Origin of the sequence: Ureibacillus sinduriensis BLB-1 = JCM 15800 (assembly GCF_000772955.1) — a bacterium.
Taxonomy (GTDB): domain Bacteria; phylum Bacillota; class Bacilli; order Bacillales_A; family Planococcaceae; genus Ureibacillus; species Ureibacillus sinduriensis.
On the sequence record NZ_JPVO01000049.1, the window covers coordinates 1 to 170,712 of the forward strand.

Sequence of the window (170,712 nt, forward strand, 5' to 3'; positions counted from 1 at the left end):
GTCACGCAGGAGATCGCCGGTTCGATCCCGGTCGGGACCGCCATTTTAATATAAAATATATGGGTCAGTAGCTCAGTTGGTAGAGCATTAGATTGAAGCTCTAAGTGTCGGCGGTTCGATTCCGTCCTGACCCACCATATAGATAAATGCCGGTGTAGCTCAGTTGGTAGAGCAACTGACTTGTAATCAGTAGGTCGAGGGTTCGACTCCTTTCGCCGGCACCATTTATCTGGAGGGGTAGCGAAGTGGCTAAACGCGGCGGACTGTAAATCCGCTCCTTAGGGTTCGGCGGTTCGAATCCGTCCCCCTCCACCATTCCTTTTATAGGGGCATAGTTTAAAGGTAGAACTACGGTCTCCAAAACCGTCAGTGTGGGTTCGATTCCTACTGCCCCTGCCAATTTATTTAAAATTAAACATAATAGTTATAATGGCGGTTGTGGCGAAGTGGTTAACGCACCTGATTGTGGTTCAGGCATTCGTGGGTTCGATTCCCATCAGTCGCCCCATTTATCTTGAAAATAAAATATTATAATGGCGGTTGTGGCGAAGTGGTTAACGCACCTGATTGTGGTTCAGGCATTCGTGGGTTCGATTCCCATCAGTCGCCCCATTTATTTTATTACATTACTTACTTCATTATTTTTGGGGTATAGCCAAGCGGTAAGGCAACGGATTTTGATTCCGTCATGCCCTGGTTCGAATCCAGGTACCCCAGCCATTTTTTAAAGTACAGTAATTAATGGCGGCATAGCCAAGTGGTAAGGCACAGGTCTGCAACACCTTTATCACCGGTTCAAATCCGGTTGCCGCCTCCATTATCTTATCGGTAAGGCCGATTTTTTTTATATGAATATGCCGGTGTGGCGGAATTGGCAGACGCGCACGACTCAAAATCGTGTTCCTTCTGGAGTGTCGGTTCGACCCCGACCACCGGTATCATTAGGTTAATCTACGTACGATTAATAAGTTAAGAAAGCTCACAAACCTTAATATAATAGGGTTTGTGAGCTTTTTGCATTTTCAGGTTTGCGATAGAAAACGATAAGAATTGATTTTGTTAAATGAGGGATAACCGCCTTATTTAATTTAGCTTCCATTTCAGCTGCTGCAATTGTTGCTTCCTTTTTTGCATAAATAAAAAAGGAATCGACATAACCTGCCAATTCCTTTTCACAAATGATAGAGAGCATTTTGTACTTTTTGTTTCAATGTAGGTTTTAGAAAACTTATATATCATAAAAAGATAATAAATAATCAAAATTGCAAAAATATCATAATTATGATTAGACAATATCATATAGTGTTTTTACTTTGTCGCAAAAAGTTAGACATTTATTTTTTTTTGTATCCATTCCTAAAAAATCAAACATTTCAGCGATTCTCAATACATCCTCCTCCTGACATTTGCGACTTATTAGATCTAAGATGGCAGTAAAATACTTTATCATTGCTTGTAGATACATGTTATCTATCACATCTATTTTAATTTTATTCAATTCAGCTAAATAATATCTTGCACTACCTACGTTTTTAGAAACTATTTTAATTTCTAATATGTTAAATATCATTAATGCAACTTCATTTCGATATCGTTTAATATTTTTTAAGATAAGGAGTGTATTCATTGCTCGGTAATATACTGAGTCAATCAGCTCATTAGAATAAAAACTTAACGTATTAGTGAACAACGTAATTTCATAGTATCCCCAACTATTACAATTTATTAAATAACTCTGAATAAAATTTAATTCCTCATGAATAATTATGCCCTATCTTTTATCTTATTTACCCTTTGAATAAATTGAACACTTTTTAATGCAGTTTGAGTGAAACTTTTGCCAGAAATGGAAGTCTAAGTAAATGTAAAAAATTGCAGGGAGGATTTCGAGAATGAAAGTAAAAAAACTAATGATCTCTGCATTAGCAATCGCATTATTAACTGGACCAGCGATGAATCCGGATATAGCTCATGCAAAGGAAGAAAAGATTACTCAAGGTGTGAAAACCAAAGAACTCAGCAAAAAAGGGGCGGTTCAATTAGCTTCCAAATTAGCCCATGTAACCAGTGCTGTTCAGTCTGGGGGCCTTTATCAAGAAGGAGAATATAAAACATTTATTTATCAACGCAAAACATATCGTTACCTGGCAAAAGATATAGATACAAAAAAGGAATTATTGTCATTTTTAAAGACTGCACTAACACATACTGCTGCAGAACAATTTATAAAGAAACAAGGAATTATTGAACATAAAGGGAAAATGGCTCAACTTGAGGCGGATGGAGGTTCATTGTTACAATGGGGTGAGGCAACTGCGGAATTTTTAAAAGACAACGGCAAAACAAAGTACTACCGATTAAGTGTACCGGTGGGGGATACTGGAACAAGTGAGGCTTATATTGTAGAGTTTCAACACGTTAAAAAGGTTGGATGGAGAATTAGCAAAAAGCCATACTTGGATCTAGACATACCATTTAATGTGAATCCTGCACTCATCTTCTTTAATAACTTGGTAAAGAATCTGGATTTAGCAAAAAGCCAATTAATCGATTCCAAGACTTTTTCGTATGATCTTTTGAAAAAGGGAGTTAAGAAAGTTGAATTAGTGGAACTAAAGGAATTAAAAAGAAATCAAACACAAGTAGAATATGTTGCAAAAGTTGATGTTGAACTGGAAAATAGCTATCAAGGAAGCTTGAAGGAAGGAATTAACCAATTCTACATCTTAATTCAGCCGGTTGATGACATGGAGTTCAAGATTGTAAGTCTTGGTAATACCCCACAATTAAATAAGTAATTCTTAAAATCCTCCTACAGTATAGGGAGGATTTCTTGTTTTCCGATAATCTTGCACATGAAGGATTTCTTACGTGAATCTTCTTAAACATGCCCTATTTTCTTGCTCATAAGTTGACCATTTCTGCTTTTTCAATTTTAGATACAAGAAAAAGTATTTACGCTTTACATACCTCACTAGGGTATGGTAATATAAAAATATGTTAGGAGGTTGAACTAATGGAAGAGTTAGATTTCCCTGTAGACGATGTGTCGTGTACACGTAAAAGTCATCATTCCGAACGAGTCAAAAAGGATTTGACTACTCGGCTTAATCGAATCGAGGGTCAAATCAGGGGCATAAAAGGGATGATTGAGAAAGACGTTTACTGTGATGATGTTATTACACAACTTTCTGCCACACAATCTGCGTTAAATAGTGTAGCCAAGATACTTTTAGAGGGTCATTTAAAAGGCTGTGTTGTAGATCGTCTGTCAGAAGGTGATGAGGCGGTGCTTGATGAATTAGTCGTAACCATCCAAAAACTGATGAAAAAATAACTTGTTTTAGCTAGCTAAATATTGCTCATATATGTATGAGCTTCTGACAAAACTTTTTAAAAGGGAGAGAACAATATGCAAAATGTAACATTGAATGTTCAAGGTATGTCTTGTGGACATTGTGTAAAAGCTGTAGAAGGAAGCGTTGGTGAATTGGAAGGGGTAAACCAAGTAACCGTTAAATTAGCAGAAGCTTTAGTTGATATCTCTTACAATGATTCACAAATTTCACTAGATAAAATTAAAGAAACAATTGAAGATCAAGGATATGAAGTAGTCTAGGAGTGCTAGTATAGCACTCTCTTATTTTCATAAAAATATACCCCATATAGGTATTAAAGTAAGGTGGTTAGAATGATGAGTGCAGAAACAGGCAAAGTGAAAGAAGCCAGCCTTCAAATAACAGGAATGACTTGTGCAGCGTGTGCGACACGTATTGAAAAGGGTCTTGAAAAAATGGAAGGTGTCGATGAGGCATCTGTCAATTTGGCACTTGAGAGGTCAACCATTAAATATGATCCGTCCATGCTAAATGAGAAAGATTTGGAGAAGAAAATCGAAGCACTTGGTTATGGAGTTGTCAAACAGAAAACAGAATTTGATATAACAGGGATGACTTGTGCGGCATGTGCAACGCGTATAGAAAAAGTGTTAGGAAAATTGGATGGTATTGCAAACGCAAACGTCAATTTAGCTCTTGAGAAAGCGATGGTTGAGTTTAATCCTTCCGAGGTAACGATTCCGGACATTATTGCCAAGATAGAAAAGCTTGGATACGGGGCGCATCAAAAACAAGATGGCAAAGAGCAGGCGGACCATCGAGAAATGCATATTAAAGATCAACAACGTAAATTTATATTCTCTGTAATTTTTTCTTTGCCATTACTATGGACGATGGTTGGACATTTTACATTCACATCGTTTTTATATGTACCCGAGTTCTTGATGAATCCTTGGATACAATTGATCTTGGCAACCCCGGTTCAATTTATTATAGGGAAGCAGTTTTATGTAGGTGCTTATAAAGCGCTGCGCAACGGCAGTGCCAATATGGACGTGTTGGTTGTACTGGGAACATCCGCAGCGTATTTTTATAGTCTTTATCAAGCAATTGTTACAGCAGGTACCCACCATGGGCCACACCTCTATTTTGAAACGAGTGCTGTACTGATTACACTTATACTCTTGGGAAAATTATTTGAAGCAAAAGCAAAAGGGCGTTCGTCTGAAGCAATTAAGAAATTAATGGGGCTTCAAGCGAAAACAGCAATCGTAGTACGTGATGGAGCCGAAAAGAGAGTACCGTTAGAAGAAGTTGTCATTGGTGACATGATACTCGTCAAACCAGGGGAAAAAATTCCTGTTGATGGTGAAGTGGCAGAAGGAACAACAGCTGTTGATGAATCAATGCTGACAGGTGAAAGTTTGCCGGTGGATAAAATGAACGGTGACGTACTTTACGGCTCAACTATAAATAAAAATGGTTTCATTAAAATGACAGCAACAAGGGTGGGGCGTGACACAGCATTAGCACAGATTATTAAAGTGGTAGAAGATGCGCAAGGTTCGAAAGCGCCCATTCAGCGTATGGCAGACCGAATATCAGGTATTTTTGTGCCGATTGTGGTGGGCATTGCGATCCTTACCTTCCTGGTATGGATCATATGGATACATCCTGGTGAATTTACCCCTGCACTAGAGGTGCTAATTGCGGTTCTTGTAATTGCCTGTCCGTGTGCACTTGGTTTAGCAACTCCAACTTCCATTATGGCAGGCTCCGGCCGTGCAGCAGAATTTGGCATCCTGTTCAAAGGTGGGGAGCATTTAGAACAAACACAAGAAATCGACACGGTCGTAGTCGATAAGACCGGTACAGTCACTCATGGTAAACCTGTATTAACAGATGTACTAATTGCAGAAAATCAAGATGAAAATAAAGTTTTATCTCTGATTGGTGCAGCTGAAAAGCAATCAGAGCATCCTTTAGCACAAGCAATCGTCCACGGTATTGAAGAAAAGGGCATTGAGCTTGGCAATATTCAATATTTTGAGGCGATTCCTGGTTTCGGTGTGCAAGCGACCATCTCGGGCCAAGGAGTAATCATAGGTACACGTAAACTCATGCAGCAATATGGGATTGATATTACTTCTGTACTTCCAATGATGGAAGAACTGGAGGGGAACGGAAAAACGGCAATGTTGGTTGGAATCAACGGAAAATATGCAGGTCTGGTTGCCGTAGCAGATACAATTAAAGAAACTTCTCCAGAAGCTGTTCGTCAATTACAAGATATGGGCATCAAAGTGATCATGATGACAGGAGATAACGAACGTACGGCCCAAGCAATTGGAAGAGAAGTAGGCGTTGATGAAGTTATTGCAGAGGTTCTTCCTGAAGGAAAAGCAGCCGTGGTGAAAAAACTCCAGCAACAGGGAAAAAAAGTAGCAATGGTCGGTGATGGGATCAATGACGCACCTGCACTCGCTACAGCTGATATCGGGATGGCCATTGGAACAGGAACGGATGTTGCAATGGAAGCAGCGGATATTACTCTAATTAGGGGCGATTTAAAAAGCATCGCGGATGCCATTATAATGAGTCGCAAAACGATGCGAAATATTAAGCAAAACTTATTCTGGGCATTCGCCTATAATATTGTCGGCATTCCGATCGCAGCAGCAGGTTTCCTCGCACCTTGGGTTGCCGGTGCGGCGATGGCATTCAGCTCCGTATCGGTCGTATTGAATGCTTTGCGTTTACAGCGGGTAAAATTAAATAAAGATGTGTTATAACCAAATTTCCTTCTAAGGCAAGTTATAACTTTGAAAAAAACTCACGAACTTTGTTAACTCGAGGTTTGTGAGTTTTTCATCTTCATGGAATTTATTCGCCAATCTAAATCAGGTAGATTGATAGTTGTTCAGGTAACTGATAGCCAAAATGGATAATAGCCAAACTAGGGGACTTGATAGTATGATAAAATAGTAAGGAATTTTTTGGAATAATCTGATAAGATAGATAATAATATATAAACGCTTTCATATTTTACATTCTTTCTACCTATCCAGAATGAAAGGAAAGTGAATAGAATATGAGAATATGTTTCTCTCTTTTTTGTTTCATTCTATTTGTAAGCGGTTGCAGTTCACAGGATCCGGATAATGAAAAGTTTGAAGTTGTTTATACAATTGAAGATATCGAGATGGAAGAGGCGGAGAAAAACGAAACACAACAATTGACGATTGCTATTGTCCCTAAACAGATCAATATCCCATATTTTAATGCCGTTAAGGAAGGTGCACTAGAAGCAGGGGAAGATTTAGGCGTTAATGTCATTTATACTGGACCGACCTTTACTGATGCCTCTCAACAAATATTAATAATAAAAGATTTAATAAAACAACATGTTGATGTAATTGCAATCTCTGCAAATGACCCCGAAAAGCTTGCCCCTATATTATTGGAAGCAAAAGATAAAGGGATTAAGGTCATTACGTGGGATGCAGATACAATCCCGGAAGCAAGAGATTTTTTTATTAACATGGTTGACCCTGAGACGCTAGGCAGGCATTTGATGGACATCCTTGCATGGAATACAGATGAAGAAGGGGAATTTGCGATTTTAACTGGCCCGTTATCTGCCGCCAATCTTAATGAATGGCTTCACTGGATTAAAGTTCAGCAAGAAGAATATTATCCTAATATGAAACTGGTCGATACCGTTGCACATGATGATGATCCACATCGAGCGTACGTTCTTGCGAAAGAATTATTAATTGCCCATCCGAATTTAAAAGGGATTATTGGGAATTCGTCGGAAGGTCCTCCTGCTGCAGCACAAGCGGTGAAGGAAGCGCAGAAGGAAGGGGAAGTGGCGGTTGTTGGATTATCCCCTCCAAATCAGATGAATGAATTTTTAAAAGATGGTTCAGCCCAAGTCGTGACATTATGGAGTCCGAAGAAATTAGGATATTTAACGGTTGCCCTTGCCAAAAATGCACTTAATCATATTGAACCGTATGACCACCAAGAAATTGCAGGAGTGGGGAAAATAAGGGTGAAAAGTGACATGGTGATTATGGGCGAGCCGATAGATTTTACGAAAGAAAATGTGGATCAATATGACTTTTAACTGGCTAAACTTTAGAAATTATCGTCTTCGAACTAAATTGATTGTAACCTATGTTTTACTAACTGTTATCCCAATGTCCTTATTGGGATATATCGCCTATAGTCAATATACAAAGTCGATCGAGGAACAAGTTGGAGAATATATCCCCAAGTTATTGGAACAAGCAAACGAGAACATCGCCAATCAAGTTAGCGAAATAAGCCATTTGCCAGATTTACTATATAATTCAAGCCAAGTAGTTGGCGTATTAAGAAAAGATGCCCATCAAAATCGTTCATCCCTATTGCAAGATGAGTTCACAATTAATAGCTATTTATCCAGAACATATATTAATGGGGGGAATCCCGACATCTTAGGGGTTTTTGTGGTATCGAAAAACCGGGTCTACGAAAGCGTGAAAGTTCCGTATAGGAATTTTGATCTTAGCAATTATTCGATACCTTATGGTCAAAATATCGAGTTGCAAGGGACAGAAGGAATGTACATTCTGCCAAAACAAACAACTCTTCAATTTGATGGAAATCCGCCATTTATCTTGCTTATGAAACAATTAACGGATCTTGAAAACCGTACGAACTTAGGAACTATTCTAATAGCTGTCGAAGTAACGTTTTTGAAGGATGTTATAACAAAGCTTACTGATAAGGGAGAAGCAAATTTATGGTTGATGGATCAACATGGACATATCATCTATCATACGGATAAAAACTTAATTGGAACAATAGATGACGATTTTATTAACTACCCAATTCAAAAAGGGAGCTTTCGAACGACGACCGAAAAAAGCAACAAATTAATCAGTATACACAGCATTGAAGAAACGGGATGGACATTAGTACATAGTATTGAAGCTAAAAACTTAACGGAACGAACGGATTTAGTTCGCAACGCAACAATTATCGCTTTTCTTGGTTTCGTTGTAGTAAGTACCGTCATCTCCATTTTATTGGCCTGGAATGTATCCAGTCCACTAAATCGACTAATTAAACTTATGAAGCGTGTTGAACAGGGGAATTTTAATGTAGACTTGTCAATTGAAACGAAAGACGAGGTAGGCATGCTTGCGAATAGTTTTAATTCAATGGTAATGGAAATTAAAGATTTAATTCGCGATAAATACCAGATTGAATTGAAACAAAAGGAAGCTGAATTATACGCACTTCAGTCACAAATAAATCCTCATTTTATGTACAACACACTTGAAACAATTGCAATGGCTGTTGAAGATGATGAGAAGGAAACAGTCGTGCAGATGGTTACTCTACTGGGGAGGATGCTGCGATTCTCCATTAGTAATAGGGAAACGCTAGTTTCTATTTCGGAAGAACTGATGCAGACGGTGGATTACTTGACTATCCAAAAGATTCGCTTTGAGGATAAGATAGACTTTGTCGTTCATGAAGAGATTGATGCACGAAAGTATTATACCCCAAAGTTTATTCTACAGCCTATTGTTGAAAATGCAGTTAAGTATGGTTATGTATATGGACGTATTACGACAATCGAAATTACGATAAGCATCATCGAAAATCCAGATACAAGGGTGGAAGAGGTAGTGTTTCTCATTAAGGATAATGGTCCAGGCATAAAAGAAGAGGTGCTGGACAACATTCAGGTATTGCTTGAATCCGATCCGATGGGCAAGCGTGATTCCAGTTTCGGACTAATCAATGTACATGCACGTATCACAATGAGTTTTGGCAATGGCTTTGGTCTTCGTGTTTCAAGTTTTCCTGGTCAAGGGACTGAAGTAGAAATTAGGATTCCTGCTCTAGACGCTGGAAATGAGGGAGAGAACAATGAGCTCGAAAAAAATTAGGGCAATTATTGTTGATGATGAGAATCGGATTCGTCGTGGGATTGAAAGGCTAGTTCTCTCATGTGGTGAAGAGTGGGATGTAGTAGCAACCTTTGGTGATGGCCAAGAGTTGCTGGATGCTTATCAGGAAGAGCCATTTGACTTTGATATTCTAATAACCGATATCAGGATGCCGATAATGGATGGACTTACCCTTATAAAGGAGATGAAGAAATTCACTTCGTTTAGTCCGATGGTTATTAGCGGCTTTGATGATTTTTCATATCTTCGAGCCGCACTTCGCGAAGGGGCGTATGATTACTTAATCAAGCCCATTGACAGGGAAGAATTTAAAGTCCAATTGGAGTCCATAAAAGAAAAAATCATGATTAATCGGCATAATCAAGAAGAACTAGAAACCATGAAGAAGCAATCATCGGAACTAACGTACATGAAGGAACTAAAAAAACTGAATGAGATTACAAGTGGTTTTGAAATAGACGTATCGATCATGGATTGGACAAATGATTTCCCGTCAGGAAATTATACATTAATGTATATTAGGATTGACCAGGTATTAAGCCACTCACGGGCAATGGAAAAGAACGAATGGAACACATGGATGCTTGCTCACGAAAATATTTTTGATGAAATGCTTAATGAATTCTCAGAGAAATATTGGAGGTGGAAAGGGGAAGGAGCTTCTTTTTGGATTCTGATCAATAATTCAAACGACAATAGTGAGAACTTCAAAAAAGAAGTCTATGAGTTTGCTGTAGCACTTAAAAATAATGTGAAAAGGTATACACTTTTTTCGAATACGATTGCAATAAGTCATGTATTTACGGACTTGGCATTTTTGCCAACCGTCACCAAGGATATCCTGGCACTTATGCAATACCGTCTTATCTATGGCGAAGACCAGATATTGCAGCAAGAGATGGAGGAACAATTAATACTGGGAAAAAGTGAAACGAAGCATGCAACCGAACTACAACAATCGATTCACAAAATTATCCAGTCGTTAGAGCGTATGAACGAGGAAGAATTAATAAAGAACGTAACCTTTTTCGCCAGTGAGCTTCAAACACTTCGTGTGCCGAGTGAAATCAAACTTTTTGTGCAGTCGCTAAGCATTCAGATGATTAATTATCTTATTAAATGCACACCAAGGTTGAGTCAGGATCTTTTGGATATTCAAGACACTTCTAGATTATTAAAAAATATAGGGAACTTTGCGGAACTGAATGAAGAAATTAAAGCGTGGGTTATGGGTGTTTTCCATAAACTTAAGATTGTTAGTGAAGATAAAGTACTTAACCAAGTCGAAGTTGCACGGGCATGGATTGTTGAAAATATGAAAGAAAGTATTACAATCGAAAGAATTGCAAGACAAGTCTATATGAATCCAACTTATTTTTGTGAATACTTCAAAAACCAAACCGGTGAAACAGTACATGAGTTCGTTACAAGTACTCGGATAAACAAAGCCAGAGAGCTATTACTTACGACGAATCTAAAAGTCTATGAAGTTTCTGAACAAGTCGGATACGCTGATACAAAGTACTTTAGTAAATTATTCAAAAAGTATTACGGACAACTTCCATCAAAGTATAAGGAAAGTGTTAAAGCTAAATAGTTTTAAATAAACCTCCATCCGGCGATGGGGGCTTTTTTATTATGAAACTCTAAACGGATTGCTTATCGATAACTCCGCATTCAGAAGAGGTATGGGTCTTAAATAGAAATGTTCAATTTCTCTGCTTAGTGTCGTGAATATCTACGAAAGTATTTGTATTTCCTTCGATAGTGATTCTGTATAACAGAAAAATCACCCCCTATAACCGAAAGTTCTCTCCTTTTTGAAAAAATATAAAAAACGTAAACTTAGTGTAAGCGTTACCAACATGGAACGGAAATTTGAAAAGATCCAAAACGTTAGGAGTGAGGATATGTCAGAATATGTTCTTGAGTTAAAGGGGATTACAAAGAGGTTCCCTGGGGTTACTGCACTGGACAATGTACATTTTAAGTTAAGGCCAGGAGAGATTCATGCTTTGATGGGGGAAAATGGTGCCGGAAAATCGACGTTTATAAAAGTTATTACAGGGGTTCATTCCCCGGATGAAGGAGAAATGGTTTTATACGGTCAAAAAGTAAAATTTTCAAACCCAAAAGAAGCACAAACAATGGGCATAGCGGCTATTTACCAGCATGTGACAAATTACCCGGACTTAACGGTTACGGAGAATATATTTATGGGTCATGAAAAGGTCCAAAAAATAACAGGGCGTCTACTTTGGAAGCAGATGCATGAAGAGGCAAGAGAAATCCTCCAATCACTAGGATCCTCACTCGACCCAAAAACTGAAATGGGATCCTTAAGTGTGGCACAGCAACAAATTGTCGAAATAGCAAAAGCAATCTCCACAAACGCCAAAATCATCATTATGGATGAACCGACGGCTGCATTAACAGCAAGAGAGAGTGAAGAACTTTATAAAATAGCTGAGAGTTTGCGAGACCAAGGGGCATCCATCATTTTCATCTCACACCGTTTTGAGGATATGTATCGATTAGCAAGTCAGGTGACGGTGCTAAGAGATTCCAAGTACATTGGATCTTGGGGCGTAAATGAAATATCAAATGATGCTCTAATCGTTGCGATGGTAGGAAGAGAAATTACACAAGTTTTTCCTAAAAAGGAGAGTGAAATCGGTGAAAAATTATTAGAGGTTGAAGGTCTTGGGAAAATCGGTTTTTTTGCTGATATCTCTTTTACTCTTCATAGAGGCGAAATATTGGGTCTAACTGGTCTTGTCGGTGCGGGTAGAACAGAAGTTTGTCAATCACTTTTTGGAATCATGCCCTATGACAAAGGGAAAATTAAAGTGAATGGTCGAGAAGTTAGTATTCAAAATCCAAAGGAAGCAATGAAACTTGGAATTGGATATTTACCTGAAGATAGGCAGTTACAGGGCCTTGTCCTGCAATGGGGGTTAGGAAGAAATATCACATTACCAACACTAAAAAATTTCAGTAAAAAAGGATGGCTAGATGAGAGGAAAGAAGCGGATCTAGCAAAAAAATTAGCAGAAAAAGTCCATGTGAAAGCAAATAGTATTTTTGACTTAGTTAGTTCTTTGTCCGGAGGCAATCAACAGAAAGTTGCAGTTGCAAAATTGCTAACAGCTGACCTTGATATCATTATCCTGGATGAACCAACAAAAGGGGTAGATGTTGGTGCTAAATCTGCTATCTATGAAATTATTAATGATTTAGCGTCTCAAGGCTATGGAATTATTATGATTTCTTCGGAAATGCCTGAGGTGATAGGAATGAGTGATCGGATTGCAGTGATGCGTTCGGGTAGGATCACAAAGTTCCTTCATAAGGAAGAAGTAACACAAGAGGCCATACTAGAAGCATCAATGTCCGATTTTTCAAGTAAAGATGAGGGGGAGGAATCTAGAAAGGGAATTGAGGTGAAACAATATGGCTGAAGGTACATTAGGAAATTCAAACAGCGTACAAGTGGCGAAAAAAACTTCGAAATTAGCAATAGTTTCAAAGTTTCGGGAATTGGGATTGTTAGCATTTATTATTCTTTTATGTGTGGCCGTGCAAGCTAGAAACCCGAGCTTCCTGACGATGGAAAATATTAATGACATGATAACGAATACGGCTATTCTAAGTATTCTTGCCCTCGGTATGATGCTTGTATTAATTACTCGGGGGATTGATTTATCGATAGGGGCTACGTTAGCGCTTTCGGGTATGATTGCAGCTCAAACTGTCAGTGCAAATCAAGGGCTACATCCGATCTTAGCTATCTTGCTAGGTACCATAATAGGGATTGTGTGTGGCATCGTGATCGGTTTCCTTGTTTCCAAGTTTGGGATTCTTCCTATTATCGCAACACTGGCCATGATGAATATTTTTAGGGGCTTAACTTTTACAGTAAGTGATGGACAGTGGATTAGTTCCTATCAAATGCCTGAAAGTTTTGTTTCGATTGCAACAAGCAAGATCCTTGGGATAAATACGCTCATAGTTATAGCGGTAGTCATCTATCTAATAGCATTCTATTTCATTAATCACACTAGAACAGGCAGACAAATTTATGCAGTTGGCAGTAATCCTGATTCTGCTAAGGTAAGTGGAATCAGTCAGACAAAAATCCTGATGCTAGTTTATACAATTATGGGTGGATTAGCTGGGCTATCAGGTGTTTTATGGGTTTCAAAATTCGCTTCTGCCCAAGGAGATACAGCTTCTGGCTATGAGTTAACGGTCATTGCAGCATGCATTCTAGGAGGGGTAAGTATTGCAGGGGGATCTGGGAAACTGTCTGGTGTTATTCTCGGGTCTTTGCTTCTTGGACTTTTGAACAATGCATTGCCTTTATTAAATGTATCGCCCTTTTGGCAAATGGCAATACAGGGTTCAATCATTTTAATTGCCGTCATTATTAACACACTTGTTAAGCGAGGTGTGGTTCGAAATAACCTGCTGAGGAGGAAAATTTAAACGATGGAACAGAGAGTGGTTAATCAAAATGAATATGTTCAAAGAACACTGACCAATAAACAAGAATTCTCTCTGAAGAAATTTTTCCTTCAGTGGGAATGGCTGTTAATCTTAGTATTTTTATTAGTGTTGGCCATTAATACGCATCTATCTCCCTACTTTTTAAATGGAGCGGGATTACGGGATGCAACAATGATATTTTTGGATAAAGCGTTCATCGTATTTCCAATGGTCATGATTATGATCCTCCGGGATATTGATATTTCTGTGGGTTCAACAGTTGCACTATCATCAGTTGTCATGGCAACGCTATATAACAACCTTGGTGTGCCAATGGAAGCAGCGATAATAATTTGTCTCTTAGTGGGCGCATTGTGTGGATTGATTAACGGTTTATTGATCATCAAGTTTAAGGAATTATCCGCTGTAATCGTGACACTTGGAACCATGATCCTATATCGCGGTTTGGCTTATGTCATTTTGGAGGACCAAGCATCCGGTAATTTTCCGGAGTGGTTTAGTTTCTTCGGTTGGGGACATGTAGCTGGAATTCCGTTCATCTTGCTTGTATTTGTTTTATTTGCAATAGGGTTTACATTGCTCCTTCATAAAACGACTTTTGGCAGGCAAATCTTTGCGATGGGGAACAATCCAACAGCGAGCCGCTTTTCGGGAGTTCAAGTCGATAAAATAAAAATCATTGTCTTCGTTCTTGCAGGTTTAATGGCAGCAATCACAGCAATTTTCCTTGCTTCGAGAATGGGTAGTACTAGACCAAACATTGCAACCAACTATGAACTGGATGTAATTGCAATGGTAGCACTTGGTGGAATTAGTACAGCTGGAGGGAAAGGGAGAATGCTTGGCGCAATTATTGCTATTTTCATCATCGGCTATCTTCAGTACGGCTTAGGTTTGATAAATATCGCATCCCAAACGATGCTTGTTATTATTGGGATTCTGTTGATTGTTTCAGTGGTTATTCCAAAATTAAATTTGAAGGGTATATTCAGTAGATTCGTTAAAAAGAGGAATACTAACTAGTTACTAGCAGGTGAAGCATAAAATGTTCAACCTACAATGTATATAAATTTTTTCATGAAAAGGGGAGAAAGAGGATGAGAAGGTTTTTATCAAAATGGGCTGTAGTTGGCCTTACAGTGGCAATGCTTGCTGCATGTGGTGATCAGAAAACAAACCAAGGTACAGAAACAGAGGGAGGCGAAGCAAGTTCTGATGGAGGCACTCCAAAATATGCAATGGTATTTAAGAACACTGGTAATCCATATGGTGAAAAAATGATGGACGGTTTCCAAGAAGCAATTGAAGAAGTTGGAGGGGAAGTCATTCTTCGCGCCCCAGACCAGCCAACTGCGGAAGGCCAAATTCAAATTATTGAACAGCTTATTACACAACAGGTTGATGCGATTGCAATTGCTGCAAATGATCAAGATGCATTAGAACCAGTTCTAAAAAAAGCAATGGATCAAGGAATCAAGATTCTTTCTGTTGACTCTGCTGTAAACGCTAACAGCCGTCTCGTTCATGTCAATCAAGCGGACCCTGAACGTATCGGTCGCAGTCAAATTGAGGCTGTTTCTGAGATGATTAATGGAGAAGGTCAAATCGCTGTACTAAGCGCAACTTCTCAAGCTACGAACCAAAATCTTTGGATTGAATGGATGAAGAAAGAACTTGAAGAGCCGGGCTATGAAAATATTGAGCTTGTAAAAGTAGCATATGGTGATGATTTAAGAGATAAAAGTGTATCTGAGACAGAAGCGTTATTAAAATCCTACCCTGATTTAAAGGCGATTGTTGCGCCGACAACAGTTGGGATTGCTGCAGCAGGTAAGGTTATCACTGATAAAGGGTTAAATGGAAAAGTTATTGTTACAGGTCTTGGACTTCCAAGTGAAATGGCCAGCTATATCGAAAGTGGTGTGTCTCCGGCAATGTTCTTATGGAACCCAATTGATGTTGGATACGGTGCTGGAATTGCTTCATATGCACTTGTTCAAGAAGAAATCACAGGTAAAGTTGGCGAATCCTTTGAGGCGGGTAGACTTGGTGAGAAAGAAGTAGTTGAAGATGGTGATGGGACACAAATTATGTTAGGCGATCCATTCCGCTTTGATGCAGAAAATATTGATGAGTGGAAAGATGTTTATTAATTAATAGAAGCATAGCAAGGGTCTGCCCTATCAAAAAGTATTAGATGGTGAGGAAGCATGTTCACATCATTGAACCTTGATACCAAGGTTGGGGGCAGGCCCTTTTTTAACTAAATTATAGGGAACTCTAATAAGTGGAGGTTTAGTATGGACAAAAGCAATAAGTTCGCCTGGACTTGGACGATAAAAAATGAATGCCTAGATGAGTATCTGAAGATGCACGAAGAGCCTTGGCAAGAAATTATGTTGGAGCATTCAAAAGCAGGGATAACAAATTACTCGATCTTTCAAAACGGAAATCAATTCTTTTATTGCTTTGAATGCGATGATGTTGATCAAGCCTTTTCCTATATCGCAAAAAGTGATGCTTGTAATAAGTGGAATGCTCTTACTTCGAAAATGGTAGAAGGGTCATTTGACTTTAATGAAGTAGAGCCGATTAAACCGTTACGAGAAGTGTTTTATTTAAAATAACCAACATTTGAATTGGGAATTATTCTCATATTCATATAAGTGAGGTGGAAAGAATGAATAAACTATTACCACTTAAAGATACTGTAAAACCTAGAATAGGCTTGTACTCAATTGGGTTACAAGCCTATTGGAATCAGTTCCCTGGACTAAGAGAAAGACTTATAGAATATGGGGAATTTATTGAAAAGAAAATGTCTACATGGGGTGAAATCTATAATTATGGATTAGTAGACACCGAAGGAGAAGGTCGTAATGTGGGTGAATGGCTAAATAGTAAAAATGTAGATTTAGTCTTCTGTCATGCAGCCACGTATAGTACTAGTTCAACAGTTCTGCCAATCCATCAGATTTGTAGAGCACCTGTGATTTTCTTGAATTTGCAGCCGTCAGCACGAATCAATTATGATCAAACCACAACTGGAGAATGGCTAGCCCAATGTGGAGCATGTCCAATTCCAGAATTTTCGAATGCGTTCAATCGTGCTGAAATTCCATTTCATGTGGTGAATGGCTTATTAGGGTTAAATTACACACCTGCTATTTCTTTAACGAATGAAATAACTCATGAAAGGAAAGAAGCGATTCGTGCTTGGAAGGAGATAAGCGAATGGATTCGAGCGGCAGCTGTTTCCCGTACGCTACAATCTAGCCGTTTTGGATTTCTTGGTAATACTTATAGTGGCATGCTCGATATGTATAGTGACTTTACTATGCTTCAAGCACAAACGGGTATTCATATTGAAGTTTTAGAAATGTGCGAATTGAATCAATTAGTAAGTGAAGTTACAGAGTCAGAAATTAGTAAGAAAATGAATGAAGTATATGAGATGTTTGAAATTAGTGGCGATTCACCTTCAGATCCGATTGCTAAAAAACCATCCCACGATCAAATGGAGTGGTCTTATAAAGTAGCCGCAGCCCAGGAGAAATTAGTCCGAGAGTGTAATTTAGATGCCCTTTCCTATTATTATCACGGGTCACCTGGTGGGGAATATGAAAAACTTCAAAGTGGTTTTATCGTGGGACATTCACTTTTGACAGCACGAGGTATACCATGCGCTGGAGAGGGTGATTTGAAAACGGCCTTAGCTATGAAAATTTGTGACATTTTGGGAGTAGGGGGAAGCTTTTCAGAAATTGTAGTCGTAGATTATGAGGATGAAACAATTCTTTTAGGTCATGATGGTCCGTTTCATATTGCAATCTCTGAAGGAAAACCAATTCTTAGAGGAATGGGATTATATCATGGCAAACAGGGGACGGGTGTTTCGGTAGAGGCTAAGGTGAAAACGGGTCCACTCACTACTTTAAACGTTACACAAACGGGGAATGGAAAACTAAAGCTCATCATTAGTGAAGCTGAGTCTACAAACGGCCCTACGATGAAAATCGGGAATACACAAACACCAGTGAAGTTCAAAAAGCACCCGGATGAATATATGACACGATGGTTTGCGGAAGCTCCTACACATCATTGTGCAATATCTATTGGTCATAATGCCTCACTGTTTGAAAAAGTAGGGAAATTATTGAACATACCTACAGTTACTTTATAAGATCTATAGCAAAAATTAAACAACGCTAATGTCTCACGAGTGATTTCTGAATCTTCAGTTTTATTTATCTTCCTTTTTAGTTGCGAAAAAGTCAGAGTTAAAATTTGTGTTGCATTATTTTAATGCGACACAAGCGAAATAATTGGATTTCATACTAGTAACAATGCCACTTTGATTTCGAAACGGAAAGATATTAAATGACATAAAACAAACAGAAATAAAACAAACAGAAATAAAACGAAAAAAATATAAAACAAAATATTTTATTGTATATACAAAAATAAACAAAGGTGATATTCTGAAAACAGAAGTAAATAAAAGTAAAATGGAGGTAAAAATGGTAATTAATCTATGGGATATCGAAAAAGCAAATACATTAACTGCAGGTCTAGATGAACTTGTTTATCGTTCTAATTTAATAGGGGCGGATCGTGCTGTTTGTAACTGGGGTGGCGGAAATACATCGATGAAAACAGTTGAAAAGGACTTTCGTGGCCGTGATATAGAAGTGATGTGGGTAAAAGGAAGCGGCTCGGATCTTGCGACAATGACGTCGGGAAATTTCACCGGTTTAAATCTTGAAGATATCCTTCCTCTTATGGAACGTGATGAAATGCCAGATGAAGAGATGGTAGAATACTTATCTCAATGCATGATTAATAGCAAACATCCACGTGCTTCCATCGAAACATTGCTTCATGCATTCTTGCCATTTAAACATGTTGATCACACTCACCCAGACGCAATTATCAGTATTTGTTGTGCAGACAACGGAAAGGAAATTGCAAGAGAAATTTTCGGGGATCGTTTTGTATGGGTACCTTACGTTCGCCCAGGGTTTACTCTATCCAAGATGATTGCTGAAGGTGTACGGAACAACCCTCAAGCTGATCTAGTTTTAATGGAAAAGCATGGCTTGGTTGTCTGGGGAGAAACAGCAAAAGAAAGTTACGATAAAACGATCTCTGTTATTAATGAAGCTGAAGAATATATCAATGCTCGTATTGATGAAAATGCGACTTTCGGTGGGAAGAAATATGACTCTTTAAATGAAGCAGATCAAAAAAGAATTTTAGCTAAAGTATTGCCTGTTATTCGTGGGGCAGTTAGTGATGAAAAGAAGATGCTGTTAGCCTATGACAATGCTGACGATGTACTAGAGTTTGTGAATAGCAATGACGCAGCTGAACTTTCTCAAGTCGGTGCTGCTTGCCCAGATCACTTGGTACACACGAAGATGAAGCCTTTATACATCGCTTGGGATCCTTCTACAAAAGATGTTGATCAGTTGGTCGAAGCCATCAAGAGAGACGTTGAGAGCTTTAAAGAAGATTATAGAGCTTACTTCCAAAGGAACAAAAATGAAGGGGATGTGATGTTCGAACCTGCTCCGCGCGTTATTTTGATTCCAGGAATCGGTATGGTCAACTCGGGTAAAAATACCGCCATGGCCAAAGTAAGTGGTGCTCTCTATCACCGTGCGATTGCAGTTATGAAGGGATCGACAGCTCTTGGGCGGTTTGTTTCATTAAATGAAAATGAATCCTACAATATTGAGTACTGGCCACTTGAGCTTTATAAACTATCATTGGCACCAGCTGAAGCGGAGTTTTCTAGAAAGGTGGCATTTGTGACAGGTGGAGCAGGTGGTATAGGAAGCGAGACTTGCCGTCAATTTGTTGCAGAAGGTGCACACGTCGTGCTAGCCGACCTGAACCTTGAAGGTGCTGAAAAAGTAGCTGCAGAAATCAACGAGCAGTACGGCGAAGGCCGGGCCATTGCCGTGAAAATGGATGTAACAAGCGAAGAACAAGTCCAAATAGCATTTGAACAGACCGCGCTCACTTATGGGGGGGTCGATATTGTCGTCAATAATGCTGGTTTGGCAACCTCAAGCCCATTCGACGAGACGACGTTAAAAGAATGGAACTTAAACATGAATGTACTTGGCACAGGCTATTTCCTTGTTGCCCGTGAAGCGTTTAAGCTGATGAAAAATCAAGCAATCGGTGGAAGTATGGTCTTCATTGGATCCAAGAATTCCCTGTATGCGGGGAAAAATGCATCCGCTTATAGCGCTGTGAAAGCGATGGAAACACACTTGGCTAGATGTATTGCTGTTGAAGGTGGGGAATATGGTATCCGGGTTAACTCGGTTCTGCCTGATGCGGTTCTTCAAGGTTCGGCGATTTGGGGATCTAGATGGCGTGAAGAACGTGCTGCGGCATATGGAATTGAACCAGATCAATTAGAAGAGCATTACCGCAAGAGAACGACGTTATTAGTAAATATCTATCCTAAGGATATTGCTGAGTCAATTTTATTCTTTTCTTCTTCGAAAGCCGAGAAGACGACGGGTTGCATGATTACAGTTGATGGAGGAGTTCCAGCAGCTTTCACGCGTTGAATTTTTTCAATAGTCAAACTTCTGGCCCTTATTCGCTCCATCATGATAATGGGTCAGATCATTTATTTATTAGTGAGAAATGCTAACGTAGCTTTGGGAGGTTCTGAATGGAAAAGAATTGTCTAGCTGTTGATATAGGGGCTTCAAGCGGCAGACTCATTCTGGGAAGCCTTAAAAATGGCAAGCTGAACTTGGAAGAGATACATCGCTTTGAAAATTGCATCGTTGAGAAAAACGGACACTTTTGCTGGGATATAGATGGCTTATTCAATGAAATTAAAGTGGGTATTAAGAAGTGTTACAGGAAGGGCATTAAGCCTGTCAGCATCGGGATTGATACGTGGGCGGTCGATTTTGTTTTACTCGATGACAACGATCAACTATTGACTGATGCTGTTGCCTATCGTGATCCTCGTACCGATGGAATAATGGAGGAAGTAACCGACCTCTTTTTGAAGGAACGTCTATATTTAGAAACAGGGATTCAATTTCAAAAATTTAATACAATTTACCAGCTATATGCATTAAAAAAGAAAAATCCGGAAGTGTTAAAAAAAGCAAAGACGTTTTTGATGATTCCCGATTATCTTCACTATTTACTAACAGGCAAGAAAGCAAACGAATATACAAATGCAACAACCACCCAATTGATTAACGCTTTCACCAGAAAGTGGGATAAAGAGATTATCTGCAAGTTAGGCCTGAACATGGATATGTTCCAAGAAATTAAGATGCCTAAACAAACATTGGGAACATTAAGGGAAGAGCTTGTAGAAGAATTTGGGTTCGATATGGAAGTCATTCTACCAGCAACACATGATACGGGCTCAGCTGTTATATCTGTACCTGAATTGGAAGATACAATTTATCTCAGTTCAGGAACGTGGTCTCTGATCGGTGTAGAAAATCACTTTCCGATTTGTGTGACAAAAGCTTTGGATTACAATTTCACAAATGAGGGTGGGATGGATTTCCAATTTCGTTTTCTAAAAAATATCATGGGTCTTTGGATGATCCAAGAGGTGAGAAGGAACTACAATAATGGGTATTCTTTTGTTGAACTAGCAGATTTGTCAAGGCAACATCCGGAGTTTGTTTCGACTGTAAATGTGGATGATCCACGTTTCTTGAAACCTGATAATATGATTGAAGAAATTCGAAAGTATTGCTCGGAAACAAACCAAAGAATACCTGAGCACCCTGGAGAGATTGCAAAATGTGTATTCGATAGTCTTGCAATTGGCTATAAGAAGGCAGTATCGGAAATAGAGGATATATTTGAAAAAGAGTTCAGCAAAATCAATGTTATCGGCGGTGGTTCCCAAAACGAATTACTGAACCGATTAATATCGGATGTAACAAAAAAAGAAGTGTATGCAGGACCGGTGGAAGCGACAGCTATTGGAAATCTGGTTGCACAGTTTATAGCACTGGGCGAAATCGAAGATATTAATAACGCAAGGAGGATTATCAAGCACTCCTTTGAAGTGAAAAAATATGTCTAATAGTGATGATATAGTGTCATGAATTGAGGGGAAACAGAAGTTTAACTTTGGGGTACTAAAAGTGAGCTTCTTTTAAATTTTCCGTAAAAGAATCGCAACTTAAATTAATGCGGCAAAGGGGTAAAGGTATGAGTTTGAAAAGTCAATTTGAGCTAGCGAAGAGTGAATATGAGCAATGGGGCATTCAGGTAGAGGAAGCCCTTGAAAAATTGCGGGATATCCCCATCTCAATCCATTGTTGGCAAGGGGATGATATTGATGGATTTGAGGTGAATAAAGCGGAACTATCGGGAGGAATAGATGTTACCGGGAACTATCCAGGCAAAGCCACGACACCGGAGGAGCTGCGCATGGATCTTGAGAAAGCGCTTTCTCTTATTCCTGGAAAACACCGGATAAATCTCCACGCCCTTTATGCAGAAACTGATGGTGAGATAGTGGACCGAGATAAGTTAGAGCCTAAACATTTTGAAAAATGGGTTGCCTGGGCAAAGAAACATGGTCTTGGCCTAGATTTCAATCCAACAATTTTCTCACACGAAAAAGCAGCAGATGGATTAACTTTAAGCCATCCAAATCCGGAAATACGCAGATTCTGGATTGATCACTGTATTGCTAGCAGGAGAATCGGCGAATACTTTGGAAAAGAACTTGGAACACCGTGTTTGACAAATATATGGATACCGGATGGTTATAAAGATATTCCTAGTGATAGACTAACACCCAGAAAACGCTTAAAAGAATCCTTGGATGAAATCTTTGCAGCAGAAGTAGATGATACATTCAATATTGATTCGGTAGAAAGCAAGCTTTTTGGAATCGGTTCTGAATCATATGTCGTTGGTTCCCATGAATTCTACTTGAGCTATGCACTAAAAAATAACAAGCTTTGCCTCCTTGACACAGGGCATTATCACCCGACCGAGATGGTTTCAAATAAAATTTCCTCCATGCTATTGTTTAATGAAAAATTAGCTCTGCATGTGTCGAGACCTGTTCGTTGGGACAGTGATCATGTTGTAACTTTTGACGAAGAATTAAAAGAGATTGCATTGGAAATAGTCCGGAATGATGCAATTGATAAAGTAATGATCGGTCTTGACTTCTTTGATGCGAGCATCAACCGTATTGCAGCATGGACCATTGGTACACGCAACATGGTGAAAGCAATGCTCTATGCTATGTTAATGCCCAATGAGCATTTGAAAGAGCTGCAGGAGAAAGGGGACTATACAAAGAGACTTGCCCTACTGGAAGAGTTTAAAACATATCCCTTTGGAGCTATCTGGAACTATTACTGCGAACAAATGGATGTACCTGTAAAGGAACATTGGTTAGCAGAGGTTCTGGAATATGAAGAAAGGGTATTATCACAGCGAAAATAAAGGGATCTCCAAATCTGGCTATAACTAAAGGAAGAACCGAACTAAATTTACTTCGTAATATTACATTTGGTGCTACATTTATTTGTTAGGTAATGTTAATATTTACAAAAAAACAAACATAAACAAAAATATATAAATATCCAATGAGATATAAGATTATCAGAGGTGGCAAAATGCTTGTAGCAGAGAGACATGAAAAAATTACGGCTCTAGTAAATGAAAAAGGGAGCATTCGGGTTTCAGAGTTAAGTCAGATTTTTAAGGTGACAGAGGAAACAATTCGCCGCGATCTGGAAAAATTGGAGAACGACGGGAAACTCCAAAGAAGCCATGGTGGTGCAGTAAGTATAAAGGATCACGATTTGGAGGCTCCCTATTTCGAGAGAGAAATAAGAAATGTTAAGGAAAAAATGGCAGTAGCCGAGGAGGCTATTAAATATGTAGCAGCAAACGATCGCATAATATTGGATGCTAGTACTACTGCCTGGTATATGGCAAAAAGATTGCCTGATATCCCTTTGACCGTGTTAACTAATTCGATGAAGGTGGCCATGGAGTTGGTGAATAGAGAGAAAATCTCTGTCATTACTGTGGGAGGCTCACTCCTTCAAAAATCATTATCTTTTGTCGGCCCTCAAACAAATAACGCTTTGGAGTATTACCATGTCAATAAAGCATTTATTTCTTGCCAAGGGATTCATGCACAACGCGGCATTAGTGACTCAAATGAAATGCAGGCTTTGGTCAAAAAGAAAATGATAGAAATATCGGATCAAGTTTACTTGCTGGCAGATTATACGAAATTCGGCGTACAGGCTTTTTCGCGTATATCAAATATGGATGCCATTCACTTCGTCATTACAGATTCAAAAACAAACCAGGATCAAATTCAAGAGTTGATGGATTTGCCAATCAAAGTTATACGCTCATAATGCAATTATTTGAATGGGGGATGTTATGAAAGTTTCTTTATTTATTACCTGCCTGGCTGATGTATTTTATCCAGGTGTCGGAAAAGACGTTGTTGAGATACTGGAACGGAATGGCTGCGAAGTGAGTTTTCCAGAGGCTCAGACTTGCTGTGGACAGCCAGCTTACAATAGCGGATATCACAAAGAAACAAAAAATGTTGCAAAACATATGATAAAAACATTCGAATCTGCCGATTACGTAGTTACCCCTTCCGGCTCATGCGGTGCAATGATTCATGAATATGTCCATTTATTCGAGAACGATGAGGAATGGCAGAAAAAAGCACAGGCTTTGGCAGATAAAACTTTCGAGTTTACACAGTTTCTGGTAGATGTTTTAAAAGTGGAAGATTTAGGGGCGACATTCCCAAAAAAAGTAACGTTCCACACATCTTGCCATATGACACGTTTATTAGGCGTGAAAGAAGCCCCTATAAAACTATTGGAAAATGTAAAAGATTTAGAGTTTGAAAGTCTTCCGGGCAAAGAAACTTGTTGTGGGTTTGGTGGAACTTTTTCGGTCAAGATGGTGCCGATTTCGGAACAAATGGTGAATGAAAAAATACAACATATTGAACAAACGCAGGCAGAAGTGTTAATTGGTGCAGACTGCGGGTGTCTAATGAATATCGGCGGACGAATTGAACGCCAGGGGAAACCAATCAAAGTAATGCATATTGCACAAGTTTTAAATAGTAGCGAGTCCAAGGGGGTGACGCAAAGTGGCAATGAAAATCAGTGACGATAAGTTTTTTGGAAGAGTGGAAAAAGGATTGAAAAATGATTTTATGAGAGAAGCGGTAAGTTCCGCCCAAGAAAGATTAAGGGACCGGAAGCTAATTGCGCAAGAAGAACTCGGCAATTGGGAAGAGTGGCGGAATCTAGCTGAAGAAATACGTCAGCATACTTTGGAAAACCTGGATTATTATCTTGAGCAATTTGCAGAAAATGTTTCCAAACAGGGGGGGCATGTTTTCTTTGCCAACACACCCGAAGAAGCCAATGAATACGTCGCAAAGATTGTTCAAAACAAAAAGGCCAGAAAGATCATTAAAGCAAAGTCCATGGTGACAGAGGAGATAAGCTTGAACGAAAATCTCGAGAAGCTCGGCTGCGAGGTAATCGAATCGGACTTGGGAGAGTATATCCTTCAACTCGATGATCACGATCCACCATCCCATATCGTCGCGCCTGCGCTGCACAAAAATAAAGAGCAAATCCGTGATACATTCCAGGAAAAGAGGGGCTATACTAAATCCTCCAAACCGGAAGAACTCGCATTATTTGCAAGAGAGCAATTGCGTGAGGAATTTCTGAATGCCGATATCGGCATAACTGGCTGCAACTTCGCAGTAGCTGAATCAGGAGCTATCACCCTAGTGACAAATGAAGGAAATGCAGGGCTTACGACGACTCTCCCGAAGACGGTCATAGCATTTATGGGGATGGAAAGAATTGTACCTACCTGGGAAGAGCTTGATATTTTGGTAGGAATGCTATGCAGAAGTGCAGTCGGCCAAAAATTGACTAGCTATATCACTGGATTGACAGGGCCAAAGGAAGAAGGGGAAGTAGATGGGCCCGAGGAATTTCACGTAGTAATAATTGATAATGGGCGCTCGAAAATTCTGGGGACGGAATTTCAGTCAGTACTCCAATGTATCCGCTGTGCTGCTTGTATCAATGTGTGTCCAATATACCGTCATGTTGGGGGCCATTCCTATGGCTCGATATATCCAGGGCCAATTGGCGCAGTTCTTTCCCCACTACTCGGTGGTTATGATGATTATAAGGAGCTGCCTTATGCGTCCAGCCTATGTGGTGCATGTACGGAAGCTTGTCCGGTCAAAATCCCTTTACATGATTTGCTCATTAAGCATCGCCGAAATATCGTTGAGGAACAAGGGAAAGCGGGATTTGGCGAAAAACTTGCAATGAAAGGTTTTTCTATTGCCGCTAGTTCACCGAAGCTCTACAGCATGGGATCAAAGGTTGCCCCGGCGGTGATGGGTCCGCTGGTCAAAGAAGGAAAGGTAACGAAGGGGCCAGGCCCAATCAAGCCTTGGACCGACATTCGTGATTTCCCGGAACCGAGCAAACAAAGCTTCAGGGAATGGTATAAACACCGCGAGAAGGGTGGAGATCAGTAATGGAGACAGGCAGCATTCAAAATAAGGATAGTTTCTTAAACCAACTGGCGAAAAATTTGGGAAGGGAGCGCCGAACTGAGAAAGTATCACGCCCTACCTGGAAGCATCAGCCTCAGTATGAAGTGTTTAAAGGGGCGACCCAAGATCAATTGGTGGATATTCTTAAAGAACAATGCAAGAAAATTCATACATCTGTAGAAGAAGTCACAATCAGCTCATTAAATGAAGCGCTGGATAAGGTAATCCGACAAATGGATGGGAAATCCGTAATAATCACTGATGATCCACGATTTGAAGAATACGGAATAAATTCCTACTTCCAACAAGCAATCAGTGAGGGGATGGATGTTCAATCATGGGATCCAAGAGGCGGAGTTGATAATATTCACAAAGCTGAGAAATCAGATATTGGCATCACATTTTCTGATATGACTTTGGCAGAATCAGGAACCGTTGTTTTGTTCAGCGACAAAGGGAAAGGTCGTTCTGTAAGCTTGCTTCCAACTAATTACATAGCCATCATACCCAAAAGTACAATTGTACCACGGATGACACAGGCGACCTCCTTTATCCACAGCATGCAAAAAAAACAAGGAAAAATACCCTCCTGCATAAATTTTGTATCGGGCCCAAGTAATAGTGCCGACATTGAAATGAATCTTGTGGTTGGTGTCCATGGCCCTGTAAAAGCCTATTATTTAATTGTAGAAGATAGATGATTTTTGCCATTGCATTTGTGAAAGGAATGGTGTATCTATGTTGAAGAAAACGTTCAAAATCACTTCCGGGTTAGGAGTCCAGGCTCGTCCTGCTGCCCAACTAGTCAATTTGGCAAGTCGGTTTTCAGCTGATATTTCATTAGAGTATAAAGGGAAAAGTGTGAATCTTAAATCCATCATGGGTGTCATGTCGTTGGCTGTTGGGGAAGGGTCCGAAATTACAATTTCTGCGGATGGAAAGGATGAACAGGAGGCAATAAGACAAATCGAAAATCTCATGGAGAAAGAAATTGGCGGGGCATTGCTGGAGAATTAATTACTGATAAGAAAGAAGACCAGTCTACCCATCAATTATTCATTTGAGTTTTGTATAGACTAACTTACAGCAGAATTCCTTTATTATATATTATCGCGAATAGGGTACAACCAGGGATAACGAGACTCCTGGTTTTTTTGTTAGAATATATTTTGAAATATATTTTGAAAGACTGGCAAATCGGTTATCGAAGAATAATTCCGTCCATTCAGGTTAATCTAAGGATGGCTACAATTGTGATGCTTGATGTCGCAACCCTATCAAGGATCAGGACATTGAGCATTACGCAGTGATTGAAGAGTAGTCAAAATAATACTTATACTGGAGGGGTAATTATGGTGAAAAATTCACGTCCGGATAGTAAGAGAAAGATTAAGGAGCAGCCCAAAGTTCCAGATGAACAAAGACGGAACAAGGGATCATCAACTGCGCGCCATAAAAATTAACACCTTCATATAAGTATGAGACAGGGGGCTGCCGCCTCCTGTTTTTCATTATCTTGTGCAAACTACCTCTTCATTATTATAAATCAACTTTTATTATCTCGGCAGTATCACCATTTTTTGCTGGAATGCTGAGTTCGGCAAATTGCGATTACATATAGAAAGATGCAGGTATAGAATACATAGAGCCAAGCAAAGCAAGACTTTGAAATGCCAGGGGTAATGTTAGGTGCCAGCCAAAAGAAGGTGCATTAAATAGACAGTTATTGATGAATGCGGTTTGAACGATTAATTACCGTAATTGTTACATTGCAAGCCATTCGAAAATATACTGCTAAAAAGGAGGATGTTCATGGATATCTTTGAAGCTATTAAATCTAGAAGAAGCATTGGATTCGTTTCAAGCGAGCCCGTTCCAAAGGATTTAATTGACAAAATATTGGAGGCGGGAACATGGGCTCCAAGTCATTATCGAACAGAACCGTGGAAATTTTTTGTCTTGACCGGTGGGAGCCGGAGTCGATTGGGGAAAACACTCGCAAAAATTGAAGAGCGGCAGATGGAAGACCCATTAAGTGAAGCGAACCAAAAGAAACTAACCAAAATAGAGGAAAAACCTTTTCGAGCGCCACTTATTATTGCAGTCGCAGTAAATCCAAGCGACAATCCCAGAGCATTACTTCAGGAGGAGCATGGAGCGGTATATGCAGCAATTCAAAATATGCTCTTGGCAGCTCATGCAGTAGGGTTGGCAGGATATTGGAGGACCGGTAAATCAGCTTATCATCCAGAGATGAGGCAATTATTTAAACTACCCCACAATGGGGACATTTTAGGTTTTCTATATTTAGGGCATCCAAAAAAATCTGCTCCCGAAGGGAAAAGGAAACATCCTGATGAAGTCACTACCTGGCTGGCAAGTGAAAGTGATTTTGATAATCTCTAGTGGTTGATTCTTATTCATATATTTAATTAGGGCACAAATGTTGATGATTCAACATCTGTGTTTTTTTTTTACCGTATCTGAAAAAACGAGTGGTTTATTGGTGTGTTTAATCGAATGCTCTGTCCTATACTTGCAAAAAATGTGATGGTCATCATATTGTCAATTTCTTCCATCTGCCCAATTCTCGAACCCATTCTCATTCCGTGATAAAATGTAACTAGAAGTTTTTAAATCGGAGAAAATCTGCTCGGGAAAGGAGCTGCCTTACATGGACATCAGGATCAATTTAAAAACAATAAAAGATTTGTGTGGGACCGTCTCCTTTAAAAGAGGGGATTCCTTTTATCGTGCCGGTAAAGTACTCCTCACCAACCATACTCCACAAACTTGTGAGGCGATTGTTAAAGGGACCGAAGAATTCCATGTCACAATTATGCGCTCAAATAATGGCGAATTTCAATCCTCATGCAGCTGTCCAACGTTACCGAATTTTAAACACAGTTGCCAACATACTGCTGCGGTGCTCATCGCCCTCTATGAATTAAAGAAACAAGGCATTCCCTCTGGCTCCATACATAATGAACAAATTGGGGAACGCGGAATAACGGATAACTTCATGACGTTATTTACTGAAAAAACAGGTCGGAAGAGTGGTCATCAGCTTCATTTCGAGAAAAGAGAAGTAGTGGAGGCACGTTTTAATGTTAAGCCAATCCCGATTCACGACAATGAATATTTGTTTGGCATTGAAGCGGAAATCTCGTCAAAAAAGGTGCCCAACATGCGGAAGTTTTTACAAGCCATCCGTGAAGGGAAGGCGAGTGCATTAACGTCGACAGTTAAATATGACCCTGCCATGCAATGTTTTTCAACCGATGTGGATGCTTTGATTCATCAGCTAGTACATGTGGCCCAAGATGAAAGAGTGTATTTTGAGGTGAAGTCCGAGGAGAACAAAGATAACGTTGGCGATGAATGGTTGCTTATACCGCCATCCGCGTGGCCAGCGCTCAAACCTTTACTTCTAAAAGTCCCCTTTGCAACACTCGAGCAGGAAGACTATTCATATACCCGTTTGTGTTTTCAAGAAGGGGTGCCTCCGATCCAATTTTATTTAGCCGAAAACAATGAACACTATCAACTTCACATGAAGGGATTTAACCACTTGACGATATTGGATGCCTATAATGTTGTAATCAGCGGTGGGGAAATCTTTCAGTTGGAAGGTCAGGATTGCGATCGGTTAATTCAATTGAAGCGGATGCTCGTGACGCCAGCGACAAATACGATTCCGATAAAAAAAGATCAAGTTGACTTTTTTATGAAAAAAGTGGTGCCCGGTCTAAAAAAAATCGGAAATGTACAGCTGTCCAAAGGGGTGACAGAACAGTTCATGAAAACCCCTTTAATCGTTAAAGTTTATTTGGATCGTTTAAAAACCCGTCTCCTTGCAGGGCTTGAATTCCACTATGAAAACGTGGTAATTCAACCACTGGAAAGCCGGGAAACGCCTATAGGTCCTATGATCATTAGAGATATAAATAAAGAAGAGGCAATCTTGCAGCTAATGGAGGACAGTGGATTTACGGTTACCGAAGGCGGTTATTATATGCAAAATGAGGAATTGGAATATGAGTTTCTTTATCATACCGTTCCAAAACTTCAAAGTCTTGCCCAAGTTTATGCAACTACTGCTGTCCGGGTACGCGTTGTAAGGGAAAATGTGTTTCCTAAAATCCGCGTGAAGGTTCCCAAAGACCGTACAGATTGGCTGGAGTTCAAATTTGAAATGGATGGCATTGCCGACAAGCACGTAAAAGAGATTCTGAAGGCATTGCAAATCAAACAAAAATATTATCGTCTTCCCAGCGGTTCATTGTTTTCATTGGAAACAAGAGAAATTGAGGAGATACGCCGCTTTCTAACGGCCATACCTGCCCAAGAAGACGACTTTGAAGCCAGTTTAAGCATGCCTATTCTTGAAGGACTGAGATTTCTCGATTTAATCGAAGAAAGCGAAGTATTTTCACCGGAAGAATCTTTCATCCAGTTTGTCGATCAATTAATGCATCCGTCCGGTTTACAATTTGATGTGCCAGAAAGCTTGGATCCAATCCTAAGAGATTATCAAAAACAGGGCTACAAATGGATGAAGGCCCTAGCTGCATTCGGATTTGGCGGTGTACTGGCAGATGATATGGGACTTGGGAAAACATTGCAAAGCATTGCATTTATTGTCTCCGAGCTAGCCAGTATCCGGGAACTAAAGCTTCCCGTTTTGATCGTTTGTCCGTCTTCTCTGACATATAACTGGCTGCATGAGATTACTGCATTCTCACCGGAAATAGAAGCAATCATCATAGATGGGAAAAAGGTAGAAAGAGAAAAACTATTAAAAGAATCCAATGGAATAGATGTCATCATTACGTCATATCCACTGCTTAGAATGGATATGAGGTGGTATGAGGATCAAACTTTCCATACCATTTTCTTTGACGAGGCGCAAAGTTTTAAAAATCCATATACACAAACAGCTCGTGCGGTTAAAAAGTTAAAGGCGCAAAACCGTTTTGGACTGACTGGTACACCGGTGGAAAATTCGCTGGAAGAGCTATGGTCCATCTATCATGTGGTATTCCCGCAACTTTTCCAAGGACTAGAGGAATACAGCCATTTACCGCGGAAATCAATTGCCCGCCGGGTACGGCCATTCTTGCTTCGCCGCATTAAATTGGATGTACTGCCGGAGTTGCCGCAAAAACATGAAACCTTGGAAATTACCGAGTTGCTTCCTGAACAGAAGAAACTTTATACAGCCTTTTTAGCAAAACTACGTCACGATACATTAAAGCATCTGGATCAGGCGACTTTCCAAAAAAATCGGATCCGCATTTTGGCTGGGTTGACAAGGCTCCGCCAAATTTGCTGCCATCCTGCTTTGTTTATAGAAGGTTATGGGGGCGGTTCAGCAAAATTTGAACAGCTTATGCAAATTCTCGAAGAATCCAAAGTATCTGGACGAAGGGTACTGATTTTCTCCCAGTTCACCAAAATGCTGCAGCTCATTGGGAGGGAATTAACGATGCGTGGACAAACCTTTTTCTATCTTGACGGGCAAACTCCTTCTGAAGAACGGGTAGATCTTTGCAACCGGTTTAATGATGGGGAACAAGAGCTATTTTTAATTTCCCTTAAAGCTGGAGGCACTGGATTAAACTTAACAGGGGCGGATACGGTTATTCTGTATGATCTCTGGTGGAATCCGGCAGTTGAGGATCAGGCAGCAGACCGAGCATACCGGATGGGGCAAAAAAATGATGTCCATGTCATTAGGATGGTAGCAAAGGGGACAATCGAAGAGAAGATGAATACTCTGCAAGCAAAAAAGAGAAACCTCATTACAGAAGTTGTTGATGCCGACCCGAAAATCGCTATGTCATTGTCAGTGGAAGATATAAGAGAAATTTTGATGATATAAAAATCTTAGGACTCTCTCAACATTAATAAGTGCTCTTTAATATAAAAAGGAGGTGTTTCCCCTATATGAACACCTCCTTAATCTGTTAACAAATGCTATCATAGTTCGTTTGTTGCCTTCAGCACCCCCTCTTGTTCATACAAATACCCCTGTCGACCATGTGTTTCATAATATTTGAATAATTTTAACTTATCAAATTACTTTCAACTAGTTCGAATAAATTACAAAAATTACAAGTGAAATATTAGTTTATTGCTTTATTTTTCTAGTAATAGGAAAAAGTCCAGGACTAATTACTTTTTGATATTAGATTGAAAGACATAATTGAGCAGAAAAGTTGATTGTATAGAATAATATTCCAGTATATGATAAGGAATGTATATTTAATTGACATATTAATAATCGGGGGAAAAAATATGAGTATTGCCAAAAAAATGCTAGCTTCATTTTCAGCCGTAATTATATTAATGATATTCATCGGCGGGACTAGTATTTATAGTTTAAACCACTTAAATGATGAGTATGAAAAGGTAATCGAGGAGAATATTACACAATTAGCTGTTATTAATAATGTCCGACGCTATGTACCTTTGCAGCAAGTGCAAATGCGGTCATACGTACTCGACGATTCACCAAAACAGTTGGAGTTATTGGAACAGCGTCTGGATGAGGTAGCGGGTTACTTGGATGAGTTAAGTAAAATTAATACTCATGAGGAATTTAATGATAAAATCCAATTTGCAATCCAGTATGAAAATCAATTGGCCGATTTGGCAAAGGGATTGATTGCTGCCGTCCAGAATGGGGATACTGCGGAAGCTGCAGAGATTGCTATGGTGGACGCAGATGATCCAAGTACATTTCTTGTCAAGACAATTGAAGAAATACAAGAAAGAGAATATGAGATTATTGATTCAGTAAAAGAAGAGGCAGCTAGTGAGGCGACAATGGGGATTGTGATAATAATTTCCGTTATTATTATCTCGGTTCTAGTAAGTATTGGGATTGTCTTACTATTGAACCGTATGATTACAAACCCGGTAAAACGTTTATCAGAGGCTGTAAAAGTTGTTTCGGAAGGGGATTTATCTCAAGCGGATTTAAAAATACACTCAAAAGATGAAATTAAAACATTAGTGGATTCATTTAATGAGATGAAGGTTTCATTGCGTTCCATCATTCAAAATACAAATGAAAATGCGAATTTAGTCGCATCATCAGCGGAGGAACTATTGGCAAGCACAGAGGAAGTAAATAACCTTTCGCAGTCTGTGTCGAGCAATATTGAGATTACGGCGAAAGCTATTGAAGAAAACGCCCTATCTTCCAATGAAAGTGCTTCCGCTATGACGGAAACAGCAAGTGGCGTACAGCGTATTGCAGAATCATCAACATCCCTGCAAGAAAAGGCAATCAGAACAAAAGCTGTTGCGACATCTGGTGGACAAACTGTGGGAGATGCACAAAATCAGATGCAAGTTATCTACCAATCTTCAGAAGGGGTTACAAAGTTAATCAACAAGCTGACAAATCAAATTACTGAAATTAGCAATATTTCAACAGTCATTACAAGCATCACGGAGCAAACAAATTTACTGGCGTTGAATGCAGCGATTGAAGCGGCACGTGCAGGAGAGCATGGAAAAGGCTTTGCTGTTGTCGCAGATGAGGTCCGAAAACTGGCTGAAGAATCGAAAGCATCAGCTACCCAAATTGTTAGCTTGACTCAGGAAATCGTCGGGGATGCAAAGACTGTTCAACAAGCTGTTGGTTATAGTTTAGCGAATGCTCAAGATGGGGTGGAGCTCATTAAAGAAGCGGGTGACGCATTTGAGCAAATCCATGTTGCCATTAACGAAATCACAGATCAAGTTACGGATATTTCTTCTGTTACAGAAGAAATTTCAGCAGCAGCTGAACAAGTTGCAGCTTCTGTAAGTCAAGTGTCGACCAATTCCCAAAGTACGGCTGCTCTTGCAGCGGAAGTGAGTGGAGCAGTTCAAGAGCAAGTGGCGACAATCCAAAAAATCAATGGTGTGTCTAAAGATTTAGGGGAAAAGGCGGAAGTACTGCAACAAAGCATTCAGCATTTTAAACTATAATTGTGAAAAGGCAGTCACTATACGGGCTGCTTCAGAGTGTAGACAAAGTCGATCTTCGACTTTGTCTACACGTTTTTTTAGGCTATTTCCTTCAATAAAAATTACCCAGACTGTCTCGAAAACGCTTTGCAGACAAGGTGGGCAGTCGCGTGAAGAGATGAATAGAACAAAACATTCATGAGGGGACGAACGAGACAACCAACACAGGATGAAAGCGTTTGTCAACAGTCTGAGGCAATCACTATACGTGGCTGCTTTTTTACCGTTTATGAATAATAGGCTTTCATGTTAAAAGTTTGGGTTAGTACTAATCATAAAAAATGATGCCGATTCAAAACCGCTATCTCCCTTACAGTAGAAATAAAAAAAACGGTTCTGATAGTCGGAACCGTTTTTTAATATTTGTTACTAGTCCTGTACCCATACTGTCGTTTGGTTTCTTCCATTTTCCTTTGATTGGTACAGGGCTCTGTCGGCAAATAAAAATAGATTTTCTATAGTGTTGGAGTGTAAAGGAAATTCTGATATCCCTAGTGAAATGGTGATGGGTTTGCCCACAGGACTAATTGTATTTGCTATTGTCGTACGCATGTTTTCCGCAATCAAGTAGGCTTCTTTGGACTTTGTATCCGGCAACAATAGAATAAATTCTTCTCCACCAAAACGATAAAATCCATCGCCCGCCCTCATGTTGGATTGAACGGTTCTTGCTAAAAATTTTAAAACCTTATCTCCCATTTGATGGCCATAATTATCATTAATCAATTTGAATCGATCAATATCGATGGCTATCAAAGAAAATAGTTGTCTATCCTCTGCTAAGCGGGACATCGATTTATTTAGCTTTTTTCGATTTGACAGGCCTGTCAGTGCATCTGTCATCGCTTCTTCTTTCAGTAAGTTGTTGTTATTTTCGACAGCCTCAATGGCAATAATCAAGCTTTTCGTTAAAAGATCCGCTTCCCGGTTCCAGTGTGAATTAAAAACAGGGGGTTTAATCCTCGCATCGGTACCAAATTGGTTCACCACATCAGCCAAGTCAATGAATGGTTTGGCAAGCTTTCTGGCGAAATTTAAAGAAACCATTAGTAAAATGATAAAAGGGAACAGGAAGATCAAGAGAAGATTTTGTATATGTTCTTTGAGCTGTCCATCCACATACGAAACAGGTGTCTGCTGTACAACCCCCCAACCCATCTCTGAAAGGTAATTATATGCTGCCAACATTTCAACGCCTTCTGAATTGAAGATCCGCTCCCTGCCGCTTTGTCCTTGTACAAGTTTGGGTATGATTGGATTGCCTTTTACTCCATCACCGATACGATTTGTTTTGGGATGAAATAATAAAACACCGTCTGGCCCGACTACATAGTAGTAGGAACCGTTCTGATCGATGATATCGTTACCTAAAATTTCATTAAGGACATTTTTTTCGTGTAAGTAGATGGAGCCGCCAATGATGCCCCTGTAATTTCCCTCACTATCGTAAAGAGGTTCACTCATCAATACAATCATGCGACCTGTCGATGCCATGTATGGCTTTGTAAGCATCGGTTTTTTTGCATCAACTACTTCTTTTGTAATTCCTGCTACAAAGTTCCCCTTAATGCCTACACTGATTGGTGCTATATCCCGAACCAAGCCGGTTTCATCTATCCATGTTAAAGAATTGAAATATCGACTATTATTCCGAAGTAGTTCCAGGTGCTCCTGAATCTCTTCATCTGTCAAATCGGGATTATTAGAAAGAAACTTTGTTGTTTCCTGCAAACTTATCCTCATGGATTTAAACAAGGAGTCTACCGTGCTGCTCAGCTTCTGTGATTTTGATGAATTTAAAGATAAGTATGTATCGGTTAGTGATTTCTTTTCATGGTGGTAGGATGCGAACAGTAAAATACAAGAGGTTGATAGCACGGAGGCTATAATAAGTGTCATTAACAAAGTAGTGAGTTTTAATTTTCGATTTTTCATATAAAATACCAATCCTACTAATCTAGATAAATTTAAGACAACTTAATGATTTTACCATAAAAGTGGTATGTGCATTTATATAAATCTTAAAAGGCAAAGAATCATTCATAAGAGTTGGTAAGTCAACTTCCCTGAGCGTAAGGTAGGAAAGTTTACAGCCACATACATTGTCTTAAGGGCGAGAATAAAAACTATTGGTAAATATTATATATAGTTTTTTTGTAGAATATAAACTATATTAAAAGAAATGATAAGAACGATAAATTTGTTCCTCATTTGAAAAAGGCAAATCTATTGAAAGATAGAGACGCAAAGTTACAGATCTAAGGGTTAACTATGATGGCTGGGCTACCAAATGAAGAAGACAGAATCTACCCTTATTAAGGAGTAGTTCTATTTTCTTCCAAGAAAATGGGAGGGACTTTAATGTCTATATTAAATGGAAAAATGAAAAATGTATTTGCTACAAGTGTAGTAGCCGCAACTTTGGCTATAGGTTCAACGCAAGTGTTTGCCGATGAGCCAACCCTAGAAGAGGGACAAGAAATAATTCAACAGGAAGTTACTAATGAAAATGAAACTGTTGTGAATGAGCAACAATCCATTAATGAAGAGCTAGAAACAGTTCCGGCAAATGAGGATAGTGAAGTCATCCTAGAGGAATCGACTATGGCAAATCCTTCCGATGAACAGGAAACTGAGGCAACAGGCAAAGAGCAGGTTGATGAGGAGACAGTTGAATACGAGCCGTCTTTATTACCAGGCGACTTTTTTTATTTCCTAAAACAGTTTTCTGAAAATATGAAGCTGGCACTAACTTTTGATGATCAAAAAGAGGCAACCTTGTTATTATCTTTAACTGAAGAACGACTAGCGGAAGCCCAAGCATTATATGCTGCAGGTGAAGAGGAGTTAGCAAAGGAAGCTTTGGAAAAGGCAATTGAACAACAGATTTTAGCACTTGATCAAGTGGAAGATGCCAAGTCTTCAGAAGAAGTTGAAGCGGAAGTTCCTACTGATGCAACAGAAACAGAAGGAACAGACCAAGAAGATACTCTAGATGAAGCTGAGGGAAATGAAGAAGGATCGAAGGAAGAAGACTCAGAACGTGCTGCACTGATTGCTAAATTTTCTGCCAATATCCTCGCTCTTCAAGCAGTACTTGAAAAGGTGAGCAACCCAACAGCAAAAGAAGCGATCTCCAAAAATATTGAGAAAGCACAAGAAAAGCTGGACAAAAAAGTTGCAAAAAAATTGGCACAATCAGAAAAGAAACGAAAAGAAATGCAAGTGGAAACGGTAGAAGTTCATGAAGCAATAAAAACAGTAGAGAATGAGGAACCAAGTATGGATTCCGCCACTACTAATGAAAATGTAGGTAATAAAACGATTGTTGAGGAAGAAGCGAAAAGTAAGACACCTTCTGAAATTCCGGATGTTGTGAACGCAAAACAAAAAACTTCAGCTGCTCCAGTTAAAAAAGCTGAAGCGGAACAATCTCAAAAGGCCGATGCTAAACAGGCTCAATCACCAACAACAAAACAAGCAGAACATGTGAAGAAGAATGAACAACCTAAGACTGAGCAGGCGGTCAAACAGCAGGAAAAAGCTGCAGAAAAGGCATTGAAGGCTGAACAAAAACAAGCTGAAGCTGAGCAAAACCGTGTCCAAAAACAACAACAGCCAGCTGAACAACAGGCGGTAAAGCAACAGCAGCAGGAGCATAAACAAGAGACAAAACAGCAACATGCCCAAAATAAATTGCAAGAAAAAGGAAACCAAGGAAACCAAGGAAACCAAGGAAACCAAGGAAATAAAGGGAACAAAGAGTAAAATTCAGTTAATTTCTACTACCTGTAATTATAGGATACACGACAAAATATACATTCTAAACTACTTCGACATTTTTTATAGTTGAAGTGGTTTTTTTTATGAGAAATAGGGAAATAGGATATGAGTAAGACATTTTAGTGTATGCCAACCTATCAGAAAGTACATAAAATAATAAAGAAATAAGAGTGTAATGCTAGATTAAAAAATTGGATTCTGTAAAACTATTATTAATAGATGAATTTATATTTAACTAATATAACTTGAATAGGGGAAAGAAAAGTGACAATTCTTCTAGTAGACGATAATAAAGTAAATTTGTTTGTTATAGAAAAAATATTAAATAGCGAAGGCTATAATGATTGCGTTTCCTTAACCTCGGCAAAGGAACTTTTTGATTACCTTCAGCTTGAGGCTTCAAATTCATTTTCAAAACATGTGGATTTAATATTGCTGGATATTATGATGCCTGAAATCGATGGGTTGGAGGCATGTAGAGTTATTAAAGCCAATGAACGCTACAAAGACATCCCGATCATTTTTGTGACAGCGTTGGATGATAAAAATAAATTAGCGGAAGCACTTGATATAGGTGGAATGGATTATATAACAAAGCCAATCGATAAAGTGGAGCTATTGGCGCGGATTCGCGTAGCATTACGCTTGAAGGCGGAATTGGACTGGCATACGCAACACGAAAAAAAGATCCAATATGAGCTGGACCTTGCAACAAATGTTCAAAGAAGTCTACTCAGTCCACCTATAAAAGAAAAGAATATCCAAGTGGAGGTATCCTATTTGCCTTCATTCAATTTGGCGGGGGATATGTATTATTGGCACAAAATAAACGATCATCGGTATGCAGTTATTCTATTGGATATGATGGGCCATGGTATATCAGCGTCGCTGTTATGTATGTTTATTTCCTCTGTATTAAGGGAAGCAATCAAACAAATTGTAGACCCGGTCGATGTTGTTAATGAACTCAATCGTTATATGGCGCAATTACATAATGAAAAAGAATCCATCCCATACTATTTTACGGCGATCTATTTAGTGATCGATACCGAAATGAAGACAATCGAATATGTAAATGCCGGGCATCCTCATGGATATGTAACTATCGATGAAGAACATATTGTGCCCTTAAATCAAGGTAGCTGCGCGATTGGGTTTTTTGAGGAAATCAAAGTAGAAAAACAAATCATACACTATCAAAAAGAAGCTCAAATTATTTTATTTACAGACGGTTTACTTGAAGCCATTACACCGGATGAGTTTGAGGCGGAGGAGCGCATCAGGACTCTATCAGAGCGAAAATGGAGCACTTCACAGTTGCTTTTGGATGAGCTATTGCCAAAGGAAAATCAAACAAATCAACCAGATGATATGTGTCTTGTACTTTTGAAAGTCCAAGCGAATGAAAAAACGGATACCCACTTTTAGGGGTATCCGTTTTTTTCTACTTTTTTTGATAAATACGTTCACTATCGTTTACTTCATTATAGCTTGACACTATATCGATAAAGCGGAGTGTTTCCTTATCGCCAAGACCAAGAAAGCCTCCGTTCATCAAGCTTTCATAGAATAAATGATGTACTTGGTTTTGCAGCCTTTGGGTAAAGTAAATTAAAACATTCCGGCAAATAATAATATGAAATTCATTAAATGACTGATCAGTGACTAAATTGTGTTGTGCAAAGATGATATTTTCAAGTAAGCTCTTATGAAAATAAGCATATTGCCGATCTGTTTTATAATATTGGGAAAAGGATTCCTTTCCTCCGGCAAGCTGATAATTTTTCGTATAGGCTTGCATTTTATGGATAGGGAAAACACCGTTTTTTGCTTTTTCAAGTACATCCTCATTCATATCGGTTGCATAAATCACGGTTTTATCCATTAAGCCTTCTTCTTCCATCAATATCGCCATAGAAAATACTTCTTCGCCGGTCGCACATCCTGCATGCCAAATACGTATTTCTGGAAAGTCCCGGAGTTTTGGAATTACTTCCTCTCTAAATGCTTTGAAGAAAGATGGATTCCGAAACATTTCAGTCACGTTAATCGAGAAATCATTCAAAATTTGATGTAGATAGTCTTTGTTGTGAATAATACTATTTGTTAACTCGGTGATGGTTGCAAGGTTACTTATGCGCATACGGTTTTCGATTCTTCGTGTAATGGAAGACCTGTTGTATAAACGGAAATCATAACCGGATAATCGAAAAACAGCTTTTAACAATAAATCAATTTCCAAATCAGTATACTCATTACTTAATTCAAGTTTAGAATCAAAATCAGACCGTTGCGTCATCGTTATTCATACTCCCCTGGGAAACTAACCAAACACGCAGAACAGAGAATAATTGTTCCAAGTTTATCGGCTTACTGATGTAATCCGACGCACCGGCCTCGATACACTTATCCCGGTCGGTTTTCATAGCCTTTGCAGTTATTGCGATAATCGGGATTTCAGTCATTCGCAAGTCCTCCCGAATGCGGGTCATGGTCTCATATCCATCCATAACAGGCATCATAATATCCATCAATACTAGGTCTATTTCGTTATTTGATTTCATTATCTCTATGCATTCCAGTCCGTGCTTGGCAACCAATATATTGATGCCATTGTGTTCGAGTGCGGTTTTAAGTGCGAATATATTTCGATTATCATCATCCACAATCAGCACATTTTTCCCTTCAAAGATATCACTTTCTGTATTCAAGGAAGGGAGGTTTGTAATGGAGTCAAGTTCTTCCAGTTCCTTTATTTCAGCGTGTGGTGGGATTTCCTCGATAATTTGGGTCGCCGCCACTTCTTCATGTCCAACTTCTGCTGGATCTTTGTTTATTTCTTGTAAACATTCTTCACTAATGCCGTTTGGCAAGCTAGGAAGGATTAAAGTAAATGTACTTCCTTTACCTTCTTCACTTTGAAGTTCAATCCAGCCGCCAAGCAGTTTCGAGAACTCTTTGCTGATGGACAATCCGAGCCCTGTACCCCCGTATTTACGAACAGTTGCACCATCTGCTTGTTGGAATGATTCGAAGATTAACTGATGCTTATCCTTCGATATGCCAATGCCGGTATCGGTAATGGCGATTTCCAGCCAATTTTGGCTTAATTGCTGCATGTCCACTGAAAGCTGATGTTCATTTAATTTATTTATAGCTAATGTAACAGAACCTTCTTCAGTAAATTTAAACGCATTGGATAGAAGATTTTTTAGAATTTGATTAAAGCGTTTTTCATCTGTATGGAAAATATCCTCCACATCAGAAGATTTAACAATTTTAAACTCCAAATCTTTTTGTTTCGCAATAGGAGTGAAGGTTTGCTCCAATAAATGTGGAAGCTCATCCATATTGACTTCCCCAAAAAGTATATCCAATTTTCCGGCTTCAACCTTGGATAAATCCAAAATATCATTTATCAATGCAAGTAAATCCTGACCTGAAGAATGGATGACTTTGGCAAATTCAGCCTGCTCTTCGGTTAAGTTGTTGTTGCCATTCTCACCAAGCATTTCGGATAAGATCAAGATGCTATTAAGAGGTGTACGCAATTCGTGCGACATATTGGCAAGAAATTCGGATTTGTAGTTTGAGCTTAAAATCAGTTGGCCTGCAGTTGCTTCGAGCTCTTTCTTTGCAATTTCCAATTCTCTTGTTTTTGCTTCGGCATCTTTCGTTCTTTCCTCCAGCTGTTCATTAATAATCGTTAACTCTTCTGTTTGCATTTGCAATTCTTCGGACTGAGATTGCAATTCCTCGGATTGGGACTGCAATTCTTCGGATTGGGCTTGCAGTTCTTCAGTCATTGCCCTTGATTCATTCAATAATCGAACGATCTCTATACGATCCAGGATACTATTTACGGTTAATCCGAACGATTCCACTACTTTTTCAACCAGTTCGATTTCCAACGTTTCGAACTCTTCAATAGAAGCAAGTTCGATTACTGCAATAATCTTATCTTCAAATTTGACTGGTACGATTAAAATACTTTTCGGTGGAGTTTCTCCGAGACCGGTTTGGATCAGCTTGTAATCTTTCGGTACGTTGCTGGAATGGAAAACTTCCTGTCTCACGGCTACTTGTCCAATTAACCCTTCACCAAGTTTGAACGAATCTCGACCTATTTCTTGACTGGAACTAGAAAATGAAGCTGTTTTCATGTACTCAGTTTCGTCAAGATTCTTATTTGCCACATAAAAAGCACCATATGTAGCCCTTGTACTTTTCGTTATTTCTGAAAGGAAAATTTCCGAAAGTTTATTTATTGAGGAAATTCCTTGGTATTTCGCCATAAGTTTGGCAAGGTTAGTTTGCAGCCATTCCCGATTTTCCATCGTATCCAATAATTCATTTGTCGCAATTGCCAACTCTTTAATTTCATCATTTGTGTTTACTTTGATACGTTCCCCATAATCTCCTTCGGAAGAATTAATTCTATGTATTGAATTAGTAACACTACGCACCGTCTTGATAATGGAGTTTGACACGGCTGTGGCGGATGTGATGGCAGTTAACGTTACAATTATGAGAAATACGGTAAGAGCAATAGTAATCTTGTTATTCCGTTCATCCAAGTGGGAAGTATTAGCCAGGATGGCTTCACTTTCTGCAATTCTGAATTCCTCAAACTGCTGTTCCATTATAGCGATGTCGGTACGGCCTTCGTCGGTAGTAAAGTGATCGTTGAGTTCCTCTGTTCTTCCTTCGCGTTTCATATCAATCACGGGGTCTCCTGAAGTAGCAATCCAATGATTGATGGTAGATTTAATGGTAGACAATCTTTCGAGCTGTTCAGAATTTCCTTTTAATAGAGTATATAATGTATCATAGTCTTGTTCCCATTCCTCTGTTGCCTTATAATACCTTTCCAAATATCGCTCATCACCTGTAATAATAAATGCCCGTTTACCGGCTTGCATTTCCAATAAACTTTTTTCAATATTATTCGAAAGTGTAAGAATTTGGGAGTCATACTTAATAATTTGGTTTCGATCTTCTTGCAATGATCGAATCTGGGTATTTAAATAAAGGGCCGAAACGATTAAAGCTAGAACAATAATTACATAGCCAAAGGTAATTTTCGAACGTATGCCCAGTTTAGTTTTACTTTTCATTCCGTTTCCTACCTTTTCCAATTAGTGTTTATTTATTTATATTAATACAAATATTGCATGTTTTAAAGAGAATAGAGTAAAAAACAAGCAATTTACTATATTTTCATATTGCAACTGCCAGCATTATTTTCTCTTACCCTCTTTTTAAAACTATAAACATCTTTTTTATAAATAATTTAAGCGAGTTTGTAGTAGGATAGTTCATAGCATGTTCTTCATATAAATCTTGTCAGGAGGAAGTTATTATGAAAATTAGACCAAAGCGATTAATGGAGGGAGATACAGTGGGGGTGGTCGCTTTAGGCGGACCATTTTCCATGGAATATTTGCCTGCAAAACTAGCCCTTCTGGAAGAGCTCGGACTAAAGGTGAAGTTTGGGGAAACAGTAGGGCTAACAGGGAAGTATTTGGCAGGGACAGATGATGAACGATTAAATGACCTACACAATATGATTCAAGACTCAAAGGTAAAAGCAATTTTTAACTTAAGGGGTGGTTATGGAGCAGCCCGCATCCTTGACCGTATTGATTATCAATTGCTGTCTGAAAATCCAAAAGTTTTTTGGGGCTTTTCCGATGTAACGTGCTTTCATACAGCCTTTGCCGAATATGCAGATATCGTTACATTCCATGGACCAATGCTATCTTCTGTAGGGGCGAACGAGCTTTCGGACCTTTCGAAAAGAATGTTCCAGCAGCTTTTTACACCTTTTGAAATCCAGTATGACGAGAGTTTGACGCCTCTGCAAACGTTAGTACCCGGTAATGTGCGTGGGGAAATAACAGGTGGAAATCTCACTCGTTTAGTGAATACGTTAGGAACGAAGTTTGAATTTGATGCAAACGGTAAAATTCTGTTGTTGGAGGATATTGGAGAGTCCCTGGAAAATATTGATAGCATGCTAAATCAGCTGCGGCTTTCAAGAAAATTGGAGGAGGCAGCCGGCTTTGTTATCGGACACTTCACCGATATCAATGGTGGGACATTGGAAGATGTATGGGCACTTTTTGAAGAGTATCTAAAACCATTGGGGAAACCAGCTGTTGCCGGATTCATGATCGGGCATTGCGAACCGAATGTTGCCATCCCGCTGGGGGTTGAAGCAATATTGGATGCTGATGGAAAAGTACTGCGAATTTTACCAGGGGTTGAATAAATATAGAGAATCCGTTCGGATTAGTAGAAAACCACGATTTACGCCAAAGCGAAAATCGTGGTTTCTAACGTAAATGCTGTCATATTCAAGATTACTGTAATTGAGTTTTGTAACTTTGACTATGGTTGGTTATTAGTTATTGGTCACAAGGTAACAGGTTACAGGTAATCGGTTTGCAGACTATGGTATTTAAAAAAAACGGATGACAACATTACGCCCCGGTTTGGAGTCTCACCGCCCCGAGTTTAAACATAAGCTGAATCATCAAATTCAATTTCAACCTGATAGTTTTTGGCATTGATTGAATTGGATAATCGGTGTGCCTCTTTTTCTAGTTCTATTGCACGCTTGCGGTATTCCGCTGGGTCGAACAGGGCCACATTATAGAATATGATGGAATCGCTTGCACTATGGTAGAGTGTTTCTTTTTCGGACTGCCCAAGATGTTTGCATAAACTGGCTTCAGCACGTAATTGGGAAGCGAGTTCAATGGCTTCGACAATCGCGAATTCCTCATCTTTGAAAGTTACCGAGTTATCGATATTTGCACGGTAAATCAGCTTGTCTAGTATGCGGGAATCTTTGCGTACTTGTGCTAATTCAGCCTCCACTTCAGCGATTGTTCTGCCAGATGATTTCGGTTCTTGCCCTTTTTCCACAACAGTATGTGAAACTTGATGGATTTCGTTGATAAGTTCCTGTATTTTTTTCGTTAAAATACTCTTTAACTTAACCCCTTCTGCCAATGGTATCTTTTTCATAACATTCACCCCTCTATCGAGATTGCTAGATTATTTTTGTTTAGTAAAAAGCTTTGGGAGTCGCCGCCGTTCACTTGGGTAAACATTTTTCCTGCACTTTGCAATAACTGATTGCATTCCGATTCATCCAAGGAAGGCCTTAAATAGAAAATCTGAATTGCTTCCGACGTTTCTTCCGTGACTGCTGTCCGAACTGAATCAACAAATGGGCTGCCAAATGCGCCCTCTTGATCTTTACTGTATAAGATTTTATTCAATGAGTTGAACCGGCCATTTAACCCTTCGTATCCAGTTTGTTCATCCCCTAACGATACTTCGATATCTCCTGAGAGTTTGGCGACATCATAGATGCCAATTGGAATCTCGTATTGAAGGGAGAAAAAATTATTGAGATCAACTGCCGAATGGAAAGGTGCTAGATAGTTTTGTTTCGCAATGCGGCGCATTAAGCTTTCCGCTGAGTGGCGATAGCGATTTGGATCTGCTCCAAATGACTTCCAAACAGTGCGCCATTCAGCGATCCCTTCTCTTTGCGTAACGGGATTTTCCGCCAGTTCCAAATACAGGTTTTCCTGATAAAGTTGTGTACGGCCTTTTATCATTTGAGGAGATTCTGATACGACTATTTTGGTATAATGGATAATGCCGATTTTTAATTGGTCGTTCGTTTGTAGAAGTTCTTTATTTAATGAGATGTTCAAGCAAATCACCTACATTTATAAATTTCGCAACATCAGCGTATATACTATACTTTACCAAAAAGAGGAGATGAATGCGAAGATGAAAATCGAACAATTGCAATCAGAGCTAATTGAATATGCAAAATCCATCGGTGTTGATAAGATCGGTTTTACGCATGCCTCTCCTTTTCATGAAATGAAAAATCGATTGAAACGGCAGCAACAGTTAGGCTATCAGTCGGGATTTGAAGAATCGGATATTGAGAAAAGAACAGAGCCCCTGCTCCTTTTGGATAGCGCCGAAAGTATTATCTCCATCGCCCTTGCATATCCTTCGAAAATGGAAGATGCGCCAACAGGGAAAAAGGGGGCACGTCGGGGTATTTTTGCCCGAGCTTCATGGGGAGTGGACTACCATGTTGCTGTGCGTGAACGTTTGAAATTGCTTGAGGAGTGGTTGAGAGAACGCGTTCAACATGTTCAAACGAAGTCGATGGTTGACACTGGAGAACTTGTGGATCGTGCTGTTGCAGAACGGGCCGGCATAGGGTGGAGCGGCAAAAACTGTTCCATCATTACCCCGGAATTTGGTTCGTATGTGTACCTTGGGGAAATGATTACGAATATCCCCTTCAAACCCGATACACCGATGGAAGATGAATGTGGGGAGTGCCGACTTTGTTTGGATGTTTGTCCAACTGGCGCTTTAATCGAAGGCGGCCAATTGAATTCACAACGTTGTGTAGCTTTCCTGACGCAAACGAAGGATTTTTTGCCGGATGAATTTCGAAAGGAGCTTGGGAACCGCATCTACGGTTGTGATACGTGCCAAACAGTATGCCCAAAAAATAAAGGGAAAAGCAATTGGATTCACGATGAATTCAAACCCGATCCCGAATTGGCGAAGCCTCTGTTGCAGCCATTGCTTCAAATGTCGAACAAAGAGTTCAAGTCCAAATTCGGCTATATGTCTGGTTCATGGAGAGGGAAGAAGCCGATCCAGCGGAATGCCATCATTGCCTTAGCCCATTTTAAAGAACAATCCGCAATACCGGATTTAATCGCAATCATGAATAAAGATGAACGTCCCGTTATGCGTGGAACAGCTGCATGGGCGATAGGAAAAATAGGTGGGCCGCATGCCGAGGAAGCTTTGCGAAAGGCAAAGGCTGTTGAAAAGGATGAGGAAGTCCTTCGAGAAATCGACAAAGGGCTTAAATTATTAATATCTTAATTTCTCGATCAACATGGTTGAGATAATGCATACAAAGCCGAACCAGGTAATGAAATATAGTAATAGAGGGAAGTGTTTAGATTTGCCATTGCATATTGTTTTATATCAACCAGAAATACCGGCCAATACGGGCAACATTGCGCGCACTTGTGCGGGTACGAATACATCATTGCATTTAATCCGGCCTCTGGGCTTTTCGACGGATGATAAAATGCTAAAACGTGCGGGTTTGGATTATTGGCATGCAGTCAATATTGTGTATCACGACAGTTTGGAAGACTTCATAGAGTATTCAAAAGATGGAGAGCTTTTCCTGATCGAGACTTATAGCGACGAACCGTATTCTAACCACGACTTTAGCGACAAAGAAAAAGATATCTATTTCATGTTCGGAAAAGAAACAACAGGATTACCCAAAGAATTTGCTTATGAATTACGGGATAAATGTTTGCGAATCCCGCAAAGTGAGCATATCCGTTCATTAAATTTGTCGAACACGGCTGCCATCATCATTTACGAAGCACTTCGCCAGCAAAGTTTTCCTGGTTTAAAATAAAATAAAGCTCCATTTGTGTAGTGCATTACACAGATGGAGCTTTATTTTATTTTTAAATCCCGTTAGTATTCATTAATACAATTCGCCAGCCATCGGGGTCTTCAATCGTCACCCCTTTTTCTTCCCAATAGGGATTTTCAGGTGCAGTTTCTGAATAGCCCATCTCCTTAAGTCTTTGTGCAATGTGTCCAATTGTTTGTCGATCCGGCATATAAAATACAAGTAAATTGTCCTTGGACGGTGCTGGACAAGGGCTGCCGTCGATATGTTGAGTAAATTCGAGATGATAGCTTGCATCGGGCAAGCCTATTAATAATCCGGAATACCCTCTATGTCCAGTAAAGGAGCCAATTTTCTCCAAACCGATTCCTTCACAGTAAAAGCGTTCCACTTCTTCAATTTGATCAGTAGGCCGTGCAACACGTACTTGAACTACTTGCAATTGATCTGGCCAATGCTTATCCATCATTCATCCCCCTTTTTTTCTATTGTACCGTGAAGACATTTGACAAAAAATTCGCCTTTTGACTGAAATTGAATATTGTAGTAATTGATAAAAACACCGGGGATAAAGAACATATAGTGAGCAAGGCGTGAATGGGGAAATCACGGTGAAGAAAACATGTTTCTAGGGCTGGTTACAAGGACACCTTCTAGTGAAAGTGAGGGACAGTTGTCCAATAGAGCTGGTCTAAAAGACAACTTTTGGAGAAGCGAGGGAAAGTTGTCCGATAGAGTTTGTTTAAAAAGACAACTTTTGGAGAAGCGCAGGAAAATTGTCCAATAGAGCGGTTTAAAGCTACAATTTTTGAAGAATTGAAGAAAAGTTGTCCAATAGAGTTGATCTAAAAGACAACTTTTGGAGAAGCGCAGGAAAATTGTCCAATAGAGCGGTTCAAAGAGACAACTTTTGGAGAATCGAAGAAAAGTTGTCCAATAGAGTTGGTCTAAAAGACAACTTTTGGAGAAGCGCAGGAAAATTGTCCAATAGAGCGGTTCAAAGAGACAACTTTTGGAGAATCGAAGAAAAGTTGTCCAATAGAGTTGGTCTAAAAGACAACTTTTGGAGAAGCGCAGGAAAATTGTCCAATAGAGCGGTTCAAAGAGACAACTTTTGGAGAATCGAAGAAAAGTTGTCCAATAGAGTTGGTCTAAAAGACAACTTTTGGAGAAGCGCAGGAAAATTGTCCAATAGAGCGGTTCAAAGAGACAACTTTTGGAGAATCGAAGAAAAGTTGTCCAATAGAGTTGGTCTAAAAGACAAATTTTGGAGAAGTGAAGGAAAGTTGTCCGATAGAGCTGTCTAAAAGACAAATTTTGGAGAAGTGAAGGAAAGTTGTCCTATAGAGTTTGACTAAAAGACAACTTTTGGAGAAAAAAAGGAAAGTTGTCCAATAGAGCTGTCTAAAAGACAAATTTTGGAGAAGTGAAGGAAAGTTGTCCAATAGAGTTTGACTAAAAGACAACTTTTGGAGAAGAGAAGGAAAGTTGACCAATAGAGTTTGTTTAAAAGACAACTTTTGGAGAAATGAAGAAAAGTTGTCCAATAGAGCATGCCAAAAAGACAACTTTTGGAGAAACGCAGAAAAGTTGTCCAATAGAGCTGGTCTAAAAGACAAATTTTGGAGAAAAAAAGGAAAGTTGTCCAATAGAGCGGTTCAAAGAGACAACTTTTGGTGAAACGAAGGAAAGTTGTCCAATAGAGCATGCCAAAAGACAACTTTTGGAAAAATGAAGAAAAGCCGTCCAATAGAGCAGCCACAAAGCGCGCTTTGCAGTTAAAGAGCTCACATATGCTTGAAAGGAAAGTGCATCTTCGAACTAGAACTATCCAGATAACATGTTCCTGCAAAAATAAAAAAAGCAACCAAGGAAAGACACAATAATATAGTGTCTTCCTAAGTTACCTAGTACTTATTCTCCGTCGAAAGTGAAAACGATGCGGATGCCGGATGGATCAACCGTAGAGAAGGCTTGCGCGCCACTAAACTTTGGAGCTCCGTCAAACGGCTCTAGTTTTGCGCCCATTGATGATAAGTTATCTTTGATTTTATTAGCTTGCGTTTCGTTATCCAACACAATGGTAAATGACTTTAGTCCAACACCATTTTCCGGTACGGGGGTACCGTCTAAACTCTCCCACGTATTTAAACCGATGTGATGATGGTATTTTCCAGTGGAGATGAATAATGCTTGATTTCCGTAACGAGTCACGATTTCATAGCCTAAAGCTTCCGTATAAAATTTCTCGCTTTCCGCTAAGTCGGCTACGGATAAATGGATATGTCCCATCACCGTTCCATTCGGTAAACCATTCCAAGTACCGTTTGCGTCACGAAGAATCGATTGGACATTAACTTGTTCCGTTGTCATGTAGACCATCCCATCCTCTTGCCACAACCATTCTTGTTCAGGACGATCCGTGTAAACTTCAATACCGTTTCCATCTGGGTCGTTTAAGTAAAATGCCTCACTTACATGATGATCACCTGCACCTACCCGCACATTTTGCTGTATCGTATGCTGAATAAAGTTGCCTAGGTCGCTTCGGGTTGGTAGCAGCAACGCGAAGTGATAAAGCCCTGTTTGACCACGGCGCAATGGTTGGGCATTCGGCACTTCTTCCAATGAGAGCAAGCTTGATGTGCCATCAAAAGTTAGAACTGCCGATGACTTTGTTCTCTCCAGCACATTAAATCCGATGATTGACTCATAATAATGAATAGATCGGTCGAGATTTGAAACTTTTAACTGAACGTGTGAAACATACATATTGGGTTTTTTATGAAAGTGTGTCGGCATTGACTATACCACCTTTTGTTATTTTTGATAATCAACTTACTTTATGTAACTAAGTATATTTTCGATAGTTAACAAAGTCAAGAGATTATGCTAAAAGTAACTTTTCCAATAAAAAAAGAAACTAGGACAACTTATGTTGACCCAGTTTCTAAAGGTTAGAGACTATTTGTTTGATGTGTAATCGCCTTCATAGCCAGCTGTAAAGATAGCTATTAAGAATGCTACTGTAACACCAAGAATTAATACTAAACCCATGGAAGTATCCTCCTTGTGTATATAGAATCTCTCTATTAAGTATAGCTCAAATAAAATAACTTTACTACATTAATTTCTTATATTGAAAAAAGGTTCAATTCTTTTAATTGGGGAACAATAAAGTAAGGAGGCGGATAAATATGGAAAGGGATAAACCAGTCTTAAATGGTACTATGGCTAATAATATGGAAGATTTAAATTTTCTTGGAAAACAGATGGAACGGATGCGTGATGGTGCACAATTGGAAGAAGATGAGCGTTTCCCGGATCCGATCCAATTCGATGAACTCGATAATAATAATGATGAAAAACAGAGCATTAAACGGAAAAATTGACATTACTAAAATTCCCTAAGGGTAGCTGGTACTTTTCCAACTGCTATCGTCTAAAGGGGTACCCCATATGGAGATACCCCTTTCCACTCAATTCAATAATCTTTTAACTCTTCTCTTAATTTTGCTTTCAAAAACTTGCCGACAGAAGTTTTCGGAATTTCATCAAGGAAAATGATATCATCCGGAAGCCACCATTTTGCAAATTGCCCCTCTAAATAGCTAATTAACTCATCTTTATCAGCAACTTTTCCTTCCTTTAAAACAACGCAGGCCAATGGACGTTCCAGCCACTTTTCATGAGGAATGGCGATAACGGCTGCTTCGAAAATCGCCTCATGTGTCATTAAAGCGTTTTCTAATTCGACGGAGGAAATCCATTCACCGCCGCTCTTGATTAAATCCTTCGTTCGGTCGGTGATTTTAATATAGCCTTCAGGAGTGACTACCGCTATATCGCCGGTATATAACCAACCATCCTTGAACGCATCATTTGAACGTTCATCTTTATAGTATTCGTGTGCAATCCATGGACCTCGCACACGAAGTTCACCCATTGTCCGGCCATCCCATGGAACAACACCCGCTTCATTCACTACTTCTGTATCAAGAAGTGGAACGGTCAACCCTTGTGTTGCACGGATATCCATTTTTTCCTCTGCCGTCCAATCGTCCATTTGTGACGTGTAATTGGATAAGGAGACGATTGGGGAAGTTTCCGTCATCCCGTAACCAACGATATATGGAACCTTGAATTTATCTTCGAACGTTTTGATCAACCCTTTTGGCGATGCGGATCCTCCACAAACGACTGCACGCAAGGAAGAGATGTTGCGGGGATTTTTCTCTTGTTCTTGTGCTACACCCAACCAGATGGTAGGCACCCCGGCTGTTAAAGTAACCTTTTCCTGTTCGACTAAATCCAATATCAAGGATGGGGTGAAAGCAGGACCTGGCAATACTTGCGTGGAGCCATATGCAACACATGCAAACGGTAAGCCCCATGCATTTACATGAAACATTGGAACAATGGGTAATACAACATCTTGTTCGCGTACCCCCATACTATCAGCCAGCCCGAGAGCAAGAGTGTGAAGAACTAACCCGCGGTGCGTATAAACTACCCCTTTTGGCATTCCCGTTGTAGCACTTGTATAGCACATTGCCGCAGGAGTGTTCTCATCTAGATTCTGTGGGAAATCGAAAGTATCGGTACTTTCTGCCAGCAGTTTTTCATATGAGTGGATATTAGGGAAGTTGGATTGCGGTATGTCCATACTATCCTGCATTACGACAATATGTTTAACTGTTTTTAAATAGGGAATTGCTTTTTCAAATAGTGGGAAAAGTTCACCATCAATCAGTAAAATTTCATCCTCGGCGTGGTTAATGACATAAATAATATGTTCGGGAGATAAACGAATATTAATCATATGCAATATGGCACCGGCACATGGTACTGCAAAGTAAGCCTCAAGGTGCCGATGATGATTCCATGCAAAAGAGCCGACCTTCGTCCCTTGCTTCATGCCCAGTTTTGTTAAAGCATCGGCCAGTTTTCGCGTACGTTTTACGTATTCTTTATAGGTAATGCGATGAATCGTATCCGTGCTAGTTCTCGAAACAATGAATTTCTCCGGATAATATCTTTCAACCCGCTCTAAAAAGCTAGTTAACAATAATGGTGTTTCCATCATAGTCTTCAACCTCCCCAAATTTGCATAGTTCAACGGATAAAGCATAAGGAAATAGTCCTTTATTATGTATATTTAATCAAACTATTAGTTAGAACGGGAAAACGAAGAAAATAATAGAAAATAGCGAGTTTGCATAACTTTCGGTAGAGACGTTCAGAGAGACGCAAATCCTAGGAGGAAATATATCAAAGTGATTGTTTTGGTATGTTTGCATTTCATCATATAATGAAGGTAGAGAAAATTAGGAGTGATTAAATTGACTATCGTAATTCCTTCAAAAATCATGGCTAATGGAGTGAAAATGCCCTATTTAGGCTTGGGTGTCTACAAAATGACAAATCGTGATCAAGCAATACTGGCCATGAGTGAAGCACTCAAAATCGGGTATCGTGCCATTGACACCGCTGCACTTTATTACAACGAAGAAGAGGTTGGGGAAGCAATCCGCAATTCAGGAGTTTCAAGGGAAGACCTTTTTATTACAACGAAAGTATGGAATGCCGATCAAGGCTATGATAACACTTTGCGTGCATTTGACACATCCCTGAAAAAACTGGGTCTAGAATATGTGGATTTGTATTTAACCCATTGGCCGGTCGAAGAGAAATTTGTGGATACTTATCGGGCGATTGAGCGTCTCTATGAAGAGAAGCTGATTCGCGTGCCGGGTGTATCAAATCACCATGCACATCATCTTGAAAAAGTATTTTTAAAAGCAAATGTAAAACCGGTGGTAAACCAAATCGAGTTACACCCTTACTTGACACAAGAACCATTGCGCACTTTCTGTAAGCAAAACGATATTGCAGTTACTGCATGGTCACCGCTTGGCCGTGGGGGAATCCTCCAAGATGAAACAATCGCAAGAATTGCTGGAGAAGTGGGGAAATCTCCTGCGCAAGTAATCCTTCGTTGGCATTATCAGCATGATATCATTTCGATTCCAAAATCGGTTACTCCAAGTCGAATTGAAGAAAATGTTCAAATTTTTGATTTTGAGTTGTCTTCCGAACAAATGACGAGCCTGAACCAATTAAATAAAAATCAGCGCTTTGGCCAAAATCCAGATAGTTTCAAATTTGATTTCTAATATAAACTGCCAGATAAGTCTGTTCATGGACTCATCTGGCAGTTTTTAAATGTAAAAAGTGAGTGGAAAGATAAAGATTGACGTATCATTTAACTAACACTACAATGAGTAATGTGAGGTGGGCATTGTTGAAAATTCGAAAATTTAATATACAAGAGAGCGGATTGAATCGTTTTTTTGGACCACTGGAATCCAAGATTATGGACATTCTGTGGTGCCAGGAAGATATGACGATCAAAGAGGTGCAGGCTATCCTGGAAAAAGAGAAACCTACTAACTTTAACACTGTTATGACTGTTATGAATCGTTTAGTTGAAAAAGAAATATTGCAAAAAAAGCTTATTGGCAGATCATCTTATTATAAACCTGTCCAGTCAAGAGAAGAGTTCATTAATACCCAATCAAAAGAGATGACGCATGAACTGATGGATGAGTTTGGAAGTGTGGTTGTAAGCCATATGCTGGATGCGCTTGAAGAAGTTGACGATGCGCTTGTAAAAAAGCTAGAAATGAAAATCAAAGAATTGAAAAAGGAAAAAAATGATGAATAAACGTCAGTCTAAATCTATGTTTTACTTATCTTTATTAGTTTCTGGGTCAATTTTTATCCAAATGGGCCTATACTTAACTTCTTTGATTTCGGGTTCAAATTTGCGATTCAATATTTTTGAGGTATGTCATAATACGCTAAAATTAATAGGATTAACATCATTAACTTATGCAGTCGATATTTTGGTAATAGGCACTTTTCTATTTGCACTTTGGAAAATTGCTACACAGATTATCCAAACCGTTAAAATGAGACGCCGCCTGCAACAGTATAATTGCGAAAGCCTGACGAACAGATTCAATAATGAATACAAAAATAACGATAAAAACTTCATGATTATTTCCTACCCTGTTCCAATTGCCATCACGATCGGTTTTTTATCACCAAAAATTATTCTATCAACGGGTCTATTAAACTTGTTAAGTGAAAAAGAGTTGGAAGCGGTAATCTATCATGAGATGTACCATCTGGACAATCATGATCCATTAAAGATCTTCCTAATGTCAATTAGTTCGATCACATTGCCTTATATACCAATTTTAAAATGGTTGAATGAGAAATACCGCGTAGTCCAAGAAGTGATGGCGGATGAGTTGGCGATAGAGAATCAGGAAACATCACTTCACATCGGCAGTGCACTATTAAAGATGCTAAAGGTAGGAAAGCTTGAGACTAAGTCGTTTGCGTATGCTTCTTTTGCGGAAACTTCTGTAAATTACAGAATCGAATATATGTTAAATCCATTAAAAAGTAATCAAATCAAGGTACCTGTAAAAGTCGCAATGTGGTCGGTTTTTGTATTCAGTTTGATCAGTATCTTTTTTATTTACGCATTAGCGTAAATTTTTTACCCATTAACACTACAGTGTGTAGTTTGGAAGGAGCTTTTAAATATGTCTAAGAAAATATTTTGGATTGTTGGGATCATCGCTGCTTGTATCATCGGAATAATAGTTCTGACGGATGCCAGTCAAGAAAAAGCAGAGATTGATTATGCAAATCAACCGTTTATGGGGGATGAAAATGCACCTGTGGAAATCATTGAATTTGGGGACTATAAATGCCCGCATTGCGGCGAGTTCAATAATTCAATGGTGCCGTTTATAAAAGAGGAATTTGTTGATACGGGTAAGGCAAAGTTCTATTTTATGAATTATGCTTTTATAGCTGTGGATTCTTCAATGGCCGCTCTTTTTGCAGAAACAGTATATGAAGAGCTTGGCAACGAAATGTTCTGGGAGTTTCATGACTTGCTGTTTGCGAACCAAGCAACTGCAGATGGACTAGAAAATTTCATGGATGAAGACTTTTTAACAACAATCCTATCGAAAATAGCGAGCGAGGAAGAGCTAAAACAAGTAGGTGAGGCATTCAGCAAGAATCAAGCTGATGCACTTTTGGATAAAGACATGGAAATGGCAAAAAATCTGGGAGTCAATTCAACACCGGCCATATTTATTGGTGGAAAGAAGTTTGAGGGAATGACAATGGATGATTTTGCGGACATGGTAGAGGAAGCTGCAAATGATCAATAAACCACTTTTTCTCGCTTGGATTACCGCTATTACTGCAATGGGAGGAAGTTTATTTTTCAGTGAACAAATGAAGTTTGTTCCTTGTACTCTTTGCTGGTATCAGCGAATTTTAATGTATCCCTTGGTTATTCTGCTAGGAATGGCTTTTTACCGTAATGATAGAAATATCTATCAATATATCTTGCCAATATCAGTTATTGGAGTCATTTTGTCCGGTTATCATTATGCTTTGCAGAAGATTCCCTCCTTGGGTGAATTTAGCGCGTGTACAAACGGTGTTCCTTGCTCAGGTCAATACATTAACTGGTTTGGTTTTATCACAATACCATTTTTATCATTTACTGCATTTATCATCATCACTATATCCATGGTCATGTTATGGAGACGTAAATAATTATATTTGATCATAATAGAAAGGATCCGCGCGAATGAACGATAAAAAGAAAAAAAGGTCGATCGTTAGGTCTTTAATTCTACTTGTGCTATTTGGGGCAATAGTTTTTACTGTTTTCTCCAGTTCTACTAAAGAGAAAGTAGAGATGCTGCAAGTCGGGGACGAAGCACCAGATTTTGAATTAGTAGACTTAAATGGTGAAAAACATAGGTTATCGGAATATGCAGGGCAAGGATTATTCTTGAATTTTTGGGGAACATGGTGTGAACCTTGTAAGAGGGAATTCCCGATTATTGATCGGAAATATCAAGAATATCGAAATCAAGGTGTACAAGTCTTGGCGGTAAATATCGCGGAATCTGACTTTGCGGTTCGAAATTATATTGAGAGCAAAGAATTAACTTTCCCTGTTGTGATCGATAAAGAAAAAAGCGTGATGAACGCCTATAATATCAAGCCATTGCCCACTACTTTTTTAATTAACCCTGATGGAGAAATAATAAAAATTATAACAGGAGAAATGAATGAGACAATGGTTCAACAATATATGGAACTGATCAAGCCAGAAAATATATAAAGATAAACGAGAAAGAGTCCCTTTTCGTGTGAGCACCTTGCCACCGAAAAGAGACTCTTTTTTGACTTCTTTATTTATCCACTACAGTAACCAGCTTATTTAGAAATGGATGCTCGAATTCCAATTGGATGGCATGTAATTCATAGTCCCCTGAAGCTGTTTGTCGCGCATTATACATTGTGTCACCCACAATTGGATGGCCAATGTGGGACATGTGCACACGGATTTGATGTGTGCGGCCGGTTTCTAGTATTAAATGAACCAAGCATGTACTCTTAAAACGTTTGACCACTTCAAAGTGGGTGATGGCATGCTGTCCGGATGAGGAAACGACACGGCGAGTAGCATGGTGGCGGTCTTTTCCTATGGAAGCATTGATTGTCCCATTTTCTTGGCGGATGTTTCCTTGCACTTCTGCTTCATAAGTTCGAATGATCGATTTTTCCTCAATCATGCGGTCGAAAATTGACTTCGCAATCGGATGCTTTGCAACTAGCAATAAACCCTTCGTCCCCAGGTCCAAGCGATGAACATGCTCCGCATAGTGACCACCATTCTCTTTAATATGAGCCATTACATGATTCATGCAAGTGTCCACATCATATTCGTCATTGGGATGGGTCGCCATTCCTTTTGGTTTTGAAACAATTAGACAATGCTCATCCTCGTATTGGATTGTCAATTCACAGTTGACGGTCGGTTTGTAATTTGAGGCTGGTACATGAAATTTGAAATTTAGTATCGTCTCGGCTTTCAATGGATCTTTCCATAATACAGGAGAACCGTCTGATAGCGTTATTGCTTTTGCCATACGTAGTTCATGTACAATTTTTTTTCCAAGACGCCATTTTTCCCGCAATAATTCTTCTACAGTTAGTCCTTCTTGCACGATTTCATATTGAAACATATTTTCCCTCCAAAATAAGAATAATCGTGTCCAAAAATGAACACGATTATTCATTACTTATTTATAATCTTCATTAGCTTATGATTTGACTTGCTCCAGAAAATCATAAATGACATCAGTATCTTTAGAATAATCCCCAACGATGCGATTTACTTCTTTGCCATCTTCAAAGTAGATTAAAGTAGGGGTTGCTTCTACATTATAATCATCCCAACCTTGCTCATATTCTAGAACATTATATTGATCGATTTGTACGCCTACTTCGCTAGCGATAGGCATAAGAGCAGGTGTCATTGCCTGGCAATGTACACATGTAGGGCTGAACATATAAGCAACTACAGGCTCACCAGAATCAATTTTTTCTTTCAGGGCTTCCGGCAAGATGATGTTTTGGTAATTTTCATCATCTAGTAAATCGATTGTGGATTGGTTCAGTTTATCTGTACCGTAAGGATTTCCTTCTAATTTATCTTCATTGGCTAAATTAGTAAGGATAATAATAGCAGCAAAAAGTACAACGACGATTGCGCCGATAATTCCCAATTTTTTCATAGTTTTTCTCCCTTCATAACTTTTATCATATAGAAACTAGTAATAGCGATTAATAGAAAGGCTACACCGGCTAAAAATGGTATGGTAATAAAGCCAAACATATTAATATATTCTCCCGTACATGGAACTCGTCCACAAGCAGGAGCCGATTCAGTTAAGAAGTCAAGCTTTTGAATACCATAATGATAAAGGGAGATTGCACCGCCTATGCATGAAAAAACGGCAGTCGTGACTGCGATACGTGCATTTTTTTGTATGTAGGCCACGGTTGTCATTAACAAAATCGGATACATAAGAATACGTTGATACCAGCATAATTCGCATGGTTCATAGCTGCGGATTTCGGAAAAATAGAGGGAACCGAGCGTTGCTATTAATGACACTAGCCATATAAAAAGCAAACTATTCTCAAGTTGTTTTTTCATTTAGCATCTCCTATAATCAAACTCTCTTGCAATTTTGATTATAATTTGTTCCCAATTAGAAGTAAATTATTTTGAATTTAAAATATTTTAATAATAGCACCGTCTAATATATGCTCTATTATCGACTTGACTATAAAAAGCTTGAATAACGAAGCATGTATTTCAGGTCCACTTCTAAATGTCTCCTCATTAATTCAGAAGCAAGCTCACCATTCCTTGCGGCAATTGCTCTATATATCTCTTCATGATCCTCATATAATAGCGGCCTCATATTTTTCACTAGAGAATGTCTATATAAACTTAAAATAGCATTCTTTTTTTGCAATTCTGCTATCATTACAGGGTTGCAGCACTCTGATACGATGAGGTCGTGGAATTTTTTGTTTGCGCTTACAATTTCATCGACAGTACCTTGTTTGGACTCTTTCATGGCTTGCTTTAACTGGCTCAATTTTTCCTTTGACATATTTTGAGCCGCATTTTTTGCAGCATAGCTTTCAATTAAAGTGATGAATTCTGATGCGTAAATTAAATCATCCTTTGTGGGCTTGTAAACTCGTCTGTTCTTGATTAAACCTTCTTGTTCAAGATGGCGAATAGCTTCTCTAATGGGTGTTCGACTTACTCCAATTTTTTCGGCTAATCGTTCTTCTACAAGCTTTACACCCCCAGTTAATTCACCGCTTACTATCAAATTCCTAATTGATTCATAGGCTAAGCGATAGGCATTGGAGGTGCCCGGACTTGCTACTTGCATTCATACTCCCCCTTGCAAATATATAATCGTTTCTATTATACACTTAAAGCAACCTAGTTTTATTAAATTTCCTTAAACTTTTTTAGGAAAAAATGACAGTATTTCATTCAAAAGTATGAGAAGCATCCGCATGCGATATTGTGCTATTCAATGATATGATAGTTTGTATAAAAACAGTTAAAGTTGTCCGTAAAACCTTGTTGGATTTACTAAATGAAACTAAGATTCAAGGGACTATTGCGAGGTGTAAAAAGCTTGTCCGTTAATGATCATTCAAATATAACAATTCTAAAAGAAATCGCGGAATTATTAAACGAAGAAACCGATTTGATCCCAATGTTAAAGGGTGCTTTAGGCAAGTTTATAAAGGGCACGAATTTTGAAACGGGTTGGATTTTTTTTATCAATGAAAAAGGGAAAATCGAGTTGGTGGCCCAAGAAAGCTTACCGGAAGCGCTTAGCTACAACAATTGCCAACATCTACAAAAAGGTGGCTGTTGGTGTGTATCCCGTTATAGGAATAATGAACTAAAAAAGGCATCCAATATTATTGAGTGCCAAAGAATCGAGACAGCAATTGAGTCGAACACAGGGGACAATGAAAATATCACACATCATGCAACTGTCCCACTTCAATCCGGTGATGAACGCTTTGGAATTTTAAATGTCGCTTCCCCCAACACAACCAAATTTACAGATGAAGAACTAGAATTACTGGAGTCGGTGGCGTTTCAAATGGGCTCGGCAATCAAGCGTATCAATCTTACAAAACAGGAACAAGAAGTCGCCCTCGTACGGGAAAGAAATCGTTTTGCAAGAGATTTGCATGATTCTGTTAATCAGTTGTTGTTCTCTGTAACGCTAACTGCCCGTGCAGGAATGGAGATGAGTGAAACTGCCGAGATCAAGGAGACATTTAAAGAAATCCAGCAGCTAACACAGTCCGCATTGACCGAAATGAGGGCGCTTATTTGGCAATTACGTCCGAAAGGGTTGGAGAGCGGGCTAATTGAGGCGATCAAAGCGTATTCAGAAATGTTGAATATTAAATTATCTGTCAATGTCTCGGGTGTCATCCAGTTTCCATCACGCGTTGAAGAAACACTGTTCCGCATAACCCAGGAAGCGTTAAATAATGTACGTAAGCATGCGGGGGTACAAGATGCCACCATCTATATTACCGTTACGCCGAAAGATATCATGCTGGTCATAAAGGACGAGGGAAGAGGGTTTGTTATAGAGCCCGAAAGAAGTCTTCCTTCAATCGGATTGCAATCTATCAAAGACCGTGCAGCCACACTTGGAGGATCAGCCGATTGGGTAAGTGAAATTGGGAAAGGGACGGAACTATTAATCCGTTTACCATATTAGGGGGGATAACATGATTCGAGTTTTAATTGCGGATGACCATCATGTCGTTCGGCGCGGGTTGCTTTTTTTCCTGAAAACGCAGAAGGATATCGAAGTAATAGGGGAAGCGAAAAATGGAATAGAAGCCGTCGAACTTGTTGATGCTTTGCAACCCGATATTGTACTAATGGATTTAGTCATGCCGGACATGGACGGAATTCAAGCAACCAAAAAAATAAAAGGGAAATGGCCACAAGTTCATATTTTAATGTTGACTAGCTTTTCGGATAAAGATCATGTGTTGCCTGCCATTGAGGCGGGAGCTGCAGGGTATCAATTAAAGGATATAGAACCGGATGAATTGGTCAATTCCATTCGGCAAATCATTAGTGGAGAAAATATTATACATCCGGCAGCAACCACTCAATTGGAAGAAACACTTCGCGAAGAAGAGAATTTACCCCACGTTAAAAATGCACTAACACCAAGGGAAAGAGACGTACTAGCGGAGCTGACGAAAGGGAAAAGTAACCGGGAAATTGCTTCGTCTTTGTTTGTTACGGAAAAGACTGTTAAAACACATATTTCCAATATTTTTACAAAGCTGGAGGTTCAAGACCGTACGCAAGCTGCTCTTTATGCAGTGAAGCATGGGCTAACAGAAGGAAGCGGTATGCAATGACTGCAAAGGCTGCGATAAACGGGGAGGCTGGGACATGAGGCAGATCTTTTTACTATTAACATTCTTACAGATTGTCGTTTGAATGAATGGGAGGAGATTTGTTAACAGTCCTAGCGAATGTAACTCGTGACCAATAAGAATGGATAGAACAGTTAATAGTCTGAGAAACGGATTGCCAAACATTGTAAGGCTCACATCAGCATTTTTCTAAATAAAAAAGCAGCCTCTTTGACAGGCTGCGTATCCTAAACTAGAAAAAACGATTCATGCTAAAAATGATAATCCTCGTCCACCGCTTTGGCAAGTTCATGCGGTTCTATATGGACAAGCACCATGCAATATGGATTGAATTTTTTGACGGTCGATTCAATTTTTTCCGTAATTTGATGGCTCTGCCTTACGTCCAAATAGGGATTTACTGTTACCGTGACATCTATGAAGCTTACATTGCCGTGGGATCTTCCTTTAAAATCGATTAGATCGATAACGCCGGTAACGTTATTTATAAGCACGGACAAAGTTTCGGCTTCTTCAATATCAAAACTATCCGTCAATGTTTGGACGGATTCCCAAAAGATTTCGATGGCGGTTTTAATAATAATAATGGCCACAACCAGAGCGGTTAACGTATCAATAATGGGGAAACCGATGATTGCCCCGAAGATCCCGATGGCTGTCCCGATACTTACCAATGCATCAGAGCGGTTATCGTAAGCCGCCGCTTTTACTGCGGAGCTATTGATTTTTTTTGAAAGGGCCAAATTATATCTGTATACCAAATACATTACAACTGCACTTCCTAATGCCACATAGGCGGTTAAGGTAGAGGGTGTCTCCCTGATGGGGTCCCATAAGTTCATTATTGAACTAAGAAGGACCTGAAGACCTACCATCATCATGATAAAAGAAGCCACTAAAGAAGCAATTGTTTCTGCACGCAGATGTCCGTAGGGGTGATTGGTATCCGGCGGCAGTTGGGAAATGCGTAAACCGATTAATACAGCAATGGATGCAATAATGTCTGTTGTATTATTTAATCCATCCGCTTTTAATGCTTCTGATTCACCAAAATATCCGATTGTTAGTTTGATCGAACTTAGAATTAAATAGGTGCCAATTGATAACCAAGCGCCTTTTTCCCCAGCTCGTAAATTTGTATATAGCTCCACAAAGTTTCCTCCTGGCAAAACTTTAGAACATGACAAAACGGAGCCGCCTCATTTAGGTCCTGAGGCGGCTCCGTTTTTTGCGAAAATCGCTTAAGCGATTATTGCAAAACATCACAGATCTATTAAAAGTAATAACCCAAAAGCTTATTGCCTAATCTTTTGGGACATATAAATTTCGTTCTTTAAATCACTGTTCTGGTTTTTCTTCCAAATCCGATTCTTCTAGTTCGGGCAGTTTGGAAACTTCGATGTAGAGGATATGGTGGCCGTCGGATTCCTTGATTTTGAATTCGTAACCGTCATAATCGAAGGTATCGCCTTCCACTGCATCAAATCGTTTGGTTAAGAACCAGCCGCCGATCGTATCTACATCCTCATCGTCTATGCTAATGCCAAGTATATCATTAACTTCATCCACCAGCAATTTAGCATCTATAATGTAATGATTATCACTAATTTCTTGTACTTCCGGGATTTCGTCATCATCAAATTCATCTTGAATATCACCGACGATTTCTTCGATAATGTCTTCAATCGTTACTAAACCTGATGTTCCGCCGTATTCGTCCATTAGGATAGCCATATGAATTCGTTCACCTTGTATTTTAAGTAATAAATCACTGATTGGAACTGTTTCAAATACACGAATAACGGGTTGCATATAATCCAGTACAGGCTTGTTGCCGTTTGCAGGATTTTTTATATAGGCGGTAAGCAAATGTTTCAAGTTTACCAGTCCGATTACGTGGTCTTTGTCTCCATCGATGATAGGGTATCTAGTATATTGCTCAACCCCCATTACTTCAAATACTTCTTTGACTGTTAAGTCTTTTTCGAGACTCACAATCTCTGTTCGAGGTACCATGATTTCCTTCGCAGTACGGTCGGAGAATTCAAAAATACTATTAACATACTCGTATTCAGAATGATTGATTTCTCCACCCTTATAACTATCTGTTAAAATAATACGAAGTTCTTCTTCGGAATGTGCTACTTCGGATTCTGATGCCATTTTATATCCAAATAAACCTGACAATGCACGCGCAGACCCATTTAAAGCATGGATAAATGGATACATTACCTTATAGAAAACAATTAATGGACCAGAAAGACGCAAAGTTAGTTCTTCCGATTTTACAATGGCAAACGTTTTTGGTGTTAATTCTCCTACGACAACATGTAAATAGGTAACAAACATAAACGCAATAATGAATGAAAGAAGTGAAGAGACAGTTGCATCTAAATTCATTAATTCGAATAAAGGATGTAAAATCATTTCAAACGTTGGCTCACCCAACCAACCTAAACCAAGGGCAGTAATGGTGATACCTAACTGACAGGCTGAAAGATATTCATCCAGATTCGATACAACCTTTTTAGCTTTCATTGCTTTTTTGTTGCCTTCAGCAACCAATTGATCAATACGAGTTGTTCTTACTTTTACGATTGCAAACTCAGTTGCAACGAAAAATGCCGTAGCAGCAATCAACAAGAAAAATGCCGCCAGCTTAATGGTTAGCTCTACTATGTCTACGTCCAAATACATTCTTTGTTCCTCGCCCGAATGAGGGGTACGAACAAAGAGTACACCTCCTATAATTAAAAATAATTGAATAATACAATGATAAAATATTTACAGGCAAATTACAAATAGTGGCTATGGATTATCGCAAAGATATTTTTTTGTATGATGACATTTTCATTTAAATGAAATCATAAAATAAACAGGTTGATTGTTAAGTTATCGTAAAAGTTTTTCTATTTTCTAAAAATTGTTGACTTTCAAAAAATGGATATGCTACGCTTTATAAGTAATTATAAATAAAGGAAAAGGAGGTTAGGATTATGAGAATTAAATACATTTTGCCGCCAGCAATTAAATATGATAATCCAAACCTACCTCGAGCTTTCTTTTATTTATAACGAAGGACGCGCATAATTTTAATCGGAGGATACAGGTATTGGTTACTTGTATCCTTTTACTATGAGCACCTATCTCACAGAAGGGATAGGTGCCTTTTTGTGCGCTTATAAGAAAGAATGGAAGAGGAGAGAGGATTATGAAAAAGCGCTACACAAGGAAGTTATTAAAAAGAGAGTGTACAGATAGTGGATAGTGTAGTGAACACAAATTAGAAGAAGGTGCTTAAATGTTTGAAGTATTATTCAAAATGAAATGGTTTTTTAAAGCTTATTGGAAGAGATATTTAATTGCCGTAGTGCTTTTAATGATTGCCAATGTGGCAGAAGTTATCCCCCCTTGGATAATAGGGGTTGCAATTGATGATATTGCCTTGGGGACAATGACAAAGGATTCTTTGTGGAATTATTTGTTATGGCTCGGGTTGCTCATAGTTTTCGGTTATGTGATCAACTTTATGTGGCAATATCAATTATTTGGTGGAGCTCTTACGTTGGAGAGGATTTTTCGTAAGAAGCTAATGCACCAATTCTTGAGAATGACACCGACCTTTTATGAAAAAAATCGTACAGGGGATTTGATGGCCCGTGCAACGAATGATCTAAATGCAGTCTCTTTAACTGCAGGTTTCGGGATCATGACGTTATTGGATTCCACAATCTATATGGGGGCCATTATCTTGGCGATGGGATTTTTAATTTCATGGAAGCTAACCATCTTTTCAATGCTTCCGATTCCCATAATGGCCGTCCTCATGCAATATTACGGGAAAATTGTACATGAACGTTATATGAAAGCGCAGGATGCCTTTGGCGAATTGAATGATAATGTCCTTGAATCTGTTGCAGGTGTCCGTGTGATTCGTGCCTATGTACAAGAAAAGAAAGATGAAAAGCGTTTCGCTGATATGAGTGAAGAAGTTTACGAGAAAAATATCCATGTAGCAAAAATCAATGCACTATTCGGCCCAATCACTAAAGTGGGTACCGGGATTAGTTATGTTGTAGCACTCGGCCTTGGTTCCTTCCTAGTATCCAGTGGGGAAATGACAGTTGGGCAGCTCGTTACTTTTAATGTGTATCTAGGTTTGGCAGTTTGGCCAATGATTGCAATCGGCGAACTAATCAATGTCATGCAACAAGGAAATGCTTCGCTGGACCGTGTACAAGAAACGTTGGATTATGAGCAGGATGTTCAAGATCCGAATGATCCAATCAAGGTTCATAGTCCAAACTCCCTTGGATTCAATGAATTCTCATTCCAATACCCGATGTCACAAATGATAAACTTGCAAAATATTTCCCTTCATGTCAAACGGGGCCAAACACTCGGCATTGTCGGGAAAACAGGTGCAGGTAAAACGACCTTCGTTAAGCAATTGCTGAAGGAATACCCGATGGCAGAAGGGCAATTTACGATCGGGGATGTTGATATTGCAAAGCTGACAAAGGAACAGCTGCTTGAATGGATTGGCTATGTTCCCCAGGATCATGTGCTGTTCTCAAGAACGATCCGAGAAAATATCTTGTTTGGTAAAGAAGATGCTACAAAAGAAGAAATTGATGAAGCTGTCCAACTTGCTTATTTTGAGAATGACCTAAAAAATCTTCCATTAGGTCTTGAAACTTTGGTCGGCGAAAAAGGCGTTTCATTATCCGGTGGGCAAAAGCAAAGGGTTTCGATTGCTCGTGCCATGATCAAAAATCCGGAAATCCTCATTTTAGATGATTCGCTATCTGCAGTAGATGCCAAAACAGAAGCGAAGATTATTGAAAACATCGGCCGTGTGCGAAATGGCAAAACAACCATTATTACAACCCACCGTCTATCCGCGATTCAGCATGCGGATCACATCATCGTTTTGGATGAAGGGAAAATAATCGAAGAGGGAACACATGCGGAACTTCTTCGAAATGAAGGCTGGTACAAGGAACAATATGATCGACAACAGCTAGAGGAGGTGCCTAGCGAATGAGTACTAGTAAACGTTTATTCAAATATGCCATGTTTTTTAAAAAGCCAATTTTTATTGGATTAATATTGTTAACACTAGCTGTTTTTACGGATTTGGCAGGACCATTTATTGCAAAGCATATTATTGATCATTATATGACGCCAGGTTCAATTGAGCTCGAACCCATTATCAATTTGCTTATCGTCTTTTTGGTTTTGGCTATTGCAACGGCGGTTCTTCGTTATTTTATGTTCATATATTTGCAAATTGGCGCAAATCGTATCATCCAAAAGTTGCGCAAGGATGTCTTTGGACATATTCAGACGATGTCCATTGACTATTTCGATAACTTGCCGGCAGGGAAAATTGTTGCTCGTGTAACGAATGATACAGAAGCCATCCATAATTTATATGTCCAAGTGCTATCGCAATTTGTAACGAGCTTCATATCGATTTTGGGAGTTTATGTGGCTCTTTTCATCTTGAATGTGAAAATGGCGCTCGTCGCATTAATAGTAGTTCCAATCATCTATATATGGATGATTGCATATCGGAAGTACGCGTCTTCATATAATCATGTTGTCCGTACGAAAATTGCCGATATTAACGCCATGATCAATGAATCCATTCAAGGCATGACAATTATTCAAGCGTTCAAGCGTGAAAAGCAGATGAAAGATGAATTTGCCGAGATGAATAATGAACATTATGAATACCAAAGAAAACTATTATTTTTGGATTCCGCAACATCATTTAATTTAGTAAATATTTTGCGGTTATTGTTTTTTGTCATTTTTATTTATTATTTCGGTACGCAATCGATGACGACGGTTGAGGTGATTACAGCTGGAACGTTATATGCATTCGTGGATTATATAACGCGCTTGTTCGGTCCGATTGTAAATATCGTCAACCAATTTTCCCAATTGGAACGCTCTCTTGTTGCTGGTTCCCGTGTATTTGAGCTACTTGATCGCAAGGGCGAGGCAGTCAGTGAGGAATCGATTCCAAGATATGAGGGGAACGTCGAATTCGAAAATGTATCATTTGCTTATAAGGACGATGATTATGTGTTGAAGAACATCAATTTCTCCGCCAAAAAAGGAGAAACAATCGCCCTTGTCGGTCATACAGGTTCAGGGAAAAGCTCGATTATGAACTTGCTGTTCCGTTTTTATGACCCGCAAAAGGGAAAAATCATGATAGATGGCAAAAACATCTTATCGATTTCCCGCCAATCATTCCGGGAGCATATGGGCATTGTTTTGCAAGATCCATATTTATTCACAGGAACAATTGAAACGAACGTAAGTTTAAGAGATCCACGCATTTCAAGAGAAACGGTGGAAAAAGCGCTTGAGGCAGTTGGTGGGGAAAGAGTGCTGAAAAATCTCGAGAAAGGGCTTGATGAGCCTGTCATTGAAAAGGGAAGCACACTTTCCTCCGGCCAACGACAGTTGATTTCCTTTGCTCGTGCATTGGCCTTCGATCCAGCCATTTTGATATTGGATGAAGCTACATCGAATATAGACACGGAAACAGAAGAAATTATCCAGCATGCGATGGAAGTACTGAAAAAAGGAAGAACAACGTTCATCATTGCCCACCGTTTATCTACAATCAAGAATGCAGATCAAATTCTAGTATTGGATAGAGGGGAAATTGTTGAGAGAGGTACCCATGAAGAACTTGTTGCATTAGGCGGTCGTTACGAAACGATGTACCGTTTGCAAGCTGGGGCGTTAAATTAACTTGAAGGGGTTGGTCCGGGATTTTTGGATCAACCTTTTTTAATTAAGTTAATAAGAAAAGAGGAAATATTACAAAAATACTATTGCCAATTAATAACGAAAACCGTATATTTAGAGTATCGAATTAATGTGCGGGAAGCGGTGTATTCGCCATGAGTAAAAGGCTCAAAGATTGGTTTTTGAATATTATGTCCTTTAACCGGAATATTAAATTATTCATGCTTTCCAATATTCTCATTCAAATCGGGATGGGTGTATTTGGTGTGATGTATAATCTTTACATCCGCGAATTAGGCTATTCGGAAACGGTAAATGGCAGTGTCATTTCGATTACTTCATTAGCGACTGCCCTAATGTTGGTACCGGCAGGAATTATAAGCGATCGAATTGGCCGTAAATCGATATTATTAGTAGGAACTTTTGTTACGGCCATCATGCTTTTTGGAAGAAGTGTTGTTTCGATTGAAGAGCCGATTTTAATGTTTGCTTTCTTGACAGGTATTGTATGGGCTTTTGTTCAAGTTTCGGGTGTTCCCTTCTTGGCGGAAAATTCAACTCCAACGGAAAGAATGAATTTGTTTAGTATTCATTTTGCCTTGGTGACAGTCGCCAATGTAATAGGAAATTTGCTTGGAGGATTTGCTGCAGATGGAATCCAGCTCGTATTTCATTTTAGTGAAGTGGCAAGCATTCGCGGATCGTTGCTTCTGGGAGCGATTATTTTCGCTTTTGGATTTCTCCCTTTGTTATCACTAAGTTCTTCAAAAGTTGAAAATCAACAAGGACAATTAGTAAAAACAGTGGATGAACTAGAGGATTCCGAAGAGAGCAGTTTTAAAAAGAATTTTAAAATGATTATATTATTCGGAATTGCCAATTTGCTGATTGGTACCGGCTCAGGGTTGGTAATCCCATATTTGAATCTATATTTCGCCAACCGTTTTGACGCATCCAATTCATATGTTGGGTTAATTATTGCTTTGGGATCTGCCATGACAGCTGTCGCGATGCTGATTGGACCATTGCTTGTGAAAAAAGTGGGGAAGGTAAGAGCTTTGGTTATCTTTCAGCTATTGTCCATTCCTTTCCTCTTTTTAACGGCTTTTACCAATTCGCTGCTTATTGCTTCAATTGGGTTTTTAATGCGTCAAGCGTTGATGAATGCGGGAAATCCAATTCAAAGTGCCATTGCAATGGATGTTGTTCATAATAAATATAAAGGGCTGGGGAATTCGGTCAGCCAGATGGTATTTAATATAGGATGGGCTACAATGGGGCTCCCGGCCGCCTGGCTGGTGACGACGTATGGAAACTATTGGGGATATGCTTATGCATTTTCGATAACAGGCTTTCTTTATTTAATCGCATCAACCTATTTTTACTTAGTATTTAGTAGAAGGTATAAAGTAAATGACTAAAGATGGCTGAAGAAGCTCCCTGGCTAGGTTTCCAAAATAAACGAGTTCGTCAAAGCGAACTCGTTTATTTTTTCAATCATACACATGAAATAACATTAATTCATGGACCATCTTTTCAACACTTGAAATGTGTTCTTCTGCAGGCTTGTCTCCCAACCATGCAATCTGGCCATCTTTTTTATATTCAGCCCTAAATAACTGCTGTTTATAATAGAACGAGATTGCCCACCCCGGCAGTAAATCATTTTTGTACAAAGGTTTAAAATGAAAATGTTGAATCATTTGGGTCCCCCCTGAAACTTTCAATATAAGTTAATCGTACTAAAAGTTAGAGAGAATGGCTAACATTATCTTTATGAGATATGACTCTGATATAATAGGGTGGAGTTTGAAAGAAATGAGAGGGTTTAAATGGAAAATGCAATGATCACCATTATTTTCATGGCAATAGTCGGTGCAGTTATCGGGGGCTTTACAAACTTTCTAGCCATTAAAATGTTGTTCCGTCCATATAATGCACTATACATTAAGAAGTGGCGTCTGCCATTCACACCTGGTTTAATGCCAAAAAGACGTCAGGAATTATCAAAACAAATTGGGGTCACAGTAAAAAATTACCTTCTGACACCGGAAGTATTTCAAAAGAAGCTCTTCAATGAAGAAATTCAATCAACTGTTTTGAAATTTGCGAGGGAGAAAGTAGAAGGAACATTCTTTACAAATGAAAAAACAATCAATGATTGGCTAACTCAGGGCGGTTTTGACCAATTGCCCGATACGATTGAACACAAAGTCGATGCAATTATTGAGAAGCAATTCCATACGATGAAAAACACTTTATCCACTAAATCGATTGAGGCATTACTACCGGCCAATGTGCACCAAGTGGTTGATCGCAAAATTCCTGAAGTTGTTTCTTATATTTTAGATAAAGGGGAGGAGTATTTCCTTTCACCTAAAGGGGAAGTAACAATCAAAAACATGATGGATGATTTCTTGGGATCGAAAGGTTCCTTTGGCGGAATGATTCAAATGTTTTTGGGGGATTCTGCTTCAATTGTTACGAAAATCCAACGGGAGTTAATCAATTTCCTGAAGGCGCCGGGCACAAAAAGTCTTTTAGTCAATATTATTTCTCAAGAATGGGATAAAGTTAAGCAGCAGCCTATCATGAATTATTTGGAGGAAGTCGATTTCGCATCGATTTTGAGCAATCTTCAGAATTACGCGAAAAAAGAACTTAATATCCGGGAGCATTTAAACAAGCCAATCAGTTTTTATTGGCCACAAGGCAATGATTACGCAAAAAATGAATTATTGCCAAAATTGGTTGATAGAGGCTTCAAGGAAGCAGAAAGCAAACTGGAAGATGTATTGAATCGTCTAAACCTAGATGAAGTAGTTCGTGAACAAGTAGATTCTTTCCCATTGGAAAAGTTGGAGGAACTTGTGTTGAGCATTGCTTCCAAAGAGTTGAAAATGATTACAATTCTGGGTGCTATTTTAGGTGGCTTAATAGGTATCGTACAAGGTTTAATTGTGTACCTATTCAATTAAAAAAGAGAGTGGGAAAAAATTGTGATTAACATTTATAATGACATTAACAAATTAGAGGCTTCAATGCGTCAAACAGATGAGTTCAAAGTTCTAAAGGACGCAGTCGAAGCGGTGCGTGCGGATGAAGAGGCGAGAGTCCTGTTTGCAAACTTCCGCGATGTACAAATGAAGCTGCAACAAAAACAAATGAACGGCGAAGAATTATTGAAAGATGAGTTGCTATACGCACAAAAAACAGCACAATTAGCCCAATCAAGCCCGACAATTTTAGCGATGCTGGAAGCAGAAATGGCACTAAGCAAAATAATTGAAGAAGTAAACCGCGTTTTAGTAAAACCAATTCAATCCTTGTATGATGGATTGTAATCCGTTCAAATCCCAAAAGCTTATAACAAGCTATTGGGATTTTTTCGTGCAATATTATCTTTAAGGTTTTAACAAACCGTAGGATATGCCTCCTGAATGTTGTTTTGATCGTCCTTGCAACTAGTACACTATTAGAAGTGTATTTACTAAACTTGCACAACACAACGTTACAAGCGAAAAAATACCATTTTCCCCGCACCATTTGTTATATTAAAAAGACATGTTATAATTAACGCTTGAAATTAAAATTTTTTTGCAACTGGATAATATCTCCTTTGTTGTTAACGGTAATGCCTGAAATTAATAGGGAAGAGAGACGCAAGTGATGAAAAAAATCGAAGTAAATGAAGTGTTTAAAGAGGATTGGAACCGGGTTCTGAATCATATCGCCAACTTGTTCTACGAGGACTCCAAAATCGTCGTAGCTGCCGAAGATGCGGAACTATCCTTCCATTTCCAACATTCAATAGATGAAGATTATACAATCCATACTGCATGTGAATTGGCGGTAGATGGATCAGCATATACAAGCAACTATTCCATTCAATATGAAACAGAAGGTACTGAAAAGGAACAGGGCATCCGTATGAAACGCGCCCTCTCCCATGTCATGCTGGATGTCCTTGAACAATATACGGGAATGACCCAGCAATGGGGTATCTTAACAGGTGTACGACCGACAAAGCTTTACCATAAATATCGCCAGCAAGGCATGAATGATGACGATATTTATGCGATATTAAAGAAGGACTTCCGCATATCAGATTCGAAAGTTGCTCTGATGCGGGAAATTGTTAAACGGCAGCTGGTTACGATTCCTGACTTGGATGAGCTAGGTAAAGAACTTTCCGTGTATATCGGGGTACCATTCTGTCCGACAAAATGTGCATATTGTACTTTCCCGGCATATGCAATCCAAAGCAACCGTAAAGCGGGCCGCGTTGAATCGTTTATTGATGGCTTGCACATTGAAATACGCGCAATGGGCAAATGGTTGAAAGACAACAATATGAATATCACTTCCGTCTACTGGGGAGGGGGAACACCTACATCCATTGAAGCGCATGAAATGGATGCCCTATATAAAACGATGTTCGAATCGTTCCCAAATCCGGACAAAATTCGTGAGATTACTGTGGAAGCTGGGAGACCTGATACCATTACTCCCGAGAAAATCGAAGTTCTTAAAAAGTGGGGAATCGATCGGATTTCCGTTAATCCACAAAGTTACACTGATGAAACATTAAAAGCAATTGGACGTCATCATACCGTTCAAGAAACAATTGATAAGTTTTGGTTGTCCCGACAATCGGGAATGAATAATATCAACATGGATTTAATCATTGGCCTCCCAAATGAAGGAATCGAGGAATTCCAGCATTCACTGGATGAAAGTGCGAAAATGCAACCCGAGTCATTAACGGTTCATACATTATCGTTCAAGCGTGCTTCTGAAATGACCCATAATAAGGACAAGTATAAAGTGGCTGACCGTGAAACAGTGACGAAGATGATGGAGATGGCCAGCAATTGGACGGAAGAAAATGGGTATGTCCCATATTACTTATACCGCCAGAAAAATATCCTGGGCAACTTAGAGAACGTGGGCTACTGTAAACCGGGTGAAGAGAGTATCTATAATATTGTCATTATGGAAGAAGTTCAGACAATTTTGGGCATCGGTTGTGGAGCATCAACGAAGTTTGTTAACCCTGATACCGGGAAAATCACCCAATTCCATAATCCTAAAGATCCGGCAGCGTACATTATGACTTTTGAAGATGCCATTGAAAAGAAAATCGACATGTTAAATGAATTGTATTCTACGCGAATCAGCCAGTAAACTTAAAGACAGAGTATCCCTCTGTCTTTTTTTATACAAAAAAATGACCGGGCGCGTTAACTTGCCCGGTTATCAAACAACAATCTATTATGTTATTACTGAACCGTATTTTTTGATGGTTCACTTCAATCTAATTCGCTGGTACTTGGATAAAACTTACTTCGGATAAAAGTACTACTACATTTCTGAACTCTCTTTCATAGGTATCGGTAGATTCTCTTAACCTGAGTACGAAATTATCAACCGATATTAGTTCCCCGCTATACAATTCTTCACCAACCGCCACTTTAATATCTTGATTAACTAGTTTGCGAAGCTGGTTGAACAGATTATTTTCAAACAACTTAAGCACCTCCCTTTTTTAGTAAGAAAAACTGATGATACTTGCTAACGGAACATAAATTAAATCGGCATTAGTTCTAAGCACAATATAGTCGCCCTTGACTTCTATCAATATTCCAGTGACACTGGAATACTCTGTAGAAACTTCAATTGTCGAGCCTTCAAGAGAACTAAGAATTAAACGCAATTGCCACATATTTATCTCCTTTCTTAAACAGTATGTTGAATTATATGTTTGATTGATAGATTTTGTTTGGGTGAATGTGTTGAAATTACCAACCTTTCTAAAAAAAGTTTGAAAAATAAGTAGAACGCACAAACAATGTGAAATAGAATTCATAGTTTAATTTAGAGGTGATAACTATGAAGAAAAGAGAAGAAGGGTTAGTTAGTTTCGTGATTCCGTGCTATAATGCATCACTTTACATTGAAGATTGCTTAAACGGACTACTATCTCAAACATATAAAAATCTTGAAGTCATTCTTGTAAATGATGGCTCGACAGATAATACAGAGCAAATCATAGAACAATGGATAGAAAATTCAGATCCACCTTTTCCAGTAATTTTATGTAATCTTCCCGTAAATACAGGGTTTGCCGGGGCGCTTACTACGGGATATTTCATGAGTTCAGGGGAATATATCGCACTGAATGACGCTGATGATATTTCACATCCTTCCCGGGTGGAAAAACAAGTAGAATTCCTACTTAATAATCCTGAGTATAGTTTAGTAGGAACAAATTACCGTTCGTTTAGTGACGGTGATAAAGAGAGCGGCAAAGAAGCGAATTGGCTCCATTATGGGGAGGAAATTCGAAAAATTTATGCTTTAGGGAAGCATTGTGTGTGTCATGGAACAATCCTGTTTCACGGTAAATGTTTTGATTTGCTTGGGGGGCCGACCAGAAGGATAAAGGGAGCAGAGGATTATGAATTCATCGTAAAATTCTTGAATGCCAAATTAAAAATAGAGAATCTAAAAGATGTTCTCTATTATTATCGCCTACATGACAAGCAGCGATCCAAAATGTTCTATGGAAGTGGCGAAAAGTGAATAACGAGAGAGTTTTACTTGTAATCGATGCTTTATATATCGGAGGAACTGAAACCCATGTGTTAGGTTTGGCAAAAGAGCTAATAAAAAATGACGTATTTGTCGCAATCGCTGCCAGTAAATCAGGTACTTTGGTAGGCTCCTTTGAATCATTAAATTGCCCGATTCATCATATTGATATTCCCCGTACTGTTAATCCTGATGGAAAACTGGAAAAAGAGTTGGTTGAGAAAATCGAAAGCATTATTGAAGAGGAGAAAATCACGCTAGTCCACATCCATCAATTCCCCTCTGGGTACCTGGCGGGCAAGGCAGCCAAAAATAAGGGAATTGCAACAGTCTTAACTGTACATGGAACTTATTATCCGGATCATGAAATTCGTAAGCTTCTCGAATTATCCGATTCGATCATTTGTGTAAGTCCACCACTAAGTAATTATATAAAATCCTTTGGAATTCAAAATCCTGTCTTAATACCAAATGGCATTAATCTGGAGGAGTATCCGCAAGATGTTTCATCCGAAGAATTAAGAAAAGAATTGAAAATACCGGAGGACTCGATAGTCGTTCTCTATGCCAGCAGGATTACTTGGGCAAAGGCAAGTGTTTGTTCCATTTTTCTAAGAGCTTGCAAGGATCTTAAACTAAAGTCCATCCCGAATCTTCATGTCATTGTGGTGGGTGGTGGCGACAGGTTAGTTGACATAGAAAATTTAGCGCAAATGATCGAGAAACAATGCAAGGGAACTTTTATCCACATTATGGGGGAACAAAATAATATGCACGGTTATTATTCAATAGCCGATTGTGTGGTCGGAACGGGACGTGTAGCGTTAGAAGCGATGGCTACTGGGAAACCGGTTATAGCAGTAGGAAACCACGGATATTTTGGAACTGTTAATAAAAATAATATCGATGAAGCATGGAACCACTATTTTGGAGATCATGGTTCCAAAACAGCGTGCAGTAGACATATCTTGAGGGATGAACTTAAAAAACTTTTACTGGATAAAGAGCAAATGAAGTTATATGGAAAAGAGTCCAGAGAAATGGTGGAAGAGAAATTCAATATCCAAAACGTGGTGATGGATATGTTGAAAATTTACTCCGATACATTAAAAGGAGGAAGTGAAAAATGAAAAAACTTCTATATATAGGTTGGATTGGATTCAATAATTTAGGGGATGAACTATTATGGAACATCTTCAAGGATGTATGCGGCAAGTATTTAGATAAGGAGCGAATAGACCTCACCCCCTCTGTACCTGGTATTGATCTAAAAAAAATCGAGAAATATGATACGGTAGTATTGGGGGGGGGCTCCCTCTTATTGCCGGGATATCTCCAAATCCTCCAAAATGCCATTCAAAAAGGGAAATCCGTCGTTATATGGGGAACAGGCCTGGATTGGATTGAAAAGCGAAATTTAGATTTATTAATAAATGACGGATTAAATTCGTTGGAACAAAATTTTAAGCAAAAGGATGTTGAAGTGCTGGATGAAGTAATTGATCGCGCACTATTTGTAGGAGTTAGGGGGCCACTAACGAAAAAAGCGATCGAAATTATGATCGGCAGCGAAAAGGCCAAAAAAGTGCAAATTATCGGGGATCCCGGTTTACTATTGCAGGAACCAAATACTGATATTTCCAACGAGAAGAAAAAAGTAATTGGCATCAACTGGGGCACTACATTCAATCGTTTATATGGAGCGAATGAAACGTTTGTTGAGGAACAGTTAGTGGAAACAGCAAAGACGTTAATCAAAGCGGGTTATAAGATCATGATCTATACTGTATGGGCCGATGATAGACCTTCCTGTCAAAGGTTATACGACAAAATAAATGATCCGGATAATGTGATACTTGATAAAAATCTTTATTCGGAAAATGAGTTGATCGCCAAACTATCAAGATGCAAAGGAACTATCAACTTTAAACTGCATGCAAACTTTTTATCCTTGACTGCAAAAGTTCCTGCGATTTCATTGGGATACCGGTTTAAAGTATTTGATTTTGCGGAATCAGTTGGATTGCAATATTTGGTCGTTTCCACGGATTCCAAGCAGTTAGCCCAAGATCTACTGGAACGTGTGGAATACATTGAAAAAAACGAAGCCAAAATAATTGAACAATACCAATCCACTAGAAAGAAATTTGAACCGCTATTAGAATCACCATTTACCGGAAATTTGCTATAAAGAAGCGCTTTCGAGTAAATGCGGGGATGGCAACATTTAATTTAATGTCAAGCATAAGAGGCTACCATTAGTAGATTAACGAATGGAAAGCCTCTTTTTTCACTCGCCATTAAGGTCCTCAGGTCACCCTAGTAACGGCAAGATAGAGAGAGAGTTATAGGGAGTGATAATACACTACTCTCTTTTAAAATGACAAAAATAAGTCTATGTATGCAAAAAAAAGGGGATTAAATGACTTTGTTATTTTATTTATATAGTTAAAATGATATAGTAGAAAGAAGACAGAAAATTCCCTTTTGTGCGATTATTTTATTGTGTCAATTGTAAATAAGTAAAAAATCATGTATAAATGAAATATGATAGATATGAGAAAAGTAGTGGGGATTGGTTAGGGAGTGATGAGTTGCAAGAACTAGAAGAACTGAAGATTACGATGGATGCCCTAGTAAGAGAGGGGCGGTTTGATGAATTTTTTAGTTTATTTGATCCAACAGCAAGTCTCGCATTACAAGAAAAAAATTATAGCTTATTGATAGACTTGAATTTAAATAGAAGTAAAATATATTACAATATAGGGGATATTCAATCCTGTATTGCAGATTTGAAAAAGTTAACCGAGTGGATTGATGATTATGGAACGGACGGTCAGAGAATTTCCTATCTAAATACGTACGCAAGCGTTTGTGGGGAACTCGGAAACCAGGAGAAAAATCTGGAATATTTAAATAAAGCAAAATCATTGGCCATCGCAGTAAATGATATTTATTCTGTATGCAAAATTTATAATAACTTGGGTGTTTTTTATCTAGTTGAAAAGCAGCCGGAAAACGCCGTGGAAGTTCTTCTGGAAGCTTTGCGATTATCGAAGCAGCTTGACCACGAGCAAGAAGATGAATTAGTGGTTTATATTAGATTGAACCTATCGAAGGGCTATACGGATCTGGGAGAATTTCAGAAAGCTGAAGAGCTTTTTGATTTTTTATTTTCCCATATGGAAGGTAAGCAGATGATAAAAACATCAATTTATGCACTGCAATATAAAGGATTCTGGTTTAAAGCCCAAAAGCGATATGAAGAAGCAAATGATATTTTGCTCAAAGCGAAGGATTTTGCTTCCAGGAATAATGATTTAATATTATTGGAGGAAATCAACAAGCTTCTTGTGGAAGTAAGCACGGAGTTGGGTGATAAAGACCGATTGATTGCGATTCAAAAAGACTATATCGATATCCTGCTCAAGATTAAAGAAATCAATTTAAATCAAAACATCATCCAAATCGAAATGACTCAAAATGAAAAACAGTATGAATCCATCTCGACCAAGGATCCTTTAACGTCTTGCTATAATCGCCGGTACTTTGAGAAAACTATTGAAAAATGGTTGAAGGACGCTGAAACAACTGCCCAATTAATCGGCTTTTTTATATTGGACGTGGACTATTTCAAACAAATAAATGATCAATATGGGCACCTCGTGGGAGATGACGTTCTAAAGTTTATATCAAATTTAGCGAAAGAATTTTTATCATCTTACGACAGCATTTTTGCCAGATATGGCGGGGATGAATTTGTAGGGATGGTAAAAGTGTCATCGAGAAATGAATTGATGGATCTGATTGATCATCTTTATGGTAAAATCTCAAATACAATATTTGAAACCGATGAAGAAAACATCGCCATTCAAATCAGTTTTGGGGTAAGTACAAATAGCAATGGTATGGTTACCGAATATAAGGAAATTTTTAAACTAGCGGATGATGCGCTTTACGAATCGAAACGCAACGGACGAAACCGGTATACTATGAATAGTTAACGAATGAATAGCAAAATGCTATTCTTTTTTCTTTTAATAGTCAAGAAAACTGTGGAAAAAAGAAGCTTAATAGAGAAATGTAAACCCGTACTTGCAAAATGTGGAGTACGGGTTATTAAGAATAATCTAATTACGAATAAATAGCTCAAACACATCGCTGTAATCCTCTTTTGAATAGTTGCGGCTGCTTTCATTTAACCAATGATTTGTAAACTCGACAATGGACTTAAATGACTCTCCAGGGGAAGATGGACCATGGTTGGATGATGATAGACTTCTTGTTGCATATTCCAGACTATCAAACATATAATTCCGGTGCTTTTCATTTTCACGCATGATCCTTTCCATGGTAACTAAGCATTTGTATAAATCTTTTGCTTTCACTGAATAGTTTTTATGAATATCAATATTAAAAGCGGTTTCACCAACAGTAAATTTAATTTCAATATCCAGATCGATTGTTCCGGCAGTTTCAAAGGAGACATGGCGTAACGAATTGTATTTATAGTCATAGCGTTTTAGGGTGCGTTTTTTGCTTATGGCAGAATCTCCGTCGACATGAATTAATGCCAAATTTGTGAAACAATATTCATCAGTTTTTGTTTTAATAAGAAAATAAATGTGTTCTCCTTTTTCATATAATAAGTAATCATCACATTCTGTTGTATCATATTCGTATGATTCAATTACTTTCCCAATATCCGATAGTCCTAGAGCGTCAGATGCAAACTTTTTAATCATCTTCTCTCTCCCTTTTCTTGTAGCAAATTGGTGTTTAAAGGAACATATGCTATTACTATAGCTTGTATAACTATTAGTGGATGGGCTAATGGTAGCGTGGAACAAACAGGTAAATTGAATTCGAGACCTGTTAGAAATTGACCTGCCTAACAATTCTGAAAATATGGTAAAATAAAATGAGAGTGCAGTTTTAGACAATCGTTAGCAAATAAATCTTATTATTAGGAGATAGGTCATGTCAGTAAATACAATTATTTTTGATTTGGATGATACTTTATTGTGGGATAAGCAAAGCATTAAAACGGCGTTCGAAAAAACCTGTGCATATGCACATGAAAAATGTGGTGTCGATCCTGCTAAACTGGAAGAAGCAGTAAGATTGGAAGCTCGTAAATTATATGAATCGTATGAAACATATGATTACACGGTCCTGATAGGAATTAACCCTTTCGAGGGACTTTGGGGCACTTTTGATGATTCAACCGATTCATTTCAAAAAATGAAAGAAATTATTCCGACATATCGCAAGGAAGCTTGGACAAAGGGCTTAATGGTTCTAGGAATCGAGGAACCAACACTTGGGGCCGAACTAGGAGAGCGCTTTGTGGAGGAACGAAAGAAATCTCCTTTTGTATATGAAGATACATACGCTGTGCTGGATGCACTAAAGCACGATTATCAATTAGTATTACTGACAAATGGAGCACCTAGTCTGCAAAATCTGAAGCTTGAAATCACCCCGGAAATTCTCCCTTATTTCGACCATGTCATTATTTCAGGCGACTTTGGTAAAGGCAAACCGGATCCGGAATTATTCGAATTTATGATGGCCAAGGCTGGGATAACGGCAAAAGAAGGGATTATGGTCGGCGACAACTTAAATACAGATATTAAAGGATCTGCAAGTGTCGGCATGAGAAACGTATGGATAAACCGGGAGAGTAATGTAAATGATGGTGAAATAGAACCAACCTATGAAGTTACATCGTTAACAGAGTTTGTGGAGCTAATGAAGAGCCTATAATCAGAATGTTTCGGATAGATGGATGAAAATAATCAATTTTCTCCATCTGTTTTTATTGTCGCTTACTCCGACTTTGGTCTTGGGGTTACTTCTGGAAGTATTCTACCTGAATCTGAATATCTCTGTTTCTTATTTTTGTTTATGGTGGGCATTATATATCCTAAAATGGGATACCTCCCTGTAAACTAGAGAGGTATCCCGCATTTTATTTATTAGAGTGTAATTGCTTTTACTTCATCGATATTTTCAAGCTGCGCTACATAGTTTAAATCTTCGGCAGTTACATCGTTGTCGATTGTCAGCATCATAATAGCTGTGCCACCGACCTGGTCACGTCCTACTTGCATTGTTGCGATGTTAATATCCTTTTCTGCAAGCTTGGTAGCTACCCGGCCGATTGCACCAGGTTTGTCTGTGTTTTTAATATAAAGAAGGTGGCCTTGAGGTATTACGTCGACAACATAATTTTCAACCTTGACAATTCTTGCGCCTAAACCATTAAGCAATGTACCAGCCACGGTATGGACTTCGTTTTCAGTTTTCACCTCGACTGATATTAAATTTGTAAACCCTTTGGCAGTTGTAGTTTTATGTTCATTGATTTTAATGCCGATGCGTTCAGATAGGTAACGGGCATTTACATCATTTACATGGTCCCCATGGTTCTTTTGCAGCAAGCCTTTTAAATTGTTTGATGTTAAAGGACGGACATCATAGTTTGCTACTTCACCAGCATAAGAAATATTGATTTCCTTTATTGGCTCCGTCGTTACCTGTGATAGGAAATTCCCCAACTTCTCTGCTAGTTCAAAGAATGGCTCCACCTGTGCCAATAACTCTTTTGGAATGGATGGCATGTTCACGGGATTCGTCACTGTACCGGTTTTAAAGAATTTAATAATATCGTTTGAGACATCAACCGCAACAGATTCCTGTGCTTCAATTGTCGACGCACCCAAGTGTGGTGTAGCAATCACTTGAGGCAAAGTTAATAATTTGTGATTTGTCGCCGGTTCCTCTACGAAAACGTCAAGGGCAGCACCTGCTACTTTCCCTTCAACAATCGCATCATATAAATCATCTTCATCAATAATTCCACCGCGTGCACAGTTAATGATGCGCACGTCAGTTTTCATGATCGCGAATTTGTCTTTATTGATCAAGTTGCGTGTTTCAGGAAGGAGTGGGGTATGTACCGTAATAAAATCAGCAGCTTGAACAACCTCATCCACTGAACCTTTTGTGATGCCAAGTTCTTTTGCGCGTTCTTCCGTCAAGAAAGGATCATAGGCAATAACATTCATGCGTTGCCCTTTTGCACGGTAAGCCACTTCAGTTCCGATACGCCCGAATCCGAGGACACCTAAAGTTTTATTTTTTAGTTCAACCCCTACGTAAGTTTTTCGATCCCAAAGCCCATTTTTCAATGCATTATAGGCTTGTGGAATATGGCGGGCAAGTGACGTCATCATCGCAATTGTATGTTCTGCAGCAGAGTTGGTATTTCCATCCGGTGCATTCACAACAATGACGCCATGTTCTGTTGCAGCGGCCAAGTCGATGTTATCTACCCCAACACCTGCACGGCCTATCAATTTCAAACTTTTGGCAGCCGCAATAATTTCACGAGTAACTTTTGTTTGGCTGCGTACTAAAAGGACATGAACATCTTGAATTTTTTCTATCAATTGTTCAGGTGCAAGCCCCGTATCAATCACAACATTTAGATTTAAATCTGTTTCCTGTCGGAGAGGGAAAATCCCATCTTCGCTAAGTGGATCAGCAATAAATACATTAATTAAATTAGTGGCAGTTGCAGTTTTTGTTACCATTGATAATACGCTCCTTTAAAATTTATTTAACAAAATATTTCGAAAATTATGTTTGCACTTGATGCTTAACATCTTAAATCACAAAATATTGACTATTCTCTATGCCCTTTAAAAATATAAAAGCCCTCCACTCCTCACATATAATGTAAGGGGCGAAAGGCAAACTTATCATACTTACGCGGTACCACCCTTATTCGTTGCAAAACCTCTGGTTGTGCAACCTCTAAGCAAATGCGTAACGTGCATGACTCGGAAAGGCATACTCTTAATTTTCAGCCGATCTATTCTGGAGTGGAACCACAATCGCAGAAAACACTGATTTTCACCAACCATCAGCTCTCTAAAGATTTCAAACGAACGAGCATGTCTCCGTCATAATATTTTTCGTTGATTTAATTGTTAACATCATAATCCTTATTGTTCAGTTTTGTCAATATAATTTCTAGAAAAATTTAAAAAATTAGATGAAAAGGCTTTCAAAAATAACTATAATACGAACAATATATGATATTTTAGTTTTAATGTTCGTGTTACAGGGAGCGAGATTTAACAGAGGATAATCTTCATTTTCAGGATAATCACACTATATGTCAGAATATTATTGCGATTCAGGTCCCAATGTTAGTTGGAGAACTATTTGTTGATTTTATTCATTTAACGCAATAAAGCGAATAATTGCCTCCGTTGGAAAATAAAAATAGCCCGCTTTAAAGGGAATCAAAAGTCAATAAAGAACACTATTAAATAAGCTTAAAGCAAAAAGGGGTGGGTATGTGAAATATGATGTAATAATTATTGGAGCCGGACTTGCGGGCTTGACTGCGGCTTGTGAACTAATCGAGGCGGACAAAAAAGTATTGCTGGTTGACCAGGAGCCGGCAAATTCAATTGGGGGACAAGCTTTTTGGTCGTTTGGAGGACTATTCTTGGTCGATTCACCTGAGCAAAGACGACTTGGCATCAAGGACTCTAAAGAATTGGCTTGGCAAGATTGGATGGGGACTGCCGGTTTTGATCGACTAGAGGATGAAGATAAGTGGGGTTATCAATGGGCAAAGGCATACGTCGAATTTGCAGCTGAAGAAAAATATAACTGGTTGCAATCACTTGGCATTAAAATTTTCCCCGTTGTCGGATGGGCGGAAAGGGGAGGTGCGCTGGCAGGAGGTCATGGGAACTCAGTCCCGCGTTTTCATATTGTTTGGGGTACAGGCCCGGGAATAGTTGAACCATTTGCCAAAAAAGTGAAGCAAGCTTCCGAAGAAGGATTACTCGATTATAAACCTCGTCATAAAGTGGATGAACTACTTACTGCTAATGGTGCGGTGATTGGAATACAAGGCAAAATTCTCGAGGAAAGTGCAATCGAGCGTGGGCAAGAAAGTTCCAGAGTAGAAGTGGCGGATTTTGAGTTTTATGGTGATGCCGTCATAGTGGCGAGTGGAGGGATTGGAGCGAATCTGGAGCTTGTCCGCAAAAATTGGCCAAGCAGATTAGGGGTCCCGCCCGAAAATATGGTTACCGGGGTCCCTGCCTATGTCGATGGCCGTATGCTGGGAATTTCGGAAAAAGCCGGTGCATCGATAGTAAATCGAGACCGGATGTGGCACTACACTGAGGGGCTTAAAAATTGGAATCCGATATGGAATAATCACGGCATCAGAATATTGCCGGGACCATCTTCATTATGGTTCGACGCATTGGGAAATCGTTTTGCACCGCCCAATTTTCCAGGGTTCGATACGTTAAGCACTTTGGAGGCCATTATGAAAACCGGGTATGATTATTCCTGGTTCATTCTTACGGAAAAGATGATCGAGAAAGAATTCGCCCTTTCCGGTTCAGAACAAAATCCCGACCTTACAAATAAAAGTATACAAAAAGTACTTAAGCGTGTATTACCGGGTCCATCTGCACCAGTAAAAGCTTTTATGGAACATGGGGAAGACTTTATTCTAGCAGAAAGCCTAAAAGATTTAGTCGATGGCATGAATCGATTGGTGGGCAATGAGTTGCTGGATTTTATCAAGGTAAAGGACCAAATCCTGGCGAGGGATCGGGAATTGGATAATAAGTTTACAAAGGATTTGCAAGTAATGGCCATGAGAGGTGCCCGACAATATATAGGGGACAAATTGATCCGGGTAGCGAAGCCGCATAAAATACTTGATGCCAATAATGGCCGTCTAATTGCTGTAAGATTGAATATTTTATCGAGAAAGACATTGGGTGGATTACAGACTGACTTAAATGGACAAGTTCTAAATGAGCTCGGTGAACCGATTCAAGGCTTATTCGCTGCGGGTGAAGTAAGCGGGTTTGGTGGAGGAGGCATTCACGGCTACAGATCTTTGGAAGGGACTTTCGTCGGTGGATGTCTATTTACCGGAAGAATTGTTGGTAAATATTTAAGTAATTAAAGGGAAAAGGCAGCGAAAAATTGAATATATTTACTGAATGGTTATTCATTAAAACAAGGGGGCAAAAATATGGCTTATGAAACAATAAAAGTGGAGATTGCTGATCGTCGTGCAACTTTGTCATTTAACAGACCAACCGTTGCTAATTCGATGAATCTTTTAATGATGCAGGAACTTGCGGACTGCCTGGAGTTTTTAAAAGATAATCCTGAAGTTCAGATACTCGTTATTAAAGGGGAAGGGAATATCTTTTCAGCCGGCGGCGATATAAAGATGATGGTCACTTCAGGAGAACCAAAGGACTTCGAGAACATTATGAACTATATAACAAGAATGGTTCTAGCCCTTTATCAATTACCGATGATTACGATCGCACAAATCCGGGGTGCTGCTGCTGGTTTGGGCTTTAGTTTGGCGTTGGGATGCGATATTATCGTGGCCGAGGAAAACAGCAAACTTGCCATGAATTTCATAGGTATCGGGTTGATACCGGATGGTGCCGGCCATTTCTTTATGAGAGAACGGGTTGGTACACCTAAAGCAAAACAACTGATCTGGTCCGGCGATATAATGAGCCCTAAAGAAGCCCATCAATTGGGCCTTGTTGATTATCAGGTTGACGAAGGAGAAGGGGATAGTTTTGTCGATCAGCTAGTCGGGAAGTTCTTATCCTCCCCAATTTTGGCCATGCTCGAAACAAAGGAAATTCTTCATGGCGAAAAAATTGCTGAATTAACGAACGTTTTGAGAAGGGAAGCAAAAGGGCAAGTGAAGATGCGAAAAACCGAGGATCACTTGGAGGGAATCAAGGCATTTATTGAAAAAAGAGCACAGCAGTTCAAAGGGAAATAATCAGAGGCGCCTCGAGCTTTTCGGGGCGCCTTTCATCATTAAACGTGGAATAAAAACAATTTTCCAGTAGAGTTTACAAGACGATGGGTTTTATTCTCCACGCCTTTTTCCTCTACTTGTTTTTGTCCTTCTATCTTTGCTATTTCTTCACTTTCAAAAGTCCAAACTTCATCAAATAAAATTTCCCCTGTTTTCTCAAAAGCTGTGAAACGAAAATTCTCCATATCATCCCTACCCCTTTTTATAGAAGATATAGTACATTATACAAGAAATACGTGGATAATTCACTGGAATTTAGAGAAAGTGGATTCAGTGCTTTCAATTTTGATGTCTGATGTCTGAAGTAAATAGTTCTTATGAATTTCAATCGTAACAGCCGGGTTTGCATGTTACAATAGTAGTATCAGTCAAGAACTAGTATATATAACAAAGGAGTGTTTTCCATATGAAAGGAATCACACAACTCCAAGCGGGTGAACAAGTAAACCAATATTTATTAATCAAGCAAGCTACTAAAGGAGTTACAACCGTAGGAAAACCTTTCATGACACTCATCCTGCAAGATAAGAGTGGGGATATTGAGGCGAAGCTATGGGATACCGGCGAAGATCATGAAAAAATGTATCGTCCCGAAGTAATTGTCCAAGTAGGCGGCGAAATCCATGATTACCGAGGAAAAAACCAACTGCGGATTAAACAAATAAGAATTGCCAAACCAGAAGAGGGCATTCAAATCAATGACCTTCTTCCTTCTGCTGCCACGCCGAAAGAAGAGCTGTATGAAGAATTGACACAATTCTTTTTTGAAATTAAGAATCCAAGTATTTCCCGTATCACTAGATACATTCTCAAGAAGTATCAACAGGAAATCACCGTATTTCCGGCAGCTTCCAAGAATCACCATGATTACGCGTCCGGATTGATTGACCATGTTGTTTCCATGCTACGGCTTGGAAAGGCCATTTGTGATCTGTATCCTTCCTTGAACCGGGATTTGGTTTATGCAGGAATCATCCTGCATGATATTGGAAAAGTGAAGGAACTTACTGGTCCAATTGCGACCACTTACACGGTAGAAGGGAATTTATTGGGCCATATTTCCATTATGGTTGATGAAATTGGCCAAGCAGCCAAAGAGTTAAATATTGATGGTGAAGAAGTCGTCATTCTGAAACATATCGTCTTGTCCCATCACGGCAAAGAAGAGTGGGGCAGTCCGAAGAAGCCAATGATTCAGGAGGCTGAAATCCTCCACTATATCGATAATATTGATGCGAAAATGAATATGTTGACGAGAGCACTAGCAAAAACGAAACCTGGTGAGTTTACCGAAAGACTATTCCCGCTAGACAATCGTTCATTCTACAAACCAACATTTGAATAAGTAATTTTTCAAGGCACTCTTGGTAAGAGTGCCTTCTAAATTTAAGTCAGATCAGAAAGACTAACTCGTAATGCCGAATTCACAGGTTTATTCTGCCAAACAATACCTCTTGTCCAATTGCATGGTGTTACTAAACGCTCTATTGAATATTCTTCAAGTCGTTCACGATTTCCTCGGTAGGAACTTCGCTATAGCCATCATACGATTTTACAACCGTTCCTTTTTGATCGACAAGGAAATATTTGATATCGTGAGCCACATCCTCTGAGCCTCTAAGTTTTTTTACAACTGTATTGAATGATTGCAATGCGAATTGAGTCATTTCCGCTTGTTCATAGCCTGTTAGCAGCTCCCATTTTGATTGATCGTTGATTGGATAATAAGTTAAATAATTATTTAGGATGTCCGGGGTATCGTGGGAAGGGTCTACGGTAAATCCCACAATTTTATAATTTTTGATTCCTTCTTTTTCAATTGCGTTGTGTACATCCACCATATTGGAAGTCATGGGTGGGCATACTGTGTTGCATCGGGTATAAACAAACATTGCGAGCCAAGGAGTCCCTTCAAAGCTATTTAAGGATATTCGCTTGTTTCGATGATTTGTGTACTCGAAATCCTTTACCTTAAAATCATGCTCAGCCTCAAATTTTTCAGAAGAACATCCAGAGAGAAGCAATATAAAAGCTAAAATTGATATGTGGAATTTTCTCATCAAAACACACCTTCATTTTTAATAATTAGTTTGTGCAGAAACAAGAAATATTTTTCCTTTAAAATAGTTTTGCACCAAGATTTGAAGAAGTAATAGATGAAAGGAAGCATTTTCTATATACTTAAGGCTTGACCAAAGTAGAGAGTGAGGAGAAGAGATATGAGTTTGCCAAATTGTCCTAAATGTAATTCGCCATATACATACCAAGACGGAGAGTTATTCGTGTGTCCGGAATGCGCTCATGAGTGGAGTGTCGAAGAAGTGGAAGTACCGATTGAAGTGGAAGTATTGGTTGTAAAAGATGTTAATGGTCATCAATTGACCGATGGGGATACAGTATCGGTAATTAAAGATTTAAAAGTAAAGGGAAGTTCCTCTACTTTAAAAATGGGGACCAAGGTGAAAAATATCCGACTTGTTGATGGAGACCATAATATTGATTGTAAAATCGATGGGTTTGGCGCCATGAAATTAAAGTCGGAATTTGTTAAAAAAATCTAAGAAAAAAACGCGTAAACAATTGAGTTTACGCGTTTGCATTTTATTTCTCGGAAGCATCCGCCTTTTTATCGGAAGAATCAGCTTCTGTATTAGTTAAATAAGTGTCTAAAGCTTCTTTTAAATCTTCGTCTTTAATATCCACATCAGCTTCTTTTAGCAAGTCCGTAATTTTTGCAGTAAAGTCGCCTTTTTTGGCAGCAATCGCTTCTTTAATTTCTTCTTTTTTCTCTTCTAGAGTCCCGTAGTCCTTGACTTCACGCTTGTCCGTAACTTCGATAATGTGATAGCCGAATTGGGATTGTACTGGTTCACTAATTTCATTCAATTCAAGTGCGTAAGCAGCGTCATTGAATTCATCAACCATTGATCCAACTGTAAACCATCCGAGTTCACCGCCATTAGCTGCCGAACCATCAGAAGAGTATTCTTTTGCTAATTCTGCAAAATCTCCGCCGCCTTTTAATTTTTCAACTACAGTAAAGGCAGTTTCTTCATCAGCAACTAAGATATGGCGAGCATTCAACTCATATTTAGCTTGGTTATAATATTTTTCGATTTCTTCATCGGTTACTTCCACATCTTTAGTGGCTTTTTCTTGTAAAAGTTGGAAACGTACATTTTCTTTAAATGCTTCTTCTGTTAACCCGTTTTGTGCCAATACAGCTTCAAAAGATTCTCCATATTGTTCTTTTACCGATTTAAATTGTTCGTCAATTTCCTCATCAGTAACTTTGTAGTTATTTTCTAAAACTTGTTCAACAACAACCTGCTCCAGCAATGCTTTTCCAGCAAGTGATTTAATTTCTTCATAAAATTGGTCTTTTGTAATATCACCATAAGTAGAGGATACTACTACTTCGTCGCCAGAGTTACTACAAGCTGCTAAAGCGAAAACAGAAGTAGCTAGTGTTAGTGCTAAAAATGGTTTTTTCATGTGTTTATACTCTCCTAACTTGGATTGAAATCAATAGTAACTATATCATAAACGCCTCAAAAACAAAATGGTTGCATGTTCGTTTGCCTATGCACGGTCTGCATGCAAGCATAGTATAGTCTTTGAAAGGGGGTGTCGTAATGGGAAATAGCTATGGTGGCGGATATGGAAATGGTTTCGCTCTATTGGTTGTATTGTTCATCCTATTGATTATTGTAGGTGCAGCATACATTTACTAATAATTAGGAAACAATATTAGGAACGAAAGTGACAAGGAGCTAATGGCTTAGCCATTAGCTCTTTTTAGAGTGTAAAACATGATTATTTCCATAGTCTATCATGGGGACATTGCCATAGAATATGGCAATTATAACCCAGCCTTAAGATCATGATGTCCACAATCGTTGCACACCCGCGAGCCAAAAATTAAGTACATGCTATGAAACCTATTTTTACAATGCTACATAAACTTCAACATAAAATGAAATTAATAAAATAGTGACCAATATATTTATCGTTCGAAATATTTTTTCGTGTTTTTCTTCTGGGATATCTTTTTGCGTAACCAATGCATAAGTCATCCGATTAATTTGGAATAAATAAAATACCGAGAATAGCACTACAATTAGAAGTAGCAAATCTATTCCTCCCCTCTTTCACTTCCTTTAAGGATACAAAAAATGTCAATATAACACAAGTAAATGCTTCTCTCCAAAAAAACAGAAACTATAGGCAAAACAGCTGACTAAATAATTGACGGAACTAGAATTTCGCACCCTTTAGGTGTTTCTTCAATAACGGAATTTTTTGGAGCACGAATTAAATTTTTAATAAATAATAAGTCGATAAAACAAATACTACAATGATAAGCCAACAGTAAGCATGAAAAATGTGCGTACTCTTCATAAGTAACGGCAATCGTTATGAGGAGGCCATTAATTACAATGAAAGGCATTGATAGGGTGAATACATATCGTTTTTTCGGAATGATTGCCTTTATGCGCATTTTGATGATTGGAATGAATTTATACTCTATTTTCATTCTTAGTTTTACCGACTTTCTATACTCAAATAATGAATAGTAATGAAGCAGTTTATGGATTGGGTAAATGAGCAAGAAGCTAAGTACAAATAACCAGAAAACATCATCTCGATAAAATGCTGGATGGATACGACCGAAAGCTAAAAACGATAGGGAAAAGACAATTATAAAGAGTGATATCGCCATAATTGTTAGCCATGTGGAGCCATATTCCTTTTTTATGTTAATTGTTTTCCAACAATGCAAGATGGACGACCCCTTTTCATGAATTTTGTTCAAGGTTGCTGTTAGTCTGGACGAAATTAGATCAATGATTATGTATGTTTATTGTGAGCATCTAATTTTTATTTTTACTTACTTTTGCAGTGAAAATATTGTAAATGATATAAAAGGGAATTGCTACACTATTTCAAAAAAAAAATACAAAGGCCTAAAAAAGTGAAAAGAAAAAGAGTGTATCGCTACACTCATAATAATCCTTGATATTCAATTTTGCACTATACAAGCTAGCCACTGTGTTTCATATTATCTTTCGACAATCAGTTGTTGATTTTCGTTTTCAACAATAGAATCTTTGAAGTTTTTAAATGAACGTTCAAATATTTCGATAAAATCTTCACCATAAATGTTACGAATAACGGCCATAACATCTAAGAACTCTGGGAATCTACCATATAGTTCCTTTAATGCTAGAGATCCTTCAAGGATTGAATGATGTGTATCGTAATAATGGTCGTACATTTCCAAAATTAACTCAGAGCCTTTTTGCGTAAGTTCCACATACGTATTCCGTTTGTCATCATCACGTTTAGAGAACTCCAGTAAGCCACGCTCCTCAAGTTTCTTTGAGAAGTTGAAAGCAGTAGAAACGTGCATAACACCAAATCTGGCAACATCCGATATGGATGCTCCTTTTAAATGAAATGCTATCCATAAAATATGGTGTTCATTAATGTTTAAATCGTAAGGCTTAATCCATTGCTGCCAATCTTTTTCAACCGCTTTCCATAATGCCTTGGATAATTGTGCAATTCGTTGACTGTAAAGCATGGCTTCTTTCATAGTGTATGAATTTTCTGACAAAGCAAACACCTTCTTTCATTTACATTATGAAAATATTATAGCAGTAAAAGAAAAAAGTTTAAAGTTAGAAAAATTAAATAATTGAATTAAGGTGAAAAAATGTTATAAATTAGTAAAAAAAGGTTGAAATATACTCATGAAAAAACCATTTTTTAGTAAGAAAGAATTACTCAGTTTCTTCATCTTTCTTCTTCTTATTATTTAATTCCGATAGATTATTCTCGATTTCTATAATAGATTTCTGTAATCCATCTATTTCTTCTTTCAATTTTGCAGTATCTGGTTCAATCTGCTGGGTAAATTTTGAAATGGATTGTTTTAATTCATCCATTATTTCTGGGATATTATTGTTCACTTCATTTTTTATTGTTGCAATCGAATCTTTTACGCTCAAAGAATGGTGCTTAACTTCCCCAAGATATGATTTTGCAATGTTGGAATTTCTTTTGATATTCGATCTAAGTTGTCTCCCTGATTGCGGTGTTGTAAAGAGCAATGCTGTCAGCCCTCCGACCACACCAGCCGATAATCCGATTAAAAAAGGTTTTGCACGCATTTATTTCACTCCTTGTGATATGTATCTTATTATATTTTTTTCCTTTAATATAAAATTTCCTATTCTTAACCATATTAAACCATGAATTGTACAAATTAAAAAGAAGGGATGCATGAAAGGTTTAAAATGCAAAAAAGTGCAGACAAGTCGTATTAGACTATGTCTGCACCCGAAATTATGCTTGTGACACGGATGTTTTGAAATTTGCCCGTTTTAAAAGGTTTGTAATAATTGGGTAGATGATGATAAACGCAATTGCATTCATTACAACGCCAGGCAGTACAACAGCTACAAACAATGCGGTAAATGCACTTCCTCCTGGTAAGCCAACTAAAATGGATGCCATGGAAAGGAAGATAGTTCCTGAAAGAATTGTACCTAACCCGACAAGTACTGCACCTACAGCTATCTTCTGGATTAAACTGCGTAGTGCCAATACAATTACAAAGAACACAATACCTGTTATCGCTTTATCGATGATATTCGGGAAAAAGCCACCGGGGAATGTTGAAAATAATCCGGACAGGACACCGGTTGTAATTGCCAATAATAATGTTTCCTTGAATGTGGGGAATAAGATAATCCCTATAAACATCATTGTCAGCATAAAGTCGGGTTTCATCCCTTCTCCATAACCCGGTATGATTAGGTAAAGAGCTGCACCTACGCCAACTAAAAGCGCCATTAAAACTAAGTTTTTCGTATTCATTTTCTAAACTCTCCTCTACAATTCTATTCTCTTAGATTCCCAACGTGCACTCATTGCCGTTGGCGAAACTTAAATTGATTTTAATCTCTATAGATATATTTTGCAACCTCATGTAATAGAATACTAATATTATAGTATCTTCTATTATAGATGTTCTTTAATTTGTGCAGCTACAGATTGAAGTACATCAGCTGTGAATTCCCCTTGCTTTGTTTCCCATGTAACCTTAAGCCCATCAGTCTCATCGTAGCGTGGAATGAAATGCAGATGGTAATGGAATACCGATTGTCCTGCAAAGGCGCCATTATTATTGATCGTATTTAAGCCTTGTGGCTGGAAGGCCGTTTTAATTGCGTTGGCAATTTTTGGAGCGGCAGCGTAAAGGTTTTTCGCCACATCTTCGGGCATTTCGAATAAATCTTGAACATGCTGCTTGGGAATAAGTAATGTATGGCCTTTTGTTAGAGGGAAAACATCCATAAATGCATATACGTTTTCATCTTCATATACTTTTGTGCTTGGAATGGATCCATCAATTATTTTACAGAAAATGCAATCACTCATTTGGAACATCCTTTCAAAAACATTTTAAAGTAATTTTAACATATGGGAACTGATTCTATTCACAATTTTTGTTAAACTGAAGAAAGAATGGAGTGACTAAAAATTTATGACAGTTCTACAATTAACAGACGTTACAGGTGGTTATACAAGAAAACCAGTAATTAAAGAATTATCTTTTACTATCGGTGAAGGTGAGCTGGTAGGTTTAATCGGTTTGAATGGTGCTGGGAAAAGTACAACGATTAAGCATATTATTGGAACACTCTTGCCTCAAAAAGGCGAAATTCGATTAAATGGCGTGACATTAAGCGAAGATCTTGATAAGTATCGCTCTTCGTTTTCATATATCCCGGAGACGCCCGTGTTATATGACGAGCTGACTCTGAGGGAGCATCTTGAGTTAACCGCAATGGCCTATGGTATAGATGAACAGACATTACAATTGCGCTCGCAAAGTCTGTTGAAGGAATTCCGCATGGAGAAACGCTTAAATTGGTTTCCTTCCCATTTCTCGAAAGGGATGCGCCAAAAAGTAATGATTATGTGTGCATTTCTAGTGAACCCACAATTATATATCATAGACGAACCCTTTGTTGGGCTTGATCCACTGGGGATTCAATCCCTGTTGGAACAAATGGATGAGAAGAAGAAGGATGGTGCTTCCATCCTGATGTCTACGCATATTTTATCGACAGCGGAAAAGCATTGTGACCGGATTATATTGCTGCATGAAGGGCGAGTGCGAGCACAAGGGACGATGGACGATCTACGGGGTGCCTTCGGGATGCCAAATGCAACTTTGGATGACCTTTATATTGCCATGACAAAGGAGCAAGACCATGAATAATTTGCAGGATGTATGGTCAAAGCGGTTTAACCATTATATGACGGAAGTGCAAAAATATATGCGCTTCGTGTTTACTGGGCATTTGGCAATTGTGTTGGTCTTTGTCATCGGTGCGGTGGGCTATCAGTATAGCGAATGGTTGAAAGTGGTGGATGCCACTTTTCCAGCAGAGTGGATTGTGGCACTGGCGATTGGCTTCCTATTGGCCCTTAGTCGTCCGGTTACCCTGCTGAGGGAACCGGACCAGGTGTATTTGCTGCCGCTCGAATCAAAAATGACCACCTATTTTAGCAGTGCACTTAAATGGACATTTTGGTCGCAAATTGGACTTGCCATCGTTATCTATATTGTCGCAATACCATTATTGAAGGCCGTGACGGAATTATCTTCAGGGCAGATTTGGTTGTGCGTGGCGGTCATTATCGTTTTAAAGTACTTGAATGTGCATATCGAGTTCAACTATCGGTATGCAAACCGTGGGGCCAGCTTAAGTATAGATCGGATGGCAAGGGGGGTACTTTCCATTCTGACGATCCAATCCGCTCTTACTGAGGGGTATTCCTATGTGATCATCTTCATCATTCTATTATTTGTGTATAATCGTACGTTAGCGAAAAAAGTGAAGATACAGCCCATTCCTTATGAACATTTTGTAAAGGTTGAGCAAAATCGAATGATGGGCTTTTATCGGTTTGCCAACTACTTTACGGACGTTCCACATTTACATGGTTCTATCCGGAGACGAGGCTGGTTGAATTTCATCTATTCGATTGTGCAACATAATCAAAATGGCACACAAAGCTATTTAGTATACCGTACTTTTATCCGAACGGACGATCATTTTTATTTATGGGTTCGGTTAACCGCTATCTCTGGATTGATCGCATTGCTCGTCAATATCCCCATAGTGACCTGGGTTGTTGCAGGGGCTTTGTCTTTCGCCACTACGATCCAATTAAAATATGCCCTGTTATCATCAGGTGATTTTCGTATGGATCGACTTTACCCGGTGCATGGCTCACAACGTAAAAATGCCGTCCGAAAAGTATTGAGGCTCTTTATGGTCATACAAGCGATTATTGTCATGCTTTGTTCTGTGGGACAACCATTGTTTTTTGTAACTGGAATTCTTATTGTTGCAGTCGGGGAACTAACATTCCTCATGACAAAGGATCCTTCGCGTGAATATTAATGTAAAAGGAGTACGAAAGCTGCTGCATAATGGCTTTCGTACTCCTTCTTTTATTATCGTAAATAATGGGAATGCCGGCTATTTTTCTTCAGAAATTTTTCCTGAATAAGTAGTTACGTAACTTGAGGCGTTGAAAATGTTCTGTTGCTGGACGCCGGGGGTAGTACGGTCGGGTTTGCTATGTGCTTCTTTGAAGGCCCTCGAATTTTTCCACGCTTCAAAAGAGCTGGGACCAGTCCATTGGGTAAGCACAATATACGTATCAGAGGCCAGTGGGCGCAGTAAGCGATAGGCAATGAAACCGGGTTCGTTTTCGATTGCGCGAGAACGGCTTAAGAACCGTTTCTCGAATACCGGCCGGCCTTCATCCGACACAGGAATGTTATTGAAAACAAAGTACCCTGTTTGTTCAATGGGATTCACACTGTCAATGACTTCGTATTTGCGAGGTGTTGAAAAAACAGTTTTTCCTTCGGTTTCATGTAGGAGAACGGAGTTGCCTGCACCGTGCAGCACGATCATCTTCTCTTTAGGCAAGTATTTTCTTCGCAAGTTATCCATAAAATCAGCAGTTCCGGAAGTTAAGTAAATATACATATGCATCAGACCCCTTTTATTGAAAGTTGCATTCCAACTGAAAGTATCAGTAAATTTGCAATACCTCCATCAATCGATTCTAAAACACTACTTTGACGCTGTTTATTTTAATAAGAACAAAATAAGATTTTATTGTCAAAACTTTTGATGGAAAACGTTAGTTTATAGAACAATTTTATGACATTTGGTCGATAAAACTATACAATATCCCGCTAAAAGTATATATTTGAAAACGGATATCAATGACACATTTACACTCATTGTTTGCTCAAAATAGCTATTTGAATAAAATAACTATCTTGTCGAATAATAATACGTTTTAGCAAGAAAAGGCTTACAATTCTAAAAACTCAAATTTGGAAGATGCCTCAAAAAGATGCGAGAGCGTAATTAATTTAAAGTCGAGGGGAAGGTACTTAGATGAAAGCATTTAATGATACATTACTGCGCGCTGCAAAGGGTGAACGAACAGAATACACTCCAGTATGGTATATGCGTCAAGCAGGCCGTTCTCAACCTGAATACCGTGCAATCAAAGAAAAATATTCTCTTGAAGAAATTACTCATCAACCGGAATTATGTGCTTATGTAACAAGATTACCGGTAGAAAACTATAATGTGGATGCGGCAATTCTTTATAAAGATATTGTTACACCATTACCAGGTATCGGTGTCGATGTGAAAATTAAAGCAGGAGTTGGCCCGGTTATTTCGAACCCTATCCGAACAGTTGCGGATGTCGAGAAACTTGGGGAATTCAATGCGAAGGAACATACACCATTCGTACTAGAAACAATCAAATTGCTTACACAGGAGCAATTGAATGTTCCGTTGATCGGCTTTGCAGGTGCACCGTTCACTTTAGCAAGTTACATGATTGAAGGCGGTCCTTCCCGTAACTATAATAAAACAAAATCATTCATGGTTTCAGAACCGCGAAGCTGGTTTGCCCTAATGGATAAACTGGGTGATATGATCATTGCAGACATTGCTGCACAAGTGGAAGCCGGAGCCAAAGCCATCCAGATTTTCGACTCTTGGGTTGGCGCTTTGAATGTAGAGGATTACCGAGTGTTCATTAAACCAGTAATGACACGTATTTTTGGTGAACTGCGCAAAGAAAATGTACCATTAATCCAATTTGGTGTTGGGGCTAGCCATTTAGTCAACGAATGGAATGACCTTCCAATCGATGTTGTCGGCTTGGATTGGCGCATGCCAATTCGTAAAGCACGCGAACTGGGTGTTGAAAAACCTGTACAAGGGAACCTTGATCCATCGCTGCTGCTTGCAGATTGGTCTGTAATAGAGCAACGAACAAAAGATATTATCGATCAAGGACTTGAAGTGCCTGGGCACATTTTCAATCTGGGTCATGGGGTCTTCCCGGAAGTGAATCCGGATGTATTAAAACGTCTTACAACCTTCATTCATGAGTATAGCCGTGAGCGAGTAAGCCAACTATGATAATATGCGCTCAACTAAACTATTTTTAGTTTAGCTTTGGATAGTGGAGTAACTGATATAGAAGCAAATCATAAACGAACAAAATTATGAGGTGAACAGATTGAAACCAGTACGTGGATTATTAGTAATGGCCTATGGGACGCCATACAAAGAAGAGGACATTGAAAGATATTACACACACATTCGTCATGGGCGTAAACCATCGGAAGAGCATCTGGAAGATTTAAAAAGCCGTTACAAAGCAATCGGCGGAATTTCCCCGCTTGCCGAAATGACAAAGAAACAAGCTCAAAGCTTGGAAGCTCGATTAAACGAAGTGCAAGATGAAGTGGAATATAAGTTATATATCGGTTTAAAGCACATCGATCCTTTCATTGAAGATGCAGTGGAAGCAATGGTCAATGACGGTATCGAAGAAGCGGTTTCTATCGTGCTGGCGCCCCATTTCTCAACATTCTCCATCAAATCTTATAATGGACGTGCGCAGCAAACGATTGAAAAATTAGGAAGCAACATGAAGTTGACATCTGTAGAGTCTTGGTATTACGAACCAAAGTTCATAGAATACTGGAAGCAAGCGGTCAATGCGGCATTCGCGGATATGGCCGATGAAGAACGTGAAAAAGCTTGCCTGATTGTTTCAAATCACTCTTTGCCAGAAAAAATTAAAGAGGCCGGCGATCCATATGAAGAACAGTTAATTGAAACTGCACGTTTAATCCAGGAAGCGACTGGTGTTAAAAACGTGGAAGTGGGTTGGCAATCTGCAGGTCAAACACCGGAACCTTGGCTGGGGCCGGATGTTCAAGATTTAACTCGTGACCTTTACGAAGAAAAAGGTTACCGCTCATTTGTTTATGTTCCGGTAGGATTTGTTACGGAGCATTTAGAGGTCTTATATGATAATGACTATGAATGTAAAGTGGTATGTGATGAGCTTGGAGCGAACTATCATCGCCCTCCAATGCCAAACACGCATCCCCTATTCATAGATGCAATGGTTGACGCTATTTATAACAAGTTATCGCATTAAATTGAGTGCAGGAAGTGTGATGAGGGTGACAGGGGACAGACGAAAAGTTGCTGTAGTTGGTGGTGGCGTCACCGGGTTGACAGCGGCATACTATTTACAAAGATCAGCAAAACTGAATAACTTGCCGGTGGACGTTGTTTTAATCGAATCTTCTTTGCGCTTAGGAGGAAAAATCCAAACTTTGCGTAAAGATGGGTTTATTGTTGAACGGGGTCCTGAATCTTTTTTAGATTATAAAAATAGTGTTCGCGATTTGGCGAGGGATCTGGGTATCGAGCAACAAATGATTCCGAATAACGACGGTCAAACTTACGTGGCAGTAGGTAGTACTCTATATCCTATACCGAATCTATTGACGTTTGGCGGGGCACTTGAAGTCTCCTCATTCATTACTTCCGGATTATTTTCTTTAAGTGGCAAGCTTCGCGCTGCTGGGGATTTGCTATTACCGAAGATTAAAGATGAAGAGGATGAACCAATCGGTGATTTCTTCAGGCGTCGCTTCGGTAAAGAGGTTGTAGAAAACTTGGTTGAACCATTGCTTGCTGGGACTTTTGCGGGGGACATCGACCATTTAAGCATTAAATCCATGTTCCCGCAGTTTTATCAACTGGAGAAAGAACACCGAAGTTTGATCCTCGGCTTAAAAAAATCGGGTGAGTCATTTAGAAATGACCATATTGAGCGATACCAAACATTTCAAAACGGATTAGAAACATTAATTGAATCATTGGCCTCACAATTACCGTCAAGTTCAATTTACAAAGGTGTTAAAGTGGAATCCATCGATCGGTTGAATGATGGGACGGTCCAAATTTTTTCCAACAATATAGCCCCTATTAAATGTGACGCGGTCATTATGACAACACCGTTTAATGCAGCAAAAGAGGTATTGGATCATTCAGGTCTTTTTGACGGGCTTCCCAAAATGAAATATGCAACGATTGCAACGGTAACAATGGCTTTCAAGCAGGGAGAATCGAAAAAGTATAAGGACGCCATGAACTTTTTTGTTTCAAGAAACAGTGACTTTGCCATCACGACGTGTACATGGTGTAACCATAAATGGAATGATGTTGCCCCCGAGGGATATGATTTAATGCGGGTTTACATCGGGCGTGTGGGGGATGAAGCGATCGTTGAACTATCGGATAGCGATATCGAAAAAAACGTATTGCGGGATCTGGAAAAGGCAATTGGATTGAAAGACGCGCCTCTATTTACAGTAGTTTCACGTTGGAAAGAATCCATGCCCCAATACACGGTAGGCCATGATAACCGCATGGAAGCAATGAACCAATATTTGTCTACACACTTTCCCAATGTAAAGCTTGTCGGCAGTTCCTACGAAGGAATAAGTGTGCCGGATTGTGTATTACAGGGCAAAAATATTGCACTGGAATTATTGAACGATTTGTTTGAAATGCAAAATGCTTGATGAAAAGAGTAGCCTCCGAGATTTGGAGACTGCTCTTTTGTATGTTCAGCACGTTTGGTTCAGGGGAAACAGGGAAGCCATGTTCACAATATTATCGATAGTATTGTGAACATGGGTACGTTATACTAATGTTGGTTCAAACATTCCCATTTTGACTAAAATAGTGAAGTGTTGGAAAGATAAAAAGTATAAACAGATGGTGATGGAGGAAAAATCAATGAAAAAATGGTTACTAAGTTTACTGGCAGTGCCTGCATTGTTAGTTGGCTGCGCATCGGATGAAGCAAAAGTGGATACAAATGATGAGCCGATCGATGCCGCTGCATTGGAAGTTATAGTCGACATCCTGACACCAGAGGAAGTAAAAGTAAATGAAACAATAGAACTGGCTGCCCATATCACACAGAATAAAGAAAATGTGAATGATGCACAATCTGTCGAGTTTGAAGTATGGGAATCAGGTTTCCGTGAGGATGCACAAATGATTGATGGCGAATTGGAAGCTGATGGTGTTTATAAAGCAGAAATAACTTTTGATCACGATGGAGTATATTATATGTATGCACATACAACGGCACGTGGATTACACGTAATGCCAAAACAAAAAATTATCGTGGGCCAACCGGATATGAGCAAAGTAAAAGAAGATGATAGTGACAATTCAATGGATATGAATATGGAAGGACATGTGGATACGTCTGAAGCCGATGGAGAGATGAACCACACCGACCATGATTCTTCAGATGAAAGTGAACATGATCACGAGTAAGAAGATACATTATTAGGACAGGTTGCAGAAATGGAATTCATGTGCAGCCTGTTTTTCTACTTTCACGAAGGGTGAAGTTATGTTTTTGCGACGGACCTTTTTCGAGGAAGTAGTCAATGTACATCCAATCATTCAGTAGATGGAAAAACCCCTCAAAGCATGAGCGTGCTTTGAGGGGTTTGTTGTGTAAGCAGTTTACTTATAGGTTCATCTGTTATAGATGAGGGTCCAAAAATCAATAATAAAACGAATGACGACGACTATAGAGCGTTACATTTTTCGCAAGTGCTGTTGTAGCATTCGCTTTGTTCTTCAATTTTGTCTCCACATTGCACACATACTTTATCAGGTAAGTTTTTGAAAAACTCAACAACGTTTTCTAACATGCCTTCGCCCCTCCTTTTTGGATATCTGTTATATTACTGATTTGATATTTTTAATTGTATTATAACAGTTTGAATTCGTCAATACCCTCCCGTCTATTAAAATAATTTTTTTTTACAATAATGATTGAACAAAAAACATAACTTTTCTCATCTTGTAAAATCCTTTCATACAACTAATCAAGAATTTTCCCTTAGACCACTTATCACGAAAGAATGTAACAGTTCTTTTTATTTTTGACTAATATAGTTGTCAAAATGACGTTAATCATTTACTATCGAATTGAGGTGAAGAAATGAAAACTCGACTCAAAGAATTAAGGGCAAGGGATGGGCTTAACCAGACGGAACTTGCAAAAAAAGCAAAAGTTTCCAGACAAACGATCAGTTTAATTGAAAGAAATGAATATATGCCGTCCCTTATTATTGCGGTTAGAATAGCAAAGGTATTTCAAGAGCCGATTGAAGATATATTTATTTTTGCCGAGGAGGAATTGTCGTGAAGTTGTTTGTCTTTTATACAGGAATATTGATTTATGGTTTATACGGATTGAAAGCAAGTTTTAATGATCGGGTGATGGATGAGAATTTGTTAATTGCCGTTAATTTATCGGTTATTTTATGTTTAATGCTTGCCCGTCTCAACATAAATAAAGCCGTGCGGGGTAGCAAGATTGAAGTGGAAATTGAAAAGGAAGATGAACATCTAGCCGAGATGGAGAGAAAAGCTTATTCAGCTGCGATATACATACAAGTCGCCTTCTCGCTAGCAACGATTGCCACACTTGTTGGCTTTATTTTACTAAGGGAAAGTCAGCCGAAGATTGTCCTTGTTAGCTTCCTATTAATGGCAGTGTCATTTTTCAGCTTATTTCCGAATGAAAATATTATTAAAATTACGAATCCTACATTCAAAATGCCGCATCCCAAATCGAAAAACTATCAACAACAATACTTTGACCAATTTGATGATGGGGAAAAATATGTCATGCTTAAGGGTCTTTATAAAATTTATTCCCTTATTACTTGGGGATTGATCATATTGGCGTTTATCCTTATGTATTACTCTGTCTTTTCGGGGAACTCGCAAATAATGAGCATTATTGGAATCGGTCTTTTGTTCATGCTCGTACAGGTCAGTTTCACGCAGAGCCTGAAACCTCATAAAGCTGACTAAATATTAAACGGGACAGCTTTTTTCATTGAAACTTACTAATAATGGCATAACTCGTGATTTTCTTGATATTTCGTGTAAAATAGAGGCTATAGAGGAGTGAAGACAGTGTATTTTGTTGATAACAAGGGGATTACAGACCCACGCATAAACTTGGCGATTGAAGAATTTGTTTTGAGAAATATGGATATCGAGAAGGATGATTTCCTGCTGTTCTATATTAATCAACCATCCATCATTATTGGGAAAAACCAGAATACAATAGAAGAAATCAATACAGATTATGTTGAAGATAATGGCATTATTGTGGTAAGACGTTTATCCGGCGGTGGAGCAGTTTATCATGATTTAAACAATTTGAATTTCAGCTTTTTGACAAAGGACGATGGAAACAGCTTCCATAACTACAAGAAGTTCACGCAACCTGTTGTGGATGCATTGGAGAAATTGGGGATCAATGCAGAACTTTCAGGGCGAAACGATATATTGGCGGAAGGCCGCAAAGTGTCGGGGAATGCGCAATATTCCACTAGAGGACGGATGTTCAGTCATGGAACATTAATGTTTAAAACGGATGTTGATGCGGTGGTATCTTCGTTAAAGGTGAAAAAGGATAAAATCGAATCAAAAGGTATAAAATCGGTACGTTCCCGTGTAGGTAACATTTCGGATTATCTAAAAGAACCAATGACAATTCAAGATTTCAGAATGGAAATTTTAAAATCCATCTTTGGCGGCGAAGATAAGATTCAATACTATGAGTTAACTGAGGAAGATTGGAAAAAAATCCATGAAATTTCCGAGGAACGTTACCAAAAATGGGAATGGAATTATGGGAAATCGCCACGCTTCAATATACAAAAAACAAACCGGTTCCCTTCAGGCGGCATTGATATACGTCTAGAGGTGAATAAGGGGATTATTGAAGAAATCAAAATCTTTGGGGACTTTTTTGGTGTCGGGGATGTGGCGGACATTGAGGAGCTGTTGGTCGGTGTGAAGTATGATCGTACAAGCATTGCTGAAGCAATGGGTGACATTGATACAACACATTACTTTGGTGCCGTAACAAAAGAAGATTTCTTGAAATTAATTTATTAAAAGTTAGGTGACTCTAAGTACTTTAGAGTCATTTTTTTATTGTAAAATAGGCTTGAACCAATCTAATCACCGCTAACTTATTACAGAAATCCATCCTGTGTCGCAAAAGAGATACATACTAGCGCGTCCCCTGTTTATGGGGGGACTCTTTTTTGATACACTATTAAAGTGTGAATACTAATTAGACAGAAGTTAACCATGAATTAGAGTATTATGGAGCTTTTTATATAAAATTATAGCATTCCAATAAGAACGGGGGAATGAACATGGAAACAACAAGGATTTTTATTGTAGAGGATGATCAAAAAATCGCCTCTCTTTTAGCGGATACATTGAGAAAATATCAATATGAAGTTGAAATTGTCAACAGCTTTGAAGGAATAGTTGAAGAAACGCTCGCCTTTGCGCCCCACATTATTTTGCTGGATATTAATTTACCTTCTTATGATGGATATTACTGGTGCAGGCAATTAAGACAGTTTACGAAATGCCCGATTATTTTCATTTCGGCACGCTCAGGGGAAATGGACCAAATTTTCGCATTGGAAAATGGCGGCGATGATTTTATAACAAAGCCGTTCAACTATGAAATTGTCCTGGCCAAGATTCGAAGCCACTTACGAAGAACGTATGGTGAATATTCTTCCCGGCAAGAAGAAAGAACGGTATCTCTGGGCCAGCTTACTTTATATCTCGAGCGTATGGAATTACATAAAAAGAAGATCGAAATTCCTTTGCAAAGAAAGGAATGCATTATTCTGGATTTACTGATGGGACAGGCCCCAAAGGTAGTCTCCCGGGAAAAATTGCTTGAGGAGCTATGGGATGACCAAGCCTTTGTAGATGAAAATACACTGAATGTCAATATGACGCGGGTTCGCAAAAAGTTGGCCGATTATGGTGTAAGTTCCGTCATCGAAACAGTGCGTGGAGCTGGTTATCGCTTTGTCCTCAACCCGGAGGAAGAGTAATGGGGATGAAGTTATTTATAAAAGAACATATTTCCTTCGTATTGTTTGAGATATTGATTGTACTCTTTATCCTGTCGCTTTATTGGCTGGACGGATTTCGTAATATGAGCACGGCCATTTACACGATGATTATCAGCTTGATACTCATTATTTCATTTTTGGGTTTCCGGTATTTTAGAAGACAAAGCTACCTAAATAAAATCACTAATTTGCCCCAAACGATGGAAGATGCATTGCAAAAAAATGCGAAGTCTCCGGAACATTTCCAAACCGAAAGTTATTTGCAGGAACTATACCGAGTTTATCAGCATGAGGTTCAGGTACTTTATGCCTCGCAAAATAGGCAGGAGAAGTTTTTGAATCAATGGATACACCAAATGAAAACTCCTATATCCGTGCTTGAATTGTTATTGCAGGAAGAGGCGCCGCTTGATAAGAAAAGCGTACAAGAGGAAGTCGATCGCATCAAAAGAGGGCTTGAAATGGTGTTGATGAATGCACGGCTGGAAAAATTTGAGGACGATATGCAAATAGAGCAGGTGTGCCTGAAACAAATTGTGAATGCAACAATCAACGAAAATAAGCGTTTATTTATAACAAATCGTGTATTCCCGGAAACACATATTGAAGAAGGGTTGATCGTTGCAAGTGATTCAAAATGGTTAAAATTCATTTTAGTGCAATTTATTACAAATGCAGTAAAATACACGTTTGAACAAAATAAACGTATTCTCGTCACTGCAACAAAAGCCGGTTCGGAAGTAAAGTTGACGATTCGTGATGAAGGAATCGGGATTCCCAAATCCGACTTAACGAGAGTGACAAAAGCCTTCTTCACAGGAGAGAATGGAAGAAAAACAGGCGAATCGACAGGAATGGGTTTATATTTGGCAAGCGAAATTTGCGAAAAACTGGGCCATCAATTCGAAATTGAATCCGAAGTAGGGGTGGGTACGACAATAACTCTTACATTTCAGTAAATGTTGCAACTCTTCTAACTATGAACTTTACGATAAAGAGGGATGAAACGATGTCAATTTTACAAGTACAAGATGTGACAAAAGTATATGAGGGAAAAGTGACAAACCGTGCACTGAACCAGCTTTCTTTTGAGGTTGATAAGGGAGAGTTTTTGGCTGTGATGGGGCCATCCGGCAGTGGTAAATCCACCCTGCTCAATTTGATTTCAACCATTGATCGCCCAACATCCGGAGAAATCATTTTTAATGAGATGAAGCCCCAGAATTTAAATAGTAGTGAATTGGCTTATTTCAGAAGAAGGGAGCTTGGTTTTGTTTTCCAAGATTTTAATTTATTGCCCATGCTGACGGTGGAAGAAAATGTTGTGCTCCCTTTAACGCTGGATCAGAAACCTGTAAAAGTGATGGAAGAACGTTTAAGCCTTCTTGCCGAAAGGTTGGACTTAACGGCAATTTTACATAAGCGACCGAATGAAATCTCGGGTGGACAAGCACAAAGAGTGGCAATTGCAAGGGCCTTGATCCATGAACCGGCCATAATTTTGGCAGATGAGCCAACGGGTAATTTGGATTCGCACAATACACGCGAAGTTCTTGAATTGTTAAGCAATATTAATCGGGAAAGACAAGCGACTATCGTGATGGTAACGCATGATCCAATAGCTGCCAGTTATTGTGATCGGGTCTTGTTTATAAAAGATGGGGAGTTTTTCAATGAAATTCACCGCGATGACAGACGCCAAACTTTTTTCCAACGAATACTAAACGTCCTTAGTTTATTGGGGGGAGGGCAAGTGGGTGACCTTTCATCAATTCGCTTACCGTAATGTTATCCGGAATATCCGCATCTACGCAGCCTATTTTATGGCGAGCTTTTTCTCGGTATTCGTATTTTTTATATACTCCATGTTGATGTTCCATCCGGAAATCGAGGACGGGTTTTTAGGGAATGTCCCCATTATCTGGATGGTTGTGGCAGAAATTATTTTAGTGGTGTTTACATGGTTTTTTATATTCTACTCGATGAGGGCCTTTTTAGAGGCTAGGGCAAAGGAATTCGCCATTCTACTCCATTTGGGCATGGAAAGAAGACAGCTTTCGAGGTTGATTTTTCTGGAAACGATTATCATCGGTTCCATCTCCATCATACTTGGCATTATCTTTGGTTATGCTTTCTCGAAATTTTTCTTTATGATTGTCCGCGAAATTCTGATGCTGGAAGATTTGCCATTGTATCTTTCCTGGGAGCCGTTTTTATTAACAATTGGCGTTTATTTTAGTGCCTTTATTCTTATATCGCTATTCAGTGTGCATTTTTCCCCTGAACGAAAAGTCATTGATTTGTTAAATGGGTACAAAAATATTCAAATTGATGTGGACTTTACGAAGGCAAAGGCAATCCTGGGCATAGTACTGATTGTTATCGGATATGTGCTGGCCCTGCTGACGACGAGACAGACGATGGTTGTCTTTTCCGTTTTCATCCCATTCTTGATCATAATAGGAACCTATTTGTTCTTCACCGATACAACACAGTATTTTGTTGACAGATTGAAAGGCAGAAGGCTGATTTATTGGAAAAAATCAAGGATGCTGCCGATGGCGGAGCAAACCTTTATCTTAAAGAACAATGGGAAAATGTTTTTTGTCATGACGATTGTGACGACACTGGCTTTTTTATCGATTGGTTTATTGGCTACATTGTCTTCCTATACTTCCCAGTATGATAAATTAAATCCTTTGGGGCTAATATATAAGGGGCATATCGATAATCCAAAAGAGCGGGATCATATATCCTCCCTTATAAGCGAATTGGAGGACAAAGAATTATCGTATCAATTAACGCGATTTACGGTATTGAAGCAGACTTCCTCCTTTACAAAGTTTGAAGTGGAGGTTTTTAAAGAATCTGATATTAATAATCTGCTTATATCTTACGGGTATCCGATGGTGCGCTTGTCCAGAGGGGAAGCGATGTTCATCCCCTACTCGAAGGATTCGATAAAAGAGTTGGCAAAGAAAAGGGTAGAGACCGTTTTACTTGAAAATAATGTGAAGCTTACGATAGATCAAGTTTATCCACAGCTTATTTTCCCGCCTTCCATTGTCAGCCTGAATTCCATTATTATTAGTGATGTGGATTTCAGAAGATTGGTGAAGCCATATAGCATTTATCCACATGAAGAACCAGGATATCATTTGTTTACATTTGATATCCCACAGTGGGTGGAAGCGGACGAAGTGGGTGTAGCCCTTCAACAAGAAGTGGCGGAAGAATATTTAAAGGAAGAGTATGAGCTTCCATACTATTTTGAAAACGCCGGGTTGAATTACTCCTATATCCTATCAACTTATTCATTATTTACTTTAGTTGGGTTGTTGGTGGCGGCCGTCTTTTTATTGGCAGCGGGAAGTTTTATCTACTTTAAGCTCCACACGAGTTTGGAAGCGGAGAAGAAAAAATTTGATGTCCTGAAACGTATGGGCATTTCAAATAATGAGCTGAAATCATTGGTAACAAAGCTTTTATTGCCGCAATTCTTCCTGCCATGGGGTGTAGCTTTATGCCACAGCCTCTTTGCGTTCTTTGCACTGCAAAATATATTGAAAAATTTTGCGAATGTCTCCATCGTAAAAGAAGTTGTTTTTGCATTTGTCTTTTTAATTATCCTGGAGATTATTTATTATAATTTGATTCGTTGGAGATATATTGCTCACGTTAAAGAGTAAAGCGAGAAATGTTATAAGTAGAATAATGTTTAATTTTCAATGGAAAAATAGTCATAAAATACAGAAAAATATTGTTTTACTAATATATTTATTTTATAATATCTGGTAAATGAATAGTTATTCATTTTTATTTTGTTTACATTTGAAGTGTGAACGAAAGTCAAATGCAAAGGGGATGGGTGTTTTGAATTTAGTTGAACGCGTTCGACAAACCGCATTAGAACAACCCGAAAAACATGCATATCATTTTTTAGGGAGAGACACTACATACGGTGAATTTGAACAGAGTGTTGGTAGATTTGCAGCAGGCCTTCAGCGAATAGGGGTGGAAAAAGGGGATCATGTGGCGTTATTGTTGGGGAATACACCACATTTTTTAATTTCGCTGTATGCAACCATGCGAATCGGAGCAACTGCAATTCCTGTAAATCCGATGTACACACAAGATGAGATTGCGTATATCATTCAAAATGGTGACGTGAAGACCGTCATCGCATTGGATATGTTGCTGCCTTTAGTGGAAGTAGGGGTGAAAGTTCTTCCACAGGTAGAGAACTATATCATTTGTGAAACAGGCGACGGTTTAAGTGGAAAATTGAATGGACTATCAAATCGTGCACAAGAGGTAACAAAGTCGTTCTCTCAGATTCTGGCATCCACAACGGAATCGGTCGACCCGATTAAGGTAGAAGAAGAGGATGTGGCAATTATTTTATATACATCCGGCACTACTGGATATCCGAAGGGGGCCATGCTGACTCATCGAAATTTGTATTCCAATGCCCGTGATGTGGGTGATTATCTTGGTATGACGGCAGAAGACAGGGTAATTGCAACATTGCCGGTATTTCATGTATTTGCCCTTACAGTTGTTGTGAATGCACCGCTATTGCAGGGAGCCACAGTTTTATTGGCACCGCGTTTTAGCCCGGGTGAAATCTATGAACTTGCGGGAAGTCAAAAAGCGACCGTCTTTGCTGGCGTGCCGACAATGTATAATTTCCTCTATCAGTACGAAGGCGATGCCAAGCAATTCAAGCATCTGCGTTTAGCTGTATCCGGAGGTGCGCCATTGCCGATTCAAGTGCTTCAAGATTTTGAAACGAAGTTTAAAGTGAAAGTGTCGGAAGGATATGGTCTTTCCGAAGCGTCGCCGGTAACATGTTTCAACCCGCTAGATCGTGAGCGAAAAGCTGGCTCCATTGGAATGTCGATTTTAAACGTTGAAAACAAAGTAGTCGATGAGAATGGGACGGAAGTGCCTATAGGTGAAGTTGGGGAATTGATCGTTCGTGGTCCAAATGTGATGAAAGGCTACTACAAGATGCCCGAAGAAACAGCAAATGCAATCAGGGGCGAATGGTTGTATACAGGAGATTTAGCAACAAAGGATGAAGATGGCTACTTCTACATCGTCGATCGAAAGAAAGACATGATCATTGTCGGAGGATTTAATGTATACCCTCGCGAAGTGGAAGAAGTGCTATATACACATCCAAATGTGGTCGAAGCTGCAGTTGTCGGTTTCCCGGATGTAAATATGGGAGAAGCGGTGCATGCTTACGTAGTGCTGAAAGATGGCGGCGCATCAGTAGACGAGCTTCAGGAATTCTGTGCACAACGGCTTGTAAAGTATAAAGTACCAAATGCCATTGAATTACTAGACGAACTACCAAAAAACTCGACCGGAAAAATACTACGTCGTTCCTTAAAAGAAGTCCTTAAAGCGAAATAACATAAATTTCCAAGTGGTGTCTCTCAACAGAGACACCACTTTTTTAGTAGTGCCAGGCCCACAAACAATTAAGAATTTTCAAAATTGTATTAGAATTGTTTGTGTGCCTGGCACCTGAACAAACGTGAATATTGTGAATTGTTCCGAAATTGTTTGTGTGCCAGGCACTCCATGTGATAATATTTATATTACGGGAATCGAAATAAAATTTCGGAAGGGTGGAAATGATGGCAGAAAAAAGAGTTGTAGAAAAAGAGGATTTATTCAAAATCCAATCTGTTACAAATCCACAGCTTTCTCCAAATGATAAGGAAGCTGTGTTTATCAAAACGAAAATAGATGAACAGGAAAATAAATACTTCTCGGAAATCTTTCACTTGAATGTAGAGACAGATGAAGTGACGCAATGGACTTTTGGGAAAGAACGTGTATCTTCGCCCAAATGGTCGCCGAATGGTGAGCAAGTTGCTTTTATCTCCAATCGAGATGAAAAAAATCAAGTGTATATAATGAATAAATCAGGTGGGGAAGCCAAAAAAATCACCAATGTTGAGTCAGGTATCAATTCCTTTTTATGGTCCCCATGCGGAGAGAAAATCTGGGTTACAAGCAGTTTAAAAGAAGGTGCTGCTTTTACAGACAAAACCGAAGAAAAGAAACAAGATAATGAAAAACCAACCGCCTATATAGTGGATAAAATGCGTTATAAAATGGATGGTTTAAAAGGGCATGGGTTAAGAAAGCAATTGGTGCATTCCCAAATTGCCATACTTTCATTAAAAGATGAATCAATCGAACAATTCTCGGAAGGTAAGTATTCTCATTCGTTGTACGATATTTCACCGGACGCCAAAAAGATCATTATCGGTGTAAACCGTGAGGAACACGAAGATTATGATTTTAGACAGCCGTTGATTATGGTCGATGTCGAGACAAATGAAGAAACGGTGCTAGTGGATCATGAAGGCTATTACGGTGGAGCGAAGTTTTCATATGATGGCAGCTATATCGCCTATACCGGAAGTGATGCCTCATACAAAAACGCTACACATACAAATGTTTATATTTATGATATAGAAAATGGCACGACCCAAAACCTAACAGAGAGTATCGACAGTCCAGTAGGTGATTATGCTGTGGCTGATACACAGCAAGGGGTGAATGCCCCAAGCATTATGTGGACGGAGACGAACGATCTTTACTTCCAACTATCCACCTCGGGAGATGTGCAACTTTATTATGCCAGCCTGGAAGGGGCGATTTATCCTGCTTCTCCGGAGGGTGAGCATGTTTACGATTATGCCATTTCCAAGGACGGTCAATTTGCATTGGTCGGTGTATCGAATCCAACCTTCCCGGGTGAGTTATTTATTTCTGAAATTGCAAAAGGTGAAAGAAGACAAGTCACTCATTTCAATGATGAATGGCTAACAGAGGTAAAACTAGCTAAAGCAGAGCCGGTTACCTATACTAGCACGAATGATTGGCAAGTCCATGGCTGGTTGATAAAACCCGCTAATTTCGAGGAAAATAAAAAATACCCTTTAATCGTTGAGATACATGGTGGCCCTCATACGATGTACGCCAACTCATTTTTCCACGAATTGCAATTGCTGGCGGCAAAAGGCTATGGTGTACTATATGTTAATCCGCGTGGCAGCCATGGCTATAGCCAGGAATTTGTGGATGGCGTGCGCGGGGATTATGGCGGTGGCGACTATGAAGATATCATGGCTGGTCTTGACTACGTACTGCGTGAAGAAACATGGATTGACGAGAATCGCCTGGGAGTAACAGGCGGAAGCTATGGCGGATTTATGACCAACTGGATCGTTGGCCACACCGATCGTTTCAAGGCAGCAGTGACACAACGAAGCATTTCGAACTGGGTAAGTTTCTTTGGTGTGTCGGATATCGGATATTATTTCACGCCATGGCAAATCGGTACAGATATGCTGGATCCGGAAAAACTGTGGGATCATTCCCCGTTGAAATATGCCAAAAATATCGAGACGCCTTTATTGATCTTGCACAGTGAACTCGACTTCCGTTGCCCGATTGAACAAGGTGAACAGTTATTTATTACTCTAAAATCAAAGGGAAAAGAAACAAGCTTTGTACGCTTCCCGGACAATGATCACAATTTATCCCGTACCGGTACACCGAACTTAAGAGTTCAACGATTGGAACAAATTGTGTCATGGTTTGAACAATATTTAGTGTAAGCTGATAAGGATTCCTCCCCGGTAGTGAAAAAAACGGCAATGTCCTGTAAAATGGAGGAGGTAGTCAAAAAAAATCATCGGTTTTGTAACAATCAACGATACTTGGAAACGGGGTTTGAAAAATGCCAAAAATGAATGTCGAAAGCTTCAATCTAGACCATACAAAAGTAGCTGCTCCCTATGTCCGCCTAACAGGTATGAAAGAAGGGCAAAATGGCGATGTTGTACGAAAATATGATGTCCGTTTTAAACAGCCCAATGTCGAACATATGAAAATGGATGCCCTTCACTCGATCGAGCACTTAATGGCGGAAAATATCCGCAACCATACTGACCATGTTGTGGACATGAGCCCAATGGGATGCCAAACCGGTTTTTACTTAACTATGATAAATCATGATAATTACGATGAAGTATTAGCAATTTTAGAAAAAACATTACAAGATGTCGTAAAAGCAAATGAAGTTCCTGCATGTAACGAAGTACAATGCGGCTGGGCTGCGAATCACAGCTTGGAAGGTGCAAAAGAACTGGCAGCAGAAATGCTGGAAAAACGCAGCGAATGGTCAATCATTTTCAAAGAAGATTAATAGACGCGCTAGGGTAGTCCTTAAAAGGGCTATCCTTTTTTTGTCTTATTTAAAGAAGCAATGGAGGTTGTTCAATAATATTGGAAATTCCCTTGCAAAACCCCTTCATCTTACTAAAGTTCTCTTTTTTCAGGTTGTTTGTTATAATCATGCAGGAGAAATTTTGAAAATGAGAACTTGATGTGAGTGAGGAAATATATGAGCAAAATTAACAAGAATAATGTATCCAATTCTACAAAAGATAGCATTAAGGAATACATTTATGTACTTCTTGGAGCAGCAATTATAGCATTTGGATTTAACGCATTTTTATTCCCCAATCAAGTAGCTTCCGGAGGCGTCAGTGGGATTAGTACCATTTTAAATGGTCTTTTTGGTTGGAATGCAGGTATTGTTCAATATGCTTTTAATATTCCGCTGTTCATTGCAGGGGTAGTCGTTTTAGGCAAAAATTTCGGGCTGAAATCATTTGTCGGGACGTTGGCACTTCCATTTTTCGTTATAGTATTTAGCAATATGGGTGCTTTAACGACAAATGCACTATTGGCTGCTCTTTTCGGGGGAATTATTGTCGGTTTAGGTATTGGTTTCGTATTTAAAGGGAATGCTTCTACTGGTGGTACTGATTTATTGGCACAAATTATTACCAAATATACCGGACTCACATTAGGGACAAGCGTTCTTTTAATCGACGGCATCATTGCAATTAGTGCAGCATTGGTCTTTGATTTGGAAAAGGGCCTGTATGCGTTGATCGGTCTCTTTGTAACGACAAAGACCATCGATATTGTCCAGTTAGGTTTTAGCCAATCAAAAATGGTGTATATAATCTCTAACAGACAAGATGAAATTCGTGATGCAATCTATGCGGATATTGATCGAGGCGTTACAAAGGTGCCTTCCTTTGGCGGGTATACCGGGGAAGAACGTCTTATGCTGATGGTTGTTGTCTATCAATCAGAATTCACAAAGCTGAAACAAATCATCCAAACCGTTGATCCGACTGCTTTTGTGATAGTTTCCGATGCTTATGAGGTTCTGGGCGAAGGTTTCAAACGTGTATAACTTTGGTATAATGACCAATGTAAATCGTAATTTTAATATAATTTTTTGGAGGGGTTCAAAAATGAAAAAAGCAATGTTGGCACTAATTTTCGGTTCAGCATTATTCCTGGCTGCTTGTGGTGGCGGCAATGACGAAGCAACAGATACAGGTAATGACACAGCTACGGAAGATAAGGCGACAGACGAAGCAACAGATACAGGTACAGGTGATACTGCTGGTGGCGCAGATGCAGGACATGGTGAAGAACTTGTTAAATCAAATTGTATCTCATGCCATGGCGGTAATTTAGAAGGTATGGGTAATACACCTTCGTTGGCAGATGTCGGCAGCCGACTTTCTGAAGATGAAATTCATGATGTCATTGTAAATGGTCGCGGCGGGATGCCAGGTGGTTTGTTGCAAGGTGAAGATGCTGAAGCAGCGGCTGCTTGGTTAGCTCAACAAAAATAATTCAATTACTGAATCTAAGAAGACAAAGTCATGATGATGGCTTTGTCTTTTTTGCGTTTAGCGTGATTAAAAATGAACAAAACAGAATTCATAAAATTCATCAAGACACTCATAAAATAATAAGAGGCACTCTGCTCAGCTGGTCGATAGTCAATAATGACTATTGCCTCTTTACGATGAAAATATCATTTTTTCAAATAGTAGTAAAATTTAGAATATAGTAGTTTACTAGTTGGAAATCATATGCTTATAATAGAGGTAAATTTACTCGAAGGAGGGATTTTGTGTCCAAAGTAGAAAAAACAATACACGAAATAGTTGGAACTATGCAGGATGGCGCGACTATTTTAGTTGGCGGGTTTGGTCTTTGCGGTATTCCGGAGTATGCAATCAAGACAATTCGTGAAAAAGGCGTTAAAGATCTGACGGTTGTCAGTAATAACTGCGGCATCGATGACTGGGGCTTGGGATTATTACTTTCCAACAAACAAATAAAGAAAATGATTTCTTCATACGTAGGTGAAAACAAAATATTTGAGCAGCAGTTCTTAAGTGGAGAGCTGGAAGTAGAGCTTACACCACAAGGAACATTGGCAGAACGAATTCGGGCTGGCGGGGCCGGCATTCCAGCATTCTATACAGCGACCGGTGTTGGAACACCAGTGGCAGAAGGAAAGCCAGTAAAGATATTTGACGGCAAGGAATATATTGAGGAACGTGCGATTACCGGGGATTATGCTTTTGTCAAAGCATGGAAAGCCGACAAACTAGGTAACCTTATTTATCGGAAAACTGCACGTAATTTCAATCCGATCATGGCTACAGCAGGAAAAATCACCATTGCTGAAGTGGAGGAAATCGTAGAGGTGGGGGAATTGGATCCGGATGCAATTCATACACCGGCAATATATGTGCAACATGTAATTTTGGGAGAAGGCTACGAAAAAAAGATTGAAAAACGGACGACAAGAGTTGAGGAGGCGATTGGATGACGGACGTAAAACTGCGGATTGTCAGACGCGCGGTACAAGAAATCGAAAACGGGATGAATGTGAATCTTGGAATCGGGATGCCGACATTAGTAGCCAATGAAATTCCGAGTCATTATCAAGTACTGCTCCAATCGGAAAATGGATTGTTGGGCATTGGTCCATATCCTTACGAAAACGAGGTGGATCCAGACTTAATCAACGCCGGGAAAGAAACGGTTACAACTGTACCGGGGGCAACTTTCTTTGACAGCGCCGAAAGTTTCGCCATGATCCGTGGAGCACATATCGATGTGGCGATTCTGGGGGGAATGGAAGTTTCGCAAGAAGGCGATTTGGCGAATTGGATGATCCCGGGCAAGATGGTAAAAGGCATGGGTGGAGCGATGGATCTGGTTCAAGGAGCGAAGCGGGTCATCGTGATTATGGAACATGTTTCAAAATACGGGGAATCAAAAATAAAAAAACAGTGCACATTGCCGTTGACTGGGAAACGGGTCGTCCACCGGCTTATTACTGATTTAGCTGTCTTTGACTTTACGGAAAATGGCATGGTTCTTATCGAGACCGCACCTGGTGTTTCAGTGGAGGAAATTAAAGGGAAAACGGAAGCTGATTTCACTATTAGTGAAAATCTGAAAAACTATGCATAAAGCAGAAAATAATAGTATGTTCGACATTATATATGTTATTTTACTAGATTCGAAAGTGGATGGATGCTATATTGTAAATAGAGAATATCGACAATTTGCGAAAAAATTACCGTATTTCACAAGAAATGGAACGGAAATATAAGGGGTGATTGATGGGGGAGGGAGATGAAGTTGGTCGTACAATCGCTGAAAGAAAGAATCATTGAAACAGCACTGGACCTATTTCAACAAAAGGGCTACCACGGTGTATCGGTAGATGAAATTGTCGAAACAGCGGGAACGTCCAAGGGTGGCTTTTATCATAAGTTCAAATCCAAGGATGCTTTGTTATATGAAATACATGATGTGTTCATATCACATGTGTTAAATGAAACAAAAATTGCATATGACGAAAATGAAACGCCAATCGATAAAGTTTGCGCCATGTTGTATGCGTTTACAAATGTATTTGATGTTTATCAGCGGCATATTACCGTCTTTTATGATGAAAGTGCGTATTTACCGCACGAATTAAAAATTATTATCAAAGAAAAACGGACGGAATACCGTAAGTTAATTGAACAGGTGATTGAGGATGGAAAGAAAAGCGGGCATTTCCGACCTGAGATTTCCACCACCATTACGACAATGGCTATCATCGGGTTGGTCAACTGGACATACAAATGGTACCGGCAAAATGGCAGTTTAACAATGAAGGAAATTACATTGCATTTTAACGACTTGATTTTAAGGGGTATTTTAACAGAACAAGGGAATCAAGAGGCAAAAGACAAAAAATACATTTTGCAGGAATAACTAGTTGACCAGTCACCTAAGCCTGGTTTTTTAAAAATCATGTACAAACCGACTAGTCGGTTCTGCCGAGTAGTCAAAACTAAGGGGGAATACGGATGAATTTTGAACTATCAAAAGAACAAGAAATGATTCGTGACATGGTGAAGGAGTTTGCGCAAGAAGAAATCGCTCCTTATGCGCGTGAGTTGGATGAGAAACATGAATTCAGGAAAGAAAGCTTTGATAAAATGGCGGAGCTCGGCTTATTCGGCATTCCGTTTCCTGAAGAATATGGCGGTTCGGGAGGGGATACAATCTCCTATGCTTTGGCGGTGGAAGAAATCGGCCGCGCTTGCGGAGGTACGGGCTTGAGCTATGCAGCTGCAGTCAGTCTGGGGGCAACACCATTTTATAACTTTGGGACAGAAGAACAAAAACAAGAATATCTCGTTCCAATGGCACAAGGAAAGACACTCGGTTCATTTGGACTGACAGAACCGAATGCAGGATCCGATGCAGGGGGCACAAGGACAAAAGCTCACCTTGACGGTGAAGAATGGGTCATCAACGGTGAAAAATGCTGGATTACAAATGCAAGTTATGCAAGGCAGGTTGTTGTGACAGCGGTAACAGGTAAGGATGAACGAGGAAAAAACATCATTACGGCCCTTATAGTCCCAACCGACACACCGGGTGTCACTATCCGTTCTGATTATAAAAAGATGGGTGTACGTGCATCGAATACTTGTGAAATCATTTTGGAAAACGTCCGGGTGCCTCGCGAAAATGTGCTGGGTGATGAAAAGAAAGGGTTCGGTCAGTTCTTGAATACGCTCGATGGCGGCCGTATTTCAATCGCTGCACTTTCAGTCGGCATTGCACAATCGGCGTTTGAGAAGGCACTGCAATATTCGAAGGAACGTGTACAATTTGGCCAATCAATCTCAAAGTTGCAGGCAATCCAGTTTAAATTAGCTGACATGGCGATGGAAATCGAACTTGCCCGCAATATGGTAATGAAGGCAGCATGGTTGAAGGATCATGGGAAGCCGTTCAAAAAAGAAGCGGCTTTTGCGAAGCTTTTTGCCTCTGAGATGGGATTCCGTACGTGCAATCAGGCAATCCAAATCCATGGAGGTTCTGGTTATATGGCGGAGTATGATGTGGAACGTCATTTGCGCGATATCAAACTGATGGAAATCGGGGAAGGTACATCCGAAATCCAACGTGTCGTTATTTCACGACTATTGGGCTGTTAGAACTTTGACAAATTCATAGGGGGAGGAATGCGTGTGGCAGAATTGGTGTATCAAACGCTTGGTGAGTTGCTAGAAGAGAAGTGTGAAAAATATCCGGAACGAGAGGCATTGGTTTATACGAACGAAAATTTGCGTATGACCTATGCCCAGTTCAATAAGCACAGTGACTTGGTGGCAAAAGCCCTTATGGCGATCGGACTGGAGAAAGGCCATCATTTTTCGGTATGGACGACGAATGTACATCAGTGGCCGGGTCTACAGTTCGGTTCGGGTAAGATGGGTGCGCCGCTAGTAACGGTCAATACAAATTACCGTACAAGTGAATTGGAATTTTTGCTCAAGCAATCCGATTCAAGGGCCATTATCTTAATCGACCAGTATCGGGACCATTCTTTTATCGAGACATTATATGAAATTTGCCCAGAATTGAAAGACTGCGAGCCTGGACATTTGCAAAGTGAGCGCCTTCCGCTTTTGAAAACTGTAATTGTAATAAGTGATCAAAAATATCCCGGCACGTTCAGCTACGATGAATTTTTGGCAAATGGCAGCGGGGTGTCCGATGAACAGCTGGAGAAGCGCAAACAATCCTTAAAATATGATGATGTCATTAATATTCAATATACATCAGGAACTACCGGTTTCCCTAAAGGCGTTATGCTCAGGCATTCCAACCTGATCAATAATGCGATCAATATTGCGGAATGCATGAAGCTGACTCACGAAGACCGTCTTTGCATTCCTGTACCGTTCTTCCACTGTTTCGGATGTGTGATCGGAACATTGGCCATCGTTTCCGCTGGAGGCACAATGGTTCCTGTACAAGAATTCCATCCAGAGGAAGTTCTCCGTACTGTAGAAAAAGAAAAATGTACGGCGCTGCATGGGGTGCCCACGATGTTTATCAGTGAGCTCAATTTGCCGAATATTAAGGAGTTTGACTTATCATCATTACGGACTGGCGTCATGGCAGGTTCCAATTGCCCGATTGAAGTGATGAGGGACGTCATCAACATAATGGGAATGGAAGATGTGACAATTTGCTATGGTCAGACTGAATCGTCGCCCGTCATCACACAGACCCGAGCGGATGACCCACTCAATCTTAAAGTAGAAACGGTTGGCCGTGCTTTGCCGAATGTTGAAGTGAAAATTGTGAAGCCTGGTACTAACGAGGAGCTCCCAAGAGGAGAACAAGGCGAAATTTGTGCACGCGGATATGTCGTAATGAAAGGTTATTACAACAATCCAGCTGCAACCGAAGAGGCGATCGACAAAGACAACTGGCTTCATACCGGCGACCTTGGCACAATGGATGAAAATGGGTACGTAAGAGTTACCGGTAGACTGAAGGATATGATCATTCGCGGTGGCGAAAACATCTACCCTCGTGAAATAGAAGAGTTCCTTTATCAACACCCAAAAGTGCTTGATGTGCAGGTGACGGGGGTTCCGGATGAGAAGTACGGAGAGGAAGCCGTAGCCTGGATTATCCTGAAAGAAGGACAAAATGCGACTGAAGAAGAGATAAAGGAATTCTGTACCGGGAAAATTTCAAGGCATAAGATTCCCCGTTATGTCTTTTTCATTGACAGCTATCCAATGACAGCGTCGGGGAAAATACAGAAGTTCAAACTTCGTGAACAGTTCAAAGGCTTCGTCAAAACATTGCAGTAGGAGGGTGGATTATGTTCAAAAAAGTACTCATTGCGAATCGGGGAGAAATTGCAAGACGCATCATAAAAACTTGCAAAAGACTGGGCATCGACACAGTGGCGATTTATTCAGAAGCCGATGCGAACAGCCTTCATGTTAAAGAGGCAACAGAAAGCTTCTGTATAGGCAAACCGCCTGTCGCTCAAAGTTATTTGAATATTGATGCCATTCTGGATGTGGCAAAGCAGACAAATGCCGATGCAATACATCCGGGTTACGGATTATTATCCGAGAATGCCAACTTTGCAAAAAGGGTGGAAGACGAAGGGTTGACGTTTATCGGACCTAAGTCGGATGTCATTAAAATGATGGGCAGCAAACTGGAAGCGCGTAAAACGATGGAACAAGCCGGTGTGCCGATTGTGCAAGGTGTCAATGATCCGATTGCCGATACGGATGAAGCAGCAAAAATAGCCGGGGAAATTGGCTATCCGGTTATGCTGAAAGCTTCTGCCGGGGGCGGCGGAATCGGAATGCAGCTAGTGAACAATGAGGAGGAGCTTCGCAAAGCATTTGAAGGCAATCAAAAACGTGCACAAAGCTTTTTCGGAGATGGCACAATGTTCATCGAAAAATTTATTGCAGAGCCGCATCATATCGAAGTGCAGGTGCTGGCTGATGAACATGGAAATGTCGTCCCAATTTTCGAGCGCGAATGCTCCATCCAAAGGCGCAATCAAAAGGTTGTGGAGGAAGCACCGTCACCATTCATATCCGAAGAAACACGTAAGAAAATGCTTGATGCCGCTGTGGATGCAGCAAAGCATATCGGTTATACAAATGCGGGAACGATCGAGTTTCTTGTAGACCGGGAGCAAAACTTCTATTTCCTTGAAATGAATACTAGGCTCCAAGTAGAACATCCGGTAACGGAGGAGATTACAGGACTGGACCTTGTGGAACAGCAGCTGAAGGTTGCCGATGGCGAGAAGCTTGCTTTTACAAGGGAGGACATCCAGAAAAAAGGGCATGCAATCGAGGTGCGAATTTATGCTGAGCACCCGGTGACATTCTATCCATCACCAGGAAAAATCACGAAACTTGAATTGCCACAGGGTGAAGGAATCCGCCATGAGATAGCAGTAGAAAGCGGGAGCGATGTTACACCATTCTACGATCCAATGATTGCAAAGTTGGTCGTGTTTGGAAAGACGCGGGAAGAAGCATGTGCAAAATTGGCGGATGCTTTACGTAACTATGAAGTCGAGGGAATCCAAACAAATATACCGATGTTATTGGAAACGGTGACACATGAACAGTTCCAAAAAGGCATGACAACGACGAAGTTTGTAGAGGAATATTATTTACCAAAAGTAACAACAGTCGGTAAATAAGACGAGAAGTGGCGCGAATGATTGGACTTTGGCGAGAACATATCGAACGCGTGCCGCTTCTCTACATTCTATATTACGCGGAGGGAAAATATATGACAATAGTAAAAGCAACGATGGCAGGGACAGTATGGAAGGTTTTGGTGACGGAAGGGGAGCAAGTGGCAGCTGATCAGGACGTTGTCATTTTAGAATCCATGAAAATGGAAATTCCGATTGCTACGGAAGAAGCAGGAACAGTAAAACGCATTATTGCTTCGGAAGGGGATTTTATTAACGTAGACGATGATTTGCTTGAAATTGAATAAGGGGAGTGTAGCCCATGCAGCTGCCGAAACAAGTACAAATTAAAGAAGTCGGACCACGCGATGGATTGCAAAATGAAACGTTGTTCATTCCAAGTGCCGACAAAGTCAGCCTTGTTAATCGGTTAAGTGAAACAGGACTGAATTATATTGAAGTGACGAGCTTCGTGCATCCAAAATGGATCCCGCAACTTGCAGACGCTGTAGAGGTATTGAAAGAAATTAAGCGAAACACCGACGTTACTTACGCTGCACTTGTACCGAACAGCAAGGGGCTGGAAAGGGCACTTCAAGCTGAAGTCGATGAAGTAAGCATCTTTATGTCAGCAAGTGAGGGACATAACAAAGCGAACATCAATAAATCCATCGATGAGACGTTTCCTGTATTGAAAGAAGTGGTGGATGGCGCCCTGGCTGCCGGCAAGACGGTAAGGGGTTATATTTCCACCGTCATTTCTTGCCCTCATGATGGCTATACAAAACCAGAACAAGTCGTGTACGTGGCTGAAAAATTATTTGATCTGGGTGTTTCGGAAATATCGCTCGGCGATACAATCGGCGTCGGGGTACCGACACAAGTGGATGCCCTGTTGGTGGAAATGTTGCGTCATTTCAAAGCGGATCGGCTTGCAATGCATTTTCACGACACACGCGGTACGGCATTGGCAAATGTTATGGCGAGTCTTGCGCACGGCATTACGAAATTCGACAGTGCCATCGGGGGACTTGGCGGCTGCCCGTATGCGAAAGGGGCAACAGGCAATGTGGCGACTGAGGATCTATTGTATTTACTTCATAGGATGGGCATCGAAACAGGCGTCAACCTGGATAAAATCCAGAAAACAGCACTCTATATGGAGCAGATTGTCGGTAAAAAACTATCATCCAAACTGGTGGCAATAGCACGGGGGGAGGAACAATCATGCGAAATTTCGTAACAGTGGAGATACAAGATGGTGTAGCAGTCATTCAATTTACCAGAAGTGAGGCCGCCAACGCGTTATCCGTTCAAATGTTACATGAAATCAACGAGGTGTTGGAAGAGATTCACTATAATCGTTTCATCCGTGCCGTCATTGTTACAGGCGCTGGAGAAAAAGCATTTTGTGCGGGTGCGGACTTGAAGGAACGAAAAGGAATGAATGAAGAAGAGACCCGTAAAACGATTGCCTTGATCGGCAAAACCGTGAATCACTTTGAAGCGCTTGCCCAGCCTGTCATAGCGGCGATAAATGGGGTCGCATTTGGCGGGGGTCTTGAGCTTGCACTTGCATGTGATATTCGAATGGCCAGCAGCACGGCGAAACTCGGATTGACTGAAACCGCTCTAGGGATCATCCCGGGTGCGGGGGGGACGCAGCGACTCCCTCGCCTTATTGGGATCGGGAAGGCGAAGGAACTGATTTATACAGCCCGGCGAATATCGGCAGAGGAAGCATACCGATACGGGATTGTGGAGCACATCGTGGAACCGCAAGAACTGCTCGATCAGGCCAAAATTCTCGCACACGAGATAGGAAAAAATGCGCCTCTTTCACTCATTCAAGCGAAAACAGCCATCAATCAGGGGATGCAGACGGATATTTCGACTGGACTGCAGATCGAAACATTAGCTTATAGCCGTTTACTCCAAACGGAAGACCGTTTGGAAGGATTAAAAGCTTTTCAGGAGAAACGCTCACCAGTCTATCATGGCAAATAAAGGGGGATGGGAGAAATGACAAAATTGACAGCTGATAAGAATTATCAACAAATGAAAGATACCGTGTTAAAAGGCGGTCATGAAAAATACCATGAGAAAAATAAGGAACAGGGGAAATTATTTGTTCGCGAGCGTCTGGAGCTGCTGTTTGACGAGGGGTTAATGGCCGAGGATGGAACGTTTGCCAATGTACTTGCAGGCGACCTACCTGCAGATGGCGTCGTCACGGGTATCGGAAAAATCCACGGACGGACTGTGTGTGTAATGGCAAATGATTCAACAGTCAAAGCAGGCTCTTGGGGAAAAAGGACGGTCGAGAAAATTATACGAATCCAGGAGACTGCCGAAAAATTAGGGGTACCACTCTTTTACTTGGTGGATTCGGCAGGTGCGCGTATTACGGATCAGTTGGAAATGTTCCCGGGCCGTCGTGGAGCAGGCCGGATTTTTTATAATCAGGTGAAATTGTCGGGCCGCATTCCGCAAATCTGTCTACTATTCGGCCCTTCAGCAGCGGGCGGCGCGTACATCCCTGCCTTTTGCGATGTGGTTGTCATGGTGGAAGGGAATGCCTCCATGTATTTAGGCTCGCCCCGTATGGCGGAAATGGTTATTGGGGAAAAAGTCGATCTTGAAACGATGGGCGGCGCGAAAATGCACTGTTCGGTTTCGGGCTGCGGCGATGTGCTTGCAAAAACGGAGGAAGAGGCAATTGCCTATGCAAGACAGTACATTAGCTATTTCCCGGATAACTTCAAAAATAAGCCGAAAGTGGAAGAGCCAAAACTACCCGCAACGTTTGAGAAATCCATTGAGGAAATTATCCCGGAAAATCAAAACGCGGCGTTTAACATGTACCACTTGATTGACCGGATTATCGATGAAGGTTCTTTCTGTGAAGTGAAAAAGCTATTCGCATCTGAAATCATCACCGGCTTTGCGCGCATCAATGGCCAGTCTGTCGGCATTATTGCCAATCAGCCCCGGGTCAAAGGCGGCGTGTTATTCCATGATTCAGCAGACAAGGCAGCGAAATTCATCAGCCTATGTGATGCGTTCCATATCCCGCTTCTCTTCCTGGCAGATGTTCCGGGATTCATGATTGGTACACAGGTCGAGAAGATGGGGATAATCCGCCATGGTGCGAAGATGATTTTTGCGATGAGTGAAGCAACTGTGCCGAAAATTACTGTCATTGTCCGCAAGGCCTATGGTGCAGGACTTTATGCGATGGCCGGCCCAGCTTTCGAACCGGATGTATGCATTGCATTGACAGGCGCACAAATTGCAGTAATGGGCCCGGAAGCCGCAGTGAATGCGGTCTATGCCAACAAGATTGCAGCATTGCCTAAAGAGGAACAGGCAGCATTTATTGAACAGCAGCGTGAAGAATACCGAAAAGAAATTGATGTGTACCGACTTGCGTCCGAGTTGATTATCGATGATATCATTGAACCGAATGAACTTCGCAGGACGTTGGAGCTTCGCCTAGAAGCCTATAAATCGAAAAACCAGACATTCACGGAGCGCAAACATGGTGTTAGTCCGGTATAACACACCCGATAGTTTATTTTCCCGCTGAAAATTAAATTATAGTAAAGAAGGGTGCCTCAACCATTTGGAGGCACCTTCAGAGTGTAGACAAAGTCGATCTTCGACTTTGTCTACACTTTTTTTTAGTCTATTTCCTTCAACGGAAAATTACCCAGACTGTCTTGAAAACGCTTGGCAGACAAGGCGGGCAGTCGAGTGAAGACCCGAATAGAACAAAACGTTCATGAGGGGACGAGCGAGACAACCAACGCAGGATGAAAGCGTTTGTCAACAGTCTGAAGGTGCCTCAACCATTATGAGGCACCTTTTTATGTTGTTGGCGGTTCGAATCGGTTTATGGAGAATTCCCAACTGAAGTGCGCTCCATTCATTCTCGAAAGAAGCAATCAGGCCGCAAGATTTATTGCACCGTTCCCTTCGATTTGGTACAAGATTAAATACAATCTATGTGTAACATGTTAAAATAGGTACTATATGCCAAGTGTATGGATCACAGGTTGATAGGGGGTAATGAGTATGCAGGTAACGACAAAGGAAGTCGTAGAAAAATTCAATTTAACGCTAGTAAGCGGGCATGAAGGGATTGGCCGTTATATTACAACGAGTGATATTTCGAGGCCAGGACTTGAAATGGCAGGCTATTTTACACATTATCCTGCAAATCGGGTTCAGTTAATCGGCAAAACTGAATTATCTTTTTTTGAAATGCTCCCAACGGAATTAAAAAAGGAGCGGATGTTGAAACTTTGCTCACATGAAACTCCCGCTATCGTCGTTTCACGAGGTTTGGAAGTGCCGGTGGAATTGATTGCCGCTTCCAATGAAAATGATGTTCCGGTATTGAGCACCTCAATGAAAACTTCAAGTTTCTCCAGTAGGTTGACGAATTTCCTGGAAAGTGAATTAGCGCCAACAGCAGCTGTGCATGGAGTGCTGGTCGATGTATATGGAATAGGCGTTTTAATTATCGGAAAAAGCGGTGTTGGTAAAAGTGAAACAGCCCTGGAGCTCATAAAAAAGGGACATCGGCTAGTTGCGGATGATTGTGTTGAAATCCGCCAAGAAACGGAAGACTTGATCATCGGCAGTCCACCACCTCTCTTGGAGCATCTTCTGGAAATCCGGGGGATTGGCATCATCGATATCATGACCTTGTTCGGCGCCAGTGCAATCCGTCCAACAAAACGAATTACATTAATCATTGAGCTGGAAAACTGGGATCCGGATAAAACCTATGATCGATTAGGTTTGGATGAAGAGAAAATGAAAATCATTGATACAGAAATTACCAAATTAACGATTCCTGTCCAACCAGGACGAAATGTATCTGTAATTATAGAGGTAGCAGCGATGAATTACCGATTGAAAAAAATGGGTGTAAACGCGGCACAGGAATTTTCCAGGAGATTAGATGAAGTCATCGCAATTCAAGATGAGATGGATGACTATTAACGCCTTAATAAGGATGTTCTAGATGAGAGGGGTATTTAAATGGAACAAGTTTTACTTGCAATAAACCCTGTTGCTTTTTCGCTAGGGAACTTGGAAGTACGATGGTATGGAATCTTGATAGCTTTAGGAATTGTACTAGCTTATTTTGTTGGCCAAAGAGAGGCTGTGAAAAGAGGATTACCTGAAGACTTCTTGGCAGATTTGTTAATTTGGGCGATCCCAATCTCGATTATTTCTGCCCGCATCTATTATGTTTCAATGAAGTGGGAGTATTACGGAGCGAACCCCGAGAAGATAATCCAAATTTGGAACGGTGGTATCGCCATTCACGGCGCTTTAATTGGTGCTGTCATTACTGCTTTCATCTACTGTAAGAAAAAAGGGTTCAGCTTTTTGAAGGTGGCAGATATTCTTGCGCCAAGTCTTTTGATTGGACAAATTATCGGACGCTGGGGCAATTTCATGAACCAGGAAGCTTACGGTGGCCCAGTATCCCGTGAATTTTTGGAAAATCTAATGATCCCGAATTGGATTATTGAACAAATGTACGTCCAAGATCTTGGTACATATGTTCATCCAACGTTCCTATATGAATCACTTTGGAATGTAGTTGGCCTGATTATCCTGCTGATTTTAAGAAAAGTGAACTTGCATCGCGGAGAAATTTTCTTCAGTTACATGATCTGGTATTCAATCGGGCGTTTCTACATTGAGGGCATGCGAACGGACAGTTTATATTTGATTGAGGAATTATTGCGTTCTGCACAAGTCGTATCGATTTTAGCGATTGTTTTGGGGATTATTCTCATTGTGTACAGACGAATGAAGGTGCGTCCAGTAGTTCGTTATCTCGATGAAGAGAAAGTTGCTGGCAACAATGCGAAAAATAACGCCAACAATAAAGTGAAAAAAAAGTAGGCAATTTACGGGGCTCGTAAAGAGATAAAGGAGTTGCAAAACCACCATGAAAGCTTTGCTATTTGATTTTGACGGAACATTATTAAATACCAATGACCTTATCATTCAAACTTTTATGCATGTACTAGAAGAACGATTTCCTGGGCAATATTCGCCAAAAGATTGCATGGATTTCATTGGACCGTCATTAAAAGAAACCTTTGAACAAATAATACCAGACGAACTAGACGAAATGATTGAGAAATATCGACAATGGAACTTGGCCAACCACGACACATTGGTGACGGAATATGAAGGAGCAGTCGATACGTTAGAAAAACTGCACGAAAAAGGGATCCGACTTGCGATTGTATCGACAAAAAGGCGTGCAATGATTGAAAAAGGGTTGGAACTGATGGGAGCTAAGCATCTTTTTGAATTGGTGGTCGGATTGGACGATGTAAAATATGTCAAACCTAATCCCGAGCCAGTTCTATTGGCGATTGAAAAATTAAGCGTCAATAAGGAAGAGGTCATGATGATTGGGGATAATTATCATGATATTATTGCAGGTCAAAAAGCAGGTGTGAAGACTGCCGGTGTTGCATGGTCCATCAAAGGAGAACAGTTTTTGAGCCAATTTAATCCGGACTACATTTTACAGCATATGTCCGATCTATTAACGATAGTGGAGGAATCTTAATCTGATGAGAAGGACGGAACGATACCCTGTTCAAGGAGCAAACTCATTATGGAAAGTCTATCAAACGGTGTCATTCTGGAAAGTGATGAAGTGCTTTATATTCATTCAAATTGGCCGAATCACGCCGTTCATGAGTATGAAAAATTGGATTTATCGTACGTTTCTACATATGAAAATCGGTGAGAAGTCATCTCTTGCACTGATGGTGATGCCGGATTCAATGTTTCCTGAAAGAATTACAATCGGCAATAACACGATCATCGGTTATAACACAACAATCTTGGCCCATGAATATTTAATTGAGGAATATCGTTTAGGCGACGTGAAGATAGGCAGTGAAGTGATGATCGGCGCCAATTCCACCATCTTGCCCGGAGTGGAGATAGGAGATGGGGCGATTGTTTCTGCCGCAACCTTGGTGCATAAAGATGTTCCTGCCGGCAGCATGGTTGGGGGAAATCCAATGCAAATCATCTACACAGCCGAGCAAATGGCCAAAAGAAAAAATCAATAAGTATTGCAGGAATCTGGGAGTATGAGCGTGCTCCAGATTCTTTTTTTGTTGGAAAAACTCTCAATTATACAATCTCCAGCAAACCACTCCATCGGCAACATAAAACGATAATCTCTACTAATACTCTATACCCAGCCTTCACACCATCAACCCTCCTCCTAAGCAGATTCTTGCCACCTTGCAGTACAAATTTCTCTACTAACTTGAGAAAAGGTATAATGGAAGTAATCATAATTTTTATAATATTTTATGAAAATAAACTATTTTATAAATCAGAGGATTGACGAATGGATAGTAGTTCGGTAGAATTTACTTTAATATATCAGTTCTCTAATTCTCTAGTGTACTAAAGTAAAGGTAATAGGAGTGTCATTATGTCATCGATAAAAATGTTTGAAAAACCATTAGGAATGCGTGATACATTCCCCATCACATATGAAAAAACAGAAAAGGTGCGCCAAATAGGCCGTGAATTTTTACGTGCACGTGGCTTTGATTTTATCCAAACACCAAGTCTTGAGTACTTTGATACAGTCGGAAAAGCATCCGCAATTTACGATGCTTCATTATTTAAATTGGTGGATAGTCAAGGCAATACGCTCGTGCTGCGCCCGGATATGACCACACCGATTGCACGGGTGGCAACTTCAAAATTGTTAAAGGAAAAGATTCCATTGCGACTATCGTATTTTGCGAATGTTTTCCGGGCCCAACAATCCGAAGGTGGACGTCCGGCGGAGTTTGGCCAGATGGGCATCGAAATCATCGGTGATGAATCAGTTTTCGCGGATGCAGAGGTAATCATTACAGTGATTCATTTAATCCAAGCTTTTGGAATCGATTCATTCAAGATTACGATCGGGCATGCCGGAGTACTGAACTGTATTTTAAAAGACTACACAGAAAGCAGCGAACAAGCGGATACTTTGCGAACTTTATTAGTTGAACGCAATTACGTCGGCTTTGAAGAAGCGGTTGAAAGCTTCGATCTACCAATAACGAAATCGAATGCACTACTGCAATTTATCAGTGAAGCGACAAATTTTGTCTCCATTGGGGAAATAGAGAAGTATGTACGTAAAAATGATTCCCTCAAATACATGCAGCAGCTAATGGAACTAATTGAAGTGGGCGGTTTAACGCAATATGTCGCATTAGACTTTACATTATCGAGTCATATGAACTATTACACGGGCATGCTTTTTGAAGTATTTGCCCAAGGAAGTGGCTTCGCATTAGGGAATGGGGGCCGTTACGATGGGTTATTGCAGCATTTTGGAACAAACGTAGGGGCCACTGGTTTCGGGATCCGTGTTGATCGAATTTTGGAAGTACTACCATCAGAACCGTCCCCGGATCAAACAGTTGCCATCATTTTTGAAGAAGTGTTGTTTGCGAAAGCGCTAGAAATGGCAGGCGCTTATCGAGCGGAAGGGAAGCGTGTGACATTGCAGTCCCTTAAAGGATTGGCCGATGAAAAAGCCTTTACAAAACACTTTGACAAAGTCGTGTATGTCAGCCAGGAGGATGGAGCAGAATGAGTCACTTAACAATTGCGATGCCGAAGGGGCGAATTTTTGAAGAAGCATATCAGATGCTGATCGATGCGGGATTTAATTTGCCGGAGGAAGTGGAAATGTCCCGTAAACTATTGATCGAAATACCAGAAGAACAGATTCGGTTTATTTTGGCAAAACCGATGGATGTACCTGTTTATGTGGAACATGGAGTTGCGGACATTGGAATTGCGGGCAAGGATACATTATTGGAACTGCGCCGAAATGTACATGAACTGCTGGATTTGAAAATCAGCCAATGCTATATTGCATCGGCAGGTTTGCCGAACACAACGATGAATGAGATTGCGCCACGCATTGCAACGAAATATCCCAATATTGCCATGAATTATTACAAGGAAATTGGTGAGCAAGTTGAAATAATCGAGTTGAACGGTTCCATCGAACTCGCGCCGATGATCGGTTTGGCCGACCGCATTGTTGATATCGTATCAACCGGCAGAACGTTAAAAGAGAACGGTCTGGTGGAATACGAACATATTACGGATGTTTCCTCCAGGTTGATTGCAAATCCGGTCAGTTATCGAATGAAAAGTGCACGCATACAAGAATTAGTGTCACGCATGAAAAATATTGTCGGTTAGGAAGAAGGGCTATTTGTGAAAATTACTAAGTTATCGAACATTATATCTTTAAAAAGGCAGCTTGAAGGTGGAAATGAGGAACAATTAAAAACTGTTCGGCAGGTGCTTTTGGATGTGCGTGAAAATGGGGATGCAGCTATCAGCAAATATAGCCAAATGTGGGATGGCGTTCAATTAGACAACTTTCGCGTAGCTCAAACCGAGATCGACGATGCGTTGCTGAATTTCGACCCCCAGCTTAAAAAGGATTTAGAAGAAGCAGCCGCCAACATCCGATACTATCACGAAGCTCAAAAACGAGATGGCTACAAGCTTCCTCTGGACAATGGTTCGTGGTTGGCACAAAGAATTATCCCGCTCGATGCGGTTGGTTTGTATGTGCCCGGTGGATTGGCAGCATACCCTTCTTCCGTTTTGATGAATGTCATTCCTGCCCAAGTAGCAGGAGTTCAACGAATTGTCATTACTTCCCCAGCGGGAAAAGATGGGAAACTCCCTGATGCCGTTCTCGTGGCCGCATCCATTTTGGGAGTCAATGAAATCTACAAGGTTGGTGGGGCACAGGCAATTGCGGCACTTGCTTACGGAACGGAAACGATCGCCCCTGTTGATAAGATTACAGGACCAGGGAATATTTATGTTGCATTGGCCAAACGGGAAGTGTTTGGTGAAGTGGCCATTGATATGATTGCAGGACCGAGTGAGATTGCAGTACTGGCAGATGACACAGCCTACGCTGATGAAATTGCCGCAGATCTATTGTCCCAGGCGGAGCATGATGCTTTGGCTTGTGCAGTGCTCATTACAACAAGTGAACAACTTGCAGAAGATGTGGCCGCTGAGGTGGAAAGACAATTAAGCAGCCTGCCAAAGGAAACAATCGCCCGACAATCAATTGAAAATTTTGGTCAAATTTATATTGCGGAAAATTTGGAGCAGGCGATTGGTGCCGTAAATTCATTGGCTCCGGAGCACTTGGAGATTGTCACGGCCAATGCCGAGGAAGATTCTTTGAAAATTCGCCATGCAGGTGCGATTTTTATCGGCCGATATAGTTCGGAGCCGGTAGGAGATTATTTTGCCGGAACAAACCATGTGCTGCCAACGAATAGTACAGCACGTTTTGCAAGTGGTTTGAATGTGGATGACTTTATTAAACGGTCCAGTGTTGTTTACTATAGTGAAAAAACATGGGAAGAAAACGCCCCGAAAATTGCGCGTCTTGCAAGAATGGAAGGATTGGAAGGGCATGCCCGCGCAGTAGAATCGCGTGGCTGGACAAAAGGAGGCAATTAATATGACAGAACAAAAGACACGGTTTGCCAAGATTGAACGAAATACAAACGAAACGAAAATCTCCGTTGAATTGAATCTGGATGGTGACGGAAAGGCAGAAGTACATACAGGTGTACCTTTTATGGACCATATGCTCGATTTATTCATTAAACATGGTTTGTTTGATGGCAAAATACTCGCGGATGGGGATACGCATATCGACGATCACCATACAACCGAGGATATCGGCATAGTTTTGGGGCAGGTCATCCGTGAAGCACTTGGCGATAAAAAAAGCATCAAGCGCTACGGAAATGCCTTCGTGCCGATGGATGATGCATTGGCGCAAGTGGTCATTGATTGTTCGAACAGGCCGCATTTGGAGTATCGGGTAGAACCTATATTGAAAGAAAAAGTAGGCACATTTGATACGGAATTGGTGCATGAATTTTTATGGAAATTTGCATTGGAAGCACGCATGAATGTTCACGTCATCGTTCCTTATGGCCAAAATACGCATCATATTATCGAGGCCATCTTTAAAGCCTTGGCGAGGGCAATCGATGATGCGGTGCAAATCGATCCGCGGGTGAAGGGCGTACCATCGACGAAAGGGTTGTTGACATGAAAATCGGCGTAATTGATTATGGCATGGGCAATTTATTCAGCGTGGAACAGGCGTTGGAAAGACTGAATTGCGAAGTTGTCGTCTCTGCAACCCCCCACGAATTGGCGGCTGCCGATGCGCTGATCCTGCCGGGGGTGGGGGCATTTCCTGATGCAATGAAACGCCTATCTGAAACAGGTTTGGACGGTTTTATCCGTGAACAAGTAGATGCCGGCAAACAGCTTTTAGGCATTTGCCTAGGAATGCAATTGCTGTTCGAGGAAAGCGAAGAAGTCGCTCCGACGAAAGGCTTCGGGTTCTTCAATGGAAAAATTGCCCGGTTTTCGGGTGAAACAACGGATGGCATCCAATATCGCGTCCCTCATATGGGCTGGAATACACTTGATTTCAAATGCTTGCCGAAATGGTTGGAAGACATCAATCTACCGGAAAGTAAATATGTTTATTTTGTGCATTCATTTTATGCAACCCATATCAATCGGGAACAACTAGTGGCCAGTGCGGAATATTTTGATGCCCAAGTGCCTGGGGTAATGCAAGCCGACAATGTTTGCGGGATGCAGTTCCACCCTGAAAAGTCGGGTGAGTTCGGAGTGTTCTTGCTCGAACAATGGTTAAAAGGTGTGGAGGTGCTAACATGCTAACGAAGCGAATTATCCCTTGCCTTGATGTAAAAGAAGGACGTGTTGTAAAAGGTATTCAGTTCGTGGAGCTGCGCGATGCGGGAGATCCGGTTGAACTTGCCAAGTTTTATGATGAGCAAGGGGCCGACGAGCTTGTCTTTTTGGATATCTCCGCCTCCCATGAAGGCCGTGAAACGATGGTCGATGTCGTAAGAAAAACAGCCTCAAGCTTGGCCATTCCGTTTACGGTGGGTGGAGGAATCCGCACATTGGAAGATATGAAACGGATACTGCGTGCAGGTGCGGATAAAGTCTCGGTAAATACTTCTGCATTGGAACGTCCGCAACTAATCAAGGAAGGTTCTGATTTCTTTGGTGCCCAATGTATCGTTGTGGCGATTGATGCCAAATTTTCAGAGGAAGACGGCACTTGGATGGTTTATACCCATGGTGGACGCAACAAGACGGATTGGCAAGCAGTGGAATGGGCAAAAGAAGCGGTCCGCCTTGGTGCAGGCGAAATCCTGCTGACAAGCATGAATCAAGACGGTGAAAAATCGGGTTTTGATTTAGCTCTGACAAAAGCTGTCCGTGATGCCGTGACAGTGCCTGTTATTGCAAGCGGCGGTGCCGGGAACGCGGATCATTTTGTCGAAGTATTGAAAGAAGTAGATGCGGATGCCGCTCTGGCAGCATCCATTTTCCATTATAAAGAAACGAGCGTTGCTGAAGTGAAATCGGTTCTACGCGAAAAAGGGGTTTGTGTCAGATGATTGAAGGATTAAAGTTCGATGACAAAGGGTTAATAACAGTAGTGGTACAGGATGCACAAACGAAAGATGTGTTAACGGTAGCTTACATGAATGAAGAGTCGCTGCAAAAAACAATCGACACAGGCGAAACTTGGTTTTATTCCCGCTCGAGACAAGAGCTTTGGCATAAAGGGGAAACAAGTGGAAATGTACAAAAGGTTGTTTCCATCAAAGCGGATTGTGACAAGGATGCGTTGGTAGTCGAGGTTTTACCGGCAGGACCTGCATGCCACAACGGAACGTCGACTTGTTTCACAAATACAATAGTAGAAAAGACGGACGTCGGGTCTGTCGACATTATTCCGCAGTTGGTGAATATCATCCGCCAACGTGAAATCGATATGCCGGAAGGTGCTTACACGACATATTTATTTGAAAAAGGGATCGACAAGATTTGCAAAAAAGTCGGCGAAGAAGCAACGGAAGTCGTTATTGGAGCGAAAAACCGGGACGCTGAGGAAGTGAAGTGGGAAACCGCAGATTTGCTTTATCACTTGCTTGTGCTGCTGCAGGAGCAAAAAGTGGATGTGTATGATGTACTGGAAGTGTTAAAAACAAGACATGCCGAGAAAAGGGCAAGCACCAAAAATATATAATGATCAACCCTATTCACTAAAAGCCGGGAATAAATTAGAAGTACAAAATACTAAAATAATGACGTATCGCGTAATTATGTTATAATAAGTTTAATTGTGGAGGAACGTACTATACGTTCCTTTTGCTTTGTTTTAGCGGCTTTTCGGGCTTGCGAAGCAATGTAATTACGCCAAGGTGTAATGAATTTAGTTCGGAGGATGTACTTTGGAAAATCAACGTCAAAAAGAAAAACCAAATAATGTTGTATCGTTTATTCCAAACGGTGATTATTATTTCAATAAAGCGCTCAAAGCCATGGATAAAGACCAAATGGATAAAGCGTATAAATATATGAAACGGGCAGCAGAGCTTAGCCCGGATGATGCGCATGTATTAATGCAGTTCGGCATTTTGGAAATGGAAGCCCAGAACTTTGAAAAAGCCTATGAACTAATTCATACCGCCTACAGCTTGGAGCCAAGTGAACCGGAGCATGTCTTTTTCTTGGCAGAAGTTTCAGGTTGCATCGGGATGGTGCGCGATGCCCAAAAGTATGCAGAAATGTATATTAAAATGGAACCCGACGGAATGTATGTAGAAGAGGCGGAAGAAATCATCGAATTTGTTCAATTCGAAGAAACTGATGAAGAACCATTCAATGAAGAAGACTCCGAAAAGTTAGTCGCTCAGGAAAAAGCACGCCGTTTTATGGAAAACGGCCAATTCAACGAAGCAATTGAGGTTCTGGAACAGCTGATTGAACGTTTCCCGGATTTATGGCCGGCTTACAATAACTTAGCATTGGCTTATTTCTATATCGAGGAAGCGGAACAAGCAAAAGCATTGCTGCATCAAGTCTTGCGTGAAAACTTGGGGAATCTGCATGCATTATGCAACTTAGCGGTTATTGCATACTATGAGAAGGATGAACAAGATTTAACCCAGCTCGTTGAAATGCTGAAGAAAATCAACCCATACGACTGGGAAAATCGCTATAAGCTTGGAGCGACATTAGCTTTGATCGGTGAGCATGATATGGCTTACAAATGGCTTCAAAGCATGAAACGGAAAGGCTTTGCCGGGGACACTGGCTTCTATTTTTGGTTGGCGCAGGCCGCTTACTTCAGTGGCCATGTGGAAGAAGGGAAGCAGGCTTGGAAAATACTTGTGGATATCGATCCTTCAAAGGATGGGTTTGAACCGTGGCTTGATGTGGAACCGGAAGCGGATAGCGAATCCTTGGAAAATAACCGGGATTTTATTATCGAAAAAATTTCCAGTGAATTTAGCACACACCGCATGTTTGGATTTTTCTTGCTCAGCAAATCAGCTTATAAGCAAGAAATAATTGCACATCCTAAAATTATCGATCTTGCAAAATATAGCGGGGTTGAAAAGCTTTGCTTGGCATATGCACTCGGCCATCAATTTGATGAATCAAAAGAGATGGAAAGGCATTTTCTCCGTTCAATGCAAGTGGCGGAGGAGCTTTTTAAAAGCATCGAAACCATTACATCGGAAATCCAATATTTATTCCAGATGTGGTTTGTATTAAGTGAACGGGCGCTGAAAGATGAATACCAATTTAAAAACATCAAAGCATTGGCTGCAGCAGTGGAGTATATGTTCTTTTCGACGATCAACAGCAACAAAGTGACGAAAAAGCACTATGCGCAAAAATTTGGCTTATCCACTGCAACGTTGACCAAGTATGTTGAAGAATTAATCGAATACCTTCCATTTGACTAGCAGGCAATAAAGTTGAAGTTGCAGCCAGATTGTCCTAGGATAATAAAAGAAGGAAATATACTTTAATCAAGCTAGTATTTTTTAGATAAATAGAAGCGTATAAAAGTGCGCTTTTCTATAGGGAGGCTTTTTGTATGGCTGAAGAGAAAATTTATGATGTAGTAATAATCGGTGCAGGTCCTGCGGGGATGACGGCAGCAGTATATGCTTCTCGTGCGAATTTAGCTACTATAATGATTGAACGCGGTATTCCTGGTGGGCAAATGGCCAATACAGAGGAAGTTGAAAACTATCCGGGCTTTGAAACAATCTTGGGGCCTGAGCTTTCAACTAAAATGTTCGAGCATGCCAAAAAATTCGGTGCCGAATATGCTTATGGCGATGTATCCGAAATCATTGACGGTGAAGAATATAAAGTGATTAAAGCGGGTTCGAAAGAATACAAAACTCGTTCAATCATTGTCACAACGGGTGCAGAGTATAAAAAAATGGGTGTACCGGGAGAAAAAGAGCTTGGCGGTCGCGGCGTAAGTTACTGTGCAGTTTGTGACGGAGCATTCTTTAAACAGAAACATCTGATTGTTGTCGGAGGAGGAGATTCTGCGGTTGAAGAAGGCGTGTATCTTACTCGCTTTGCCGATAAAGTTACGATTGTACACCGACGCGATAAATTGCGTGCTCAGAAAATCCTGCAAGATCGCGCATTTGCAAATGAGAAGATCGATTTCATCTGGAACCACACAGTGAAAGAAATTAATGAAAAAGATGGCAAGGTTGGCAGTGCCACACTTGTTTCGACAATCGATGGCAGTGAACAAGAATTCCAGACGGACGGCGTATTTGTCTATATTGGAATGGATCCATTAACAGCGCCATTCAAAAACTTGGGTATTTTGAATGAACACGGCTATATCGTGACGAACGACAAAATGGAAACGTCCGTGAAAGGTATATTCGCTGCTGGGGATGTTCGTGAAAAAATGCTTCGTCAGATCGTTACAGCAACAGGTGATGGAAGTATTGCAGCCCAATCCGCACAGCACTATGTAGAAGAATTAACCGAGAAGATTAGCCAGAATTAATATGGTTTTAATTCTCCTGTAATCTCTTTGAAATAAAGAAAGGCTATAATGGGGGTATAAGCTTTAACCCCCCTTTTTAGTTTTTTAGTTGCTTCCATCAACAGAGGAGGCAACTTTTTTTGTGTAAAAAGAGTTAATTCTAGCAGTGGTGCCATTATTTTAATAGTTAATAGCTTACTAAATTAGATAAAGTATAACTCTGTGAGCAGCGGACGGTTGATGCCATTGTAAGATAAAGGCTCGCCCACAAAAGGCTACTTTTAAAGATTTCCTTTGATTGCGCATTTTCCAGGCAAGCTGTGAGTTCAAAAAGTAAAAAGCGGCTTGCAGAAACTTGCATCGCGTCATAATTCAAGAGAAATCAAGCTTTTCAATTACGCCAATGACTATTTCATAAGGTATAATACGTAATATAGGGTAACAAATGATTTGAGGTGGTTGTCATACAACGAATAGCGAATTTATTAGCCATTCAAGATGGAAAGGTCCTGCTTCTCCAAAAGCCAAGAAGAGGTTGGTATGTTGCTCCGGGAGGAAAGATGGAAAGTGGAGAATCGATCTTTGAAGCGGCACAACGAGAATTTAAAGAAGAGACAAACTTAACGCCTACAAGCCCCCACTTAAAAGGGGTTTACACAATGATTATCAAAGATGGCGAAAAGACCGTGGACGAGTGGATGCTTTATACATTTATTGCATATGGCATCGAAGGCGAGCAATTTCAGGAAACAAGAGAAGGCATTTTGGAGTGGCACCCGATCGAAGCGTTGCGTCAACTGCCAATGGCTGAAGGAGACCGGAATAACTTATTGTTTGCCGCGTTGGATGAAGGCATCCAATATGGCACTTTTACTTATACAATGGATTATGAGTTAATCGATGAAAGGTTTCAATCGTCCAAAGAGACTTAAAAAGGGAGATGATCACATGGGTAATATTCAGGAATTTACACATGAGATAGTCATTATTACAGGAATGTCTGGAGCTGGAAAAACAGTTGCTGTTCAAAGCTTTGAAGATCTAGGATATTATTGCATTGATAATTTGCCCCCTGCTCTATTAACAACCTTTCTGGCATTAATGAAGGAATCGGAACGAAAAATAACGCAAATTGCTGCAGTGATGGATATGCGTGGAGGGGAATTCTTTGACTCCCTGATCGATGCCCTAGATATATTGGAGAAAGAAGCATATGTTAATACACGCATATTATTCTTGGATGCGGATAACGAATCGCTTGTTCAGCGCTATAAAGAAACCCGCCGCTCGCACCCGCTTGCCCCGCACGGAGCCCCTCTAGAAGGAATCCAGAAGGAAAGGGAATTGCTCAGTGAGCTGAAAGGGCGGGCAAAGTTCGTATATAACACATCCAAATTGAAACCAAGACAATTAAGGGAACGTATAGGAAAAGAATTTTCCAATGCTTCCAGTCCCAAATTTTCAATTAATGTGATGTCTTTTGGCTATAAAAACGGCATACCAATCGATGCAGACTTAGTTTTTGATGTCCGTTTTATTAAAAACCCTTACTATGTGGAAGAACTGCGCCCTAAAACAGGGCTACAAGAAGAAGTATCTTCCTATGTATTGGCCCAAGGCGAAGCTCAGGAATTAATCCTGAAGCTAACGGATCTATTTCAATTCATGATTCCGCAATATATCCATGAGGGGAAATCCCAGCTTGTAATTGCCTTTGGTTGTACAGGTGGGCAGCATCGTTCCGTAACGTTGGCTGAACACTATGGGAAATTATTCAGCAATAGCTATCAAACCGCAATTACCCACCGAGATATCAACCGCAGAAAGGATTGACGGAATGAGAAAACAAAAAACAAGGATTGTAGTCATAGGAGGAGGCACGGGTCTTTCGACGATGTTGCGCGGATTAAAAAACTATCCGTTCGACATCACTGCGATTGTCACAGTTGCAGATGATGGAGGCTCTTCAGGCCGCCTTCGTGATGACTATGATATACCGCCGCCTGGTGATATCCGGAATGTCATTGCTGCACTATCCGATACAGAGCCATTGGTTGAACAAATGTTCCAATACCGGTTCTCCGAGTCAGAGGATTTAGGCGGCCATTCGTTAGGAAATTTAATGCTTACTGCTTTGACGGACATAACAGGTGATTTTAGCCATGCGATTGCTGAAATGAGCAAAGTATTAAAGGTCCACGGAAAAGTAATCCCTGCTGCGAACAGAAAAATTGCCCTGCACGCTGAACTGGTGGATGGTTCCATCATTGAGGGGGAATCGAAAATCCCTCATTCCCAATTGCCCATCAAACGGGTCTTTTTAGTTCCAGGTGAAGTGAAACCGCTTCCTGAAGCAATTCGTGCAATTGAAAAAGCAGATTTTATCCTTGTTGGACCTGGTAGCTTATATACTAGTATCATTCCGAATTTAATCGTCAAGCAAATTGGCAAGGCATTGGTGAGGGCAAAAGGGAAGAGAATCTACATTTGCAATCTGATGACGCAGCAAGGGGAGACGCTTAATTACCGGGCTACCGATCATGTGCAGGCAATCTATGATCATGTGGGAAAACCTTGTCTGGATGCGATTCTAGTAAATGATGTCGAATTGCCATCACCGATAAAAGAAAACTATAAAGAAGAGAATGCAGAACCTGTGTTGTTTGATATCGAGAAGCTAGAAAATATGGGACTCGAAGTTATCAAGAAAGAAATCGCCACAATCCAATCCGGCGTTGTTCGCCATGAGTCAAATAAAATTGCCAAATGGCTGCGCGACTACACATTGACACGATTGTAAAAAACATACAAGATGCCGGCATGAAATAGTGTGGTATGATTGTTTTCATACATAGTGAAAGGGGGGGAAAAGATGTCATTTGCTTCCGAAACGAAAAAGGAATTAACGCAAATAGAATCCGATGATAATTGTTTAAAGGCAGAGGTTTCTGCCCTAATTCGCATGAATGGGACATTATCTTTTACAAATAGGCAGCTCAGTCTTGATGTACAGACCGAAAATGCCGCGATTGCCAGAAGGTTATATACGATTGTCAAAAAGTTATACCCATATAATGTGGAATTGCTAGTTCGAAAAAAAATGCGCCTGAAAAAAAATAATGTATATATTTGCCGTGTTCGAGACGGTGCTCGTGAACTACTAGCAGATTTGGATATTTTGTCTGAGGACTTTCAACTAAATCATTCTCTCTCGACTTCATTACTTTCAAATAGAAATCAGAAACGCGCTTATTTACGTGGTGCATTTTTGGCAGGTGGCTCTGTAAATAACCCTGAAACTTCCGCCTATCATCTTGAGATATATTCGCTTTATAAAGAGCATGGTGAAGCTTTGGCCGAATTAATGAATAAATTCAACTTGAATGCCAAAACAATCGAACGAAAAAAAGGCTTTGTCACTTATTTAAAGGAAGCCGAGAAAATATCTGACTTTTTGGGAACTGTTGGGGCTGTACAGGCCATGCTGAAATTCGAGGATGTACGGATTTTGCGTGATATGCGAAACAGTGTGAACCGAATCGTTAACTGTGAAACGGCCAATCTCAACAAAACAATTGGTGCAGCCATCCGTCAAGTCGAGAATATCCGCTTTATTGAAAACGCGATCGGATTGGATCAATTACCGGAAAAACTTAGAGAAATTGCGAGGCTTCGGGTCGAGTACCAAGATGTGACACTTAAAGAACTTGGAGAGATGGTATCTACCGGGGCGGTAAGCAAGTCGGGCGTAAACCATCGATTACGCAAAATCGACGAGATCGCCGATTCTTTGAGACGCGGGGAAACCATTAAATAACACTCGACGAACAGTGAAAAATGATTACAAATGTAAATTTTACGGGAGTTTTCAAAATTATAGGATTGTATTATTGTTCTTTTCATACAATTTAGATAAGATAAATGTAAGAGATGAACGGTTTGAAAGGGAGTATCGTAAATGGTTGAAACCAATGTGGAAGTAAAATTGAAATCGGGTTTGCAGGCAAGACAAGCGGCATTGTTTGTGCAGGAAGCAAACCGTTTCAAATCGGAAGTATACTTACAAAAAGACGAGAAAAAAGTAAACGCTAAGTCGATCATGGGTATTATGAGTTTGGCCATAGCAAGAGGCACAACAGTCACGCTAATTGCCGACGGGAAAGACGAACAAGACGCCGTGAATGGACTAGTGTCACTTATTCAAAAAGAAGAATAGGGCTAAATTTATTGTAAACGCTCGCAATGGAGGCATCTCGAAATCATGCATGAGATGCCATTTTTTTGCGCAAAAAAATGGTGAAAAGGATTTTGCCCTTTTCACCATTTTACATTATTATTTATCTTCGACACGTGTAATGATATTATCAATCAGACCGTAAGCTTTTGCTTGTTCGGCAGTCATGAAATTGTCGCGGTCAGTATCTTGGGCAATACGCTCCAATGATTGGCCAGTACGTTCCGCCAAGATGTTGTTCAATTTATCGCGCAGGAACAGAATGCGTTTTGCAGCAATTTCAATTTCAGTTGCTTGGCCTTGAGCGCCACCAAGTGGTTGGTGAATCATCACTTCCGCATTCGGTAAGGCAAAACGTTTGCCCGGTTCGCCAGCTGCCAGTAAAAATGCACCCATTGATGCAGCCATACCGATACAGATTGTTGATACTTGCGGTTTAATAAATTGCATTGTATCGTAAATCGCCATACCTGCCGTGATTGATCCGCCCGGTGAGTTAATGTATAAAGAGATATCTTTTTCCGGATCTTCTGCCGTTAAGAATAATAATTGAGCAACAATCGAGTTTGCAACATTATCATCAATTGCACTGCCCAATAAGATGATGCGGTCTTTTAAAAGACGGGAATAAATGTCATATGCACGTTCTCCGCGACTTGTTTGTTCGATAACTGTAGGGATTAAATTCATTGTAAATCCTCCTTAAAAAGATTCATTCGATTGGTTACTTGATGCTAAAAGACTTACCTTTTAGCTGTACACATATCATACACAGAATAGTCAAGGAAGGTCAAATATAAACCACTAACCTTCGTTAAAATCTTGCAAGTTTTTATCCGCTATTATTCTATGACCCATTTTTCAAATAAGACGTAAAGCAAGATGTTTAAAGTTTTCTGTTAAAATCGATTGCATACAGTTTAAATAATGCTTTATTTAGACACAATATAATCAAATTTAACTATAAATTATAGTTGAATTACTCTGTATACATTTGTATAATAGAAAAGTCTTATTTTATATTGGCGTTTTGGCCCAAAGCATGTTAAGTTTATGTAAATGAAGTAAGATAGCTAAGGTGAACTGTTGCAAGCAAGTTTTCCTCATATTAAATGTCCTCGTGGTGTAATGGATAACACTGAAGATTCCGGTTCTTCCGCTGGGGGTTCGATTCCCTCCGAGGGCGCCATTTTACTGCTTCAACTATGAATTTTAATAAGGTAGACCTTCCATGGACCTATTAGTTTAGCAGCCTAATAGATCCAGAGGGAATGAAATATAAGGGATAAAATGCAATTACTGTACCAATTCATTTTATCCCAAATTCATTCTCTTTAAACTATAATTTACCAATCTTTTCATATAATTTTTTATAAGTAATGATCTAGGTGTTTAGTTTTGTTTGAGGTTTGAAACGATAAAGAGAAAAATGACCCGAAGAGTTTGAAAAAACTTCTTCGGGTCATTTTTTTTATTCAATTTTATGGAGCTTGCAAAAGAGTTGAATCCCTTTCTATTCGATTGGTGTAAATAGAGTTCTGCTAGTCATACTTTGTGCTTATCGATACATATATAATATAAAGCGGTCTGGGTTTAGGGGGAAATTGAGAAGATTTACCACTATATATAAACTATCTGCTGCAACGAAGGAAGGATAAACACAAGTAATATGTTTATAAAAAAATAGGTTGTTTAAATATTAATTACTTTGTATAATTATAAACATATTTTACGATTTTTAAAGAATCTGAATAGTTAATTAGAAAGAATAATAGAATCCCGGGAGGAATTATAATGTTGAAAAAGAAATTATTTACTTTCATTACACCAATTGCCGCGGCGTCAATCATCTTGGCTGCTTGTGGAGCAGGAAGTGAATCGAGTGGAAGTGGAAGTGCAAGTGAAGATGGCACTAAGAAAATAGTAGGTGGGACGGAAGCAACTTTCGCACCATTCGAATCAATGGATGATAACGGCAATATTGTCGGGATCGATGTGGATGTACTTGATGCGATTTCTGAGGAAATGGGCTTTGAATACGAATTGAAAAATGTAGGCTGGGAGCCGGTGTTCTCGCAAATCACGACAGGGGAACTTGATTTCGGCGCTGCCGGCATCACAATCACGGATAAAAGAAAAGAAACATATGATTTCACGGATCCTTACTTTGAAGCCACGTTAATGATTGTTGTTCCAGAGGACAATACCGACATCACTTCGATTGAGGATTTAGAGGACAAAAAAGTGGCGGTGCAAATCAACTCGACTTCTCACGTAGCGGCCCAAAAAGTATTGGGACAAACAAACCCGAACATTTTGGCTTATGAAAGCCAGCCGATTGCCTACCAAGAAGTAATCAATGGCGCTGCCGATGCTGCAATAGGGGATAACACGGTGATCATGGAGTACTTAAAAAATAATCCGGATGCTCCGATTAAAACAATCGAAGATGATAGTTTTGAAAAAGAGTACTATGGCTTGATGGTGAAAAAAGGCAACGAAGAAGTGTTGAATATGTTGAACGATGGTCTTAAAAAGATTAAAGAAAATGGAAAATTGGCTGAAATTACAGGTCAAGAGATCGAATAATGAATGAATGGAGGTGTGTTTCAGATGGACATCTTTGACCTGCGCTGGGACATAATCTGGAACTACCGTGAATTATTTTTGCGTGGACTTTGGATTACGCTCGTATTAACAATTAGTGGATATATCGGCGGTATCATCCTGGGGGTTCTACTGGGGCTCGGGGAAACGTCCAAAAAGAAGTGGATCTATTGGCCTTCCAAGCTGTATGTAGATTTATTCCGAGGCACGCCGATGCTAGTTCAAATTTTAATCATCCATTTGGCATTTATCCCGGCAGTATTCGGGCAATCATTTGGATTCATGGTTTCCGGTATTACAGCGCTTATTTTAAATAGCGCTGCATACAATGCCGAAATTATCCGTGCCGGGATCCAATCGATTGACAAGGGGCAAATGGAAGCAGCCCGTTCGCTTGGATTGACACATAGTCAAGCGATGCGCAAAATCATTTTGCCACAGGCTTTCCGCAGAATGATCCCGCCTTTAGGCAATGAATTTATTGCATTATTGAAGGATTCATCCCTCGTAACGGTAATTGCGGCAAGCGATATTTTATATGCGGCTAAAGTGGTGGCTGGAGCTTACCAACGTTTTTGGGAGCCATACTTGGTGGCGGCGTTTATGTATTTGGTACTGACTTATCTATTAACGAAGCTTATTGCCTATGTGGAAAAGAGATTCAGCAATAGCTACAATCCGCGTAAAAGTCGAAAGGGGCGGATTTAAACTATGATCAAAGTGGAAAACTTATATAAATCATTTGGCCATTTGGAAGTGTTGAAAGGGATCAGCTATGAGGTTCGGGAGAAAGAAGTAGTTTGCGTCATCGGTCCTTCCGGCTCGGGGAAAAGTACATTTCTACGATGCATTAATTTATTAGAAGAAATTACGGATGGTGCGATTTATATTGAAGGCGTCAAAGTCAATGATCCGAAAACCGATATTAACTTGATCCGGACGGAAGTGGGAATGGTGTTCCAGCAATTCAACCTTTTCCCTCATATGACGGTCATGGAAAACATTACGATGGCACCGATGAATATACGGAAGATCTCAAAAAATGATGCGGAACATTTGGCATTGGAATTGTTGGCTAAAGTCGGCCTTAAAGAAAAAGCCTATAATTATCCGGAGCAGCTTTCAGGCGGACAACAGCAACGTGTGGCAATTGCCCGTGCCCTCGCCATGAAACCGAAAGTGATGCTGTTTGACGAACCAACATCCGCACTTGATCCAGAAATGGTTAAAGAAGTGCTGGATGTTATGAAGCAATTGGCACTGGAAGGGATGACCATGGTAGTGGTGACGCATGAAATGGGATTTGCACGGGAAGTTGCAGACCGTGTAGTGTTCATGGATGGCGGCTACATTGTTGAGCAGGAAAAACCCGAAATCATTTTTGATGCCCCTAAAAATGAACGAACGAAGGCATTTTTAGGCAAAGTACTTTAAAAAAGATCCATTTGATGAGCCCTCATCAAATGGATCTTTTCGTGTCGAATAAAATATTAGTTAGGCATATCTTTCGCTTTTTCAGCTTGGCCATACATATTCAACATTGTTTGCATGTCTGCAGCCGAAAGTTGTGGAACTTGGTACAACCCTTTTTTGTTTTGGTAAAGTGATAATTCGTAAGCCATTTCGATGCAGTTTTGGATGGAGTCTTGCAATACGCGGCGTACAACAGGGTTTGTCGATTCAAGAGCCGCAGTTGTTTTGCCAGTTGCTGCAGTTTTATGGCAAGTTAATAAGAAACCTGAAATAATGCCGTCGTTAATTTCGTTTGCCGAAGTCATCGGTTTTTTCGGTTGGCTAGGTGATAAACCATAGTTTGTATCATTGCCCATTTGCATTTTGTAAGAGCGGGTAGGGTGGCTTGGATCTTGCCCAGTTTTGAAACATTCAGCCGTAATATTATATTCATCCAGCATGAACGCGTATTGTCGGTCCAAGATATTCATAAGCTCTTGGTCTTGTACATGAGGACGGAAAAAGATAAACGTATTCATTGCACCTATAGCAGCACTCAGAACCTCGTGTACGTCCAGTACTTCATGTGCACCATGGTTCATTGAAAGTGGCATATTCCCTTGAGTTGCTTGAGGTTCATTCATAAATTGATTGTCCATTTGTATAATTCCTCCCAGATTTTAGTGTACAAAATCGTACAAATTTAGTTTGTGTAGTTACAAGTTGATTATTCAACCGAATTTTGCGATTCTTAAAAGGAAGAAATGAAATGGGGGAATTCATCGTGAAAGTGGCTTATTATACTAGACCAGGTTGTTCATTATGCGAAGAAGGATTATCGACTTTGAAGATCCTTCAAAGTGATGTCCAATTTGAAATTGAGATCATTAATATAGAAGAGAACGAAAGCTTGCATGAAAAATATTTGTTGATGATTCCGGTTGTTGAAAAGGATGGCCAAGTGATTCAATATGGCAACCTGGATTATGTCACACTATATGAGGCGCTCCAAGGATAACTGTTTTTGGAACTTTTAAAAAAAATAAATAAAAAATATTTGTAGAATTCAACTGGAAAATGTATACTCTAAGTATAGAATATTTTTTTAATTCAAGTGGGACAAAAATGTTCTAGTGGGACGAAAATGTACCCGATGAAAGTTGTAGGTGTATTTTTTGAAAAATGATTCTCAACAAGCTGTTCATCTTCTTGTACCGGAATTGTCATCGATTGTTCAGTTAAGATACCGGATTTTGCAGACGATTGCCGTTACGGGTCCGATCGGCAGAAGAATGATTTTGGAAACGTTGCATATCTCCGAGCGGACTGTCCGCAATGAGATTACACTGTTAAACAATCAACATCTGATTGAAACGACACAAAAAGGCATGATTTGTACAAATAAAGGGTACGAGATTCTTGAAAAGCTAAAAGAAATGTTCCAGGAAGTCTCCGGTCTTAGTACAAAAGAGAAGAAATTGGCTGAAATCTTGGGCATTAAGAAAGTGATCATCGTTCCAGGTGATATGGATGTTGATTCAAGTATCCAATTGCTTTTAGGAAAAGAAGCGGGCGACTATTTAACGGCAATCGCCAAAAAGGATTTCACCGTTGCGATCACAGGCGGCAGCACGGTGGCAGCTTTAAAAAACTTTCTATCTCCTTCAAAATCATTGAGTACACTAACGTTTGTTGCAGCGCGTGGAAGTCTGGGCAATGAAATGAACCTTCAGGCAAATACGCTCGTTTCCCAATTTGCCGCAAAGTGCGGGGCGGATTTTCGGACATTGTATTTACCGGAAAATCTCAGCGAAACAGCCTTTATGACGATGATCCAAGAACCGATTGTAAAGGAAGTGGTCGATTTTTACGACCGTATCGATATTGTCGTACACGGAATCGGGACGGCAAAGGAGATGGCATATAGGCGTGATTCAGGCGAATCCGTCATCAAAATGCTGGATGAGAAAAAAGCGGTTGGAGAAGCATTTGGTTATTATTTTGATGAAGCCGGCAACATTATATACCGGATTAATACAATTGGTATCCAGCTTGAACAGGTGAAGCAAAGTCCGCATATTATTGCGGTTGCCGGGGGAACTCTGAAAGCAAAAGCAATCCAGGCATATTTCAAGAATGAGACCGCACATCAAACAATTCTCATTACGGATGAAGGGGCAGCAAATGCCATTTTGAATAAGTAGTTTATTGGTGAAAAAAGAGTCATGAATATATGGTTAATTTATTTTTATATAGGCAAAACTGTAATCGCCTATTGAAATGTTATATAAATATTATTTAATTTGGAGGAAATTGATATGGCAATCAAAATTGCAATTAACGGGTTTGGACGTATTGGTAGATTAGTGTTCCGCGAGGCAATCAAGAACAGTGAATTTGAAGTTGTGGCAGTGAATGACCTTTCTGACGCTCATCAACTTGCCCACCTTCTGAAATATGATTCAGTTCACGGTGTGTACGATGCAGATGTACAGTCTGAAGACAATGCATTTATCGTGGATGGTGTAAAGGTTCAAGTATTCTCCGAAAGAGACCCTGCAAACTTACCATGGGGCAAACTGGATATTGACGTAGCGATTGAATCAACAGGTCATTTCCGTTCAATGGAAGAAGTGTCGAAACATATTCAAGCTGGTGCGAAAAAAGCGATTCTTTCAGCACCTGCCCAAGGTGAAATGCCAACGTACGTAATGGGCGTAAACCATACGGAATATTCGCCATCAGAAGATGTGATTTCAAATGCATCATGTACGACGAACTGTTTATCGCCAGTGGCAAAAGTTTTGGATGAAAAATTTGGCATTAAACGTGGGTTGATGACGACGATTCACTCTTACACAAATGACCAACGCATCCTGGACTTCCCGCATAGCGATCCAAGACGTGCACGTGCTGCTGCGTTATCAATGATTCCAACAACGACAGGTGCTGCTGTGGCGGTTTCCAAAGTATTGCCACAGTTAAAAGGGAAATTAGATGGATTCTCGATGCGTGTACCGACACCGAACGTATCTTGCGTGGACCTTGTAGTGGAGTTGAATGCGCCAAGTGTAACGGTTGAAGACATCAATAGCGTATTGAAAGAAGCGGCAAGTGGAGATCTGAAAGGCATCCTTGATTACAATGAATTGCCTTTAGTATCGATCGACTATAACGGAAATCCTCATTCATCCACTGTAGATGGTTTATCGACGATGGTGATGGATAATAATATGGTGAAAGTACTTGCTTGGTACGATAACGAAGTAGGTTATTCAAACCGTGTATTGGATCTAGCTGCTTATGTTTCACAAAAATAATGATCCGTTAAAATGGTTGATTTAATGTGTCATACTTATTCTTATGAAGTAGCACAATGCGTCTATTTATTATGACATATTTAGCTTATTGTAAGTGAAAAGTATAGCCTTTATAAATGTTACCATTTATAATAATGGAGGGTAAAGGAAGCGATGGATAAAACTACCCATCGCTTTTTTTACAGAATCGGAAGTTTTACCGAGAACCATCGAGGTAAATAAACAACGTACGATAGTAGACGGAAACTATATTCCGTCTAGATAGGGGAATTAGTATATAGGCAACAATACTGAAACGAATGACGATTTGAAGGAGGGTTTTCTTCCATGATTTTAAAGAAGACGATGAATGACGTAGAAGTAAAAGGAAAACGAGTTTTTGTAAGAGTAGATTTCAATGTGCCGATGGAAAATGGCGAAATTACGGATGATACGCGAATTCGAGCAGCAATCCCGACGATCAAGCAATTGGTGGACTCGGGGGCAAAAGTAATCCTTGCCTCTCATTTAGGGCGCCCGAAAGGCGAAGTAAATGAAGTGATGCGTTTAACGGCAGTAGGCAAGCACCTCTCCGAACTAATCGGTCAGTCGGTGATCAAACTGGATGAATCCATTGGCGACAATGTGGAAAATACGGTTGCCCAGATGCAAGAAGGCGACATCGTTTTATTGGAAAATGTACGTTTCCATAAAGGGGAAGAGAAAAACGACGAAGAATTATCGAAATCTTTCGCGAAATTGGCTGATCTTTATGTAAATGATGCATTCGGAGCAGCGCACCGAGCACATGCATCTACTGAAGGAATTGCAAAACATATTCCGGCGGTTTCCGGCCTGTTGATGGAAAAAGAACTAGAGGTTTTAGGGAAAGCACTATCTGAACCGGAAAGACCATTTACAGCGATCATTGGTGGAGCAAAAGTGAAGGATAAAATCGGTGTTATCGAAAACCTTCTCGATAAAGTGGACCACTTGATCATCGGCGGGGGATTATCCTATACATTTGTCAAAGCACAAGGCCATTCAATCGGAAAATCGTTATTGGAAGAAGACAAAATTGAGTTGGCAAAGAGTTTCATCGATTTAGCGGAGCAAAAAGGCGTACAGCTGCATATGCCGATCGATGCGGTCGTAGCAAGTGAATTCTCAAAAGATGCCGATACGAAAGTTGTAGGAATCGAAGAAATCCCCGAGGAGTGGATGGGGCTCGATATCGGTCCGAAAACAGCCGAGCATTACGCATCCATTATTAAAGAATCGAAACTAATCATCTGGAATGGTCCAATGGGTGTATTTGAAATGGACAAATTCGCAAACGGTACGAAAACGGTGGCTTCCGCGATGGCGGAAACGAAAGGCTATACGATCATCGGCGGTGGAGATTCTGCGGCAGCTGTCGAGAAATTTGAAGTGGCAAGCCAAATGGATCACATCTCCACAGGCGGAGGGGCATCTCTTGAACTGATGGAAGGCAAGGAACTTCCGGGTATTGTTGCCCTAAACGATAAATAAGGAGGCATTTTCATGCGTAAACCAATCATTGCTGGAAACTGGAAAATGTTTAAAACATTTGATGAGGCAGTTGAATTTACAGAATCCGTACGCGAAAAAGTCCCATCAGAAGAAAAAGTGGATGCAGTCATCTGTGCCCCAGCGATCTTCCTACCGACATTAGTCGATATTGCGATGGAAACTGATTTGGCTATTGGTGCCCAAAATATGCATTACGAAAATGAAGGCGCCTTTACAGGTGAAATCAGCCCATCACAACTTGCTTCTATTAATGTGGATTATGTGATTTTGGGCCACTCGGAGCGTCGCGAATATTTCAACGAAACAGACGAAGCTGTCAATAAAAAAGTAAGAGCCGCATTGGCCAATGGCATCGTTCCGATCATCTGCTGTGGTGAAACGCTTGAAGAACGCGAAGCGCAGAAAACGGAAGAAAAGGTTTCTTCCCAAATAACGGCCGCACTGGAAGGATTCACACCGGAAGAAGTAAATCATATGGTCATTGCCTACGAACCAATCTGGGCGATCGGTACAGGAAAAACAGCAACGGCTGATGATGCGAATGCCGTGTGCGGCAAAATTCGTGAAGTGGTAGAAGGGCTTTACGGGAAAGAAACAGCAGAAAGTATCCGTATTCAATATGGCGGCAGCGTCAAACCGGAAAATATCGAGGAATTACTTTTAAAAGAGCATATTGATGGAGCTCTTGTCGGTGGCGCAAGCCTTGACCAAGAATCTTACCTGGCTTTATTAAATAAAGCGCAGTAACTACGGGGACACTCCCGTCTTTTGGCATTAGAATTTCCGCCGATTCGAGAGCGGAGTAAAAGTATTGGAGGCGTGAAACAAATGCCTAAACAACCTGTTGCATTAATTATTTTGGATGGCTTTGCCTTCCGCGATGAAATATTTGGGAATGCGGTAGCTCAAAGCAAGAAACCGAATTTTGACCGTTATTGGGCACAGTTCCCCCACTCCACATTGACTGCCAGTGGGGAAGCGGTCGGCTTGCCTGATGGTCAAATGGGGAATTCCGAAGTGGGCCACTTAAACATCGGTGCCGGCAGAATCGTTTACCAAAGTTTGACGCGTATTCATAAAGCGATTCGGGATGGCGATTTTCACAAAAATGAACAGTTTTTGGCCGCTGTGGAGCATGCAAAAGCAAATAATTCAAAGCTGCATTTAATGGGTTTATTATCCGATGGCGGCGTTCATAGTCACTATGAACATCTTTTTGCCCTACTTCGATTAGCGAAGGCGAATGGCCTGGATGAAGTCTATGTGCATGGCTTCTTGGATGGCCGTGATGTAGGTCCGACAACGGCAGTCGGGTATATCGAAGAGACAGAAAAACAAATGAACGACATTGGGGTAGGAAAGTTTGCTTCCATACACGGCCGTTATTATGCAATGGACCGTGATAAACGCTGGGAGCGTGTCCAACTGTCCTACAATGCATTGGTGGATGGCATTGGGCAAACGGCGGCATCCGCCAAAATCGGAGTCGAATCTTCTTATGAAAGAGATGCGACGGATGAGTTCGTCATTCCGTTTGTCATCACGGAAGAAGGGCGGCCTGTAGCCACAATCGATACAAATGATGCGGTCATCTTCTTTAACTTCCGGCCGGATCGTGCTATCCAGCTTTCTACTGTATTTACGAATGATCAATTTATCGGCTTTAAGCTATCTGAAAAGCATCCTACAAATTTAAAATTTGTTACCTTCACACATTACAGTGGGGATGTAAATGCGGATGTAGCATTTGAAACAGTCGACTTGGTGAATACTGTCGGTGAAGTCATTTCAAGAAGCGGGTTAACACAGCTGCGGATTGCCGAAACGGAAAAATATCCACATGTAACTTTCTTTATGAGTGGCGGGCGTGAAGAGAAGTTTCCGGGTGAGGAGCGAATTTTAATCGCTTCACCGAAAGTTGCTACATATGATCTCAAACCCGAAATGAGTGCTTACGAAGTGACGGATGCATTAGTAGCTGAAATCGAGGCAGATAGATTTGATGCCATTATTTTAAATTTTGCCAACCCAGATATGGTGGGTCATAGCGGATTGCTTGAACCAACAATCAAGGCCATCGAAACGGTGGATGAATGTTTGGGAAGAATTGTTGATACCATTCTTGCCAAAGGTGGATCGGCAATCATTACAGCGGATCATGGGAACTCTGATGAGGTCATTACGTTGGAAGGTCAACCGATGACCGCCCATACAACAAACCCTGTCCCTGTCATTGTGACGAAGCCGGATATTCATTTGAGGGATGGAGGGATCTTGGCAGATCTTGCCCCGACTATGCTGAAATTGCTCAATGTAAAACAGCCACAGGAAATGACAGGTACACCGCTATTTGACAACGAATAGTGAGTGCACTTGATAAAAGTATAAAAAAATTGAAAAATAAAGGAGATTTATTATGCCATTTATTACACAAGTTTATGCTCGCGAAGTATTAGATTCACGTGGAAATCCAACAGTTGAGGTAGAAGTATTTACTGAGTCAGGCGCTTTTGGCCGTGCAATTGTACCATCAGGCGCATCAACAGGTGAGTACGAAGCGGTGGAATTACGTGATGGCGACAAATCTCGCTATCTTGGCAAAGGTGTATTAAACGCAGTGGAAAACGTGAATACAATTATTGCCGAAGAATTGGAAGGCAATTATTCCGTTCTGGATCAAGTCGTAATCGATAAAGCTCTAATTGAATTGGATGGCACGGAAAACAAAGGGAAGTTAGGGGCCAACGCGATTCTTGGTGTTTCCTTGGCTGTTGCACACGCAGCAGCGGACTACCTTGACATCCCATTATATCAATACCTTGGCGGCGTTAATGCAAAACAACTGCCGGTTCCAATGATGAACATTTTAAATGGTGGTGCACACGCGGATAACAACGTGGACATCCAGGAATTCATGGTAATGCCTGTAGGGGCTGAGTCTTTCCGTCATGCACTGCGCATCGGTGCTGAAATCTTCCATAACTTAAAAGCGGTGTTAAAAGAAAAAGGATACAACACGGCTGTAGGTGACGAAGGCGGATTTGCTCCTAACCTTGGTTCAAACGAAGAAGCGATTACAGTCATCTTGGAAGCAATCGAAAAAGCTGGCTACAAAGCGGGTGAAGAAGTGCAGCTTGCAATGGACGTGGCGTCTTCGGAACTATTCAATAAAGAAGATGGCAAATACCATTTGGATGGTGAAGGTGTTGTCAAAACATCCGAAGAGATGGTTGATTGGTATGAAGAGCTGACTTCGAAATACCCGATCATCTCCATTGAAGATGGGCTTGATGAAAACGACTGGGCAGGCCACAAGTTACTGACGGAACGTATCGGTAACCGAGTTCAACTTGTGGGGGATGATTTATTTGTGACAAATACAAACAAACTCTCTCAAGGGATCGAGCAAGGTGTGGGGAACTCAATCCTTATTAAAGTTAACCAAATCGGTACATTAACTGAAACATTCGATGCCATCGAAATGGCAAAACGTGCAGGATACACGGCTGTCATTTCCCATCGTTCTGGTGAATCGGAGGATGCGACGATCGCAGATATCGCTGTAGCAACAAATGCAGGCCAAATTAAAACAGGCGCACCATCCCGTACAGACCGCGTGGCGAAATACAATCAATTACTTCGCATCGAAGACCAACTAGCACAAACGAGCCAATACCTTGGTTTAAAAACATTCTATAACTTACGTTAAGATGGAACTGTCATTGACCACCTGATTCAAGTTGAATCGGGTGGTTTTTTACTTTGGGAGCGTCGATTTCAGCGGTGGACGGATAGTGGCATCTATAGGCTAGGTTTATACTTGTTGCTGCCGGGAAGTTTCTTCACCTCATTCCAGGCTTCTATTGCCTCTTCACGGCTTTTTGAATGGTTATTGGGGTCTGCAAAAAAATCGCGGATAAACTGATTGTATTCAAATTGAGGAGCGATGTTTTTCTTATAAGAGGGGTCTTTCAACCGCTCTGCTTCCTCATACCAAGCATCTACCACATCACGATAAGTTTTGCCGACATTGTTTTTGAAGTAGTTTTGGATATAAGTAGAAAAATGGAACTTCGGGATCATTGTCTTGAAAAAAGCTCTAACATCCTGACTGCAACGATGGTTTTCCGATATGACGGTATCCAGACTTAATTCTCGATGTTCCACCTTCTTGCTTGTTGCTGGTCTTCTGGAAGGTTTTACGATTTCTCCCGTTTCCAGAAACGTTTTGATCCGTGCGGAGATTTCAATTTTGGAGCCTGAGGCGCTTAACCCATTTTCCCTGCAAAACGATTGAAGTTCTTCTTTTAGCCAATAGAAATCGTTGAAACTTTGGATAGAAATTTCTTTGGTCAGTTTAGGTCTCATTCACAACACTTCCTTTATAGCTATCTGATTCCATTTTAGAACAAACGTTCTGTATAATCAATAGCCCAAAAATAAATAATGAAATAATTTCCAAGTCAAGTATAATGGGGTATGTATAAAAAATGTAGAGTTTTCCTATTAACTTCTAGGGGAGGGAACAGTTTGCTGAAAGTATATGGAGTGATGATTTTAACGATGTTCTTATGGGGGATAAATGTATCCCTTTTAAAATTGCTTGTCTTGCATATTCCGCCTCTTGTTATGCAAGGGGTCCGCATTTTCCTTGCTGGCATCACATTGTTCCTGATCTTACTCGTGATGAGGAAAAAAATAGTTTACAAAGAAATGCCGTGGAAATTTGTGCTGCTGGCTTCTCTGTTGGGGGTCATTGCACATCATTCTTTGCTGGCTACGGGAATACAAGAAACTTCTGCTGTAAAGGCGTCTCTTATTTTAGGATTGGCACCACTATTTACTGCAATCATTGCGGTGGCTACGAGAGCAACTTCGCTTACGAAGCTAAGGTTCACAGGATTTGTTGTCGGCTTTTTGGGGATTGTCATAGCAGTTGTGGATGATGTGTCCGCCGTGACCGCTTTTGTTTTGGGGGACGTCTATGTGCTGGCATCCATTATCGTTCAAGCCTTTAGCTTTTTCATCATCCGCCGGGTCACATTGACGATCCCTCCTCTTGTGGTGACGGCTTATATGTTGACAATTGGGTCAATGGTGATGATTTTGTACAGTCTAATCATCTCACCAACATCGTTCACAGCCTTCACACATTTGAATGGGAAACTATGGGCGGTATTGTTATTCTCGGCAATTTTCGCAACCGCTGTTGGACATAGCCTATTCAACTCGATGATTAAAAAAATCGGGACCGCCGAAACGGCGATTTTCAATAATTTAAGTACGATCTTTGCTTTAATCGGTGCAGTGGTCATCTTAAATGAGCAAATGCATCTTTCGCAAATTTTTGGCTGTATGATGATCATTATCGGTGTGTTGATCGGGACCGGTGGTGTGGAAGATTGGATAAGGAAGAGGAAGCAGAAAGTAGCCGAAAGCTTTACTTAATAGGGGAAAAACGCTTGAGACTAATAGTACCCTCAAGCGTTTTTTATATTTACTAATCGAATCAATCGGCTTCGAACGAAAAAGCCCCATAGTTGTCAAGTGTACTGACAATTATGAGGCAATCCAAATTATTGTTTGGCAAAGTTCAGCATTTCTTCAGAGATAAAGAATTTTTCGTCATTGTAGACGGCAACAGAATCAAATTGGCGAGTGTTGCCATTTGAATCGCCATTTTGGATTGTTACGGTATTTCTATTTTCCGGGATGATGATTGTGCGGTCATTATTTTTTGCTACAAACACCGGGTTATTCTCGTTTGTTGTATCGATTTGAGTCGTAAAGCCTAATTTTTCGAATTCAGCTTTAGCATCGACAAACAGCGTTTGTGTTAAATTATCTAAATTGAAGCCCATTGCTCCAGCCATCGTAAGAGCTAAATCTGTATTGTCCACCAATCCTGTTGGACGAGAAGGGCCGAATGAATATAGGAAAACATCATCGCCAGTATGTCCGCCTGTCGTAAAACCAATATTCGCACGTGTGGACAATAACTTCACCAGTGTTGTACCTACGTCTTCACTCGTTTGCAACGCTTGTAATTCGTCGGCAGTTAAATCTTTCAATCCATAGCTTGCTGCAACTTCGGCTAGGTTCGATTTATCTTCTTTCAGTAAACTTAAAGCCCCTTCAACAGTCATTGTCGCTTCTTTCAATGGATCGATATAAGCAGAAACCGGTGTCGTGTCGTAAGTGGAATCAGTGTTTGTGTTACCGATTGTAATCCCGCTGTTGCCGTGGTCTGTAACAGCTATTACTAATGTTTCCCCGTCTTTTTCAGCAAACTCCAGCGCTTCTGCCACAGCTTCATCAAACTCCAAGAAGTCGGTAACCATTCCGATAGGGTCATTGGCATGTGCCGCCCAGTCGATTTTACTTCCTTCCACCATCAAGAAGAATCCATCCTGATCTTTGCTTAAAGTATCAATCGCCTTGCCAGTCATTTCAGCTAAAGAAGGCTGTTCCGGATTTGTTTTTTCCCGGTCCAGTTCATAAGCCAAAGCTTTCGGTGCGAAGCTTCCCCAGATTTTATTCGAATCGGATGATAACAATTCATCGCGTGTTGTTACGTAATCATATTCTTTTTCTTCAATAACAGTTAGCAGGTCGTCGCCGTCTTTACGCGATTTGTTCAGTGGGTCGCTCCCGCCGCCAAGGACGACATCGATATTTTGGAACACTTGTTGTTCAGCGATATCATCATAATTCGAACGGCTCTTCACATGGGATGAAAATGCAGCCGGTGTAGCGTGCTGGATTTCTGAAGTGGAAACAATCCCTGTAGCCCGTCCAGATTTTTTTGCACCTTCCAATACGTTTGCAACAGGTTTGAATGCATCTTCTTGCGCGACTGCTTCAACCCCCGGAGTCGTAACAAGGGAAGGGAGCACGCCTACATAGCCGCTATTTGATTTATTTCCAGTCGCAAGGGCAGTACCAGCAGGGGCGGAGTCCGTGATAGCGGATTCAGCTGAATATGTACGGACAGCACCTGTCAAAATATTATCCAAAGCCAAACTCTCGCCTTTATACCAACGGGCAATCGTACTAACATTATCGCTGCTTCCATCCATCACCAACATGATGACATTTTTTGCACTCGTTTTGTTTTCAGTTTCTTCTGCACTTACTGGTGCAACACTAAGAGAAGATATTGCAGCTGCACCAACTAAAGCTGCTGATAACCATTTTTTTTGTAAACCGGGCATGACCAGTCCTCCTAATAGAATAGTATTTTCAGTTTTAATTCTATTAGTTAGTTATTTAGTTAGAGTTTAGAGATTGTAAAGTATTGTGAAGAATTGTAAATTCATGTAACAAATTGTGAAATATGGGTAGATTGAAAGGATGGGGATAGCGGTGAATTCAATAAAGGACCACCATGGAAGTATTCTTCAATACTTTCGAGGTGGTCCACGGTCATTATGCTTCTACAACTTCCGGAATTTCTGGTTGTTCTTCGTTTTTATTTTTCCGGGAAGCTCTTGAACTCCAGTAAGTTGCCAAAATCGGCCCGGAGATATTATGCCAGAAGCTGAAGATGGCACTAGGCACTGCGGCTACAGGATCGAAATGCGCCATCGCCAAATTTGCGCCCAACCCGGAGTTTTGCATGCCGACTTCAATGGAAACGGCTTTTTTATCTTCGTAGTTAAGCTTGAATAGTTTGCCAATCAAATATCCAAATAAATAACCTAAACCGTTGTGCAAAATAACAACTGCAAAAATTGTCAGCCCTGTTTCCAAAATGCGGTCACGACTTCCGCTTACAACCGCTGCAACAATCAACACAATGGCGATTACCGATACTGTCGGCAGGATGGCAACCCCTTTGTCAACAACAGGCTTGAAGACAAACTGTGCAACAATCCCCAAAATGATTGGAACCAATACTACTTGGACAACGGACATAAACATTGCAGAGAATGAAACCGGCAACCACTCGCTGGCTAATAAATAGATAAGTGCAGGTGTCATAATCGGTGCCAGCAACGTAGTAATGGAAGTAATGGTTACAGATAATGCTGTATTGCCTTTAGCCAAGAAAGTCATTACATTGGACGAAGTACCGCCCGGACAGCAGCCTACAAGAATAACGCCGACAGCAACCTCAGGTGGCAATGCGAAAGCCTTGGCCAAGATAAAGGCAAGGGTCGGCATCACCACGAATTGTGAAACAACCCCAATCGCAACTCCTTTTGGCTGTTGCAAGATCAATTTGAAGTCATTTAATTTGATGGTCATCCCCATACCGAACATGACAATTCCGAGTAATGGCGTAATATAGTTCCCTAACCATGTAAAGTTTTCAGGTATCCATATAGCAAGTCCGGCGGCGACCAAAACCCAAAGCGCGAACGTATCACCGGCGAATTTCCCGATTCTTTGTAAAGTATTCATACTGATGTAACCCCTTTTCAATTGTTTGTTTATCATTCTATGATAAAGTTTTTAGAATTACAATAAAATTCAGAAAAGTTAGTTTATTTTGCTTAAAAAGAGAATAAACGACTATTAGAATAGAAGAAAGGGAGAGTTTAGCAAAACTGGAAGCGTTCCATTAAAGAGGGAATGGCTCCATTTTTCTAAAAAAGTACCGTGTGAAAAGTTAACTTGAGGGAGATATTTAATAGAAGGAAGTATCCGATTGTCAATCATTTTGTCGTTGAATATTGTATTAACAGGCTATTTTTGCTATACTGTACCTTGTTGACCTATAAGTAAGTGACTAACGGACTTATAGATATAAATGCAATGAAGGCTTATCACCCAAAAAAGCTTGGCGATAAGTCAAGTTTTCTAATGAAATTTCTATTTCAGGAGGTGGAGTTATGCATACTTTGTTATTAACATTACTTATTATCGTAAGCCTTGCATTAATCGTGATCGTTTTATTACAATCCGGTAAAAGTGCGGGATTATCAGGTGCCATCTCAGGTGGAGCTGAACAACTTTTCGGTAAACAAAAAGCAAGAGGCATGGATTTGGTCTTACATAGAATAACAATCGTTCTTGCAGTTTTATTCTTTATTTTAACTTTAGCAATCGTAAAAATATAACGAATAGTGATTCATAAAGAATGCAACGCCTAACCGAGCATGGTTAGGCGTTTTAATTTCATTTCAGAACCTACCAAACTTATGTAGGCGAGGGGAATTTTGGTTGAAATGCCAATTCGCGAGGTCATGAGGCAAAATCTGCGAATCATCCACCCGAAATCGCAAATAACCGCTCAAAAACTCTTCCTAATAAAAATTATAAGAGCACAAACAACAAGCGGCCTGTGTTTTAATTTATAATAAATGGAGAAAATACTGTATATAGAAGAAACTTTTGGAGGGCCAACTATGCGTAATACCGAAATCAAACCATTTTTCTTTCAGGCAGGGAAACGTGCCGTCCTGCTATTGCACGGATTTACAGGGAGTTCTTCGGATGTGAGGATGCTTGGGCGCTTTTTGGAAAAGCAAGGCTATACATGTCATGCCCCACACTACAAAGGGCATGGTGTTCCTCCTGAGGAACTTATCGGAACGTCCCCTGATGAATGGTGGGAAGACGCGCAGAAGGGCTACGCAACGTTAAAAGAAGCCGGCTACGATGAAATTGCCGTCGTGGGCTTATCGTTGGGCGGCGTATTTTCATTAAAGCTAAGTTTAATGCAGCCTGTAAAGGGAATCGTTACGATGTGCTCGCCCATGTCCATGAAAACAACCGACAAGATGTTCCAAGGCGTCCTGAAATTTGCGAAGGACTATAAACGTTTTGAAGGAAAATCGGAGCCGATGATCGAACAAGAAGTAGAGGCAATTCGGGAAAAAGGAATGCCTTCCTTGCCGCAATTGCAGCAGCTCATCACCGACGTTCGACAGGAGCTCGATATGGTCTATGCGCCGATTCTCGTCATACAATCCAAAAATGATGAAATTATTGACCCGCATTCTGCTCATATTATTTATGAAGATGTGGAATCCTTAAATAAACAAATCAAGTGGTTCGAGCATTCCGGACATGTCATCACGCTCGATAAAGAAAAACAACAAGTGCACGAAACGGTGTATGATTTTTTGCAATCACTCGATTGGGAAAATGAATAATGCCGAGAGATAGTTTTAGTATTGCAAAAAGGAGGGAAAATATATGACACAAAAAAATGAATTGCAACTGCGTATATTAGATTTAATGAAACAAGACGACTACAAGCCACTGAAGGTGGATGAAATAGAAGAAATCCTCGAACTGGAAGACGCAGAGGAATTTAAGGAATTAATCAAGACCCTTGTCCGCATGGAAGACGAAGGATCGGTTGTCCGTTCGCGTGCCAACCGCTATGGACTGCCGGAACGAATGAACCTGCTTCGAGGGAAATTCATCGGCCATGCAAAAGGATTTGGCTTCGTAACGCCTGAAGAAGAGGGCATGGATGATATTTTTATCCCGCCTCACGAAATCAACGGAGCATTGAATGGAGACATCGTGCTTATCCGTGTATTAAAAGAGACGTCGGGCGATCGACGGGAAGGTACTGTCACAAAGGTTATTGAACGCAGCCAAACGACTTTTGTCGGTACATACCAAGCGAACAGAGGCTTTGGATTTGTTGTAACGGATGATAAAAAATTAAATATGGATATTTTCGTGACAAAGGAAGATTCCCTTGGAGCGGTGGACGGGCACAAAGTTGTCGTGGAAGTAACCAACTGGCCGGATGAAATCAAATCCGCAACAGGGATGATCACGAAAATTCTCGGACACAAAAATGATCCGGGTGTCGATATTTTATCGATCATTTACAAGCACGGTATCCCACCTGAGTTTCCGCAAGCAGTGGTGGATGCAGCCGGGGATGTGCCGGAAGAAATTACGGAAGCTGACTTGGTCGGGCGCCGTGATTTGCGTGACCAGATGATCGTCACAATCGACGGCGCCGATGCGAAAGACTTGGATGACGCCGTAACGGTAACGAAAAATGAAGATGGTACGTACAAGCTGGGTGTTCACATTGCCGATGTCAGCTACTACGTAACGGAAGGTTCAATCATCGATGAGGAAGCTTACGATCGAGCAACAAGTGTCTATTTAACGGACCGAGTGATTCCGATGATCCCACACCGCCTATCGAACGGGATTTGTTCATTAAATCCGCAAGTGGACCGTTTAACGCTATCTTGTGAAATGACCATCGACCAAAACGGACGAGTGGTCGAGCATGAAATCTTCCAAAGTGTCATTAAAACCGTGGAACGTATGACGTACACGGATGTTTATAAAATCCTGGAAGAGGATGATGAAGAGTTACTGAAGCGCTATGAAAAGCTTGTACCGATGTTCAAGGACATGGCGGACTTAGCGGAAATCCTGAGAACGAAACGGATGGAACGCGGTGCGATTGACTTTGACTTCAAAGAATCGAAGGTGTTGGTCGATGAAGACGGCTGGCCACAAGATATCATCCTTCGGGAACGCACGGTTTCCGAGCGTTTAATCGAGGAATTCATGCTGGCAGCCAATGAAACAGTGGCAGAGCATTTCCACTGGATGAACGTGCCATTCATTTACCGTATCCACGAAGACCCAAAACCGGAGAAACTGCAACGCTTCTTCGAGTTTGTGACGAACTTCGGGTTAGTGGTGAAAGGTTCAGGAAACTCAGTGCATCCAAAAGCATTGCAGGAAATTATTAAAGCCATCGAAGGAATGCCGGAAGAACCGGTCATCTCGACAATGCTGCTACGTTCGATGCAACAAGCGAAGTACTACCCGGAATCCATCGGTCACTTTGGATTATCAACGGATTACTATACGCACTTTACATCACCGATCCGACGTTATCCGGATTTGATCGTCCACCGATTGATCCGTACTTATTTAATCGAAGGCGATGTATCGAAAGACACGACATTCAAATGGGCGCAGCGAATGGATGAAATCGCCGATCATACATCTGAACGTGAACGCCGTGCAGTCGATGCCGAGCGTGATACAGATGCACTGAAAAAAGCGCAATATATGTCCGACAAAATCGGCGAAGAGTTCGAGGGAATGGTTTCTTCCGTTACGAACTTCGGGATATTCGTGGAGCTGCCAAATACCATTGAAGGACTTGTCCACATCAGCAATATGACGGACGATTATTACCGTTTCGATGACCGCCAAATGATCATGGTCGGGGAGCACACGGGCCGTATCTTCCGTATTGGTGATGAGGTGAAGGTTCGCGTCGCAAATGTTACAATAGAAGAGTCCTCTGTTGACTTCGAAGTGGTCGATATGGTGAAATCATATGGTGGCCGCACACGCAAAAGCGCACCGAAAGTCATCCATGCCGGTTCAGGTAGACGATCTGAAGGCGAAGGCAAAGAAGGTCGTGGTGGACGCCGCGTAAAAGACGGCGATGATAAAGGCAAAGGCGGGCGCCGTGGAGAATCCGGTGGTTCAGGTGGCTCAAGCTCTGGCGGACGCAAAGTAAAACAAAAACAAAGATTTTACGAAGGCGTCGCAAAGAAAAACAAAAAGAAAAAATCGAAAAAACGATAATGAAATACACCCAAGTGTGAGGAACTTCGCACTTGGGGTGTTCTATTGAATGATAGGAAAATATGAAACTTCTTATCATTAAAGTTGTCTAATTGCACCGTCCAGCCTCCCTCAAGCTTGCCTTGGGAATTCTAAAAAGCTTGGGGCGAAGCAGGGCGGTTTCGCTTTTAGAAAATGTGAGGTGTCGCTTGTGGCAAAAGGAACAGGAAAAGTTTTAGCGCAAAACAAAAAAGCAAACCATGATTACTTCATCGAAGAAACGATTGAAGCCGGAATGGTCTTGCAAGGAACAGAAATCAAATCAATCCGGGCGGGGAAGGTCCAACTGAAGGACTCTTTCGTCCAAATCCGCAACAACCAGGCATGGATTTCCAACATGCACATCAGCCCTTATGATCAAGGCAACCGCTTCAACCATGATCCATTACGTGTCAGAAAATTGCTGTTGCATAAAAAGCAAATCAGCGAACTGCTCGGCCGTACAAAACAAGAAGGCTACACAATCGTACCACTAAAAATGTACATCAAAGACGGCTATGCAAAGCTATTGATTGGCGTAGGGAAGGGTAAGAAAAACTACGACAAGCGTGATGATTTGAAGAAGAAGGAAGCAAAAAGGGAAATGGAAAGAGTGTTTAAAGCCAAGAACCAATACTGATGGAAATCTTATGTACTTGTGAGTGGAAGCAAACCATGAGACGGAACGTGCGTTCAAGGCGAAGAATCAGGTTTAATCAATGTTTATCAAACAATTCCGCGGGTAAAAAGATAGTAGATTCCCTTTTGGCACATTTCGGATAGATAGGAAGAATCAGATGTGTTGCCGTTTATCAGAAATTGTTTTATACTAAGTATACAAGTTGCCAGTAGCTAAAGGCTAAAGATTCATCGCCTTTAATGCCGTATGTGTGAAAACACATCTCTCTTATATAGGGGGACGTTACGGATTCGACAGGGATGGTTCAAGCTTGAGCTGCGCGTCGGAGGTCTCGGCTCCGTCATCAACGGAAGTTATATAATAACTGGCAAACAACAAAATTTAGCTTTCGCAGCGTAAGCTCGTAAGCGCTCTGCCTATCCATCGCCCATGTGGATAACGTAGGGCCCAACTTTAGTGGGATACGGTTGGTGGTGCCGCTTGAGTCACCAACAAGAGATTTCCAAGCTAGCGATCTGGACGCCTGTGTGCCGGCATAAAGACTCGCGAATCGCAAATAGGCAGACTACACGCGTAGACGCTTAAGTATTGGAGTTTCTGGACGCGGGTTCGACTCCCGCCGTCTCCATAATACGAAATCTTTGGATTTCAAACAGTGTCAAAACCCTTGAAAATCAAGGGTTTTTTATTTTGCATTATTTCATATAGATTCAATGAATATCAATCGAACGTAGTCAAAAACGTAGTCAAAATGTATTCAATGATTTATTATTCAAGAAAAGAAACAAACTTTTGGATTACACCTTCTTGAGCTTTTTTCGAAACGTGCGTATAAATATCCATTGTTGTTTTCACATCGGTATGACCAAGACGATCCTGTACTTCTTTAATTGATGCTCCAGCTTCAAATAGAAGTGAACAGTGTGTATGCCTTAGTCCGTGGGGTGTAATTTTCTTTAACGAATGCTTCTTTATTACACTATACATCCATTTTTCGACTTGACCGAGTTGAATGAGTTCGTTTTTTGAGTTACTAAAGATTAGTTGGTTTGGTTTCATCGTATTGTGACCCAAGACCAGATATTCTTGTTTTTGTATTCTCTTCCACTCTTTTAAGATTGCAATTGTGTCTTCATCAACTTTTATTGTACGAGGTGAGCCAGTTTTCGTTGGTTTTAAATATAGCCTACCCCTTTCGCCCCTACCGATTGCTTTTGAAATTGAAAGCTCATTTTCTTTTATGTTGAAATCATTCCATGTAAGGGCTAATGCTTCACTTTTTCGCATACCAGTAAATGCTAGTAAACGTAAGAGAGCAAATGATTTATAGTGTAGAGATAATTGGCAGCATTTCAAGAAATCAATCAATTGCTCACGATTATAAAAGTTTTCATCTTTATCTTCCGCTTCAATCAATTTCTTTGTTTTGATTCTTGTTTCGACATGAGTAAATGGATTTGTTTGAAGATAACCACGCTTTATTCCAAAATCTAAAACTAAAGCTGCATATGATTTAATCGTTCTAGCCTTTGAAAGCTTTGAAGCCCATTCATCAAAATGTTTTTGACAAATATCTATTTTAATTTTGTCGATTTTATAGCTGCCCATTGAAGGAAGAATGTGATTTTTAAAATAACCACGTGTTTTTACAAATGTACTTTCTTCAACAGTTTTCTCATACTGTACAATCCATAAATCGTATAATTCTTGATAAGTTTCGGCACGTTCTTGATGATACGTACCATTGGCAACATCTAATCTTATACGAGCCAACGCTAACTTTGCTTCGTTTCTTGTTTTAAAGCCACGTTTAGTTGTACGCATTTGATTGCCAGTTAACGGATCAACACCTAAATACACTTGGAACTTGTATCTTTTCTCGCCATTTTTGAGCGTATAATCTTTAATTGAGGATGCTTTTTTCTTTGCCATGATAATTCCTCCTGAATCAGTTGCGGGGGCAATTGATTAAAGAGAGGATTTACCTCTAGTGACATTATAAATGAAACTAAAAGAAAATCCTCATAAATTATATCATTTAGAAACTATGACGTTCTAAAAAGCTATCAATTTCTTTACGTGACACCCGTTTCACACCATCTACTTCGCAAACCTTCAATCCCATCACACGAAACTTTATAAACGTGTTATATGAGACACCAGCGTACTTTGCTCCGTCCTTAAGTGACATCCACCCACTTTCAATAAACTGATGATGAACGGCTTGTAATGCTTTGTTAATGGTATTTACAATTAGCTTCTCAATCTCTGCATTACGATTAGTAATATCTACATTCATATGTATTTCTCCTTTACTATTCATTTTCAATTCCCCGCAACTATTAAATTGCCTTACGTAACTTTTATACGAGGGATGAAAAGAAGAGTTAAATAAGAAATGAAATTAAAACATATATATAATTTTAGTAGTGATTAATTGGTGAGTATGTGTTAGACCTATGGAAGAAGTTTAAATTGAACTATGAGGAAGGAAGCAGCACTAATTAACAAAGGCCCCATTATAAACAGAAATGCACTCAAATAGTAAATACTATTAATTTAATAAAAATAGCAGTTCTTTTTAAAGTCTTTTAGTTACCCCCCCTATACCTACAGGGAAAGGCTTTTCAGTTATGTTTTGTGGGGGGCTCATAATATCGCTGGGAAATTTTTTCTGAAGGGTGTTGCGGAGGTTACTTTACAAGAATCTCAATAAAAGATTAGAAAAATAATTACTCGGAATAGATAGAAGTAAGCAGTACAAATAATATCCAGTATGTTAAACCTTCACCATAATTATCGGTTGGGTAAGTATAAGATGACAATATACATATTTTGTAACCCGCGCATTCTTTTCACTAAAATCTTTTAAGTAATGATCGAATAAATACATAGGAACAGTTGTTAACAGTCTATTTGTTAGTAACTGTTTTTTTATTTTTAACTTTATTATCGTTTAATTATTTTCTTGGGAAATGGATTGTTTTAAAAAAATATTTAACTCCTCTAAATAGTTTGCGTATATGTCCTGTGTGGAGGTTGAAAAGAGTTAAAGCAGACTACAAACACTATGAAAAGAAATTTAGTGGGTACTTTTAACAATTTTTGAAAAAGTAATTCTACTTTACAGCTTTTTCAACCTTACATCAAATCAAACAGAAGTTATAAAAGGGGACATTCTCTTATTATATATATAGGCAAATGTCCTCTTTTAAGAGGGGGAAATGAAAATGAAACAACTACTTGATGTAATAGACTATTTAATGGGTGAATCGGATGAGTTTCCTATTCAGTCGTATATTGATGATAAAGAAATGCCACCAGAGGAAAAAGCAAAACTTCCAAGTTCCTTAAAACCTGTACTAAAAAGAGGGAATATCCGTAATGAGTTATCAGATTTTTTAAAACTGTGTGAGAAACAGAGACGTTCATGTTGTTTTTACATGAACGGAGCGATGAGTAGGAAGAATATCAAAAGAATACGTTTCTTTTTTGTTGATATTGATAGTGAAGGAGGGACTAAGGAAGAGCAGATTAAAAGAATATTATCTGCTCCTCTCCAACCTACACTTGTTTACCGTGGACGGGCTGGACATAAGTTGCTTTATGAAGTTAAAGAAGCATTCTGGGATGTTTCTAGTGATGAAAAGCTAGAAAAATCGGTTATTCGATTTAAAAATGTACAACAACAATTGATTGAGTTTTTTGGAGGGGACCCAAGACGGAGTTCTCCTAATGATTGTTTTCGATTGCCGTTAACAAATAACTATAAAGATTACAGTGAGAAGGGGGAAGTAAGCAAAGAAGAAATCGTACTATGGAATCGTGACAATGTATATACGCAGGAGGAGCTAGCTAAGGCTTTTCCCGCTGCCCAGAAGAAATTTAAAATGAGCGGGTCGTTGTCATTTGATAGTCAATCAAAAGAAGTTCAAGAAGTACTTGAATGCTTTATCGATTATTTAGATGCAGAAGGGTTAACAGGTTCAGTAAAAGCAGATAGAGTATCATTTAGATGCCCTATTCATAATGATAGTAATCCTTCTGGATATTTATTTTATGATAAGCTAATTTGCCATTGTTCTAGTGCTGACAATTGCATTATTGGAAACGGTAAACCTTTAAGTTGGATAGCAAAGGAAAAAGGTTGGTCAGATCTCGAAGTATTGTGTAAAAGATTAGAAGCAAAACCAGCTGAAAAATATGAAAATATCTCACTAGATGATATGCGATCTACTGAATTGGTACCATTAAAGCAAACTAAAGCAATTGTAAAGGGTCATGTAAAAGGAATTTTATCTGAAGTGTTACAAACATTGGCAAGTAAACAATTACTCGTTGATAAAACTACTCTAAATATCTATGCGAATATTATCCATGAGTTATCCTTGCAAACTAATGATATTACTGTAGCTCCACTAGAACCTGGCGGGGGGAAGAGCACAAGCATGATAACTTATTTAAAGTATATGTTAACTCATGCAGTAGCAGAATCAGGCACAGTGATTGTAGTTGAAAGAATAGAAACAGCTAAAAATTTATTTGAGCAATTAGGTGAGTTTACAATTTTTGTAGACATAGATGGCAAAGCTATTGATGTTCCCTTTTATAAGCTACATGCGGCAGCTTATGTAATGGAAAGTGCCTATACTTATAAAGACTGTAAGCAGAAGTTAGATAAGTATCAATACGGCATATGTAGAACATGTCCTTTTAAGGAAGACTGCAAGATTTATAAGAAACATCAAGAGCAAAAAAACTATCCAATTGTCATTATGACTCATACTAGATTGAAGATGGAAGCGGATGGTCTAAATAAATACAGAGAATGGCGTTGTGAAGATGGAAATATGTATGAGCGCAAACTTATAATAATTGATGAAAAGCCTCCTATTGTTGAAGTTACGACTGTACATAATGCAAATTTTGATGAATTTTTGTTTGATGTACGTAGTATGCAGCAAGACATAGGGACAAAGGAGGTGACGGAGACAAATCATTTAATGAAAAGGTTGAGGGAGCAATTAACAGAAACTGATGGAAATGAATTATTACCGATAAACCCCAGCTTTACATTCACCTATAGTGATACATGGTACAAAAAGTATACAGGTGAGAATGTAAATCTATTAAAAGATTTTGAATTTGTCATTCAAAATGGTGGGCGAATCAGTCGCAATCAACAAGGAAATTTAAGCATAGTAACAAATAGGACTATACAATATGATTTTTCAGAGTACCATGTAGTAATACTGGATGGCACAGCTAAATTTGATATGGAGTATCGAGCGTTACAAAGTCATAGAATGTTGGATATACCACCTATTAAATCATATGAAAACCTTTCATTTTTTGTAGACTATACTATGTCATCAAGTAAATCAAATCTAATGAAAGACCTTAAAATTTCAACTGATTTGGCTCGGAATATTAGCATCATTTCAACGAATGAAACTGTTTTAGTACTATGTTTTAAACGTTTCGTGGATCGATTTAAAAGCTTATTAAACCGTGAAATAAAAGAAGGACGAGTATTTATTAATCACTTTGGAAACGTAAAAGGGTCTAACGAATACTCTCAATGCACAACCTTAGTATTAGTAGGTACCATCCATAAATCAGATCCATTTTATATTAATAAACATGAAGCGATTTGTGGGGAGGGGTCAGATACTAAAGCGATAACAATAAAGCATGTACGCCGCTTTGAAGATCTTAGTATTGAGACGATAAAATTGAATGACCAAGTAGTCGATACAATTCAAGATATAATGCGAATCAGTATTCGTAATAATGGAACTAAGGCATATGCTAAAGTTTATATGTTAACAAAAGATGTTGCGTTTACAAATCTCCTTCAAGATTATTTTATTGGTTGTAAATTAAATGATTGGAATATGTCTGGTACCTATCCAGAATGGTATGAAAAATTAAATGAATACTTAGGTGCTTTAAAACAAGGAGAAATAATTAGAAAAGCAACTTTTAGAGAAGTGTTACATTTAGATGGGGAGGCGGGGAGAAAACAACTACAGCGCTACATCCATGATGCATTATTTCACAAGTTATTAAGTCTACATAGTATAGCTGTAGTGAATAACCGAACATATAAAAAAGTAGACAGTTCTGAAGTAGAACGTCATCATGCAGTGATTTAAAAGAGAAAGCATGTACGCCTAAAACTATAATAGGTTGTGCATGCTTTTATATTGTAGAAAATGAAGTAGAAATCTACTATACTTCCGTAGATATCTACTGTAATTTTATCGTCAAAAACAATAAATTTTTAATGTAAATAACCTAGTGTCATTCTCTCGATGGCAAGAAACATAGAGGTGTGGTGCGTTATGGAAAATCGTAATTGCACTGATACACAACTGTAGTGTCCCCCACGGTAACAATTAATGGTTATTCATTGTCCTTCCATGCCAACAATGATTCTATGATATCCAAAACCGCGCATTGATCCTTTTTTGATCGATCCTCTAGCAGTGATATAATCTTCTCCAATTCGAAGCTAAAAACTTTCGGACGATCGGGGTTATCTTCAAACAGTTCAGCTAATGAAATATCAAGAGCTGTACAAATTTTGACAAAGCTTTCAATTGTAGCATTCTTTTCCCCACGTTCGAGTTGTCCAATATATGTGCTATGCAACGAAGCACGAAATGCTAGTTCTTCTTGGCTTAGACCACGCTCTTTTCGAAAGTTACGAATCCTCTCCCCTATTACTGTTACTAAATCTGTCATTAAATCACCTCACCATTAGGATTGATGAGAAAATGGTTTATGACCATATACTAATGGTATGTATTTTATTATGGGAAAATATATACTATTGATATTTTTGAAGGTGGAAGTTAGTATATATATAATCAAGTAACTAGATAGGGGTGTATTAGGTGGATCTAGATTATCAAATGATGACAGAGTTAACAGCAATAGAATTAAATTTAGAAGAGTTAAAAGTAGGATATAAGAAAAAGTATTTTCGTAAAGATTTAATAAAAGCCTGGAGCTTCAAATGTCACCGCTGTGATAAAAAGGTATCTAGCAATGAAGCAGATGAGTATTTTAATGTTTATGTTTCTTGGATAGAAGGATTGGGAACACGATTCTGTTCAAAAGATTGTTCAGATATTTTTTACAATGAACTATTAAATGAATTGTTGGCGAGACGTGACCAGCTAATCAAACATAGAGAATTATTAGGAAAGTTTTATAGCGAAGCTGAACAAAAGTTTTTGAGATAAGTCTTAAATCTGTTTATAGAAGACCTGGTATAAAATTTGAGCTATCAGATTAGCGCTACGCTCAAATTCAAGGGTAAGAATAAAATATATAATCGAACGAAGGAGGAAGTTGTATGCCTTGGTGTTTAAACACTTTAAAAGTGACTGGAAAGGGACGAGCTGAGATTTCGAGTTTAATGATGTATTTTGCAAGAGAAAAGTGCAGAGAATTGCAACGAAAAATACAG

At 39.9% G+C, this 170,712-nt stretch carries 157 protein-coding genes, 10 tRNA genes, 1 other RNA gene, 1 riboswitch and 1 other annotated feature; of the genes, 128 read left to right on the top strand and 40 right to left on the bottom strand.

Annotated features, from left to right (window positions below; all coding sequences use genetic code 11):
- Positions 1-61: 61 nt before the first annotated feature.
- The 9 genes from CD33_RS08835 to CD33_RS08875 all read left to right on the top strand — a co-directional run bounded on the left by CD33_RS08835 (position 62) and on the right by CD33_RS08875 (position 938).
- Positions 62-137: transfer RNA gene (locus CD33_RS08835), tRNA-Phe, on the top strand.
- An 11-nt stretch (positions 138-148) separates the two neighbouring features.
- Positions 149-224: transfer RNA gene (locus tag CD33_RS08840), tRNA-Thr, on the top strand.
- A 7-nt stretch (positions 225-231) separates the two neighbouring features.
- Positions 232-315: transfer RNA gene (locus CD33_RS08845), tRNA-Tyr, on the top strand.
- A gap of 10 nt (positions 316-325) precedes the next feature.
- A tRNA-Trp gene (locus tag CD33_RS08850) sits at positions 326-399 on the top strand.
- Between the two features lie 33 nt (positions 400-432).
- Positions 433-508, top strand: a tRNA-His gene (locus tag CD33_RS08855).
- A 28-nt stretch (positions 509-536) separates the two neighbouring features.
- Positions 537-612 (top strand) — tRNA-His (locus CD33_RS08860).
- A 33-nt stretch (positions 613-645) separates the two neighbouring features.
- Positions 646-720 (top strand) — tRNA-Gln (locus CD33_RS08865).
- 23 nt (positions 721-743) lie between these two features.
- Positions 744-817 (top strand) — tRNA-Cys (locus CD33_RS08870).
- 39 nt (positions 818-856) lie between these two features.
- Positions 857-938 (top strand) — tRNA-Leu (locus tag CD33_RS08875).
- 50 nt (positions 939-988) lie between these two features.
- Here the strand turns inward: CD33_RS08875 and CD33_RS08880 are convergent.
- A complete protein-coding gene (locus tag CD33_RS08880; protein WP_036200183.1) occupies positions 989-1,192 on the bottom strand; it encodes a hypothetical protein in 204 nt (67 codons plus the stop codon).
- Positions 1,193-1,285: 93 nt separating this feature from the next.
- Positions 1,286-1,768: an Rgg family transcriptional regulator gene (locus tag CD33_RS20935; RefSeq protein WP_084591300.1), complete on the bottom strand. Its 483-nt coding sequence runs from the start codon at positions 1,766-1,768 to the stop codon at positions 1,286-1,288.
- A gap of 124 nt (positions 1,769-1,892) precedes the next feature.
- Here CD33_RS20935 and CD33_RS19445 point away from each other — a divergent pair, with 124 nt between their 5' ends.
- The 24 genes from CD33_RS19445 to CD33_RS09005 all read left to right on the top strand — a co-directional run bounded on the left by CD33_RS19445 (position 1,893) and on the right by CD33_RS09005 (position 34,424).
- Complete coding sequence (locus CD33_RS19445; RefSeq protein WP_052130147.1) at positions 1,893-2,798, top strand: DL-endopeptidase inhibitor IseA family protein; 906 nt, start codon at positions 1,893-1,895, stop codon at positions 2,796-2,798.
- Positions 2,799-3,016: 218 nt separating this feature from the next.
- A complete protein-coding gene (locus CD33_RS08895; RefSeq protein WP_036200188.1) occupies positions 3,017-3,337 on the top strand; it encodes a metal-sensitive transcriptional regulator in 321 nt (106 codons plus the stop codon).
- Positions 3,338-3,412: 75 nt separating this feature from the next.
- The gene (copZ, locus tag CD33_RS08900) at positions 3,413-3,619 is read left to right on the top strand and encodes a copper chaperone CopZ (RefSeq protein ID WP_036200191.1); all 207 of its coding nucleotides are present in this window, start codon (positions 3,413-3,415) and stop codon (positions 3,617-3,619) included.
- A 75-nt stretch (positions 3,620-3,694) separates the two neighbouring features.
- A complete protein-coding gene (locus tag CD33_RS08905; RefSeq protein ID WP_088291752.1) occupies positions 3,695-6,130 on the top strand; it encodes a heavy metal translocating P-type ATPase in 2,436 nt (811 codons plus the stop codon).
- A 299-nt stretch (positions 6,131-6,429) separates the two neighbouring features.
- Complete coding sequence (locus CD33_RS08910) at positions 6,430-7,470, top strand: autoinducer 2 ABC transporter substrate-binding protein (protein WP_036200195.1); 1,041 nt, start codon at positions 6,430-6,432, stop codon at positions 7,468-7,470.
- A complete protein-coding gene (locus CD33_RS08915; protein WP_036200196.1) occupies positions 7,460-9,289 on the top strand; it encodes a cache domain-containing sensor histidine kinase in 1,830 nt (609 codons plus the stop codon). Before CD33_RS08910 ends, CD33_RS08915 begins: the two co-directional genes overlap by 11 nt.
- Positions 9,270-10,907 (top strand): response regulator transcription factor, encoded by a 1,638-nt coding sequence (locus tag CD33_RS08920; RefSeq protein WP_036200198.1) that lies wholly within the window; start codon positions 9,270-9,272, stop codon positions 10,905-10,907. Before CD33_RS08915 ends, CD33_RS08920 begins: the two co-directional genes overlap by 20 nt.
- Positions 10,908-11,220: 313 nt before the next feature.
- A complete protein-coding gene (locus tag CD33_RS08925; protein ID WP_036200200.1) occupies positions 11,221-12,771 on the top strand; it encodes a sugar ABC transporter ATP-binding protein in 1,551 nt (516 codons plus the stop codon).
- Positions 12,764-13,798: an ABC transporter permease gene (locus tag CD33_RS08930; protein WP_036200202.1), complete on the top strand. Its 1,035-nt coding sequence runs from the start codon at positions 12,764-12,766 to the stop codon at positions 13,796-13,798. Before CD33_RS08925 ends, CD33_RS08930 begins: the two co-directional genes overlap by 8 nt.
- A gap of 3 nt (positions 13,799-13,801) precedes the next feature.
- Positions 13,802-14,842 (top strand): ABC transporter permease, encoded by a 1,041-nt coding sequence (locus tag CD33_RS08935; protein WP_052130149.1) that lies wholly within the window; start codon positions 13,802-13,804, stop codon positions 14,840-14,842.
- A 74-nt stretch (positions 14,843-14,916) separates the two neighbouring features.
- Positions 14,917-15,972, top strand: a complete 1,056-nt coding sequence (rhaS, locus tag CD33_RS08940; RefSeq protein ID WP_036200203.1) for a rhamnose ABC transporter substrate-binding protein — start codon at positions 14,917-14,919, stop codon at positions 15,970-15,972.
- A gap of 147 nt (positions 15,973-16,119) precedes the next feature.
- Positions 16,120-16,446, top strand: a complete 327-nt coding sequence (locus tag CD33_RS08945; RefSeq protein WP_036200204.1) for an L-rhamnose mutarotase — start codon at positions 16,120-16,122, stop codon at positions 16,444-16,446.
- A gap of 53 nt (positions 16,447-16,499) precedes the next feature.
- Positions 16,500-18,002 carry an L-fucose/L-arabinose isomerase family protein gene (locus CD33_RS08950; protein WP_036200205.1) on the top strand — a complete coding sequence of 501 codons (1,503 nt, stop codon included), beginning with the start codon at positions 16,500-16,502 and terminating at the stop codon, positions 18,000-18,002.
- 337 nt (positions 18,003-18,339) lie between these two features.
- A complete protein-coding gene (locus CD33_RS08955) occupies positions 18,340-20,409 on the top strand; it encodes a bifunctional rhamnulose-1-phosphate aldolase/short-chain dehydrogenase (protein ID WP_036200206.1) in 2,070 nt (689 codons plus the stop codon).
- 107 nt (positions 20,410-20,516) lie between these two features.
- Positions 20,517-21,914: a rhamnulokinase gene (gene rhaB, locus CD33_RS08960; protein ID WP_036200207.1), complete on the top strand. Its 1,398-nt coding sequence runs from the start codon at positions 20,517-20,519 to the stop codon at positions 21,912-21,914.
- Between the two features lie 128 nt (positions 21,915-22,042).
- On the top strand, positions 22,043-23,299 hold the full coding sequence (gene rhaA, locus CD33_RS08965) for an L-rhamnose isomerase (protein ID WP_036200208.1): 1,257 nt from the start codon (positions 22,043-22,045) through the stop codon (positions 23,297-23,299).
- A 173-nt stretch (positions 23,300-23,472) separates the two neighbouring features.
- Positions 23,473-24,231, top strand: coding sequence for a DeoR/GlpR family DNA-binding transcription regulator (locus CD33_RS08970; RefSeq protein ID WP_036200209.1), 759 nt, complete (start codon positions 23,473-23,475; stop codon positions 24,229-24,231).
- Between the two features lie 25 nt (positions 24,232-24,256).
- Positions 24,257-25,012 (top strand): (Fe-S)-binding protein, encoded by a 756-nt coding sequence (locus CD33_RS08975; RefSeq protein WP_036200210.1) that lies wholly within the window; start codon positions 24,257-24,259, stop codon positions 25,010-25,012.
- Positions 24,993-26,420, top strand: a complete 1,428-nt coding sequence (locus CD33_RS08980) for a LutB/LldF family L-lactate oxidation iron-sulfur protein (RefSeq protein WP_036200211.1) — start codon at positions 24,993-24,995, stop codon at positions 26,418-26,420. Before CD33_RS08975 ends, CD33_RS08980 begins: the two co-directional genes overlap by 20 nt.
- Positions 26,420-27,139 carry a LutC/YkgG family protein gene (locus CD33_RS08985; protein ID WP_036200212.1) on the top strand — a complete coding sequence of 240 codons (720 nt, stop codon included), beginning with the start codon at positions 26,420-26,422 and terminating at the stop codon, positions 27,137-27,139. The genes CD33_RS08980 and CD33_RS08985 overlap by 1 nt, the downstream gene beginning before the upstream one ends.
- Positions 27,140-27,176: 37 nt before the next feature.
- Positions 27,177-27,455 (top strand): phosphocarrier protein HPr, encoded by a 279-nt coding sequence (locus tag CD33_RS08990; protein WP_036200214.1) that lies wholly within the window; start codon positions 27,177-27,179, stop codon positions 27,453-27,455.
- 795 nt (positions 27,456-28,250) lie between these two features.
- The gene (locus tag CD33_RS08995) at positions 28,251-28,844 is read left to right on the top strand and encodes a nitroreductase family protein (RefSeq protein ID WP_036200216.1); all 594 of its coding nucleotides are present in this window, start codon (positions 28,251-28,253) and stop codon (positions 28,842-28,844) included.
- Positions 28,845-29,112: 268 nt separating this feature from the next.
- Positions 29,113-32,322 (top strand): DEAD/DEAH box helicase, encoded by a 3,210-nt coding sequence (locus CD33_RS09000; protein WP_036200218.1) that lies wholly within the window; start codon positions 29,113-29,115, stop codon positions 32,320-32,322.
- Positions 32,323-32,738: 416 nt separating this feature from the next.
- Positions 32,739-34,424: a methyl-accepting chemotaxis protein gene (locus tag CD33_RS09005; protein ID WP_036200220.1), complete on the top strand. Its 1,686-nt coding sequence runs from the start codon at positions 32,739-32,741 to the stop codon at positions 34,422-34,424.
- A 408-nt stretch (positions 34,425-34,832) separates the two neighbouring features.
- Here the strand turns inward: CD33_RS09005 and CD33_RS09010 are convergent, their stop codons facing one another.
- Positions 34,833-36,398 carry a sensor domain-containing diguanylate cyclase gene (locus CD33_RS09010; protein WP_036200223.1) on the bottom strand — a complete coding sequence of 522 codons (1,566 nt, stop codon included), beginning with the start codon at positions 36,396-36,398 and terminating at the stop codon, positions 34,833-34,835.
- A 274-nt stretch (positions 36,399-36,672) separates the two neighbouring features.
- Positions 36,673-36,754, top strand: a riboswitch (cyclic di-GMP riboswitch).
- A 70-nt stretch (positions 36,755-36,824) separates the two neighbouring features.
- Here CD33_RS09010 and CD33_RS19450 point away from each other — a divergent pair.
- Together CD33_RS19450 and CD33_RS09020 are read left to right on the top strand one after the other, a co-directional pair.
- Positions 36,825-38,231 (top strand): DUF5667 domain-containing protein, encoded by a 1,407-nt coding sequence (locus tag CD33_RS19450; protein WP_052130150.1) that lies wholly within the window; start codon positions 36,825-36,827, stop codon positions 38,229-38,231.
- 279 nt (positions 38,232-38,510) lie between these two features.
- On the top strand, positions 38,511-39,674 hold the full coding sequence (locus CD33_RS09020) for a SpoIIE family protein phosphatase (protein ID WP_036200225.1): 1,164 nt from the start codon (positions 38,511-38,513) through the stop codon (positions 39,672-39,674).
- 16 nt (positions 39,675-39,690) lie between these two features.
- Here the strand turns inward: CD33_RS09020 and CD33_RS09025 are convergent, their stop codons facing one another.
- Both CD33_RS09025 and CD33_RS09030 read right to left on the bottom strand, forming a co-directional pair.
- Positions 39,691-40,545, bottom strand: a complete 855-nt coding sequence (locus tag CD33_RS09025; protein WP_036200227.1) for a CheR family methyltransferase — start codon at positions 40,543-40,545, stop codon at positions 39,691-39,693.
- Positions 40,529-43,363, bottom strand: a complete 2,835-nt coding sequence (locus CD33_RS09030; RefSeq protein WP_036200228.1) for a response regulator — start codon at positions 43,361-43,363, stop codon at positions 40,529-40,531. Before CD33_RS09030 ends, CD33_RS09025 begins: the two co-directional genes overlap by 17 nt.
- A gap of 245 nt (positions 43,364-43,608) precedes the next feature.
- Here CD33_RS09030 and CD33_RS09035 point away from each other — a divergent pair, with 245 nt between their 5' ends.
- The gene (locus CD33_RS09035; protein ID WP_036200229.1) at positions 43,609-44,520 is read left to right on the top strand and encodes a S66 peptidase family protein; all 912 of its coding nucleotides are present in this window, start codon (positions 43,609-43,611) and stop codon (positions 44,518-44,520) included.
- A gap of 245 nt (positions 44,521-44,765) precedes the next feature.
- Here the strand turns inward: CD33_RS09035 and CD33_RS09040 are convergent, their stop codons facing one another.
- Positions 44,766-45,281 (bottom strand): DIP1984 family protein, encoded by a 516-nt coding sequence (locus CD33_RS09040; protein WP_036200230.1) that lies wholly within the window; start codon positions 45,279-45,281, stop codon positions 44,766-44,768.
- Positions 45,282-45,286: 5 nt separating this feature from the next.
- Entirely contained in the window at positions 45,287-45,982 is a 696-nt protein-coding gene (locus CD33_RS09045; RefSeq protein ID WP_036200231.1) for a B3/B4 domain-containing protein, read from the bottom strand.
- 79 nt (positions 45,983-46,061) lie between these two features.
- Here CD33_RS09045 and queG point away from each other — a divergent pair, with 79 nt between their 5' ends.
- Positions 46,062-47,195, top strand: coding sequence for a tRNA epoxyqueuosine(34) reductase QueG (gene queG, locus CD33_RS09050; protein ID WP_036200232.1), 1,134 nt, complete (start codon positions 46,062-46,064; stop codon positions 47,193-47,195).
- 82 nt (positions 47,196-47,277) lie between these two features.
- Complete coding sequence (trmL, locus tag CD33_RS09055) at positions 47,278-47,751, top strand: tRNA (uridine(34)/cytosine(34)/5-carboxymethylaminomethyluridine(34)-2'-O)-methyltransferase TrmL (protein WP_036200233.1); 474 nt, start codon at positions 47,278-47,280, stop codon at positions 47,749-47,751.
- Between the two features lie 52 nt (positions 47,752-47,803).
- On the opposite strand, the gene CD33_RS09060 is transcribed toward trmL, so the two are convergent.
- Together CD33_RS09060 and CD33_RS09075 are read right to left on the bottom strand one after the other, a co-directional pair.
- Entirely contained in the window at positions 47,804-48,217 is a 414-nt protein-coding gene (locus CD33_RS09060) for a VOC family protein (protein ID WP_176400091.1), read from the bottom strand.
- Between the two features lie 1,448 nt (positions 48,218-49,665).
- On the bottom strand, positions 49,666-50,553 hold the full coding sequence (locus CD33_RS09075; RefSeq protein WP_036200237.1) for a VOC family protein: 888 nt from the start codon (positions 50,551-50,553) through the stop codon (positions 49,666-49,668).
- A gap of 395 nt (positions 50,554-50,948) precedes the next feature.
- Between CD33_RS09075 and CD33_RS09080 the strand changes: the two genes are divergently transcribed.
- Positions 50,949-51,143, top strand: a complete 195-nt coding sequence (locus CD33_RS09080; protein WP_036200238.1) for a hypothetical protein — start codon at positions 50,949-50,951, stop codon at positions 51,141-51,143.
- A gap of 92 nt (positions 51,144-51,235) precedes the next feature.
- On the opposite strand, the gene CD33_RS09085 is transcribed toward CD33_RS09080, so the two are convergent.
- Positions 51,236-52,837, bottom strand: coding sequence for a long-chain fatty acid--CoA ligase (locus CD33_RS09085; RefSeq protein WP_036200239.1), 1,602 nt, complete (start codon positions 52,835-52,837; stop codon positions 51,236-51,238).
- A 283-nt stretch (positions 52,838-53,120) separates the two neighbouring features.
- On the opposite strand from CD33_RS09085, the gene CD33_RS09090 reads away from it, so the two are divergent.
- The 6 genes from CD33_RS09090 (at position 53,121) to resA (ending at position 56,983) form a co-directional block, all read left to right on the top strand.
- The gene (locus tag CD33_RS09090; protein WP_036200408.1) at positions 53,121-53,927 is read left to right on the top strand and encodes an aldo/keto reductase; all 807 of its coding nucleotides are present in this window, start codon (positions 53,121-53,123) and stop codon (positions 53,925-53,927) included.
- Positions 53,928-54,055: 128 nt separating this feature from the next.
- Positions 54,056-54,478, top strand: a complete 423-nt coding sequence (locus tag CD33_RS09095; protein WP_036200240.1) for a BlaI/MecI/CopY family transcriptional regulator — start codon at positions 54,056-54,058, stop codon at positions 54,476-54,478.
- The gene (locus tag CD33_RS09100) at positions 54,471-55,319 is read left to right on the top strand and encodes a M56 family metallopeptidase (RefSeq protein WP_036200241.1); all 849 of its coding nucleotides are present in this window, start codon (positions 54,471-54,473) and stop codon (positions 55,317-55,319) included. Before CD33_RS09095 ends, CD33_RS09100 begins: the two co-directional genes overlap by 8 nt.
- A gap of 51 nt (positions 55,320-55,370) precedes the next feature.
- Entirely contained in the window at positions 55,371-56,012 is a 642-nt protein-coding gene (locus tag CD33_RS09105) for a DsbA family protein (RefSeq protein ID WP_036200242.1), read from the top strand.
- Positions 56,005-56,406 carry a disulfide oxidoreductase gene (locus CD33_RS09110; RefSeq protein WP_036200409.1) on the top strand — a complete coding sequence of 134 codons (402 nt, stop codon included), beginning with the start codon at positions 56,005-56,007 and terminating at the stop codon, positions 56,404-56,406. Before CD33_RS09105 ends, CD33_RS09110 begins: the two co-directional genes overlap by 8 nt.
- A gap of 34 nt (positions 56,407-56,440) precedes the next feature.
- A complete protein-coding gene (gene resA / locus CD33_RS09115; RefSeq protein ID WP_036200243.1) occupies positions 56,441-56,983 on the top strand; it encodes a thiol-disulfide oxidoreductase ResA in 543 nt (180 codons plus the stop codon).
- A 70-nt stretch (positions 56,984-57,053) separates the two neighbouring features.
- On the opposite strand, the gene CD33_RS09120 is transcribed toward resA, so the two are convergent.
- From CD33_RS09120 to CD33_RS09135, 4 genes are all read right to left on the bottom strand, one after another.
- On the bottom strand, positions 57,054-57,890 hold the full coding sequence (locus CD33_RS09120; RefSeq protein ID WP_036200244.1) for an RluA family pseudouridine synthase: 837 nt from the start codon (positions 57,888-57,890) through the stop codon (positions 57,054-57,056).
- Positions 57,891-57,968: 78 nt separating this feature from the next.
- Positions 57,969-58,442, bottom strand: coding sequence for a thioredoxin family protein (locus CD33_RS09125; protein ID WP_036200245.1), 474 nt, complete (start codon positions 58,440-58,442; stop codon positions 57,969-57,971).
- Positions 58,439-58,867 (bottom strand): disulfide oxidoreductase, encoded by a 429-nt coding sequence (locus CD33_RS09130; RefSeq protein WP_036200246.1) that lies wholly within the window; start codon positions 58,865-58,867, stop codon positions 58,439-58,441. Before CD33_RS09130 ends, CD33_RS09125 begins: the two co-directional genes overlap by 4 nt.
- Before the next feature lie 130 nt (positions 58,868-58,997).
- Positions 58,998-59,624 carry a GntR family transcriptional regulator gene (locus CD33_RS09135; protein ID WP_036200248.1) on the bottom strand — a complete coding sequence of 209 codons (627 nt, stop codon included), beginning with the start codon at positions 59,622-59,624 and terminating at the stop codon, positions 58,998-59,000.
- 255 nt (positions 59,625-59,879) lie between these two features.
- Here CD33_RS09135 and CD33_RS09140 point away from each other — a divergent pair, with 255 nt between their 5' ends.
- On the top strand, positions 59,880-60,995 hold the full coding sequence (locus CD33_RS09140; protein ID WP_036200250.1) for a GAF domain-containing sensor histidine kinase: 1,116 nt from the start codon (positions 59,880-59,882) through the stop codon (positions 60,993-60,995).
- A gap of 10 nt (positions 60,996-61,005) precedes the next feature.
- The gene (locus CD33_RS09145; protein ID WP_036200252.1) at positions 61,006-61,656 is read left to right on the top strand and encodes a response regulator; all 651 of its coding nucleotides are present in this window, start codon (positions 61,006-61,008) and stop codon (positions 61,654-61,656) included.
- A 269-nt stretch (positions 61,657-61,925) separates the two neighbouring features.
- On the opposite strand, the gene CD33_RS09150 is transcribed toward CD33_RS09145, so the two are convergent.
- Together CD33_RS09150 and CD33_RS09155 are read right to left on the bottom strand one after the other, a co-directional pair.
- Complete coding sequence (locus CD33_RS09150; protein ID WP_036200254.1) at positions 61,926-62,825, bottom strand: cation diffusion facilitator family transporter; 900 nt, start codon at positions 62,823-62,825, stop codon at positions 61,926-61,928.
- 187 nt (positions 62,826-63,012) lie between these two features.
- Positions 63,013-64,371: a hemolysin family protein gene (locus tag CD33_RS09155; RefSeq protein ID WP_176400093.1), complete on the bottom strand. Its 1,359-nt coding sequence runs from the start codon at positions 64,369-64,371 to the stop codon at positions 63,013-63,015.
- A 604-nt stretch (positions 64,372-64,975) separates the two neighbouring features.
- Between CD33_RS09155 and CD33_RS09160 the strand changes: the two genes are divergently transcribed.
- The 3 genes from CD33_RS09160 (at position 64,976) to CD33_RS09170 (ending at position 69,869) form a co-directional block, all read left to right on the top strand.
- Positions 64,976-66,721, top strand: a complete 1,746-nt coding sequence (locus CD33_RS09160; RefSeq protein ID WP_036200255.1) for an ABC transporter ATP-binding protein — start codon at positions 64,976-64,978, stop codon at positions 66,719-66,721.
- Positions 66,718-68,451 carry an ABC transporter ATP-binding protein gene (locus tag CD33_RS09165; RefSeq protein ID WP_036200257.1) on the top strand — a complete coding sequence of 578 codons (1,734 nt, stop codon included), beginning with the start codon at positions 66,718-66,720 and terminating at the stop codon, positions 68,449-68,451. Before CD33_RS09160 ends, CD33_RS09165 begins: the two co-directional genes overlap by 4 nt.
- 152 nt (positions 68,452-68,603) lie before the next feature.
- A complete protein-coding gene (locus tag CD33_RS09170; protein ID WP_052130152.1) occupies positions 68,604-69,869 on the top strand; it encodes an MFS transporter in 1,266 nt (421 codons plus the stop codon).
- A gap of 72 nt (positions 69,870-69,941) precedes the next feature.
- Here CD33_RS09170 and CD33_RS09175 read toward each other — a convergent pair whose 3' ends face one another.
- A complete protein-coding gene (locus tag CD33_RS09175) occupies positions 69,942-70,151 on the bottom strand; it encodes a YheE family protein (RefSeq protein WP_036200259.1) in 210 nt (69 codons plus the stop codon).
- A gap of 129 nt (positions 70,152-70,280) precedes the next feature.
- Here CD33_RS09175 and CD33_RS09180 point away from each other — a divergent pair, with 129 nt between their 5' ends.
- The 3 genes from CD33_RS09180 (at position 70,281) to CD33_RS09190 (ending at position 73,635) form a co-directional block, all read left to right on the top strand.
- Positions 70,281-71,426, top strand: a complete 1,146-nt coding sequence (locus CD33_RS09180; RefSeq protein ID WP_036200261.1) for a DUF445 domain-containing protein — start codon at positions 70,281-70,283, stop codon at positions 71,424-71,426.
- 21 nt (positions 71,427-71,447) lie between these two features.
- A complete protein-coding gene (locus CD33_RS09185) occupies positions 71,448-71,792 on the top strand; it encodes a YlbF/YmcA family competence regulator (RefSeq protein WP_036200263.1) in 345 nt (114 codons plus the stop codon).
- 325 nt (positions 71,793-72,117) lie between these two features.
- Positions 72,118-73,635 (top strand): coproporphyrinogen III oxidase, encoded by a 1,518-nt coding sequence (locus CD33_RS09190; protein ID WP_036200265.1) that lies wholly within the window; start codon positions 72,118-72,120, stop codon positions 73,633-73,635.
- 130 nt (positions 73,636-73,765) lie between these two features.
- On the opposite strand, the gene CD33_RS09195 is transcribed toward CD33_RS09190, so the two are convergent.
- Both CD33_RS09195 and CD33_RS20820 read right to left on the bottom strand, forming a co-directional pair.
- Entirely contained in the window at positions 73,766-73,978 is a 213-nt protein-coding gene (locus CD33_RS09195; RefSeq protein ID WP_052130155.1) for a hypothetical protein, read from the bottom strand.
- An 18-nt stretch (positions 73,979-73,996) separates the two neighbouring features.
- A complete protein-coding gene (locus CD33_RS20820) occupies positions 73,997-74,317 on the bottom strand; it encodes a DUF2642 domain-containing protein (protein ID WP_309299198.1) in 321 nt (106 codons plus the stop codon).
- Between the two features lie 23 nt (positions 74,318-74,340).
- Between CD33_RS20820 and CD33_RS09200 the strand changes: the two genes are divergently transcribed.
- From CD33_RS09200 to CD33_RS09215, 4 genes are all read left to right on the top strand, one after another.
- Positions 74,341-75,033 (top strand): glycosyltransferase family 2 protein, encoded by a 693-nt coding sequence (locus tag CD33_RS09200; protein ID WP_036200267.1) that lies wholly within the window; start codon positions 74,341-74,343, stop codon positions 75,031-75,033.
- Positions 75,030-76,172, top strand: coding sequence for a glycosyltransferase family 4 protein (locus tag CD33_RS20705; protein ID WP_036200268.1), 1,143 nt, complete (start codon positions 75,030-75,032; stop codon positions 76,170-76,172). Before CD33_RS09200 ends, CD33_RS20705 begins: the two co-directional genes overlap by 4 nt.
- Complete coding sequence (locus CD33_RS20710; protein WP_036200270.1) at positions 76,169-77,233, top strand: polysaccharide pyruvyl transferase family protein; 1,065 nt, start codon at positions 76,169-76,171, stop codon at positions 77,231-77,233. The genes CD33_RS20705 and CD33_RS20710 overlap by 4 nt, the downstream gene beginning before the upstream one ends.
- Before the next feature lie 403 nt (positions 77,234-77,636).
- Positions 77,637-79,046 carry a GGDEF domain-containing protein gene (locus CD33_RS09215; RefSeq protein ID WP_036200271.1) on the top strand — a complete coding sequence of 470 codons (1,410 nt, stop codon included), beginning with the start codon at positions 77,637-77,639 and terminating at the stop codon, positions 79,044-79,046.
- A 126-nt stretch (positions 79,047-79,172) separates the two neighbouring features.
- Here the strand turns inward: CD33_RS09215 and CD33_RS09220 are convergent, their stop codons facing one another.
- Positions 79,173-79,787, bottom strand: coding sequence for a PH domain-containing protein (locus CD33_RS09220; RefSeq protein WP_036200272.1), 615 nt, complete (start codon positions 79,785-79,787; stop codon positions 79,173-79,175).
- A 235-nt stretch (positions 79,788-80,022) separates the two neighbouring features.
- Between CD33_RS09220 and CD33_RS09225 the strand changes: the two genes are divergently transcribed.
- Positions 80,023-80,811, top strand: coding sequence for an HAD family hydrolase (locus CD33_RS09225; RefSeq protein ID WP_036200273.1), 789 nt, complete (start codon positions 80,023-80,025; stop codon positions 80,809-80,811).
- A 212-nt stretch (positions 80,812-81,023) separates the two neighbouring features.
- Here CD33_RS09225 and serA read toward each other — a convergent pair whose 3' ends face one another.
- Positions 81,024-82,643: a phosphoglycerate dehydrogenase gene (serA, locus tag CD33_RS09230; RefSeq protein ID WP_036200274.1), complete on the bottom strand. Its 1,620-nt coding sequence runs from the start codon at positions 82,641-82,643 to the stop codon at positions 81,024-81,026.
- Positions 82,644-82,788: 145 nt separating this feature from the next.
- Positions 82,789-83,028, bottom strand: a binding site (T-box leader).
- A 388-nt stretch (positions 83,029-83,416) separates the two neighbouring features.
- Here serA and CD33_RS09235 point away from each other — a divergent pair.
- Complete coding sequence (locus CD33_RS09235; protein ID WP_036200276.1) at positions 83,417-85,063, top strand: FAD-binding dehydrogenase; 1,647 nt, start codon at positions 83,417-83,419, stop codon at positions 85,061-85,063.
- A gap of 69 nt (positions 85,064-85,132) precedes the next feature.
- Positions 85,133-85,915: an enoyl-CoA hydratase gene (locus tag CD33_RS09240; protein ID WP_036200278.1), complete on the top strand. Its 783-nt coding sequence runs from the start codon at positions 85,133-85,135 to the stop codon at positions 85,913-85,915.
- Positions 85,916-85,953: 38 nt separating this feature from the next.
- On the opposite strand, the gene CD33_RS09245 is transcribed toward CD33_RS09240, so the two are convergent.
- The gene (locus CD33_RS09245; protein ID WP_036200283.1) at positions 85,954-86,139 is read right to left on the bottom strand and encodes a YhzD family protein; all 186 of its coding nucleotides are present in this window, start codon (positions 86,137-86,139) and stop codon (positions 85,954-85,956) included.
- A 221-nt stretch (positions 86,140-86,360) separates the two neighbouring features.
- Between CD33_RS09245 and yhaM the strand changes: the two genes are divergently transcribed.
- Positions 86,361-87,299, top strand: a complete 939-nt coding sequence (yhaM, locus tag CD33_RS09250) for a 3'-5' exoribonuclease YhaM (protein ID WP_036200285.1) — start codon at positions 86,361-86,363, stop codon at positions 87,297-87,299.
- Between the two features lie 139 nt (positions 87,300-87,438).
- On the opposite strand, the gene CD33_RS09255 is transcribed toward yhaM, so the two are convergent.
- Positions 87,439-88,014, bottom strand: coding sequence for an SCO family protein (locus CD33_RS09255; protein ID WP_036200287.1), 576 nt, complete (start codon positions 88,012-88,014; stop codon positions 87,439-87,441).
- A gap of 159 nt (positions 88,015-88,173) precedes the next feature.
- Here CD33_RS09255 and CD33_RS09260 point away from each other — a divergent pair, with 159 nt between their 5' ends.
- The gene (locus CD33_RS09260; protein WP_036200289.1) at positions 88,174-88,515 is read left to right on the top strand and encodes a zinc ribbon domain-containing protein YjdM; all 342 of its coding nucleotides are present in this window, start codon (positions 88,174-88,176) and stop codon (positions 88,513-88,515) included.
- A gap of 40 nt (positions 88,516-88,555) precedes the next feature.
- On the opposite strand, the gene CD33_RS09265 is transcribed toward CD33_RS09260, so the two are convergent.
- Complete coding sequence (locus tag CD33_RS09265) at positions 88,556-89,449, bottom strand: peptidylprolyl isomerase (RefSeq protein WP_036200291.1); 894 nt, start codon at positions 89,447-89,449, stop codon at positions 88,556-88,558.
- 140 nt (positions 89,450-89,589) lie between these two features.
- Between CD33_RS09265 and CD33_RS19840 the strand changes: the two genes are divergently transcribed.
- The gene (locus CD33_RS19840; protein WP_036200292.1) at positions 89,590-89,688 is read left to right on the top strand and encodes a YjcZ family sporulation protein; all 99 of its coding nucleotides are present in this window, start codon (positions 89,590-89,592) and stop codon (positions 89,686-89,688) included.
- Positions 89,689-89,901: 213 nt separating this feature from the next.
- On the opposite strand, the gene CD33_RS09275 is transcribed toward CD33_RS19840, so the two are convergent.
- The 6 genes from CD33_RS09275 to CD33_RS09300 form a co-directional block, all read right to left on the bottom strand.
- Positions 89,902-90,087, bottom strand: coding sequence for a hypothetical protein (locus CD33_RS09275; RefSeq protein WP_036200294.1), 186 nt, complete (start codon positions 90,085-90,087; stop codon positions 89,902-89,904).
- A 107-nt stretch (positions 90,088-90,194) separates the two neighbouring features.
- Positions 90,195-90,737, bottom strand: coding sequence for a DUF3267 domain-containing protein (locus tag CD33_RS09280; protein ID WP_036200296.1), 543 nt, complete (start codon positions 90,735-90,737; stop codon positions 90,195-90,197).
- Positions 90,738-91,016: 279 nt separating this feature from the next.
- Entirely contained in the window at positions 91,017-91,574 is a 558-nt protein-coding gene (locus tag CD33_RS09285; protein WP_036200298.1) for an HTH-type transcriptional regulator Hpr, read from the bottom strand.
- A gap of 166 nt (positions 91,575-91,740) precedes the next feature.
- Positions 91,741-92,130: a YtxH domain-containing protein gene (locus CD33_RS09290; protein ID WP_036200300.1), complete on the bottom strand. Its 390-nt coding sequence runs from the start codon at positions 92,128-92,130 to the stop codon at positions 91,741-91,743.
- A 175-nt stretch (positions 92,131-92,305) separates the two neighbouring features.
- On the bottom strand, positions 92,306-92,839 hold the full coding sequence (locus CD33_RS09295; RefSeq protein ID WP_036200303.1) for a tryptophan transporter: 534 nt from the start codon (positions 92,837-92,839) through the stop codon (positions 92,306-92,308).
- Positions 92,840-92,983: 144 nt separating this feature from the next.
- Positions 92,984-93,403, bottom strand: coding sequence for an HIT family protein (locus CD33_RS09300; RefSeq protein WP_036200304.1), 420 nt, complete (start codon positions 93,401-93,403; stop codon positions 92,984-92,986).
- Between the two features lie 106 nt (positions 93,404-93,509).
- Here CD33_RS09300 and CD33_RS09305 point away from each other — a divergent pair, with 106 nt between their 5' ends.
- Both CD33_RS09305 and CD33_RS09310 read left to right on the top strand, forming a co-directional pair.
- Positions 93,510-94,250 carry an ABC transporter ATP-binding protein gene (locus CD33_RS09305; RefSeq protein WP_036200305.1) on the top strand — a complete coding sequence of 247 codons (741 nt, stop codon included), beginning with the start codon at positions 93,510-93,512 and terminating at the stop codon, positions 94,248-94,250.
- On the top strand, positions 94,243-95,442 hold the full coding sequence (locus CD33_RS09310) for an ABC transporter permease (RefSeq protein ID WP_036200308.1): 1,200 nt from the start codon (positions 94,243-94,245) through the stop codon (positions 95,440-95,442). Before CD33_RS09305 ends, CD33_RS09310 begins: the two co-directional genes overlap by 8 nt.
- A gap of 78 nt (positions 95,443-95,520) precedes the next feature.
- On the opposite strand, the gene CD33_RS09315 is transcribed toward CD33_RS09310, so the two are convergent.
- Positions 95,521-96,039 (bottom strand): antibiotic biosynthesis monooxygenase family protein, encoded by a 519-nt coding sequence (locus CD33_RS09315; RefSeq protein ID WP_036200310.1) that lies wholly within the window; start codon positions 96,037-96,039, stop codon positions 95,521-95,523.
- A gap of 420 nt (positions 96,040-96,459) precedes the next feature.
- Here CD33_RS09315 and hemE point away from each other — a divergent pair, with 420 nt between their 5' ends.
- From hemE to CD33_RS09335, 4 genes are all read left to right on the top strand, one after another.
- On the top strand, positions 96,460-97,506 hold the full coding sequence (hemE, locus tag CD33_RS09320) for a uroporphyrinogen decarboxylase (protein ID WP_036200311.1): 1,047 nt from the start codon (positions 96,460-96,462) through the stop codon (positions 97,504-97,506).
- Positions 97,507-97,606: 100 nt separating this feature from the next.
- Positions 97,607-98,539 (top strand): ferrochelatase, encoded by a 933-nt coding sequence (gene hemH / locus CD33_RS09325; protein WP_036200313.1) that lies wholly within the window; start codon positions 97,607-97,609, stop codon positions 98,537-98,539.
- 19 nt (positions 98,540-98,558) lie between these two features.
- Positions 98,559-99,977 carry a protoporphyrinogen oxidase gene (gene hemG, locus CD33_RS09330; protein ID WP_176400095.1) on the top strand — a complete coding sequence of 473 codons (1,419 nt, stop codon included), beginning with the start codon at positions 98,559-98,561 and terminating at the stop codon, positions 99,975-99,977.
- Positions 99,978-100,194: 217 nt separating this feature from the next.
- Entirely contained in the window at positions 100,195-100,746 is a 552-nt protein-coding gene (locus CD33_RS09335) for a FixH family protein (protein ID WP_036200315.1), read from the top strand.
- Positions 100,747-101,006: 260 nt separating this feature from the next.
- Here CD33_RS09335 and yhfH read toward each other — a convergent pair whose 3' ends face one another.
- Entirely contained in the window at positions 101,007-101,132 is a 126-nt protein-coding gene (gene yhfH / locus CD33_RS19845; RefSeq protein ID WP_084591308.1) for a protein YhfH, read from the bottom strand.
- A 293-nt stretch (positions 101,133-101,425) separates the two neighbouring features.
- Here yhfH and CD33_RS09340 point away from each other — a divergent pair, with 293 nt between their 5' ends.
- From CD33_RS09340 to CD33_RS09535, 40 genes are all read left to right on the top strand, one after another.
- On the top strand, positions 101,426-101,632 hold the full coding sequence (locus CD33_RS09340) for a helix-turn-helix transcriptional regulator (RefSeq protein ID WP_036200317.1): 207 nt from the start codon (positions 101,426-101,428) through the stop codon (positions 101,630-101,632).
- Positions 101,629-102,306 (top strand): DUF3169 family protein, encoded by a 678-nt coding sequence (locus CD33_RS09345; RefSeq protein ID WP_036200319.1) that lies wholly within the window; start codon positions 101,629-101,631, stop codon positions 102,304-102,306. Before CD33_RS09340 ends, CD33_RS09345 begins: the two co-directional genes overlap by 4 nt.
- A gap of 105 nt (positions 102,307-102,411) precedes the next feature.
- Positions 102,412-103,404, top strand: a complete 993-nt coding sequence (lplA, locus tag CD33_RS09350; protein WP_036200321.1) for a lipoate--protein ligase — start codon at positions 102,412-102,414, stop codon at positions 103,402-103,404.
- 266 nt (positions 103,405-103,670) lie between these two features.
- Entirely contained in the window at positions 103,671-104,375 is a 705-nt protein-coding gene (locus CD33_RS09355; protein WP_036200324.1) for a response regulator transcription factor, read from the top strand.
- Complete coding sequence (locus CD33_RS09360) at positions 104,375-105,355, top strand: sensor histidine kinase (RefSeq protein ID WP_036200326.1); 981 nt, start codon at positions 104,375-104,377, stop codon at positions 105,353-105,355. Before CD33_RS09355 ends, CD33_RS09360 begins: the two co-directional genes overlap by 1 nt.
- A 50-nt stretch (positions 105,356-105,405) precedes the next feature.
- Positions 105,406-106,182, top strand: a complete 777-nt coding sequence (locus CD33_RS09365; RefSeq protein ID WP_036200328.1) for an ABC transporter ATP-binding protein — start codon at positions 105,406-105,408, stop codon at positions 106,180-106,182.
- Entirely contained in the window at positions 106,154-108,085 is a 1,932-nt protein-coding gene (locus CD33_RS09370; RefSeq protein ID WP_036200329.1) for an FtsX-like permease family protein, read from the top strand. Before CD33_RS09365 ends, CD33_RS09370 begins: the two co-directional genes overlap by 29 nt.
- 184 nt (positions 108,086-108,269) lie before the next feature.
- On the top strand, positions 108,270-109,820 hold the full coding sequence (locus tag CD33_RS09375) for a fatty acid--CoA ligase family protein (RefSeq protein ID WP_036200331.1): 1,551 nt from the start codon (positions 108,270-108,272) through the stop codon (positions 109,818-109,820).
- A gap of 227 nt (positions 109,821-110,047) precedes the next feature.
- The gene (locus CD33_RS09380; RefSeq protein ID WP_036200333.1) at positions 110,048-112,045 is read left to right on the top strand and encodes a S9 family peptidase; all 1,998 of its coding nucleotides are present in this window, start codon (positions 110,048-110,050) and stop codon (positions 112,043-112,045) included.
- Between the two features lie 122 nt (positions 112,046-112,167).
- Positions 112,168-112,635 (top strand): S-ribosylhomocysteine lyase, encoded by a 468-nt coding sequence (locus CD33_RS09385; RefSeq protein WP_036200335.1) that lies wholly within the window; start codon positions 112,168-112,170, stop codon positions 112,633-112,635.
- A 198-nt stretch (positions 112,636-112,833) separates the two neighbouring features.
- Positions 112,834-113,700, top strand: coding sequence for a YitT family protein (locus tag CD33_RS09390; protein WP_036200337.1), 867 nt, complete (start codon positions 112,834-112,836; stop codon positions 113,698-113,700).
- Between the two features lie 61 nt (positions 113,701-113,761).
- Positions 113,762-114,151 (top strand): cytochrome c551, encoded by a 390-nt coding sequence (cccB, locus tag CD33_RS09395; protein WP_036200338.1) that lies wholly within the window; start codon positions 113,762-113,764, stop codon positions 114,149-114,151.
- A 284-nt stretch (positions 114,152-114,435) separates the two neighbouring features.
- Complete coding sequence (locus tag CD33_RS09400) at positions 114,436-115,143, top strand: CoA transferase subunit A (RefSeq protein WP_036200340.1); 708 nt, start codon at positions 114,436-114,438, stop codon at positions 115,141-115,143.
- Complete coding sequence (locus CD33_RS09405) at positions 115,140-115,793, top strand: CoA transferase subunit B (protein WP_036200341.1); 654 nt, start codon at positions 115,140-115,142, stop codon at positions 115,791-115,793. Before CD33_RS09400 ends, CD33_RS09405 begins: the two co-directional genes overlap by 4 nt.
- A gap of 165 nt (positions 115,794-115,958) precedes the next feature.
- A complete protein-coding gene (locus tag CD33_RS09410; RefSeq protein ID WP_036200343.1) occupies positions 115,959-116,588 on the top strand; it encodes a TetR/AcrR family transcriptional regulator in 630 nt (209 codons plus the stop codon).
- Between the two features lie 95 nt (positions 116,589-116,683).
- Positions 116,684-117,826, top strand: coding sequence for an acyl-CoA dehydrogenase family protein (locus tag CD33_RS09415; protein WP_036200345.1), 1,143 nt, complete (start codon positions 116,684-116,686; stop codon positions 117,824-117,826).
- Positions 117,827-117,868: 42 nt separating this feature from the next.
- Positions 117,869-119,503 carry an AMP-binding protein gene (locus tag CD33_RS09420; RefSeq protein ID WP_036200417.1) on the top strand — a complete coding sequence of 545 codons (1,635 nt, stop codon included), beginning with the start codon at positions 117,869-117,871 and terminating at the stop codon, positions 119,501-119,503.
- Positions 119,504-119,514: 11 nt separating this feature from the next.
- Entirely contained in the window at positions 119,515-120,876 is a 1,362-nt protein-coding gene (locus CD33_RS09425; RefSeq protein ID WP_036200347.1) for an acetyl-CoA carboxylase biotin carboxylase subunit, read from the top strand.
- 92 nt (positions 120,877-120,968) lie between these two features.
- Entirely contained in the window at positions 120,969-121,181 is a 213-nt protein-coding gene (locus CD33_RS09430) for an acetyl-CoA carboxylase biotin carboxyl carrier protein subunit (RefSeq protein WP_036200350.1), read from the top strand.
- Between the two features lie 14 nt (positions 121,182-121,195).
- Positions 121,196-122,116 carry a hydroxymethylglutaryl-CoA lyase gene (locus tag CD33_RS09435; protein WP_036200352.1) on the top strand — a complete coding sequence of 307 codons (921 nt, stop codon included), beginning with the start codon at positions 121,196-121,198 and terminating at the stop codon, positions 122,114-122,116.
- A complete protein-coding gene (locus tag CD33_RS09440) occupies positions 122,101-122,880 on the top strand; it encodes an enoyl-CoA hydratase (RefSeq protein ID WP_036200354.1) in 780 nt (259 codons plus the stop codon). Before CD33_RS09435 ends, CD33_RS09440 begins: the two co-directional genes overlap by 16 nt.
- A 15-nt stretch (positions 122,881-122,895) precedes the next feature.
- Positions 122,896-124,434, top strand: a complete 1,539-nt coding sequence (locus tag CD33_RS09445; protein WP_084591309.1) for an acyl-CoA carboxylase subunit beta — start codon at positions 122,896-122,898, stop codon at positions 124,432-124,434.
- A gap of 516 nt (positions 124,435-124,950) precedes the next feature.
- Positions 124,951-125,886: an HPr(Ser) kinase/phosphatase gene (gene hprK, locus CD33_RS09450; protein ID WP_036200357.1), complete on the top strand. Its 936-nt coding sequence runs from the start codon at positions 124,951-124,953 to the stop codon at positions 125,884-125,886.
- A 39-nt stretch (positions 125,887-125,925) separates the two neighbouring features.
- On the top strand, positions 125,926-126,804 hold the full coding sequence (gene lgt / locus CD33_RS09455) for a prolipoprotein diacylglyceryl transferase (RefSeq protein WP_036200360.1): 879 nt from the start codon (positions 125,926-125,928) through the stop codon (positions 126,802-126,804).
- 46 nt (positions 126,805-126,850) lie between these two features.
- Positions 126,851-127,486, top strand: coding sequence for a pyrophosphatase PpaX (ppaX, locus tag CD33_RS09460; RefSeq protein ID WP_036200361.1), 636 nt, complete (start codon positions 126,851-126,853; stop codon positions 127,484-127,486).
- A gap of 4 nt (positions 127,487-127,490) precedes the next feature.
- Complete coding sequence (locus CD33_RS09465; RefSeq protein ID WP_036200362.1) at positions 127,491-128,000, top strand: acyltransferase; 510 nt, start codon at positions 127,491-127,493, stop codon at positions 127,998-128,000.
- Between the two features lie 374 nt (positions 128,001-128,374).
- Positions 128,375-129,541 carry an ATP phosphoribosyltransferase regulatory subunit gene (locus CD33_RS09470; protein WP_036200363.1) on the top strand — a complete coding sequence of 389 codons (1,167 nt, stop codon included), beginning with the start codon at positions 128,375-128,377 and terminating at the stop codon, positions 129,539-129,541.
- Positions 129,538-130,161 (top strand): ATP phosphoribosyltransferase, encoded by a 624-nt coding sequence (hisG, locus tag CD33_RS09475; RefSeq protein ID WP_036200365.1) that lies wholly within the window; start codon positions 129,538-129,540, stop codon positions 130,159-130,161. Before CD33_RS09470 ends, hisG begins: the two co-directional genes overlap by 4 nt.
- 15 nt (positions 130,162-130,176) lie before the next feature.
- Complete coding sequence (hisD, locus tag CD33_RS09480; protein WP_036200366.1) at positions 130,177-131,457, top strand: histidinol dehydrogenase; 1,281 nt, start codon at positions 130,177-130,179, stop codon at positions 131,455-131,457.
- A gap of 1 nt (position 131,458) precedes the next feature.
- The gene (gene hisB, locus CD33_RS09485; protein ID WP_036200367.1) at positions 131,459-132,064 is read left to right on the top strand and encodes an imidazoleglycerol-phosphate dehydratase HisB; all 606 of its coding nucleotides are present in this window, start codon (positions 131,459-131,461) and stop codon (positions 132,062-132,064) included.
- Positions 132,061-132,708 (top strand): imidazole glycerol phosphate synthase subunit HisH, encoded by a 648-nt coding sequence (gene hisH / locus CD33_RS09490; protein ID WP_036200369.1) that lies wholly within the window; start codon positions 132,061-132,063, stop codon positions 132,706-132,708. Before hisB ends, hisH begins: the two co-directional genes overlap by 4 nt.
- A complete protein-coding gene (gene hisF / locus CD33_RS09495) occupies positions 132,702-133,460 on the top strand; it encodes an imidazole glycerol phosphate synthase subunit HisF (RefSeq protein WP_036200371.1) in 759 nt (252 codons plus the stop codon). The genes hisH and hisF overlap by 7 nt, the downstream gene beginning before the upstream one ends.
- Positions 133,457-134,095, top strand: a complete 639-nt coding sequence (gene hisIE / locus CD33_RS09500; protein WP_036200372.1) for a bifunctional phosphoribosyl-AMP cyclohydrolase/phosphoribosyl-ATP diphosphatase HisIE — start codon at positions 133,457-133,459, stop codon at positions 134,093-134,095. Before hisF ends, hisIE begins: the two co-directional genes overlap by 4 nt.
- Before the next feature lie 205 nt (positions 134,096-134,300).
- A complete protein-coding gene (locus CD33_RS09505) occupies positions 134,301-135,824 on the top strand; it encodes a tetratricopeptide repeat protein (RefSeq protein ID WP_036200374.1) in 1,524 nt (507 codons plus the stop codon).
- Between the two features lie 134 nt (positions 135,825-135,958).
- Positions 135,959-136,906 carry a thioredoxin-disulfide reductase gene (trxB, locus tag CD33_RS09510; RefSeq protein ID WP_036200375.1) on the top strand — a complete coding sequence of 316 codons (948 nt, stop codon included), beginning with the start codon at positions 135,959-135,961 and terminating at the stop codon, positions 136,904-136,906.
- A 443-nt stretch (positions 136,907-137,349) separates the two neighbouring features.
- Positions 137,350-137,817 carry an 8-oxo-dGTP diphosphatase gene (locus CD33_RS09515; protein WP_036200419.1) on the top strand — a complete coding sequence of 156 codons (468 nt, stop codon included), beginning with the start codon at positions 137,350-137,352 and terminating at the stop codon, positions 137,815-137,817.
- 16 nt (positions 137,818-137,833) lie between these two features.
- Positions 137,834-138,718 carry an RNase adapter RapZ gene (gene rapZ / locus CD33_RS09520; protein ID WP_036200376.1) on the top strand — a complete coding sequence of 295 codons (885 nt, stop codon included), beginning with the start codon at positions 137,834-137,836 and terminating at the stop codon, positions 138,716-138,718.
- A 4-nt stretch (positions 138,719-138,722) separates the two neighbouring features.
- Positions 138,723-139,685, top strand: coding sequence for a gluconeogenesis morphogenetic factor MgfK (gene mgfK, locus CD33_RS09525; RefSeq protein ID WP_036200377.1), 963 nt, complete (start codon positions 138,723-138,725; stop codon positions 139,683-139,685).
- Positions 139,686-139,757: 72 nt separating this feature from the next.
- On the top strand, positions 139,758-140,702 hold the full coding sequence (whiA, locus tag CD33_RS09530; protein ID WP_036200378.1) for a DNA-binding protein WhiA: 945 nt from the start codon (positions 139,758-139,760) through the stop codon (positions 140,700-140,702).
- Between the two features lie 141 nt (positions 140,703-140,843).
- Positions 140,844-141,101 (top strand): HPr family phosphocarrier protein, encoded by a 258-nt coding sequence (locus CD33_RS09535; RefSeq protein ID WP_036200380.1) that lies wholly within the window; start codon positions 140,844-140,846, stop codon positions 141,099-141,101.
- A 117-nt stretch (positions 141,102-141,218) separates the two neighbouring features.
- Here the strand turns inward: CD33_RS09535 and clpP are convergent, their stop codons facing one another.
- Positions 141,219-141,809 (bottom strand): ATP-dependent Clp endopeptidase proteolytic subunit ClpP, encoded by a 591-nt coding sequence (gene clpP, locus CD33_RS09540; RefSeq protein ID WP_036200381.1) that lies wholly within the window; start codon positions 141,807-141,809, stop codon positions 141,219-141,221.
- Positions 141,810-142,233: 424 nt separating this feature from the next.
- Between clpP and CD33_RS09545 the strand changes: the two genes are divergently transcribed.
- From CD33_RS09545 to CD33_RS09560, 4 genes are all read left to right on the top strand, one after another.
- Positions 142,234-142,308: transfer RNA gene (locus CD33_RS09545), tRNA-Arg, on the top strand.
- A 605-nt stretch (positions 142,309-142,913) separates the two neighbouring features.
- Positions 142,914-143,708: a basic amino acid ABC transporter substrate-binding protein gene (locus CD33_RS09550; RefSeq protein WP_036200383.1), complete on the top strand. Its 795-nt coding sequence runs from the start codon at positions 142,914-142,916 to the stop codon at positions 143,706-143,708.
- A 24-nt stretch (positions 143,709-143,732) separates the two neighbouring features.
- Positions 143,733-144,434: an amino acid ABC transporter permease gene (locus CD33_RS09555; protein ID WP_036200384.1), complete on the top strand. Its 702-nt coding sequence runs from the start codon at positions 143,733-143,735 to the stop codon at positions 144,432-144,434.
- 3 nt (positions 144,435-144,437) lie between these two features.
- The gene (locus tag CD33_RS09560) at positions 144,438-145,160 is read left to right on the top strand and encodes an amino acid ABC transporter ATP-binding protein (protein ID WP_036200385.1); all 723 of its coding nucleotides are present in this window, start codon (positions 144,438-144,440) and stop codon (positions 145,158-145,160) included.
- Between the two features lie 56 nt (positions 145,161-145,216).
- Here the strand turns inward: CD33_RS09560 and CD33_RS09565 are convergent, their stop codons facing one another.
- On the bottom strand, positions 145,217-145,837 hold the full coding sequence (locus CD33_RS09565; protein WP_084591310.1) for a spore coat protein: 621 nt from the start codon (positions 145,835-145,837) through the stop codon (positions 145,217-145,219).
- A gap of 110 nt (positions 145,838-145,947) precedes the next feature.
- Here CD33_RS09565 and CD33_RS09570 point away from each other — a divergent pair, with 110 nt between their 5' ends.
- The 7 genes from CD33_RS09570 (at position 145,948) to eno (ending at position 153,740) form a co-directional block, all read left to right on the top strand.
- A complete protein-coding gene (locus CD33_RS09570; RefSeq protein WP_373906688.1) occupies positions 145,948-146,196 on the top strand; it encodes a glutaredoxin family protein in 249 nt (82 codons plus the stop codon).
- A gap of 157 nt (positions 146,197-146,353) precedes the next feature.
- The gene (locus CD33_RS09575; RefSeq protein WP_036200386.1) at positions 146,354-147,382 is read left to right on the top strand and encodes a sugar-binding transcriptional regulator; all 1,029 of its coding nucleotides are present in this window, start codon (positions 146,354-146,356) and stop codon (positions 147,380-147,382) included.
- A gap of 114 nt (positions 147,383-147,496) precedes the next feature.
- Positions 147,497-148,498 carry a type I glyceraldehyde-3-phosphate dehydrogenase gene (gene gap / locus CD33_RS09580; protein ID WP_036200387.1) on the top strand — a complete coding sequence of 334 codons (1,002 nt, stop codon included), beginning with the start codon at positions 147,497-147,499 and terminating at the stop codon, positions 148,496-148,498.
- A 330-nt stretch (positions 148,499-148,828) separates the two neighbouring features.
- Complete coding sequence (locus CD33_RS09585) at positions 148,829-150,010, top strand: phosphoglycerate kinase (RefSeq protein WP_176400096.1); 1,182 nt, start codon at positions 148,829-148,831, stop codon at positions 150,008-150,010.
- 12 nt (positions 150,011-150,022) lie between these two features.
- Positions 150,023-150,778, top strand: coding sequence for a triose-phosphate isomerase (tpiA, locus tag CD33_RS09590; protein ID WP_036200390.1), 756 nt, complete (start codon positions 150,023-150,025; stop codon positions 150,776-150,778).
- Between the two features lie 81 nt (positions 150,779-150,859).
- Positions 150,860-152,395 carry a 2,3-bisphosphoglycerate-independent phosphoglycerate mutase gene (gene gpmI / locus CD33_RS09595; RefSeq protein WP_036200391.1) on the top strand — a complete coding sequence of 512 codons (1,536 nt, stop codon included), beginning with the start codon at positions 150,860-150,862 and terminating at the stop codon, positions 152,393-152,395.
- Between the two features lie 52 nt (positions 152,396-152,447).
- Positions 152,448-153,740 carry a phosphopyruvate hydratase gene (gene eno, locus CD33_RS09600; RefSeq protein WP_036200392.1) on the top strand — a complete coding sequence of 431 codons (1,293 nt, stop codon included), beginning with the start codon at positions 152,448-152,450 and terminating at the stop codon, positions 153,738-153,740.
- 92 nt (positions 153,741-153,832) lie between these two features.
- On the opposite strand, the gene CD33_RS09605 is transcribed toward eno, so the two are convergent.
- Positions 153,833-154,399, bottom strand: coding sequence for a DUF6434 domain-containing protein (locus CD33_RS09605; protein WP_036200393.1), 567 nt, complete (start codon positions 154,397-154,399; stop codon positions 153,833-153,835).
- A 162-nt stretch (positions 154,400-154,561) separates the two neighbouring features.
- On the opposite strand from CD33_RS09605, the gene CD33_RS09610 reads away from it, so the two are divergent.
- A complete protein-coding gene (locus CD33_RS09610; RefSeq protein ID WP_052130157.1) occupies positions 154,562-155,479 on the top strand; it encodes a DMT family transporter in 918 nt (305 codons plus the stop codon).
- A gap of 128 nt (positions 155,480-155,607) precedes the next feature.
- Here the strand turns inward: CD33_RS09610 and CD33_RS09615 are convergent, their stop codons facing one another.
- Both CD33_RS09615 and CD33_RS09620 read right to left on the bottom strand, forming a co-directional pair.
- Positions 155,608-157,245: an alkaline phosphatase gene (locus tag CD33_RS09615; protein ID WP_036200394.1), complete on the bottom strand. Its 1,638-nt coding sequence runs from the start codon at positions 157,243-157,245 to the stop codon at positions 155,608-155,610.
- A gap of 214 nt (positions 157,246-157,459) precedes the next feature.
- Positions 157,460-158,437, bottom strand: a complete 978-nt coding sequence (locus tag CD33_RS09620; protein ID WP_036200395.1) for a bile acid:sodium symporter family protein — start codon at positions 158,435-158,437, stop codon at positions 157,460-157,462.
- Positions 158,438-158,868: 431 nt separating this feature from the next.
- On the opposite strand from CD33_RS09620, the gene secG reads away from it, so the two are divergent.
- The 5 genes from secG (at position 158,869) to ssrA (ending at position 163,863) form a co-directional block, all read left to right on the top strand.
- Positions 158,869-159,096, top strand: coding sequence for a preprotein translocase subunit SecG (secG, locus tag CD33_RS09625; RefSeq protein WP_036200396.1), 228 nt, complete (start codon positions 158,869-158,871; stop codon positions 159,094-159,096).
- A 288-nt stretch (positions 159,097-159,384) separates the two neighbouring features.
- Entirely contained in the window at positions 159,385-160,134 is a 750-nt protein-coding gene (locus CD33_RS09630; RefSeq protein ID WP_036200397.1) for an alpha/beta hydrolase, read from the top strand.
- 43 nt (positions 160,135-160,177) lie between these two features.
- Positions 160,178-162,574 carry a ribonuclease R gene (gene rnr, locus CD33_RS09635; protein ID WP_036200398.1) on the top strand — a complete coding sequence of 799 codons (2,397 nt, stop codon included), beginning with the start codon at positions 160,178-160,180 and terminating at the stop codon, positions 162,572-162,574.
- Between the two features lie 190 nt (positions 162,575-162,764).
- A complete protein-coding gene (smpB, locus tag CD33_RS09640) occupies positions 162,765-163,232 on the top strand; it encodes an SsrA-binding protein SmpB (RefSeq protein WP_036200399.1) in 468 nt (155 codons plus the stop codon).
- Between the two features lie 275 nt (positions 163,233-163,507).
- Positions 163,508-163,863: a transfer-messenger RNA gene (ssrA, locus tag CD33_RS19850) on the top strand.
- A gap of 137 nt (positions 163,864-164,000) precedes the next feature.
- On the opposite strand, the gene CD33_RS09645 is transcribed toward ssrA, so the two are convergent.
- Positions 164,001-165,164 carry a site-specific integrase gene (locus CD33_RS09645; protein ID WP_036200400.1) on the bottom strand — a complete coding sequence of 388 codons (1,164 nt, stop codon included), beginning with the start codon at positions 165,162-165,164 and terminating at the stop codon, positions 164,001-164,003.
- Between the two features lie 106 nt (positions 165,165-165,270).
- Complete coding sequence (locus CD33_RS09650; RefSeq protein ID WP_036200401.1) at positions 165,271-165,531, bottom strand: helix-turn-helix domain-containing protein; 261 nt, start codon at positions 165,529-165,531, stop codon at positions 165,271-165,273.
- 931 nt (positions 165,532-166,462) lie between these two features.
- Between CD33_RS09650 and CD33_RS09655 the strand changes: the two genes are divergently transcribed.
- A complete protein-coding gene (locus tag CD33_RS09655; RefSeq protein WP_036200402.1) occupies positions 166,463-169,390 on the top strand; it encodes a hypothetical protein in 2,928 nt (975 codons plus the stop codon).
- Between the two features lie 250 nt (positions 169,391-169,640).
- On the opposite strand, the gene CD33_RS09660 is transcribed toward CD33_RS09655, so the two are convergent.
- The gene (locus CD33_RS09660; protein WP_036200403.1) at positions 169,641-169,982 is read right to left on the bottom strand and encodes a helix-turn-helix domain-containing protein; all 342 of its coding nucleotides are present in this window, start codon (positions 169,980-169,982) and stop codon (positions 169,641-169,643) included.
- 152 nt (positions 169,983-170,134) lie between these two features.
- Between CD33_RS09660 and CD33_RS09665 the strand changes: the two genes are divergently transcribed.
- A complete protein-coding gene (locus tag CD33_RS09665; RefSeq protein ID WP_036200404.1) occupies positions 170,135-170,485 on the top strand; it encodes a hypothetical protein in 351 nt (116 codons plus the stop codon).
- Positions 170,486-170,712: the final 227 nt, after the last annotated feature.

What these genes read in the sequence shown, in the direction of transcription:
- CD33_RS19840 (WP_036200292.1), top strand. Translation starts at nt 89,590, where the DNA reads ATGGGAAATAGCTATGGTGGCGGATATGGAAATGGTTTCGCTCTATTG.
- CD33_RS09025 (WP_036200227.1), bottom strand. Translation starts at nt 40,545, where the DNA reads ATGACGCAACGGTCTGATTTTGATTCTAAACTTGAATTAAGTAATGAG.
- CD33_RS09245 (WP_036200283.1), bottom strand. Translation starts at nt 86,139, where the DNA reads ATGGAGAATTTTCGTTTCACAGCTTTTGAGAAAACAGGGGAAATTTTA.
- hisG (WP_036200365.1), top strand. Translation starts at nt 129,538, where the DNA reads ATGAGTCACTTAACAATTGCGATGCCGAAGGGGCGAATTTTTGAAGAA.
- hisF (WP_036200371.1), top strand. Translation starts at nt 132,702, where the DNA reads ATGCTAACGAAGCGAATTATCCCTTGCCTTGATGTAAAAGAAGGACGT.
- CD33_RS09570 (WP_373906688.1), top strand. Translation starts at nt 145,948, where the DNA reads ATGGGGGAATTCATCGTGAAAGTGGCTTATTATACTAGACCAGGTTGT.
- CD33_RS09405 (WP_036200341.1), top strand. Translation starts at nt 115,140, where the DNA reads ATGACGGACGTAAAACTGCGGATTGTCAGACGCGCGGTACAAGAAATC.
- cccB (WP_036200338.1), top strand. Translation starts at nt 113,762, where the DNA reads ATGAAAAAAGCAATGTTGGCACTAATTTTCGGTTCAGCATTATTCCTG.
- tpiA (WP_036200390.1), top strand. Translation starts at nt 150,023, where the DNA reads ATGCGTAAACCAATCATTGCTGGAAACTGGAAAATGTTTAAAACATTT.
- CD33_RS09295 (WP_036200303.1), bottom strand. Translation starts at nt 92,839, where the DNA reads ATGAATACGAAAAACTTAGTTTTAATGGCGCTTTTAGTTGGCGTAGGT.
- CD33_RS09265 (WP_036200291.1), bottom strand. Translation starts at nt 89,449, where the DNA reads ATGAAAAAACCATTTTTAGCACTAACACTAGCTACTTCTGTTTTCGCT.
- CD33_RS09175 (WP_036200259.1), bottom strand. Translation starts at nt 70,151, where the DNA reads ATGATTCAACATTTTCATTTTAAACCTTTGTACAAAAATGATTTACTG.
- CD33_RS09425 (WP_036200347.1), top strand. Translation starts at nt 119,515, where the DNA reads ATGTTCAAAAAAGTACTCATTGCGAATCGGGGAGAAATTGCAAGACGC.
- CD33_RS08920 (WP_036200198.1), top strand. Translation starts at nt 9,270, where the DNA reads ATGAGCTCGAAAAAAATTAGGGCAATTATTGTTGATGATGAGAATCGG.
- eno (WP_036200392.1), top strand. Translation starts at nt 152,448, where the DNA reads ATGCCATTTATTACACAAGTTTATGCTCGCGAAGTATTAGATTCACGT.
- CD33_RS08925 (WP_036200200.1), top strand. Translation starts at nt 11,221, where the DNA reads ATGTCAGAATATGTTCTTGAGTTAAAGGGGATTACAAAGAGGTTCCCT.
- rhaA (WP_036200208.1), top strand. Translation starts at nt 22,043, where the DNA reads ATGAGTTTGAAAAGTCAATTTGAGCTAGCGAAGAGTGAATATGAGCAA.
- CD33_RS09650 (WP_036200401.1), bottom strand. Translation starts at nt 165,531, where the DNA reads ATGAATGTAGATATTACTAATCGTAATGCAGAGATTGAGAAGCTAATT.
- CD33_RS08935 (WP_052130149.1), top strand. Translation starts at nt 13,802, where the DNA reads ATGGAACAGAGAGTGGTTAATCAAAATGAATATGTTCAAAGAACACTG.
- CD33_RS09660 (WP_036200403.1), bottom strand. Translation starts at nt 169,982, where the DNA reads ATGACAGATTTAGTAACAGTAATAGGGGAGAGGATTCGTAACTTTCGA.
- CD33_RS08895 (WP_036200188.1), top strand. Translation starts at nt 3,017, where the DNA reads ATGGAAGAGTTAGATTTCCCTGTAGACGATGTGTCGTGTACACGTAAA.
- CD33_RS08905 (WP_088291752.1), top strand. Translation starts at nt 3,695, where the DNA reads ATGAGTGCAGAAACAGGCAAAGTGAAAGAAGCCAGCCTTCAAATAACA.
- CD33_RS09155 (WP_176400093.1), bottom strand. Translation starts at nt 64,371, where the DNA reads ATGTATTTGGACGTAGACATAGTAGAGCTAACCATTAAGCTGGCGGCA.
- CD33_RS09100 (WP_036200241.1), top strand. Translation starts at nt 54,471, where the DNA reads ATGAATAAACGTCAGTCTAAATCTATGTTTTACTTATCTTTATTAGTT.
- CD33_RS09565 (WP_084591310.1), bottom strand. Translation starts at nt 145,837, where the DNA reads ATGGACAATCAATTTATGAATGAACCTCAAGCAACTCAAGGGAATATG.
- CD33_RS09130 (WP_036200246.1), bottom strand. Translation starts at nt 58,867, where the DNA reads ATGAAAAAACAACTTGAGAATAGTTTGCTTTTTATATGGCTAGTGTCA.
- CD33_RS20710 (WP_036200270.1), top strand. Translation starts at nt 76,169, where the DNA reads ATGAAAAAACTTCTATATATAGGTTGGATTGGATTCAATAATTTAGGG.
- CD33_RS09085 (WP_036200239.1), bottom strand. Translation starts at nt 52,837, where the DNA reads ATGATGGAAACACCATTATTGTTAACTAGCTTTTTAGAGCGGGTTGAA.
- CD33_RS09260 (WP_036200289.1), top strand. Translation starts at nt 88,174, where the DNA reads ATGAGTTTGCCAAATTGTCCTAAATGTAATTCGCCATATACATACCAA.
- CD33_RS09335 (WP_036200315.1), top strand. Translation starts at nt 100,195, where the DNA reads ATGAAAAAATGGTTACTAAGTTTACTGGCAGTGCCTGCATTGTTAGTT.
- CD33_RS09385 (WP_036200335.1), top strand. Translation starts at nt 112,168, where the DNA reads ATGCCAAAAATGAATGTCGAAAGCTTCAATCTAGACCATACAAAAGTA.
- CD33_RS09030 (WP_036200228.1), bottom strand. Translation starts at nt 43,363, where the DNA reads ATGAAAAGTAAAACTAAACTGGGCATACGTTCGAAAATTACCTTTGGC.
- CD33_RS09465 (WP_036200362.1), top strand. Translation starts at nt 127,491, where the DNA reads ATGAGAAGGACGGAACGATACCCTGTTCAAGGAGCAAACTCATTATGG.
- copZ (WP_036200191.1), top strand. Translation starts at nt 3,413, where the DNA reads ATGCAAAATGTAACATTGAATGTTCAAGGTATGTCTTGTGGACATTGT.
- CD33_RS09655 (WP_036200402.1), top strand. Translation starts at nt 166,463, where the DNA reads ATGAAACAACTACTTGATGTAATAGACTATTTAATGGGTGAATCGGAT.
- CD33_RS09225 (WP_036200273.1), top strand. Translation starts at nt 80,023, where the DNA reads ATGTCAGTAAATACAATTATTTTTGATTTGGATGATACTTTATTGTGG.
- rhaB (WP_036200207.1), top strand. Translation starts at nt 20,517, where the DNA reads ATGGAAAAGAATTGTCTAGCTGTTGATATAGGGGCTTCAAGCGGCAGA.
- CD33_RS09605 (WP_036200393.1), bottom strand. Translation starts at nt 154,399, where the DNA reads ATGAGACCTAAACTGACCAAAGAAATTTCTATCCAAAGTTTCAACGAT.
- CD33_RS08955 (WP_036200206.1), top strand. Translation starts at nt 18,340, where the DNA reads ATGGTAATTAATCTATGGGATATCGAAAAAGCAAATACATTAACTGCA.
- CD33_RS08950 (WP_036200205.1), top strand. Translation starts at nt 16,500, where the DNA reads ATGAATAAACTATTACCACTTAAAGATACTGTAAAACCTAGAATAGGC.
- CD33_RS09360 (WP_036200326.1), top strand. Translation starts at nt 104,375, where the DNA reads ATGGGGATGAAGTTATTTATAAAAGAACATATTTCCTTCGTATTGTTT.
- CD33_RS09645 (WP_036200400.1), bottom strand. Translation starts at nt 165,164, where the DNA reads ATGGCAAAGAAAAAAGCATCCTCAATTAAAGATTATACGCTCAAAAAT.
- CD33_RS08910 (WP_036200195.1), top strand. Translation starts at nt 6,430, where the DNA reads ATGAGAATATGTTTCTCTCTTTTTTGTTTCATTCTATTTGTAAGCGGT.
- hisIE (WP_036200372.1), top strand. Translation starts at nt 133,457, where the DNA reads ATGATTGAAGGATTAAAGTTCGATGACAAAGGGTTAATAACAGTAGTG.
- CD33_RS09415 (WP_036200345.1), top strand. Translation starts at nt 116,684, where the DNA reads ATGAATTTTGAACTATCAAAAGAACAAGAAATGATTCGTGACATGGTG.
- CD33_RS09160 (WP_036200255.1), top strand. Translation starts at nt 64,976, where the DNA reads ATGTTTGAAGTATTATTCAAAATGAAATGGTTTTTTAAAGCTTATTGG.
- secG (WP_036200396.1), top strand. Translation starts at nt 158,869, where the DNA reads ATGCATACTTTGTTATTAACATTACTTATTATCGTAAGCCTTGCATTA.
- CD33_RS09630 (WP_036200397.1), top strand. Translation starts at nt 159,385, where the DNA reads ATGCGTAATACCGAAATCAAACCATTTTTCTTTCAGGCAGGGAAACGT.
- CD33_RS09305 (WP_036200305.1), top strand. Translation starts at nt 93,510, where the DNA reads ATGACAGTTCTACAATTAACAGACGTTACAGGTGGTTATACAAGAAAA.
- CD33_RS09170 (WP_052130152.1), top strand. Translation starts at nt 68,604, where the DNA reads ATGAGTAAAAGGCTCAAAGATTGGTTTTTGAATATTATGTCCTTTAAC.
- CD33_RS09365 (WP_036200328.1), top strand. Translation starts at nt 105,406, where the DNA reads ATGTCAATTTTACAAGTACAAGATGTGACAAAAGTATATGAGGGAAAA.
- CD33_RS08985 (WP_036200212.1), top strand. Translation starts at nt 26,420, where the DNA reads ATGGAGACAGGCAGCATTCAAAATAAGGATAGTTTCTTAAACCAACTG.
- queG (WP_036200232.1), top strand. Translation starts at nt 46,062, where the DNA reads ATGAAAATCGAACAATTGCAATCAGAGCTAATTGAATATGCAAAATCC.
- CD33_RS09620 (WP_036200395.1), bottom strand. Translation starts at nt 158,437, where the DNA reads ATGAATACTTTACAAAGAATCGGGAAATTCGCCGGTGATACGTTCGCG.
- CD33_RS09435 (WP_036200352.1), top strand. Translation starts at nt 121,196, where the DNA reads ATGCAGCTGCCGAAACAAGTACAAATTAAAGAAGTCGGACCACGCGAT.
- CD33_RS09190 (WP_036200265.1), top strand. Translation starts at nt 72,118, where the DNA reads ATGAAAAAAATCGAAGTAAATGAAGTGTTTAAAGAGGATTGGAACCGG.
- yhaM (WP_036200285.1), top strand. Translation starts at nt 86,361, where the DNA reads ATGAAAGGAATCACACAACTCCAAGCGGGTGAACAAGTAAACCAATAT.
- CD33_RS09200 (WP_036200267.1), top strand. Translation starts at nt 74,341, where the DNA reads ATGAAGAAAAGAGAAGAAGGGTTAGTTAGTTTCGTGATTCCGTGCTAT.
- CD33_RS09090 (WP_036200408.1), top strand. Translation starts at nt 53,121, where the DNA reads ATGGCTAATGGAGTGAAAATGCCCTATTTAGGCTTGGGTGTCTACAAA.
- CD33_RS19450 (WP_052130150.1), top strand. Translation starts at nt 36,825, where the DNA reads ATGTCTATATTAAATGGAAAAATGAAAAATGTATTTGCTACAAGTGTA.
- hemE (WP_036200311.1), top strand. Translation starts at nt 96,460, where the DNA reads ATGAAAGCATTTAATGATACATTACTGCGCGCTGCAAAGGGTGAACGA.
- CD33_RS09355 (WP_036200324.1), top strand. Translation starts at nt 103,671, where the DNA reads ATGGAAACAACAAGGATTTTTATTGTAGAGGATGATCAAAAAATCGCC.
- CD33_RS09240 (WP_036200278.1), top strand. Translation starts at nt 85,133, where the DNA reads ATGGCTTATGAAACAATAAAAGTGGAGATTGCTGATCGTCGTGCAACT.
- CD33_RS08975 (WP_036200210.1), top strand. Translation starts at nt 24,257, where the DNA reads ATGAAAGTTTCTTTATTTATTACCTGCCTGGCTGATGTATTTTATCCA.
- rnr (WP_036200398.1), top strand. Translation starts at nt 160,178, where the DNA reads ATGACACAAAAAAATGAATTGCAACTGCGTATATTAGATTTAATGAAA.
- CD33_RS20820 (WP_309299198.1), bottom strand. Translation starts at nt 74,317, where the DNA reads ATGAATTCTATTTCACATTGTTTGTGCGTTCTACTTATTTTTCAAACT.
- CD33_RS09000 (WP_036200218.1), top strand. Translation starts at nt 29,113, where the DNA reads ATGGACATCAGGATCAATTTAAAAACAATAAAAGATTTGTGTGGGACC.
- hisB (WP_036200367.1), top strand. Translation starts at nt 131,459, where the DNA reads ATGACAGAACAAAAGACACGGTTTGCCAAGATTGAACGAAATACAAAC.
- CD33_RS09010 (WP_036200223.1), bottom strand. Translation starts at nt 36,398, where the DNA reads ATGAAAAATCGAAAATTAAAACTCACTACTTTGTTAATGACACTTATT.
- whiA (WP_036200378.1), top strand. Translation starts at nt 139,758, where the DNA reads ATGTCATTTGCTTCCGAAACGAAAAAGGAATTAACGCAAATAGAATCC.
- CD33_RS09440 (WP_036200354.1), top strand. Translation starts at nt 122,101, where the DNA reads ATGCGAAATTTCGTAACAGTGGAGATACAAGATGGTGTAGCAGTCATT.
- CD33_RS09290 (WP_036200300.1), bottom strand. Translation starts at nt 92,130, where the DNA reads ATGCGTGCAAAACCTTTTTTAATCGGATTATCGGCTGGTGTGGTCGGA.
- CD33_RS09315 (WP_036200310.1), bottom strand. Translation starts at nt 96,039, where the DNA reads ATGTATATTTACTTAACTTCCGGAACTGCTGATTTTATGGATAACTTG.
- trxB (WP_036200375.1), top strand. Translation starts at nt 135,959, where the DNA reads ATGGCTGAAGAGAAAATTTATGATGTAGTAATAATCGGTGCAGGTCCT.
- CD33_RS08945 (WP_036200204.1), top strand. Translation starts at nt 16,120, where the DNA reads ATGGACAAAAGCAATAAGTTCGCCTGGACTTGGACGATAAAAAATGAA.
- gpmI (WP_036200391.1), top strand. Translation starts at nt 150,860, where the DNA reads ATGCCTAAACAACCTGTTGCATTAATTATTTTGGATGGCTTTGCCTTC.
- CD33_RS09410 (WP_036200343.1), top strand. Translation starts at nt 115,959, where the DNA reads ATGAAGTTGGTCGTACAATCGCTGAAAGAAAGAATCATTGAAACAGCA.
- ppaX (WP_036200361.1), top strand. Translation starts at nt 126,851, where the DNA reads ATGAAAGCTTTGCTATTTGATTTTGACGGAACATTATTAAATACCAAT.
- CD33_RS08970 (WP_036200209.1), top strand. Translation starts at nt 23,473, where the DNA reads ATGCTTGTAGCAGAGAGACATGAAAAAATTACGGCTCTAGTAAATGAA.
- CD33_RS09615 (WP_036200394.1), bottom strand. Translation starts at nt 157,245, where the DNA reads ATGCCCGGTTTACAAAAAAAATGGTTATCAGCAGCTTTAGTTGGTGCA.
- serA (WP_036200274.1), bottom strand. Translation starts at nt 82,643, where the DNA reads ATGGTAACAAAAACTGCAACTGCCACTAATTTAATTAATGTATTTATT.
- CD33_RS09145 (WP_036200252.1), top strand. Translation starts at nt 61,006, where the DNA reads ATGATTCGAGTTTTAATTGCGGATGACCATCATGTCGTTCGGCGCGGG.
- rapZ (WP_036200376.1), top strand. Translation starts at nt 137,834, where the DNA reads ATGGGTAATATTCAGGAATTTACACATGAGATAGTCATTATTACAGGA.
- CD33_RS09120 (WP_036200244.1), bottom strand. Translation starts at nt 57,890, where the DNA reads ATGTTTCAATATGAAATCGTGCAAGAAGGACTAACTGTAGAAGAATTA.
- CD33_RS08995 (WP_036200216.1), top strand. Translation starts at nt 28,251, where the DNA reads ATGGATATCTTTGAAGCTATTAAATCTAGAAGAAGCATTGGATTCGTT.
- mgfK (WP_036200377.1), top strand. Translation starts at nt 138,723, where the DNA reads ATGAGAAAACAAAAAACAAGGATTGTAGTCATAGGAGGAGGCACGGGT.
- CD33_RS08915 (WP_036200196.1), top strand. Translation starts at nt 7,460, where the DNA reads ATGACTTTTAACTGGCTAAACTTTAGAAATTATCGTCTTCGAACTAAA.
- CD33_RS09430 (WP_036200350.1), top strand. Translation starts at nt 120,969, where the DNA reads ATGACAATAGTAAAAGCAACGATGGCAGGGACAGTATGGAAGGTTTTG.
- rhaS (WP_036200203.1), top strand. Translation starts at nt 14,917, where the DNA reads ATGAGAAGGTTTTTATCAAAATGGGCTGTAGTTGGCCTTACAGTGGCA.
- CD33_RS08930 (WP_036200202.1), top strand. Translation starts at nt 12,764, where the DNA reads ATGGCTGAAGGTACATTAGGAAATTCAAACAGCGTACAAGTGGCGAAA.
- CD33_RS09035 (WP_036200229.1), top strand. Translation starts at nt 43,609, where the DNA reads ATGAAAATTAGACCAAAGCGATTAATGGAGGGAGATACAGTGGGGGTG.
- CD33_RS09445 (WP_084591309.1), top strand. Translation starts at nt 122,896, where the DNA reads ATGACAAAATTGACAGCTGATAAGAATTATCAACAAATGAAAGATACC.
- CD33_RS09300 (WP_036200304.1), bottom strand. Translation starts at nt 93,403, where the DNA reads ATGAGTGATTGCATTTTCTGTAAAATAATTGATGGATCCATTCCAAGC.
- CD33_RS08990 (WP_036200214.1), top strand. Translation starts at nt 27,177, where the DNA reads ATGTTGAAGAAAACGTTCAAAATCACTTCCGGGTTAGGAGTCCAGGCT.
- CD33_RS09105 (WP_036200242.1), top strand. Translation starts at nt 55,371, where the DNA reads ATGTCTAAGAAAATATTTTGGATTGTTGGGATCATCGCTGCTTGTATC.
- hemG (WP_176400095.1), top strand. Translation starts at nt 98,559, where the DNA reads ATGAGGGTGACAGGGGACAGACGAAAAGTTGCTGTAGTTGGTGGTGGC.
- clpP (WP_036200381.1), bottom strand. Translation starts at nt 141,809, where the DNA reads ATGAATTTAATCCCTACAGTTATCGAACAAACAAGTCGCGGAGAACGT.
- CD33_RS09125 (WP_036200245.1), bottom strand. Translation starts at nt 58,442, where the DNA reads ATGAAAAAATTGGGAATTATCGGCGCAATCGTCGTTGTACTTTTTGCT.
- CD33_RS09380 (WP_036200333.1), top strand. Translation starts at nt 110,048, where the DNA reads ATGGCAGAAAAAAGAGTTGTAGAAAAAGAGGATTTATTCAAAATCCAA.
- CD33_RS09310 (WP_036200308.1), top strand. Translation starts at nt 94,243, where the DNA reads ATGAATAATTTGCAGGATGTATGGTCAAAGCGGTTTAACCATTATATG.
- CD33_RS09470 (WP_036200363.1), top strand. Translation starts at nt 128,375, where the DNA reads ATGTCATCGATAAAAATGTTTGAAAAACCATTAGGAATGCGTGATACA.
- CD33_RS08880 (WP_036200183.1), bottom strand. Translation starts at nt 1,192, where the DNA reads ATGCTCTCTATCATTTGTGAAAAGGAATTGGCAGGTTATGTCGATTCC.
- CD33_RS09560 (WP_036200385.1), top strand. Translation starts at nt 144,438, where the DNA reads ATGATCAAAGTGGAAAACTTATATAAATCATTTGGCCATTTGGAAGTG.
- CD33_RS09135 (WP_036200248.1), bottom strand. Translation starts at nt 59,624, where the DNA reads ATGCAAGTAGCAAGTCCGGGCACCTCCAATGCCTATCGCTTAGCCTAT.
- CD33_RS09255 (WP_036200287.1), bottom strand. Translation starts at nt 88,014, where the DNA reads ATGAGAAAATTCCACATATCAATTTTAGCTTTTATATTGCTTCTCTCT.
- CD33_RS09340 (WP_036200317.1), top strand. Translation starts at nt 101,426, where the DNA reads ATGAAAACTCGACTCAAAGAATTAAGGGCAAGGGATGGGCTTAACCAG.
- CD33_RS09390 (WP_036200337.1), top strand. Translation starts at nt 112,834, where the DNA reads ATGAGCAAAATTAACAAGAATAATGTATCCAATTCTACAAAAGATAGC.
- gap (WP_036200387.1), top strand. Translation starts at nt 147,497, where the DNA reads ATGGCAATCAAAATTGCAATTAACGGGTTTGGACGTATTGGTAGATTA.
- CD33_RS09555 (WP_036200384.1), top strand. Translation starts at nt 143,733, where the DNA reads ATGGACATCTTTGACCTGCGCTGGGACATAATCTGGAACTACCGTGAA.
- CD33_RS19445 (WP_052130147.1), top strand. Translation starts at nt 1,893, where the DNA reads ATGAAAGTAAAAAAACTAATGATCTCTGCATTAGCAATCGCATTATTA.
- CD33_RS09550 (WP_036200383.1), top strand. Translation starts at nt 142,914, where the DNA reads ATGTTGAAAAAGAAATTATTTACTTTCATTACACCAATTGCCGCGGCG.
- hisH (WP_036200369.1), top strand. Translation starts at nt 132,061, where the DNA reads ATGAAAATCGGCGTAATTGATTATGGCATGGGCAATTTATTCAGCGTG.
- CD33_RS09535 (WP_036200380.1), top strand. Translation starts at nt 140,844, where the DNA reads ATGGTTGAAACCAATGTGGAAGTAAAATTGAAATCGGGTTTGCAGGCA.
- lgt (WP_036200360.1), top strand. Translation starts at nt 125,926, where the DNA reads ATGGAACAAGTTTTACTTGCAATAAACCCTGTTGCTTTTTCGCTAGGG.
- resA (WP_036200243.1), top strand. Translation starts at nt 56,441, where the DNA reads ATGAACGATAAAAAGAAAAAAAGGTCGATCGTTAGGTCTTTAATTCTA.
- yhfH (WP_084591308.1), bottom strand. Translation starts at nt 101,132, where the DNA reads ATGTTAGAAAACGTTGTTGAGTTTTTCAAAAACTTACCTGATAAAGTA.
- CD33_RS09005 (WP_036200220.1), top strand. Translation starts at nt 32,739, where the DNA reads ATGAGTATTGCCAAAAAAATGCTAGCTTCATTTTCAGCCGTAATTATA.
- CD33_RS09060 (WP_176400091.1), bottom strand. Translation starts at nt 48,217, where the DNA reads ATGGATAAGCATTGGCCAGATCAATTGCAAGTAGTTCAAGTACGTGTT.
- CD33_RS09165 (WP_036200257.1), top strand. Translation starts at nt 66,718, where the DNA reads ATGAGTACTAGTAAACGTTTATTCAAATATGCCATGTTTTTTAAAAAG.
- hprK (WP_036200357.1), top strand. Translation starts at nt 124,951, where the DNA reads ATGCAGGTAACGACAAAGGAAGTCGTAGAAAAATTCAATTTAACGCTA.
- CD33_RS09040 (WP_036200230.1), bottom strand. Translation starts at nt 45,281, where the DNA reads ATGAAAAAGATACCATTGGCAGAAGGGGTTAAGTTAAAGAGTATTTTA.
- CD33_RS09080 (WP_036200238.1), top strand. Translation starts at nt 50,949, where the DNA reads ATGGAAAGGGATAAACCAGTCTTAAATGGTACTATGGCTAATAATATG.
- CD33_RS09220 (WP_036200272.1), bottom strand. Translation starts at nt 79,787, where the DNA reads ATGATTAAAAAGTTTGCATCTGACGCTCTAGGACTATCGGATATTGGG.
- CD33_RS09075 (WP_036200237.1), bottom strand. Translation starts at nt 50,553, where the DNA reads ATGCCGACACACTTTCATAAAAAACCCAATATGTATGTTTCACACGTT.
- CD33_RS09180 (WP_036200261.1), top strand. Translation starts at nt 70,281, where the DNA reads ATGGAAAATGCAATGATCACCATTATTTTCATGGCAATAGTCGGTGCA.